The following is a 230,686-nucleotide window of genomic DNA, read 5'->3' as shown; positions in this document are numbered from 1 at the left end:
GACGAGAACGGAAACAAGTACTTCAGCTACGGAATGCAGTCGAGTAGTTACACGCCGGGCGGGTACCAGATGACGCTGATGTTCGGGCCGGATGACCGCCGCACCGGGCGCCCCGCCCCCTTTAAACTCGGCGCCCCCACGCGGCTCGTGCTCACGGAATGGCACACGGTTACCCACGAAGTGACGTTCGAGTTCAAGAACGTCCCGCTCCCGTAATACGACGTGGCGGGTCGGCAAACTTCACAGCCCGGAACCCGATCACAGACAGGCGACGATCGCTTGCCTGTGATCGGATTCCGGGCTGCGGCTTCTTGCAAACAACCCGCGCCCAATCACACTCTACGGCTCATCTCCTTCCCACCGGAACGAAAGACTCGGAGCTTCTATGCGTCAGGTGCTCACGGCGTTCGCGTTTACGCTCTCGTCCACGGCCACGGGTGCGGTGGAACCGGAGGCCAAAGAGTTCAAGGCCGACGGGACGACACTCCCCTACCGGCTGATAAAGCCGGCCGACGCGGAAGCCGGAAAGAAGTATCCGCTCGTCCTGATCTTACACGGAGCCGGCGAACGCGGCACTGACAACAAGAAGCAGCTCGTGTGGTTCTGGAAGGACAAGCAGCCGAGCGTCACGACACGTCCGGAAGTCGCCGCAGAGAAGGCGTTCGTAGTAGTGCCGCAATGTCCGGAAGGTAAACGCTGGGTCGAGGTGCCGTGGGAGAAGGGGAGCTACAAATCTCCGGAGATCGGCGAACCGCTGAAACTCGCACTCGCGTTAACGGATTCGCTCCTCAAGGATTTGCCCATCGATCCGGACCGTGTGTACGTCGTCGGGATGTCAATGGGCGGCTACGGGGCGCTCGACGCGGTGCAGCGCCGGCCCGAATTGTTCGCCGCGTGTGTACCGATTTGCGGCGCCGGCGACGTGAGCAAGGCGAAGGACATCGCTCACGTTCCGGTGTGGGCGTTCCACGGCGACGCCGACACCGCGGTGCCGGTACGCGGCTCGCGCGAGATCGTTGACGCGCTCAAGAAAGCCGGCGCGGAGCCGAAGTACACCGAGTACCCGAAAGTGGGGCACAACAGTTGGTCGCCCGCGTTCGAGGAGAAAGAATTCTGGAACTGGATCTTCTCACAGAAGCGCAAGCCGAAGAAGTGAGCGGAGAGCGCAATGACGGAAACGCAATGGCTGACGGACGATGACCCGGAGCGCTGGTTGTACCCGGAGCGCGTTCAAGAGCGGAGCGCGCGAAAGCTCCGCCTCTTTTGTGTTGCTTGTAGTCGCAGAATCTGGACTCTTTTGCCCGAGGAATGTCAGCTCGCTGTTGAAACTGCGGAAGACTACGCAGATGATCGTGCGACCAGCAGCGTTTTGCTCAGGATGGCAGAAATCGCTCGACGCATCGCCAATAACGCTGATGGTAATGCGCAGGACGCGGCCGATGCTGCCGCTTCAACGGCCGAACCCGATATCCAAAATTATGCATTTTCAGTGAGCGTTTGTGCGGCCAAAGCCGTCTGGATCTCGGGACCAGATCAAACCGCGGAACTGGCCGCACAAGCCAACATACTCCGCGAAATCTTCGGGAACCCGTTCCGCCCGGCCCCCTTCACTCCCGCGTGGCGCACGTCCGATGTGTTGCTGCTTGCGGACGGTATCTACGCGGAACGGGCGTTCGACCGACTGCCGATCCTCGCAGACGCACTCCAAGATGCGGGCTGCGATACCGCGGCTATCCTCGATCACCTTCGCGACCCAAACGCTTCGCATGTCCGCGGTTGCTGGGCACTCGATCTGGTGCTGGGGGAGGAGTGAATCCGGCTCCGTGGGCCGAAGCCGCCCAACAGCACGAGATCATATCGCGGGTTTGTTCCACACGCTCAGAATGGCCGGCTGACCGAGCAGTCGCACGCGGGTCTGGCGCGCTTGCGACCAGCGGTGCGCGTGCAGCGTGCGCTTCAGCCCTTCGTGCTCCATCGCAAGCAGCACCGCTCGGCCGCCCGGTTTTAGCACGCGGTCCCACTCTTCCGCAGCAGCCTCGTACAGTGGCCCGATCTGCTCGATGGACGAGAGCTGCTTACCGAACGGCGGGTTCGATATGATCCGGTCCACGCTGGCGGTCTCCAGCGGCAGGGCGGTGGCGTCCCAACGTGCGAGGGACGCGCGGCCGACGTTTTCCAGGTTCTGCGACGTAACGAACACCGCGTTCGGGTCGATGTCGCCGCCGATCACGCGGACCTGCCCCCCGCGGCTCCGCTTTTCGGCCACGTCGAGCGTTTCGGCCAGAATCGTTCCGGCCCCGCAGAACGGGTCGAGCACGGTCATTTCCGGCCCGATCCCTGCCAGTCGAACCATCGCCGCCGCCACGGTTGGGCGCAGTGACGCCGCGATGTGGTCCAGCTTGTACGTCCGGTGGCGCATCGTGCGGTCCGAGAGGCGCACGCCGCACACGGCCGTTTTGCTGTAGATCGTCAGCCAGATTTCGAGCCAGGCGTTCTCGTTGCTGTAGTGCCAACCGTGGGGGATCTTCCCGGCCAACCCCTCAATGAACGCCGCGCGCGCGTCGGCCCGGCGGAACCCGTGCTCGCCCTGCATCTGGCACACGAGGTGGTACGTCGGGCGCCCCTTCGTTTTGGGCCGGATCTTGTGGTGCAGTTTGAACAGGTGGTCCCAGTCCGGCTTGCGGGCCGTCCAGGTACGGAGCGTTTCGAGGTCTTCGGACTTGTAGGTGAGCGAGTCCGATCCCCACGCCATCAGGAACACGTCTTCCGTGGTGCGGAGCGACAGCACCTTGTCGTTCAGGGTGTCCGTGCGGAACACGACCAGCCCGCGCGCGGTTTTCTTCACCTCGCCGCCAATGTCGCGGGTGATCTCGTCGGCCGCGGTAGATTCGATCCCGCCGTGGGTCATGGCGTAGAGCGGCGGGAGCGGTTTGTCGTCGGTCGGTCGGCCGGAGCGGGACATCGTTAACTCTTGCGCGGGCGAAAGCAAACAGACATGATAGCAGATTTACGGCCGTTCGTGTTACCGCTGGAAGTGCTCGCGCCCCTCGGCCGAGCCGAGCATCAATAGGCCCCACAACCCCGCGATCGCTCCAGGGATACAGCACAAATGCGCGAAATTGAGTGCCGCGAGTACGCACGCCACCTGCGCGAGGCGGTAACTGCGCCGCAGCACAATCGACAATCCGCCCAAAAATACGACTACACTCACCACGAGCGACGCGGGCAGAATCCACCGGAACTGGCCGAGTAGCTGTTCCGTTTCCTGGGCGTCGTTTTCGGCCTGCTTTTCGGGCGGGCCGCCCGCACCGACGCCCATTTTGCGCAGCGTTTCGACCTGCTTGGCCGCCCACTCTTTTCCTTTGACCGGGTCGGCCACCAAAACGAGTAGCCAGGCGTTTACGAGCACGCCCATCACACCACACAGGAGCAGCCCGAACGCCGGGAGCATGAGCATGACGTCCGGCCGCGTCCTGGGCTTCGGTGCCCCAGTGGTCGCCGGGCGCGAGATCAGTTCGGCTTCGGTGAGCTGGCCGCCCGCGCGCACCGGAGCGCGGAACATCGCCTTACACTCCGGGCACTGGACTTGCGTGCCGAGCCAGTCGAGCGGTACGCGGACCACGTGTTTGCACGCCGGACACGCGATAATTTCCGTTTCGGGCGTCATCTTCAAACAGTCCCCCCGGTTCAGGTCCACACGCGGGTAGAATACGACCGGGCGGTGAACGGAGACACTTCTATGCCGGAATGGTTATCGAGCCGGTTGCCCGACGGCTGGACCGCGTGGCACCTGATCGCACTAAGTGTCGGAATGGCAGTGGGAATGGCGACGGTCAGCCTGTTCGCCGTCGGGTACATCCTCGCGCGCCTGCCCGCGGATTATTTCGTGAACCCGGACGCGCAGCGCCCGATCGACCGCCACCCGGTTCTGAAGTGCTTCCTCATTCTGATCCGGAACGCGATCGGGTACTTCCTGATCGCACTCGGCGTGGTGCTTTCGCTGCCGGGCGTCCCCGGTCAGGGGCTGCTCACAATTCTAATGGGAGTGATGCTGATCGACTTTCCCGGCAAACACCGGTTTCAGAAATGGCTCGTGACGCGGCGGGTGATTCTGAGCGGCGTGAACGGCCTGCGGGCGCGAGCCGGGAAGCCGCCCTTTGAGCTGGAAAGCCTCGACTTGGAAGGAAAAAGGCAAAAGTAGAAAGGAAAAAAGCAGAACGAGAAACAAGGAACCAAGTCCTGCCTTCGCTCTGCCTTATTTGTCTCGGTCTTACCGCTTTCGTTTTACCTTTTTCCTTTTCACTTTTGCCTTGGATTACCCTTCGCTCCCCATGATCGCTGTCGTTCTCACAGAGATTGTGGCCGGCATGAACATGAGCGTAGGCAGAAGTGGGCGGTAGTTCCCGTTGATCGTCACAGCAATCTTCTCAGTGAAAACGGCCGTGTTCCACGGTACCGCGTTGGGGTCGGACCCGTTGAACGGGTCCGGGTACGTACCCGCAGGCGCGGTCGATTTGGCCTTCGGGCGCACGACTGGCGGGCTAAGGGCCAATCCCGCCTGATCGACCGCGTAGGCTGCGACCTGGTACCCCTCAATGTTCTTCTGGATCCCGCCCATTCGACTCGTGGTGTAGTTCTGAATGGACAGGTAGATCGTGCCCGAAGCGTCGGTGTAGTTGGTGCCGTCGAAGGTCGAGGGCTTGTCCAGATTCACCACCGCGTACCGCGCGCCGTCGCGGGCCGCGTTGTTGGTGACGTGCAGCACCATCAGGAACCGGCAGTACTCGAACATGCCGAACAGGAGCATCATGAAGACCGACAGGACCAGCGCCGACTCGACGATGGTGATCCCGCGGCGGCGCGTGTGACGGGGTCGAGTTACGAGCATGGGTTCGTTCCGTTGGGCGCGGGTTCGGGGGTTCCGGGATTACCAGGTGGGCAGATCCGCGTTCACCTGGAACCGATCGTCGGTCAGCATCTGCCAGGTGACCGTGAACGTTATGTTTGTCGGGTTAATCATCCCCAAATTGACCCAGCGCACCCGGTTCCAGGGGACCGTGACCGTGACGTTGAACATCATCCCCTTTTCCCCGTAGCACGGGTCCGTCGGGTAGCTCCCGGACGGGAAGCTGGTGCCGACCGGGTCGGTCGAGAGCGGGACGTAATCGGTGGTGCGGGGCGTCGTGAACGCGAACGTCACGGTGATATCGGTCGGCTGTATGTTCGTCAGCCCGGCAGCGTACATGTAGTCGTACACCGCGTCTCGAACGTTCACCGTGCCGGTGGACACCCGGATCTGGGTCGGGCTGCCGGAACTGTTGATCGTGTACGCCTGGGCCGAGAGGCGCGCGCCCTCGCGGGCCGCGTTGCTCACGATCTGTTGTACCTGCACCATCCGCCCCACTTCCCAGATCCCGATCATCATCGGGATCACGAACAGCAGGAACACGAAGGCGAGTTCGATGGCGGCGACGCCGCGGCGGGCCGGCTTTTGAGAGCGGCGCATCAATCCCCCGTGTGAAGGCACTGGTACCGGTAGCGGCCCGCGAGCCGGCCGTTTGAGTTCGTGCGTGAAATTACGGGCCTTCGGCACCTGTTGGGTACGAAGACCGCGCAACTATAGAACACGCGCCCGGCCGGGCAACCGATACGGGCGGAAAAGTCGGGCGCGGGATCTTGTTCTATCTTGCAGCAATTACCGACGAGCCGAGCACCCATGACCCGGCCGCAGACTGTACAGGATGTGTTCGACGCCCTCGCCCGCGACCGACTCGTCGAGTCGGCCCGGCTGTCGGCGTTTGCGGAGCGCTGTTCGGCGCCGGACGTGCCGGGGGTACTCGCGCGCCTGGTCGCCGAGGGGTTGCTCACGGAGTTCCAGGCCGGCTCGGTCGCGACCGGGAACAGTGCCGCCCTGTGGTTGGGAAACTACCGCGCTCTGGACCGGCTCGGGCGCGGGGGAATGGGGTCCGTGTTCCTCGCCGAGCACGCGGTCCTCGGTAAGCGGGTCGCGGTGAAGGTGCTCTCGGCCGCACTGCGTGCGGACCCGGGCGCCCGGAAGCGGTTCTTCCGCGAGGCCCGTGCTGCCGCGACCCTCGACCACCCCAACATCGTCGCCGTGTTCGACGTGGACATGGCACACGACCCGCCGTTCCTCGTCATGGAGCACGTGGACGGAGTGAGCTTGCAAGAGGCCGTCGCCCGGGGCGGGACGTTCGCCGCGGGGGAAGTCGCTGCAGTTGCCGTGCAGGTAGCCGACGGGCTGGCACGGGCCGCGTCCGTCGGGCTCGTTCACCGGGACATCAAACCCGCGAACTTGCTCGTGGACCGGCGCGGGGCCGTGAAGATTCTGGACCTGGGGATCGCCCGGTTCGCTCAGGACGACGCGAACTCGCGGATCAACGGGACCGAAGTCATCCTCGGGACGCTCGACTACCTCGCCCCGGAACAGGCGATCGACAGCTCAGAGGTGGACACCCGCGCCGACATCTACGCGCTGGGCTGCACGCTTTATTTCCTACTAACCGGGCACCCGCCGTACCCTGGCAACGACCTATCGTGGAAACTGCGGGCCAAACAGACCAGTGACCCGCACCCGCTCCAACAGTTGCGCCCGGACCTGCCGGTCGAGTTCTCCGCGACCGTTCACCGACTCATGGCGCGCGATCGCGCCGACCGCTACCCGACTCCCGCCGCGGTGGTGGCCGCGCTCCACCCGTGGGCGGTGCCGGGACCAGATTTCCCCCACCGGTTGTTTCGGCTCACGCGGGACAGCACTGCCCACGACCGCGCGCCGACCGAACCAGAACCCGCGCTCCCGGATACGCTGCGGATCATCAAGACGAACGCTCGTGGGTCTTCGGGCGGAATCGTTTTAGTTCCCGTGAGTGCAGAGAGTGGCGCGGCTGGGGCCGAGACGAAAGCGGGGGACACGGCCAGTTTGTTCCCCGTTGAGTCGGCCGAACCGCCCCCGCCCCCGGCTCCGTCTGCACTCGAGCCCTCGCCCAATGAACAAAAAACGGCGCCCGGATTCGCTTCACCACTGGCTCTCAATCGTACCGCCCCGGTTAGTCCGCCACCAGTTGAGCCGCCACGGGTACCAGATATCTATGAGTCCGAGTCATTCCGCCCGACTCCCCAACGCCCGCTGTCTCGAGTGGTGGGAGCCATCGGACTGGTTGTGGCTCTCGCGGCCGTGCTCGCCGGGGTCGTGGCACTGATCGCAATTGCCGGGCAATAACTCTTCATCAACGGCATAGCCCTTGAAGGCCGTGGTGTGCTACACTAAATCCCTACAATTATTTCTATCGACCCACTCTCTCGGGTGCTTATGCCCGCGCCCACCAGTGTTGCCGAACTCATCGACCGGCTCCGCAAGAGCGGGCTCGTGCCGGCGGACCGTTTGGAAGGGTTCCTCGCCGGGTTGCAAACGTCCAGCAGTTCCCCTCTGACGACGACTGCGGTACTCGAACGGCTCGTGAACGCGGGCATGATTACCCGGTTCCACGCCGACAAACTGGCCGCTGGGAAATACAAGGGATTCCTCCTCGGTAGCTATCTCATCCTCGACCAACTCGGCGCGGGCGGAATGGGGCAGGTGTACCTCGCCGAACACGCCCACATGCGGCGCCTCGTTGCGCTGAAGGTGCTCGACCCCCGCGCGTTCGAGAACGACCCGGTCGCTCGCGAGCGGTTCTTCCGCGAGGCCCGCGCCGCGGGTACCCTTGACCACCCGAACATCGTCCGTGTCTTCGATTTGTGCCAGGAAGGGAAGATCCTTTACCTGGTAATGGAGTACGTGGAAGGGTTGAGCCTCCAGGCGCTCGTGACGCAGATCGCGCCGCTGGATGTGGCCACCGCGTGTCACTACGCCCGGCAGGTGGCGTTCGGGCTTCAGAACGCGCACGAAATGGGCTTCGTTCACCGCGACATCAAGCCAGCGAACCTGTTGCTCGATCGCACCGGCGTTGTGAAGATCCTCGACTTGGGGCTCGTGCGCTCGGAAGCTGACGCGGGCACGATGCTCACCCAGCAACTCGACAACAAGAACATCCTGGGAACCGCCGATTACGTCGCGCCCGAGCAGGCCGTGGACAGCTCGAAGGTCGACGTGCGGGCGGACATTTACTCGCTCGGCGCGACGCTGTATTTCTTGCTCGCGGGGCGCCCACTATTTCCGGAAGGGCGAACCGCCCAGAAGCTCGTGTGGCAGCAGATCAAGGAACCGGTCCCCATCGACCGCTTGTGCCCGGACGTACCGTCGGAGCTGGCCGCGGTAATTCACCGGATGCTGCAAAAGCGCCCGGCGGACCGATACTCGTCGGTGGCGGAGGTGTTCGAGGCGCTAGCGCCGTTCGATACCGAGGACATTCCCCCGCCGCCCGCGGGGTGGATGCCCGAACCCCCGCCGCGGGTCGCGATGGCTCGTGGAGCGCCCGGTTCCTCGCCGCGCATTGCTTCCGGTTCGCGGTCGCAGATCGTCGTAGCGGCGATGCGCACAGGGGCTGGCGGATCGTCGGCCACCATTCGCAAAGAGCGCAGCGACGATAAAGTCGCGGTCCCGTCGCCCGGCTCGGGGATTCGGAACTCGCCGTTCAACGAGCCGACCGCGTCCGCCGGCGACGACGATACCCACCCCCAATACCAGCCACCCTCAACACCGCACGCGCCTCTACCGGCGCGCACGACCACGCTCCTGATCGTGCTCTCGGTGGCGCTGGTTCTCGCGCTTCTGGGAATCGTGATTCTCTTGCTCGGAAAATAGCGCCAGCGCGAGCGTTCCAAAGTTGAATGTTCGGAAGTTCCAGTTGTGGAACTTCCGAGCTACTTCACCGCCAACTGAACCAGCACGATCGCAAGTAATCCCAAACTAATCACGCCGTTGACGTGAAAGAACGCACGGTTCACGCGGGTGAGGTCGTCCGCGCGCACGAGGCTGTGCTCGTACACGAGCAGCACACCGACTGCGACGAGGCCCGCGAGGAACACCCAGTCCAGGTGCGGTGACGCGAAGTACAGGCCCACGAGTAACCCGAACATTACCGCGTGGCACACGGCTGCAATGCGTAGGCTTTTGGGCACCCCGAACCGCGCGGGGACGCTGTGCAGCCCCGTCTCCGCATCGAATTTGGCGTCCTGACAGGCGTAGAGGATATCGAACCCCGCCACCCAGAACGCGACCGCGCTGCCGAGCAACAGCGGGACCGTCATGTCGGTTAATCCCTTCACCGCGACCCACGCCGCAACGGGCGCGAGCATGAGCGCCCCCCGAGCCAGAAGTGTGCGAGGCTCGTGAACCGCTTCGCGAGCGAGTAGCCGAGCACGAACAGGAGCACCGGCGTGCTGCAATAAAGCGGCCACGGGTTTTCGGGTTCGCGCACGCAAAAGAGCAGTGTGGAAGCCACGAACCCGAGGCAGCACACCAGCGTGAACGCCCACACTGTACCGACTCGGAGCGTTCCGGCCGGTAAGTGCCTTCCCGCGGTGCGCGGGTTGGCCGCGTCGATGTGGCGGTCCATGACCCGGTTGAAGGCCATCGCCGCGCTGCGCGCGAACACCATGCAGAGCAAGATGCCGAGCATGTCCTGCCAGCGGAACTTCTCGTCCCGCCACGCGAGGGCCGCCGCGAGGATGGCGAACGGCAGCGCGAATATCGTGTGACTGAAGCGGATCAGTTCCAGGAGCTTGCTGACTACCGTGGGCATGGGAAGTAACCGTGGTCGCGGCGAATCGGGTCCGGTGTAGTTTACGAACCGCTGCGGAGTTAACCGCGGTACCCGGTTTCGCACAACCCGCGCCCGCGGTACACTGGTCCCGCACTGCTGATGTAAACAGCGTAAACAACCGCGGGGCTGAAAGATCGCTCGGTCCCCGCGGTTTGGTTTGGTATGTGGTGTGCGAGTACAATGCGGCAGCCCGTTCTGCACCGCGACACGAAAGACTCGTTATGCGCGTTCTCACCGCAGTTCCTGTCTACAACGAGGCTAATCACGTTCACGGCGTACTGTCCGAGGTGCGACGATACAGCCCGAACATTCTCGTTGTGAACGATGGGTCTACCGACGGTACCAGTGCTCTGCTCGATCAGGAACCGGGACTTTTGCGGATCGATCACCCCGTTAATCGCGGGTACGGGGCCGCGCTCATTTCGGCGTTCGCGTTCACGCTCGAACACGATTTTGATGTGCTCGTAACGATGGACTGCGACGGTCAGCACCAACCGGAACGCATCCCGGTGCTGCTCGAAGCGATTCACGATTGCGACATCGTGTCCGGCTCGCGGTACTTCCGCGACTTCCGCCAGGACACCCCCGCGCCGTCCGATCGCCGATTCATCAACGCAACCATTACGCGGGAGATCAACCAGCGGTACGGGCTGGACCTCACGGACGCCTTCTGCGGGTTCAAAGCGTACCGGCGCGAGGCGCTCCAGAAGCTCCACATCACCGAGCGCGGCTGGGGCATGCCGCTGCAACTGTGGGTGCAAGCCGCCCGGCAGGAACTCCGGGTGAAGGAGATCGGTGTTCCGCGCCTGTACTTGGACCCCAACCGGGCGTTTGGGGGTGTGATGAACGACCCGGAACAGCGGCTCGCGTACTACCGCGGGGTTCTCGCCGCGGCCGAGTGTGACGTGCTACCAGCGGCTCGCGCCGCATCGTGTTGTCCGTGTCCGGGGTCGTGCTAATGCCAGCGCACCGCTACCGGGCACCGACAGCAAACGGCGCGGTGCTGGCCGAACCAAACTTCGACGCGGTCCCGGGATTGGTTGAAGCGAATCGCAAACGACTCGACTGCGCGGACGTGCTTGTTGGTGGACTTCCACTCCGCGAATTGCGCACGCTCGCTCGGCGTGAAGTTCTGGACCTGGTGCGTGACTCGGATGGGAGCGCGGGTTCGCAGTCTCTGCTGAATGACATCTCTTTGTCACCCGACGCGCCGTTACTTCTCGCAGGGCACCAGCCGGAATTGTCGCACCCCGGCGTGTGGGTGAAGAATTTCGCACTGAACGGGTTCGCCCGCAAGCTCGATGGTATTCCACTCAATCTCGTCGTCGATAACGACACACTCAAGAACCCCACGTTCCGCCTTCCGGTCTTCAAGGACCGCGACCCGAACTCGGTGCGGCTCGAAACGCTCGCGTTCGACACCAACCCCAACGGCGGAGAACTCGCTTACGAGGGTCATCAGGTCTTCGATCCCCAACTGTTCGATTCCCTTCCGGATCGTGCCGCCCCTCTCCACGCGAATTGGGGATACGAGCCCCTACTGGCCAAGCACTGGCCGAGTGCGCGAACCAGCGCGGGGAGCGAAACGGCTCCGCGCACCCGGAAAGTCGGCGACATCTTTACTGCGCTACGCGGTGAACGCGAACGCGCGTGGGGCTGCCACAATCTCGAACTGCCGGTGAGCCGGCTGGCCCAAACGAAAGCGTTCGCGCGGTTCGTTTGGCACATCTGGAATGATTTGCCGCGCTTTCGCGAGGTGTACAACACCGCGGTCGCGGGGTACCGAAAGGCGAACCGAATCCGGAGCGCGAACCACCCCGTTCCCGATCTGGCGGAGCGTGAAGGGTGGAGCGAGGTTCCCTTTTGGAGCTACATCGGTTCCAGCCAGAAACGGCGCGGGAAACCGTTGATTCGCGCCGGTCGCGAGTTCATTTGGCGCCTGGAGGGTGATTCCTTCGCGAAACCTCCCATCCCGAGTAATCTCGATAGCTTCATTCAGCACGTGTCTGCGTACCGTGAAATCCGACCGCGGGCACTCACGCTCACGCTGTTCGCCCGCGTGTGCCTCGGCGACTTTTTCATCCACGGGATCGGCGGCGGAAAGTACGACGAAGTGACCGACACCATCATCCGCGACTATTTCGGGATCGAACCACCCGCGTACCAAGTTCTGTCCGCGACGTTGCACCTTCCGCTCCCCGCGTTCGCCTCAACCGCGATCGATCTGCACCGCGCCCAGCGCCGAGTTCGTGAACTACAATGGAGTCCGCATCAGCACCTGAGCGCAGATCAGCACACGCCCCCCGAAGCACGAGCACTGGCCGCGGAACTGGAGTCGCTAACGGCGCATGAGCCGCAACGTGGGGCGCACGCGGCACGGCGAGAGTGGTTCCGGGCGATTCAGCGGGTGAAGGAACAGTTGCGCCCGCTCGTCGTTAACCAAGTTCCTGAGAGTGAATCTGCACTGGCGCGCGTGCAGAGCGAAGTAGATGCGAACGCGATCCTTCAGCGCCGCGATTACTCGTGGGTACTGTACCCCGAAGAAACGCTGCGTCCGTTTCTCGAAGAGATGCGAGACCGAGCGAGCCAATGAAAACGGCCGGCGCACTTGCGCCGGCCGTTCACTTTGAAAAGTGCCTTCTACTTCTGTTTACCGCGAACCATTTCTTCGATCGCAGCGGCGATCGCGTTAACCTTCTCGTCGGTCAGGTCGTCCAACTTGAGTTCCCACCGCTGCGCGATCCGCATGCGGTTGTAGATAATGACGGTTACGGGAGCGTCGCCGACTGCGAACGCGGTGAGCGCCGCAGACTTATCAGCGGCGAGGCCAAAGGGCACTTGATCGGCCTTCACGACCCCCGCGTACCGTTGCACTTCCTTGCGTTTATCTTCTCGCTTTTCGTCGTGCGGATACTCCAGGTCGACCGCGACCTTCTGGTCGCTGCCGTCCGGAGCCTTTACGGTCACGGCTTTCGTGCCGCCTTCGAGCGTCAGGAACATCCCGAATGCGCCCAACTTGTCGGACTGGTACTTCGAGATCAGCCCGTCGCGCGACCTGTTGGGATCTTTGCTCGCCGAATCGAGCTTCTGGAACAGCTTGCTCAGCCCGTCGGTGTCCTTGAGCTTCGACGTATCGGCGCGCACGAAAATGGCGACGACCGGAGCAAGCCCGTATTCGCACACCAAACAGTGCATTTTGCCGGTGCGGTCGCGCGGGTCGCGCTCCTCGTCCTTAACGGCTCCGTCTTTGGGAGCGGCCACCTTTGGTGGGAACCGGTTGTCTGTGACGAGTTGTGCTCGGAACGGAGACGGGACCACGTTGGAGTTCATCGCGGATCCGACCACCGCCCCTGCCATTGAGGTGACGGCCGATTGTGGCTCCTGCGCCCGTGCCGTAAGGCCAGTCAACGCGAGCACCCCCGCCACCGCCACCGCGCGCCGAACGACCATCGCCGCTCCCCCGAAAATCTGTGTTTCGCGCCCAACTACTATTTCAGCGTGACAGCCCCCGGCAGTGACGTCAAGGCCCCTGGGCACACGGAGTCAGAGGAAGTTTCTTTTGGAGGTGCGAGTTTGTGGCGCGTACCACGTGTCCATTGGTCGGGCCGTTCTCCGGGGGCGGGTCGCGCAACTTGGAGCGAGCGTGCCTGCTGCTGACCTTCATTAACGGCCCGTGCGCGGGTAAACTCCACCCCGTAACGACTGGTACACACCAACACAACACACGCTGGGAACAAATCATGGCTGAGAAGAACGACAAACTGGAGAAGGCGAAGGACAACAAAGAGCTGAAAACCGCGCTCGCGGCGATCGAGAAGGAGTTCGGGAAGGGCTCCATCATGTCACTCGGCGACATGAGCTCTCTGGACATTGAAGGGATCTCGACCGGGGCGCTGAGCCTCGACCTGGCGCTCGGTGGTAAGGGGTTGCCGCGCGGCCGCGTGGTCGAGATTTACGGTGCGGAAGCGAGCGGGAAGACGACCATCGCGCTCCACACCATCGCCCAGGCTCAAAAGGCCGGCGGAGTCGCCGCGTTCATCGACGCCGAACACGCCCTCGACCCGAGTTGGGCCAAGCGGCTCGGCGTGGATTTGGACAACCTGCTCGTCTCCCAACCCGGCTACGGCGAAGAAGGGCTGCGAATCGCCGAGATGCTCATCAAGTCGAACGCGGTGGACATCATCGTCGTGGACTCGGTCGCGGCCCTCGTTCCCAAGAACGAAATCCAAGACAGCGAGATCGGCGACACGAAGGTCGGGCTCCAGGCCCGGCTCATGAGCCAGGCGATGCGGATTCTCACACCGCAGATCAACAAGAGCCGCACCTGCCTCGTGTTCATCAACCAGATCCGGCAGAAGATCGGCGTAATGTACGGCGACCCGAACACCACGACCGGCGGTCTGGCGCTCAAGTTCTACGCGAGCGTGCGGATGGAAGTGAAGCGCGTCACGCACGTGAAGGACGGTGAAGACACGATCGGTGCGGAAACCCGCGTCCGCGTGGTGAAGAACAAGATCGCCCCGCCGTTCCGCAACGCGGAGTTCGAGTTGCTCCACGACCGCGGCATCGATTTCGAGGGCGACGTCATCAAGCTCGCGCTCGAGGACGAGGTCATCGAGAAGAGCGGCGCCCACTTCTCGTACAAGGAACAGCGGCTCGGCCAGGGACTGAAGAACGCGGTCGAGTTCCTGCGTGAGAACCAGGCAGTGCGCGACGAGATCGTGGCCGCGGTGAAATTGAAGCGGGCGCCGAAGGTCGTGGACGCCGCAGCCCTCGAAGCGACCGCCGCCCAGGAAGAAGCCGAAGCCGCCGCAGCGCTGGCCGCGCTGGGCGAAGAGGTCGAAATGCCGGTCAAGAAGAAGCGCGGAAAGTCCTCGGAGTGACCCCGAATCACGGGCACAAGTGAACCCCGCCCGCAAGGGCGGTGGGTAGCGCGCAAACGTGGCACTTGCGGCCACCGATGCACTACCCACCGCCCTTGTGGGCGGGGTTCACGGTTTGGGTTGCCCTCGACTCACTTCCATTCGCTGTGGTAGCCTCCGGGTTCTGTTCAACCGGCACGGAGGCCGCTGCGTTGTCTGAACCACGATCCGCTAACCGTTCTCTTCTCATCGGCGCCGCGACCAACTGGGCGGCGTTCGTCGCGGCACTGGGAATCAGCTTCTTCCTCGCACCGTACCTCGTGCGCTCGCTCGGTGACGCGCGATACGGCGTGTGGTGCATCGCGGAATCCGTTCTCGCGTACTTCACGCTCTTCGATCTCGGCATCGCCGCGTGCCTCGTGCGGTTCGTGGCAAAATTGCACGCGACCAGCAACCGTCACGAACTCAGCAAGCTCGTGTCCGCGTGCTTCGGGTTGTTCGTGCTCGCCGGGGTCGGAGTGATGGTGCTGGGCGGCGCGATCGTGCCGTTCGTTGCGCCGGGGATGGAGCGGAAGCTCGACGAATCGGGCGACGTTCTACCGTTCATGCTACTCATGCTCACGAACCTCGCGATCACGCTTCCGCTGAGCGTGTTCCCCACCATCCTCGACGGGCTCCAGCGCTTCGGCACGAAGAGCGCGGGCCGGCTCGTGTGCCTCACCCTTCGCGTGGCGGCAATCGTTTGGGTTATGGAAACACGCCCGGGGCTGCTCTCCTTGGCGCTCGTGTTCACGGCGGCGAACCTGCTCGAACACGCGCTCATGGCAGTGGCGTGCTTTCGCTTCCTGCCGGGGTTGCAGATCTCGCCCAAGCTCATCGACCGAATCACTTTGAAGGAAGTGCGAGGTTACAGCATTGATGCGTTCCTGGCGATGATCGCGGGGCGCATCACGGGGCAGACCGGGACGATCGTCGTGGGCGGGTTCATGACGGTCGCGACGGCCGGGCACTACGCGATCGCGATGCGGCTCGTGGACATGGCGAAGAACCTGCTCCGCGCCGCGACCACCACGCTCACGCCCGCGGTGAGCGAGCGCGAGGCCGTCGGCGACTTCGACGGCGTGCGCAGGGTGTTGCTCGACGGCACGCGCTGGGTGCTGTACCTCGTGCTCCCAATTCACATCGGGCTGCTGTTCTTTGGCGGACCGTTCCTCGCGCGCTGGATGGGCAATTCGCAGTACGCGGAATGGTGCTACCCTGCGATGGTGGTCCTCTCCGCGACGCTGACGATCGGGGTCGCGCAGTCGGTCGCGGCGCGCATCCTGTATGGCATGGGGAAGTTGAAGCTCTTCGCCCGGCTCGCGCTCGTTGAGGCCGTGGTGAACCTCGCGCTGAGTTTCGCACTTGTGGGGCCGTTTGGCTTGGTGGGTGTCGCAGTTGCCGTGTCCGCGCCGAACGTGTTGTTCTGCCTGTTCGTGATAGTTTACTCGTGCCGCACGCTGGAAGTGGGCGCGTGGCGGTACCTGCGTGTGGGCTGGCTGAAGCCCGCGTGCGCGGCCGTGGTCCCCACTGCGGTTTGGAGCTTCGTGGCGCCAGTCGAAGCGGAGTGGTTCGCGATCACGTTCGGTGTGGCGGTCGGGCTAGTGCCTTTCGTTGCGTGTGTCGCAGCGCTTGAGTTCGCATCGCGAATCAAATTCGTCCGTTCCGGAATCACTCGGACGACTCCTGTGGCTCAATCAGGGCCGATAACTGCTGAGGCGTGACGCCACGAATGAGAATCACCTTGTTTCGGTTCGTCTGCCCACTCAGTAGCGCGAGTTGCGACCGCTGAAGCTTCAGGTGCTCGCGCAAAAGAGCGAGGACGGCTTCGTTCGCGCGCCCGTCCTCGGGCGGTGCGGTCACTGATACCCGCAGCGCCCCGCGTGCTCGCCGAGGACCGCGTTCCGCTTGGCCTTCGGCTGAACGCGAACCGCGAGCGCCGCACCTTCTGCGTGTAGAGAAACCGCTACAGACATTTCGCACACCTCGCGTGTCGTGGTATCAAAATAGCGCGATCAACCCTGTTCCCACAACACGATACGGGCATTGCAATTCGCGGCGCACTTGATGACGCGACGAACAAATCGTAATGTGCGATCGCATGAAATAGGTCGCGCCTTGCTCCACATTTTTGAGGAGATCATTCATGCCGCGCCCGGATAAGACGGAGTTCACTGGGTTCCAAGCAAATTACATCGACCTCGTGCCCGAAACCGACGTACTCGCCGCGATGTCGGCGCAACTGGACGAGGTGCTCGCACTTTGGCGGCGCATTCCCGAAGCGCAGGGCGACGTGTGCCACGAGCCTTACACCTGGACCGTGAAACAGGTGATCGGGCACCTCATCGACGGCGAGCGCATTTTCGGGTACCGGGCACTGAGGTTCGCACGCGGCGACGCGACCCCGCTCCCCGGCTTCGAGGAAAACGACTACGCGAAGTCGGGCGGGTACGAGCGGCTCGCACTCTCGGACCTCGTGAACGAGTTCGAGGCCGTGCGCCGGTCGAGCTTGTGGTTGTTTCGCAACTTGCCCGAAGCGGCATGGGGGCGCGGCGGCGACGCGAACGGCAACCACATCAGCGTGCGGGCGCTCGCGTACATCATCGTGGGCCACGTTCGGCACCACGGCGGCATCTTGCGTAAGCGAGTGGGCGCAGTCTGAAGTGTTTGTGGCGAAGCCGTACTGTACTGGAATCGAAAGAAGGTAGTATTTGGCGATCCGCGTGCTCGCGCTCGATCTGGAGCGAACACTGATTTCCGACGCGAACCGGGCTGACCCGCGCCCCGGTTTGTCCGCGTTCCTCGCGTTCTGCCACGCCCGATTCGAGCGCGTCGTGCTGTTTACGACCGTGGAGGAACCGGACGCGAGAGATGCGCTCGATCAACTCATCACGCGCAATCACATTCCTGGAGAATTGCTGACACCCTTGGACTACGTTCCGTGGGTCGGGGAGCACAAGGATCTCGCCTTCGTTGCCGGTGCCGTGCCTGAAGAGATTTTGCTCGTTGACGATGACGCGGGGTGGATTCGGCCCGACCAACGCGATCGGTGGATCGCTATCGAGCCGTGGGACGGCGGGGCGGATCGTGAGTTGGCCCGCGTTCAGCACGTCTTGGCCGAACGGCTCGAAGCAGAAGGTCGCCCGTGACGTCTACACGAACAAATCTGCGACCGCGCACGTGAAACCGGGCAGTACGCCTTCGCCGGACAACGTGCCGGCTTCGCCCAGTTCCTCACACGTTCCGTTTGCGCGGCGAATGAGAACCGTCTTCGATTTGGGGCTGATGACCCAGACTAATTTCACGCCGGCCGAACGGTATTCCGCGACTTTCGCCTCGATCTCTTCGTAAGTCTCGTTTGGGGACACTACTTCCACCGCGATGTCCGGAGCTACCGTGATGTAGCCCTCGGGTGTGCGATCGTTGGGCAGGCGCCCGGCCGCGACAAACGAGGTGTCCGGCATCCGCACCAACTTCGGTTTGTTGGGGAAGCACTGGAATCCCGTTTGAGACGGGTACGCTCGTCCCAATTTCTTGGGCCGGATGAACACATTGAACTGCGTGAGCAACAAGCCGCCAATTTCGTCCGACTCCGCTCCCATTGACTTCTCCCGCGGGATTCCGTCAATCAGTTCGTAGTGATCCCCACCGGGCATCGTGAGTAAATCTTCGGGTTCCAATACGGCCGGGATCGCGTTGTTGGTCATCGCACGTCCTCCGGTGGAGTCGCCCACATCTTATCAGGCCCGCTCTTGTGCCACGAGTGCTTCCGGTACTCGTCGGTTGCCCGTATTCGCGATCCGTTCGGCACTCGGTGTGAATAAAGTTGGCCTCTCGAACCAAGTTTCTGCTCGTGCGACGACCATTTGCGGCCACGCTCTCGCCGAGTTCGTATTGTGTTCCGAAACGCGCTTCGTATTTCGGAGTTACGCAAGTGAACAAGGTCGCGAAACACGCCGCATTCATTCTGTTCACCATCTTCGGCATCCCGATCATCATCGCGACGCCGTTCCTGCTGTACGGGTTCCTGGGCAAGCCGTAACCGGTCCCCGGCCGGTTCGTCCGGCCGCGGTTGTCATCCAAGTGCTGCGCTTTCACCGGCCGGCTCACCCCGGCTGCCTCTCCGGGGATCGGGTATGAAGTTCCGCAAGTTCGGCGACGCAAACGTATCGGAAGTCGGGCTGGGCTGCTGGCAGATCGGCGGCGACCAGTGGGGCGACGTCGCCGAATCGGACGCGCAGGAAGTGCTGCGCGCGTCCGTCGAATCCGGCGTCACATTTCTCGACACCGCCGACGTGTACGGCGCCGGGCGCAGCGAAGAGCTGATCGGGCAATTCCTCAAGAACTACCCGCGCGAGCGGTTCTTTATCGCGTCGAAGTTCGGGCGCTTCCCGCGCCCCGGCTGGCCCAGCAACTTCGAGCCAAAAACCATCCGCGAACACACCGAGAACTCGCTGAAGCGCCTCAGAATCGAGCGGCTCGACCTCACGCAACTCCACTGCCTGCCGATGGAACAACTCCGGCGCGCGGAAGTGTGGGACACCCTTCGCGAGCTGAAGCGGGAAGGCAAGATCGCCCGGTTCGGTGCGAGCGTCGAGTCCGTGGCCGAAGCGGAAGAGTGCATCAAGCACGCGGACTGCGCGTCGTTGCAAATCATCTTCAACATCTTTCGCCAAACGCCCGAAACGAGTGGGCTCCTTGATCGCTGCCGGAAACAGGGCGTCGCGATCATCGTCCGGCTGCCGCTCGCGTCCGGGTTGCTCGCGGGGAAGTATACCCTCGCCACCACGTTCGGCCCCAACGACCACCGCACCATCAACCGCAACGGCGAGAAGTTCAACGTCGGCGAAACGTTCGCGGGTCTGGGCTTCGAGAAGGGTCTAGAAACGGTCGAGAAGCTGAAACCGCTCGTGCCGGCCGGGTACACGCTGCCGCAACTCGCGCTGCGCTGGTGCCTCGATCACGACGCGGTCGCGACGATCATCCCCGGCGCCCGAAACCGCTCGCAAGCCGAGGCGAACGCCGCTGCAAGTAATCTCGCGCCGTTGCCAGCAGACGCACGTGCGCGGTTGCGCGAGTTCTTCGTTTCTACAGTAAAACCGTTGGTTCGCGGCCCGGATTGATTTCACCCTTGCCAGCAGGCCGGCGCAATTCATACGATTACTGCGGGCTTGTGAAAAGTTTCACAAAGTCGCAGTTCGCTTGAATTCCGGCCGATTATTGGGAGCGAGAGCGTGCCGGCGATTTTTTCGCGGTCACTTGATGGTCGCCTCCGCCAAGCCATTGTTGGCCTGGGGGTGCTGGTCGCGCTCGTCGGTACCGGGTGGTACTACTACGCGCTGCCCAGCTACACCCGCGTCGGGTACACGCCGGAGCAACCGGTGCCGTTCTCGCACGAGTTGCACGCCGGCAAGCTCGGAATGGATTGCGCGTACTGTCACCAGTCCGTGTTCGAGTCGCCGAACGCGAGCGTGCCGAACTCGCAGACGTGCATGAACTGCCACAACCCGAAGAAGGCCAACGTGAAGGGCGCCAGCCCGCTCCTGGCCCCCGTGCGGTCGAGCTTCGACACCGGGCGCCCGGTGGAATGGAAGAAAGTTCACAAGCTCCCTGAGTACGCCTACTTCAACCACTCAGTCCACGTCAACAAGGGCGTGTCCTGTGTGTCGTGCCACGGCCAGGTCAACGAGATGAAGGTCGTGTCGCACGAGAAGCAGCTCACGATGGGCTGGTGCTTGCAGTGCCACAACGACCCGCACGAGCACCTGCGTGACGTGAAGGACGTGACCAACCTGAAGTGGAAGCCGGAAGGCGGGAAGAGTGCCAGCGAGATCGGCGCCCTGCTTCAGAAAGACTTGCGTGTGGCCCCGCCGATGAACTGCCAGGCGTGCCACCGATAACCAGAACCCCGGGGTTGAAACCCCGGGCTATTTCCGGTGACCCCTTTGGGGTCCAAAAGACAACGAGCGGTGTTTGTCGCCCCAAATGGGGCGACCGGTAGCAGTTCGGGGCTTCAGCCCGGGCTCCCGATTCGATTGGTTTGGCTCCGATGCGGGTGAAGGGTTCACATGGACCGACAGAGCTACTACCGCAGCCTCGAACAACTGGCCGATACGCCAGAATTTCGGGCGTTCGCGTCGGAAGAGTTCCCCGGCTTTGCCAACGTGTTCGAGTCCGTCGGTGCGGCCGAACTGAAGGCCGATGAGCCCGAGTCCGTGGGGCTGAACCGCCGCAAGTTCATGGCGCTCTCGGTCGCGACCCTGGGGGCCGCGGCCCTCGCCGGGTGCCGCCGACCGGACATTCAGATCCTCCCGTTCTCCGCGGTACCGGACGAGCAGATCGGTCACGTCGTCCCTGGCAAGCCGGCGTTCTACGCGACGAGCATTCCCCGCGCTGGCGGGGCGCTTCCCGTTCTCGTGGAGAGTCACGACGGGCGCCCCACTAAGATCGAAGGCAACCCGCAGCACCCGTGCAGCCTCGGCAGCACCGACGCGCTGGCGCAAGCCACCATTTTCGATCTCTACAGCCCCGACCGACTGATGTCGGACAAGTACCCCGGCGTCATGGAGGGGAAGGCCGCGCGGAAGTGGGAAGACTTCGACCGCTTCGCGCGCGGCGAAACCGAGAAGCTCGTCAAGGATAAGGGCAAGGGCTTCTACATTCTCACCGATCAAGCGTCGGCGCCGTCGCTGCGGGTGCTGCGCGAGTCGATTAAGGACAAGCTCTCGCTCGCGTCGTGGCACAGCTACGAGGCCGTTGATACGAGCGAAGAGCTGAAGGGCGCGGAAGCGGCGTTCGGCGCGAAGGTCGTGATCCGGCCCCGGTTCGATAAGGCCGAACGCATCCTCGCTCTGGACAGCGACTTCCTCGGTCACGAAGCCGACGGCGTGTTCCACTCGCGCTCATTCAGCGCGAACCGCAAAGCCGAGCACATGAACCGCCTCTACGTCGTGGAATCGACGTGGACGGCGACCGGCACGATGGCCGACCACCGGCTGCGCGTGCCCGCGTCCCAGGTCGGCGCGTATCTGGTCGCACTGGCCAAAGAACTGAAGGCCGCGCACGCGGCGAGTTTCAAGAACCCGGCCGCGCTGCCGGATTCGTTCCCCGCAGCGTCGAACTACTCCTTCCCCGAGAAGTGGCTGAAGGGCGTCGCGAAGGACGTTGCCGGGCACGCGGGCAAGAGCCTCATCGTCGTGGGCGCGCGGCAACCCGCCTGGGTTCACGCTCTCGCGCACTCGCTTAACGACGCGCTGGGCAACTACACGGCGGGGATGGCCGAGTTCCGCGACGCGCCGACAGAAGTTGTTGACAAGACGCTGAAAGACCTCGCCACCGACATCGCGGCGGGCCGCGTGAGCACGCTGCTCATCATCGGCGGCAACCCGGTGTTCAGCGCGCCGGCTGACTTCCGGTTCGGCGAAGAACTCGCGAAGGTCGCGAAGAAGATCCGGCTCGGTCTGTACTTCGACCAGACGTCCGAAAAGTGCGACTGGCACCTGCCGCTCGCTCACTTCCTCGAAGGCTGGGCCGACACCGAAGCCGGGGACGGCTCGCTCTGCTGCGTGCAACCGCTCATCGCGCCTCTGAACAGTGGTAAGGGCAGCGACGACGCGGCTCCGCCCGCTCGTGGTGGACGCACGGTTCTGGAAGTGCTCGCGCTGCTCACGCAAGCGCCCGGCGTGGACGGCAAGCCGGTCGCGTCGTTCACCGCGGCACAGAAGGCCGGTTACGGCTATGTCCGCAAGGCGTTCAGCGACCGCAGCGGTATCGCGCTGGCCGCGCCGAACTTCGACGACGAATTCAACCGCTACAAGCAAGTCGGCTTCTTCCCGGTGGACGCGGAGAAGGCCAAGGCCCTCAAGTTCGCGAAGCCGGACGAGAAGAACCGGAAGCCGAAGGCGGTGAGTGCGAACAAGGCGGGCATCACCGCTGCTCTCGCCGCGTACCGACCGACCGAAACGCCCACCAAGGACGCGGTCGAAGTCACGTTCCACCCGTCGAACACACTGTACGACGGCAGCGGGGCGATGAACCCGTGGCTCCAGGAAATGCCGGACCCGATCACGAAGCTCGTGTGGGACAACGCCGCGCTCCTGAGTCCCGCGACCGCGACCGCATTTGGGGTCGCGCAGAGTGACATCGTTGAGATCCGGCTCGGCGACTCGACCATCGCGGTGCCGGTGTTCGTGCTGCCGGGGCAAGCCGACTACTCGGTCGCGCTCGCGTTCGGGCAGTTCGGCCAGATGCGGATCTCGCACGTTCCCAACGGTGGCGGAACGGACGTGTTCCCGCTGCGGCGAGCCGCGGCACTCCACACCGCGACCGGCGCCACGCTGAAGAAGACCGGTCGCAAAGCCGACCTCGTCACCACGCAGGAACACGGTGTCATCCCCGAGGGGCGCGACATCATCCGCGAGGTGCGTGTCGCCAAGAAAGACGATCACGGCCACGATCACAAGCATGGCGACGACCACAAACACCACGATAAGTCGCACGGGGACGATCACGGTCACGGCCCGAAGCTCGGGATCGCCCCGACCGGACACATCACCGAAGAGTCGCTGAAGAAAGAGTTCCAGGGCGGCTACGGCAACAAGCAGCAACTCCCGGCCCGTCGGGCGTGAAGCAGGAGCGGTTCCCGCTCGACCTCGCGCGCCCCGAACTGCTGGACAGCCAGTTCCAGTGGGGCATGGTGATCGACCTCAGTTCCTGTTCGGGTTGCACCGCGTGCTTGATCGCGTGCCAAGCCGAGAACAACATTCCGGTCGTCGGTAAGGACGACGTGAAGCGCAACCGCGAGATGCACTGGATCCGCATCGACCGGTACTTCTCGTCCGCGACGACCCACGGTGAAGCGGCCGACGCCGAGCCGACGATCGTGTCGCAGCCGATCGCGTGCGTTCACTGCGAAGCCGCTCCGTGCGAGCAGGTGTGCCCGGTCAACGCGACGGTTCACAGCCCCGAAGGGCTGAACCTGCAAGTCTACAACCGCTGCATCGGGACGCGGTACTGCTCGAACGCCTGCCCGTACAAGGTCCGCCGGTTCAACTGGTTCGACTTCAACAAGCGCCGGCTGGACGAGCTGCGGGTCGCGACTCCGTTCGCGAGCGGTGGTATGGGCTTCACCGAGAGCGGCGTGCCCGAAACGCTCAAGATGCAGAAGAACCCCGACGTGACCGTGCGGATGCGCGGGGTGATGGAGAAGTGTACGTACTGCGTCCAGCGCCTGGAGCGCGGGAAGTACGGGGCGAAGATCGCGGCGGCGGAAGTGGCCCAGGACCGGCGCACGATCGAGGTGGATGCCGGCTTCAAGACCGCGGACGGCTCGGTGTCGGCGTATAAGAAGCCGAAGAACCCGCTCGCGGCCGGCTACGACCTCGACTCGGTCGGGCGCGTGATCGTCCCGGACGGCGTGATCGTGACCGCGTGCCAGGCCGCGTGCCCGTCGCAGTCCATCACCTTCGGCAACATGCTCGACCCGAAGAGCAAGGTCGCGAAGCTGAAGGCCAAGGAGAGCGAGTACCTGCTGCTCGGCGAACTGAACACGAAGCCGCGGACGAGTTACCTGCCGCGCCTGCGGAACCTGAACGAGGATCTGGTTGAAAAACCGGCCGCCTCGCACTGATCGGTTTCGCACCCCTGAACACGGCGCCGCTCGCGGACCGAGCGGCCCGCACTGAAGAATTCGACCAAAGGCCGCCAGAATGACCACCACCACCCACCACGATACGCACGCCGGGCACGGGCCGAAGTTCCCGGACCCGCTGCCGCGCATCCCGCTCGTGTGGGGGCCGGCCGACTACGACACCATCTCCGAGCAGATCAGCGAGATCACCGAGAAGCCGCAGCCGTACTGGTGGTGGCCCTCGCTGCTCATCACCACCGCGCTGCTGAGCGGCGGCGTGCTGGCGGTGAGCTACCTCATCTCCACCGGCGTCGGGGTGTGGGGGAGCAACGTCCCGGTCGCGTGGGCGTTCGACATCACGAACTTCGTGTTCTGGATCGGCATCGGGCACGCGGGCACGCTCATCAGCGCGATCCTGTTCCTGTTCCGGCAGAAGTGGCGCACGTCGATCAACCGGTTCAGCGAGGCGATGACGATCTTCGCCGTGATCTGTGCGTTCATTTACCCGGCGATGCACGTCGGGCGCATCTGGTACGCCTGGTTCACGATCCCGCTGCCGAACGCGAACCACATTTTCCAGAACTTCCGGTCCCCGCTGCTGTGGGACGCCTTCGCGATCTCGACGTACTTCACGATCTCCTTGATCTTCTGGTACATCGGCCTCATCCCGGACCTCGCGACGCTCCGCGACCGGGCCAAGAGCCGCGCGCGGCAGATGATCTTCGGGTTCCTCGCGCTCGGGTGGCGCGGGAGCACGCGGCACTGGCGCCACTACGAGGTGGCGTACCTGATGCTCGCGGGCCTGAGCACGCCGCTCGTGTTGAGCGTTCACTCGGTCGTGAGCTTCGACTTCGCCACGTCGCTGATCCCCGGCTGGCACACGACGATCTTCCCGCCGTACTTCGTCGCGGGGGCGATCTTCGGCGGGTTCGCGATGGTGCTCCAGTGCATGATCCCGGCCCGCGTGGTGTACAAGCTCGAGAACGTCGTGACGATCAAGCACATCGACGTGATGTGCAAGTTCATCATGGCGACGGGCACGATCGTCGGGTACGCCTACTGCATGGAGCTGTTCATCGCGTGGTTCTCGGGCAGCCCGTATGAGTGGCAGACGTTCAAGAACCGCGCGTTCGACGGCGACTACACCTGGGCCTACTGGGTGATGATGGGGTGCAACCTGTTCATCCCGCAGGTGTTCTGGATCCGGTGGTGCCGGCAGACCCCGTGGTTCGTGCTCATCATCGTGACGTTCGTGAACGTCGGGATGTGGTACGAGCGGTTCGTCATCATCGTGCAGTCGCTGCACCACGACTTCCTGCCCGGCTCGTGGGGGCAGTTCCACCCGACGTGGGTGGACTGGCTCCAGATGATCGGCGACTTCGGGCTGTTCTTCACGTTCACCCTGCTGTTCGTCCGGTTCCTGCCGATGGTGGCGATGGCCGAAGTGAAGGGCGTTCTGCCGATGGCGAACCCGCACTACCACCCGACGCCGGAATCGCAGTACCTGAAGAACGAGAGCGGTCAGTACCCGACCGACGACCACGTGATGGCCGCGGCCTACGGCCCGCCGTCGCACCCGCCGACCGAAGTGAAGCCGCACACCGAGCCGGTCCCTGCGTTCATCCCGACCCCGGGCGGAACGGGCAAGCCGTGGGGCGCGGTCGCAGAGTTCGCCAACGGTACAGACCTGCTTGATGCCGCGAAGAAGGCGCTCGCGGCCGGCTACAAGCACCTGGATGCGTGGACCCCGTTCTACGTCCACGGGATGAAGGAAGCCATCGGCCGCACGCGGAGCCGGTTGCCGGTCTTCACGCTCGCCGGGGGCTTGACCGGGTTGACCGCCGCCGCGACGCTCCAGTTCTACCTCATGACGTACTACTACCCGACCATCGTGGGCGGGAAGGAGTACCGGGCGTGGGAAGCGTTCGTGCCGGTGTTCTTCGAGATGACGATTCTGTTCTCGGGGTTCTTCACGCTGTTCAGTCTTATTGGGCTGTGCGGGCTGCCGAAGTTCTTCCACCCGCTCGACAGCCACCCGACGTTCAACCGCAGCACTCAGGCCGGGTTCTTCCTGACGATCGAGGCACAGGACGCGAGCTTCAACCCGGACGTGACCCGCGCGTTCCTGGAGTCGCTCGGCGGCAAGCACGTGGCGGTGGTCGAAGCGTAGTTAAGTGATTGCGGGCGCCCGCCCCAAAGTGTCGCGGGCGCCTTCAGGTGAACCTCGCCCGCAAGGGCGACGGGTAGAAACAGAGTGAGAAGAACCCACCGCCCTTGCGGGCGGGGTTCACCAAGAATGTGGGATTCATTCGCATGTACATGATCGACGCGAACGTGTTCATGAACGCGGTAGTGGCCGTGATCCTCGGCACGACCGCGCTGCTGCTCGTCACGACGGTGACCGCGTCGTGGTTGGGCAAGCGCGGGCGCGTGATGTCGTACCTGTACATGTTCACCGCGCTGTTCGTCTCGTTCACGGTCGTGGTCGCGGCGATGGGGTTCCGCGGGAAGAAGAGCGACTCGCGCCCGTGGCACCTGTTCCTTGACATGAAGTACCAGGCGAAGTACCTGAGCCAGGGCCAGAGCAAGTACTTCGCGGACGGCCGCAGCAACCGGCTCCCGCCGGAAAACACGGTTCCCTTCGACGGCACCGACTACAGCGCCGACGCGGGCACGCACAGCACCCCGAACCCGGACTTCCTGAAGACCGACAAGCGGTACTACTTCGGCATCGCCGACGCCGACGCGAAGGGGGCCGACGGCGCCCCCGCGAAGCCCAAGTGGGCCGGCGGGAAATTGCTCGGCGAGGGGTACTACGTGAACAACCTGCCGCAGCAAGCGGTCGAGCGGGCCGGCGGGTGGGAAGCCCTCCTGAAGCGCGGGCAGGCGCAGTTCAACCGGAACTGCTCCGTGTGCCACGGCACGAGTGGGCGCGGGGGCGGCGGGGATCTGGCCTACGGCATCGTGGGCGCCTACGGTCTGAGTGTCGCGCCCGCGAACGTCCTCACGCCAGACGTGCAAGCACAACCGGACGGGCAGTTGTTCAACACCATCACCAATGGCAAGAGCGCGATGCCCGGCTACGGTCACCAAGTGCGAGACGCGCTGGACCGCTGGGCGATCGTGGCCTACGTCCGCGAGTTGCAGTTCGCCAACGGGAACGCGGTGACGGACAAGAAGTAGTGTCGGTTGAGGTACGGGACTGAGCGCCCGTGCCACGAGAAGTAAGCCCACGGTAGCAGGTTGATTGGTTCGTTTTCTGGAGCCGACCGCTCAGGGAACGATACGCCATCGGGTGTCAGACGGGTCGCCGGACCACGACAAGAAGCCACAGAAGAAGGCCGATGAGTACCGCGAACATTACCACCGACGGCACCCCGCCGCTCACTTACCCCGCCGGGCTGCCGGACAACGTTGCCCCCGTTGGTAACGCCCTCGGCAGCGTCGTTCGCGCCCTCGTCGCGATCCTGGTGGTTACCGGCGCGCTGCTCGTGATCGGGCTGTTCACGGACGCGAAGCAGTTCTACCACTCGTACCTGTTCGGGTACGTGTTCGCCCTCGACATCGCGCTCGGCGCGCTGTTCTGGACGATGATCCACCACGTCGCGGACGCGGGCTGGTCGGTCGGGCTGCGGCGCGTGTTCGAGAACATCAACCGCGCGATCATCCCGCTCGCGGTGCTGTTCGTTCCGGTGCTGGTCGGCACGTTCACGGGCAACCTGCACGCCTGGTACGAGTTCGTTAACAGCACCGCTCCCAAAGAGCACGCGCACCTGTGGCACGTCAAACACCTGTACTTCAACACGCCGTTCTTCGCGGCCCGGATCGCGATCTACTTCGCGGTGTGGATCGGGTACTCCGTGGCGATGCGGAACTGGTCCACGACGCAGGACGCGGTTGGCGGCGCGGCGCTCACGCGGAAGATGCAGTGGTGGGCGCCGTCGGGCGTCGCGCTCCTGGGCCTGACGGCCACGTTCTTCGCGTTCGACATCCTGATGAGCCTGCAGTACTCGTGGTTCAGCACGATCTTCGGCGTGTACTTCTGGGCCGGCGGCATCCGCGGGTCGCTCGCCACGGTGGTGCTGGTGGTCCTCGGGCTCCGCGCCGCGGGGTTCCTGCGGAACACGATCACGATGGAGCACCTGCACGACGTCGCGAAGATCATGTTCGGGTTCACCGTGTTTTGGACGTACATCGCGTTCTCCCAGTACTTCCTGATCTGGTACGGGAACATGCCGGAAGAGACGCAGTTCTTCCTGCTCCGGCGCAACGGGGCGTGGAACATCATGAGCATCCTGCTCCCGTTCCTCTACTTCGTGGCCCCGTTCTTCATGCTGCTCCCGCGGGCGCACAAGCGGAACCCGCTGTGGCTCGCGTTCATCAGCGCGTGGATCCTGGTGATGCACGCCTACGACCTGTACTGGCAGGTGATGCCGGTACTGCACCAGGACACGATCCACTTCCACTGGCTGGACGTCGCGGCGCCGGTGTTCATGTTCAGTGTGGTGCTGCTATCGGCCGTTTGGGGGTTCATGCGGTTGCCGCTGATCCCGATCCGCGACGCGCGGTTGAACGAGACGATCGGGTACGAGAACGAGACGCCGTGAGGTGCCCCGAGCGGTTCGCTCGGTGTCGGGACCGCGGGGTTCGGACCCTGGTCCCAAGGCCCGGACTAGAGCCCCGGGCCACAAACTACTACAAAGCGCCAAACGAAACACCAAACACGAGAGTTGGGGATGGCCGCAAGCACGGAACACACGAACCCGGAACCCCAGGGCTTCCCGTTCATCACGGTGGGCGCGTCGGTGGGCGTGTTGTTCGCCTTCCTGTTCCTCATGTGGCTGGTGACGAGCCGCGAGAACGTGCTCGACGCATCGAAGACCGACCTGAAGGGCGAACCCAAGCCGGACGCCGCCGCGAAGCTCGACGAGGTGAAGGGCCGTAACGAAGCGGCCCTCAACGGCGTCGGCGCGAAGATGTCGCGGGACGAGGCCCACGGGAAACTGCTCTCCACGCTCAAGGGGCCGAACGACAAGATGCCGTTCCCCACGCCGGAACCGCCGGCCCCGGTCGCTCCGAAAAAGGACGAACTCAAGAAGGACGAGCCGAAGAAAGACGGGAAGGGGTAAGAACCATGAGTGCGATTGCCGCCCTGTTCGCGGCCCACGACGTTGCCACCCCGGGGGCGACCGTGAGTGCGGCCGATATCGCGCTCTTCGCGACCGTGATCGGGTCGATCGTGATGTTCGGCGGGGCCGCCGCGATCGCTCTCAGTTGGGCCTTCCGCGACGGCCAGTTTGATAACTTCCAACAAGGCTCGCAGTCGATCTTCGGGCCGGACGAACCCATTGGCGAAGCGACCGATTCGTTCCCCGGAACGCCGATCGAGCGCTAGAACGGGCCGGAGCCGCCCGTAACGAACTTTCCCCCTTCGGCGCGCCCGCGCCCGGAGACCGATTCGACATGGCCGTGATCGCAGCACCCGATTCCCGTCAATTCGATCGCGCGAAATCGGCGGCGGAGCGCGCCGCCATCGATGCGTCGTGCCGCGGACCGGTGCTCTTCTTCGCTTCGAGTGCGGTGCTCTGGCTGGTCGTCGGCTCGATGCTCGCGCTCATCGCCTCGATCAAGCTCCACAGCCCGTACTTCCTCACGGGGACCGCGGAACTCACGTTCGGCCGCGCGCGAATGGCCCACCTTCAAGCCGTGGGCATCGGCTGGTCGTCGCTCGCGTCGGTGACCGCGTGCCTGTGGCTCATGTGCCGGCTGTCGCGTGCGGAACTGATCTACCCGAAGATGCTGTACCTGGCCGGCGCGCTCTGGAACGTGGGCGTGTTCTTCGCGGTGTTCGGCATCCTGTTCGGCGACGGCCAGTCGGTGGAGTGGCTCGACGCCCCGCCCTACGCCCCGCCGTTCTTCGTGGCCGCGCTCGGCCTCGTCTCGGCGTGGACCGTGGCCGTGTTCCGCCGGCGCCGCGAGCTGCACGTGTACGTCACGCAGTGGTACATTCTCGGCGCGGTCTTCTGGTTCCCGTGGCTCTACCTCGTCGCGCAGTTCGTCATCTTCTGGGTACCCGTCGCCGGCGTGGTCCAGCCGATCGTGAACTGGTGGTTCGGGCACAACGTGCTCGGACTGTGGTTCACCCCGGTCGCGGTAGGGACCGCGTACTACCTGATCCCGAAGATCATCGGGCGCCCGGTCCACAGCTACTACCTGAGCATCATCGGGTTCTGGGCGCTGGCCCTGTTCTACTCGTGGGCCGGCATGCACCACCTGATCGGCGGGCCGATCCCGGCGTGGCTCGCGACCGCCAGCACCGTCGGCAGCATGATGATGTTCATCCCGGTGATCGCGGTGGCGATCAACCACCACATGACGATGCTCGGGCACTTCCACCGGCTGCGGTACAGCCCGGCCCTGCGGTTCACCGTGTTCGGGTCGATCGCGTACACGATGGCGAGCTTCCAGGGGTCGCTCATGGCGCTGAAGGGCGTCAGCGAGACGGCCCACTTCACGCACTACATCGTCGCCCACGCGCACCTCGGCGCGTATGCGTTCGTCACGATGATCTTCTTCGGGCTGTTCTACTACATGGTCCCGCGCCTCACCGGGCGCGAGTGGGCGAGTAGCACGCTGATCCGCATCCACTTCTGGGGCACCGCGGTCGGCATCACGACGTACTTCGTAGCCCTCTCTATCGGCGGCTGGTGGCAGGGGCGCATGCTGAACAACCCGGACGTGCCGTTCGCCAAGATCGTGCTGTACCTCCAGCCGCACCTGTTCGCGCGCTCGATAGCGGGTGTCTTACTCACGACCGGGCACATCGCGTTCGCGATCTCGTTCGTGATGAACCTGTCCGGGTGGGGCAAGCAGCGCTCCGGCGGCCCGACGTTCTTCGTGGAACCGGTCACCCGCAAAGCGTAAACGCACGGATCGGCTACGGAAGCCGGTTCGGAGAAGACGTGCGATTTTGCGGTTGGTGCTTGTGGCCCGCGCGCGGTATCGGATATAATGATCCTGTGTTCACGTGTTGTGTCCGGGATACGCACGGATATCGGGCACCATTAAGGGCGAATTGAGGCAGAACGAAGGGTCGCAAAGGCTACAAGGCGCGATTTCCGTAACAGATTAATAGGCTTGAATTTACGTCCAACGGGTGGCGATAAGACACCCGGTAATTGTTAGCAAATGTTAGCCGCGCGACGGACGGGCAGGTTGCGATCGATTGGCGAAGCGAGACGAGCACGGTTCTTTGTGAATCGTCCGGTTCCGTGTTCGCAGTGTCTATCCGTGGCGGATCTTTTTGGCACTCGGTGTCCGCGGCGCGTTTTCTTGAGGGACCGATATGGACCGCGGGATGGTGATCTTTCTGGGGGCGGTGCTCACGTTCTCGTCGAGCTGGCTGGGACTGGTCGTGTTCCCGTTCTGGCAACTGGGTAAGCAGCAGCCGTACCAGAAGGACGAGGGCGACGAGCCGTACCCGCAGCCGCTCCAGGGCAAGGCGCTCGCCGGGCGCAAGGTCTATCAGAACAACGGCTGCATGTACTGTCACACCCAGCAAGTGCGCAGCGAGAAGTTCGGCGACTGGTGGGACGCGAACGGCGAGCACAAGACCGGGGCCGACATCAAGCGCAGCTACGGCCTCCGGCGCACCGTGTCGCGCGACTACATCTACGACAACCCGACCATGCTCGGGACCATGCGCACCGGGCCGGACCTCGCGAACATCGGCGCCCGGAACCCGTCGGACGCCTGGCACCACACCCACTTGCTGAACCCGCGGTCCGCGAACGGCTGGAGCATCATGCCGTCGTTCGCGTACCTGTACTCCCGCGAGAAGATCGTCGGGAGCCGCAGCGACAAGGCGCTGACGCTGGGGCGCGAGTGGACCGTTGATCCCGGGTACCGGTGGCGCCCGAGTACGAAAGAGTGGGACGCGATCGTCGCCGAACGCGGCAGCGCGTTGGTTGCCCAGTACACCGCGGGTCAGCCCGAGCCGATCAACATCGGCACCCCCGAGGGGAAGAAGCGCCTCTTGGAGTTCTGGCTGACGACGCCAGAAGAAGAGTATCAGGTGATCCCGAACGCCGAGGGCGACGCGCTGGTCGCGTACCTGTTGGCGCTGCGGAAGGCCGAAGTCCCGCTGCCGGAGGCAAAGGAATGAGCACGCCGAACCCGAACGCCGCGCCCAAGACGGACGCGCCCGTCGTTCCGACCGGCGGCGATTCCGTGTCCGACCTGCACCGGGCGCACATGATTCAGATGAACGACCCGGTGATGCTCACCGCGGACGGGGTGGACGACAGCCCCGAGAGCGACGAGCCGGGCGAGGGCGGGTCGGACTCCGTGCAGGGGCTGCACGAGGTCGTGATGCGCGAGCAGGCCGAGCCGCGCGACGGGTTCGAGCCGGTCCCGTTCTGGGTCGCAGTCGTGTGCGGCGGGCTGCTCATGTGGGGCGGCTTCTACATCGGCACGAACTCCGCCGATTTCCGGCGCGACGTGTTCGACGATCCGGACCCGCAGCCGACACTCGTTCAAGGGCCGGCCGCCGATCCCGACCCGCAAACGGTCGACGACCTGAAGGCGATCGGCAAGCAGAAGTACGACGCGATCTGCGCCGCGTGCCACCTGCCGGACGGCAAGGGTAAGCCGAGCGAACAGCCGCCGATCCCGCCGCTGGACCGGTCCGAGTGGGTCGCGGGGGACAAGGCAACGCCCGCGCGCCTCTCGCGGATCTTGCTGTACGGTCTGAAGGGGCCGATCGAGGTGGACGGGAAGCAGTTCTCCGGCACCGGCACGGCGATGCCCGCACACGGCTCGCTGCTGAAGGACTACGAGATCGCGGGCGTGCTCACCCACATCCGCAACAGTTGGTCCAACAAGGCCGACGCGGACAACGCGAAGCCCGCGATCACGGGGGCGATCGTGAAAGCGGCCCGGGCTAAAGAGAAGGACGGCAAGCGCGCGACTAACGGTACCGAGCAAGTGACCGTGGAAGAGCTGCTGAACCTCGCACGCGACTACGCGGACCCGCCCGCAGCGAAGAAATGAATTGAGTGATGTGGGGCGCGGGTGACGCGCCTTACATTTTGCCACAAGGCCGCAGTCCACTCATCTTGCCCACGCAGCTATGCCCGCACACATTGCACAATCGGCAACTCCGCCACGCGGTGCAATCGGAATTATCGCAGTTTGACTCAAGATCCGTGGGTCGTGCCCGTTCTCAGCCTAGAATCGGATGTCGAGTGCATTCGTTTCAATGCGCGGAGGACCGTCTCATGGCTCGGAAGTTGATGCTCGTCGCGGTCGCCGCGCTGATGGCTGGGGCAGTCGGGTGCCGGCACAAGTGCTGTCACCTGAACGAGCCGGGCAACCGCCCGCAGCCTTTCCTGCCGAACCCGCCGCGGAACTCGATCCTGCTCCCGCCGGCCGGTGTACCGACATCGCCGGCCCCCTCGGGCCAGCCCCCGGGCGGGTCGAGTAACTTCCCGCCGCCGGAGATCGGCACCCCCGACCCGAAGAGCAGTGGCCCTGAGAAACTGTTCCCGGACCCGCTACCGGGGAACCCGTCGGCGCGGCCCGGTTCATCGAACCCGTCGGGCATTCTCGGCGCACCCGTGAAACCGCAAACGACCGAACCGTCCAAGACGGCGGCGACCGGACAAACGAAGGTAAAGGACGGACTATTCGCGGGGCGCAAGCCGACCCTCGACGGGTTCGACGCACTCAGAAGCTCGGGATTCCGTAGTGTCGTGTACCTGCACACGAGCGGCGCGGACCTGAGCGCGATCAAGGACATGGCTTCGAGCCGTGGGCTGGCGTTCCACGCGATCGAAACGACCCCCGAAACGCTCGCCGTGGCGAGCGCGACGTTCAACCGCGTGACCGGCGACCGCCTGAACCGCCCGACCTACGTGTTCGGCGAAGACGACCTCCGGGCCGGTGCGATGTGGTACTTGTACTTCCGCACGGTCGATGTGCTCGGTGACGACGTGGCCCGGCTCCGCGCGCGGCCGCTCGGTCTCAGTGATCAGGGCGAAGAGGGACGAGCGTTCGCGATTGCGATCCAAAACGTTTTGGCAACGAAGTAACGGCTCACAAGCTTCGTTCGACGCCGACCGCGCTCATCAATTCTCGCACCTCGGTCGCCACGAAATCGGGCGCGCCGGTGCGTAGCAGTTCCGCTTTGTGGAACCCCCACGCGACCGCTGCGACCTTCACACCAGCCTTCTTTGCGGCTTCCACGTCGCGCAGTTCGTCCCCGACGTAGAGCACGTCCGCACGGTCGGTCCGCTCGGCGCGGAGGATGCGTTTGAGCGCTTTGGCCTTACCGAAGAGGCGCGGGTACCCGATCACGAACGCGAAGTGCTGCTCCACTCCGTTGGCCCGCAAACAGCGCCGAATGTTGTCCTCGCGGTTCGACGACAGCACGCCCAACCGCACGCCCGCGCTCGCGAGCGCGGCGAGCGCCGCGGGGATTCCTTCGATCAGCTTCAATTGGTCCGCGCTCTCAGCGGCGATCGCTTGATACTTGCGCACGAGACGCGGCAAGCGCCAGAGGGAGATACCGTGCTGTTTGAGGAACTGGCGCGTCGAGAATTCTCGCGCGGCACTCAGATCGCCGATCGGCTTGATGCCCATTTCCGGCGCGAGCCGGTTGAAGATGCTCACGGCCGATGGTAACGAGTCCGCGAGAGTGCCGTCGAAGTCCCAAATGACGAGTTTGAAAGGCACGCCAGTCTCCGGAGAGGCTACCCCGACTCACACTTCCTGTGGAGCCGCGCTATCACCAGTGTGACTCACGCGCCGGGTCGGGAGCCGGGAGTGCGCGGGAGTGCGGCGAAGCGGCTCAGTGACGGGGCCGGCAAACGCGCGGCGACCCAGGCGGCAGCCCGTTCCGCGTCCCACCCGGCGGCCGGGTCGAAGCTCACAGCCACGGTGAAAGCGAACGGACCGGCGCCGACCACCTTCTCGCGCACGCCCGCTTCGAGGTCGATCCACACACCGTCCGAACCACTATCGGTGGACCAGGTCGCGGTAATCGTTTCGGCACCGTGGGTCCAACAGAGATCGCCGCACGGCCGCAGCAGCACTTCGCCGAGTTCGTGGAACAGGAGACTTTTCGCCGCAGCGACCGTCACGTGATTGGGGAACGCGATCTCCGCGAGTTGCGGATCGCCCTCGGTCGTGGTGAACCGGAGTTCGATTTCGGGCCGGTCGGCGAGCGGTTCGCGGGTCACCGTTCGCCGCTGGTCCGGGGTGAGGTGCGCGAGCCGGCACACGAACCGATCGCCCTCGATCGCCCACGCTTCACGGTCGAGCGTTTTCGCCAAACGGACCGTGAACGGCCCTTCGGCCTGTCCCGGGCGCGGGCCACGCGAACGATTGTGATTCGACGGCGGCCGCGGGGCGTCTGCGAGGAGCGCGTGGCCGACCAGAACCCAGCGCTCGGCCAGTCGCGCGAGCCGAGGGAACTCCGCTTCGGGCAACTCTTCCGCACGGTCGAGCACGAGCACGCCAAAGGGCGGATCGGCGGTCAGAGCCGCGAACACCGGATCAGTGCCGAGGCTTCCAGGGGTACCGACCACAACTCGCGCTGTGATTTGCGACTCGGATCGCGTGAGTTGAGTGGCTTTCTCGCGAGCAGTGGTCAGTCGTTGCTGAGCGATCGTGTAGTCATCGTCCGGTACGGCCGCAGTGATGACTTTGTTGAGAGCGGCAACTTCGGCCAGCGCCCGAGTGTGTTCGTCTTCGATCGCGGCAATCGCAGTTTCACTCACCGCACGGCGGGAAGTCAGTTCGTTAGCGACCAGCGCGCTTCGCTCGGCGGCAATCGTGGCCCGAGAAGCGTCCAACTTCGCTTGTAACTCACGAACTTGCTCGGCCAGCGCCCCGACTTCTGTTTCGAGGGTGTGAACCTGTTTTTCCAGGTCCACCGGGTCGGCGGTACCAGGTTTCGCTTTGCTGCTGAACAAGCGCGACAAGAACCCGGGCTTGCGGGCGGCTTCGGCGAGAACATTTCGCGCCTGCGTCAGAGCCGCGTCCTTTTCGCCGTGGCTCGCGCTCGCGGCTTGCAGTTCTGAGGCGAGTTTCGCGGTCGCGCTGTCGCGATCGGCTTGGAGTTTGGCGAGTTCCAGCGCGAATGGCGTGTCGGTTTCGGCCCGCAGGTCGGCCTCTATGCGATCCCGCGCGGCCTTGCGTTCGGCGAGGTCCGCGTCGAGGCGAGTCAGTGAGTCATTGACCTCGGTTAAGCGTGCGAGAGCCTTAGAAACGCTTGCGAACGCGGCAATTTTGGCCTCGGCCGCGGCGACCTCGGCAACCGCATCACGGCGCGATTGCTCCGCGCGCCCGGTACCGAGCGCAACGGACGTGACCTTACTGACGGCCGGGGACGGGCGGGTCGGGTTCTCGTCGTCCGCGAGCGCGCGGAGCACGGTCACGCCGCACTTGAGCAGCCGCTCAGCCACGCGGTCAGCGGCGCCCGGGTTCGGCGACAGCACCAGCACGCGATCCGTTACGGCACGAGCGACGTCCACGATGACGCGCTCACCGGCGGCGGGGTCGGCGTGAATCACGAACAGGTCGCGACACGCAGCGGCGCGAGCGACGGCCGCGTGTTCGGCAACCGTGCGATCCGCGGGCGCGAGTGCGACGGGAATGATCGCGGGAATGGACGTGTCGCCCGCGAACAAGCGGTCGAGCCACTGACGGCCGCGGTCGCCGAGATCGGAGGCGGTCACGGAGTGCTCTCCCCGCGCGTGCGCGCCGGAAGCAGGCGGTCGAGGGACAAGGGTCGCGGTCATTAACGAACCGATACCTTCGTGGTCTGGGTGCGGAGCAGTGTGAGCGACCGACCGGGCCGGCGCGAGCGATTCCCGTTCTGTCATGCGGGCACTCTGACTGACTCAACGGTCATCTGCGCTCGCTCACGAGGGTGGTCGCGGGAGAAACGGGCACCCGTTGGCGTTTTGCGCCTCACGACGCTTAAGGAACGTGTTCAGCGGCAGTGCCAAGAGTATAGACGGTCGATCGCGGGGATGCTATCGCACACTCAAATTTCATGCGCAATCGGTGCCCCCGACTTTCTAACTATGGTTCCACTTTTCCCACGGTTACCGCCGGCTTCGCCGAGAGCACCCGTAGTACGGGTAGCAGCGGGGCGAACGTCTTTTCGTCGTGCCAACTGTGGTCCGCGATCTTCAGGTGCCCGGGACCAACACCCCCGCCCCCGAGCGTCGCGTCGAGCGGGAGCCACTGACCGTCCGCGAACACCTCGAACCACATGTGGTACGCGAGGTACGGCTTCCCGTCTTTCGCCGGGGCGTACACCAGACCCAACACTGTCCGCGATGGAACCCCGACCGCCCGGGACATCGCAGCCCCGAGCATCGCGTACTCGGTGCAGTCCCCGCTGAGCGTTTTCGCCACATTATCGGCGGTCGCCATCGCCTGAGAGAACTCGAACGCCTTCATGTTTCGGTGGACCCAGCGCTCGATCGCAACGGCCTTCTCCCAATCGGTCGCGGTCGCAGGTAATCCCCGCATGGCAGCCGCTGCGTGTCCCTTCACCCCATCGTTGTCCCAGTTGATGAAGTAGTTGCTCGCGGTGAACTCTTTGCCCGGTGCAGGAAGCACGGCCGCTCCCTTAATCGGCCCGTGGGCCGCGGACACGTGCAATTCAAAGCTCTTCGCCTTGGCGTCCGGGTTCTTGACCGTTTGTCGCGCGTCCTCCGCGAAAAGGGTACCCGGCTCGTCGTCCTTCGGGGCCGTTACCTTGTAGACGACGCTCCTACCCGCATGTATTCCAGGAATCTCGCGATCCAAGCGAATCGATTGCGCGTTGAACAGTTCGACCGGCCGGGCCACGGCCACGGTCGCGGACTCCTTCGTGGTGCGCAGGAACGTGATTTTGCCACCGAAACCGGGGAAATCGAATTCCATTTTCAGCGGTTCAAACGTCTCCGCGTCCACCCAAGTCGTGGCGGGCGGCAGTTTGAAGTTCCCGACCGGTTCCATTCGAGAAACGAACCGCAGCAGCTTTCGGGCCGGTTCTTTCGGCCACAACGCCAGCGTTTCTTCCGCTTCCAGCGTGACCGTCATCTTCACCACGCGGTTCACGACACCGATGTACGCGGGGTAGTCGAAAGATGCGCCGGTCTTGAGCCGCTTCTCCTTAAAGAGAGCGGGTTCGCGAACGCACCCGACCACGCCTTCGGGCCAGGGGGTGTTGCTGGCGCCCTTTGCGGCTCCCTCACCCGTCACTTTGAGCGTTTTGCCGTCGACCACGCCGTTTAACACGAGCGCTTGGTCTTGGCCGATGCCTTGCCGCATCCCGGTAATCAGAACGTCGCCGTCCGTGTTTTCAACCGACGATTCCTCGCCCCACTGACTCACGACTTGCCCGAACCGCGACACGGTAAATTTCTGATGCTTCACGCCGACGAGAAGTTCGCGGTCGTTCTGCTTGACCTTCTTCGCGCCCCACTGAACGTAGCCGATTCGCTGACCGTCCACTGCGGCCGCGAACCAGTAGTCGAACACGATGCCGGCGTCAACTTTGGGCGTTCCCGGCGGGGGAACCGCGATCATTCCGGGTACGAGGCGCCCCGCAACGGGTTGAGTAGACGGAGTGGTTGGTTGAGCGGGTGTCGTCGGTTGCGTTACAAGGGAAGGCACGTTCCCGTTGGGCCTGATGACAATGAACTTGGACGTGTCGTAGTTGGTGCCCCCCGATCCGCCGGCCGCCTTCGGGCGGATGACGAAGTTCTTCTGCTCGTCTACCTTGGTCGGTTGCGCGAAAGAATAGGCCGCGAACAGCGCACAGGCGGCTAAAGAGAGAAACGTGCCGAATCGCTGCATGGATGAGTTCTCCCGTTGCGCCGTTGCGGTTCGCGAGAGCCGGGATCAGAGTGTCCGATCCCGCCTGTATCTTCATTCACACCGTGTCGCCCGCCGGCTTGATCCGTTCAACGAAATTCGCGCCGGGCGCGTTGGTAACGGGCGGTACCGCCGCGCCAGTGCCCCGATCATACACCGGTTCCGTAATCGGAACACCCGGACTTCGCGCCAGTTTCGTGCGCTTCGGACAAACGGCGCGCTATAATTCGGGCGGCAGGGACGCCAGCGACGCAAAATTGGGGCTAAGTTACAGTGCCCGGGGCTTTTCACCCAGACGCCGCCCGCCACGACGCGACACCACTGATTTCTGTCTCACCCCGGGCTAAATTCCGTTGTCGCGCGAGGTGTCCCCGTGACTCCTGACCGGCTGGCCACGCACCTGTCCGTTAACTCTTACGGCTCTTTCACGCTCACGGACGCGATCCGTCCGGGGGCCGAACTGCCGGTGCGCCCGCGCCAGGGCTACCGTGTTGAAGTGTACCGCGATCAGCGTGCGAAACTGCGGCTCCCGATGCTCTCGGCCGCGGTCTCCGCGGAGCGGCTGTTCGAGACGTTCCTGGCGCTACTCGAACCGCTCGGTGAAGTCGTTCACGTCGTTCTGGAAAGCAGTCACGGGACGACCTCAGACGGGCACGCGGACTTGCGCCGCGAGCACATCGACTTGGCCGTTCTCACGAGCCACTTCTGTGAGTTCGAGGAACTGCTGACGCACGACGGTTGCACCGGGGTCGCGGTTCTCGCGAACCGCCGGCCGATCGAGGTGCAGTTCGACGAACACAAGCTGTTCCACATTTACGCGCCGAACCTGAAGCCGTTCCGCCGCGTGCTGCGTGACCACGGCGTCCGCCGGCGCGAAACGCTCTCACTTATCTCCGAAGCCGAGCACCTGCACCATACGACGGAACAGTTCGCGGATGACTTCCGCCAGCTCGCGATGCGGGCCGGTGTCGGCGATTTCGATCGCGTGTTCAGCGACTGACCCCGCATCACACGACCGCAAGGCGAGCCGCACATGAGCTGTGCGGCTCGCCTTTTATTTTGCCCCGGCTCTTACGATCAGCACCGCATCCCGTCCGCCGCACGGCTAACATTTGCTAACATTTCCAGCCCATCAAATCGCTTACTTGACGATGCAAATCATTGCTGCACAATCACTTGCAGCAATTTGATTCGGAGTGGATGTTAGCATTTCGGAGTACGATCCAAACGTAGATGGTCGCATGCTACTTTTTGCGACGGCAAGCGCTCACCGCGGTTCCTACCCCAAGTGTAAATCAGTTCACAAATTTTACAAGGGCAATTTAGGCGAGAGATGAATGCAGAATATTTTTGACAGGATTAACGGGATCGACAGGATTCAAAACGCACTGAGTTTGTAGCGTCGGAAAGGCGAACGGCCGGTGTAAGCCGGCCGGTGTTTTCAGCCTCACTGTGTTGGCCGCTACCGACATACCATGCAGCGGATATTCCGTGAAAGACTGGCACCGGCCGCCCGTGCGCAACACGTGTCGGCGCGCACTGACTACGCGCCGAGTTCTTTTCTTGATCCTGTAAATGCTGTCAAACTCTTCGCTTCTCTCACCGGCCGGCTTACACCGGCCGTTCGCCTCAATACCGCTACACAGAAGCACATCGCCTTCACTTCTTCTCGATGCGGTACAGCGCTTTCTCGGTGCGAAGCAAGAGCGCGTCGCCGTGGACCGCGCAACTGGCCTGCGTCTTCTCGCCGAGCTTGTTTTTCGCGATCTCCTCGTAGCTCTCGCCCGGCTTGAACACGGTCGTCGTGCCCGCTTCGTCCAGCAGGTACACCAGACCGTCCGCGAGCAGTGGTGACGAGGAGAAGTTCCCGCTGACGCGCTCGTTCCACCGCTCGGTGCCCTTTTTCGCGTCCAAACAACTCAGCACGCCGTTATCCGAGATCATGTACAGCGCGTCGTCGACCGCCAGAATCGACGGGTTGAGCGGGACGTTCTTTTTGACCGTGAACGCGATGTGCGTGGCCGTCACGTCGCCCTTCCCGTCCGGCTTAACGGCCACCAGATTCGCCGTGTTGTACCCGGTGCAAACGTAAACGAGGCCGTTCGCGTACACCGGTTTCGGCACCACGGAATAGCCGCCGCCGTAGGTCGCGCGCCAGATCTCCTTGCCGGTCTTCGGGTCGAGGGCCATCACGACGCCGCTTCCGGCGGAGACGAGTTGCTTCTGATCCTTCACTTTGATGAGTACCGGTGTGCTGAACGAGAACGGGTTTGCCCCGGTCTTGTTGTTCCGCGGCGTCTGCCACGCGATCGCCCCCGTGGTCTTGTCGAGTGCGATCACGGCCTGCTTGTCGGTGCCATCGATGCTGAAAATGAGGTGATTCCCTGCGAGGGCCGGCGACCCGCCGTTCCCGTGAACCGGGGTGTATTTGAGTTCCTGCTTGGCCCACACCTTGCTCCCGTCGTTCGCGTTCAAGCACGCGGTACCCATGTGCCCGAAGTGAACGTACACTTTGCCGCCCTCAACGATCGGCGTCGGACTGGCGTGACTGTTCTTCTTATGGGGCTTCGTCGCGTCCGCGCCCTGTTTGAACACCTCTTGGTCCCACACCGTGTCGCCGGTCTTCACATTGAGGCAAAGAGCGCGGAGCGAATATTCCTCGCCCTGCGCCACCGCGGTCGTCAGGTAAACATTCTCGCCGGCGATTGCCGGCGACGACCAACCCAGACCCGGTAGCTCTTTGCGCCACGACACGTTCTTGCTGGTGCCCCACTCGGTCGGCAGCTTCGCGTCTGTGTGCCCGTTCCCGGCCGGTCCGCGGAACTGGTTCCAGTCGGCGGCCAGTAGAGCGGGAGCGAAAGCGAGCGAGAGCGCGAAGTAAGAGACGATCCGGTGCATGTGCGAACTCCGCGCGGGGAAGGGCTTTGGGGTGGGAGATTGTTAAACACTTTACGTCGAAACCGGCACCGAGTCCTTCCAAAAGTGAGCGAGCAGAAGGGGCAAAGCACGCGATTTTGAGACAAGACACGCGAACCGCGGCTAACAATTCTCCATATTCGGCCGGATCGTGCTGACATTCGGGTAACACGCGCAGCCAAAAATGCGCCTCAATTTCCAGGACGCGCCCTCGGACCCGAGCCGATAAGCGCTCACCAGCGCCCGACCACACTCGCGTCACGGGTAGAATAACCGCCATGAAGCTCGTTGTGAAAACCATCCTGGTGCTGTTGGCACTCACGAGCGTGAGCATCATGGCCGCGCTCCAGTTCCACCCCGGCGCGGCAACCGAACCACCCCCACCCCCGGTCTTCGGGGACGCGACCATTCGCGCGAAAGCGGGCACGTCCGACATCGTCATCCGCACCACCGCGCGCACGGCCGGGGCGATTCACTCGCTGACGTGGGGCGGGAAAGAGTTCGTGGACAGTTTCGACCACGGGCGGCAGATCCAGTCCGCGTCGAACTTCGATAGCGGAAAGGAGTTCGTTCCCGAAGTGTTCAACCCGACCGAAGCCGGGAGCCTGGCCGACGGGCGCGGGCCGACCTCCACGAGCAAACTGCTCGAACTGAGCGCCAAAGAAAACGAACTCACCACGCTCAACCGCATGGCGTTCTGGCTGAAGCCGGGAGAGAAATCACTGGGCAACCCGGCGCGGAACACGGTCGCGCTGTCGGACCACTACCTCACGAAGCGCGTCACCATCGGCTTCAAGGGACTACCGCACGCGATCGAGTATCGCACCACGTTCCTGGTCCCGAACAGCGAGAAGCACACTTACGCACAGTTCGAGGCCGTTACCGGGTACATGCCGGCGGAGTTCAACACGTTCCTGCGGTTCGACTCGAAGAAGGGCCAGTTGCTCCCGCTGACCGACGGACCGGGTGAACAAGCCGACCCGGTCGTGCTGTCCAGCGCCGACCGCAAACACGCAATGGGCGTGTATGCTCCGGGGCTGCCCAGTAAGGGGTTTGAGGGAGCCGGGTACGGGCGGTTCCGCTTCGCGCCCGAAAAGGTGGTGAAGTGGAACTGCGTTTTCCGTTTGAAGAATCAAGACGGCGTGCTCGGCGGCGATCACCAGTTCCGGTGCTTCGTTGTCGTGGGCACGGCGGCCGATTGTGAAGCGACGCTCGCCGCCTTACACAAAGAATTCACGAAGTAATGGACCCGCACGAGCCCCACCTGTTGCTTGCAGCGGCGGCGCGAAGCCCGTATCAAAACGGTTCCGATTGTAGCGACCGAGGGAAACGTACCGTGTGCGCAGAGGCACCGGTGTGGGCTGCTTTTCCTTTTGGGGTTCGCTATTATCGCGCTCATCGGATGTGTCGCCACCTGAGGTCCGCGTGATCCGATTCAACTGTCCGAACTGCGGCCGTCACTACGAACTGCTCCCGGCACTCGCGTTCCTTCCGCTGGTGTGCAAACAGTGCGGCGAGCGCATCACGCCCCCCGCGCCGGAACCGGAACCTCCTCCGCCACCCGCACCGGTTTTACAGCAACCCGCCGCTCCGCCTCCCACGCCAAAGGCAACGTTGCCGGTCGCGAAGGTCGTTGCGCCTCCACCGCCCGTCGCAAAACCGCAGCCCCCCGCACCACCGGCCGACGACGCGGACGAAGCGCTCGCGACGAACTCGGATTCGGCACCGGATATCGACTTCAACCTGAGCGGACCAACGGCCGCGGACCTCAGCAACGCGGCCCGCGCGCTACCTCCGGACGGCGTGAACCCCGCGACGGCATCGGAACTCGAAGGTACCGCCGGCTCGACTTCCAACACGCAAAAGTACACGCCCCCGGAAGTCGATCTCAAGCTTCTCGGTACGGAACCGCCGCCCCCGCCTCCGAAACGCGCGCCCAAACCACCGGCTCCCGCTCCCGAGCCAGAAGTCGAAGAGCGGCCCGAAGCGACGCTGATGCCGTTTATCGTGGACTTCGTTGTGTTCGTGCTACTGGTCGTGGTTGGGATGTTTGTCGGCGAAATGCTGGCCCAAAAAACGACCGGTGCCGTTCTCTCCGAAGCGGGCTCTGCCCCAAAGTTCCCGCCGCCCGATCTGCTCATGTGGGGCGGGCCACCGGCCGTGTTCGCGCTGATCTATCTGCTACTCAGCAGCCGCAAACTCAGCGTGGGCGAGTGGCTCCGGCGCCGGCGCGCTCAGTAACCCACGGCGAACGAAAACGGCGCCGGTTCGGTTCGATCGCCTTCTGCAACCGGCCGTCGCGCCGGTACGCCACGGGGAATTGCACGCATTTCTACTCGGACCGACACGCACCCTTGCGCCGTGTAAGCGCCCCTCCGAGATTCGCGCTCCGTAACACACTTTGCAATCCGACCTCCAACGGCGGGGTACCACGGGGCGCGAACCCCACTTCGCGCGAGTCGTGGCCCGGATTCGATATTCGTTGGTCGGGGCCGGCCACAGAAAACCGGCACCGGCAACCAACCCGCGAATGCCGCGGCCCGCCGGAACCACAGCTAGTTCCGGCGGGCCGCTGTCACGATTTAAGGGTTAGTGCTGCGGAGCGTTCTTGGGTGGAGGGGGGATCGGCGCGACGGACGGATCTCCGCGCCCGCCGCCCTTGTGTACCCCGTTCTTAGGGGCGTCCGTCGCCACCGGTTGTGTCGGAGCCGACGTGCCGCAGCCGACGATTACGGCCGCGAGCCCCGCGGTCAGGAGAGCGTTGCGAAAGCGAATCATTATGGCTCCGTGAGCGGCGACCGGGTGCGGCCGCCGGTTATTAAGGGTGAACGTAACCGATTTCGGATGACTTGGAACGAGCCGCGACCGCGAGGGTGCGGGAGGCGCCTCCCGTTGCTGGTGCTCGCACCCAATATGGGGGGCTCCGTACCGCTCCCTCGCGGTCGCGGCTCGTCGAGCCGGTACGACGATCTCGATACTTAGTTGCTGATGCTGGAGTAATCCGTGCTCTGGCCGTCCTGCATGCCGGCCATGCGCTGGAACGTGTACCAACTGTCGCTGTACCAGTCGGTGCTGGCACCGGAGAACTTGCGGATCGTGCGGACGGACCCGTCGCACATCCCGAAGCACACGATCCCGGAGTGGTTGCTCGAGTAGTTGGTGAGCGAGCTGGTGGTCGGGATCGCCCACGCCGTCGGGAGGTTGGACCCGCCCATCCAGCTCGAGACGAAGTCGCGGGTGCCGGGCGCGGTGCCGCCGAGGGTCTCGCCGAACGCGATCGTGTTGCTCGTCCCGTCCGTGATCCCGACGATGGTGGTCTTGGAGTTCTGCGTGTACGGCCCCTTCCACTGGTCCCAGAAGCTGTCGCCGGTCGCGCCGAGGGCGCCCGAGCTGGCCGCGTAGTTCGTGCGGCCCAGGGGCGTGGACGGGTCGAACCACGCATACGCGAGCGAGCCGGGGGTGGTGTAGTAGTACGCCATCACCCCGGTCGAGGGCGTGACGTCGGCCGTGTCCGACGGGCAGAGGAACGTCTTGATCCGGACCTGGGCCGGGCCGTAGGCCGAGCCCCACCACTCCCCGCCGGCCGCACCGGGCGGGAGGATGAACTCGTTGGTCGGGATCTGGGTGTACACGTTGTCCTGCTCGATGTACGGCAGCAGGTACGCGAGCGTGCCTACGTAAGTGCTCATGTTGATGCCCGGGGGCAGGTGCCCGTTGGCGCTGTCGTAACTGTGGGCCGCGAGGCTGATCTGCTTGAGGTTGTTCTGGCAGCTCATGCGCGCGGCGGCCTCGCGCACCTTCTGGACCGCGGGCAGCAGGAGCCCGATCAGGATGGCGATAATGGCGATCACCACCAGCAATTCAATGAGCGTGAATGCCGAGCGAAAACGGCGCAGCCGAACCGACATGCGAATCTCCGAGTAAACGAACGAAAAGAATAGACTGAACCAGGCAAATCGGACTGGGAGCGAAAAGACACTATGGGCGGATGAAGGAGCGGGCAGGCTCTTTCGGGAGAGAGTGGGCGGACCTATTGCAGTTTACCTGCCAACGGCGCGGGGCTTACGCGCCGGGGAACTGAAAATGCTGCAAGTGGCATGTTTTACGTGCGTTCTGCGGGTTCAGTTTTTGGACTCTCATCCCGGGCACATAAGTTCCCCGCCGCGTCCCGCGACAGCGTGCTCGAAAATAGTGCACAAATGAACCAAATATGAAATGGGCGCAGCCACTCTCACAACCATAGGCGTGGGAAATCGTATTTGCGTCCGCCAAAGAAAATGGGCAAGGCGGTGAGAGATGAGTACCGGCATTAAGCGAGTTTGCGCCGGAGAGTGCAACCGGTTTTATGAGGGCTAATGCTCTCCACCCGCGCGTTAACACTCGCGGTTCGCCCGGAGCCTTTGGCGAACCGCGAGTGTTAACGCGCGGGTGGGACGGAGTACCAGCAAAGGGTGCTAAAATCACGCCAAGCGGTCGCTCATCACGCCAGCACGTCGCGCAGGACTTGCCCCGTGGGGACGATCGACACCGGTCGGTTGGTCTTGTCGGCGATCGTCGTTTCGAGGTCGTAGCCCAGGAGGTGGTACGCGGTCGCGAGCAGATCCTTCGGCGACACCGGCCGGTCCGCCACGGTTCCGCCGATCTTGTCGGTCTTGCCGACGACCTTTCCGCGTGCGATCCCGCCGCCCGCGAGCAGCACCGAATACGCCTGCGACCAGTGGTCGCGGCCCGCGCCCTTCGCGCTGCTCAACTTCGGCGTGCGCCCGTGCTCGCTCAGCACCATCACGAGCGTGTCGTCGAGCATCCCGCGCTGGTCGAGGTCGCTGATTAACCCGGAGAACCCGCGGTCGAACCCGGGCATCAGTTCGTTCCGCATGCGCGGGTAGTGTTCCCAGTGCGTGTCCCAGCCCGAACCCGCGAGCCCGAACTCGTCCCAGAACACCGTCACGAACTTGCTGCCGGCCTCCACCAGCCGGCGCGCGGCGAGGCAACTCTGGCCGAACAGCATGTGCCCGTAGCTCTCGCGCGTCTTCGCGGACTCGCGGCGCACGTCGAGCGCGTGGCGCACCGCGTTCGAGCTGATGAGCGAGTAGGCCATCTCACGGAAGGGGTCGCGGGAACCGGATTTGTCGCGCGCCCGGCGCGCGTCTTCCATCTGGTCGAGCAGCGACTTCCGGGTGTTCATGCGATCGAGCGTGAGGTCGGCGGTGTGTTCACCGCCGAGCGTGAAGTACGAGTCCGGCGCGATCCCCGCGTAGGGCTCGTCGAATTCGATGGTGCGGTCGGTCAGTGTCTTGGTGATCTTCGCCGTCGCCTTACCGTGGAAACTGGTGTAGTGCGGGTGGAACTGATTCCCGAGGAACGCGGGGTACGGCCCGGCGCGCTGCACCTCGCCCGTGCGCTGGCTGCTGAACGGGAACGGCAGCGCGATGTTGTCCGGCACGGCCCTCTTCGCGCTCGCGGGGTTCCGACGCTGTTCGAGGTGTGCGACCGTCGACCCGATGAACGGCCAGTGCTTGCTGTCGTGGGGCGCCAGTTCCATTGACACATCGATCTCGGGAATCGACGTGGTCGCGTAGGCGACGCCGTGGATCGGGTACGGGTGCGTCACCGAGCGCACCACGGTGACGTTGTGCATCACGCGGCTGGTGTGCGGGAGCAGTTCGCACACGTCACACCCCGGCAGGGTGGAGCGGATCGACTTGAGTTCCCCGCGCACCTCCACGGGCGCATCTGGTTTCTGGTCCGCGAGTTCGATCTGGCTCGGCGATCCGTAGAGGAACAACAGGATGCACGCTTTCGCGCGGCCGAAGTGTTTGTCGTGCCCCGTCGCCGCGCCCGCTCCGGCGGGCGGAGTTTTTCGAGCTTCAGCGCGCAGGAACGCGGGTAAATTCAGCCCCAGAGCGGCGCCGGCCGTGATGAGGTCGCGCCGGGTGACACCGGTGCAAAGCCGCTTCGGGTTTCCGAGAACGCGCAACATGGCATGGTCCTGACGGGCCGCGGGAGGCGGGACGCTGGCGGGATGACACAATAATGCCCCGGCCCCGCGATCGGGGCAAGTGAAATGCGCGGGCGAAAACTGCCGCCCCCTTGCCCCGAACACGGTAACTGGTGACACTATTCCGGCACCCATCAAATCCGTGAGGACCAAGTCCCCATGAAGCGCTACCTCTCTCTGGCCGCGCTGCTGATCGCTGCGCCGGTGTCGGCCGCGGAGTTACCCAAGCCCCTCGCTACGGGGATGGTGAACCCCGAGTCGGTCGTCGTCGGGCCGGACGGCAAGATTTACGTCACCGTGATCGGTGAGTTCGACAAGGACGGCGACGGGGCCGTTGTCACGATCGAGAACGGGAAGGCGGTCCCGTTCGTCAAGGATCTTGACGATCCCAAGGGCATCGCGCTGTTCCAGAACTGGCTGTTCGTGACCGACAAAACGAAGGTTCTGCGCATCAACCGCCAGACCGGTAAGTCGGACGTGTTCGCCGCTGCGAAAGCGTTCCCGGTCGAGCCGAAGTTCCTCAACGACGTCGTCGTGGACCCGGAAAACGGCCTGGTTTACGTCAGCGACTCGGGCGCAAAGGGGAGCGGCGGGGCCGTGTACCGCATCAACCAGAAGGGCGGGGTCTCGCTCGTCGTGGACGAGAAGAAGTTGCCGGGGCTGAACACCCCCAACGGCCTCACGCTGGACGGCTCCTCGCACCTGATCCTCGCGGACTTCGGCGCGGGTACGTTGCACCGCATCAAACTGGTCGACGGCAGCAACGAGAAGATCGCCGAGGGCATGGACGGGGCCGACGGCCTCACCTGGGACTACTACGGCCGGCTGTTCGTTTCGAGTTGGAAGACCGGCAAACTGTTCGTCATCCCGCGCCCGGGGGACAAACCGGTGCTCGTGGCCGAGGGCTTCAAGTCGGCCGCGGACACGTGCCTCGACGCGACCGGCAAGTTCATCCTCGTGCCCGACATGAAGGGCGGCACACTGAACGCGGTCCTCGCACAGGTGCCCGGCGCCCCCGTGGACGACACCGCTCTCCCGCTGAAGACGGAAGTCGCGTTCCCGGACCTCAAGTGGACCGGGTGGAACCCGGAAACGGCCTCGGGCCGGCCGAACCCGCTCCGGCCGCTCGTGCTCACGCACGCGGGCGACGGGAGCAACCGGGTGTTCGTCGGCACGCAGCACGGCGTGATCCACGTGTTCCCCAACGACCAGAAGGCCACCGAGACGAAGGTGTTTCTCGATATCCAGGACCGCGTGAAGTACAACGACAACACCAACGAGGAAGGGTTCCTCGGCATGGCGTTCCACCCGAAGTTCAAGACCAACGGCGAGGTGTTCGTCTTCTACACGCCGAAGAAGGAGAACAAGGTCAACGTTGTGTCGCGGTTCAAGCTGAGCAAGGACGACCCGACGAAGCTCGACCCGGCCTCCGAAGAGCAGATCATCCGGTTCGAGAACAAGCTGTTCTGGAACCACGACGGCGGGACCGTCCTCTTCGGGCCGGACGGGTACCTGTACGTGATCCACGGCGACGGCGGCGCGGCCAACGACCCGCAGGAGAACGGTCAGAACCTCGGCGTGCTCTACGGGAAGATTCTGCGCCTCGACGTCGACAACAAAGCCGACGGCAAGAACTACGCGATCCCGAAGGACAACCCTTTCGTGGACAAGAAGGGCGCGCGGCCCGAGATTTGGGCCTACGGCATCCGCAACATCTGGCGCATGAGCTTCGACAGGAAGACGGGCAAGCTCTGGGCCGGTGAAGTGGGCCAGAACCTGTACGAAGAGATCAACATCATCGAGAAGGGCGGCAACTACGGCTGGAACATCCGCGAATCACTCCACCCGTTCGGCGCGAAGGGCGTCGGCCCGCGGAAGGATCTCATCGACCCGATCTGGGAGTACCACCACAACGTGGGCAAGTCGATCACGGGCGGCGGGGTGTACCGCGGGAAGGCGCTCCCGGAACTGGAGGGGCACTACCTGTACGCGGACTACGTCACGTCCAAGATCTGGGCGCTGAAATACGACGAAACCGCGAAGCGCGTGACCGCGAACCGGACGATCAAAGACCCGGAAAAGCCGGTGCTCTCGTTCGGTGAAGACGAGCAGGGCGAGATGTACTTCCTCATCGTTGCCGCCAACGGTAAGGGGATCTATCGCTTCGTGAAGCAGTAGGCGAACCGCGTTGGTGGTGCGCTTCGCGTGTCGGGCGCACCACCACTCATTTCCAATCGGAACTCACTTCTCCCCCGCGCGCTCCTTGAGCAACTTCGCGGCCGCACCGGTGTGGAACTCCCACGTGCGCATCCCGCTCTCCTCGACCGCTTTCGGGTCCGCGCCCGCGGCGAGCAGCAGGCGCACGGTCTCCACGTTTTTGGAGAGCATCAGCGCGTTGCGCCCGGAGTTGTACTTCTGAGTCGTCTTCGCATTCACGTCCGCTCCGCGGGCGAGTAGCAGCGAGACGAGCTTCACGGCCGCCCGGTTCGCGGCCCACAGGAGCGGGGTGAACCCGTCCGCGTCTCGCGAATCAACCGCAGCGCCCTTATCGAGTAGGGCTTCGGCCAGTTTCACGTTCTGGTGCGACATGACCCACCCCGACCGAATCGCGGCGTACTTCAATGGGTCGCTCTTTTCCTTGTCGCCCAGATTCACGTTCGCGCCCTGCGCAATCAGGTAAAGCGCGACGTCCAGTTTGTCGCTCACAATGGCCGCGATGAGTGGCGTGTAGCCGTACTGCCCGCGCCCGTCGAGTTTCGCCTTCGTCACGACGAGTTCCTTCACTTTGTCCAGGTCGCCGGCGATCGCGGCTTTCACCAGTTCGGCGACCGACGCCTTGGCTGCCGATTTCTTCGGAGCGGGTTTGCCGTCGTCGACCTGCGTGGCTTTGACCTTCCCACCGCTATCCGGCGACAGGTCGATGAAAACCTTGCGCTTGTCCATGACCGTGTCGAAACAGCCCTCACCGATGCCGTCGCTCCACTGACCCTGCGTGTCTTCGATCAGCCCCTGGAGTTCGTCCTTGGTGAGTTTTCGCGCGCTGATGAATTCGGACACGACGCGCAGCTTCTTCGCTGCGGCGTCAAACACGAGAGCCACCCGCCCGCCCTTCAGTTCCAGGTCCGCGATGTCGCCGTGGTGGTACTTGGCGCACGTTTCTTTACCAGAGTGAAGTCCGTCGAACGTGCCGAGTCGCTTGACGTCGGTGATCGGCTCCTCGGTCGCGTCGTCGGTGACTACGACCGGGCCGCTAATCGTAATGGTGAACATGGCGCTGACCTTGGGCTGGGAGAAAGCCGTTACGGTAAGCGACCAACAATACCGAATCTATCTCAGAGAAAAACATCTCTTGGTGAACGGCCGGTGTGAGCCGGCCGAAGTGTTGACCCCAAGCACGCGAACCGCGTTACGCCAGTGCTACGGCTCGCTGGCGGCGCACGTAGACGATGAGCATACCGGCACCAGTCACGAGCAGCACCCAGCTACTCGGTTCCGGGGTCGATACGGCGGTCGGGTTCGATGCGGGGGAGGGTGGGCGGGCGTCGAACCCGTCCGCGAAGCTCCACCCGTCCCACGACCCGTCCTTCAGAATGCGACCGGACATCCCCGTACCGCTGTAGCCCCAATCGGCGTCGCCGGGGTCTTTGGCCCAGTAGCTCCAGTACCCGGTCCACCACCCTTCGCGGTAGAGGTCGCCCGGGTCGGTCGGCGACCGACCATCGGCCAGTCCGCCGTCCCGGTCCGCGGACGCGATCCCGTTCGTGAACGTGAGCGTCGGCGACACGCCGAACACGCCGTTGTGGTTCGCGTCGAACCCGATCCCGAACAGCGCGAACCCCAGACCCGGCCCAAAATCCCCGAGGTTGGCGTAAAGCCCGGTGTTGGACCCGGTGATCGCCCGGAGCATGTCCTCCGCGGTCGCCGTGCCGTCCCACCGGTACCCCCAGATGAACGACGAGGTTCCGGACGCGGTCTTCCAGTCCACCACGAACGCGGCGCGGTTGCTCCCGGTCCCCACCCACATGTCGACGTCATCAAGGGATGTAACGAACCCGGCCTGTGCGCTGCCCGCCAGCCCCAACAACACGCCGAGACAAAGAACGAACTGCCTGAACACGCGAGCCTCCGTTCCCCGGCTCGGGGCCGCTCACCGCGTGCGGTGATGCGTCCGCCCGCTCCGGGACGTAAGCCGTTGGTGCCGGCGTTCTCGCGTTAATGGACCGGTGGAAGTCGCATTTCATGCGACTATCGCGAGGGGTTCGACCGGGGAGACACGGACCGCGGCGCTGGCGCGCCGGGAACGGGAAACGCACGGGCTGCTCCTTCTTCACTGGGCCGGGCGAGGAAACGCCTACGGACCGGGGCGGACGGGCAGCGCCGCGCACGCGCGCGGACAGAGACCTGCCGGTCCGGTCGCCTGGGGTCCGAGGCACCGAACGACGATCACGACAGGCAGGTCTTCTGGCTTACGGCCTTTTGTCGGGTTCGAGCGGCCTTCCCGCGGTGCTCCGCAGTGGCATTGTGCCCGTTCCCGGCCGAATACAGCAGCGGCCCTGCGCCGGATTCTCACCGGCTTCCCTTTTCACCCCCGCCGCGAGAACGGCGGAGACACCTATCGAGTGGGGTGAGTTATACGCGACCAACACCCGGCGTCCAGAACTGTGGGCACCTTCACCGCACAATCATATCTGACTCACGTTTGCGTGTTGCGGCGCGCAAACAAATAGCAACACCGGAGTGTCACGCCCTTCGGTGTGAGTTTTCGCCCGCCGGATTGCTTTCACCGCCCGGGACGGTTAGAGATGTTGAGTGCCCGTGTTGCGTTGTTGAATTGATGGATTTGGTTTTTGTTTGGTGGCACAGGCCTCTGGCCTGTGTGAGTGCCTCCACAGGCCAGAGGCCTGTGCCACGAACACAAAACACAACCAGAGTGGGGGCCACATGGGTTCCAAATCCGTGCGCCGAGCTGCCAAACCCGAACCGCTTCCCGTCCCTAAACCGCGACCGAGCCGCCGAACATTCATCCTCAGCGCGCTCGCAGTGGGCGGGTTCGGGGTGGCATACGGGATCACTAAAAAGATCCAGACCGCGAAGTTGCCCGCACCGACCGACGCGGCCCCTCCCCCTCCGCCCACCATACCGCCGGCCCCCGGCCCACGCGACTCGGTTGGGATGAAGTTGATTCCCGGTGGCGAGTTCACAATGGGTTCGGCCGATTCCGCGTTCCCACGAACCGAGCGCCCGGCCCACAAGGTGAAACTGACCGGCTACTGGATCGATGAAACCGAGGTCACCAATTCCGCGTTCCGGAAGTTTGTCGAAGCAACCAAGTACGTCACGACGGCCGAGAAGAAACCCGACTGGGAGGAGATGAAGAGGTTCGTCCCGCCCGGCACCCCGAAACCGCCGGACGATCTACTCGTGCCCGGATCGCTGGTGTTCAAACAACCCGCGCGGGCTGTGTCCCTCGACAACGTCGCGCAATGGTGGGCCTATGTGCCCGGGGCGTGCTGGAAGAATCCGGAAGGGCCGGAAAGTAACCTCACGGGGAAGGACGATCACCCCGTTGTTCACGTTTCGTGGGACGACGCGGTCGCGTACTGTGCCTGGGTCGGTAAGCGGTTGCCCACCGAGGCCGAATGGGAGTTCGCCGCACGCGGCGGACTTGCCGGGAAACGGTACCCGTGGGGTGATGAAAAGTCGACCGACGATAACCCGCGTGCGAACATCTGGCAGGGCGAGTTCCCGCACCGCAACACCGAACGCGACGGTTACGGGCGAACCGCACCGGTCAAGAGCTTTCCGCCGAACGGGTACGGCTTGTACGACATGGCCGGCAACGTGTGGGAATGGTGCGCGGACTGGTACCGGGCGGACGCTTACGACAGGCTCGCGGACCGTGGAACGAGCGCCGACCCGCAAGGCCCGGGCGACAGTTGGGATCCGGGCGAGCCGTGGGCGCCCAAGCGCGTAACGCGCGGCGGGTCGTTCCTCTGCCACGTCAGCTACTGCGAGAGCTACCGCCCCGGCGCCCGGCGCGGAACGACCCCCGATACCGGCATGTCGCACATCGGGTTCCGCTGTGCCCGATCTGCTTGAAAACGCGCAAGAGCGGTTCGAGGGCACGTGCCGCGAGTCGCACTGCGAGCCGATCCCGGGTTGCTTACCCTCTGTAACCGGCTACAGAAGGCGAACGATCCGAGGCCGTTCGGCGCGCCCGCTCCCACTTCTTGCGCGTTACGGTATGCTGATCGGCACCGCTCCTCGCCCAACCAGAGGCCCGCCATGCCCGACCCTGTCGATCGTCGCACGTTCGCGACCACGTTCGCCGCGAGCATCGTTCTTGGAAGTGAAACGTTCGGCGCCGACGCGCCGGTCGTTGCCCCAATGCCACACGGCAAGCCCACCGAGGCGCCGTTCGAGCGCGACTACCCCAAGCCGGGCTTCAACCCGAGCTGGCGCCGGCCGCAGATCAACCGGCTGCTCATTCAGGACTTCGTCGTCTACGCGCACACGGACGCGGCGATGGTGTCGAAGCTCCTCGATAAGGAGCCGGCCCTCGTCAACTCGTTCATGGATTGGGGCGGCGGGGACTGGGAAAGCGGTCTCGGTGCTGCGGCCCACATGGGGAACCGCGCGATGGCCGAACTGCTCCTGGAGCGCGGCGCCCGGATCGACATCTTCTGCGCCACAATGATGGGACAACTCGACGCGGTCAAAGCGTTTCTCACGCTCCAGCCGAAGCTCATCGACGCGAAGGGGCCGCACGGGTTCAGCCTGCACTTCCACGCGCAATTGGCCGGCAAGGATGCGGACAAGATGGTCGAGTACCTGCAATCGGTCAAGAAGATCGACCTCCCGCCGAACCCGTTCCTCCGAAAGCCCGGCGACAAGAAAGACCCGCCGAAGAAGTCGTAAATCGCCGCGCGAACATTCACCCGAACGAGGCCGACCGATGACTCCGTTACTGCGTGCCGCGGTGCTGCTCCGTTTGATCGCAATCCCCATCCCCGCAAGGGGAGCCGATGTCGAAATTCCCAAAGACATCGCCGTCGCCGCGGGGCACAAGGACGTTCTCACGGTCAAGGCGAAGGGCGTTCAGATTTACAAATCGGTCGCCGACAAGGACGGCAAACTGGTGTGGGTTCTGGACGGCCCGCTCGCGGAACTGACCGACGCGAAGGGCACGCGCGTCGGGTGTCACTTCGAGGGGCCGTCGTGGGAAACGGCGGACGGGAGCCGGCTCGTGCGCGACGAGGTCGAAAAGCCGAAGTCGGCCTCGAAGGGTAGCGCCGATATCCCCTGGCTCCTCATTCGCGTGAAGTCGGACGACGCCAAACCCGGGGCGCTCACCAAAGTGGTCTACGTTCAGCGGATCGAAACGAGCGGCGGAAAAGCCCCCGCGGACGCGCCGAAGCGAGCGGGCACGAAGATCGGTGTGCCTTACGAAGCGAAGTATGTATTCTTCGCGCCAACCGAGAAATAGGCGGAACTCTTGGGGAACCCGGTCCGGCGCAAGTGGGTTCGGCGCATGTTCGTTTTTGCTGCATGCCCCGGGCCGATCTGCGATTCCTAACCCCCCGGAAGGGTGCGGTCCACCATGACGTGATTGTGGCAACGCGAGCGTCGCAAAGCGCGTAAGTGAGTTCGTGTGGTGCGGCGCGGTTGCCCGCGCCGCGCGCCACTTATCAGTCCTTGAACTCGACCAGAATGTCGTTGCTGCCCGACTTCACGGTTACGACTACCCCGCTGGAACCCGGGTCGCGGAACTTGGCCGGCACATCGACCTTCGGCACCGCGGCGGCCTTCGTTCCCGGCGCGTGAGGTTCGGCACGCGGCGGAGCGAAGTACGCCTTGTATTCCCCGGCCTCCAGTTCGCCGGTGACCTTATACTGGCCGTTCGCATCGATCTTCGCGCTCCCCGCCGAGCCGGTTTTGGAGAGGAAGTTCACCTCCCCGGCAGTCAACGGATTGCCTTTGTACTTAACGATCCCCGCGACGGTCCCGGTCGGTTTCTCGCTCGAGCACCCGCCCGCGGCGAGTGCGGTGCAAAAGAGCGCCAGCCCGCTCACGGTGCGGGTAAAAATACGCGCTGTCATTGTGGAATATCTCCGGAGGGCGTGTTGAAAATCACGGGTCGTTAGTCACGAGACCGTCGTCGCGAACGCACTGCTTTTGGAACGTGAAGAAGTCGATGCTGTTCGTGACGAACCGGACCGACCCGTCGGTGCGCAGCGTGTTGATGCCGGCCGTGTGGTTGGAATTCAGGATCGAGTTGCCCTTGTACGACGTGTCCGACCCGGCCGCGGTGGTCTGAGAGTTGTTGGCGTAAGCAACACACGTCAGCCCCATACCCCAGCAATCCGCACCGGCCGCCTGTGAGCGGAGCGGGGCGGATAGCGTGGTGCTACCCCACGGAGTGAAGTATCCGTTACGAATGTCGTTAACTCCGACGAGGCCCGACTGCTCGGCAACGATAATCGTGTTCGAGGTGCCGTCCACGCAGTCGGCGATGCGGCTCTGCTCGCCCGTTACAAGCATACCGTTCGCGGCCCACCACCCGCCGTAGTTTGAGTTGTAGATCACACCAGTCGTGCGCCCGATGGGGTCCGGGTAGGCGCCCATAATACCAATGTAACCTGGCACTTGGTGGTTGTTATTCGCCCACCACGTTACCCACGCGGCCGGTTGAGTGTCGGGTACGCTGGCGGACGGGCATTTCCAGATTGGCAGAACCAAGTTCTTCAGTGCGGCCGCGTTGTAGATGTCGTTCACATTCACTTGCTTGTAGAGATTGTCCTGCTCCATGTACGAGAAAAGCTCAACCCGCCAGTTCCCGTAATTAATTGCCGCACCACCTTGAGCAACGCGCTGCCCCATCGGGAACTTCTGGTTGGCGCTCTCGTAGTTGTGCAACCCCAGGCCAATCTGTTTGAGGTTGTTACTGCACTTCATGCGGGCCGCGGCTTCGCGGACCTTCTGCACCGCGGGCAGCAGCAGCCCAATGAGGATCGCAATAATCGCGATCACCACGAGCAGCTCAATGAGCGTGAACCCGCGGGTACGGGTGCGCGACGGGGCACCCCCGCGGCGCGCGGGGAGACAACGGACCGTGTGAGACATGACGGCTCCCGAAAAAAGAATGATGACGGCGGGCGAACTCGGCGTGGGAGTCCGGGGGAGTGAACGGACTGCCTGGAGACGGTGTGGGGAGAGAATAGCGGGAGAGAATTCAGTTGGAGATGGAGAGGACCGGTACACGCTACCAACTGCGCCGCGCCTTTTGCAAGAGGCAAATAGCACATCGTGAAGAATTTCAGAATCGCCTCACCAGTAACACAACGAATGCCACTCCCAACTCCGGTTCGCGTCGAGTATCATCGGCCCGTCCCATTCTCGGAGTACCCACATGCTCTCCCGCTTCTTCCTGACCGCGGTCGCGGCTATCGCGCTCGCACCGGCCGCGTTCGCGCAGCCGAACTACACCCGCACCGAGGACGTGATCTACGGCCGCAAGCACGGCCTCGCGATGACGATGGACGTGTTCGTGCCCAAAGATAAGGCCAACGGCAAGGGCATCATCTGGTGCGTGTCCGGCGGGTGGTTCTCGTCCAAAGAATCGGTCAATCCCGGCTTCGTGGGGGCGTTCGTCGAGCGCGGGTACGTGGTGTTCGCGGTCCTTCACGGGAGCCAGCCGAAGTTCACCATTCCCGAAGTGCTCGACGACATGCACCGCGCCGTGCGGTTCATCAAAGCGAACGCGAAGAAGTACAACGTGGACCCGGACAAGCTCGGTATCGCCGGCGGGTCCGCCGGCGGGCACCTGTCGCTGATGCAGGGCTGCGCGCCCAAAGAGGGCGACCCGAAGTCGAAAGACCCGGTGGACCAGCAGTCGTCTAAGGTCGCGGCGGTCGCGTGCTTCTTCCCGCCCACGGACTTCCTCAACTACGGCAAAGAGGGGCAGGTCGCGCTGGGCGACGGCACGCTCAAGGGCTTCCGCCCACCGTTCGATTTCTGGGAGCGCGAGAAGGGCACGAACAAGCTCGTGGTGATCGAGGACCAGGAGCGGCGCAAGGCCATCGGCAAAGCGATCTCACCGCTGTACCACGTGACGAAGGATTCGGCCCCGGCGCTCGTCATCCACGGCGACGCGGACCTGCTCGTGCCGATCCAGCAGGCCGAGCTCATCATCGCGAAGCTGAAGGACAACAAGGTGCCGTGCGAACTGGTCGTGAAGAAGGGGCTTGCCCACGGCTGGGCCGGCATGGACAAGGATCTTGTCACGCTGGCCGACTGGTTCGACAAATACCTCCTGAACAAGTAAACTCGAAAGCGCGGACCCGACAGGCAAGGCGAACGGCCGGCGTGAGCCGGCTGGTTGTTGCCAACCGCGCCCCGCGTTGCGCTCCCGTCGTTCGGTGCCTCGCGGGAGATGGCTCACCAACCATTGACCGCTTCCCCGCGCTACTGTAAGAGTCATTGTCCCGTTGTCATACCCACCAGCCGGCGGGGGCCGGCCGTTCGCCCGGCCCCCGCCGGCTCACACCCGCCGACCCAATTTCAGAGGCTCTCTCCCAATGCTCACGCGCAGAACGTTCCTGGCCGCAAGTGCGACCGCCCCTCTTGTGTTCTCGCGCGCCTCGGGGCGCGCCGCGAACGAGAAGATCACCCTCGGGTTCATCGGCGTCGGCACGATGGGCCGCGGGCACCTCGCGGCGTTCCTCGGGCGCCCGGAGGTCGAAGTCGTCGCCGTGTGCGACGTGGTGAAGGAGCGCCTCGATAACGCGAAGACGACCGTCGAGAAGCGGTACGCGGACCGCATCAAGTCCGGCGTCTACAAGGGCGTGACCCCGTATGCCGACTTCCGCGACCTGTTGGCCCACAAGGGCCTCGATGCGGTCGTGATCGCCACCCCGGACCACTGGCACCACATCCCCTGCGTGCTCGCGGCCCGGGCCGGGAAGCACATCTACTGCGAGAAGCCGCTCACGAACAACGTCGCGGAGGGGCGCGAGATCGTGAACGAGGTGAAAAAGGCGAAGATCGCGTTCCAGACCGGCAGCCAGCAGCGGAGCGAGTTCGCGAACCGGTTCCGCGCAGGGGTCGAGATGATCTGGAACGGGTGGATCGGCACCGTGAAGACGGTCCGCATCGGCGTCGGCGGCCCGTCCCGGCCGTGCGACCTCAAGGGCGAGGAAAAGCCCGCGGGCACCGACTGGGACATGTGGCTCGGGCCGGCGCCCGACCGCGAGTACAGTTCCGTACTGTGCCCCAAAGGGGTCCACACTCACTTCCCCGCGTGGCGCGACTACCGGGAGTACGGGGGCGGGCTGCTGGCCGACATGGGCGCGCACCACTTCGACATCGCCCAGTGGGCGCTCAAGATGGACACCTCCGGCCCGACCGAGATCATCCCGCCCGAGAACCCCAAGAAGGGGAGCGGGCTGCGGTTCGTGTACAAGAACGGCGTGACGATGATCCACAACGAGTTCGAGAAGGACAAGGACGGCAAGGAGATCGCGAAGGCCGACTGCGTGTTCGAGGGCACCGAGGGCACGCTCCTTGTTGGGCGCAACCAGCTCGAACTGCGAATGAAGAACGGAAACCCCACGAAGTTCCCCGATCAACCGCAGCGCGTCTACCCGAGCACCAGCCACCCCAAGAACTGGCTGGAGTGCATTGTGAGCGGGAAGGAAACGATCTGCCCGCCCGAAACGGGGCACCGCTCCGCGAGCGTCTGCCACTTGGGGAACATCGGCTACCGCCTGGGACGAAAACTGAAGTGGGACGCGGTCAAAGAACTATTCGTGGACGACGAGAAAGCGAACAAGGAACTGTCGCGCGAGCCGCGTGCGAAGTGGAAGGTGTAATCGCGAAACGCGAATCGGAGCCGGCTCGATAGTCTCATGATTCGCTCATTTCCCAGATTGTGCCGGTCGCTCTCATAACTACCGGGTTTCAAACCGCTTTAAAAATCGGCGGTTTGAAGCCCGGCTCGCTTTTTGCGACATTCGTCTCTCATTTCTTGCGGTCGAGCGCGCAAAAATTTCTCCTTTGTGCCTCACCACCAACTCACGGCCGCTGTGTTAGATGTTGTGTGCGATGGGCGTATGACCTTGGTCCGCCCGCGCGTATTGAGGCGACAATGGACTCCACCGACTACTTCGACCAATTCATTGTCCTCGCCGCCGTCGGGTTCGGCCTGCTGCTCGTCGGGGCACGAACCTCGCGCTCGGGGCCCGTTCGGGGCGCCGGTTCGCGCTGCGTGCGGGGATCAACATCGCGATCTGCGCACTGGTCGCGGTCGGGGTGAGTGAGATCGCCCGGGGCGAACTGGCCGCTCGCGCCGCAATGCTGCTCGGTGGCCTGGTGCTCACGATTACGCTCTCCAACTCCGAGTGGCTCCAGCAGCGGCTCGTGCTCCTCGTGTCGCTGCTCCTCCGGCCGTCGGCGCGCTGGGGGCTCCTGACGGTCGGCGGTCTGGCCCTGGTACTCGGGTCCGTGGTCGCGTTCGAGCACGCCGATAGCGAGACCCTCGAACAGCAAACACGGGAACTCGAAGCCGTACTCGGCCCCCGCCCAACGCCCCTACGGAGCGCGCCCGCGCGACGACCGACCGCGGCACGCGGGTCGTACTGAAGGAGCCGCTGAACCCGCGCGACGGCAGCGATTTAGCCGAACCCGAAGAGAAGCTGCTCCGCGAGCGCAAGCTCACAACACAAATCATCCGCAACAGTGCCCCGACGGATACCTCGAACTGCCACGGTTGGGTCTTCACGGGCGGCCAGTTCCTGCTCTCTCCGGACGACGTGGAACTCATCCTGAAGGAGAACGGGTACGCGGAAACGAACGACCCGCGCCCGGGCGACGTGGCGATCTACCGGCAGAACGGCGGGATCTCGCACAGCGCCCTCGTCCGGTACGCCAGCGAGGGGCAACCGGTGATGGTCGAGGGGAAGTGGGGCACGCTGGGCGTCTACCTGCACGGCGTCGACAAGTCGCTCTACGGCACCGACTACACGTTTTACCGCAGCCCGCGTCCGGGTCACTTGTTGGCCGGTCTCAGCGGCGCGAACACCAATTCAGCCAACGCGAACTCGACCAACGCGATCCCCGCGGCTAGCAGCGACTGACGTAACCGCTCATTGCGGCACTCACACGACGCCCGCGACTCGTGCCGCGGGCGTCGTTCGTTTCGTATCGCGGAACCACTCTCCCCTCGCATCGGGATGGGCACATCTACACCTCCTGTGCCATCGCGAGCGACGCGAAGCACGCATTCACGCGGCGCCGACCAGCGTGCACGAATGTGGGCGGGTTCCGTCAGCGCAAAAGCGTTGGGGCGGTCCGGTTGGTGAGGCCGAAACGCACTCAGCGCTTCGATCTCACCCACCGGACCGCCCGAACACGGACGACCGGATCGCGCTTACTTCAATCGTTCCACATACGGAACCACGGGTTTGTACTTCGGCAGGGTGAAATCGAACGCGGGTTGTGGCCCGGCGTAACCCGGGCGCACGTTCGACACACACGTGCCACCCCATGCAGTACGAACCAGCCCAGTTACTTGGACTGAACCGATTCCGGTAGTTGTGTCGAACACAACCGGATTATTGGTGACGGTAACCACTTGCGTCTCGGCTCCGTAACCGAGGACCAATGTCGTGTTGGCCCCGATCGGCCGGCGTTGACCATCGGCCGCAACGTACAGCGTCCCGGTACCCGTTGCATCATACCCTTGGCACACGAACGAAATCTGCGCGGGGCTGGACGGTCGGGCGGTTTCAGTCAGCACTGTAAAGAACGGCTGTTCGAGCGCCTGCGCACTCGACGTATCAGGATCGCCTGTGTACGGGAACGCCGGTTTCAGCGCCATGTTCGACATGTCAACAACAGCGACGTACTTCTGCCGCATGTCACCGGGGATCTTGTCGTATACTTCGGCCCCGAACTGCGCCGGGATCGCCACATTGTTCGGCCAACCACCTGGTGCGGGCGGGAACGTCACGTCGAAATACCCGATGGTGAGGTACACGACAAATGCGTGACTCACGGTGGTGACGTTGCTAACCACCTTCCGGAACGGTTCGGTCTGCGTGTAGGGGTTAGTTTCCGCCGTCTGATACAAGAACGGTAGCGCCGGGTTCGGCCCTGCCGGTGAACGCAAAATCGTATCGCCGATGTTACTCCCCGCTCCGTAGGCAAAGGTCCCCACCGTTGCGCTCGGGGCACCGAACGGGAGGAACGGCCGGTCGGAGCCGTTCCCCGATACCGTGTCGGTGTATGAGGGCGCCGGAGTTCCGTTAGGTTGTTGATTCGGCACCGGCACCGACACCTGATCCGCAGCCGCACCGCTGGCCGTGTTGCGCAACTGGAGCGGCGTGCGAGTATTCATCCACGACGACACCGGCGTCCCCAACGTCAGGTCACCCCAGATGGTATTATTCACGAACGCCTGATTAAACCGGTTACCTGTAGTGACCGTCACCGGCGCGTCCCACAAACCCAGGGCGATGCGCCGGTCTTGCATGACGTTCACGTTGATCTTCCCACTCATGCGCCCGCCGTGCGCGACGTAGGAGCTCGGTGATTTCACCGTGAGTAGCTCTAGCGCCCGCGCCAAACCGTCTTCGTGGAACGCCCAGCGACCGTAGCCATCGGTGTACACCAAACCGGTAGCAGTATTCCTGACGAACTCGTTCGTGAGTAGGTATGGTTTGGAGTCCCGCGCGAAGAGAATATCACCGAGTGTTTCGAGTGGCCGGTCCATGTGCTGTAGCCAGTCGAACGGGGTCATGATCGTATCGCTGATCGTCGCGGCAACACCCGCGGTAGCCGTAAGGGTTTGCCCCGGTTGGCCGGCATTGCCGTTCTGTCGGCCGAACGTGTTCTTTGGCTCGTTCGGGTCCGGCGTCGGCGGAGGCATCGTCGGCATGGTAGTCTGCGCCAACACCATCGAATTTGCGAACTGGTAGGCGTTGTACGTGCCCGCCATATTGGGGACCGTAGCAACTGCTCGGCCAGCAAGCGGTTGCACCTTACCGATCGAGAACCGATCAGCGAGCGGATCGTAGCCCCCGCTATTCATTACCGTCCGCGCACCACGGTTTGTTGCTTGCCCTTGGGCTCGGTGGACCGCATCGAATGCGGGCACCTCGTTCATCATGTCCACCGTCACATAAGGATTGATTGGGATCGCGTTGTTGCCCGGTGTGATCAACGGATCGTTTGGCTGCAGGTACGGGTTCGCCAAACGGCGGAGCAGAACAGTGTGCCGCCGGAATTCGTCCGTCCCGAGTGTCGCAACCGGGGGCATGTCGAGTGTATACCCCATCCCGGTGCTCAGTGCTGACTTACCCATCGCAGTGGCCGGCGAGGTCACTTTGTTTGCAGTCGCCCACACACCGGCATTCGGCGGATTGAACTCAGTCGCCGGGGGCGTCTTCGCGGTGACCTCCGGCCCGACCAGCACCACCCCATTTAGAGGCAGATTCGTTGGGGCCGGGGACAGGTATTGCGCGTTGTTCGGCTCGACGCTTCCGGGCTGGTTGGGCAGCGGCGACGAGGGGAACGTAAACGTCGTATCAGCCGCTTCAACGAACCGACCCGTGACGTTCGACTGGAAGTCGGGATCGGTTGGGGTAAGAAGCGCTGAGAGCTGATCTCTTGGCATCGCCGCTCCACCCGTCCTGCGTTGTTGCCTTGCGATCTGGATCTGGTAGGCACTGAGGTTAACACCACCCGTTCCGAAAATCCCCTGTGGGACGCCTGCAGCGGGCGTGCCCGGGAGCGCCGGTGGATTGGCGTGCGGAGTCATTGTCGGGTTAAGCAACTCTGTCCAGAATTTGACGTGCGCTTGTGCTGTGTTTGGCAGAGCCTGATTCATTCCGCCCATGAGCGGACCGTCTACACCGTCGGTCATCTCGGTGCCGTTGGTGATCTCGCTGTAGACCTCATTAATAACGAGGCGCGGCTTCTCGGTGCCAAAAACCACCCGGTTTCCAACGTCCGCTGGGTTAGTGAAATCGGCGGTCCCACTCGCAGGCGGGTTCCACACGAACACTGTGCTCACATCGTCATTATCGATGTAATCCACAATATTCACGGCAAGCTGCGCCAAATAACGGAGCGCCCAGTATTGCTGCTGTGTGTAGGTGATTGGGGCGCCACTCGACGGGGTAAGAACGAACGTCAGGGGATCGGGCAGTGTGATGACCACGCCGTTATTGAAGCTGACCTGCCCCGCTGCACCCAAAGCGACGATGAGGCGGGCAAAGATATCCTTCGCAAGTGATTGGCGGTCCTGATCGGCCAGCGCCGCAGTGTTCACGTTGACGTTAGCGTTCGACAATGGCAGGTTCGGATCAGCACGGTAATCGGCCAGTGGGCGGTTCAAGTTCACCGAACCGAGCGCCGCTTGAGCGTGAACCCACTGATTGTTTGCAGCGAAGTCGGTGACACTCCCCACCCCCCCGGGCGTCGGGTACGCTGTTGCAGCCGGAAGCAGAGAGCCGGGTTTAGTCAGACCACCGGAACCGTTACCGAGCGCGAGCGCGGCCGTCGCAGCCGCACCATCACGAGCCACGAAGTTCGGCGCAATGGCGGGTCGATCGAGGCTGCTGCTCCTCGTATTGAACAGCAAGCGACTGCGGTGGGCGGGGTCGAGTCGGTAGGAGTGCGCGGTGGTCGCACCAGGGTTCGTTATGTACGGGTACGTTCCCGGGGTGCCGTAAAACGTCGGCCGCGAATTGCTCGGCTTTGACACGAACGCCAGAGAGTACCAGTCCGGCGTGAACGCATAGCGGAGGCTCAGGCGCTTGATGTCGGTGTACGGGAAGATCGGGCTGTCAGAAAAGGTGTCGCTCCTCATGGCGAACTCGTTGGGGTTGTACCCCGCCGGGTGCAAGACGGCCGCGTTATCGTTTCGGAAGCTACCGAACGCTGCTGGTGTCGCCGCAGGATCGGCGGACGACGGCAACCCGGTGAGGCTCCCGCCGGTAGGCAGCGTGAAGTTGATGGGCGTCGCCAACGACGCCGGACTGGGCCAAATGACCGAGGAGTATCGGGGCAACGGCCGACCGCTCGTATACCGGTCGAATGCGGTCGCGTAGCTCGGGTTCCGCCACTGGAGGAGTTCCTGGCGCTCGGTGTCGTTCGTCAGCCCGTAGATGGGGTTAATCTCCCAGGGAGCGTACCCGCCGTAGGACACGTGGGCGTTGCCCGTTCCGAACTGGTTCCCGTGCGTGCTGAGATCAAACAAGCCGTCGAGCGGAAGGATCAGCGGAGCGACGAGCGGCTGCACGACCCGCCCGTCGGCGAGGGTGCGCGGCCTTAACCCGATGTGCATCCAGAGGCTGTCGTTCTTCTGCACTCCCACCGCGCCGGACAGGTTCTGCACGTCGCCGGTGTAAGTGCCGTCGGGGTTCGGTGGCACGCTGGGAAAGTTCGGGTGCTCTTGCGGGTTGCGGCGCGGGCGCAGAGTCTTCAACCGGCCGACGTCGCTGCTCCAGTTCGGGTTGGTCGGTGCGAGGGAGCCGAACAGCCACTCGCGGTGGAACGACGGCACCAACACTTCGCCCGTTGCCGGGTCGCGAGCGCCGAGGAAAAAGTTCTTCAGGTCGGGGTAGGTGTAGCCCGCGTGTTTGCCGACATAGCTTCGACCGGTTTGGTCCGCAAGAAAAGCGGCAAACGCATTGCTGGCGACGCTGCGCCGGCCGGTCCATTCCGGGTCAATGAGGAACGGGGTACTATTGAGCACCATAGCGGTGTGGTTGACGAACTGCCCGCGGTCCGTTCCGGCAGTCAGTGCCGGATAACCGTACCCGCCCGCGTTTTCGTGGAAAGTGCCCACACCGGCCCACGGAACGGTGGAACCGACCCACGGGCTGGAGGCGTCTCGGCGCCCGCCGTACATGGCACGGGCGATGCTGTGCCCGCGCAGTGAGTTGTGCAGGGAGTCGCCGTCGTCGTTCTCGTCGTAGACGAGCGTACTGAGGAACCGGTTGATTGTGTCGGTCGGGTCCGGGGCGCCGGTGCCGGCCACGTTCGCGCCGTCCTTGTGGGCCTGCGCGACGGCCTTTTCCTTGACGGCGTACATCATGAACGCCAGCCCTAGCACCATCAGGATGGTGATGAGGGCGAAGATCGTGATTACGACCACGGTCCCGCGGCGCGGGGTGCGTCGGTGCGATCGTGCGAGCGGCCGGAACATAGCGGCGGTCTCCGGGCGAGTGCGAGTGTGTGCGGCCAGCGCCCGCGCCACCGGGCACGAGCGAACAGTGTGTTTCGGGTGTCGCGGGGGAGCGGTTAGAGGTCCACTTGCATCGTCGTCTGCCGCGAGCTCTTGGTCGCCGGGCTCCAGCACCGCAGGCGGATCATCGCGCCGGTGATCCGGATCCGCTTTAACGGGGCACTGGCGCTGGCGACGTTAGCAGTCGTTGCCAAGTTCGCTTCTAGATCCCAATTGGCATTTTGATGGAACGTGTCGTAATTGCCGTCATACGGCAGATTATCATAGGGGTAGTCGGTGTTCGTGGTGAAGAGCCGCGGCCAACGATCATTGGGTGAAGACGTATCGATGGACACGAGCGCCCCATTATTATCCCTAACGCCCCACCCAACACCTGTGACCTGCGGACCCGTAAACTTGACCTCGAACGAAGTCACGTTGTGGAGCAAAATGTCTTCCCCGATGCGGTACGTCGGGATCGTAGTGCGGGCAACACGATTGGTCGCGAGCGTGAGTTCGTTCATGTTCAGCATTTTGAAGTTGGGTGCGGCGCCGGTCACCGCCATCACTTCGGGTGGATCATTCGCATTCGCGCCGGACGTGTTCAGTAAATTGGAATAGGCCGGGGCGTCGTCGACGTTTCGGGCCGCGAGCCGCTGCCGCCGGATCAGCTTGTATTTATTCACCCCACCCGGGGTCGTTCCGTTGCCCACGAGGAAGTACGCGACCTCCGCGCAAGTTCCGATGATCGGATAGCTGGGGCTGTTCAGCGGGTTCTGGAACGGCACGTCCGCGGTGAGCCGGTTCTCGGGGGCACCGCCGGGCACGATGATCGTGAACTGAAGGACGTGATTGCCGGAACGGGACGATTGGAAGCCCTCACCGTCCACGCCCTCGTAAAAGTTGCTCACGTTATCGACCGGGATGCTCGACGCGAAGAAGTAGCCGGACAATGGCGGTTTGTAATTGGTCAACTTCCCACCATTCGCGACCAAATCATTGGTGCGCTGGTCGCTCAGCCTTCGTCCCAGGTTAGGCTTCCCGTCCTCTTCAAAGAAGTGGTCGTACTGCAGGTCACGGCGCAGAATCGCGAGCGCGGCCCGCTCCTGTGCCATGTGGTCGCCCTGAGCCTTGGCCGCGCGGACCGTGTCCGTGGCGATCGAGGATGCGGCCACGAGGATACTCATCAGGATCAGCACTACCACCGTGACCACCATCAGCTCAATGATGGTGAACGCTCGGCGGCGGGCGGATCGGCGTGTGTGCGTGCGGCGGATCATCGGTCCCCCTCGCGTCGGCACCGGACGGGGCGAACCGTCTGGACCGGAAGGAATCGTTGTTCGGAGTTGGTGGCTCGAGAGCTGGAAATTCAGCCTCTCGTGCGATCGATCAGTTCGTGTTCCCGTTAAGCGCCGGGCGATCGAACACATCGGCGATGCCGGGCATGACCACAACGGTCGCGTTGTAGGCGTTCGTCCCACCATCCACGCGCTTGATCGGCGTGTGTAACTCCACGTCGTAAAACCCCGTACCGTCGTCCGTCGCACTCACGACGCGGTAGAAGTTCGCGTGCCGAACCGTGCCGTCAATTGTTGCGTCCACGATCCAACTCCCCTTCCGGATGTCCGCCGCGGTCGAGATCCTGATTGCGGTGCTGGTGGGGAGGAACGAAATGGTCGCGGGACTCGTGGAGTTGGGGAAGACGGCTTCGGACCCTTGGGGATAAAACTGGTGGCGGCGATTAATGAATACCACGATCTTGAGCGTGGCGTTGTTACGGGCGCTGTTCACCGGGCGCTGTAGCACGGCTAGCGCGTTGTATCGTAACTCGCGCATCTCCGAGCTGCTCGTCGGCTGCCCTTTAGCGTCGTAGTTCATCTTCGGGCGTGACTCTTCGTCCCACGCGAACCCGTCCGGCTGACTGAAGAGCCGAAGAGCCTGTGACGGCGACCCGACCACGTTCATGCTCCGACGCGGCACGAAAGTGGGGGGCGTAGGAGTGGCAATATCACCAACCCACTGGTTGTTCGCCGTTGTGCGCCCGAGAACGCCCATTGGATCAAGAAACACGGGGTAACTCGGCTCGGTGGAACTCGAAGAGATCGTCGGCAGCGTCGCTCCCGTCCCGATCGGAGTTGCCGGGTGCGTGCCCGGGCTGTCCATCGCTGTGTAGAACGGTTCACTGCTACCCAACCCGCTCGTATCGTCGGCGACCTTTTCCCTCCAATAGCTCCGAACGAGCCCGTCGATGGAGTTGGCAAGCGAGGTCGAGCGGTCGGCGATGAGGGCATCGCTCATCTGTTTCGCGCCGAACGGGAACATGCTCATCACGCCCACGAGCCCGATCGCCGTGATGAAGATGGCGACCAAGGCTTCCGTCATCGTCAGACCGGGTCGGCGGGTCATCGGTCGCCCTCGCGTTGGCGACCAGCGGGGGACGGCCGCCGGTCAGGGAGTCGGGGATCGGGGAGCGGAACCGCTCCCGGAAGAATCATTCGCAGTGCAATCACGGGCGCCAAAAAAATCGCGCGGAACTTTGCGTCACTGATTCTGCTCTTGCCGGGCCAGCAAGAAGGGATCTTGCCCGGCGGGATAAACACCGGTCCCCATATTGGGCCAGAGCACCTGATTGTGCCCGAGCGCGCCGGACGCGCGAACCGAAACGATGTACATGTCGCCCACCCGCCGGAATGCGTCGACAAGGGCCGGCCCCTCACCGATCCGCATGTTGGGCACTTTGGTGTAGTCGCGGACCCAGAAGAACAATTGACCGGACGGGGCTCCGACCAGTTTCCCGTCCGGGCTGAAGATCACGTCAAAGTCGCCCGTGTTCGGCGGCGGCCCGATGCTGCCCAACATGATCCGCGGGCTCGCATTGAGATCCGGCACGTTCAGGTCGACGCAAATGTTCTTGGAGAGCAGCACCGTCGGCTCGCCGACCAGCGGCGTGGCCGGGAGGTACACCGAAAAGTGGTAGGTCACCGCTTGCGTGCCCCCTCCCATGATTGCGTCGGGAAACACTTCTAGCGCGACTTGGACGGTGTAGCGACCGGAAGCATTCGGCCCGGTCGTGGCCAGCACACCAATTACCTTGTGCCAGGATCCGAATACCGGCATCACGATCGTGCTGTTAGGAAGAATCTGAGTCGCCTGATCGAGCGTCAGATTTTCGATAAAGCATTTGCGCGAATTGACAGTCCCCGCGGGCGGTGTCGTTCCGGTCGCCAGTGGCGTGTAATCGAACCGCACGCGCGGTTCATTGTCCGGGGAACCCGACGTGAGGGGCTTCAGGTTGGGGATCAGTGGCGGCGGGAGCTCGACGTACTGGAGCTCGGTCACGAACCGGGCATCGGGCTTCCCGGTACCATCGACGATGAACCGGACCCCGCGCGGCGATTTGTCGCGCGCGGCCATCCCCTGCGCCATTTTGAACGTGGCTTCCAGATCGCTGACCGCGTTGCGCGCCCGATCCTGGTCCCGGGCACCGGGGTACACGAGCAGGATGAAGCCCGCGAGCGTGGTGATGATGGCCATCGCGACAAGGAGCTCGATCAGGGTGAACCCACCCCGCGTGTTCGTGCGCGTCATGGTACTTCCCCTTGGTTAGTTTCCTTGGCGATTCAGCCGGTAACCGACGATATCGTCCCCTGCAGATTTCGTGTCCGGTGGCGCAGTCGGGGCCGGCGGGCTCGGGATTACTGCGTCCCTGGGGTAGTAATAGTCAAACTTCTTGTCTTTTCCGTAACTGATCACAGAAGGCACGCGGTTGTGGTTACCGAACTGAAGGTTGAGCGGGGCCACGTTCAGAGCGGCCGCGTAACTCGTGCCCACTACCTTCTTCGGGTCGAGCGGGTCGATGCTCCCCGCCGGACTTGCGTGAGCATAGGGCGCTTGGTCGAGCTCCATATCGTTACTCGCCCACCGGAAGTAGCGAATCAGGTCACCACGGGAGTCAATGAACACGCTCAGATCTCTGCTCATGGGCGCAACAGAAGCTTGAAAGTTGACGGTGCGAATTTCGCCCGTGCTCCCACCGTCTTCGCCCTCTCCACTGCCAACGGAGCGCTCCTTGAGAATCAGGTGAAGCAGCACTGCGGCCTGCTGATCCGCCGACGCGCTCGTTATGTTCTTCACCTGCTGAAAGGTGGCTTTCGGTCTGTACGCAAAGCCGCTCGGATCGTTCGGGGGAATAGTGAACCCGGTCGTGGCTTCGTCAAAAGTCTCCGGGAACATAATTCGTAAGGTGGCTGCGGTGTGAACGGCCCTGGCACGGTCCCGATCATTCCCACAGTACGCCAGAACCGCGTCCGGCACCGGTTCCTTTTGGCACTTCCCGACAACCGCCTCGTATTCCCGATTCAGCGTCAGTTGAAGTCGCTGCACTTGTTTCTTGATGGTTTGCTCGGTCGCCCCTTCGCGGAACTTCATGGTGGCGGCTACACCCAGCCCCACCAGGATCGCCATGATGCTGACGACGACGAGCAGTTCAACAAGGGAGAAGCCGCCCCGACGCCCGCTTCGGACGGGCGAAAGACCGTTCGTTTTCATGTGATTCTCCGTTATTGGGGGCCGGCGCCGATGACAGCGGTCGAGAAGTTGCTCTTATCATCCTCTCCGGCACCGGCGACAGGGCCGCTCCACAGCTCCCCCCCCCCGAACAACTTGTTCGGACCGGCTGAAACGATCTGGAGCGTCTTCGGGTTCTCGTACTTCACCGGAGCAGACCCGCGGTAGTAGGGTTTGACGGTAGACGTCCCGGTCGCAGTGGTTACCGTGAAAGATGGCGTTGCACTGGCCGAGGTGAGATAAGCCCCCTTCGGACCTGCCAGGAAGATCGCGTATGGCACGCCATACGGGTCCAGAAGCCACGCATGATTATTTGGCGTTAGCCCCTGCCCCGGGGTCGTTGAATACATGTTCGCTTTGAGTTGCAGGAACGGCCCGATCCGTTGTTCGTCGGGGACGGTCTTTGCCGCGAACGGTTGTTGCCCGTTCGTAGAAAACCCGGCGTAATCTGGTGCCCCACCGGTGAGGAAGAAGACCGCGACTTGATTGCCGTCTGCGAGCGTGGTTGTGTTCGACAAACCAGTCGTAAGCATTCCACTAACGATGGGTAGGTTTGGGAATATGCGCTTGAGGTAAATCGCTTCTGGCTCATTGATGTTGTAAGTGGGCTTCAGCACGAACGGGGCTGGGGGCAGGTTGCCGGGCTGACCGAGTGCCGCACTCGTACAGAACACATTCGTTGCAACGGTGACCTGCTCCATCCGCCAGCCGTTGTCGGCCCGGACGACGGCTTCGCGCCCCTTCATGACCCCGGCGGTCGTTAGCGCCACTAGGACGGCGATGATGGAGATCACCACCAGCAGCTCGATCAGCGTGAAGCCGTCGCGTCGGTAACCGCTCTGCCGCGTCATCGGTCGGTCCCCCTTCTCCGAGTGCGGATCGTGGAACGTGGAACGCGGAATGAAGACCAGACACGTTCTGTTCTTCTAATTCCGCGCTCCGCGTTTCGCGCTCCGGGTTACTTACTCAGGCCTTCCAGCAGCTTGATGAGCGGCAGGAACAGCGAGATCACAATGGCCCCGATCGTGAAGCCCAGGAACACGATCATGATGGGCTCCAGCAGCGAGATCAGCGACTTGACGAGGTTATCGACCCACTCGTCGTAGAAGTCGGCGATCTTGTAGAGCATGGTGTCCAGGTCGCCCGTCTCCTCGCCCACTTCCACCATATTCACGACCATGTTGTCTACCAAACGGGACTCGCGAAGTGGTTCCGCGATCGTATCGCCCTCGCGGATCGACTCGAAGATCCGCTGGAACATGCGCTCGAAGACCGCGTTATTGGCGGTTTCCTTCACGATGCTGATCGCTTCCAGGATGGGCACGCCGGAGCTAATCAGGGTACCGAGGGTCCGCATGGTCCGGGCAACGATCGTTTTTTCCACGAGCTGCCCGACGACGGGTATCCAGAGCGTGGCCCTGTCGAGCGCGTAGTTCCCGGCCCGCGAGAGCCGGATGAGCTTTATCAGGAAGTAAACCGAGATCGGGAACAGCGGGATCGTCCACCAGTACTCGCTCATCCAGTTCGAGACCTTGATGAGCGTCAGCGTGGCCCACGGGAGGGTCATGCCGAACTCGTCGAAAATCTTCTTAAACTTCGGGATGATGGCCACCATGATGAACGTCAGGATGGCGACCGCGACGAAGATCACGACGGCCGGGTAGACCATCGCGCCGATGATCTTGGCCTTGAGGCTCTGGGACTTTTCGAGGAAGTCCGCGAGGCGCTGGAGGATGACTTCCAGCGCACCGCCGGCCTCGCCCGCGCGGACCATGTTCACGTAGAGCTTGCTGAACGCCTTGGGGTGCCGCCCCAGGGCCTCCGAGAGCGCGGCCCCGGACTCGACGTCCTCGACCACGTCGATGAGGGCGTTCTTGAGGGCGCTGGGCTGCATCTGGCGCTCCAGGATGCGGAGCGACCGGAGCACCGGCAGGCCGGCGTCCTGGAGTGTGGAGAACTGGCGGGTGAACGTCACCAGTTGCTTCGATTTGACGCCGCCGATGACGAACGTCTTGCGGCTCTTGCCGGTCTTCTTCGCTTTCTTGCCCTTCGACCCCTTCCCGCCCGCGACCGCGGTCAGTTTGGTGACGAAGTAGCCCTTGGCTTTAACTTTCTGCTGCGCCTCTTCCTCGTTGGCGGCTTCGATCGAGTCTTTGACCTCGGCCCCGGACGTGTCCAGCGCCTCGTACTTGAATGTAGGCATTTACCGTCCTCACCCTGGTGGTGTGTGTCGAGCGCGGGCCGAGTCCCGGCGCCCCCTAATGGGGGCTAACGTCTGTCGCGAACTTCTATTCCAATTCCGAGCGTGCGAACCCCGATGCGAGCGGGGCGTTTCCAAGCGCGGAATTCGGAGCGGGGAACGCGGAGCAAAGGCAAAGACGGTCGGGCTTTACTCTTCGTTCCGAATTCCGCGTTCCGAATTCCGCGCTCCACACTCCCCGTTCCACGCTCCGCCAATCACCCTTCGTCTTCCTGAACGGTTTCGCGGACCACCTCGTCCAGCGTGCTCGTACCCCCGAAGAGCGCCCGCAACCCCGCGTCGCGGAGGCTCTGGGTGCCGGTCTTGCGGGTGTGGGCGCGAACGGCGTCCGTGCTCGCCCCGCGGCTCACCATGTCGCGCAGGTCGTCGGTCATGACGAGCACCTCGTACAGGCCGGTGCGCCCCTTGAAGCCCAGGTTGTTACACTTGTCGCACCCCTCGCCGTAGTAGAACGGGCGGCCTTTTAGTTGCTCCGGCGTGAGGTTCAGTTCCATCAACTGCTCGCGGGTCGGCTCGTAGGACGTCTTGCAGAACGTGCAGATGCGCCGCACGAGCCGCTGGGCCTGGATCGCCTCCACCGTCGCGGTGATGAGGAACGGCTCCACGCCCATGTCGCGGAGCCGCGTGATGGACGAGGGGGCGTCGTTGGTGTGCAGCGTACTGAACACCAAGTGCCCCGTCAGCGAGGCCTGGATCGCGATGCCCGCGGTCTCCAGGTCGCGGATCTCGCCGACCAGGATCACGTCTGGATCCTGGCGGAGGATGGCCCGGAGCGCGCTCGCGAACGTCACATCAATGTCGTGGTTGATCGGGCACTGCACGATGCCGTCGATTTCGTACTCAACAGGGTCTTCCGTGGTGATGATCTTGGTGTCGATGTCGTTGAGTTCGGAGAGCGCGGAGTACAGCGTGGTCGTCTTGCCGGCCCCGGTCGGCCCGGTCACGAGGACGATGCCGTTGGGCTTGTGGATGATCGCGCGGAACTGGCCGAGCAGGTCCGCCTGCATCCCGATGCGGTCGAGCGACAGGCCGACGTTCGTGCGGTCGAGAACCCGGATAACGACGCTCTCGCCGAACAGCGTGGGCAGCACGCTCACGCGCATGTCGACGGGGTTCCCGCCGACGTTCAGCTCGATGCGCCCGTCCTGCGGGAGCCGGCGCTCGGCGATGTCCAGGTTCGCCATGACCTTGATGCGCGAGGCGATCGCGGTCGCGAGGTGGCGGGGCGGCGGCACCATTTCGTAGAGCACGCCGTCGCACCGGTACCGCATCTTGTACTCGTCCTCGAACGGCTCGAAGTGGATGTCCGAGGCGTGGTCGCGGATCGCCATCAGGAGCACCATGTTGATGAGCTTCCGGACGGGCGCGGCGTTCGCCATTTCCACCATGTCGCCGATGTCGATGGACGTCTCGCGCCCGACCGTGTTGGCCCCGATGCTCTGGTCGGCCTCGATCTGGGCGTATACCGAGCTGATCGTCTCTTCTTTTTCGGTCGAGTACGCCTTCGTGAGCAGTTGCCCGACCTGCTTCGGCGGCCCGAGGATCGGGTTCACCTGCTTGATGCCGAGCAGGTTCCGCAGGTCGTCCATCGCCTGCATGTTATTGGGGTCGGACATCGCGACCGTCAGCACGTCGTTCTCGTAGCTGATCGGCACCAGCTTGTACATCTCCGCGATGTTCTTCATCACCAACTTGACCGCGCTGGGGTGCGGGGTCAGGTCTTCGAGGTTGGCGACGCGCATGCCGTGGATTTCGGCCATCGCCTGGAGCAACTGCTCCTCGTTGAGCACCCCGCGCTGCATGGCGATTTCGCCGAACTGCGCGTCACTGGTGCGCATATCCTCGTAAATGGACTCGATTTGCGCGCCGTCCATGAACGCGAGGTCTTCGAGCTTCTTGGCGAGCTGGAGCGTGTTGGAATCGATGTGCGAGAAGCGGTTTTTCGCGGGCTGCGGCTTCTTCTGCGGCGCGGGAGCCGCCGGTTTCTGTGCGGCGGGCTGACCGGGCTTCGCCACACCGGGCGCCGCGGGCTTCTGACCCGGAACACCGGGCTTCGCGGCCCCGGGCACCGTGGGTTGACCGGGCTTTGCGCCCGCGACGGGCTGACCGGGCTTCGCCACACCGGGCGCGGCGGGCTTCTGACCCGGAACCGCGGGCTTCGGTTGGCCGTTGCCGGGCGCGCCGACGGTCGGCTTACCCGCGGCGTCAACGGGCTTCTTCGGGGGCACGTTCGGGTTGTTCGGCGTCGTGGACATGATGAGAGTTCCGTTGTTCGTTCGTGTTTGGTGTTCAGTTTTAAGTGCTTGGTGCTGCTGAAATTGGGAGCGCGACTGCGTTCAACGAACGGTCGCGGTTCCCCCAGCGCCAAACACGAGCGAGTCACTCCTCGTCGTCATCGTCGTCATCATCGTCTTCGTCCTCGTCCCCACCGCCCTCTTCGTCATCGTCGTCAAGTCCGCGTTCGGCGTGGGCGATCTTGGCCGCCAAGTCGTTCGGCTTGCTCGACTTGAGGAGAACCTCTTCCTTCTCGCAGAGGTCCTCGCGCCACAACCGGAACAGTGCGTCGTCGAGCAGGAACATACCGTGCTTGCGCCCGGTCTGGACCGACGAATCGATGCGGTACGTCTTGTTCTCGCGGATCAGGTTCCGGATGGCGGGCGTGACCACCATCATCTCGTAGGCCGCAATCAACCCTTCGGGCTTCCGCGGGAGGAGCGCCTGAGACAGCACCCCAATGAGCGAACCGGCCAACTGCGTGCGGATCTGGTCCTGCTCGTTTTCCGGGAACACCGTTACCACGCGGTCCACGGTACTCGCGGCACCGGACGTGTGGAGCGTGCCGAACACCAAGTGCCCGGTTTCGGCCGCTTCGAGCGCGGCGCGGATCGTTTCAAGGTCTCGCATTTCACCGACGAGGATCACGTCGGGGTCCATACGCAGCGCGCGGCGGATGCCCTCTTTGAAGTCCGGTACGTCGATGCCGATTTCGCGTTGATTGACCGTACTCTTTTTGTGCTTGTGGAAGTACTCGATCGGGTCTTCCAGCGTGATGATGTGCCGGTCGTAGTTGTCGTTGAGGAAGTTAATCATCGACGCGAGCGAGGTCGTTTTCCCGGAACCGGTCGGCCCGGTCACAAGAAACAGCCCGCGCGGGCGAATGATAAGTGAGCGAATAGCTTCCGGGGTTCGCAGTTGCTCGAACGTGAGGAACTGGCTCGGGATGCGCCGCAGCACCATCCCGACGGTACCCTTTTGCTTGAACACCGCGACCCGGAACCGGTAGCCGTCGACGTACTCGATGGCGAAGTCGGCTCCCCCCTTCGACTGGAGCTCCTGTTGGCACCGGTCGGGGGTGATGGACTTCATCAGCCCGGTCGTGTCGTCGTTGTCCAGGATCAGACCGTTGAGGTCGAGCTTCTTCATGCGCCCCTGGTGCCGGACCACGGGCGGCTGACCGACGCTGATGTGCAAGTCACTCGCCTTCAACTGGATCACAGTTGCGAGTAACTTCTCCATCGAGACTTTAGCCACGGGAACCTCTCACCTGGGCGACCGGCGGCGACGCGAACCGACCCGTGAGCGGACGGGGACCGCAAAAGGACATAAGGGCACGCCTCCGCTGCCCTGGTGTCGCATTATGGCGGAGTTCGGCGACGCGACCAAAAATCGGAGCGAAACTCCCCCGCCGCTCGGGGGATAGGGCGAATGTGTTCCGGGATCGGGGGCGTTTGGAACCTCTTCCCCCGATCATTGGCTTTGCGTGACCCGGTCGTTGCGGGCGAGAATTTTCGCAACTCACCAAGGAATAAAGACTAAGGACCAAGAGCTAGTTGTCACTCGTGGGATACGAGAACCTCGGCGTGGCACGTGCTGAGCACTTCTTCCAGCGTCGTGCTGCCCTTAAGTGCTTTCAGGATACCATCATCGAGCAACGTCCGCATCCCCGTACTGCGGGCTTTCCGGCGAATGTCCTGGGTCGGCGCCTGGGCGAAAGTCAGTTCGCGGATCGTCGAAGACATCTTCAACATCTCGAATAGGCCGTGCCGACCGCGGTACCCTGTTTGTCGGCAGTGGTTGCAACCACGTCCCTTCATAAACGTTGCTTTTGCCAACTGCTCCTGATTGATACCGGCCGCCCGGAGTTCTCCCGCCTGGGGCTGGTACGGCTCTTTGCACTTGATGCAATTCACCCGCACAAGCCGCTGAGCCATGATCGCGATGACCGAGCTGGCGATGAGGAACGGGGGCACTCCGATGTCCGCGAGCCGCGTTACGGCGCTGGGCGCGTCGTTCGTGTGAAGCGTGCTGAAAACCAAGTGTCCGGTCAGAGATGCCTGCACCGCGATTTCCGCCGTCTCTTTGTCGCGAATTTCGCCAACCAAAATAATGTTAGGCGCTTGACGGAGCATGGCCCGAATAATCCGGGCGAAATCGAGCCCGATGCCGTGTTTCACCTCGACCTGATTGATGCCGGGGAGGTAGTATTCGACCGGGTCTTCCGCGGTGATAATCTTGCGGTCCGGACGATTGAGTTCGTTGAGAGCGGAGTACAGTGTGGTGGTCTTCCCAGAGCCGGTCGGCCCCGTGACCAGGAAGATGCCGTTGGGCCGCTTGATGATCTGTTGGAACTTCATGTAGTCGTCGTCCGCGAACCCGAGGTCGCGAATGTTGACCTGGATGTTACCGCGGTCGAGGATGCGCATGACCGCCGACTGGCCGTGGACCGACGGCAAGAGACTTACACGAAGGTCGAAGTGTTTGCCCTGGACCGTCATCTTGATGCGCCCGTCCTGCGGTCGGCGCTTCTCACTGATGTCGATCTGACCCATGATCTTCAAACGCGAGAGCAACGGTGCCAAGAGCCGCCGGGGGGCGGAGTCGCGCTCGACCAGCACGCCGTCGATCCGGTACCGGATGCGCACGCGGTCCGCGAACGGTTCGACGTGGATGTCCGACGCCCGCTGGCTGATCGCTTCGGATATGATGAGGTTCACCAGGCGCACGACCGGGGCGTCGGAGTCGTCCGCGCTGGCCATTGCGGAGACGGACTCGGTCTGCGTGAACTCGATGGCGGTGTCGGTGAATTCGACGAGCATCGAGTCGACGGACTCGGTTTCGGACTGACCGTAGTTCTGGTTGATCGCTTCCTGGATCTGTTCCTGCACGGCGAGAACCGGCCGGATCTCCTTGTTCAGAATGAACTGGAGCTTCTGGATCGTGTCGTAGTTGGTCGGGTCCGCGGTGATGAGTTCGAGGGTGTTGTCCTCGAGTTGGAGCGGCAGCACGAGGTTCTCGCGGGCCACCGACTCGGGCACCAGTTCGATGATCGCCTTCGCGATCTGGACCTCTTTCAGGTCCACGAACTTCATCCCGAAGTGCTCGGCCATCGCCGACATAACTTCGTTGGCCGAGAGGTACTGGAGCTTGACGATCGCGTCCTGCAACTTCAAGCCGCCGGAACTCGCGGCGCTCTCGGCTTCCGAGAGCTGGTCCGGGCTGAGCAGTTTTTTCTTGAGGAGAATGTCCGCGAAGTCGCCTCTGCCTTTGGCCATGATGGACGCTCCTTGCGTGAAACGGGGTCGTGCGCGGGGTTGGTTACCGGGTTCGTGTGGGCGTCGTCGGGCAAGAAGATGAATCGACGGTGACAATTCGCATCTGGAACCGAAACGACCGGGAACACATGAATGACTGATGAATTCAGTGTGACATGACGCGCGCGGGGAGTGCAAGAGTAAAGAACGTGAAAGTGGACGGATTTCGGCCCGACACTCTCTCGGCGCTGCGCCCGTCCGGTAACAAATCGCTCAGATCAGAAAATCAACGCGGATTGTGATTGGCCCCGCCCGGTTCTCATTTCTTCGGCGCTGATTCCTTTGAAGTACCCGCGGTTCACAGTCACCGATTCGTCGCGCTGGTGTCGCGTGTGCGGCGCTGATACTGTGATGGCCGGAGGTACGTTCATGTCCGCGACACCGTTCCAATGGACCGTTGCGAGGTTCCATCGGGTGAACGCGACCGGCGCGTTCGCCGGGCTGCGCCCCGTTCTGATCCGCGGCGTCCTTTTGGAGCAAGGGCCGATGAACCCGCCCCACGCAACCGCGGTCGAACTCACGGTTGACGTGTTGCGCGGGGTTTTCGGCCCCGGCTGGCGCGTGCGCGGGCAATCGCCACTCGTGCTCGGCCAGGACACCGACCCGATGCCGGACGTGGCCGTTGTCGCGGGCGGTCCGCGCGACTTCGCGACCGTTCACCCGACGACCGCCGCGCTAGTGGTCGAAGTCAGCGACACGACACTCACCGCAGATTTAACCGAGAAAGCCGAGCTGTACGCGACCGCAAACGTCCCGGAATATTGGGTACTGGATCTGAACGCGCCTCGGCTACTCGTGTTCCGCGACCCGGGACCACTCCCGGCCAATCTCGACGCAACGGCGTATCGGACGCACCTCACTCTTGGGCCGAACGAGAGCATTTCGCCACTTGCCGCGCCGACCAGCGTGGTGCGCGTCGCCGACTTGCTACCGTAGTTCGCTCGCCACTTCATTGATCTTGGAATTCGAGCCGCCCATCACGGCCGGCTCCCCCACTCGACGCGGAGGACGCCCATGACGACCCTGGACCGCTACCGCGGGTGCATGCTCGGTCTCGCCGCGGGTGACGCGCTGGGAACTACACTGGAGTTCGAGCAACCCGGGGAATTCGCGCCACTTACTGATATGGTCGGCGGAGGGCCGTTCGATCTGAAGCCGGGAGAGTGGACCGATGACACATCAATGGCGCTGTGCCTCGCAGAAAGCCTCGTCGTTAAGAAAGACTTCGATCCGGTTCACCAACTCGAGACGTACTGCCGCTGGTGGCTCGACGGCCATCTGAGTGTCAAGGGACGGTGCTTCGACATCGGAAATGCCACGCGCATTGCCCTCGCGCAATTCAAACGGAAACCGGAGCCGTTCTGTGGCGACACCAGCCCGAACTCGGCCGGGAACGGCTCACTCATGCGCCTCGCACCGGCTCCGCTCGCGTTCGCTGGCGATCCGAAAAAGGCCATCTTCCTCGCGGGCGAAAGTTCGCGCACGACGCACGGCGCGGCCGAGTGCATCGAAGCGTGTCAGTATTTCGCGGGGTTGCTGCTCGCGGCAGCAAGCGGGATGTCGAAGTCCCAGATCCTCAACAACAACTACGAACCCGCGATGGCGTTCTTCCTGCGGAACCCGCTCCCGGGCAAGGTGGGAGCGATCGCGGGCGGGTCGTTCGCGGTGAAGGAGCCACCGCAAATTCGCGGCAGCGGGTACGTGATTCACACGCTCGAAGCGGCGCTGTGGGCGTTCCACGGGACGGACAACTTCCGCGACGGCGCCCTCAAGGTGGTGAACCTCGGTGAGGACGCGGACACGACTGGGGCCGTCTACGGGCAGATCGCGGGCGCGTATTACGGGGCCGACGGCATCCCCGCGGAGTGGCGCGAGAAGCTCGCCATGCGCGACCTGATCGAGCAGCGCGCGGCGGAACTGCACGCGATGGCGTTCGGGGCGTGAACCCGCCCGATCTTCACCGGCACTTCACGAAACCGAAGGGGACTGCCTTTTGTTCGGCGATACGATACAATGTGACTTTCTGTCGCCGTCCCCTGCCCCGGATTTTTGGCAGGCACGGGAACGGGTCGCGAAGATACGAACCCATTCCTTACCTACGGCGTCTAACTTTGGCCGCAACCCGTGTGGGTAGCGGGATCCTTTTCCACATGTGGAAGGAGCCGGTAAAACACCCCGGCCGCAACGACGATGCTCGACAAAGTACGCAACATCGGGATCATGGCTCACGTGGACGCTGGCAAAACCACCACCACGGAGCGGATCCTGTACTACAGCGGCACCAAGCACAAGGTCGGCGACGTCGATGACGGTGACACCACCACGGACTTCGACCCGCTGGAGCGGCAGAAGGGGATCACGATCAACTCGGCCGCCGTCTCCATCGACTGGAAGGACCGCGCGGACAACGACATCGCCATCAACATCATCGACACCCCGGGCCACGTGGACTTCACGGCCGAGGTGGAACGGTCGCTGCGCGTCCTCGACGGCGCGGTGGGCGTGTTCTGCGCCAAGGGCGGGGTCGAGGTGCAGTCGGAGACGGTTTGGCGCCAGGCCACCAAGTACAAGGTGCCCCGGCTCGCCTACGTGAACAAGCTCGACCGCATGGGCGCCAACTTCTGGAGCTGCGTCGAGCAAATGAAGACGAAGCTCCACGCGAACCCGGTGGTGGTCACCATCCCGGCCGGGCAGGACAACGCGCTCGAGGGCATCATCGACCTGATCGAGATGAAGCTCATCACGCGCGACCTGAACGACAAGACGCACCAGAAGTTCTTCGAGACGGACGTCCCGGAGAAGTACCTGGAAGAGGCGCAAAAGCGCCGCGAGCAGATGCTCGACGGGGTGTCCGCCGCGTCCGACGAGATCACGGAACTGATCCTCGAGGGCAAGGACGTTCCGGTGGACCTGATCCGCAAGGCGCTTCGCAAGGGGACGCTGGACGGGACGTTCACGCCGGTCCACTGCGGCAGCTCGAAGATGTTCCACGGCGTGCAGCACCTGCTGGACCTCGTGGTGGACTGTCTGCCGTCGCCGATCGACCGGCCGCCGGTGGACGGGTTGCACCCGAAGACCAAGGACGCGCTCGTCCGCAAGCCGGACTCGAAGGAGCCGATGAGCGCGCTGGCGTTCAAGACGGTGGCCGAGACCAACGGCGACCTCGTGTACATCCGCGTGTACTCGGGCGAGATGAAGCCGGGCGAGTCGTACACGAACACCACCAACGGGAAGAAGGAGCGCATCGCGCGGTTCTACCGCATGATGGGCGACAAGCGCATCGCGCTCGAGAAGGCCAGCCCGGGCGACATCGTCGCGGCGATGGGCCTGTCGGAAACGTACACGGGTAACACCCTGTCCGACCCCGACCAGCCGATCGCGCTCGAAGCGATCCAGTTCCCGAAGCCCGTGGTGTCGCAGGCGCTGTCGTTCAGCAAGACGCTGGACAGCGGCAAGGTGGGCGAGGCGCTCAACCGCCTCGTGCGCGACGACCCCACTTTGAAGACGCACACGGACGAGGAGACGAAGGACACGATCATCAGCGGGATGGGCGAGTTGCACCTGGAAATCAGCATCGAGAAGCTGAAGCGCGCCGTCGGCGTGCCGCAGGAAGACACGAAGCTGATCACCCTGGGCAAGCCGCGCGTCGCGTACCGCCAGTGCCTGGCGCGGTCGGTGGACTTCGAGTACAAGTTCCAGAAGCAAACCGGTGGGCGCGGTAAGTTCGCCGTGATCGTGGTGAAGTACACCCCGCTCACCCCGGAACAGATCGCGGAGAAGGTCGCGGAGATCGAAGAGCTGAACGACCCGAAGGTGAAGCCGGACCCGAACAGCGTCTACTTCAAGAACAGCATCACCCAGGGGTCGATCGACAAGCAGTACATTCCGAGCGTGGAAGAGGGGCTCCGGGAAGGCGCGAAGAAGGGGTACAAGTACCCGTTCCCGTTCGTGGACCTGGAGTTCGACCTCCACTTCGGGAAGATGCACGACGTGGACTCGTCGCAGGACGCCTTCTACCTGTGCGCCCTCGAAGCGTTCCGCGAGGCCCAGGAGCGCGGCGGCATCGAACTGCGCGAGCCGGTCATGAAGGTGGTCGTGGTCTCCCCGAAGGAGTACCAGGGCCAGATCTCCGGGAACATCAGCAGCAAGCGCGGGCTGATCGAGGAAACGAGCGAGGACCGCGGCGTGGCCCAGGTCGTCGCGAAGGTGCCGCTGGCGAACCTGTTCGGGTACACCAACGACCTCCGCAGCGCGACGAAGGGGCAGGCGAGCTTCTCGATGGAGTTCAGCCACTACGCCTCGGTTCCGGTCGAACTGGCCGACATCCCGAAGCCCGACGCGAAGAAGTAACGTGCTGAGCACCCCGTGCTCAACCGAAACCGGGAGCCACATGGCTCCCGGTTTTTTCGTTTCAGTTCCCCGTTGCGATCGAACGGGCCGCTCCCTTGCCAGTAGTTTCAAGGCATTGCCGCGCGCGTGCGTGGGTACCGTGAGCGGATGCGTTGTGTGAGCCAGTCGAGCACCTCGACCAACGGGAGTTCGCGCGCCCACGCATTCGGGTTCCGGTTCCAGGCGCGGGCGATCCGGAGTGCCAAGCACACCCACACCTGGCGCAACAGCAGCGCCACCCTTCCAACAGCAACCGGTACTCGGGCCTGGTCCTTCTGCCGGTAGCTCGTTTCGATCCCGAACCGCTCCCGGTACCGGCGCCGTCCCAGCCGCGCGCGCGTCGCCTCGGACACCGCCCCCGGGTCGCCCCGACCCGAGAACGCATACACCCGCGCGTGCGATTCACCCGTGCGGTGCCCACACCAGCACCCGTGTGGGCACTGCCTTGCGGCTCTTCTCGGTCACCCATTCCATCGTGGTGATCGTGCCCGACGGGTGCGTGTCGCGCGCGCGTTGCGCCGGTTCGTACATCGACCAACCGGGCCGTGCGTTGGTCCCCGGAGCCCCGGTTGGCACGAACGGCCTGTCGTGCGGTCTCGTGTGAGAACCCGAAGTACCGGGTGACCACCGCGAACAGGGGCGCGTGGTGCGCGCGACCCGCAGCACCAGGTCGAGTAACTGGGGGTCGGTGACGGACCCCTTGTAGTCGGTCCAACCGAGGGCCCGTTCCAAGGTCCGGCGCGTCACCGCGTGGACCGCTGCCGGGGTGATCGTAGAGTAACCGCGTCGCATGGGAGCGTCCCGTTCAAGTGCCCGAGAACCTTGAACTTAGGAGCTCCCGTGCGGCACGGCCAAATCCCTTGAAACTACTGGCAAGGGAGCGGGAGACGCAGGGAAACAGAACGAGGTGAGGATTGCTGAGGGCGATTCGAGTCGGCACGGAGCTGAGATCCAGCGGCAGCGACGCACAAATGCGACACGCCCGGCTCATGGCCGGGCGTGTCGCATTTACAGACCGTTCGCACCGGGTCAGTTCGGGTTGAACTCGCCCTTGCGCTTCGCGAGATGGGCTTGCAGCCGGGCGACGATGCTCGAGTGCATCTGGCTCACGCGCGACTCGCTCAGGTTGAGCGTCGCCCCGATCTCCTTCATCGTCATCTCCTCGTAGTAATAGAGGATGACGATGAGGCGCTCGTTGCGGTTGAGGCCGCGGGTCACGAGCTTCATCAGGTCGCGGTTCTGGAGGCGCCCGGTCGGGTCTTCGGCCTTCTTGTCCTCAAGGATGTCGATCTCGCGCACGTCCTTGTAGCTGTCCGTCTCGTACCACTTCTTGTTGAGGCTCACGAGGTTGACCGCGGTCGCCTCGCCCAGGTGCGAATCGAGCTGATCGAGCGGGATGCCGAGCTTCTCGGCGAGTTCTTCCGGCTTCGGCGGGCGCCCGAGGGCCGCTTCGAGTTGCTTGCGGCACGCCTCCATCTTGCTCGCCTTGCTGCGAACCAGGCGCGGCACCCAGTCCATCGTGCGCAATTCGTCGAGCATCGCCCCGCGGATCCGGGGCACGCAGTACGTCTCGAACTTCACGCCGCGTGTGAGGTCGAACGCATCGATCGCGTCCAACAGCCCGAACACGCCGGCACTAATAAGGTCGTCGAGTTCAACGCCGTCCGGCAGGCGGGACCAGATGCGTTCGGCGTTATATTTGACGAGAGACAGGTACCGCTCGACGAGCCGGTTACGCAGCTCGACGGTCGGGCGCTCGCGGTACTCCAGCCAAACGGCTTGGATGTCCGTCTCGGTTTGGGTCACGATCAATCCTCCCTGATGAGCGGCAAGTCGTTGGTCGCGCGGCCCGCACACCGGAGCGCCGTCCTTCAACAGGACGACACGTGCCCCGGAGTCCCCCGCACGGGCTAATCGGTCAGACGGCCGCGATCGGTCTTCCGGTTCGTCCGGCACTCGTACTCGGCGGCTTCCCCTGCGCGCCGAGTACGTGTTGTGCCGAAGATGCTCGGAACGCGGCCGTGCGATCGTCGCGATCGTCAACGGCTTGCCCATCCCCCGAAGCGCTGGAGCGGGTACACTCCGGCGCTTAAATGCACTATCGGCCACGGTCCGGTCGGCGGTGTAACGAAACCGCCGAATTCCGCGACCGACCCGAACCCCGCGCTCTACCCACTCGATGGAACCGCCGGCACCGGAACGCTCGGCGCGAACCGAGCCACCGGTGCCCCGGGAACACAACTCGCAACCCGTTCCCCAACGGGCCTGCGGTCGCGGTGCTGGGCTGATGAAGCGGGAGTGGCTATGCCCGGGGACGGACCGGATGTGAAGGGGAAGATTTACAATTCGCGGCACTACTTACACGGCGGCTCTTGGCGTCGGTAAGATGTGCAAGACGGGTAGGGCGAAGACCTAACCCCCCGGCCCCCTTCCCTAAGAAGGAAGGGGGGTGACGGGCGCGGCGGCCGCCGGATAAACCGTCCGCGAGAAGATGCTTGCTCCCCCTTCCTTCTTTAGGGAAGGGGGTTGGGGGGTTAGGTTTCTTCCACACGGAGGGTGTCATGAGCCAGGTGTTCGGATGGGCGCTCGGGGCGACTCTGGTCGCGGCGAGCGTGGGCGGCCCGATCTGGTGGCTGACGCGCTCCAGCGCGCCCGAACCGGACCGGGGCCAGATCCCGACGATGGACGACGCGCCCGATCCAAGCGACCCGCCGAAGAAGACCGAGTTCGGTACGGGCGCCGCGGAGAAGGGGATCGAGGTGCCGTTCGATTCCGATCGCGCTCTCAAGTACCTCAAACAGTTGTGCGACATCGGCCCCCGCATCAGTGACACCGAGGGGATGAAAAAACAACAAGAGCTGATCGAGGCGCACTTCAAGAAACTCGGGGCTACCGTCACGCGCCAGGAGTTCAAGGCGAAGCAGCGGAGCCAGAAGAACCAGAACGATTTCGTGAACCTCATCATCTCGTGGCACCCCGATAAGGCCAAGCGCGTCCTCCTCTCCACGCACTACGACACTCGTCCGATCGCCGATCAAGAAGCCAACCCCAAAAACTGGACCAAGCCGTTCGCGAGCGCCAACGACGGCACCAGCGGTGTCGCGTTCCTGATGGAACTGGGCCACCACATGAAGGATCTGAAGAGCGAGTACGGCGTGGACTTCGTCCTCTTCGACGGCGAGGAGTTCGTGTTCGAGACGGCCCAGTTCGGGGGCGGGGACCGGTACTTCATCGGGTCGGAACATTTTGCCGACGAGTACCTGAAGTCCAAGGACAAGCGGAAGTACAAGTACGATGCCGGCGTGCTGTTCGACCTGTTCGCTGGGAAGGACGCGGCCCTGAAGGTGGAACTGCACTCGTGGGACGCTGCTCGCGCGCTCGTGGACCAGATTTGGGGCGTGGCGAAGGCGGTCGGTGCGAAGTCGTTTAAATACGAAAAGGGGTACGAGGTGCAGGACGACCACCTCGCGCTCAACCGCGTCGGGATCCCCACCGTCGACGTGATCGATTTCGATTACCCCCACTGGCACAAACTGACCGACACTGCCGACAAGGTTTCCGGCGCACAACTGGCCGAGGTGTCGAAGGTCATCACGACATGGCTCCAGAAGATCAAGTAAGCGACCCCACCCCCAGCGCGCCCGGGGCCGACCGGCTCACAGCGCGCCGGGCCGACATCGACGCGAAGCAGGAACTCGTCTCCGGTGTGCTCGCCGAGATGGAGTGCGAGGCCGTGATCCTGCTGATGCCGGCGCACGTCTCCTGGTTCACGGCGGGGCTCAACGCGCGCGGACTGATCGCGGACTCCGAGCGCCCCGGCATCTTCACCAACGGCCGGCAGCGCTGGCTGCTGTGCTCGAACATCGACACGCAGCGCCTCTTCGACGAGGAACTGGACCAACTCGGGTTCCAACTCAAGGAATGGACCTGGGCCGGCGGGCGCTCCGAGCTGCTTTACAACATCACCGCGGGTCACACGGTCGCAGCGGACCGGCCGTTCCCGAACGTGCCGATGGCGAACGACCGATTGCGCCCGCTGTTGCGCGTCCTCTCGGCCTACGAGCAGGACCGGTACCGCGAATTGGGTCGCGCGGTCGCGCACGCGGTTGAGGCGACCGCGCGGACCGCTTCGCTCGGTGAAACGGAAGAGGAGATCGCGGGGCAACTCGGGCACCGGCTGCTCCACCGCGGGATCGAGCCGGCCGCGCTCAGCGTGATCGCCGACTCACGCGGGGAGAGATTCCGGCGCGCCGGGTTCACGTCCGCGCCCGCGACACGGACCTGCATCATCCAGGCGACCGGCCAGCGCGACGGGCTGTACGTCACCGTGGCACGCACGGTGAGTTTCGGTCCCCCTCCAGACGAATTCCGCAACGCACACGGCCTCGCAGTAAAACTGGCCGCGGTCTACCGCTCGTACACCGCTCCCGGGGCTACTGTTGCACCTGTCGCTGATGCGACCGGTATTGTCCTCGCGGACACGCCCTTCGAGTTCGATGTGCGCCTCAGCCAGCCGGGGTACGGTGCCGGGCGGTTCGCGGCCGAAGAGTTGCGGCGCGCCGGGCACGACGAACCGCTCTCGGCGGGGCAGGCGGTCGTGTGGCAGCCGCGTGTGGGGCCGGCTGCGAGCGTCGATACGGTGCTCGTCACCGAGAGCGGGCACGAACCGATCACCCCGCCGAGTGACTGGCCCTTCAAGCGCGTGACCGTTCGTGGTGCGGCCCACGACATCCCGGATTTGTTCGTGCGCACGGATGCGAATTGAGCCCGGGTGCAGCCGGCCCGGGGTTGAAACCCCGGGCTATTCCCGGTGACCCCTTCGGGGCAGGGCTGTAAGGGTGGAATGACTATCGTTTGCGTTTCTGGAGTAAACGGTGGGTCGAAACGTGTCCTCCGTTCTGGTACGGCTTCTTTGTGGGTGGAGGGTTTTTCGGCCCGCGCTTGGCTTTGCGATATCGTTTCGGATCGACGCGCGCGGCGATTGCCCGCAACAACTCCGCGAACGACTCCAGGGGCATCGCACCCAAGGGCTCCCACAACGGACCCGGCAAGGCGATGTTCATCCCCACCCAGGTGGTCCGAATTTCTTCCGTCAGGTAGTAACTCGACAACTCCGACACCGCTTCCGCACCATGCGCGCTCCGCACCGCGCCCTTGAGCAATGCCACCGCATTCGAGGCCAACAAACCCAAACAGAACGCGAACAGCGCGGCCGGCGGATAGGCCAACGTGTCGGGCTCGCAGTTGAGCGTCATCGCCAATTCGTAGAACCGATTCTCGATCAACCAGCGCTTCAAATACAACGCGGCCACACGGCACCCGTCGGCTGCGTCCGAGGGCACGTTCGTCAGCACGTGGATCTCGGTGTCACCGTCGCGCGTGGGTTGATCCAGAACCACGGTCACTCGGCGCACGCGCAACGTTCGATCCAGGTGGCGGAATTCGACCTCTTGCTCGTACCCCTGACCCGTCTCGCAACGCCCCAGGGCACGACGCTCACCCCGCAACGCCCCTTCGAGGGCTCCATGTTGACGGATCACGAATCCGGCGTCGGCCTCGTGCAACGCGCTCAGGAATCCCAGGGTGCAGAAGTTCCGATCCGCGATCCACAGATCGTTGGCCCCAATGTGAGGCACCACTTGGGGGATCAATTCGCGCTCGTTGGCGTGCCCATCGGGTGTCAGAAAGACGTCGGTGACCAAATCCAGTTGGGGGTCGTAAATGGCCAGCACTTTGCCCGGCAGAGGGGCCGCCCAACTGTCACGATGAACCCGAAGTCGGCGCTGGGTGGCGCTCAAATAGTTGCCATCGAGAACCCGAGTGCGATATCCCGGAACCAAGGGTGCCCGGGTCGCCTGAAGGGTCCGAATGAGGGGAGCAACCTGGTCCGCGGAGTCCCGAACGAGTGCCGCGCAGATCCCCAGTTCCGTGGATCGTAGTTTGTCGTACACGGCCTGGCGACTGACGGGCATGTGCTCGGCCCGTTTGTGATATGCGGCCCCGAGAGAGGATTCGGTTCGGAGTGTGGTGGCCAACATGAGTTCGACCACCTGCGAGAAGAGCAACTCGTGTTGGTACTGTCGTTGTGCGGTGTCGCGGAACAGTTGATCCAGTCGTTCGGGTAAGAACAGGCGCTCCAAAATGGTCCGAGCCAAGACGCACACCGGGGACGCTTTGAGGAACGGTTCAAATGCTGCGGGCACCACGACCGAACCTCCATCCGAGAGCATTACAACCGACCGCGAGTGGCTAACTTACGACGATCCGAATACCCTTACAGCCCTGCCCCTTCGGGGTCCAAAAACAGCACACGGTATTTGTGTCCCAGCGAGGCAAATGCCTTTGTGACCCCAAATGGGGTCATCGGGAATAGCCCGGGGTTTCAACCCGGGTGTGGATTGCTTATTTCTTCGATTCGAGCGCGGCGGTGAAGAACTTCACGACCGGAGTCACGTCTTTCAGCCCGTGTGGGTGGTGGTCCTGACCCGGCTTCACGATTTGTTCGACCGACCCGCCGAGGGCCTTGTAGCGGTTGTAAAGCAGCTCCGAGTTCTCCACGTGCGGGACCGCCAGATCCTTGTCGCCGTACACGAGGAGTAGCGGGAGCTTGGCCTTCGCGACGGGAGCGAGGTTGTCTACCGGGTTCAGCTTGTACGCGATCGCCTCTTCGTCGTTCTTGAACTCGTAGGCGGCGAGCATCTTCTTCCACTCGGCTTCCGAACCGGACTTGCTCGCGCCGAGTTTCTTGAGCGCCCCGCCGGGCCAGCTCTTGAAGTCACACACGGCGTTGTCCAAATACACGGCCAGCGTCCGGTCCGGGTGCGCGGCGGCCCAGTTCATGCAATACAGCCCGCCGCGCGACAGCCCGATCAGCCCTGGTTTCGGGTGCATGCCGTAGTCCTTCACCATCGCGTCGTAAAACGCCTCCCACTTCTTCACCGCTTTAGGCGCGCCGAACAGATCGGGGACTTTCAGGTACGCGAGGTGCCACCCGGCCTTCACGAGCGCGACATCGGCGTCCGCGAACGCCCCGAAGAACTCCCCGCGCCACACCCACGGCCGACCCGGGAGCGCCTTCTCCGGCACCACGACCGTGGCTTCGAGTTCACCCACTTTGAAATCATGCTTGGGGAAGCCCTGCCACTTGGTCGCCGGGCCGGGAAACGGCTTTGGCTCCGCGGCGCGAGCGCCGAGCGGAAGGGCGCTCGTGAGAATCACGGCCAGAACAACGGGAATGCGTGCGTTCATGGTGTTACCGGAAGAGGAGCGAGTACCGCGGAATAGTTTACGTGCCGCCGACCCGACACGGAACGGGCGCGACCTGCGTAAGATGGGAGTGCCTATCCCGCGAGGACTTTTTAAATGCCAACGAACGCCGAATCGCCGAACCAGCGCACGTCCGCGTCCGGGTACGACCTGACTCCACCGAGTGCGGTCGAGCGCGAAGAACTGGCCGCGTCCCTCACGGCCGACGAGCGCCGGGTGATTCTGTACCAGGGCACGGAGGCGCCGTTCTGTGGCGGGCTGCTCGCCAACAAGGACGCCGGCGTTTACCACTGCCGGCTGTGCGACCTTCCGCTGTTCCGCTCGGCGACGAAGTTCGAGTCCGGGACGGGGTGGCCGAGCTTCTATGCGCCCTTCGACCCGGATCACGTCGCAGTTCACCGCGACACCAGCCACGGCATGGTTCGCGACGAAATCGTGTGCGCCCGGTGCGGCGGGCACCTCGGGCACGTGTTCCCGGACGGTCCCCGACCCACGGGTCTGCGGTACTGCCTCAACTCGGTTTCGCTGAAATTCGTTGTCGACGGTGACGCCCATGCCTGAGCTTGCTCCCTTCGCTCCCCGACGGGCGCTCGGCGGTACCGGGTTCGTCGCCACGGTTCTCGGGATCGGCGACCTGGCCGACCGCAACGTGCCGATCGAAACGTGTGTCGCGACCGCGTGCCGCGCTCTCGACGCGGGGCTGAACGTGATCGACACGGCCCCGAACTACGAAGACGGGTACTCGGAACAGATCGTCGGCCGGGCCGTGCGCGCCGTGCGCCGCGACGCGGTGTTCGTGATCGACAAAATCGACCACCACGACCGACCGGTCGGCCCGCAAATCGATGAGTCGCTGGGCCGGCTCCGGCTCGATTTCACCGACGCTTTCGTGTTCCACAACCTGTCGTCGCTCGAAGTCTTCAACCGCTTGTGCCAGCCCGGTGGCGGGTTCGACCAGATCGCGGACGCGGTGAAAAGCGGCAAGAGTCGGTTCCGCGGGATCTCGTCGCACAACCCGGACGTACTCCGGGCGGCACTCGAAGCGGGCGTGTGCGACGTCGTGATGTTCCCGCTCGGCCCGTTCGTGGATTCGCGATATGTGACCGAAACGCTACCGCTCGCGCGGGCACGCGGGGTCGGGACCGTGTGCTTCAAGACGTTCGGCGCGGGGAAGCTCGTCGGCGACACGACCGGGTACAACCAGCCGCTCAAGTCGCGCCCGCGGGGGAAGGTGTCGAGCGGGGGAACGGACGACACCGAGGCCGTGTTACCCCGGCTGACCGTGGCCGAGTGCCTGCACTACACACTGACGCTCGACCCGGACGTGGCTCTGCTCGGCCTGAGTTACCCGAACGAACAGGACGCGGCCTTCGCCGCCGCCGGTTCCTTCCACCCGCTCACAGCCGACCAGATGAGCGACATTCAGCACCGCGCGAAGGACGCGCGCCGCGACAAGGGACCGTGCTGGTGGAACCCCAATCCCGAGATGTGAAACGGGATAAGCCGGAGAATTTCCCGTCGCTGGTTTTTGTGAGGCTGGGTTTGGGTACTCGGTCTCGCAGAGCTTAACTGCTGAAAGATAAAGCATTCGCACGATTCGACTTCAAGCGGCCAATTCGGTTACTGCACTCTTCTGCGATCCTCTGTCTGCGCCTTCATCGGGTACTGTTTCGCACGAAGCCGATGGCGTGAGCAGTGCGCCCGAAATCCGGTGGAACGTCGTGATCCGCTTCTAGTTAGCACCGATCATCCATTGTTTCAGTTCTGGGCTTGAACGCGCTCCCGGGCGGCAGGCAGGCACGCGCCAGGGAACCGCTGCCCAGGTCGCGCTTACTCCGGTTGGAAAATTCGCGCCGAATGAGATTGACCCGCCACACCCCGACCGTTACCCTACCCCTGGCTAAACACCGTCTGGCACACAAGCGCCAGACTCTCACCTCTGGAAAACGCCAGAATATGTCGCTCACGATCCGCTCGCTCGCGTCCCGTCTGCGCCAACGCCTCACCCAGATCACCCAGAAGAGCCCGACCCCCCGGACCGCCCCGCGCCACCGGGCGCGGCTCGGTCTCGAACAGTTCGAGGCCCGTGAAGTGCCCGCCGCGTTCACCTGGATGGGGTGGAACCAGGCGACCAACACGTTCAGCACCGACGCACAGGTGGCGAACAACTGGTGGGTGGCGGAGGCGCCGGACCCGGACCTGCCGGGGCCGGTCACGACCGGCCCGGCGAACCGCCTGCCGGGTAACGGCGACGACGTGACGATCCCGGGGGTCGGGGTCGTGATCCCGGGCGGGTCCACCTACTACCCGGACTGCAACGGGCTGATCGTGGCCGGGGGCGGGGCGTTCCAGTCGCTCACGATCCTCAACAACTACACGGGCACGGTCACCTTCGGCGGGGCGATCACGACGGGCGCGTACTCGCAGGGCGGCGGGGCCATTTCGCAGCCCTCCTCGGGCACCGACCTCACCGTCACCAGCACTTTCAACTGGTCCGGCGGGACGCTCAACAGTTCGACGAACCAAGCAATCGTCCACCTTCGTGGCGCAACCGGTACAATTTCCCCGGGCGCGGGTAACGTAATCACAACCGGTAGCACATTGAGTTTTGAAAATAACGGAACAGTAGGAAGCACTGTGACTTTCAACCCCGGCGAAGTCGACTTCGCTGGGGGTACCGGTATTGACGTAAATGACCTATGTTCGGTAAACATGGCACCAAAGAAAACGGCTGAGATTCGATTTAAAACTACCGACGGGAGGAACCCTAGCGACGGGAAGAATATAGTTTTGAAGAATGGCAGTACCTATCGGATTTTTGGCGAAAACGATTTCCCTGCCACTGGCGAACCGACGCTTGCGGAGGCGATTAGCGATATTCCGATGGTTATGAATACGGGTTCCAAATTCACTATTGAAGCTGCTGCTTCCGCACGCTTTGAGAAAAAATCGGCTGGCTACCAGCTAGACGCTACTAAATTTGGTTCAATCCTTCAATTCGGCGGATTGCTGTCTATTGAGAGCGGTTCAGAGTTGTCTGTAGAAAAGGGCGTGCAGATGCTCGGCGGAACACTTCAGACAACGGCCCACGCAACGCTCGCTGCGGCAAAGCAGGTCGGGGCAATTTGGGGCAGTCTACGTATTGACTCGATCACTAATGGCCCAGCAATCCAGATTCTAATCAATGCAGGAAGTACACCGCACAAGCGTGGATATCTTTCTGTCTCTGGTGATGTCAAATGGAATGCGGGTACATACAAGCCAAATGTCGATGCGTCCGATAGTTCAAATGTTGACGCATGGATTGTGTTGGGAAGTGTTACGATCGGGAGTGCCGCAAAAATTGCTCCCGTAACTCAAAATTTCAATAGTGCAGCAGGTCTTCCCGCTAACTACCGGGCCAAAGTTTTTGTTGCTAACGGTGGTATTACTGGAATCCCCGCAGTCGAAAGCACTCAGCCGAGTTATCAGTTGTTCGTTCTTCAACCTGGCGGGAACGAACGAGATCTGGCACTCGGGCCGAATTAGTAGTTGAGATGTTCTTTCAATTCCAGCGACGAACTAGCATTCTCACTAGTTCGTCGCTGGAATTATATAGGTATACACAGGTGCTGTGAGTTAACGTATTCGTTAGGTAATGACTATTTAAGTTGCTAACACCAGAGGGATCTATGACCTTACAAATAGCGGTAATGATCGCAATGGCCCTATCCCACGATGGTGTCGTAGCACACGCTGCCGGTCAAAGCTTTGCTCCAAAAGGAAAAGACGACCAAAAACCTCGCGTCGGTATCGCTGAGGTGGTTTTGGGAGGAATCGTAACTTCCGTGCGTCAAGACGCTATCACAGTCTCACCGGGCAATAGCGCAGAGACTAAAATCAAATTCAATGATCGTGGCCAGGTTATTGCGCAGGCAGTGAATCTCTCGCCACCGCGTCCCCCCATAACCTTAAAATTGAGTAAGACTCTCTCCTCAGGCGAATACTCAATGCAAGCTGGAATAGCTGGTTCTTACCGCATCAAAGATGTTAAGGTTGGAGATCAGGTGGTCTTAAGTATTTCCCACGTAGATAAGGAGGTCACTTGCACTACAATTTGCATTCAACGACGCCCCGGGGGGAAGGTTCCACCGGCTCCTGGAGACTCTTCTCGTAACCCCCACCCTTGGCATGAACGGTGCAATGCCTTACAGGATCTTGAGCTAAAGGGATCGCCTTTCCCTGAGAAGAAACACGCAAAAATAGATCCCGACATCCTCGTCTTGCCGTGCCAATAACCCTAAATCGCCCCCCCCCCCCCCCATTGGCTCTCTTGTGTCTCCGTAATTATCTCCCTTCGCTTTTTTCTACCATTTCCCCTTCGGGCACTTTTCGGTCCCGAGGGGGAGCTTCGCTTCGAGCAGACACCCGCACACCTCCGGCATCCTTTTCGGCGCCTTGCACTTGCAGTGTTGCCCGTTACGTTTGCCCCGCGTCGGCAGTCTATAGTCACGGAGTTGCTATGCTTCTGGTGCTTCTGGCGTGCTGCTGCCAACTGACGACGTGTGCCGCGGAGCCGGAGCCGCTTTCCGGGCGCCCGCTGAGTGACGAGCGGTTCGGGCTGCTCGACAGCATTATTCTCTTCCACGAGGAATACTACCTCAGCGTGGGCGAGGGCTTTAACGGGAAAGTCATAGCCAAGACCGAGGACACGATCACGATCCAGAAGTGGCGGTCCGTGGCGCGCGTGTTCCGGGTCTCCCCGACCCTCACGTCCGACCGCATCCCGTTGGAGTCCCGTCGTCTGGGGACTGGCCACCGTTTGAGCCACATCCGTATCGGGGATATGGTTGGATTCGACGTAGCCCGCGCGAGGGACGGGTACGTGATCGTGAGTTTTGGGATCTACAGGCGTCCAGGGGGTAAAATCCCAGAAGCCGAGGACGATCATCTCCCAGCTAAGTCCCGGCTCCACAACCGCTGTATGGTGGAGCAGATCGTTGAGGAAGTGCTTGTGCCGAAACTGTTGCCCTTCATGATTACCCGGTTCCTCCATTACGGCGCGTCTCGTCAGTGATCCCCTTCTCCCCTCGGAACGGAATCGTGTCTGAGGGGGAACTTCGCTTCCCGCAGACACTCGCACGCTGAGCGCACCTCACGCAAACTGAAGCGCCTGGCGGGGTCACCGTTGATAAAATTGGTGACACGGCTTAATAACATTAAGTTTATCAATTTAATATAGAAATATCATGGCAATCACCATATACGCGCCAGTGATCTTGGCAATAGGCTTACTGACAACTGACAGCCACATTGCTCAACAGCGACGAGACGCGCCAACAAAACAAGAAGATCCGTGGGACTCGGGACCGCCACCAAATCCAAAAGAGCCGGCCTCTTGGACTTTTACAGATCGACAGACCTCGGGATTCGTGGAAGCCGTCAATGCTCAAAGTATTACGCTTCACTGGCCGGAACGTCGCGTGCTCAAGCTCCGATACGATCCAAAAACCGGACAGCAACTCTCTTGCACGGAGGAGCGGTTTGCAGCAGTGCCTGGAAAACAATTTGCTCTTGACGCAACTTTAGCAAAGGGCAAGTACCTGAACACCGGCTCGCCAGATGACACTTATCGCATTAGAGATGTGAAACTCGGCGATCGAGTTCTCATCACTTTCGATCGTCGAAATGGAATAGACACCTGCAAAACCATTCGCATTATGAGGCGGCCGGGTGGTGATGTGCCGCCGGCCCCGGGTGAAAAGCCGACCGCATTTCACAAGCATCATGAACAAGCGAATGCCGACCAACAATGGGAAGAGGATCGGCTTCCGTACCCGCGTAAATACTGGCCGAGCTACCTCGGGCAAGACGGCAACTTCTACGTAACCCCCTACCCGAGCGACTCGAAAGTGATTGTCGCCATTCCCCCGACTGCGCCGCCCCCTAGAGAGATCAAATCCGCTGTTATGCCAGCCGTGCGGCAGCGATAAAGGCGATCATAGACGTTAGTGCCTCAGTTTGCCGTCGCGTGATCTCGCCTTAACCGTTACCACCTCCCTCGGGAGATGATTGAATGTCACGTACTAGACTTGTCAGCGTATTGCTCTGGTTTCTCGCTGCCCTGGCAGGGGCGACCGCTAACGCGCCGCCCCCCGAGATGGCTCCGGTTAAAGCCAAGCCTGATGAAGTGCCTTCCACGTACAAAGGTGTCGTGGTTGCCGTGACGGATAAAACGGTCACAATCAAACCATCGGGAGATGTCACGATCACCAAAAGTCGTATCGGCGAAAGTGGCAAAAAAGAGGTTGTCTGGGTGTACACTCAGGACAATACAAAGCCGCCGCAGGCGTTCGTTTTCAGCGACGCGGCACTCTGGGCCAACGGGACGCTCCCCCTCGCTAACCGAGCCGGGAAACCCGCCCTGGCGGTTACCTCGAACAGTCGCCTTCACAAGATCTCCGACCTCTGTCTTGGCGACCTTGTTGAGATCACATGCGGCGATGTCGGGGGAACGGTCTACTGCAACGAGATTGCGATCATCCGCCGCCCGGGTGGACAGGTGCCCCCGGCCATTGGCGACGACACGTTGCCGGTGTCGGACCGCGTGTGCACCAGCGCAACGCCGCACAAGCGAGAGAGGAACAGATCGTGCGACACCTGTCGCGTCTGATGTCCCCGTTCCTCCCGTGACAATCACACGGCCCCGGTGCTAATTTGAGCGCCGGGGCCGTGTGATTGTCTTCCTTTTGCCACTTCTCTCGCGGAGCGATTCGCCTTACAGTGTCGGGCCGGTATCACCGGGGAGCATGATCTTGCGGATCAGCTTGATCGGCAGCCCGCCCTGGCGCACGAACTCGTCGTGGAACGTCTGCAAGCGGAAGTCCGCGCCCTTCGCCTTCTTGTAGTCGTCGCGCAACTTGTAGATCTGGAGCTTGCCCAGCGTGTAGTAGAGGTACGTCGGGTTGTACGATCCGCGGCGCGCCTCCTGGAACGCGGTTTCCGGCTCGATGTACCCCTGCTCCACGAAGAACTTCTTCCCCCGCTCCACGGTCCAGCCCTCCGTGTGCAGCTTGATCCCGACGATGTACCGGCAGTCGCGCAGTAGCGCCTCGTTCAGTTGGGCGAGCCGCACCTTGGGGTCGTCGTCGCCGTATCCCTCTTCCACGATCATCTGCTCCGCGTAGTGCGCCCACCCCTCAACGTTCGTGCCGCAGGTGTACAGTTTCCGCACCTTCGTCGGGTACTGCTTCGCGTAGAGGAACTGGAGATAGTGCCCGGGGAACGCTTCGTGGATCGTGATGATGTCCATCCCCGTCTTGTTGAACTGCCGCATGTGCTCGACCTTCCGGCGCGCCTCCCATTCCGTTTCCGGCGGGGTCACGTAGTAGAACGCCTCGGTCGCCTTCGTCTCATACGCGCCGGGCGTGTCCATCGACGCGAACCCGCCGGTGCGCATGAACGCGGGCGTCTCCGCGATCGTCGGCCGCACTTCTGACGGTACGGTCACGATCTTCTTGTCGACGAGGAACTTCCGGGTGCGCTCGATGGTCCCGCGCGTCGCGCCCACGAGGTCTTCCGGCTTCGGGTGATCCTCGTTCAGCGTCGCGAGCACTTCGGCGGGCGTCCGCTTCGGGTCGATCTTCTTCGCGGTGGCAACGAACGCTTCCTGATCGCGCTTGAGGTTGGCTTCGCCGATGGCGAGCAGCTTGTCGAGCGGAACGTCGAGCATCTCCTCGGTTTCGAGCTTCTTCACGAACGCCTCAGCCCCGATCGCGTACTTCCCCTTCGATTTCGGCAGCAGTTCCGTTTCGATCCACTTCGCCGCGGCCTCGAACGCTTCGATCACCGGTTTGTTGGCGGCCTCGAACTCGGCGAACAGTTTCTTGTCTTTGCCCGCGGCATCTTTGGCCCACGCGGGCAGATCATTGCGGAAGAAACTCACCGAACCCTTCGCCACGATGAGACCCAGGTCGGTGAACTCCTTCGGCGGGTTCTCCACGTTCGTTTTCATCGCACCGAGCAGTTGCGGAGCGGCTTTCAGGCGCCCGATCACTGCTTTGAGCCGGTCCGCGGGCGGGGCGAACGACCGCTTCATCAGCATGTCGATCCCCTCGGCCGGTTTGCCCAGGTACACAACCGGGTTCCGCTTCCAGTCGCGCACGGTTTCGAGTTCCAGCAATTCGGCGCGAATCGCGTGGTCGAGCATTTCCGCGTCGATCGCTTCGTCGGCGGTCAGTTTCCCGGCACGAAGGGTTTTCAGGCGCTCGTGGAGCTTCTTGAGCACATCCGCGCGGTGGGTAATGTTCGGGGCACTCAGGTCGGCCAGTTTCTCATCGAAGTCGTGGATGCCCGCGTAGGTCGCTTGGTTCGGCTCCCACGCGAAGAGCGCGGCATAGTAGTCGTCCACGAACGCTGCGAACCCGGCCGGCGCGGGCGTATCGGCGGCGACGGGTTGCGGGCGCGAAATCCCGACAAGCGCGACGAGAAGTAAACCGGCTAGAGCCGGGAAGCGGAGTGCAGTCACGAGTTGCTCCGGGCTGGGAACGTCTGCGGAGAGGCTGAAGTGAGAATACGCCCGGTGGGAGTGGCGCCGCAACTGATATTCGCGCCGACTTTGTTTCGCGTGAAATCGAGCGAACTGGGGATCAGTGATTTCTGTAGCCGGGCTCCGTGAAGTGGAGGTATTCGCTGCGTGGTTTGTGTGCTTGTTTGGTGGCACAGGCCTCTGGCCTGTGTGAGCGCCTCCACAGGCCAGAGGCCTGTGCCACCAAACCAAAGACCAAGCACATCAATTCAACGCTCTCATTCGGCTGGTTTACAGGCGCCGGAGCAGACGCGCCGTGATCCACATGCCCGTCAGCGTGAACAGAACGGTCACGCACGATGCCGCGGCAAGGAGCGGCGTGTCCTTGTCGCGTGCTTCTGGCCAGAGGGCCGCGGGGAGCGTGCGCGCACGCGGCGTTCCCAGGAAGACGGCGAACGTGAACTCGTTTACCGACAAAATGAACGCGATGATGGCCCCCGCCAGGACCGCGGGAGCGATGAGCGGCAGCGTCACGCGGCGGAACGCGGTCCACGGTCCCGCTCCCAGTCCGCGTGCGGCGCGTTCCAGGTCGGGATCAGCGCCGGTCAGTGCGTTTCGTAGCAGCAAAAACACAACGGGCAGGCTGACGAAACTGTGCGCAGCGGCGAGCGAGTAAGCCCGACCCTGCAAGCCGGCGAGCATCACGAGCGGTAACAGCCCCATCGCCAGCACCACCGCGGGCACAAACATTGGCAGCATGACCGCACCGCTGAGGAGGTTTCGACCGCGGAAGTGGAACCGCGTGACCGCGACCGCCAACCCCAACCCGCCGACGAGCGACCCCGCGACCGAGATCACTGCGACTTCGGCCGAAGTCTGAAGCGCCCGAGTCCATTTCGTGGAGCTGAAGAACTCGCGGTACCACCGGACCGACCATTCTTCAGTCGGCGGTTCCAGTAATTCGCTCGGCGCGAACGACATCCACACCGCACACACAAACGGTGCGGCGAGTGCGAGAAGTGTGAACCCTCCGAGCACGCGACCGAGGAGCCAGATTGAGGAGGAGACGCGGTTAAGCACGTGCCTCTCCTATCCGGCATAACGCACGTGCGGGTCGCGAGTAGAGCGCGACGCACACGGCCACCGTCACAAGGCTCAGCACTGCTGTTGCCGCGGCCCGCGGCCAGTCACCGTAACCCAGGCTGTCTTTCTGCACTTTCACCGCGAGCGTCGCCTGTTCCGGCCCCCCGAGCAAAAGCGGACCGACGAACGCGCCCAGCGCCCAAATCAGGCACAACTGCCCCGCAATGGCGACACCGGGCAGAGACAGCGGCAGCGTCACGCGGCGGAACGCGGTCCACGGCCCCGCTCCCAGTCCGCGTGCGGCCGCGGTCAGTGTTGGGTCGATGCGGTCGAGGGCGGGTACCAACACGAGCACCGCATAGGGCATGATGAGGTACGTTTCCGCCACCAGCACGCCGAACAGGTTGTGTGTGAGCAGAATTGGCTCGGACGTCAGCCCCAACGCGAGAAGCACGCGATTCACGGGACCGGTGTTCCCGAGCAGCAGGTTCACCCCGTAAAGCACGACGAACACGTTCGTCAGTTTCGGGAGGATCACCGCGCCGAGTGCGAGGGCTTTCGCGCGCTGAGGGAGCGAGTGAATAAACAGCGCGAGCGGGTAGCCGATGGCCACACTCAGCGCCGCAACTGCGACTCCCAGAATGATTGTGAACGCAACGATTCCCCGGCCGTATCGCTCGCCGAGGAGTTCGGAGTAGGCGCTGAGCGTCCACGAATCGGGACGGTAGAAACCCGTCCCTCCCGTGCTCTCGTAGAGGCTCGTGCGGAGGAGAATGAGAACTGGTCCCGCAAAGAGCGCGAGGAGCAGAATCAGTGCGGGGGCCGCGAGCAACCACGGCACGACCGAGCGAGTGGAGTGCGGCGTCACGACTTCCGCAGGATCTCCTGCTCCCACGTCTTCTTGATCTGGTCCCAGTCCTTGAAGTACGCCTCGTAGGGGAAGTACTTCATCGTGCGGAACTGCTCGTCGGTCGAGGGGTACGTTTGTGCCCACACCGCGTTTTCTTTCGCGACCTCGCGCGCGGCCTCGACGTGCGACGTACCCGCGCCGCGCTCGGCCATCGCCGCTTGCACGTCCTTGGTGAGCAAGAAATCGATGGCGGCTTCGGCCAGGTCTGCGTTCGGGGTATCGGCCGGGATCACCCACATGAGCTGCACGAACGCGCGGTCGGCTTCGGGCGTCGTGAACCCGACTGTGTCGATTTTGTCTTTCGGCATTTGCAGCATCGTCACGCTGTGGGCGTTCCCCGCGGCGAAGTTGCCTTGCAACAGATCCTGCAACATTTTCGGGCCGGTCGGCCACCAGAACCGCACGCGGTCGCGCTCGCGCTTGGCGAAGTCGAGCACGCTGCCGATGTCGTCGGTGAGCATCTGGTGAGCGGTGCCGGGCTTTTTGTCCGCGGCGGCCTTCATACACGCGAACGTGTAGAGCGACATGTAGAACCACTCGTACAGCGCGATTTTGCCCCGCAGGTCGTCGCGCATCAGGTCACCCCAGCCGGTCAGGGGTCTGCCCATTTGCTTGCGGTTCCAGGCGAGCGTCATCGCGGATTCGTGGAACGTGACGCCGTACCGCTCCTTCGCCACCCAGTTATCGAGTGCCCCGGGCGCGAGTGCCTTGTGGTTCGGCACCTTGTTGAAGTCGATTTGGCGGAACATCCCGCTCTTGATCGCCGGGTACCCTTGCGTCGCGTCGGTCAGTACGAGGTCGAACGCGGGCTGGCCCTTGGGGGACGTTTTCAGCTTGGCGATCGAGTCTTCCCATCCGGGATCGAGCACCACCGTCGCGCCGGTTTTGGCTTCAAGCGGCTTGGCGAACAGATCCTCGAAGATTTTGTCCAATCCCGAGTACACGAAGACCGTGAGCGTGCGCCCGCTGAAGTCGCTTCCGCGGGGTGTGGGGCTTGAGCACCCGCCGAGCAGCCCGCCCGCGCCGAGCGCTGCGCCCACGGTTTTCAAGAACCCGCGCCGGTTCACATCGTGACTGTTCATAGGGCGTCAGTTTATCAACCTCACCCCCGGCAACAAGCAACTGCGCACGCACCGAGTGCAGCGGGGTGTGTTGATAGTGAAATTTTGTCTAATTTGGGTGTTGTGTTCTTTTGTCTACTGCGTTAGGATTGCGGGTGTAGGTAGCCGTGGGCTTACACCCGCTCGTTAGCGATTGCGGTTCGCCCAAGCTCTTGGCGAACGGCCGGTGGAATTCGGGAAAGATAACAATGTGCACATGGGTCATTTGTGACAACATCTTGCTGCCAATGAGTTTGAGATGATTCGTGTCGGGCCGTGTCGGGCCGGAAATGTTAGCAAATGTTAGCCGCAGGCGGGATGGGAGCGACCAGGAAACATTGAAAGAGAGGAGTTTTGACAGGATTCACAGGATCAACCGGATCAAGAACAGATTGCGAACGACACCCCATCTCGGGATGAGGTGAACTGTCAGTGCAATCCTGTTAACCCTGTCAAAACGTTTGGGCATTCGCAATTTGTGACCGCGGTCACTCTTGACGCGGTTCGACCCGAAAACCGAGACTACAAGCACACACTGTCGATCCGTTGAGGGACGTCCGGATGCGCATCTGCCTCTTCGAGGATCGCCGCGCCGCGGACTTGCGCCCACTCACATTCACGCGCCCCGCGTCTCACTTACTCTGTGGGTTAACGACACTCGGCGCGAAGCAGGCACGATACTTCGGGGCCAATGTCGTCGGGCACCTGTGCCGGCCCGTGCTCGCCGAATGGCTCCGCGCGAGAGAGGACGCCCCGGTCAATGATCCGATCTGGCTCCGCGCCGGCCCCACGGTTCTCGTGAACGGGCGCTGGCTCGCGCCGCACACGGCGCCCATTGCCCTTCAGGATTGGCTCGCCGACGGGCCGTTCATCGGCACTGCGAACGGGGAGATCGCGTTCGCCGCGCTCGACCAGCGCCGGCTCCAGGCGGTTTCGCCGGCCACGGTAGAAGACTGCCTGCGTGACTGGGCGCAGTCGCTCCCGTGCCACGAGGTCGGCGGAGCGCTGATCCGCTATTCGTGGGAGCTGATCGAGCACAACAGCGCCGAAATCGCGCGCGACTTCGAGGTCGCGTGCGACCCGACCGAGATCGGGGATCACTCTACCGACATCACGCTCGTTGGTCCCGGCGACCGGCTGTTCATTCACCCGACGGCGCGAATCGATCCGCATGTCATCGCCGATACGACCAACGGGCCGGTCGTGATCGGTGAGGGCGCGGTGGTGACCGCGTTCACGCGCCTCGAAGGGCCGTGTGGGATCGGCCCGCACACACACGTCCGCAACGCACAGATCCGCGGCGGAACGAGCATCGGGCCGCACTGTCGCGTGGGGGGCGAGATCGAGGCGAGTATCGTACTCGGTTACACGAACAAATCGCACGACGGCTACTTGGGTCACAGCGTCATTGGCGAATGGGTGGACATCGCGGTCGGTGTAGTCGCGGCCGATCAGCGGTGTGATTTCGGGCCGATTAGCGTGCCGGTGAACGGCGCCGAAGTGCTCACGAACCGCACGAAAGTGGGGAGCGCGATCGGCGACCACGCGAAGATCGGTGCGGGGGTGTTACTCAATTGTGGATCGTCGATCGGTGCGTTCGCTCAGGTGCTACCGACCGGAGGGCTCGCGCCGCGTGAAATACCCGCGCTCCACGAAGTGGGACCGGGCGGGTTGAAGTCGCTCGACGCGACGCAATCGCTCGCGGTGACCGAAACGGTGGTGCGCGAACGCGGGGACGAGCCGGTTCCGCAACTCAGTGCCCTGTACCGCGCACTGGCGGGGATGCCAGAGCCTATCTCCGAGGTCGCGCCGCTCATGCCACCCGCGCTCTCGCTCCGGAAGATCGCGTAAGCTACGTGCGGGTGTGCGTGAGCTAGTTGTGAAGGCTACTTTTTGTCCGGACCTTTGTTCATACCCGCGACTGTAGCGCGGGTCGCGCGGATGCGGTCGAGCAGGTTCTGCTTGGCGATGCTGGCCGGGTCGAGTGAGACGCTCGAAGACGGTGGCGTTTTGGCGTCGAGCGCGAGCTTCGCCGCGTCCGCCTTGTCCTCTTGCGTTTCGCCCTTCGAGAGCCGGTCCTCGGCGTCCACGTAGCCGGTTTCGCCGTACATCTGCTTCAGCTCACCGAGCCGCACGACGCGCTCGAGCCGGACGTACCCGATTTCCTCGTAGGGCACGAAGAACGCGCGCCCCTCGTCCGTGGTGCCGCCCTCGCGCCCGCGGAACACGAGGTACGTTGGCTCGAACCGGACGACCGAGTCCACTGAGAGCACGAACTGGTTGCGGAGGACCAGATTCACCTGCGGGTGCGAGGTTTCTGGAATCCGTTTGAATAATTCCACACAATCTTCGCGACGCATGCACTCTCCGGTTCGGGCGACCGACCGGTGGCACCGGCCGGAACTGGTTAGGTCCGCGTGACTTCGAGGCTCACCGGCGGGCGCGTGAGCTTGCGGTAGAGCCACACCTGGGACGCGCCCGCAGCGATACCGCCAACGGCACACACACCGCGCCAGCTCATCCACCCGAGCAGGTGTTCGAGTGGCGATTTCGGGAGCGTCATGCCGTCCGGTGCGGACAGCCGGGCGGCGGCGCGGGCCGAGGCCATGTCTTCAAACACGCTGAGCGTGAGCGCGAGCGCGGCCGTTGCAGCGAGCACCCCGGCCAGCATCACCAGCGGGCCGCGTGCCAGGCTCCATGCGTCGCGCTGGTACGGCTGGAGCTTGTGCCCGTCGCCGAGCCGGCGCCAGAGTTTCGTGAAGCACAGGTCCGCGGCCTCGGGGCTCGCAAACACCACAGTCAGCCGACTCGTGCCCAGGCCGTTCACGTATTCGACAACGAGCGAGTTCGAGAGCAGGTCGAGTTTCAGGTTCTGGACCGCGACCAGCTCCACGACCACCGCGAGCGGGCCGAGCAGTTCTTCGAGGTTCCCTCCGGCCCCGATCGCGGCGAGCAGTTCCGCCTTCGGCGCCCCGGTGGGCGGCGCCACATAGAGCCGATCGAACGTGAGAACGACCAGCGAGTGCGACTTCACTTCCGGGTGGACCCACACGCGCCGGCGCGAGGCGCCGGGGAGGGTCGTGTCGAGTGTGATCGCGTTCGCTGCGCGCATGGAGCCGGGGGTCGAGTGAACGAACGGGACCGCGAGCGATCCCCACCTGTAATCGGTAGCACGCGACGGGGGGTGGGTCAAATGTCCGGAGAAGGGGTGCGGTGAGGGAAGAGAAGGGGCGAGAGTGTGAGCGGGTGAAAGGGTGACAAAACCAAAATGGAAACGTGTTCCCGTCCTTTCACCCTTCACCCGCTCACACTCTCGCCCCTTACTCTTCCGTGATCTTTCCTCACTCTGCTTGCAATTCCGGGAAGACTGCAGGGGAGAGCTTCGCGGTGACGAGGTGATCGTGGAGGCGCTTTTTTGCCTGGAATTTGAGGTTCGCGATGTCCTGTTCGGTGCGCTTCAGGCGCGCGGCGACCTCGGCGTTCCCCCACCCCTTTACGTACAGGAGTTCGAGGGCCATCACCTTCGCCCATTCGCCCTTCAGTTGGAAGTCGCGCACGAGATCACGGAGCGCCTGACCGAGTGCGTCTTCTTCGCGCTCGCGCTGTTCCGCGCTGCGGGCTAGAGTGGACGCCCCCGCTGCCGGTCGTCGGGCGCCTGACCCATCGCCTCGTCTTCGGTGTCGGTGCCGCTCTGATAACGGAGCCGACCCATCTTCCGCAACTGGTCCGTGACCTTGTGCGCCGCGATGGTGAACAGCCACGTCTGGAGGTCGCGCTTGTCGTCGTAGTTCACGAGGCTGTTGCTGAACCCGATGAACGTCTCCTGCACCACGTCCTCGACCGAGGCGTGGTCCTTGAGTCGGCGGCGCACGTAGGCCGTGAGCCGGCCGCGGTACCGCTTGTCCAGTTCCGCCCATGCGGTCTGGTCGTTCTTCCGCACGCGGTTGATGAGCAGCCGATCGGATTCGGTGGTCATGGTGCCCGGAAAGTTACGGTGCGCGAATGAATCAGACGAAGAGAACGGCCGCTGCCGCCCCGCCCGCGAGGATCGCTGCCCCCAGAGCCAGCCAGCTCGTGAGGTAGCCGCGGGTCCACTCGTCGGCGCGGAGGAACAGGAAGCCCGTGAGCGCGATCGCCATGAACACGCCGACGAGCCGTACCCCCGCCCCAACGCGCTCCTGGGCGCGTAACTCGCGCACCTGCTCCGCGGTCACTTCCACATCGTACTCGACGTAGACCAAGTTATCAGACTCGGACGCGCCCGCCTTGATGAGTAACTCGATTTCCTCCGAGTCGGGCTTGCGTACCGTGCGGCTGTCTTTACGAAGGAACTCGGTTCGCACTTCGTTAACAGAAATCTTGTGGCGCACGGGCGGGTCGAGTTCGCCGAGCTTCTTCTCGATCAGCTCGCGGGCCGCGGTCAGGGCGTCTTCTTCTGCTTCGGCTTCGGTCGCGTATGCCAAAACACTCACGACGCGCTCGCGAACCGCGAGCGCTCCACCACCAGGGTGCGCTCGCGATATCGGAGCGGGTGGCCCTTTCACGACCGGTTCCGGCGGTGTCGGTGGGGGCACAGGAGTGCCGCTCTTGGGCGGTGCCGGTTTGGGGCCGCCCCGGTGGATCTGCCCGTCTTCGAAGGTGACAACCCCGAATAACGAAACACCGCGTTTGACCGCGAGATCGGGCATCGCCTTCGCTTGCGAACTAGCCCCGCCGTTCACGCCGTTGAGCGCGAGGGCTTCGGCCTCTTTGCGGGCTTTTTCGGCTTTACTCCCGGTCGCCCCCCCGGGGACCGGACCGGACCTGGCACACGCGCCCAGCGCGAAGCACAGCCCGACCACCGACAGTCGAAGGATGTTCCGCGCCGTGCTTTTCATGCCGCTCTCCTCGGTTCTGATACCCGCTACCGACAGTGCGTGTTTCGTCGCCCGGCGAAACACGAGCCGAAACTACGCGCGCGCCGACTTCAACGGCGGACCGGCCCACGGACTCGCGACCTGGGCCGCGATGGTTGCGATCACCAGCACGGATATGCCGAGCATCGCCGGGGTGGATTCGCTCGTCGGCCACAAGAACAGGAAGATACTGCCCCAGAACGCGATGGCTATGATCGGGATGAACCGCACGCGCTCGCGCCGGTTACGGTTCGTGGTCGTCCACCAGCGCGACACTGCAACAGTGACACCGAAGTAGACCAGATATTTCATTCCGGTCCCGAACGTGTCCTGGCTCAATCGGTGATTGAATGCCACGATGTCGCGGCTGGAGGCGTTCGCGGTGCCGGTCGGGAGCGCCCAGCCGTCGAGCCAGAACGCCATCGCGCCGATGCACAGGCCCACGACCAGTTGAATCGCGCGCCGGCCCCACGGGTTGTTTTCGCTCCGCTTCGGCAACCGGCCGATGGCCATGACAGCCCACGCGAGCACGGTCGAGAGCACGAACACGCGCCCGAGTAGCGACCAGGGCACCGCCCCCTGGAACACCGCCCACGGTGCGGTACACGCGGCCGTAATCAGTGGAGTCAGTGCGAACCCGCCAGCCAGTTCGGTAAGCCGGTCGCGGGCGGTCTGTGTGAGCGGACCCGAGGGTAACTGCTTTTCTTTCGTGCGCGTGTCGCGCGGCACCGGGAACGCGACCGGGCGCACCGCGTCCGACGGCACATCGAGTGGCGGTGCCGGTATCGGCAGCGGAGGGGGAACCGGGCGCGCTCGCGGGAGCGTGGGCGTCAGTGACGCGGCCGTGGACATTTCCGGGTCGCGCCGGCCGCCGGCGAACATCTCTTCGACCGCCCGCGCGAGTTCGGCCGCGGTCGAGAACCGCTTCGCCGGGTCTTTTTCGAGCGCCCGGCCGAGTACTTCGCGGTACGGGACCGGTAGCTTCGTGAGGTCTGGTGTTTCGGTGATGTGCTTGATGAGCACTTCGTAAGGTGTCTCGCCGTTGAACGGACGGAGGCCGGTAATCATCTCATAAAGGATGATGCCGCACGCATAAATGTCGATGGACGCGGTGTAGTTCCCGTTCTTGATCTCGGGCGCCATGTAGTACGGCGTACCGACCCCGCGGCTCAGGTCGCTGCCCTCGCTGCCGCTGATGCGCCGGGACAGCCCGTAGTCGCCGATCTTCAGGTGCCCGTGCTCGATGAAGATGTTGCCGGGCTTCAGGTCGCGGTGAACGACGCCCTGGTTGTGCAGGTAGCCGACCCCGCGGCACAGGGCCGCGAACCACTCGCGGATGACCTGCGTGGGCAGCCCGGTAGGGTGCTTGTTGATGACGTGAGCGAGCGACTCGCCGAACACGTACTCCATCACGACCCACTGGTCGCTGCGGGAGTCGACTCGGAGGTCGAACAGGTGAACGAGGTTGGGGTGCTTCAGGTTGATGCAGTGGGCCACGCCACGCAGCTCGGCGTCGGTGTGCCCGCGCGTGAGGAGCTTGAGTGCGACCTCTTTGCCCCCGTCGCTCACGGCGAAATACACTTCGCCGAACGCGCCCTGGCCGACGCCCCGCTTGAGGGTGAACCCGTCGAGCGGGCGCTGCCCGGACCGGTATGTGAACTTCATCGCCATCGCGGACCCCTGCGGATCGGGTGCACGGCCCCTCTCATTTAGGTTAATTCGCCCCGTGTGGGCGGATCTTGAGGGAAAAACCGACTCCGACCGAAGTAGGGGCATTATAACGGGTTCGCGAAAGATGTGGGGACCGTTATTGATCCGATGTTCACGGGCGCGGTGGAAGGTCCGCCGCGCCCGTGTGATCTCACAACCGCGGGTCGATGGGTTCGCTTTCCAGTGCCAGAACCGCGAACACACATTCGTGGACTTCGCGCAGCGGGGCGCTACGGGCGAAGCGTTCCAATCCTTCGAGACCCAGACCGAACTCGCGCGCGGCGAGCCCGCGTTTCGCCCCGACCGCCCGATGCTTCAGTCGCGAGAGGTGCTCCGCGGCGAGGTAATCTGGCCCGTAGATGATTCGCAGGTACTCGCGCCCGCGGACCTTCAGAGCCGGTTGCACAAAGAACCGCCGGCCCTTCGTCAGCACTTCGAGCGGTTTGACCACCATGCCCTCATCGCCCGCGTTCGTGAGATCGAGCCACCACTGCGTCGCGGACTCGACTTCGCCCGCGTCCGCGAGATCGACCACGCGATACGGCGTCGCGTGGAGAATACCTACCCCGTCCCCCCTCGCTCCTTGTGAGGGGGAACCCCCTATGGGTTCCCCCTGCAACCCCCTCCTGCCAGGGAAGGGGGAGAAAGAATTGTCGGTCGACGCAGCCCCACTCACAGCGGGATCATGTGCCGGCTCCCCCTTCCCTTCAGGGAGGGGGGATGGGGGGGTAGGTCTTGCACACAACTCCGCGAGGGTGCGCATGTGCCAGTCGTGGGTGCGATCGAAATAGAGTTTGCCCTCGGTCGCGAGCAGGAAGAACGGTGCGAACTTCAAGTCCGTGACCGAGTTCACCGACCAACAATAACGCCGGTACGACGCGACGAATCGCTCCACGGCTTCCGCTTTGGCGCCAAAGCGGGCCGTAAGTGCGGCTCGACCTAACCCCCCAACCCCCTTCCCTGGGAAGGAAGGGGGAGCAGAACCATCGAAGGTTTTAAGCCCCTCTCCGCTTAGGGGAGGGGTTGGGGAGGGGTCTGCCGTGTTCGCCAGGAGTTTGTTCACTTCGGCCAGTGCAGCCGTCGCCGCGCTGCCGGTGGCGGCGTACTGGCGGCGCAACAGTTCCTGTGCCTTGGCCGACCACGGCATCAGTTCGCCGTCGAGAGCCACCCAATCCGTATTGAACTTCGTCCACCAGTCGGCGGCCGTGAGCGCGTCGCGTACCAGCGCGAGGAACGCACTTTCGGTCGCGGTGTCGTCGAAGAACCGCCGACCGGTTCGCGTGTAGACAATACCGCTCTCGTTATTCACACCGAAGCGCCGGGCGGCTGCGGCTTCGTCCTTGCACACGATTATGACGGCGCGCGAACCCATGTGCTTCTGTTCGCACACCACGCGCTCCGCGCCCTCTTGCTTGTAGTACCGGAAGGCTTCCGCCGGATGTTCCAGGAAGTCGGGTAGCGCCGACGCCTCGCACGGCGACATCGTCGGCGGGAGGTAAATCAGCCAACGCGGATCAGCCGCGAACCGGGACATCACCTCTAGTGCCGCTGCTGCGTTCTCTTCGCGGATCGTGATCTTCCCCGCGAACCGCGTTTCGATGTTGCGCCGACCAATCACGTCGGCGATGTCGAGATCGGAGGAATGAAGACGACCTACCCCCCCGTCCCCCCTCTCTGAAGTTGGCTCTGTCTGCAACCCCTCCCCAACCCCTCCCCCAAGGGGAGAGGGGCTTAAAACCGCCTCTGATTCTGTTCCCCCTTCCTTTCTAGGGAAGGGGGTTAGGGGGTTAGGTTCTCCCCCCAACGGGCGCTTCGACTCCGCGTACTGCTTCTCCGCGGGCACGCTCACCAACTCTTGTTCCGGGTAGCGCAGCGCGGTCAGCGCGCCGCCGAACACGCACCCCGTATCGATGCAGATGCACCGGTTCTCCCATGCGGGCGTGAGCACCGGCGTGTGGCCGTAAACGACGTTCGCGCGGGCGCGGTAGTTCGCGGCCCAGTTCAATCGCACCGGTAAGCCGAATTCGTCGCTTTCGCCGGTCGTGTCCCCGTAGATCGCAAACGCGCGCACCTTCCCCGAAACGCGCCCGTGCATGTCCGCGGTCAGCCCCGCGTGCGCGACGACGAGGCGCCCGCCGTCCAGAACCAAGTGCGACGGGAGCTTCGCGATGAACTCCTGCACTCGGGTACGCAGTTCCGGCGGTTCCTTCTCGAATTGCTCCACCGATTGCGCGAGCCCGTGGTTCTGCTTCACCTTGTCGGGCGTCTTCATCCACCGGAGCAGCTTGTCTTCGTGGTTGCCCAGCACGCAGAACGCGATCCCGCGCTGTACCGCGTCCATCACGAGGCGGTACACGCCCGGCGTGTCCGGTCCGCGGTCGCACAAGTCGCCCACGAAGACGAGTCGGCGCCCCTCTGGGGGCGTCACGCGCCAGCCGTCTTCGCTCTGGGTGAGCGCGTAACCGAGTTTCGTGAGCAGCGCGAGCAGCTCGTTCAGGCACCCGTGAACGTCGCCGATAATGTCGAACGGCCCGCGCTCGTCCCGCTTGTTGACGGGGAGCCGGTAGCGCTCGAACGTGACCGCGGCGACCTCCTCTTCGCTGTTCAGCACGTACACACGCCGGATACCTTCGTCTTCGAGTCGGGCCAGCGAGCGCCGGAGGTCTTCCGCGTGGCGCTGGGTGACGTGCGGCCCGAACGGGCGCTCCACCGCGCGCTGCTGGTTCCGCGCGTGGCACACGTCGGCGCTGAAGTTGAACGCCACCGCGGTCATCTGGACGTGGTACTTCCGCGCCATCTCCAGGAGCGGCTTGCGCGATTCGGGGCGCACGTTGGTCGCGTCGATCACGGTGAGCTTCCCGCGCGCGAGTCGCTTCGCGCAGATCAGGTGCAGCACCTCGAACGCATCGTCCGACGCGGCCTGGTTCATCTCGTCGTCGCTGAGCAGCCCGCGGAAGAAGTCGGAGGAGAGGATTTCCGTCGGCTTGAAGTGCTTGCGCGCGAACGTGGACTTGCCGGAACCCGACGGGCCGACCATCAACACGAGCGCGAATTCCGGGATGCGAATCGTCATGAGCGAAGGGATCTCCTCAATCCGGCCCGCGCCGGCGGCCCTCCCCATCGAAGTTCGGGGGAAGACGGATGGACCCGCTACCCGCTGCTCGGGTTCGCGGGCAATTCAGACGCCGTCAAAGCACGCGGACGGTTCGCTCCAGCCGCGTGATGACATGTTCTACACAACCGTTAACGGGTCTAAACGGCACGTAAACCGCCAGAACGGACTGTTCACAAAGTCGTACTCGCAACGCTCCCGTCACAGTATCCGCTAAAGCCTTGGTGCCGCGAGCGTTGTGTCGCTCGGCGGCGCGCGAAACGTGCCCGCAAAACCGCTGGCACCGGGTGTGCTAATCAGCAGGACGCACCGAACCATTTCAGGTTCAACTGTCGGTATCAACCGGCCCCTCAACCGGTTACCGAGACACCAGGAGTTCCAGTCTAATGTCGTCCCGTTCTGTTCGCCCCATTCGGTCGCTCGCGATCGCGGGGCTGATGCTACTCGCATCGGCCGGCAGCGCCCGCGCAGACCTCATCAGTTTCACCGGCGGCGGGTCCGCCACGCACCCCAGCTCGTACTCGGGATCGATCGAGGTCAAGAACCAAACGACCACCTCGGCCGTGATCGAAGTGAAGCTGACGAACACCAGCACCAACGCCTTCAACTCAAGCGCCGCCAACGGTTTCATCACCGGGTTCGCGTTCAACAATCCGGGCACCGCGGCGAAGGGCAATATCACCGGCGTGACCTCGTTCTCGGCCTCGTACAACCCGGCCACGGGCCAGGCGTTCCAGTTGGTCAACGCGACCCCGTCCTCGAACCTGAACCTCGGCAGCCTCTTCGGGAAGTTCGACTTCGCGGCCTCGGTCGGCTCGACGCTGCACACGAGCGGGACCGCGTCGAACGGGCTGTCGGTCGGCGAAACCGGGACGTTCACGTTCGTGGTGAGCGGCACCAACCTGACGAACCTGACCGCCGCGAACCTGCTGTCGGAACTCAGCACGGGCGGCAGCCAGGACACGCCGTTCGTGGTCCGGTTCCGCGGGTACAACACCCCGAAGCTGCCCTACGGCGGCGACGGTGACAAGGTGCCGCTGGGCTCGATCACGACCCCCCCCTGCCCGCCGAACGGCGTGCCGGCCCCGCCGGGGTTGGTACTCGCCGGTATGGGGGCCGGGTGTCTGATGCTGGGGCGCCTCCGCCGGAAGCCGGCGCTGGCGTAAATCGCGAAATCTTTTGACCCCGGCGCCCGTCGCTCCGCGCCCGAAACCCCGCGATACACGGACCGTGTCGCGGGGTTTTCTGTTTTTGAAGCCCGCCGAACGGCGTGGCCGTCCGCGTGCGCGGCGCTAATAATAGCCCCCACAAGAACCGTAGAAGTGGGGCATTTATGAGCGACACGATCAACATTGCACTCATCGGCTGTGGCACCGTCGGTGGGGGCGTGGCGCGCGTGCTGCTCGCGAACGCGGACCGCGTGACCCAGCGGGCGGGACGGCCGATCGCGCTGCGCCGGGTGGTCGTGCGCGACCCGTCGAAGGCGCGCGACCCGCTCATCCCGCGCGAGATCATTTCCACCGACATCGACGCGGCCGTTCGCGATCCGAACATTCACGTCATCGTCGAGCTGATCGGCGGAACCGGACTCGCGAAGAAAATCGTTCTCGATTCGCTCGCGGCCGGGAAGCACGTCGTTACGGCGAACAAGGCGCTTTTGGCCGACGCGGGCGCGGAGGTGTTCGAGGCCGCGCGTAAAGCCGAGCGCACGGTGTGCTTCGAGGCAGCCGTGGCCGGCGGGGTGCCAGTGATTCGGGCGCTGGGGGAAAGTCTCGCCGCCAATCAGGTCACGGCAATCCAGGCGATTCTGAACGGCACGTCGAATTTCATTCTGACGTCCATGACCGAGCACAACATGAGCTACGCCGCCGCCCTCGCGGAAGCGCAGCGGCTCGGCTACGCGGAAGCCGACCCGACGCTGGACGTGGACGGCAGCGACGCGGCCCACAAGCTCGCGATCCTGGCACAGATTTCGTTCGGGGTGGCCGCGAAGCCGCACGAGATCGCCCGCCAGGGCATCGACACCATCGACGCGATGGACATTCGGTTCGCGAACGAACTCGGCTACACGATCAAGCTGCTCGCGGAGGCGTGGACCAGCGAAGAAACGCGCACCGGAACCCGTCCGGCGGGCGGCATCGACACGACTCTATCCGGGTCCGGCATCCACCCGGCTCCTGGCCCCCGGCAGACGACGGTCGAGAAGGCGGTCGCGCTTCACGTCGCTCCCGTGCTGCTGCGTCACACGGATCTGCTGGCGCAGGTCCGCGGGGCGTACAACGCGGTGCTGGTGTACGGCGACGTGGTGGGCGAGACGCTGTACCAGGGACCGGGCGCGGGTCAGATGCCGACCGCGAGTTCGGTGGTCGCGGACCTCATCGATTTGGGCGTAGGGCGGGCACAGCGGACGTTCGCCGCAGCGAAATTGTGGAGCCGCGAGGGGCGCGGGTTCACGGTGGAACCGCCGGAACGGGTGCGGAGCCGGTTCTATCTGCGGTTGCAGGTCGCGGACAAGCCCGGCGTCCTGGCCGACATCACGCGCATCCTGGCGGACGAAGAAATCAGCATTTCGAGCCTCGTGCAGCACGAAGCCCAGGAAGACGGCGCGAGCAGCCCGGTCCCGCTCGTGATCGTGACCCACTACGCCGCGACCGGTCGGTTCCGGCGCGCCCTGGAACGCATCAACAAGCTCGGCACGATCGCCGCCCCCGCCGTGTTCTTCAGCATGGGGGATTGAGAACTTGCAAAGTGTATTGATGCCGCAGTCGAGCGCTAGTTCTCTGCGATTGCAAATTTTAAGGGCGCTTCGTATTGTTTAGCCCAACTGCGGGATCAGTTTCGCATGATTATTCCTAATCCACGACTTCAACATACGATGCTAATGGTCCCTGACGATTGGCTCCAGCAACGAATGAAACGCGAGCGCCCAAGCACACATCTTTCCAGCGAACGTGGGGCATAAGTCGCTCAAAATGAAAGAAATAATCAACTTTGTCATGGTCTGATAATATTAATCCTGATCGACCGTCGGCGTGAATGCGAGTGACAGTTCCTATAATGTGGCCTTTTGAAAGATTAATTCCATGATCTTCGGCGAGCTTTGCAAGCGAATCTCGCGATTCCGGATCGATGTTTAGAGCATTTGCAGTATTGGCTATCGAGACTAGTGATGGGTGAAAAGATTTATCGTGTGTCAGTATATTGTTTAATTCTATAAATCTTATTGCAACCTGCGTTATTAGATCCTTGTTTTTTGACCGGGCGGCTGCAAATGCAATGTCTTGTAACGTATCGCAAAAGCTGTGTGCGAATGAGGTTTCGGATGGAAATGCGGAGCTGGCGGCATCAATGATTCGGAATATAGTCGCGGCAAGGCTAGTTGCTCTTTGAATGTCACGGGATTCTCTGGCCCGTTCCATCATTCTGTGTAGGCAGTTTAGGGATTTGTCGTATGTCTTGATTTGAAATCTTACGTTGTGCTTGGATACGTCATTTAATAATTTTTCAAATATCGCCCACGCTTCGTCGATACGTCCAGTGAATGCAAGGTATCTCGCGCGATCTGCGAGGACATTTAAATTATTGGGATCGAGTTGATTGGCTCGGTCGATTAGTGCCAACGCCTGCGTGCTATCGTTAAGCTTGTAAGCGCAAAATCCCGCATATAAAAAATACAATTGTGGAGCATCGGGCGAGAGCTCGATCGCCTGTTCATAGTCCTCTTGAGCACCGTGATAGTCGTTCGTATTTGCTTTTATGAAGGCAGATATCTTGTATACTTCAGGGTAAGTTGGTGCAACATTTTTTGCTTGAGTAATAAGACCCATTGCGCGCTCAGGTGATTTGCGCTGGGATTCGACCAGTGCGATTTGCAGAAGGCGTGCGGCAACACGATCGTTATTGCTGCGTATCCGAATTGCGCGTGGGTTGTAAGGGTCTGAGTCAGTGAATCTTCCAGCAGATTCTACCGCCGAGGCTAGCTCTGAGAGGCGGCTTGATACCATTTGCACCGTTTGACTGGATGGGCGGCGATGCGTTTCAAAGTATTGACGCGAGAATTCCGTAAGCGCATATTGTGTTTCAATAGTGCTGTCGAGTAATTTTTTATGTATCTGCTTCAAGATCATAGTTCCCGATATCTCAAATATTTGCTGGCGAACACTTATAGCGGATCGATTTGCGAGGTATGCGAGTTCTGCTTCGCCTAATGGTCGCCTAGCTGCAATCATTATTTCAAGAATGTAGTGGGATTCGTCGGATAGCTTTTCATAAACATTTTGTACGCAGAAACTTAATAGATCCGATTGGTGCGAGAGTAGCGATTGGATTGCGGTGCCGCGCTGGACTGACGTTACAAACCAGCGAATCGCAAGTGGGTTGAAGTGAAGGCGCTTGCAAAAATGGATGATGTCTGTTTGTGGCAGTTTTGCCAGCGAGTCGACTGCATGTACTTGAGAGTATCGCCGCAGTAATTGGGCAGCCTCTGCTTCATTTAGGGGTTGGAGTGGGCGGCGAATCTCTAGCTCACCTAGGCCAATGCGCGAGGTGATGACGAGTTTTGTATGCGGAGGTAGATCTCTTATGAATTCTTGCAGTTCATTTGTTTGAATTGTCTCTAAGTTGTCGATTGCAAGCAGGATCTTGAATTCGCTCAGGTATTCATGTAGATCCGATAGTATATTGGTGCTTAATTCTCTATCAGGCACTCCTAGTGGCTTTGCAATTGCTTTGTATAATCCTGTAACTGACGTGATCGAGTTGGCTATATCCTGCGCGCCACTAGCTGTTAAGACTTGGTTTTTTAGCGACACCCATATGATCATATCGAATTGTTTGTTTATGCTGTCAATTAAATCGTATAGGCATTTAACTAGTGTCGCTGTTTTGCCGACTCCTCCTTCGCCAAGTATAGTTACAATTCGGTGGTGCCCGAGAATTAGCTTTGTTATATCATCGCGATCCTTTAGTCGGCCGATGTAGCCTGTGTCGTCGAATTCCGGGAGGGGTAAGTTGTGTGGAATTCCATTTGGTTGTAGCCACGGATATTCAGGTATTCTGAGCGATAGAACAAATGATGGCTCCTCGGTTAATCGGGATCGAGTTGCTTTAAGTGATGACCATTTTAGATTCTTATGATTAAGTAGCGTGACACTTGCATCGTATACCGTGGCAAAATCGTCTGGTTCAAGCGGACGAGAGTGCATAACTCTATTGCGGATTCCTACAAGATGCTCCATCGGCTGCCTAGCTACTTGCAATTCTTCGCCTGCTCCTTGCGGAAGAAGGCTTCTATATTTTATCATTAATTCATAAGATTCAAAAAAATCGGTGTAGTCTAGTAGAATAGAATTCGGCGGCGTGCTTGATGATTCTGGCTGGGATTGAGTGTATCGTTCTTCAAGTTTTCTTCGCTGTTCCGGATTGAATGGATCGTTTGGCATCGCATCAAAAATGGCGAAATCGCGCAGTAGCGATCTCATATCGCTTTCCATCGAAGATAGCAGCGCATAAATTGTTAATCGTGCTGCATATCCAGCTTCGGTGGGATTCACAATTGGCCTTTGTATTTGGAGAATTATAGGTGGATGTAGTATATTAGTTGGCTTTGCTCCGCTTAATTGCGTTTCATTTTTGTGCCCACGGCTGTACTTGTCAAGTAAATTGCTTCGAGTTGGCTACTGGCGATTTATTTATATTAATTTTATTTGATGTATTTTATTTTTGATTAAAATAATTGATTTTTGAAACAATGTCTGGTGGGCATCAAAGTTGGTGGCTTTTTGTCGTTTCTCGTTCGCGGTTGCGTCGTTTGACACGTCTCGCTATCTTCCCGCGTCGCCGGGATTGAGGTAGCGAATGAACAGGTGGGCGGATCACTGGCTGGTGGCGTGGGTGCTGGCGTGCGCCGCGTTCGCGTTTGCGGTGGTCAGCGCGCGCCCGTTCGCGTCGTCCTGGAACGACGGCAGCCGACTCGCGTCGGTGGAATCGCTCGTCGAACGCAACACGTTCTGCATTGATGAGAGCGTGTTTCTGAACCCGCCCGCGGAACTCTTCGAGCGCGGTACCCCGGCCTACGATCCCGACAACGCGCTCGCCCAACGCGGGACACTCGACAAGCTTCGTATCGACGGGCGCTACTACTCCGACAAGCCACCGCTCGTGAGCGTTCCGCTCGCGGTCGCATACCGCGGGCTGATGCAACTCGGGCTGCCCGCGCCGAGCCAACGACCCGATTTGTTCGCGCACGTCGTGTGCGTGCTGCTGAGCGGTGTGGGGTTCGCGGTCGCGGTGGGGTGCATGTGGAGCCTCGGCACCCGCATCGGGCTTTCACCGGGCTGGCGCTTCGCGTGGCTGGCCGCGTTCGCACTAGCAACCGTACTGCCGACGTACACGCGGAGCGCGAACAATCACATCGCCCAACTCGGGGCAGTGGCGGCAATCTGTGTACTGCTGTGTCGGATTGCGGATCTGGCCGCGGTGGGGCGAACGGCATGGGCGTCGCTCGTGGCCGCGGGGTTCATTACGGGGTTCGCGTACAACTTGGATTTCGGCGTCGGTCCGCCGCTCGTGCCGGTCGTGCTGGTGATCGTCGCCATACGAACTCGGCGCGTGCTTCCCGTATTGGTGTGCGGCGCTGCGATGCTGCCCTGTGTGGTGACGGGCCACGCGATCAATTACGCGATCGGCGGCGACTGGCTCCGCCCGTTGAACATGCACCCCGAATACCTGAACTGGCCCGGTAGCCCGTTCGAGACGACTATGACCGGCGTGGTGCGCCCGCGCCCACTTGCGCAGCTCGCGTACACGTTCGACTTGCTCTTCGGCAAGAAAGGCTTCCTCACCCACAACCCGCCGCTACTGCTCGCGCTGACCGCAGGAGCTTTAGTGCTGTGGCGTCGAGGGACGACGCACCGCACGGAACTGCTCGGGCTGATCGCGTGGTGTGCGATGGGTTGGGCGATGTACGGCGTGCTCTCGAAGAACCACGGGGGCGGGTGCGTGACCGTTCGGTGGTTCGTGCCGTTCCTCGCTCCGGGGTTCTGGCTCCTCGCGAAGATCATCCGGGAACGAACCGAGTTCCGACGCGACTTCGTTGTTCTGGCCGCCTGGGGGCTTCCGCTCGCGGTGAGTGCGTGGATCGTCGGTCCTTGGTGGGCGCGCGTGGTGCCACTCTACTGGTGGGTGTTCGGTGGCTCGCTCGTGTCGTGGGCTGCGATTCGTTGGCACGCAGCACGAACCCAACCCGCACCGGCGCTGGTGCTTCCCTCACCGAGCGAAGTGCCCGGGGCGCGGGCAGCCTAAACCGGTCGGAGCGAGCGTATACTGGGGTATGTACGCGGTGTCGGCTCGTTCCCACCCGAAAGGTGTCATGGCCAAAGCTCCACCGCCCCCGGCCGAACCGACGGTCACGTTCTGGGGGGCCGCGCGAACCGTAACCGGTTCGATGCACCAACTCACGACCGGCAACAAAACGATCCTGCTCGATTGCGGGCTGTTCCAGGGCAAGCGGTCCGAGAGCTACCTTCGTAATCGCGACTTCCCGTTTCGCACGCGCGACATCGACGCGGTGGTTCTCAGCCACGCGCACGTGGACCATTGCGGCAACCTGCCGAACCTCGTGCGTCGGGGGTTCGCCGGGCCGATTTACTGCACGCCGGCCACTCGCGCGCTCGCCGCGGTGATGCTCGGTGATGCTGCCAAGATTCAGGAAGAGGACGCGAACTACCTGAACCACAAGCGCGCGAGGCACGAGCCGAAAATCACCCCACTATTCGACGCACGCGACGTGTTCCGCACGTTGACCAAGATGCAGGCGGTGCGGTACGGCGAGCGGTTCACGCTGAGCAAGGGAATCGAAGTCACGTTCGCGGACGCCGGGCACCTGCTCGGTTCGGCCACGGTTCACCTGCGTCTCGAAGGACCGAACGGCGAACGGCGTGTCACGTTTACAGGCGACGTGGGGCGGCCGGGGCTGCCCATTCTGCGCGACCCGGAACCGATCCCCGCGTGCGACCTGCTCATCAGCGAGAGTACCTACGGCGGACACACGCACGAACACGTGGACGAAACCGCCGACAAGCTGGGCGAAGTGGTGCGCCGGACGATCGAACGCGGCGGGCGCGTCATTATTCCTGCGTTCGCGGTCGGTCGTACCCAGACGGTGGTGTACTTCCTGCACCAACTCATTTCGAGCGGCAAACTGCCGCCCATCCCGATATTCGTGGACAGCCCGATGGCGAACCGGGCCACCGAAGTGTTCCGCGCGCACACCGAGTGCTTCGACGAAGAAACGCTCGCGCTACTCAACGTACACCCGGACCTGTTCGGCGAGAAGCATGTGAGGTACGTCGAAACTGTAAACGAGAGCGTGAAGCTGAACCGGCGCGAGGGGCCGTGCGTGGTGATCTCGGCCAGCGGGATGTGCGAGGCCGGGCGCATTTTGCACCACCTGAAGCACGGACTCGGCGACCCGCGCAACACGATCCTCATCGCCGGCTACCAAGCCACGGATACGCTCGGTCGGCGCCTGGTCGAGAAGCGTCCGGAGGTCCGCGTGCTGGGGCGACCGTGCCCGGTGAAGGCCGAGGTCGTGGTGCTGAACGGGCTATCCAGCCACGCCGACCACGGCGACATGCTGCGGATGCTCGGCCCGCTGGCCGCTTCCACATCGCGCGTGCGCCTCGTTCACGGGGAACCCGAACGGGCAACGAAACTGGTGGACGGACTCAAGGAAATTGGGTTCGCTGACGTCAGCATTCCCGAACGAGGCGAGACGGTGGTGGTGTGAGGTACGTAAGCGAGAGTGGCCACAAAAGGGCACAACAAGCACAAAAAGAAGGCAATTCAGCCACGGATGAACACAGACAACGCGGATCAGGAATTCGTTAAATTCAATGCTTCGTGTTGAATTTGATTAGGTGCTATCCATTCGCGCTTTTGTAGCGTGTTGCTCTATCCGTGTTATCTGTGTTCATCCGTGGCGGATTTCGGTTTTCCGTGTCTGCATCATTTGCGGTTCTTTTACTCTTCCAGCTCTTTCAACTCTTTCGCTTCGTCCCGGCAGTTCGGCATCTCGATGCGGCAGCAGCCGAGGTTCAGGGCGTCCTTCGGGATGCCGGCGTTCACTGCATCTTCCAGCACACCGGGGCGCAGCGAGTACAACACGAACCGACCCTGCTTCTTCCCGCGAATCAGGCCCGCGTTCCGCAGCACTCCCAGGTGGTGCGAGACGTTCACGACGTTCTTCAGCCGGAGCATGTCCGCGATCGCGGTCACGTTCTGCGGGCCGTCGGCCAGGAAGCGGACGATTTTCAACCGCTCCGGCGCGGCCAGTGCAGAGAGTAACCGCGCGCAGCGCTGCGGTTCGAGCGGATCTTTGGCCACGAGCGGCACACCTCCGGCGGGACGCGAGAAGCACACACCGGATTTTACATCATTTATGCGATTCGGCGAAGGTCAGCCCGTTATCGCTTTTCGGCCACGCGGAACAGCTCCACCGTACCATCGGCCGCGCCCTTCGCCATGTACCGGCCGTCCGGGGTGAAGGCCAGGCGCGTCGCGGGGCTGCCGGGTATTTCCCACTCGCGGAACTGCGCACCCGTGCGGAAGCTCCAGTTGCGCACGCGGAGGTCGTCGCCGACGCTCACGAGCGTATCCGCTTCCCGCGAAATCACTAGCGCGCGAACCGCCCCCGCGTGACCCTTCAGTTCGGCGCGCACGTTCGGTTTGATCGCGGTCAGATCCCAGAGCCGAATCAGCCCGTCCTGGCTCGCGGTCGCCAGTGTTTTGCCGTCGGGCGAGTAGGTCAGTGCGTTGACTTCGCCCCCGTGCGACAGCACGGCCCGTTCCGTCGAGCGGATTCGGCTAAGGGTCCACAACCGGATGGTCGCGTCGCGTGACGCGGTTGCTGCGCCCATCCCATCGGGTGAAAACGCGACCGCTCGGACCGGTTGTGTGTGGCCCAACAACAGAGCGCGAGCTTCGCTCGTTGATCCGCGTGTTGGTTCCCAGATACGCAGCGTGCGGTCTTCGCCCGCGCCCGCGACTTGCTTCCCATCAGGCGAGAAATTCAGAGCGTCAACGGCCCCGCGTGCGCCGCGGAGCGTACCGGCTTCCTGTGGAGCCTTATCGGACACGTCGTAGAGCCAAACGAAGCCGTTCAACGACCCGGAACCGACCGCCAGCGTGCGGCTGTTCGGCGCGAACGTGAGTGCGTGGAGCTTGTCGCCGGATTTCTGTAAGACGGAACGCTCGCTGGGCTTACTACTAGCGATGTCCCAGATACGGGCGGTCCCGTCGCTACTCGCCGACGCCAGCAAACACCGGTCGGGCGAGAACGCGAGAGAAATGATTTCCGCGGTGTGCCCCTTCAGGCGCGCGATCTGCTTGGCGGGGGTGGAGATCAGCGCTGCTTTGTTGGTTAAAGTTTGTGCGTCCACGCGATCGGTCCCCGGCGGGTCTGGTTCCAAGTACAGGAACTCTAATACACAACCCGCCGGGACGCGCGCGTTCGCTCGAAACATCGCCCAGTGGCAGCATTTAGCCGAGACGCGACGCGGCCCGAAAGTGATACTCTGATAGTGGACCCTCTGGCGCGAAGTTCCCGCAATTTGGTGCCCGGGCATGAAGTTTTGCGCTGTCAACGTGATCGCCTACGAACGGAGTTCCCATGACGCACGATGTGTTCGGCAAGCTGCGGTTCCGGGACGCCGACGAGTCGTGGGCCGGGTCCGCAGCGCTCGCGCGGTTCGCGACCATTGGCGTGATGCCGGAACCGGCGCCGCTGACCGAAGAAGAAGCCGTGCGGATGGCGGCCGACATGAACGCGGCCCTGGAGAACATCAAGGCCCAGATGCGCGAGCGGTTCGGCGATCAAGCTGATAAGGCGTTCGCGGAGATTGATCGCGAGGCTGAAGAAGAGGCCGAAGCGGAAGCGACCGAGGAGCCGGACCCGCGGGACGCGGAGCGCGAAAAGCGGCGCGCCGTCCGGCGCGAAAAGCGCGCGGCGCTACTGGCGAAGGGCCGGTTCCCGTTCCGAATCGCCGGACCGAGCGGGACCGAGCCGTCGCCGAAACAAGAAGCTGCGTTCCGGTTCCTTGTGGAGAACGAATCGGCCGTCTTCGATGCCGTGTGCGAACAGGTGTGGCAATCGTTCCGCAGCGCGTTCGAGCAGGAAGAATGGCGGTTGGTTGCTGGGGTGAAGCCCGCTGCCAGTCTTGCAGAGTTACAGGGGCGGTTCGCGGTTCCGCGTGTCGACATCACGTATGAGGCCCGCGGCGGCTTCGCGCACCTCGCGTTCCTGATCGAGTCCGACTGGCAGGACGAGCACGGCCTTGTGGTCGTGTACTCGCCGGACGAACGAGCCGCACATTGGACCTCTTGGGAGGGGCTGTACGACCTGCTCGAATCGGACGAACCCGAGGGCGACGCGGACGAGTACGTCCCCACGCCGCACGACCTGCTGCTCGAAGCGATCCTTACGGGCGATGAGGAGCGAGCACGTGAACTAGAAGCGGCCGGCGCGAAAATCAATGAGTTAGGGCCGGACGAGTACCCGCCGCTGTGGATCTCGGTCGACCAGATCGAAGTCGAGGAAGTGCGCCGGTTGCTGGCTCACGGCGCCGACCCGACCCTCTCGAACCCGGACGAGCGGAGCACCCCGTTGCGGCACGCGAAGCGCATGTACCGCGACATGGGATTCTCCCCGTCGAAGAACCAGGACCAATTGTTGAACGACATGTTCGCGATGATCCGCGAAACCGCCGGCGACAAATTCAACGACCTCAAGGTCCGACTGGAAGAGATCATCCACTTGCTCGAAGCCGCTCAGGTTTGAGCGGCCGTCGTCGGAAATCGTGTCGCAGGTCGGAGGTCGAATGTCGAAGCATCCGGTTAGAGGTGTTTTGGCCTTCGACTTTAAGACCTGCGACCTTCCGACCTGCGACAAGACCCTCACAACTGCTTACCGGCGAGCCAACCGGTGCTCCACGCGGACTGGAAGTTGTAGCCGCCGATCCATCCGTCGAGGTCGAGCACTTCGCCAGCGAAGTACAGCCCCGGTGCCCGCTTGCTTTGCATCGTGCGCGAGTCTACTTCGTCGAGACTCACGCCCCCGGCCGTCACTTCGGCCTTCTCGAAGCCCAACGTCCCGCGGAGTGGGAGCCGCAATCGTTTAGCCGCGGCGACGAGCGCGAGTCGGTCGGGTTTCGCCAGCGCCGCGGCCTTTCGATCGACCGCCATCCCGCACAGCACGAGTAACTGATCCGCCAATCGCCGCGGTAGCTTTTCTGCCAGTATCACCGCGAGTTGCTTCTTGCCCGAAGCCAAAGATTCTGCACGCAGGAACTCGTCGAATGCCTGTTCTGTTTCCAGGGGCAGAAAATCCGCTTCGAGGATGAGGGACGACGGTTTCGCGTGCCCGCTCACGGCGCGGCTCACATCGAGTGGGGCGGGGCCGGTCAGTCCGAAGTGGGCGAACAGCACCGATCCGCGGCGCTGGCTGAGTGCTTTCCCCTGTTCGGGTATCACTTTCAGGTTCACGTCGGGAATCGTGATCCCGCGAAGTTCGCCGACCCACGCCGGTTGCACGGTGAGCGGCACGAGCGCGGGGCGCGTTGGCACGATCGTGTGGCCGAACTTCATGGCGATCGCGTAGCCGTCGCCGGTGGTGCCGCACCCCGGATACGATTTCCCGCCCGTTGTGACGAGCACACGCTCCGCCGTGAGCACGCGCGTCACCGTGGACACGCGGAACCCGCCCTCGGGGTGCGGGTCGATGTCTTTTACGGGTTCCGTGAGCGCGAGCGTTGCACCGCTGCGGGCGAGGCGCTTCATCAGCGCTTCGAGCACGTCAACCGCGCGATCGCTGACCGGGAACACTTTGCCGGTGTCTTCGACCTTCGTCGCGACCCCTTCGTTGTTAAAGAGTGTGACGATTTCTCGCGGACCGATCGCCGCGAGCGCGGAGTGGAGGAACTTCCCGTTAGTGCCGAACGCTTCCACGATGCCGCGTGCGTCGCAGTCGTGCGTAATGTTGCACCGCGTGCCGCCGGACATGAGGATCTTCACACCGGGCTTTTTGCCCTTCTCCAGAAGGAGCACCTTGCGCCCGCGCTCGGCCGCGTGGATCGCAGCCATCAGCCCAGCAGCTCCGGCACCCACGATAATCGCGTCGTAATCAAACACCGTCATTATCGCTCCGATCGACGTGAGATTGCTGCATCACCCGCGCTGGAGCATACGCCCGATGAACTCATGGAAGTCGTCCGCGACGTCGATTGCAGACGACCACTCCATAGGGGTGAACGGCACGGCTCGAATGGGGTAGGGGGAGTCGTGTCGGGTGTCGAACCCGATGAGAACCTCGCCGCCGTCATCGCCGAATCCCACGAATCCCGGCACGCACTGCTGAATTTCATAGACCCGGTTGTATTCAATCACAGCTCGAGCCGGCCAAATGCGGGCATAACTGGGATATCCAGCAAGCGAGGCATGCCCACCGTTGCTGAGCCGGAGCAGATCCAAATACTCCGTCGGCAGTAGGGCAGGCGACCAAACTACCAAATCTGCAAGGTCAACGGGGGATATGGGTGTGTTTCCGTCCCATTGGTGTTTGTCTCCCCGCAATACCTCACGCAATTCCATACTGATTCCTTGTGCCAACTCTGTGTTCGTTGCTCGAAGCGAAGCTGGCCGTTTCGTACCACACCACGGGCAGAATGCGCCCGGCTTGACTACTCCAGCATTGACGGCCATTGCATCGAAGGCGATTGTATCAGCCCGACCGGGCAAACCTGGGACCGCGGGCATCTTGCCCGCTCTTCGTTGTGAAAGTCAAAAGAGCGGGCAAGATGCCCGCGGTCCCAGGTGAAACACCAGGCGCCTTGTCTCTCGTGCGCGCTTCGCGCATGCTGGAGTTATGCTCTCGTTCACGACCCCCGAATTCCTGTGGCTGTCGCCGCTGGCACTGGTTGTTGCGTGGTGGTGGCGCCGGCGCCGTCGGCCCGCGCTACGCTTTAGTGATGTTAGCGGCTTCGGGAACCACACCGGTCGGCGGGCGTCGTTTGCGGCTTGGGGCGGTCCCGTGCTTCGCGGGCTGGCGTGTCTGTGCCTCGTCGTTGCGTGCGCCGGCCCCGCCGGCCGGACGCGCGCACGCCGCTCCCGTCCGAAGGGATCGCGCTCGTGATGGCGCTCGACGTGAGCGGCAGCATGGGCACCGAAGACGTCGCGTGGAGCCTCAACAGCCCGCCGGCGTCGCGCCTCGATGCCGCCCGGCGCGCACTGAAGTTGTTCTTGGCCGGTGGGGACGCCCCCGACGGCACGAAATTCGAGTCTCGCCCGGGCGATTCTGTGGGGTTGGTCGTGTTCGCCGCGGTGCCGCAGACCGCATGCCCGCTCACGCTCAATCACTCGGTGTTCTTCAAGGTCGTCGATGGGCTTCAGCCCAAAGGCGGCGTCGACGCGGGCACGAACATCGGTGACGCGCTCGCCGAGGCGATTGTCCGCCTCGACGCGGTCGATAACCCGAAGAAGGCCCGCGTGCTGATTCTTCTCAGCGACGGCGAACACAACGTCTTCAAGGAAGACGTGCCGGACGCGAAGAAACCCGGTATCGACCGCACGCTGAAGCCGCGCGAAGCCGCGCAACTTGCTGCGAACCTGAACGTAAAGATTTACACCATCGACGCTGGTGGCGAACCGCCTCCGGGTTCCACGCCGGACATGATCGCGCAGCGCCTGGCCGGGCGCCAGGCACTCAAGGACGTGGCCGAGATGACCAGCGGCAAGGCGTTTCACGCCACCAGCGGAACGGACCTGCTCGCCGCGTACCGCGAAATCAGTGCTCTGGAGAAGGTCAAAGATCAAGCTCCGATTTACCGCAAACACTTCGAGTATTATGCGTGGTTCGCGGGGGCCGCACTCGTCTTAATTCTGTCCACACACGCGCTCGATCGCACCCTCTGGCGCGCGGTGACGTGAGACCTTTTCGTGTGGATAGGCAATGGTGAATTTAATGGAATTTCGTTCACTGATTGCGTATAATTCCGTTGTTGAGAGTAGTTGATCCAAGTGCGATCTGAAACTGAAGGTCGGGAACCGTGAGGAAAATGAATGCGTGCCCACCAAATGTTAGCCGTTTACGCGGCCAGTTGGGTGTTGGTGTAGCGTAATTGCCTGGATTTTGGCGTTCTGGTGAGTGCGACGGCCTCGCGGGGCGAGAATGTTAGCAAATGTTAGCGATTAACAATGGCGCTCTTGTGAATTTCTTCAACTCGTCCTCCGGACTGGGCGGGTTGCTGACTGACGCGCGCGAATTTCTCGCGGTGGTGCGGTTGGCCCGGCCGGACGCGCTGTGGTTGTTGCTCCTGCTCCCGTTACTCGGGTTGTTGAACCGCTGGGCCTCGCGGCGCCGAAAGCACGCGGTCGCAACGATCGGGCGCCCGGCGGCCGTGGCCGGTCAGCTCACTCACCCGCGCCCGCCGCGCCGGTGGCTCGGGTTCACATACCCGCTCGCGTGGGCGCTGCTCATTTTGGGCGTCGCTGGTCCCCGGTGGGGTAAGAGCGACGAACCGGGCGTCGCGGTCGGGCGCGACGTGGTCATCGTGATCGACTTGAGCCGCTCGATGCTCGCCGAAGACATGTCCGATCCGAAGGCGAAGACGCGCTGGGAAGGCGCCCGCGCCGGCGCTCTCGATTTGCTCAACACAATGGTCCGACGCGGCGGGCACCGGGTCGGGGTGATCGTGTTTGCGTCGAAACCGAAAGTCCTCTGCCCGGTCACGACCGACTACAAGCACGTAAAGGATGTACTGGAAGACATTAATGGCAAATTCCCGCCGCCGGAGTGCAAAGCTGGAGCGGACCCGAACATCACGTCCGGCACCCGTTTCGGGTCCGCGTTGATTGCGGCTGTCGAGATGCACGATTCGCAGTTCAAAGGTTCACAGGACGTGTTCTTCATCTCCGACGGCGACGACCCGGACGAGAGCGACCGAGAGTGGGTGCGTGGCGCGAACGCTGCCCGCGCCGCGAACGTTCCTGTTTACACTGTGGGCGTCGGCCACCCGACCAAAGTGGCCGTTCCCGAAATCGAGTCTGTAGCGGACCCGTTCGGCACGAAGTTGCAGGAAGAACTGCTGGAGCAAATCGCGCGGGAGACGTCCGGGGAGTACATCGCCGCGCGTACCAGTAACCCGCAGCTCGGTGAGTTCTTTCACAATCGCATCGACGTTCAAAAGGTGCGAACCATCGTGGGCGAGGATCAGGTTCCTCAACCGAAGGAACGCTACCCGTGGGTGCTCGCCCCGGCGCTGTTATTGTTCCTCGGCGGGTGGCTACGCGGTCGGTAAGTAACGAGTGCGGGAAAGTGGGAGCGGCTCGGGGTACAATCGAAGGCGGAAACCGCGAAACGGAGGGTTCAATGGCAACGTCGCGCGTCACGCGGTTCGCTTGTTACCTTTTGCCCCTCTCATTTTGCCTCTTCTTAGCCGCAGCGCCGCCACAAACCGAGTCGCCGGACGATCTCATTCGCCGGGCGAACGACGTGTTCCGCTCCGGGGACAAGGACGCGGCCGACAAGCTCTACGCGACCGCAGAGGAGCGGGCGCCCGATCCGGGGCTGGTCGCGTTCAATCGCGGTGCGGTGCTCTTCGACCGCAAGCAGTACCGCGACGCCGAACAGCACTACGAGCGCGTACTGAAGGACGCCGAGTGCCCGCCGGAACGTGCGGCGCGGGCGTGGTACAACCGCGGTACCTGCCTGTTGTGGCGCGGCGGGTCCATCGACGTGTACCGTGCGGCGATCGCGTGCTTCGAGCACACGCTCGATAGCCCCGTAGCCGATAAGCCGCTCAAGGACCGCGCCGCGGACAACTTGGAACTCGCGAAACTGCTCTGGAACGAAGAGCGGAAGAAGGAAGAAAACAAGAAGAAGTCGCCGAACACGGACGTGCCGCCGGAAGAGAACCCTCAAGCGCGGCCGGACCCGGATAAACAAGCCGGCGGGAACGATGATGCCGGTAACGAAACCGAGCCCTCCCGCAACGGCAACAACCCGAAGAGTGTCGGCACCCAACCGCAGCAACTGCCCAACGGTGCCAACAACCCAATGCCGACCGAGCAGACGGCGCCCGGGAACAACGCGACCATCCAACCGCTCGAAGACAAGAGCGAGGTTCAGCAACTCAGCGAAAAAGACGCGCGCGCGAACATGTCCGAGATCGTAAAACGCATCAAGCGCGAACAGCAGTCGCTTCTGCGAACGCTCTACGGTCCCGAGCGCCCGAGCGTGCGGGATTGGTAGCAGTTCGACGTGAGTGGTAACTGAGTGCAACAGCGAGTGAACGGAGGTTGGCAGAACGATGGCTCAGCGATGCACATTTCGCCCGCGCTGGGTTGGTATTTGCTGTTTTGCCTTTTGCCTTTTCCCTTTTGTCTTTCTCACCGCTAACGGGCAACCGGCCTTCTTCGAGCCGAAAGAAGATTACTACAAGGCGAAGGGGCGCAGCGTCCGCGTGAAGTGGGAAATCGAACCGACGACGGTTCAGGTGAGCAGCAATTTCTCGGTGACGCTGGTAGTTACCGGCGCTCAGAATCCGACCGAGATCGTGAAGCCCGATTTGCGGAAACTGAAAGCGTTCGACGTATTCAAGGTCACCGACGTCGCGGACCCGCCACGCGACGCGCAGGCAAAAGAGGTGCGGTTCGCGTACAAGCTCGCTCCGCGGAACACGTCCGTGAAGGAAGTGTCCGAGTTCAAGTTCCATTACTTCAACCCGTCCGCAGCGCCGGGGGCCAAACAGTTCCCGTCGACGCGAGCTGAGGCTGTTGAAATTACCGTACTGGAGCCGCCGAAGGTCGAGCGCCCCGTGGTGCCGCTCGACGCACCGGAATTCCTGTTTCACGCTGCGACCGGACCGGACGTGCTCGGGAGCGGGCCGCAGGTGCCGTGCCGGTGGGCGTGGCTCGCGGCGGGGTGCTTCGGCCCACTCGCGGCATTCGGCTGGTTGCTCGTGTGGCGCCGAGTGTATCCGGACGCGGCCCGACTCGCGCGCATGCGCCGGTCGCGAGCGGCTCGGCGCGCGAACGACATGATTCGCAAGGCGAGCCGTACCCCAGACCCGCCCGCGACCATTGCGAACGCGGTGCTGGGCTACCTGCGTGCGCGGTTCCCGCTTCCCGAATCGGCCGCGACCCCCGCGGAAATCGCCGCTGCGTTGAAAGAGCATCGCGTGCCCGAAGAGATCGCCGAACGGACGAGTGACGTGTTCCGCGCCTGTGACCGCGCCCGGTTCGCGCCTTCTGGTGACAACGAGCTGGCGCTTGCCGCGAGTGCCGAAGCCGCCGTCACCCGGCTGGAGGCGCTCGCGTGAATGGTCTGGTTGCTCGGAATCAAACGGACCAAATGGGTCAAATGCTCCCGGGGTTGAAACCCCGGGCTATTCCCGGTGGCCCAGTTGGGGCCGCAAATACAAGAAGTTGGCGCACCCGCTTTCGGACCCCGAAGGGGTCACCGGGAATAGCCCGGGGTTTCAACCCCGGGGCCGTAATCCCCGGGTTTATGTGGTGTGTAGCCCTCGCGCTCCTTTGGGCCTCACCCGCACGAGCGACTTCGTCCACGGACACACTCGTTGCGGCGGAACGTGCGTTTGCGGAGGGAGTGGAACTCCGCGGCGATGCCGACCGCGCTAAGGTCGCGTTCGCGCGTGCGGCGGCCGGGTACGACGAACTCTGGGCACAAGGGCACCACACGGCCGAACTTGCGCTGAACCGCAGTCGCGCCCACCGGCTCGCCGGGAACCTGCCGCGGTGTATTGCGGCCCTTCACGACGGTTTGGCCGTCGCTCGGTTCGCTCGCCCGCTTCAGGTGGAACTCGAAGACGCGCGCTCGCGAGTGCTGTACCCGATCGAGGGCGAACTCGCGGGGCAGGGGCGTCCGCGCCAGGCACGCACCGTGAGCACACGCATGTCGCCCGCAGACGCATGGGCGCTTGTGGGTTTCGCGTGGCTTCTCGCGTGCGGTGGAATCGTGCGGTGCGTCATGACACGGAACGCACTCTGGCTCGCCTTCACCACGTTCTGGGTGGCCGCGCTCGGGTTACTCACTGTGCTGTGGGTGCAGGACGCCGACCAGCGCGTCCAGGAATCGCAGCCGCTTCTGGTAGTGACGGACGAGGTGTATTTGCGAAAGGGGAACGCGACCGAGTACCCCGCGCGAATCGAACCCGCACTGCCGAAAGGGGCTGAGGTGCGAGAACTGGTCCGGCGCGGCGGGTGGGTTCAGGTGCAGTTGCCCGGCGGAATGGCCGGCTGGCTCCCGGAGGCGTCCGTCATTCCGTGCGGCGGGTAGCGGACATTGAACGCCGGAACGGGAGCGTGATCTGCCCCGTTGCCTTCATTCACCGAGGTGTTCACCGAGTGCGGCACGCAGGCGCGCCTCGAACGCGGGCGAGAGCGAGCAGCATTTCGGGAGCGCGCGGGCAACCCGCACCGTGTGCGAGTACGTTGCGACGAACCCCTCGCACTTCTTGCACCCGCTGATATGGATCGAAACAGTCTCATGGTGTTCGATCACCAGTTCGCCGTTCAGGTAGTCCACCAGGAGGGCCGCCAGTTCCGTGCAGGTCATGATGCGTCCTTGTCCTCAAAGTGCGGGGCCAGCAGGTCGCGCATCCGCATTCGCGCCCGGTGCAGGCGGCTCTTCACGGCGGGTACGCTCAGCCCCAGCATGGTGCCGATGTCGGAGTTGGGCAGACCTTCCACATCGGCGAGCAGGTAAACGTCGCGGAACGGCTCGGGCAGTTCGGTGATCGCTTTCTCGATGATTGCCTGCTGCTCGGCTGCTAACACCGGTTCGTCCGGTGGCAGGTTCCAGCGCTTGACTTCGGTCTCGGGCGCGACCGCATCGAGGGCCTCGTCCGCCAGGTCGGCAGACTCGTGCTTCTGCCGGTTCGCGCGTTTCGCGCGGTGGGCCAGTGCCGCGTTTACAGTGACGCGGTGCAGCCATGTCGAAATCTGTGAGTCGCCGCGGAACGAGTCGAGTTTGCGCACCACCTGGAGCAATACGTCTTGCGTCACGTCTTCGGCGTCGGCGTCGTTACCGAGCATCCGACGGGCGAGATTGAATATGCGCGGCGCGTATTCACGGAACACCAGTTCCGGCGTGAGTTTCTCGGGCAGCGGTGCGACCATGCGGCGGCTCGCGGGCGAGGGGCGGGCTTCTCCCTACCATAGCAAGGAACGCCGAAGGGGTGAAAGGTGAAGGGGCGAAAGGCGCAAAGAACCTGCCCCAATCACCGTCCGCGCACAGCGGATTCGTTTTCACCCTTTCACCCCTTCACCTTTCGCTCCGGACCGCATGAAAGCCGCTCTTTTCGACTTCGACGGCACCCTCGCCGACAGCTTCGCCGCCATCACGTCGAGCACCAACCACGTGCGTCAGAGCTACGGCCTCCCGCCGTTGCCCGAGGCCGAGGTGTGCCGCTACGTGGGCTACGGTCTTGCGAACCTCATGGCCGATCTCGTACCAGGGGCGCCGGTGGACGAAGCCGTCGCCCGGTACCGCGAGCACCACGCGGGGGTGATGGTCGCGGAAACACGCCTCATGCCCGGCGTCGGTGACACGATTCGGGCGCTCGCGGAACGTGGACTGAAACTCGGCGTGTGCAGCAACAAGCGCGTTGAATTCACACGCGAACTCGTCCGCGCACTCGGGCTGGCCGACTGTTTTGCTTGCGTTCTGGGGCCGGACGACGTCTCGGACCGGGCAAAACCCGATCCCGCTATGCTCTTAGAGGGGCTGAAGCGCTTAGGGGTTTCAGCGAGCGAGACAATTTATGTCGGCGACATGGTCGTTGACGTGCGGACCGCGCGTGCAGCTGGGGTCGCGGTGTGGCTTGTGCCCACGGGAACAACGGAGCCGGATGCTCCTGCGGACCGAATTCTGGCGTCGTTCACGGAGCTGTTAGAACTGCTGCCCGCACACGGCTAAATCTCCTCGCTCATCTCAAAAAGCATGGGGTCGGTCAGCGGACAGCTCATTGCTGTCCGCTGACCGACCCCACGCGAAACGTTCCTTTGTTTCCGACTTACCTCGGCTTCTTCGCGGGTTTGCCGACCGGAGCCGGCTGTGTTTTCGGTTGCTCAGCCGGCGGTTGTTGGGCTTTGGGTGGTTGAACGACCTTCGTCGGTGGTGCAGTCGGAACTATGGCTGCTGGTCGCGGTTGAACCACCGGCGCCGGTTGCGCTTTGGGCTGTACCGTAGGGGCAACCGCGACCGGCTTGGGTTGTGGTTGCACAGCCGGAACAACCGCAAGCGACGGTTTCTGGTCTCCCTTTGGCGGGGACGTAGGGCGCGGGTCGGCCTTCGGGGGCGTTGGTGGGTTTCTCTTTGGCTCGACCTTCGGTGTGACCGGCCGGGTTGTTGGCCCCTTCGGTTCGATTTTTGGTAGCGGCGTTGTGGGCGGGATGACCGGGGGCTTCGGGTCAACCCTTGGCGGCGGAGTCACCGGTGGTTGAGTCGGAGGAACGACCGGAGGCGTCGTTGGCTTCGGATCAACCTTGGGAACTACTGGCGTGCCTTTTGGCGGATCAACCTTCGGCGTTGTAGGCGGAATGACCGGTTTCGGATCGACTTTGGGCGGGTCGGTCTTCGGCATCGGGCTGACCGGTGGATTAACCGGGGGCTTCGGGTCCACTTTGGGAAGCGGAGTTCCCGGCGTCTTTGGCGGGTCGATCTTCGGTGTCGTCGGATTCACCGGGGGCGTTGTGGGCGGCACACCTGGCTTCACCGGCATCTTGGGATCGATCTTGGGCGGATCAACCTTAGGCATCGGGTTCACTGGGGTTCCCGGCGTCTTCGGGTCGATCTTAGGTGTTGGGTTGACCGAAGGATTCACCGGAGTTTTCGGGTCCACCTTCGCGCCGGGGGTGTTGACCGACCGGTGCGGGTTCGGCGGCGGAGCTTTCTTCTCGTCGGTGCTCACCGCGGCGCGCTGGATTGCCGTTTTCGGTACATCCAGTTTGATTGTTTGCGGTTTGGCAGGCGGTTGTGTAACGCCCGGGGTTACCACCGGCTTGGGTTGATTCACCGCGGCCGTTTCGAGCTTGGTCCGTTGAACCGCGACCTCGCGAATTTGCTTCGCTGCGGTCGCTTCGTTGCGCCGGCGCTCGGCATTCACCGCCTCGAACTTGGTTCGCTGGAGATCGGGCGCGACCTTCAGAGGCGCGACCATTGCCACGTTTGACACATCGCGGTTGTTCACCGTCGGGGCGCCGTTTACCACCGTGATGTTGTTCGTCACGTTGGTGACGTTCGTTTTGGTGATGTTGTTGATGGTCGTGTTCTGCTGCACGAGCGTGACCGGCGGCCGGGCCACGTCCCCGCGGTACCGGCCGGTGTACAGATCATTCACGCCCCCGCGCCAGCGCGGGCTGCTGCGGTAGTGGACCGAGTAGTAGCTCCACAGTGGGTCGTACCCCCAGGTGCGGCCGACGCCGAATCCGATGCTAAATCCGTTGCGACTCACAGTCCCGCACCACGCGGTGTATCCGCCGGTCGCGTACCGCCGATCGAAGTAGTCGCCGAAGTAGTAGTTCCCGTACCCGCGGCGCACGAACAGCGCGCCCGTCATGCACGGCTCACTGACCACGTACACCGGTGTGTAAACGAACGCGGGCCGGGTGTAGATCGGGCGGGAGATCACGACCGGGGCGAACAGCACGCCGCGGTGAGCGAGCGGGTAATCCCAGTAACCGTCACAAAACACGAATCCGGCCGGGGTCCAGTAGTAGCGCGCGGGCACCCACACCCAGTTGGGTCGGTAATCGATCCAAACGCCCGGGCGCCAGACGTACTTTCCGCGCCACACCCACGAGCCGGGCACGTACACGCTCGTGGTGTTCGGGGCTTCGACCGTCGGCCCAACTTCCAGGGAAACCGGGGGTTGGGACAAGTACTCGATTTCTGGCTGAACTTGTGGTTGCTGGAGTTGTTGTGGTTGTGGCGGTGTCAGTTCCTGCCAAAAGCCTGGAACGTATTGCCACCCGCCCCTCACCTCGCGCCATGAACCCGGCACCCACACGCGCCCCGGGGGCGGCTGGCGCCAGAAGCCGCTCACCCAGATGAACTGGGTGCTCTCTTCGTCCCAGCTCCAGTAACCAGGAATCCACTGCACGTTGTCGCCTTCCGGCTTCTGGTCCGGCGGCAGTTCCTCGACCGGATCGGGCGGTTGCTTCGCGACGACGGGGGATTCGGCCGGCGCTTCCGCGGTGGCTGCGAACGCCTCGTGAACCGGCCCCTTGGCAAGCACCTCAATTCCGTCGCCTTGCCCCGGCTGAGTTGGCGGCGCGGGCTCGACCGGCTGTCCCTGTTGTCCGGGGCGCGGGAGCGGCAGAGGAACGGGCTCGGGATCGGGAGAAACGAGCGGGATCGGGTCTTGTGCCGCCGCGGGGTTAATGGCGACGAGCGCGAGCACAAGTGAGCCGAACACGCCGAGGGGCAGCACCTTCAGCACTCGTTCGGTCATGATTGTGTACCTCAATAAGCAAGGTGCGATCACTTGAATCGTTAAAAAACGCCGAACTGTGCGAAACTTGCGCGGCCCGACGGTCATTCGGTGCAGATGCAAAGCGGATACCGCTTCATGAAAGTGGTGTAACTTGAACGGCCGGCTGGAAAAAGGGGAGATTGGGCGAACATTGCGGCGCAATTAAACCATCTCGATTAACGCAGGTGCAATGACAAAGGCCCAATTTGTGTTATGCTTTACGCGCCCAGGAGTGACACATTGTTCCAGGTCTGGAAGTTGTGGGCCAACAGAGTCGCCAGTTTCTCTCGATGTTTGGTCGGCAGATCCGCGAGGCACCCGTCGATGGCACTCTGGAACCTCTTGAAGTCCTGATGGTGCCGACTGTTGAGCACGTCCTTCTTCACGAACTTCCACAGGCGCTCGATCAAGTTCAGGTTCGGCGAGTACGACGGCAGGAACAGCAGCTCGATCCCCAACTGCTTGGCCGCGTCCTGCACCAACACGCACCGCTGATACCGGGCGTTGTCCAGCACCAACGTGACGGGCACCGAGCCCGCCCGGCGCGCGATCGTGTGAAGCAACGCGCACACCGACGTGGCGGTGATGTACGTCGTGTTGATCTCCGTCACCAGTTCGTGCGTGACCGCGTTCAGCGCGCCCAGCACGTTGTACCGCTGCCGACCACTTGCCGCGCGCACGTGCAACCGCACGAAGCACCACACCCAACCCAGGAACGACGCCAATACGAAGTGCGACGCATCCACGAAGTACACCGACCGCTTACCGCTCCGCGCCTCCGCCAACTTCGGTTCCAGGTCCGCCTTTTAAAAAGTCCGCCTGCGCTCGGGCGTGTTCCTCGATCGTCTTCTTGGGCGGGACCGGGATCGGTGCCACCTTCAAGCACTTCATCCCCAGGTCGTCCTTGAGGAATTTGCGCACCCGCGACACTTTTCGTCGGACGCCCGTCAGCTCCTCGATCCGCCGCGCCGCCTCGTGAGCCGTGTGAGGCGGGTGCTTGCGGAACTCCTGTTCGATCGTTGCCGCGTGTGGCGTCAGGGCACTGGGTTGTCCCTTCCACCCGAACGACCGAATCCCATCGAGGCCCTTCGCCGCGAAGATGTGCAAGGTCCGCTGAACCGTGGACCGGGACACGTTGGCGAGTTCGGCGATGCGCCCGTGCGACTCGTTCTTGCTCTTGAGCCACAGGATCTCCATGCGCTCCTGAACGCGCGGGTCCGGGTGCCCGTACCGATCGCGCACAATCGCTTCGACAACCGACTCGGGGAACGAGTACGTGGGACGCATGGAGCCTCTCCCGGTAACGGATTACGGTGAGCACCGATCTTCCGCTACAGCACCAGGCTCCTCAAGGATAAATTGTGTCACTCCAGGGTACGCTGAGAATAAAAGCAGATCGAAAATAAGCGGGAGATGATTGTGACGATCCGTGAAACGACCGAGAGCGACTGGCCGCACGTGTGGGCGCTATTTCAAAGCGTCGCGGCGAGTGGGGATGTATTCGCTTATGACGAATCCACGACCGAAGCTACCGCGCGGAAGCTGTGGTTCGATGCTCCCGCGACGTGTTTTGTGTGCGAAGAAGACGGCCGATTCGCCGGAACGTACTACGTTCGACCAAACCACCCCGGGCGCGGCGCTCACGTCGCGAACGCGGGTTACATGGTCTCCTCGGACTTTCGCGGGCGCGGGCTTGCGGTCGCGATGTGTCAGCACTCGCTCGAAACCGCAAAGACACTCGGTTTTACCGCCATGCAGTTCAATTTCGTGGTGAGTGCGAACGTATCCGCGGTTCGGGCGTGGGAGCGGTGTGGTTTCGCGGCGGTGGGGCGTCTGCCCGGGGCGTTCCGGCACAAGGAACACGGCTTCGTAGATGCGCTCGTGATGTTCCGCGAATTGTGAGCGATCAGCCGATCACATCGATCACGTTTCCGTCGGCGTCGGTGATGTTCGATGGCTGTACTGCGAGCACGAAGTTGGGGAGTTCTGGCCAGGTATACCGGCCCCGAACCGGCTGAAGATTCGCGCGGACGGCCGCGAGCGCGGTTGGGGTAAGGTCGATCGTCAGCACCGTGTCATCGGTCTTCCACCCGGGTGTGTCACGAGCACAGAAGTTGACGGCCTGTTCACGACCGATCAGCCGAAAGTCGCGCCCGTGCGCGAGGCGCGAGCGCAACTTCGGCACCAGCGCCTGAACGCCCCGCGCGCCGAGAACGAGCACCGCAGTTCGTGACGCGCCTTTGCCCGCCGTCTCCCATTCGACGAACGTAACAAAGATGAGCGGGGTCTGGGAGCCTTCGCGGTCGATTCCGGTTTGAACTTGTTCTGCGACCGACGGGGTTTCGAGAGCCGAACGGCGATCCAGATCGGTCAGCAACAACGGATTGGCGCCTCGGAGGAGGTTCAGAACGGGCGTCGTGTGCCAGTCGCCGCAGGCCGCGTGTTCGTCACTCGTGAGGCCGACGATTTGCAGGAATTTGACACTCCCGTTCGGCGTGTCTATCGTACCGAGTTGCGGGTCGGGGACGAACGCGATTGCGCGAATCGCGGTATCCGTTCCCAAAGCAATGGGGCCGTTCAGGTCCATTAAGTGCCCGGAGTCGAATGCGTTCCCGAACCGGCGAACGTACTTGCCCAAATTCATCAGGAAGTTGATCGCCCAATTGGGCGGCAGTTCTTCGGTCCCGCGCGCGAGCCGGAACGTCAACTCGAAGCCCCACCCGCTCATGTCCGGGGCGTCGGATTCCTTCGCGTACAGCTCGCTGAACCCGTAGGTAACGAAGTGCCAGTGCGGAGCACCTTCGGTCGCGCGGTACGCGCTGATGCCGTAAATGAGGCCGTCGCCGAACGGCGGATGCGGGGCGGACGCGGCGTGGACCGGGTCCGGTTGATCGGGGTAGATCCGCTCGCACGCGACATCGATTGCGTGCCAGCCCGGGGCATCGTCCGGTTCCCCGGCGGGTGGGACCGGAGCCTGATTACCCTTCTTCTTCTTGGCCACAACGTGTCTCCACGAACGGTCCACGGAGGATCGCATTTCGCGGGCAGCAGGTCAACAAGCCGCGGGCTATTGGCTATTTCAGAACGAGGTAGCCGATGACCGCGCTGAGGGCCATCACCACGACGAGTAGAACGGGAGTCCAGTTGAACGATTCCTCGCGGTTCTCGGGGTGCGGGCGGGCAGGCTTTGATTTGTTGGTTTCTCGTGGCTCTCGTGGGTTGTGCGCAGTGTGTGCGCCCGAGGCCCCGGAGTAACTGTACGCGGTGGTCGCGTTGTACGTTCCGCTCGACGGCTGGGTCGGTAGAGGGGACGACGGTTTGGACGGTGAAGTCGAGGGTACGGGGGTGTTGGGGCGAGGGGCGGAGCCGCCCGCCCGGAGGCGCGAAGCCGAGGAACTTGATCCGGTCGGTAGGGGGCCGCCATAGTCGGTCGTTTCGTCCGAACCGGGAGTCCGGGTTGCGGGCATCGCAAGGGCTGCGGGCGTTACGACGAGGTCACGGAACTCGGGTACGCTGGACAGTGGGCTGAACTGCCCGTTTTTCGTGCGACTGACAAGCACGCCGGAGGGATCACCGAGTAGGCTGTCGCGCAGCGCATTACGGATGCCGTCGGTGCTGCCTTTGACGGTGTGGGCCTTATCGTTTTCGTCGCGGTAGACCAAGTACCATACATCAGCGGCTGGAGCCTGAGTTTGGGCGTTTGGACTCCCAGCCGTGGTCGCTGAGCGGCTCTGGCCGGTCAGGTCTTCGAGGAACTCGCGGCAACTGGACGGGCGCTGACTCGGTTCCGCACTCATTGCCCGGCGAATAGCCCAGTCCACGCGGTCCGAGACGGCCGGTTTCAGATCTTTTGGTGCCCGGAATTCGTTGCGGATCTTGCGCATCCAGCAATCGAGTGGGCTGGCATTCTCGAAGGGGACGACGCCGGTGACCATCGCGTATAGGGTGGCGCCGAGGGAGTAAATGTCGCCCCGCACGTCCACCGTTTTGGCGTTGCGGAACTGTTCCGGGGCCATGAAGTGCGGGGTGCCCAGCCCGCGCCCGGTGCGCGTCAGGTTCAGGTCGCCTTCGACCTCCTTGACCAGGCCCATGTCGGTGAGCTTCGCGACGCCGTCCTTGTTGACCAGGATGTTGTCCGGCTTGACGTCGCGGTGTACGAGGCCCTGCTTGTGGGCGCGCTGGAGCCCGTCGCACACTTGGGCAATGAGCCGCACGGCCTCCGCTTCGGGGTACGCTCCCTGCTTCTCGATTCGTTGGCCGATCGACAGGCCGTCCACGAATTCCATAACGAGGAACGGGTGCGGCAGCGCGCCGCTGTAATCGAGTGCCTTGACCACGTTCGGGTGGTCCAGCACCTTCGCCGCGAGGAACTCGCGCTCGAACCGCTGGAGCAGGATCGGGTTCTTGGCAGTGGCCGGCGCGATCACCTTCACGGCCACGATTTCGCCCGTGGTCCGGTTCTTGGCCTTGTACACGGTTCCCATCCCGCCCTCGGCGATCTTCGACACGATGTCGTAGTTGCCGAGTTGAGGCGGGACGGGCGGTTCGACTGCCATAAGGGTGCGCTCCGACAACCGCCGCCGGTACGTGGGCCAGCGCGCGGGTATTATACTTATAGTCCAAACGCGGCCGTTGTGCGCGGACAGTTCCAGTTGGGGCGGCCGTTTGTGGCGGGTAGAATCCCTGAAAGGTTCGCTCGCGGTCCCACATAATCGATAGGACCGACACCGCCTTTCCAAGTTTCCGATCTCCCGCGTTTTGTGTACGTTCGGCGCTTGTCAAGGTCCGTGTTGTCCGCCAGAATCGCATCTGGAAGCGCTTCAGCGCATGTGACGTAACTCCAAATGGTGGTTGGGTTCTCGCAGCCCAACCCCGCAGGGACTCGAACTGCCATGAGACTGTTCGGCATCCTGCTGATTGTCCCGATCCTCCTCGCGGGGGGTGGCTACGTCTACCTCGCGACCCAGGACTGGAAGGGCCGCCAGCAAATCAACGCGGCCGGGCTGCGGCACCTGTTGCTCCTTCAGGGGCTCCCCGTCGAAGGGGCGGATTTCAGTGCCGACGATGAGACGCCCTTTGAAGTTCCAATGGCCGGTGGCGAAGTCACTAGTACGGTCAGCAAGAAGTTGCTCGAAACCTACTTCCGCAACGGTACCGCCGGGGGCGGGGCTTCGACGGGCGGGGAGCAAGCGCCCGCGCGGCTCTCGCTCACGGCAAACACACCCGTTACCGACCAGGTCGGGGAAGCCAAGCGCGTGCTCGGGCTGTTAAAGGGTGAGCTCGATAAGGCCCAAGACGCGGCGCAGAAGATCGCCCTCGTTGAAGGCTGGTTGCTGATCCAGGCCGAGACGATGAACGAGCGGGTTCAGTACCAGGAATGGGCCTCGCGCAACGACAAGACCGGTGCTCCCAAGTCCGCCGAGAAGCTCGCCGCGGACGCGGATTCGCTCGTTCACGCTTTGGACCGCAAGTTCTACCGCGTTGCCCCGAATCTCTACGCGGGTGGCAGCGCGGCGCTCGCACCGGCCAAGTGGCAGGAGATGCAGAGCAAGGCTGAAGGGGCGGGCGCAGATGCGGCGCAGTTGAAGCCCCCGGTGGCGACTGATGACGCCGATCGCCGTGCGCGCCTGGCCCACTTGTTCGTTCATCTCGATCGGGACGCGGCGTGGCAGCGCCGAGTGGCGGTGGTGGTGGGGTTGCGGCGCTACGTGGCCGCGATCACGGCCCAAACCATCCGGTTCCGCGAGATGCGGAGTCAGGTGGAGCTGCCGTTGGGGGTGGATCAGGCGAACTTCCAGAAGGTCCAGGACTACTTGCTCAACGAGGCGCGACAGAAAGTGAACCAGGTGCGCGTGGTTGCGGACGAGAAGGCAAAACTCGTGGAGCAGAAAACCGCCGCGGACGATGCCGTGAGTCGCCGACAAACGCAACTCGCCAGTTTACGGGCGCAGCTCCAGAAGGTGCAGACCGAAGTTGACGAGCACCTCGTGCAGCAAACCGGAATCGAAAAGCAACTGTACGAGATCCAGCGCGAAGTCAGCCTGACGTTGGAAGAGGTGTACCGGCTCGAAGCTCTTCTCACTGACGTGGAGCGTGAACGGTACGGGCTCCTGCCGCGTCAGCCCTAGTGTGCTTTGTGACCCGGGCTTTGGGGTGGTTTGGTCCGGGCGTGTACGGATTCGGGAAACCTGTCTTCGTTTAGACTCGAAACGCGATTCGCTCATTCCGGCCAGGTGCGACGATGACCGCAATCGGCAAGCTGATGGCTTTCCTGCTCCTCGCCGTTGGGCTCGCGATGATGACGTGGGCGCTGAGCGCCTACGCCCAGCGCCCGGCGTGGTTCGACCCGATTCCCGAGGGTGGGGTCGATAAGAACGCCCGCACGGCCACGTTCGCGCAACTCAAGGCCGAAATCGACGCATTGAACCGTAGTGCAGAGGTCGCGACCAGCGTTTGGGGCACCAGTTTGAAAGAACTGGAGGCGAGCGAATCGCTCCGCGCCGGGCGCCTCAAAGGCTACGCCGATCGCTACCAGTGGGCTCGAAAAGGCAACCCCCGGGATCTGATCGATCCGGCGAACCCCCGGAGCGGGAAAGGATTTTACGCGCCCACAATTGATCCCGCTCTGAAGCTCTATGATTTGAGCGCGGACGCGACCGGTAAGCCGAAGGGCGCGCCCCTTCTTGGGAGCGACGAGTTGCCACTTCCCGGGATCGACATGTTGACCGACTCGGTATCGAACGACCTCAAGGAGATGTTGGAGCTGACGGCACAGATCACGGAGCAGCGGCGGAAATTCGATGAACTCAGTGCGGACGTGGTCGCGACCGAGGATCGCCTGGTTGCGGTGAACACGATCCGCGATAGCGTGCAGGCCGAACTGTTTTTCCTCTCCACGTTCACCTCGAACGAGTACGAGACGCGAGAGACGGTCGCCCGGCGCAAACAGCAACTACAGAAGCGGCTGAGGGCGCTCGGGGGCGCCCGTTTCTGACACGTGGTACCGGATGTCCGAAAGATCGGCGCGGCTGTTCGCATCTGAATCATCAGTGGGGCGCGAAACAAGGTGAGTGGGGAGGGCGTGTGATGAGTTGGCTCGGCAAAATTTTGACGTTCCTGGTTCTCATCGCCTCACTCGTGTGGGCGTATTTCACCGTCAACGTCTACGCGACGCGGACCAACTGGAAGGCTCGGGCCGACGCCTACGAAAAGGCGCTGAAATTGAGCGAGGCGAACCGGGACGCCGAATTGGTCAGCACCCGCGCGGAGAAAGAGCAGCTCGTCCGTCAGCTGGAAACTGAGAAGGGCCGCAACGCGGAACTGAACAATAAGTACGACGAACTCGAGGCCCGGAGCAAGAAGGGCGACGACGACTTTAAGAAGGCTACTGACACGATCAGGGCCACGGCCGCAAATGCGGCCCTCATGATCGCGAGTGAGAAAGTCACTCTGGGCGAGTTAACTAATACACGTAAGCGAAATACCGAACTCGAAGGTAAGGTGGTCGCACTCGTACTGGCGCTGCAAACCGCCGAGCGCGAGCGCCTCCGGGCCGAAAACGATTCCAAGCTCCAGCGCTCCTTTGCCGAGGACAATGCCAGGAAGATCCTCGAACTGACCGATCTCGTGGCCCAGTTGCGACAGACCGGCGGGAGCGGAACCGCGGCCGTACTTCGGAGCATCGATAAGGCCCCGGCAGCCCTGCCGGACAACACGCGCGGGACCGTTCTCCGCGACGCCGCCAATGAGTTCGTCCAGATCAGCATCGGCATTGACGCCGGGCTGGAACCCGGTTCACGACTGGACGTTTACCGCGAGTCGGGCGGTGGTCAGTACCTCGGTACGCTCGTCGTGACGAAATCGCTGCACCCGAAGCAAGCGGTCGCGGAGTTCCGGCCGGCCCGTCGGGTGCCCGTCTCACAGCTCCGCCCCGACGAGTTACCACGCAAGGGCGACACCGTGGGCATTATCTCGACCGGCGCGCCTAAACTCCCTTGAACCACTTGGGCGCTGACACCCCGCACGGAGAACGACCAATGGCCAGAAGCCGGACACGCGACGATCGCGGCGACGATATGCCCAAGCGCCCGGAACAGGTGAAACGCGACGGCCCTTACGTGGTAATGCTGTTCATCACGTTAGTGGCGGTGGCGGTCGGGTGCGTGTTGCTCTACTTGGACAATAGCGAGTACGCTGGGAAGAGCCCGCCCAAGGAGACGCCGAACGTGCGCGCGCTCGGGACGGAGTTAAAATCTGACGGCGGGACGGCTCCCAAATTGTGATCTCACCCTGCGCGCCTCCCTATCCGATTGATGAACAACCCCGGCTCGCGGCCGGGGTTGTTCATTTTCTGGCCACTTCAGGTTGACAAACTTCGTCTTTATTTCGTTTCCTGGGGTCGCTAATGTTCGCGCCGTCGGGGTGAGATAGGTAGGTTTCTCAGGAAGGGGCGTGGCTTTATGCGTCGAGCAACGGCGTGGGTCGTCGTGGTCGGCGTCGCTGTACTCGGGATCACCGGGCCGGCGTCGGCTGCGGACGGGTTCTGGGTGTCCATTGCGACCGGTCTGGCCGGTTCGTCTACACCGACGGGCTACCAGGATTGGTGGTTCGAGACGCCTCACGGTCCCCCTCCGGTTGCGGTTACGGGCCTCAGTGGGGGGACCATCGAAGCCACCACTGGTGGCGGGAGCAGCTTTTTCACGGGCGGCGCGGTTCCCGTGGTGGTGCCCACGACGGACGGGTACGGGTACCTCGCGGGCGGTTCAAAGCCGAGTGACCTGAGTAGCGCACTCAAGCGCCAAATGGAGGGCGGTCAAGGGTTGGCGAGTGCCGCCCCCGACGCGAGTGCGACGGCCCCGCCCGCGAACGCACTACTGCTCTCCGCGGTACTGGGCGATGCTGATTCGACCGGCGCTCGCTCGCTGACGGTTTCGGTCACCGACCCGCAATCGAACCCGGTCGCCGGTGGGGTCGTGAGCGTGCCGGACGGCGGGTGGTGGGTGATCGGTCTCGGGCCTGGGGACAAGGAGACGACCACAAACCCGGGCAACGGGAGCGGTAACGGTAACGGCAACGGCAATGGAAGCGGCAGTGACCCGGGTAACGGGAGCGGTGGAGACGGTGGAACGGGTGGCACCCCCGGGGGACCGATCGCGACGCCGGAGCCGGCAACCGGGTTACTCCTGGGTGTGGGCGGGTTGGCCGCGGGCGGGTTCCGGCTCTTTAACCGCCGCCGCACGAAGTAAGACACGACGCCCCGACACGCGCGAAACACGGCTCTTCGGGGCCGTGTTTTTGTTTTCTCAGCCCCGTGCGTTACAGCGCGAATCGGTGCGCCCGATGTGTTCCCTTCGCGGCCCCCGCTGGAAATGGGTGTACTCATCCCTAATCATGTCTGCGGGGACCGGCGGATGTGCCGGTCCGCGAACTCAACGCCCCAACGGGAGTAAGTCACCGATGCCGGTTCAAGTACAAAAGGAAGCCCCGGATTTTACCGCGAAGGCCGTCATTAACGGCCAGATCACCCCCGACGACGCGCCCTACAAACTTTCGAGCAACCGCGGGAAGTACGTCGTCCTGTTTTTCTACCCGCTCGACTTCACCTTCGTTTGCCCCACGGAGATCATCGCGTTCAGCGACCGCATCGCCGAGTTCGAGAAGCGCAACTGCCAGGTCGTCGGCGTGTCAGTGGACAGCCAGTACTCGCACCTCGCCTGGATCGAAACGCCGCGCGCCAAGGGCGGGCTGGGCGAACTGAAGTACCCGCTCGTCGCCGACCTGACCAAGAAGATCAGCGCCGACTACGGCGTCCTCCTGGACGCGGGGATCTCGCTCCGCGGCCTGTTCGTGATCGACCAGAAGGGGATTGTGCGCGCGATCACCGTTCACGACCTGCCGCTGGGCCGCAGCGTGGACGAGGCGCTCCGCGTACTGGACGCGCTCCAACACTTCGAGAAGCACGGTGAGGTGTGCCCGGCCGACTGGAAGCCCGGTGCCGCGACCATCGACACGAAGAACGCGGGCGCGTACTTCGAGAAGGCTGCGAAGAAGTAAACCGCGTTAGTTACAGCGGCACTCGCGTGCCCGGTCTGTCCGGGCACGCAGATTCATCTCGCGTTACACGCACACTTCCAGCATCAAGAAGTTGTCGGGTTCCTTCTTGTACAGTGCAGACGCGGCCCGAAGCGTTTTAATGCGGTCCTCGTGCCACGGGTTTTCGAGAACCGGCATCGTGTCCGCGTAGGGAAAATTTTCCAACAGATCGCGGCGCACGAGCATCGCGCGCACCTTGCGAATTCGCTCGTCACCGACCAGCTCACATGTCAGGAACAGGGCGTACTTCACGGTGGTGACCGGCAGGCCGGCGTCGCGCTTGATGTGCCCCTCGACGAAGTGCTCCGCGACCGCGTTCAACACGAAATTGAGTAGGAACCAGCGGTCCTCTTTCGCGATCGGCATCACCGGGTTCTCGACCGTGGTCGCGCGGGCCGCGGCCCACACCTTCGCGACCGCCAGCTTGTTCAGGAACACCTCGTCGAGCGAGCGCTCCAGCACGGTGCGGATCTTCAACGCGCCGTCGGTGAAGATGTTCAGGCTGACGATGATGCGGTCCAGGAATTCCTTCGCGTACCACTGGCGCGTGGCCTGGCGGCGCGCCCACCACCAGGTAAACGCGAAGGTCGCGCCGGAAGTGGTCGCCGCGACGAGAATCGTCACGATAACGCGCTTGGTGTATTCAGCGGAAACTTGGTCCGTATCCAACCCGAATAGGAACATGGGCACTCCCAGGTGTTCGTTTTCGGAATTGTACACGGTGGTGAAGGCACCGGGACCGGGCTTCATACAGGAACCGGTGGCGTCCCAAGAATGTGAAGAAGCGAGCGAGGGGTTGGTGCCCCGCTCGCTCAAAACCTTCGCGTTACTTGCTGCCGAACAGACCCATCGAGAAGTTGAACACCTGGCGGTGATCGTTCGGCCCCTGGCGCAGCGGGAACGCGATGTCGAACGCCAGTGGGAGCGGCCCGAGCGCCGGGACCGACAGCCGGATGCCCGCACCCACCGACACGCGGTAGTCCCGGATCTCGAAGTTCCGTTCCACGGTCCCGTGGTCCACGAACGCGACCACGAACATCTTGTCGCTTGGCAATACCGGGATCTGGTACTCGATCGTGTTGAGCAACGAGAACGTACCGCCGACGGCCAAGTTGTTCTCGAACGGCCCGACTCCGCGGAAGCTGAACCCGCGGAAGCTCCGGATACCACCGGCGTAGAACCGCTCGAACACCGGGGCGTTCGTGCCGGCCACCGCGACCTGGGTACGGAACCCGAGCACGTGCCGGCCGCTGCCGTCCTCGCGAGCCAGGTACCGCGACGAAAAGAACTGCGTGAACTCGGCCGTACCGATCGGGAACGTGTAATCGCCGAGCACCTGCTCGAACCCGGCGTCGAACACGTTACCCTTCGTCGGGTAGATGTACGAGTCGCGCGTGTCGCGGTTGATCCCGGCCCGCAGCCCGAGGAGGAAGTGACTGCCGGCGTCCTTGCTGATCGCGTATGGAGCATAGTACGGGATGTCCTTCACGTTCACGCCTTCGATGCGCGTGCTCGCGGACGCGCTCCAGATCTGGTCGAGGCGCCGGTCCAGTGTGATGCGCCCGCCGAAGCGGTCCTCGTTGTACTCCGCGTAGGCCCGGTTGTAGTAGTACGCCGAGGTGGTCAGGCCGAACGGCGTGTTCATCAGGTACGGCTCGCGGAACGTGACCGAGTAACGCTGAAACGAGGTGCCCGGGGCGGCCTCGATGCGCAACTCCTGGCCGCCGCCGCGGAACGCGCGCCCGTAGCGGATGTCGTCCCAGCTCGTCGGGAACCGGAACAGGTCGAAGTTCCGCTCGTTGATCGCGATGTTACCCGTGAGCCCGGCGTCCGAGTTCACGCTCCCACCGAACACGATGTTACCCGTGCGGGTCTCGCGCACCTTGACGAGAATGTCTTTGTACTCGGAATCGAACTCGTTCGGGACCACCTGAACATCGGGCGGATCGTCCGCGTCGAAGATGCCCAGCCGCGCGAGCCGCATCTTCGCGTCCTCGATCTTCGGGTACTGGAGGATCTGACCCGGGCGCAGGTCGAGTTGATTCAGGATGACGTCGTCGCGGGTGACCGCGTTGCCGTCGATCTTGATTCGACCCACGCGATCCTGTGCGCCCCGGTCGTTGAGGACGTTGTAATTCACCTGTACCAGTCCCGGTTGCACCTCGGTCCACTGTTCTTCGATTCCGGCCATGACGCCGCGGTACCCGTAGTAGTCACGGAGCCGGGTCAGGTCGCGCTGGGCCACGCGGCGATCGTACCGCTCACCGATCTGCAGTTCGGTCACGGCTGTGAGTTTCTCGGTCGGGTACGAGGTGTTCCCGGTAATGAACTTGTCGGACACGTGGTACTGGGCGCCCTCAATGATGTGGTACACGATGGTGACGTGGCTCATGTCGGCCGAGCGCTGGACCTCCGGTTTGATCTGGACCGCGAGGTAGCCGAGGGCCTGGTAGTACTCGGTCAGCGCCTTGCGGTCGAGTTCCAGCGACATCGGGTTGAACTTGCCGCCGATCAGCCCGCCGAACGCCTTTTTTGTCACCAGTTGCGTTTGGAGCCGGCCGGACATGGCGCCCGAGTTCCCCACGAACTCGATGCGCGAGACCTTCACGACCGGTCCCTCGACGACGTTGTAGACCACACGGGAATCGGTCGGTTTGTTCCCTTCCACTAAGTCCACGGTCGCGAAGTACCGTCCGTCGTCCTGGTACCGCCGCAGGATGGCCGCGCGCCCGAGTTCGTTGGCCAGCGGATTCATCGGATCGCCCTTGCGCAACCCGGTCAGCGTGCGCAAGTCACTGGGGCTGATGTGCTCCGCGCCGCGGTACACGATCTCCTGCACCGTGCTCGACAGTTCGTTAACGAAAATCGTCACCGTGATGCGCCCGTCTTGCTCGTTCGTGGTGAGCACACGGATGCCGTCCGGCGTGAACCAGCGGGTGTTCTGGAGCCGGCGCACGTCTTCCTGGATCAGAGCCTGGTCGTAGGCTTTGCCGGACCGCGAGTGCATGACGTTGAGAATCTGTGCGGTCGTGTGGATGCGGTTACCGGCCGTTTGGATTTCCGCAATTTGTTTCCCTTGTGGGTTGTCGGCCGCGCGCAGCCACCCCCGTGCGCCCGCGAACATCGCGAGCGTGACCACGGCGGTGACGAGCCACGAACGGTATCGACGGCAGGCGGGCATCGGATTCCCCTTGGGGTACCGGGCATTCGAGCGGCGGCATCGGCGGTAGCGAGTTGGGGCACATAAACCCCGTGCGATTTTGTGTCAAGATCGTGACACCGGATGACGATGCGGCCGCAGGGCCGTTCCTTGTTTCATGTTGTGGATTTGAGTGCGGTTGGGTAATCGGGGCGCGTTGCCTCTTGGTCCCGGAGTTGCGCATGCCCCCTCGCACCCTGTACGACGCGCTCGCCACGCTCCCCGACCCACGCAGTCGCCACGGTCGTGTCCACCCCTTGCCTGCCGTTCTGGGACTCGTCGCGTTGGCCCTGCTCATGGGACGCAAGAGCCTCTCCGGGATCGCGCGATTCGGGCGACAACACGGAACCCCACTGGCCCACGCACTCGGGTTCCGACGGGGCCAAACGCCTACCACGTCCACGCTCTCGCGCACGCTCCGACGATTCGACGCACAACAACTCGAAGACGCCCTGTCGCGCTGGATCGAGGGGCGCATCGACCCCGCCGCGTTTGAACACCTCGCGCTCGACGGCAAGACCCTGCGTGGGAGTCGCGACGGGGACGTGCCCGGACTGCACCTGGTCGCCGCGTTCGCGCCGGCGGTCGCGGCGGTTCTAGCTCAGGTGCGTGTCGATTCCCGGACCAACGAACACAAGGCCGCGTTGGAACTGCTGGGGATCCTGCCCCTGACGGGCAAAGTGGTGACGGGCGACGCGATGTTCTGCCAACGGGATCTGGCGAAACAGGTGATCGAAGCCGGGGGCGATTACGTCCTCGTGGCCAAGAACAACCAACCGGCCCTGGTCATCGACATCGAGGGCGGGTTCGCGTTCGAGGCCGCCGCGCGCTCGATCGCGGCGGCTACTTCCCCCTGAACCGGTCCCGACGCCCGCGCCGTCGGGCCGGTCGGCCACCTCAACGGACAAGGGCCACGGGCGTCGGGAGACGCGCACCCTTGAGGTCACGCGGATCCTGACGGTGAGCCCGATGTGGAAGGGACTCAAACAGGGCTTCAAGGTAACGCGCGAGCGCATGGTGAAGGGCGCGCGGACGGTGGAGGTGGTGCACGGGATCACCAGCCTCTCGGCGGAGCGAGCGGACGCGGCGACACTTCTGGGCCTGGTTCGGGATCACTGGCGCATCGAGAATCCGTTGCATTACGTCCGGGATGTAACTCTGGGCGAGGATGCGTGCCGGGTGCGCAAGGGCACCGCCCCGCAGGTTCTCGCGGCCTTGCGCAATGCCGTGGTTCATTTGTTGTCCCGGGTTCGGGCCAAGAATCACCCCGAGGCCATCGAACAACTTCAAATACACCCAGACCAAGCACAGGCGCTTATCGGCATCCCGCAGTGTGAATAAAGGAACGGCCCTGCTGACGGCCGTGCGATGAGAAGCGGGGGGAACTGGGATGTGTGATGACGAACTTTAGAGTTGTTATTTTGGGTATTCTGGCTCATCTAGGGTATTTGTGTGGAGATTGAGCGTAATCCCCAGTGACTCTGGTGAGATGGGTTCGTGTATTTTGCCGGTGTTCCGTAGTGCCCGGTTTCGCGCGAATGACACGTCACGGAGCGGCGCGAGGGATGGGCGCTGGGGCCTGACCGGGGACGTCCGTATCGCGCGGGTGGGGCGCTGGAGTGATCGGGGACGCACTCGGAGTTGGTACCACGCGGTCAACATAAACGGGGACTGAAGGGCGCGCGAAAAGCGCGAGCGCGAGGCCCCCAGCAATCACCGCCAACACGCCCGAAACCGCGCGCCAGAACATGATCGCACGGGCTTTCGATTCGCGGCCCGCGGCGAACATGAACGAGTTCCACTCGAACCCGTGCGGGGACGGGTCCAGTTTGGCGAGCGCCACCGCGAGCGGATCGGGGGCGTTCGGTGGGTGGTTGGGTGCGGACGTATTCATTTTGCGTGAGCGGGGCGCTCGGCCCCGAGTTTTTGGCGGAGGACTTCGAGGCCCGCAGCGTACCGCCGGTAACAGGTGGCGGCGGAGCTGCCCACGGCCTCGGCGATCTGCTCGAACGTCAGCCCGCCCCACAGGTGCGCGACGATAATTTCGCGCGTTTCGGCCGGCAAGTGGGCCAGGGACGCGGACGCGGCTTGGGCGTCCAGACCGGTCGGGTCGTAAGAGGGCGAAAACCACTTGGGCGCGTTGTCGGCCGCGGCAGATTCGTAACGAGTGCGCCGGCGGGCGGCCCGACTCGCATCGATGGCCCCGTTCCGGACCACCCGATACAGCCACGGTAGAAGGTTATCCGGCGGGGTGCCGATGCGGACCAGTTTTAGGAACGCGGTCTGCACCACGTCTTCGGGGCAGGCGCACCATTGTCGGGCGTACAGCACAAGCGCCGCCGCATAGCGATCAACCAGTGCCGCTAGTTGGTCCGGTCCCATCGCTTAGTTGACGTCTCTGGTTGGTGGGTATTTCATGCCGGGCACCCGTTTCAGGAAAGTACGCTGGTGCCTGAATACGTGCGGTTCAGCGGTGGCGATCCACTTACTTTGTGCCCGCGGTGTTGAGCTTTCGTGTGTATTTCGTGTCGCCGATCCAGAGCGTGAGTTGGTCGCCCTCGAACACGAGGTGCTTGGGTTTGCCCGGTGCGGCCGGGGTTAGCACCCCGCACAATCGGCCGGTCGGGTCGAACACCTGCACACCAATCTCCGTTGCGGCATAGATGCGGCCGTCCCGGTCCGTTGTGAGCCCCGTTACCTCGATCGTTGTTTCCCCGTATTTCGGGCGCAGCGGGCCGTAGTCGATGTACGGTTGAGAGCCGGGAGCCTGGGTTTGCCGCGCCTCAATGAATCGCCCCGCCGGAACCCACCGGAAGGTTGTGCTGCCGTCCGGTGAACGAGTTGCAACCGGGCCGTTGGCTGCTCGCGGTTTGGGCTGCTCTGCCTTCTTCCACCCCTCGCCGTCAATCAGGATCTGTGCCAGGGGCATGTCCTGAGCGACGCTGGTGGAAGAGGCGGCGAGAACCAGCACGACCGGCGTGAGATATCGCGTCATTCGATCGACTCGCAGCGGACATTATTGCGGAAGCGTGATTTTAGGCCGGCGGTTCCACCCCACAGAATCACTTTGCTGGTGGGGTGTCGCGCCACAACCACCGCAGCGCGTCCGGAAGGAGTACGCCGCCGTGCTTCCCGTTGTGTCCGCCGTCGCCGTACACGAGCTTGTAGTCGTAGTCCATGTATTTCAGGGACGCGGCCATCGACAGGTTCGCGAGCGGCCAGTGCCCGTGCAGGTTGTCGAGGTCGCCCGCGCCGTCCTGGAGGAACACGCGGATCGGCTTCCGCTCCGTCTTCCGGATCAGTCCGGGGTACACGTCGCCGCCGCGAATGTTGGTGAAACTGCCGACGTGCGAGAGCACCTTCGAGAACAGGTCCGGGCGCTCCCATGCGGCCGTGAATGCGCAGATGCCGCCGGAACTAATGCCACAGATCGCCCGACCGTCAGCGTCCGTCCTCAATTTAATAGTTTTCCCAATTTCTGGGAGTATCTCCTTTTCCAGGAACTGGGCATACTGATTAGAAACAGTGTCGTACTCAAAACTGCGGTTCTGGCGCCAGTCTTTCTCCTCCTTGCCCGGAGTGGGAAACTTGCCCGGGTTGATGAAGATGCCCACGGTGATGGGCATCTCTTTTTTATGAATCAGGTTGTCGAACACGACCGGCGCGCGGAACTGGCCCTTCTCCCCCACATAGCTCCCGCCGTCCTGGAAAACCATGACGCCGGCCGGTGTACGGCCGTCGTACTGGCTCGGCACGTACACCCAGTAGTCGCGTTCGGTGCCCTCGAAGATTTTGCTCGTCTTCCAACGGTGTTGTGTGACGTTTCCCTTCGGAACATCGCTTTGAGGCGCCGAGTCGGGGCCGTAGGTGTAATCGTCGGCCGCCGCCGCCGAGTGTCGGGGCGGTATCGTGACGGCGATCAGTCCGGCGAGAGCAACGAGCGGAAGCGAGTAGCGCATCAGAGAGGCCTTTCGGGTTGGCGGGCGCAGGCGGTGATCGAGAGCGTACTGCATTCGGTCAGTGCCCGCAACACGTGGGAGCCGCGCAGCCCATGATTACGGCTTCCCCGATCGAAGCACTGCTCCGTGAAGCGCTCGACCGGCTCGCCCAACAGGAGCAGCGGACGGCCGCTCTCGAAGCGGCTGTGTTCGGAACCGTTTCTCCCGGTCCCTCGCCCGCGCCCCTCTCCAGTGCGCTCGCACAAACGGTCCGAAACACGGACACTCCAACTGCTTCGCACTGGCCCGCCCCGCGCAAGGTGGAACCGCTCCCCGCGAGTACCCCCGCACCGGGCGCCACCGTTTCGCCCGCCGCGGTGATGGCCGCGCTCGATGATGCGTTCTGGTCCGTGGCGCCGGACGGCCAATCAGTGCTTTTTGCGGGCGGAGCCGTCGAGCGACTGTACGGCCTGACCGCACACGAACTGCAAACTCAGCGCGGGCGGTGGATCGACGCGATTCCGGCCGACGACCGCGAACGACTCCGCCTTGCGTTCTCGCTGCTGCCGGGAGCCGGCGCTTTCTCGCTCGAACACCGCATCGCCCACGCGAGCGGCCGAATACGGTGGGCCGTCACGTCCGGGAAACTGATACGTGACTCCGAAGGGCGCCCGCTCCGCGTAGACGGCTCCACCACCGACATCACCCGCAAGGCCCGCGCACGCGACGCCGTTCTCACGGTCCTTGACGGCGTCGGGGCCGCGACCGCGGGCGACTTCCTCGTGAAACTCGCCCGGTACCTGTGCATCGCGTGCGCGGTGCGTGCGGCGGTCGTTGTCGAACCGCACGCGCCGGGTGAAGCCCGGACCGTGGTCGCGTGGATCGGCGGGCGGGCGGGAGCCCCATTCACCTTCGACACGAGCGCGGAACTTGTACGCGACCTCGTGGCGGGTGGGTCCGCGTTCGTGCCCTCGGGCGCCCGCACGCGCTACCCGAATGACCCGTTCTTGCTCAAACTCCGAGCCGAAGCGTTTGCCTCCGAACCGCTCATCGATGCGGCCGGGCGGTTGCTCGGTTTCGTGGCCGTGGCCGACGACCGCCCTTTTGATGCCGACACCGACGCCCCCACTGTGCTCCGCTCTCTCGCGCCGCGGGCCGCGGTCGAGTTGGCGCGTGCGATTGAAGCACCTGCGGTGAGTGAGCTTCAATCGCGCCTCACAGCGGCCGAAGAACGCGCTGCGGCCACCGAAAACGCTCTGCGTGCGACCGCGAACCTCGCCGACGCGGGGCGCCTGGCGGCCGGTATCGCGCACGACTTCCACAACATGCTCGGTGTCATCATTGGCAACGCGGACCTGATCCGCGAGGGGCTTCCCAGTGGGGATTCGCGCGCCGAGTTCGCCGAGACGATCGCTCAAACCGCACAGACCATTGCCATTGTGAGCCGGCAGTTGGTCGCGCTCAGCAAGCCCCGCGGACCGAACTTCGCCCCGCTCGATGTCGCCGCGGCCCTGCACTCGCTCGCGCCGATGCTCCGGCGCCTGACCGAGCGAAAAATTGCGCTCGAACTCGACGTCGCGCCGAACCTCCCGCTCGCTCGCGCCGACGCGACCGACTTCGACCGCGTGGTGCTCAACCTTGTGTTGAACGCCCGCGACGCGAGCCGGCCCGGGAGCACTATCACCGTGCGCGCCGCGACCGCGCGGGCCGAACCGGGGCACCGGGGCTGGCCCGCCGATACCCCGCCGAACGAGTACATCGCGATCACGGTTGTGGACCAGGGGAGCGGGATGACGCCCGAGGTCCGCGCCCGGATGTTCGACCTGTTCTTCACCACGAAGGGCGACCACGGAAACGGCCTGGGCCTCGCCACAGTGAGCGCCGCTGTTCGCGCTGCGAGCGGCCACATTGAAGTGGAATCGGAACCCGGTTGGGGAACGACCATCCGCATCTACTGGCCCCAGGTGCCCGAACCGAACCCGTCCCGCTTCTCGCCGCCCGCCGAATGTTAGCCGATTCGCGCAAAAGTTAGCCGCGTTCGTTTCTCGGCAAGTCTTTATCAAGTTGAAACTTGCATCGAATCGCATCGGTAGGATGCTAACAAATGCTGACATTCCGGGTTCCGCCGCCGGTGTGGTTCGAGTCACAAACGCCATACGTATCTGATGTCAAATGCCCGGCAAGGCTCGCCAGCTTGAACCGGTTCGTAGTAGCGCAACGACACTGATGTGAGTTACTGGTTGTTCTCCGGTGGGCCGAGTCACGATCTGCGTAAACGGTTACCGCTTCGCAATCGACGTGTGCTCTCACTTCGTAAGTGGACCGAGTGTATAGGCTTTCGTGTTTCCCGCTGCTACAACACCGGATATTCCTCTACCTCCGCCCCGGGACCGTTCCACCCATGTCCGCTTCCGCACCGACCGCTTCCGATCCGTGGTTCCAGTCGCTGTTCGCCGACCGCATCGGCGGGGCCAACTACGGCAAGGGAACCGACATCTACAAGTTCGAGAAGATCAAGCGCGCCAAGCGGAAAGCTCTCGCCGATCACCCCGAGCGCAAATTGCTCGACTTCGGTATCGGTGAGAACGACGACATGGCCGACGCAACCGTGCGCGACGCCCTCACGCGAGAAGCGAACAAGGTCGAGAACCGCGGGTACGCGGACAACGGCATCCAGAATTACAAGGACGCCGCCGCGGAGTTCATGCAGCGGCAGTTCGGGGTCACCCTCGATCCGGTGACCGAGGTGTGCCACTGCATCGGCAGCAAGCCGGCCTACGCGATGCTCCCCGCGGTGTTCATCAACCCCGGCGACGTGACCCTCATGACCGTGCCCGGCTACCCGGTCGCGGGCACCTGGACGCGCTACCTCGGTGGCGAGGTGGTGCGGCTGCCGCTGCTGGAGAAGAACGGGTTCTTCCCGGACCTCGACGGCATCCCGGACGACGTGAAGAAGCGCGCGAAGTTACTCGTTATCAACTACCCGAACTCGCCGACTGGTGCGGTTGCGACGCGCGACTTCTACAAGCGCGTCATCGAGTTCGCCCACAAGAACCAGACCGTGATCGTGCAGGACGCGGCGCACATTCTGTTGAGCTATAAGTCCGAGCCGCTGAGCTTCCTGCAAGTGGAAGGGGCGAAGGAGGTCGGCGTCGAGGTCCACTCGATGTCGAAGGGCTTCAACATGATCGGCTGGCGCCTCGGCTTCGTGTGCGGGCACCCGAAGATCGTGCAGGCCTACGCCGACGTGAAGGACAACAGCGACAGCGGGCAGTTCATGGCGGTCCAGCACGCCGCGGCGCAGGCACTGCGCACGCCCGAGATCCCGGTCCAGATCCGGGCGAAGTACAAGCGCCGGCTCGAAAAGCTGGTCGCGGCGCTGAAGCAGGTGGGGTTCAAGTGCGAGATGCCGGGGGGCACGTACTTCCTCTACGCGAGCGCACCGAAGGCGGCCGGCGACCTCGCGTTCGCCAACGCCGAGGCCGCGTCGCAGTACCTGATCCACGACCAGAGCGTGTGCTGCGTGCCGTGGGACGACGCGGGCGCGTACCTGCGGTTCTCGGTGACGTACATCGCGAACAGTGAGGCCGAAGAGGACGCGCTGATGGCAGAAACTGTCGCGCGTCTCAAGGGCATGAACCTGAAGTTCTGAGCCGGGGCATTCACGCGAATTTCACTCGCACTTTGCCCGAAGCTCCTATCTCAAACCGGGAACCACCCTGCATCCCGGAGCCGCCCGTGTTCGACGAAATTGCCCGGCTCCGCCGCTGGCAGGCCGTTACGGTCGTCACGCTGTTCACCGGCTACGCGGGCTACTATGTGTGCCGGTCGAACCTGTCGGTTGCGTCGCCCCTGTTGCTCAAAGAGTACGGCCCGGACGGGCTCACGAAAGCGCACATCGGCGACATCGCGTCCGTGGGCGTGCTGTTCTACGCGATCGGCAAAGCGCTCAACGGGGTTCTCGCCGAGTACCTCGGGGGCCGGCGCATCTTCTTGCTCGGCATGTTCGCGTCGGTCGCGTGTACGGTCCTGTTCGCACTCGCGCCTAACAGCACGGGCGCCCTTGGGGGGCTGGCGAGCAGTTTCGGACTCCCGGTCGCGGTGATGCTGCCGTTCTTCGTCGTGTGGGGCGCGAACCGGTTCGTGCAGTCGATGGGGTGGGGCGGGCTGGTACAGATCACGTCGCGCTGGTTCACCGCGAACCGCATGGCGACCGTGATGGGCGTGCTGACGATGAGTTACCTACTCGGTGACGCACTCGCGCGCCTCTATCTCGGTGGGGTCGTAAGTACCGGAGTCGGCTGGCAGGGGGTGTTCTTCGCGGCCGCAGCGATGCTCGGCGCGATCGGCTGCGTGAGCTTTTTCACCCTGAAGAACCGCCCCTCGGTCGTCGGACTACCGGAGCCGCCCCCGCCACCGGGCAACGTGTACGGTGCTGACACCGGATACGGGAAGATTTCGCTGTGGGGGCTGCTCGGGCCGCTGTTTTCGAGTTTCACGTTCTGGCTCGTGTGCCTGATGAACGTGGGGCTGACGCTCATCCGCGAAACGTTTAACTTGTGGAACCCGACGTACCTCAATGAAGTGGTGAAGTTGGACGCTTGGGCGGCGGGGGTGGCGAGCCTCGTGTTTCCGCTCGTCGGTGCGGTGGCCGCGCTGTTCGCGGGGTGGCTCGTGGACCGTCTCAACGGGCGCTACGGTCTGGTCGTCGTATCGTCACTCGTTGGTCTGGTCGTCACTCTTGGCCTGTTTGCGTGGGTACCGCTGGAGGGCCGGACCTGGGCCGCGCTCGCCCTCATCGGCGCGGTGGCACTGTTCCTCCTCGCGCCGTACACGTTCTGTTCCGGCGTGCTCGCGGTGAAACTCGGCGGGCAGCGCGGCGGATCGACCGCGGCCGGGATCATCGACACGGCCGGCTACCTCGGGGCGACGCTCGCCGGGTCCGGCATCGGCCGCATTTCCCAACACTACGGTTGGGGCACGGCGTTCGGCGCGCTCGCGGGCGTGGCCGCACTGACGATGCTCGTCGCCACGGTATTCGCCCTCCGCCGTTCGCCCGACGCCCCTCCTGCAGAACCCGAAGGCGATGGCAACAATTCCTGAGATCCGGGCTGCGGTCTTTGACGGTCCCGGCGCACCGTTCCGCGTGGAATCTCCGTCGCGCCCGACGTTGCGATCGGGCGAGGCACTGGTCCGCGTGTCGCTGTGTACCGTTTGCGGGAGCGATCTGCACACGTTCCTCGGGCGCCGCAAAGAGAAGACACCGTGCGTGCTCGGCCACGAGCCGGTCGGCGTCGTGGAGGAAGTGGCCGGCGACGTCCGCGATGTGGGCGGCGAGCCGGTCCGCGTGGGCGATCGCGTGGTGTGGGCCGTCGCGGTGTCGTGCGGCGCGTGTTTCTTTTGCACGCGGGGGCTACCCCAAAAGTGCGAATCGCTCCGCAAGTACGGGCACGAGGCGATTACCCCGCAGTGCGGTCCCGTCGGCGGACTGTCCACGCACTGTCACTTGCTCCAAGGAACTGCGATCGTAAAAGTGCCCGCGGACCTGCCCGATGTGGTCGCCGCGCCCGCCGGGTGTGCGACGGCTACGATCGCCGCGGCTCTGCGAGTGGGGGGAGTGATAAAACCTAACCCCCTAACCCCCTTCCCTAAGAAGGAAGGGGGGACCGAACCATCGGTAGTTTTAAGCCCCTCTCCGTTTAGGGGAGGGGTTGGGGAGGGGTTGCTTCCGAAGCCCTCCTCCGTCGTCATCTTCGGTCTGGGAATGCTCGGGCTAACAGCGTGCGCGTGGGCCGATGCCCTGGGTATGACCGCGATCGCGTGCGACGTGAGCGACAGCCGGTTGGCGCAAGCGGCGCGGTTCGGGGCGCGACACTTGGCGAAGCCGGACGCGGTCGCGGACCTCGTGAAGTCGCTCGCACAGGCGCGCGGGGCCGACCTCGCGCTCGAACTGAGCGGGGCGCCCGACGCCTCGCGTGCGGCGCTCGATGTGCTTCGTGTTGGTGGGACGGCGGTCTGGGTCGGCGCGGTGTTCCCCACTGCACCGGTTTCTATCGAGCCAGAAATGATTGTTCGCCGGTGCCTCACCGTGACCGGCATTCACAACTACGCCCCGCGCGATCTCGCGGCCGCGGTCGAGTTTCTCGCTGCGAACCACACGCGGTTCCCGTTCGCGGAATTGGTATCGAAGTCGTTTCCCCTGGCCGAAGTGAACGAGGCGTTCCGGTTCGCGGAGGCCGAGCGCCCGGTGCGCGTCGCTGTCGCGTGTGACTGAAATCGGCGCTACAATTGATCGATGTTGAACGGAGTTCAGAGCGGGAAGCGGCCGCGTGGCGTCTGACCTCCAATCACTGTTGGCCGCAATCGTCGCCGATCCCTCGGACGACGTCGCGCGATGCCCTACCCGAATTGGAAGAGCTTCAGCTGATGGGAGTACATTTGACACCTGACCGGATCAGCGCTTTGGTCCGGTCTTCGCTGCTCAAACGTGTCAATCACTACGCCTATCGAGGCACCTATCCAAATGACCTTGATGGCATCGTTCGATTAAGTGAAGCGGTTGATCCCATCAAAATTGAGACATTCTCCGTTACAGGGAACGGATTGTCTCCGCTCCTTACAGATGTCTTACGCGAGAAATTCGGCGATCGGCTGCACCTTACTTCCTAACGACGATTCAGGCCGCGATGCGCAGCGGGCCGATGATGGTGGCGCTGGAGCTTTTGGCGAGGCTCGCGAGTTCGCGCCGGGCTTGCATCAGCACGAGACTGACGGACGATTCGGCCCCGAGTTGTTCGATCATGAGGGAGAGGTACTCGGCCGCCCAGCGGGCTTCCGAGATGTCGATGGTCGCGGCCTCGGGGATCAGAACGGACGGGTCGGAAATGATCATGGCCGGGAACCTCCTTGTTCGTTTGGCACATTCTGAATTATGCGACCTGCTCCAATCACGATTCAAGGCCAATTTCTCGGCCGGCAATTTCGGATAGACTTTCTGGCGGCTCATTCTTTACTCATTTTCTCCTTGACTCGCGCTCTGCACATCTGTTAACAATGTGTTCGCTTCTCTCTCACTCGCTGCAGACCGCCCAATCACCGATTGCACCCATCCGGTTCACGCCGCGCCACGCGACCGGAGTCGCAGGCCCGTTGGCGACTCGGGAACCGTTTCGATGTCCTCGCCCCACAAACGCGGGTTCACACTGATCGAGTTCCTCGTCGTCGTGATGATTATTGCGGTCCTGATTGCGCTGCTGCTGCCCGCGATTCAGAAGATCCGCGAGGCTGCTGCTCGCATGAAGTGTCAGAACAACCTCAAACAGATCGCCCTGGGGTTCCACAGCCACCATTGTTCGGCCACCCGGTTCCCCTACGGTGGCTGGCACGTTCACCCCGCTTCTGCGCCGGACTGCGCCGATCCGTATGCCCCCACGCACCGAGCGCGCGAGGAGAGTTGGAGCTGGGCGTACCACATCCTGCCCTTCATCGAACAGGACGCGCTGCACAAGAACACCGACCCGGCTTTCGTCCGCAGCGTGCCGGTGAAGACGTACTTTTGCCCGTCGCGCAGGGCGCCGATGACCATCAACGGAAACGCGAAGATCGATTTCGCCGCGAACGCCGGCAGCATGGACACGGGTGGAAACGGCGTGGTGATGCAGACCCCGCTCGGCGCAATCCGCCTCAACGAAATCACCGACGGCACCAGTTGCACGGTACTGGTCGGCGAGAAGCAGATGAACACGGCGGCGTTCGGGGTGAGTCGAGACGATAACGAATCGTACTGCACGCCCGGCTGGAACGGAGACTGGGAAGTGTACCGATGGGGAGCGGCTGCGCCGGCGCCGGATTTCAAGAACCCGAATGACACAAGCACAGCGGTGCAGGTGTTTGGGTCGGCTCACCCAAACGGCTTCAACGTCGCGTTCTGCGACGGCTCCGTGCGGTGTATTCGCTACACCGTTAACCTCACGATTTGGACCCGCGCGTGCGTTCGGAACGACAATCAGTCTGTGAGCCCGAACGATCTGTGATCGAGTTTGAAGTGGGTCACATCACCGGTCGGTGGCGTGCGGCTCGGGCCGCATTGCACGCACTACAAACGCCCCGAACCACCAGCGTGTGGCTCTCGGCCCGGAACTGGTTCTGGGCCGAAACCTTTTCTAACAGGGCTTCCAGTTCCTCGCTCTGGAACTCGGTCATCGAACCGCACTGCTCGCAGACGAGGTGGTCGTGTGCCGGGTAGCCGTAGTCGTGGTCGAAGACGGTGCGCGAGCCGAGTTCGATCCGGCGCAAGAGGCCCGCGTCTACGAGCGAAGAAAGCGTGCGGTACACGGTCGCCCGGCTCACGCGCTTCTTCGCGGCCTTCAGGTTCTCGATGAGCTGCTCGGCGTCGAAGTGTTCGTGCTGTGCGAAGATGTGCTCGACCAGCACCCGCTTCTGGTCGGTGAATCGCTGCGGGGTTTTCCGGCTCGCCAGGTACTCCCGAAACTTGCTCTCGGGGGTCTGCGACACCTCAACAGCGGGCAGTGACACGGTGCGATTCTCCGGATGTAAGGGCGCACGCAATCGCCCGTAATTATAGTCGGGCGCCCGAGATCGGGGTGAAGACGATGAGAAAGCCGACCCAATTCTTTGGATCGGCTTTGCCACTTTTACAGTGCCGTTTCAGCCGTCTGTTGTATTCACGAGAGGTGCGACCGAACCCCGCTGTCCGTTGGTGCTTTACGCCCGGTCCGCGATCCGGCGGATCAGTGCCTCTTCCGCGAGGAGCCACTTTTCCTCGGTGTCGTAAGTGCCGTCCGCAATTTGCTGGCGCACGCGGGCCACGAGTTCGTGACGGATACCGTCCGGTGATTTCGGTTCCGGGTTCCGTACCGGTTCGGGCGCCGCGACCGGTGCGCTGGATCGGCGCATCATTCGATCGAAGGGCGAACCCAGCGGTGCGGACTTGACGACGGCGACGCGCCAGCGGTGCCAGCCACGTGGTGAGGTCTCGCGCATTGGAATATCGTCTCCCTGCCGCCGCGAGCGTGGCTCGTTCGGCAGTCGGTCGGTGTGCGGCCCTTCCGGTCGAGCCGGAGCGCCTGCACGCGGTTCACCCTCTCCCGGACCGGCAGCAAGTGGAACGCCGGAGCGCCCAAATTCTCACCGGTCCAAACCCCCGAGCCGCGCCGTCGAATCCTGACCGCACTCTCGTTGGTCTTTGTCCTGGGTAGGGGCAGACTCCTCAGCCCCGGGACACGGTTCACACGTTCAGTGAGCCGCGTTCCATTCTACGCAGGTGTATCGTCGTTCGCGCGCAACCTCTCGCAAGAAAATGCGCACCCGGTTGCACGGCTTTGGGCGGTTCTCGTCCCGGCGCGCCCGTTACTCGGATGATGCCCAGCGAACGGTTCACGCGGTCGACCCAACCCCGGCTCTTGTCGTACTTTGCTGGAATCCACTCAAGCCCCCGCGCTTGAGTTTGTGTTGAGTTTTTCTGTCCGGTTTTCTGACTGAGCGAGTCGGCCGCGGTCACCGGACACTAAACACTAAGTCCCAAATTCCATTCGCAATCGGTTCGCGGCCATGTGTGCCGCTCGGGTCGGTGCGGGGTGCCGGTAGCCGCTCAGCGTCGCCCGGACCAACTGGGTTGCGGAGTCTACGTCGACCTTGTGCCCCGGCGACACGTACACCGGCTTCACCCCGGTCGCCGAGCGCACCACCGCACCAACTGTCTCACCGTCGAGCGACAGGGGCGTCGCGTCGCCCGCGTTCGGGCCGGGCTCGGTGTGATCGCCCACGAGCCAGCTCTTCGCGCACCCCACACACGGCAGGTCGAGCCACAATCCGAGGTGGCAGGCCAGACCGAACCGGCGCGGGTGCGCGATCCCCTGTCCGTCGAGCATAACCGCGTCGGGTGCGCGGATCAATTCGCCGAACGCGGTGAGCAACGCAGGAATTTCGCGAAACGACAACAACCCCGGAACATACGGGAAAGTCACCTCGCGCGTCACCGTGCGCTCTTCGACCACGGACAGGTCGGACGCTCTCAGCACCACGACCGCGGCGAACAATCTTGGCTCTGTTAGATGGTAGGCGATGTCGCACCCGGCGACCAATTCAATAGCACCGACCGGCACGGACGTGTCCACGCGGGCAGCGAGTTCGTTTTGGAGCGCAACAGCGGCTTCTTCTGTTGTCGGCCACTCGTGCAAAGAGGGAAATTGCATAATATTTGTGGAGAGCACAATTTTGCTGAAAGGGACGGATTGTCCCGGTTGTACGGACGGTCTGTTGGGCCGCGCGGTTCGTTGCGCCGCGAAACCCTTCAGAACCTGTGGGGTTAGTTGGGAATCGCCCCGTCCGTGCTGCAACGTGACGCGATCGTGTGAGTAAGAAGATCTCCCGCTATGCCCATCTGTTTCCCAAGCCCGCCGCCATGCTTCCCAGGCCACCCGCCCGAGCTGCTGTGCCCGTGATTTTCGCTCTATGAATCTTTTGCCCCGGACCGCACGCAGACCACCGGCGCGGGTTCATCGGCCTATTGGACAGGACGCCCCGGATCGATTCCTTGCATGGTGAAGTTTTGATGCCCAACAGTGTGACCGCACCGCGGCAATCGGGTGCCTTTCCGCAGTACAATGGTACCGGCGCCGAACCGCGATTGCTCCACGAGTTCTTCGCGCACGCGGCTCGAAAGTGGCCGGACAACGTCGCCATCGACGCCCCGCCCTGTGCCGCGCGCCCGAGCCGCCGCACCATTACATACGCCGAACTCGACCGCCGAACGGACGCGCTGGCGGCGTATTTGCGCGAGTTCGTGACCGGTGAGTGCGTGGTCGCGATCCTGCTCCCGCGCAACGCGGAGCACGTCTACCTCGCGCAGCTCGCGGCGATGAAGGCCGGCGCCGCTTACGTGTGCATCGACCCCACGTTCCCGGACGCACAAGTTGGCATTATTCTCGGGGACGCGAAGCCCGTTGCCGTATTAACGGATACGACCGGGCTCGGCCGGGTTCGTCGGTGTGCCCCCGCGATTGGGTGCGCGCTTGATGTGGTGGCGTGGGCCGACCAGCCCGTGACCTCTGTTCCGCCGCTCCCACCGGCCCCGTGGCTCACACCGCACAGCCTCGCGTACCTCATCTACACGTCGGGCACTACCGGCAAGCCGAAGGGGGTGATGATCGAGCACGCGGCCATCGCGAACCTCGTTCGCGGCGACCTCGAAACGTTCCCCGCAGCGCCCGAGGACCGCGTCGCGCAGAACTCGTCGTGCGCCTACGATTCGTCGGTCGAAGAGATCTGGATGGCGCTTGCGGCCGGTGCCACGCTCGTTGTGATGGACGACGACGCGACGCACCTCGGCCCGGACCTCGCGCCGTGGCTGCGCACCGAGGCCGTCACGGTCTTCTGTCCGCCGCCGACGCTCCTGCGCACGATCGGGTGTGACGATCCCGAAAGTGCCTTACCGGACCTGAAACGCATCCACGTTGGCGGGGAGCCGCTCCCGCGTGACGTGGCCGATAAGTGGGCGCCGGGGCGCTGCCTCGTGAACGACTACGGCCCGACCGAGTGCGCGGTTGTCGCGCTCCGGGGTATCATCCACCCCGGGGACACGATCAACATCGGGCGCCCCGTACCCGGCATTCAGGCGTGGGTACTGAACGAGCACCTCGAAGAAGTGGCGCCGGGCGAATCGGGCGAACTTTGCCTCGGCGGTGCTGGCGTGGCCCGCGGGTACCTGAACGACGCCGAACTCACGAATCGCAAGTTCCCCACGCACCCGCGGCTCGGGCGCATCTACCGCACCGGCGACCTCGTTCATCGTGTGGCCGACGGCACGTACATCTGCCACGGCCGGATCGATACGCAGGTGAAGATCCGCGGGTACCGCATCGAACTGGAAGCGATCGAATCGCGACTTTCTGCGCGCCCCGATGTGCGTGAAGCGGCGTGTCGCGTTCAGGGCGAGGGACCGCAGCAGCAAATCGTTGCGTTCGTGGTGCCTGTGAACCCCGCGTCGCCACCGTCGTTCGACGTGCTGAAAGCAGCGCTTCGCGAACAACTCCCCGAGTACATGGTGCCGGCCCACTTTGGGCTACTGGCCGCGCTGCCGACCGCGGTGAGTGGGAAGCTAGATCGTCGGGCACTGCCGACGCTGGAAATTCACGCGCCAGAACCGCACGGCCGCATTACCGACCCGCGCGACGAGATCGAAGAGCGCATCGCGACCGCGGTTCGTCGCGTGTTCAATTTGAAGGATCGCGTTTCGGTCGATCACGACTTTTTCAACGACCTCGGTGGCGATTCGCTCCGCGCCGCGATGCTGATCTCTGCTCTGCGCGACGATCCCGCAATGGCCACCCTCGCTGTTCGTGACTTGTACCAGACGCGGACGATTGAAGGACTGGCACAGCGCGTTCGGAACGAGAGCGGCCACGCGAACCTCCACAAACCGACCGAACCCACCAAGCGGCTGAACCCGCTGTTCGCAACGATCGTGCAATCTGCCTGGTTGTTGCTCGGGCTGATGGTTACCGGTCCCGCGCTCTACCTACTGGCGTTCCACATTGTCCCGGATGCTACGGCGAGTTTGGGCCTGGCGCCGTTCCTACTCACGACGCCGCTGCTCTACGCGGCCGGTATCTGCCTGTACGCGATCGGCTCGGTGGTCTTCGCCGTGCTGGTGAAGAAAGTGCTGATCGGCCGGTACGAGCCGATTCGGGCACCGATTTGGGGGAGCTTCTACGTCCGCAACTGGATCGTGCAACAAACCGCGCGGCTCATCCCCTGGCGGTTCTTCGACGGCACCGTTTTCGTGAGCGTGATCCTGCGGGCGCTCGGCGCGAAGGTCGGGCGGGGTGTTCACATTAGCCGTGGGGTCGCGCTCGTTCACGGTGGGTGGGATCTGCTCGAAATCGGCGACAACGTGACCATCAGTCGCGACGCGACACTGCGCCTCGTTGACCTCGAAGACGGGCAAATCATCGTCGGCCCGATTTCGATCGGCGCCGGTTGCACGCTCGACATCCGTTCCGGACTCGCGCCGAACACGCGCATGGAGCCGGACAGTTACCTCGCGTCTCAGGGCTACGCGCTCTCCGGGGCCGTGCTTTCTCGCGGAACGCGCTGGGCTGGAATCCCCGCCGTGCCTGCGGGTGAAGCTCCGCCTGCCGCGCAGTTGCCGGAGGGGAGCCACGAGCTTTCGCCGGTAATGCACGGCGTCGTGCTACTCGGCGCGAAATTACTATTCACCGCCCTCGCGGTCCTTCCGGTCGCGCTTGCGGTGTTGCTGTACGCACAGGTACAGGGAATCGATACCGCTGCGGCGACCGCATGGTTACTGCACCCCACGATCAGTGCCGATCAGTTCGTGCTTTCCGCGCTCGTGGTCGTGCTCATTGTCCCAGCGCTGCTCGTATCACGATGCGTCTCGATGCGCACGCTCGGGAAGATCCCCGAGGGCGTGGTCAGCCGGTGGAGTTACACCTATATCCGCGTGCTGCTGAAGCGGGACATTCTGGATTGGGCGAACGACTGGCTCAACGGCACACTGTTGTGGCGCGTGTGGCTGCGCGGCGCGGGTATGAAGATCGCACGCGACACCGAACTGAGCACGATTTTCGACACTGTGCCGGAGTTGGTCGAACTCGGTCCGGGTACCTTCTTCGCGGACGGCATTTATCTCGGCGCCCCACACGTTCACCGCGGAACGGTCACTCTAGCGCGCACGAAACTCGGCGCCGGCGTTTTCCTCGGCAACTACGCCGTCATCCCGATCGGTCAAACGATCCCGGACGGTGTGCTCCTCGGAGTCTGCACCGTTGCGGATGATCGCATCATCACGCGCGGGACGTCGTGGTTCGGGGAACCGCCGTTCGAGCTGCCGAAGCGGGAGATCGTGGAGGCCGACGCGCGCCTGACGCACAAGCCCTCGTGGATTCGTTACGCGAACCGTGTGTTCTGGGAACTGCTGCGGTTCGCACTTCCTCTGGTGCCGCTGGTGTTGGTCGCGACGTGGTTCGCGGTGCTGGAGGCGGTTCAGCCCGAAGTTTCGCTCGCGGTCCTCGCGTTCGCCGTGGTGCCGGCTCTCGACTTGGGGTTCTTGGTTGGGTTGTGCCTGTTCGGGCTGGCGCTGAAGTGGTTCCTGCTCGGCCGCGTGCGCCCGGGCACGCGCATGCTCTGGTCGTGCTGGTGCAGCCGGTGGGACTTCAACTACATCGCGTGGCACTATCTCGCGCTCGCTCCGATGCAGGCACTCGAAGGCACCGTTCTGCTAAACGGCTACCTGCGTGCTCTGGGTGTGAAGATCGGGAAGAACGTCGTCGTGGGTGACGTGTTCGCACTCGTTGTGGATCCCGACATGCTGGAACTTCAGGACGGCGCGACTGTGAGTTGCTTGTTCCAGGCCCACACGTTCGAGGACCGCGTGCTCAAGATCGACCGGGTCGTGATCGGGAAGAACTCGTCGGTGGGGATCGGTGCGGTGCTGCTCTACGGGTGCCACATCGGTGACGGCACCCGTGTGGCGGGGCACAGCGTGGTGATGAAGCGCGAGCGCTTGCAGCCCAACCATACCTATGCCGGTTGCCCGACGCACCTGTTGAACTGATACCCCTACAGCGAACCCCGCCCTTGTGGGCGGGGTTCGCCACATCGCGCTACTTGCGCGAAGCGTACCACTCGCGCCACTCATTCGCGGTGGCGAAATCCTTCTCGGTGAGGCTCTTCAATCCAGCGCGGGCCGCTTTCGCAACGGCCTCGTTCTTGTCGCTCAGTGCGTCGATCAGGTCGGGGATGTGGTTCTTGTCGTCCTTCATGGCGCACGCGAGCGCGGCACCTCGGCGCAGCTCTACGTCCTCGGCTTTCAGCATCCCGCGGAGCGAAATCGGCGTCATGCGGCACAGGCGCTCGGCGAGGGCTTCGCGCGCGGTCGCCTTCCGCTCGCCTTCGAGTAGCGGGATCACGGCGAGCAGCGCGCCGGTGTTCTCCTGCCCCTTCGCTTCGCGGACGCGCTTGAGTGTGGCCTCCCAGTCCGCGTTCGACGTGCGCGTGAGTTCGATGGCGATTTCGCTCGCGGTCGTGCCCAGCGTCGGTTTCGGGGTGCTCGGCGGCGCGAGGGCAACGGGCTTACCCGGCGGTTCGACCGTTCCGGGAGTCGGTTTCGCGGGAGGTTCCGGTTTCGTGCCCGGTTCGGGTTTCGCGCCGACCGAATCGTCTGGGGCGGGGGGAGCGGCGTTCGCCCGGAGTTCCGCATTGGCCGGGTTCCGCTGAACTTTTGCGGCGAGGTCGCGCACGAGGTTGGAGCGCGAGAGGAACAGGATCGCGAACGCGGTGTCCACGTCCGTACCGTGCCCGCTGCGCCCGACCCATGACCCGTCGCCGCGTTGGGTAGCGATCAGCGCATTGGCGCCGAAATCGTACCAGTCGACGTCACCGATCTTGTCCACCCCATAGATGACGCCGACGCGCTCCAGCGACCAGAAGAAATATAAGTCAGCGTCGTTCCCGCGCCGGCCGCGCCCGCCGTTCGCGAGTGCGACCGCGAGGTTCGCCATGCCAAGCTTTACGGCCGCGTCGCGGGGATCGATCGGCCCCTTATTCGGCTTCGGTGCGGCCGGCTCCGCGGGCTTCTTCGGGGGGCCGGTTCGGGCATTTTGGGCGGGTTGTAGAACGGGTCGTTTGGGTCCACGTCGGCCGAGACAACGGGTTTGGTGGGGGCCGGCTTCGGCTCTTTTGCTTCCGGCTTCCCGACGAGCGCGGCCTTCTGTTTCTTCTCCTCGCGCCGGGCGATCGCGGTCGCGAGGCCGAGGAGCCCGGCGCACGTCATCGACGGGCTCCCGTCGGCGCCCCCCAAAAGCCCACTGTAGGGCCACCCGCCGGATGCGGTCTGTTGCAAGAGGAATCGCTTCTCGATGAGGTCGAGGGCGGGTTCGACCGGAACGCCGTGCTTGCGCGCGGCCCATACCCCGAGCACACCGAACTGCGTGTTCGAGTTGTCGTCGGGCAGTCGGCCTCGGCCGGTCTCGGCCGCGAGCAGCGCTTGACGGTACTTCTCCACGTCCGCGTGGAGCTTCCCGACCGCACTGGGCTTGTCCGCGGGCTTCGGTGCGCCCAATTTGGTGGGTTCCGGTTCCTTGCCACTTCCCGTCACGAGTGTGGTGTCGGAGAGCCTAGTACGAAGGAGGCGCTCGGTCGCGGGCGGAACGGCCGAGATGCACTCGTAGGTCCAACCGCCGTTCATGTTTTGGCCCGCGAGGAGCCGCACGCCGAGCATCTGGATCAGCGGCCGGTCGCCCGGTTCGCCGAGGCGGTCGAGGTACAAGAGGCAAAGGGTGATGTGGTACGTTTGGGTTTGCGTGTACGACGCATCGCGGACGACGGTGGTGATCTTCTTCACGGCAGCGTCGTCGGCCGGTGCACCGGCTTCGAGTAACGCGAGGCCCACAAGTGCCGTCGCCCCAACGCGGTCGGGATCACGGATCGCCTTCCCGTTTTCGCCCCCGGATTTTTTGAGGTACGCGATTCCCTTCTGAACCGCCGCATCAATGTCTTTGGGCGCAGCCGCGCGCGCAGAATGCGGGACCGAAATCGCGAGTACAAGCGCCAATAGAAAACGCAAGAGCGCCATGCGTGGCCCTCGCTGGGCGTGAACGACAGGAACGGGCGATCTGCGACTTGCTTCTCGATGCTACAACGCAGCCCGACCGGAAATGTTGGAGCAATAATGCTGGTGGGGCGGGTTGTGCTGACCCACAACCCGCCCCACACCCATCACCAATCCGTGGTTCAATTAGGTAAACGGCTTTTCGGCGCCGCCGAGACACTATTTCTTTTGCTTCGCGTACCAGTCGCGCCACGCGGCTGCGGCCGTGGCCTTTTGCGCCGCGGCCGCTCCCGAGACGGGGCCGAAGTCTTTTCCGGACAAACTCTTAAGGGCGGCTTTCGCGGCCCGAACCACGGAATCGTCCGCGTCGGCAATCAGGTCGATCAGGTCGGGGATGTGCTCCTTATCGTCCTTCATCGCACACGCGACCGCAGCCCCGCGGCGCAGTTCGGCCTCGCTCGCTTTCAGCATGGTGCGGAGCGAAGCCGGCGTCATGCGGCACAGGCGCTCGGCGAGGGCCTCTCGCGCGGCGGCCTTGCGGTCGCCGTCCGCGTGGGTCGCTGTCACCACCAGCGCGCGCGTGTGGGTCGGTCCCTTGGCGTCGCGGGATTCGGTGAGCAACTTGGTCCAGTCACTGCTCGACGATTTCAGCAACAGAGAGGCGCGCGTGATGGCCTCGTCGCCGGTCGGGTTCGGCAGATTGACGACCGGTACCGCGGCGCTCACCGGCGTGGTCGGCCGGTTGGGGAGCAGGTCGGTCGCGGCCGGCCCGGTCCCGGCTTTCATTTCGGTGCTGGTGGGGTCTTTTTGCACCTTGTTGGACAGGTCGCGTGCGAGGTTCGAGCGGCAGAGGAAGAGGACCGCGAACGACGTGTTCACTTCGGCCCCGTAACTCCCGCCGATGCCCCACGAGCCGTCCGCCCCTTGCGAGCGCACAAGGGCCGTGGAACCGATGTCGTACCAGTCGATGTCGCCGATCTTTTCCAAACCGTAGGTGACGCCGACGCGCTCCAGGGACCAGAGGAAGTACAGGTCGCCGTGCCCGTGCCCCCCGCCGTTGGCGACGAGTAACCCCCTGCCGGCACGGATCTGGTCGATGATGGTCAGCCCCAACCCGGCAAAGGCGCGCTGGATGACGATGTCGCGTGCGTCGGCGGGGCGGGCCTGCGGCTTCTTGGGCGGGTCCTTCCCGGCGGGCGGGTTGTAGAACGGGTCGTTGGGCTTATTGGGTTTCGCGGGGTCCGGTTTCGGAGCCGGGTTATCGGCCTTCAGGCGCCGTTCCTCGCGCCGGGCCACACCGGTCGCCATCCCGAGCAACCCCGCGCAGTACATCGCGGGGCTCCCGGCGGGGGCGATGCCCGCGGGGCCTGTTCCCCCAGAGTACGGCCAGTTCCCGGTGCGCTGGTCCTGGGCGCCCATGAACCGCTTCTCGATGAGATCGAGGGCTTCTTCTACAGGGGCGCCGTGTTTGCGGGACATCCACACCGCCATCACCGCGAACTGCGTGTTCGAGTTGTCGTCTCCCCCTCCGATTCCCCCACCCTGGGCGCGAGCGGCAACCAGTGCCTGGCCGTATTTCTCAACGTCTGCGTTGAGTTTGGGTGGCTTTCCGTTTTCACCAGCGGTCAGGCGGACCTGTTGAAGACTGTTTTTGAGGTACGTCGCGGTTTCCGCGGAAACCGGCTGGATGCTCTGGTACGTCCAGCCGCCGTTGACCGACTGCCCGACGATCAGGCGCGCCGCGAGCATCTGAATGATCGCGGCGTCGCTCGGGTCACCGAGGCGGTCGAGGTACATGATGGACAACGAGATCTGGTACGTTTGGTTCTGTGTGAACGAGGCGTCGCGGACGAGGGCGGTGATCGCTTTCACCGCGGGGTCGTCGACCGGTACGCCCGCTTCCAGAAGTGCCAGCCCGGAGAGGCACGTCGGGCCGATGCCGTAGCTGGCCTCGTTGCCCCCGTTGAAACCTTGCCCCGGCTTCTGGTTGTAGCGCGCTTTGAGGTGCTCGGCCCCGGCTTTAATCGCGCGATCGATTTCTTTTGGTGTGGCTCCCGGCGCGGTCTGTCCCGCAGCCAGGACGATACTGCACAGCCCGGCGAGACGAACGAATTTTGAGATCATGACTCAACCCTCGGCGACCGCGAGGACACGACGGTACAGCCTACCTTAACATTTAGTCGCACGCGAGGCGACCGCGAAATGTGCGTGTACCGGCGCGGCACGGGTGGTTGCGAACGCCCGCGGGACTAAAGTACCTGGGTCGTCCTCGTTTTTGGATCGGCCCATCAATGTCGAAGTTCTTCAAGTACAAATCGGCCGCGGAACTGGGAGCGGAGAACGCCCGGCTCGGGATCGATTTGCGGTTCTCCGAAGACCTCGCACCTCTGTTCCAGCCCCTTGTTGTGGGGCCGCGAACCATCGGTAATCGGTGGGGCATTCACCCAATGGAGGGGTGCGACGGCGAACCGGACGGCTCGCCGGGCGAACTCACGTTTCGTCGGTACCAGCGCTTCGGCGCGGGCGGGGCGAAACTCATTTGGGGCGAAGCGTGTGCCGTCACGCCCCAAGCGCGAGCCAACCCCCGGCAAATAGTACTCAACGAATCGACCAAGTCCGCGTTCATGCGAATGGTCGCCGACTGTCGGAAGGCTCACTGCGACGCGAACGGAACAGATACCGACTTGCTCCTCGGACTGCAACTGACGCACTCCGGGCGCTACAGCCACCCGCATCCGATCATTGCTATCCACGACCCGATCCTCGATCCGCGCACGACCGCGAACCGGGCCACGGGTGCGCGCGTCACGGCCGACTACCCGCTCATTACCGACGACGAACTGAAGCGCCTCGTCGATGACTACGTTCGCGCCGCGAAACTCGCGGTGGAAGTGGGCTTCGATTTCATCGACGTGAAGCAGTGCCACCGTTATTTGCTGAATGAGTTGCTCGGCGCACGGAACCGCCCCGGTCCCTATGGTGGCAGTTATGAGAACCGCACCCGGTTCGCACGCGAAGTCTTCCAGGCCGTGCGCGCGGCGGTTCCCGCTTACGTCGTCCTCGCGACGCGGATGAACGTTTACGACGGCATCCCGTTTCACAAGTCGGCGAACGACGACGGTACCCCCGATACTCACGCGCTCCCACTCGTGAACGGCTGGGGGATGTCCGAGGGTGACCCCTTTACTGTGGATCTCACCGAACCGCTGCGCTGGATCGCGGAGATGCGCGCGCTGGGGGTAACGCTCGTCAACGTGACGATGGGCAACCCATATGCGCAGCCGCACTACGGGCGCCCGTTCGAGTACGCGCCGCCGGACGGCTACGAATCGCCCGAGCACCCGCTCACCGGCGTGGACCGGCACTTCCGCACGGTCGAAGCCATTCAGAAGACGTTCCCGGATCTCGCCCTCGTAGGGACGGGATACAGCTACTTGCAAGAGTTCCTGCCACAAGTGGCTGCGGCGAACGTCCGCGACGGGCGCGTGAGCATCGTGGGCGTCGGGCGCGGCACACTGTCCCAGCCGGACTGGGTGCGGCAGTTGCTCGATAGCGGCAAGCTTGATCGCAAACGCGTCTGCCGCACGTTCAGTTATTGCACGGCGATTATGCGCGCGAAGCAGCACCCGCTGGGTCAGTACGCGACCGGGTGCCCGCCCTTCGATAAAGAGGCCTACGGCGAAATTTGGAAGGAAGTGCAGCAGTTGAACGTGAAGAAATCGTAGTCTGCGAGCGAATGATAGGTTGAGAGCAAACTCGAACGCTGGCTCGGCGCCCACTCGTGCTCATCACGAACGGAGTTCGTTAGGCGGGCCGGTTGCGCCAAAGAGAACAGGCCCGCCATGTCCGCTCGTAGGTGGTTCATACTGCTCGGTTTCGTGCTCGTTTCGCTCGCGCTGTCGCTGGGGTGGTTCGTTTGGGCCGTGTTCAACGCGCCGCCCGGTCAGCGGATGGGCGCGGTGGGCATCACCGGTATCCTTCAGTTACTCGAGCTACCCCTCGCTTACGGCCTGCTGCGTTTCAGTGACTACGCCCACACGTGGGCCGTGCGCCTGAACCTCGTGAAGATCGCGGGCGCGGTCGGCCTCACGGTCGCCGGTGCCATTAGTAACCAAACCGAGCTGGTCGCGGCCGGGATCGCGGCGTGCGGGCTCTTCGTCGCGTACACCCTGTTTCTTCGGCGCAACGCCGAGTTCTTCGATTGATGGGCGATACAACAGGTGCGTACCCTCCTCCCCCGGAACGCTCCATGCGCACTAACCCCATCAAGCAGCTCCTGAAGTCCGGTAAGCCCACGGTCGGCACGTGGCTCTCGCTCGGGAGCGTCACCGCGGCGCGGTTCCTCGCCCGCTCGGGCTTCGACTGGCTCACGGTCGACGTCGAGCACTCGCTGGTGAACGTCGAAACCACCACGCACATGATCGCGTCCATCGCGGACGCCGGGAGCGTGCCACTCGCGCGCGTGCCCTCCAACCGACACGATCACATCAAGCGCGTCCTCGATAACGGCGGGTTCGGCGTCGTGGTGCCGATGGTGAACACGCGCCAGGAGGCCCAGGACGCGGTGAGCGCGTGCCTGTACCCGCCGTTCGGTACGCGGAGCGTCGGCGGCAGCGTTCACGCGCTGAACTTCGCCGCGAACCCGGTGGACTACTACGCCCGGGCGAACGACGAGATCCTCATTGTGCTCCAGTGCGAGCACATTCAGGCCGTGCGGAACTTCGAGGAGGTGTACTCCGTGCCCGGCGTCGACGCGGTGTTCGTCGGTCCCAACGACCTCGCCGCGAGCATGCGCAGCGCCGACGGCAAGCCGCCGCACCCGGACGTCTTCAAACAGGCGCTCGCGGACATCCTCGCCGCCGCGAAGCGGATCGGCGTCCCCGCCGGCATCCACACGTTCAGCATCGAGGAAGCGAAGTCGCGTATTGCGGACGGCTGGCAGTTCATCGCGGTGAACAGCGAACTGAAGTTCCTGACCGACGGGGCGAAGCAGGTCGTCGATGGCTTGGGGCTGGGCAAAGGGGGTGACCTCGCGAAGTATTGAACACCTGGGACCGCGGGCATCTTGCCCGCTGTGCGCGTGATGGAGAGGCGCCACGTGAATCACAAACCGCGCGCGTTTACCTGCTCTTCTCAAGTTCACAGCGAAGAGCGGGCAAGATGCCCGCGGTCCCAGGAAACCGACTAAAAATCTCCGTTGACCCCCGTTCTCACCGAGGTTATGCACGCGAGTGAAACCTTTAGAAACTCAAGGCGTGCGAACCGATGCGGTGGGCGTGGGTACGTTCGGTAATTGTGATAGCATGCGCGACCGCTCCGAGCGGGTGCCTGACGCGCGCCGAACAGCCGTCGCTCGCGTCTGTGGCCCGGTCGCTCGCGCCGGTGCAACAGGTTGAAGGCATCCAACTCGAATCGATCATCCTCGAGCGCCCCATCGGTGACCGGTTCCTCGATCGCGAACTCTGGGACTCGACGCTGCCGGTCGGTTCGCCCGAAATGCAAGTACTCCTGAGCGAGAACGGGTTACGGGCGGGCATCTTGGCCGGATCACTCCCACCGCGATTCCAGGCACTTCTCGAATCCGATGCCGAAGCGATCGCGGGGCGCGGGCTGACGTTCGCGAACCGCAAAGAAGAAGTGCTCCCGACCAGCGGGCCGAGCGATCTCTGTGAGTTCACCGTGCTCACGGATCTCGCCGGTAAGCGTGCCCCGGTCAGTCTCAAACAAGCCCGGGGCGGCATCCTCGTGCGGCCGGAAGCGACGAGTGACCGTCGCGTGCGGATCACGTGCGAACCGCAAATCCAGCACGGCGAGCGGCAACAGTACTTGCGCCCGTCGGAGGACGTGACCGGGTGGGTGAAGCACGAAGAGGTACCGCTCGTCCGTTACCAGCCCCTCGCGTTCGATGTTCCGCTTGGCCGGAGCGAGTACCTGGTGATCGGGTGGCGCGCGGACCAGGACGACACGCTCGGGGCCGCGCTCTTCGGTGTGGAAGCGAACGCTCAGCCACGGCAGCGGGTTCTCGTTATCCGCGCTCGCCAGGTGAACCCCAGTGCCACGCCCGATCTGCCGTCGCTCGGGTCGGGCGGGCGCCGGGCGTCCATCGCGGCCGAAGCCGGGCGCCCGCGCTAATCTCGTTGTCAACTCTCCGTGAAGACGTTCGGGAGCCGCACGTTTCGCGCCCCCCGAAACGTCCGTTTCGCACCGAGATCAGAACGACACCTTGTACTTCTCGGCGAGTTTGCGCTTCGCGTCGTAGACAGTCTTGTCGATCATCTCCCAGGTTTCGGCCCGGTGCTGCTTGTCGTCGGAGACCACCTTGGCCATCTGCTCCCGGATTTTGGGGATGTTGGTGTCCACGAACACGGGGTTGCTGAATAGCGCCGCGCCGCCCCACCACCCGAACGACCGGCCGCCCCCGTACCCGTAGAAGTACTGCTGCTCGGCCAGGGCCTTCGTATCGATCGGCACCCCGCGCAGGCTTTGGCCGATGGCCCGCAGGCGCCGGGCCGACTGGTGCGCGGCATCGATCGCGACCGGGTCCACGTTCCGGGGGCTGATGTGCAGGAGTTGGTCGGCCGCCTTATCGTGCCAGGTCGCGGTCTTATCGTAGTTCGGGCTGTCTTTCTTCTGAGCGATCTCGCCCAAGATCGTGTTCACGGCCTGGAGGTAGCGCTTGGTCGCGCTCGCGGTCGGCGTGGCGCCGGTCGTTCCCGGTTCGGGTTCCGCGGCCGGGTTCGGGAACGCGAACAGGGACACGATGTGCTTCAGGTCCGCGGTCGTTAGGCTCCCGGACAGAGTGAACGTCGTGTCTTTGAACTCGGCCTTCCAGCGCTCGAATCCCTCGATCGCGATCCCCTGGTCCTCGATCAGCTCGCGGACCAGATCCGGCAGCGTGTTCCTGAACCGGCTCGGTTCAACGGCGAACTCGATGGCGATGCTGGCGGTGATTTTGTCGGTCACCTTCGCCGAGAACGTCATCCCCTTCACCTGGGACAAGAAGCTCGCGAGCAGGTTCACGTCCGCGTTCTTGATCTTGGCCACCGCCGGACTGGTCGGCAGAGCCATTTTCAGGATGGTCTTGTCCACCGCGTCTTCGAGATCGACTGCGATGGTGACGGTGTTATCCTTGGCACCCTCGGTCGCTTTCTTCAGGTACGGCGACAGCGTGCCAGTCTTATTCGCGAGCGCGCTCTTCAGGTAGCGCGCGGTGAACTGGCGGTCGGCCGGGTATACGGCCACAAGGGTCGTGCTCGGGAGCCACGTGAAGTAGACGTCGCGCGGGGACAGCGCGGCCACCTGCCCAACGATGTCGTCGCTGGAACCGCCCTCGCGCGTGGCCACGTCGCGCATGTTCGGGAGGCTGCCCACGGTGACCAGCCCGACCTGGCATCCCCGAACCAGCGTGTTCAGGTTCACGTCCGCGGCCACAACTACCGCTTCCGCGTCGGACGGGACGAACCCCAACCCGCCGCGATTTCCGGGTTGGCCCTTCTCGCCCCATTTCTCACTCTTGGCGAGCGGACTGGCGTAAGCCCCTTTCGCGTCGACGAGCAACAGGGTGTTGGTGTTGGTCGGCGTGTATTTCAGAAGCCCGTCATACGGCCCCGCCGCACTCGCTGGGGCGGCGAGCGCGAGGAGCAAACACCAGACGACCGGAGCGGAGCGCGGCATGGGAGTCACCTCGGAGTGTGGCCGGAACGCACTCAATCTCGCGACCCGAGGGGGTGAAGTCAAGCGCCCGCCGCGCCGGAACGGTATCCCGATCGACAAAATTACGGGCACCCTAACACCTTTTCACGTCACCGCTTACTTCGTCTTCGATTTGACAACCTCGGCCAGAACGTCCGGCTTGCCCTCGGTCTTCTCCAAGCGCGGGTAGCGGGCACCGTCCTTGTAATCGAGCGCGTGCGTTTTGAAGAAGTCGCCGCTCTCGGCCAAGAGTTCGAGCTTCCCGCCGGATTTCGTTGCAGCGACGGCAGCCTTCAGGTTGTCCGTAGCGAACCGGCGCCCGTTGACCGCGATCACCTTCATGCCCGGGGCCAGTCCCGCTTTCGCCGCGGGCGAGTTCGGCACGATGTCACCCACGAGTCCCTCCCCGGTCACCGCGAAGCCGACCGAATCGGTCAGGTTGACGCCCTTCGCGAGCCCCTCCATCGTGGTGAACAGATCGGTGGGTTTCTCGGTGTAAGAGAGCTTCCAGCCGCCCTCGGTGATGCCTTCGAGCGGAGGCGTTTCCGCGGGCACTTCGACCCGGCGCGCGAAGTACGCTTTCCAGTCGCGTTCGGCGACCGCGTTGAGTGCATCGATCACGTTTTCGAGGTTGTACCCGCGCACCACGGGCGCTCCGGTGCCGTTCCCGAAGAAGGCCGTGCAGAAGTCGTCTATCGACTTCGCGCCTTTCGTTTGCGTGCGGATGAGCACGTCGACTTCGAGCCACAGCAGCGTGCCCTCGTCGTAGAAGTCCACCGCCCGCCGCGCGGAGCGCCACGATCCGGTCGCGTCGAAGAGCGTGCTCGCGGCCGCGGCGGTGTCGTCCAGCGGGCGCCACCCGCGGGCCTTCACGTTCGTCATGCGCGCGGCCGTCATCGCGAGGTAGTCGCGTGCGTCCTCCGCGGTGAGCAGCCCGGAACGCGCCGCGAGCAGCCACCCGAGGTAGTTGGTCAGCCCCTCGTAGACCCACAGCAACCGCGTTTGTTGGGGCTTCTGGTAATCGGGCATAATCATGTCGGCCGGGCGCCGGAACTTGCCGTTCCACGAGTGAACGAACTCGTGCGGGAACAGCGTGGCCGCGGCCTTGCGCTCGCCGGCTTTGACCAGCGCGAGTTCGGCCAGTCGGTTGTCGCTCGACTGGTGGTGCTCGATCCCGGCACGCGGGATGTGGTTGCTCAGCCCGAGCAGGAACGTGTAGTCGCGGTACGGTTTCGCCGGGCCGAATAGAGCTGCGGCCTCGCCGGGCAATTTGTTCCACGCTTTGAGCGTCGCTTCGGGCACTTCAAGACCGTCCGGGCTATCGCACGCGAGCACCACGCGGTGAAGTTGCCCCTCCTGGCCCGCACCGATGGGAACGATGCGCACGTTTTCGCCCGCCAAAAGTGGCGAATCGATGAGCGTTTCCAGCGTGGCCTCTTTGAACGCGACCCGCCCGTCTTTCTCCTCGCGCGGAACCAGCGCGGTCCCGTATTTCCACTTCTCCGGTAGCTTCACAGCGGCGTCGAACGTCAGGTCCAGCGGCTTCGCCAGTTTGGGGTACACGAGCACGTCGTTCCAGTTCATCGTCATGACCTTCGGCGACGCGACCGTCATGAACATCGCCCCGCCTTCGGCGCCGGCCGCGAGTAGCAGGTCAAAGGTCACCTCGATGGATGTGGCGCCGTCTGGCACCACGCAGTTGATGGTGAACGGGTCCGCGTCGTCGCGCTTCCAGTCGATCGCCTTCCCGCCGGCCCGCACGCGGAACTCGGTCACGTTCGCGATCTGGCCGACCGGTCGGTGCCGGCCCGGAATCCACTTCGGGTAGTGCAGCGCGATCGGTCCCGGTGCGGTCGGGATCACCTCGCGGACGTGGATGACTTTGCGCGACACCTCGGCCGCATCGACGGACAATTCGATGTTCTGCGCGAAGGTCAGCGGCGGGAACGCAGCGAGGGCGAACACAACGAGCGCGAAACGCAGCATAGCGAGCCTCTCCGGTTGCAAACGGGAGCCGCCATGATACCCGGCGCCCGCGCGAAAGTGTACTCGCCGCGTCTGTCGGCGGTTCACGAGGGTGTAACTAACTTCTCTGGTGGGGTTGGCGGAATTTGGGTAAGTGGGGTGTTCTCGGATGCGAACAGGGATGTTCTATGAGCAAGACCGTCACGATTGAAATCCCCGCCGAAAGCGAAGCGCTAGTCCGGCAGCTATTGGCCGTCCACGAAGAGCTCCAAGCTCTGGCGCTCTCCGCGGCCAACGGCACGGTCTTGGACGCCTGCGAAACGGCGGTCATACCCAAGGGACGCGAACTGACCAAAAACCTCTTGGCCGATGCGGTCACCCGACGCATCCAAGCCGCCGAAAAAAAGGGTCGCCGATCCGAATCTGCGACTGCGGGCGAGCCAAAGAAGACCGCGGGAAAAAGCCCCGGCAGTTCGTGACCACTGTCGGCCCTCTGAACCTCACGCGACACTATTGGCAATGCCGCTGTGGAGCCGAAGGAGCTTACGCAGCCGATGCCGTCATCGGTCTGACGCAGCGATTCAGCACGGTTCTTCAGAAGCATTGCTGTCGTTTGGCTGCCGATGTGTCGTTCGCCAAGACCCGCGAACATCTCCGGGAGTTGCTGGGAGTGAAGTTGGCCCCCGAGACCGCGCGCCAGCTCGTGGGAACGCATGGCCGGGCGATGACGACGTTCCAACCCCAGGATCACGCCACGGCCCAGACGTTTCGCCAAACCCCAGGCGAGATCGAGTTGGCGATTGACGCGGGCAAGGTCAATACCCGCGAAGAAGGCTGGAAAGACCTGAAGATCGCAGTGATTTCCAAGCGTGAGGCCGGCACGGCGGTATCACCCGAGCAGTGGCAGGACGACGAGCGCTTGCCCCCGGCCGGTGCGGTCGTGTCGTTCGCGATGATCGCCAAATCGAAAGTGTTTCGACGCCGTTGGGGTCCGTCGTTGCGTCAGTTGGGTGTGGCGCAGTGGTCGAGCGTCCATGCGTTGGGTGACGGGGCCAGTTGGATTTGGAAGTCGGTCAATCGTGTGCTGCCGGGTTGTCGAGAGACGCTGGACATTTACCACGCCAGTGAGCGGTTGAGCCTTTGTGCGCAGAGGATATTCGGCCAGGGGACCGACGAGGCCCGTGCTGCTTTTGAGCGCGGTCGCGACGTGTTGTTGCGTGAGGGTTGGGGTGGTGTGTGCGTGTGGGTGTCAGAACTGTTGTCCGTCGAGACTCTCGAAGAACGGACACGAAGGCAGAAGGCGACGGAGAAGTTGTTGGGCTACTTCGCCAAGCACACGAATCGTTTGGCGTATCGTGATCGGTTGGCCCGTGGCCAGGCCATCGGCAGCGGTGCGGTGGAAGGACAAGCCAAGACCCTGGGATTGCGTTTGAAAGCCCGAGGTGCTCGCTGGCTCAAGAAGAACGTCCGACCGATGGCGAGCCTGGTCTGCGTGCGGAACTCCATCCAGTGGCAGGCCTATTGGAGCTTGGCGGCATGACCCCAGAGAATTTGGATACACCCGTTCACGAGCCCCGAAGCTAGCAAACGCTAACGTTTTGGGATTGTGGGGCCGCCTTCTGGCTTGAAGAACGTGCCAACTCCGTACTGCTCTGAGAGTTCCGCATAGTTCCTTCACGCGAACACGATGCGACCAGATAACAATTGCTACAAACCATCCGGAATCCGCGATTTCGTGCTAACATCGAACTGAAAATTCCCTCAAAATGAGCCGCTTTTAGGTGGCCAAGCTGAGTGAACGGCTGATGTCAGCCGTTCGGAGAGTAGTCCACGAATGGGCTACTCTCCGAACATTGCGGATGCGATTTGCTGAATTATGTAGAATTGAACTAATGTTCACAAGTGATTAGCCCGAAATTTTCGGGCCGAACTTCATCCAACGGAAACCGGATCACCTTGGGGCGGATGACCCCGTCACGGTACAATCGCGGTGAGGGCGAACACCGATGTGGCGCCGGGTTTCGTAAAGGGGACTCATGCTCCGCGAAGTGCAGATCGACATCCGGCGGCAGCGTGCGAAAGCGGTCAAGTTTCAGATCGAGAACCTGGGCAAGAACCGCGTGTTCTCCGACTACCGAATCACAAACCCGGAGTCCGGCGGGCAGTACACGGTGTCCGTGAAAGGGTTCGAGGTCGGGGACAATTCCTGTACGTGTCCGGACTTCAAAGCGAACACGCTCGGCACCTGTAAACACATCGAGGCGGTGCTCGATCACCTCAAGGACGAACTCCCGCCGCACCTGCAAAAGAAGAAGGCCGCGGTCACTCGGCCGGAAATCTTCCTCCACTACGGCGAGCAACTTCAACTGGGCGCGCACATCCCGCCGCGCCACTCTGACAAGCTCGCGAAACTCGCGCACACGTACTTCGACGAAAAGGGCTTGTGGTCGGGGCGCGGGAGGTACACCGATCTGATTCGTGATGTGGAGGCGGTGCCCGAAGAGGTCACCGTGATGTCCGACGCGCTGGAGTTCGTGGATCGCGAGATCGAGCGCGCGGAACTACTCGCTCGCGAACAGATGTGGGTGAAGCAGCTCGAAGCCGGAACCCTCGACCTGAATCTGCTCTCCGTCCCGCTCTACGACTACCAGATGCGCGGGGCGCTGTTCCTCGCGTGCCGCGGGCGCAGCATCCTCGGCGACGACATGGGGTTGGGCAAGACCGCTCAGACGCTCGCCGCGGTCGAACTGCTCGCACGCGAGCGCGGTATCCAGCGGGCGCTCGTGGTGGCGCCCGCGTCGGTGAAGTACCAGTGGGAATCGGAGATCCGGAAGTTCACCTCGCGGCCGGTCCAGGTCATCGACGGCAGCCCGGAAGCGCGCCTCGATCAGTACGCGGAGCCGACGTTCTTCCGCCTCGTGAACTACGAGCAAGTCGTGCGCGACCGCGAGGCGATCAACGCCTGGAAGCCCGACGTGATCGTTCTCGACGAGGCCCAGCGCATCAAGAACTGGGAGGCGAAGACCAGCAAAGAGGTGAAGAAGCTCAAGAGCCGGTACGCGATCGTGCTGACGGGTACGCCGCTCGAAAACAAGCTCGAAGAACTGTACAGCATCGTGCAGTTCGTGGACGAACGGCGGTTCGGCCCCGCCTTCGAGTTCCTCTACGAGCACCGCGTGCTCGACGAGGCCGGCAACCTGAAGGGGTACCGCAATCTCGACAAGATCCGCGAGAAACTCGCGCCGATCTTCCTGCGGCGCACACGCGGCGAGGTGCTCACGCAACTGCCGGCCCGCACCGACAACACGGTGTTCGTGGAGCTGGCAGCCGAACAGCGCACGCACTACGAGGAACAGCGCACCACGCTCGCGCGATTGCTGCAAAAGAACTACCTCACTGACCTCGATCGAAAGCGCATACTTGCGTGTCTGGTCAACTTGCGCACTATCTGCGACAGCCTGTTCCTCTTCGACCGGCAGACGCGGATCTCACCAAAACTCGACGAGTTCGCAGAACTGGTGCCGGAACTGCTCAGTGACCCGACGTCCGCCGCGTCTGGTATTACTCCCCCTTCCTTTTTAGGGAAGGGGGTTGGGGGGTTAGGTTCTGCCGATAACCCCTCCCCAACCCCTCCCCTAAACGGAGAGGGGCTTAAGACGGGGAGCAACGGTGCAATGGCTTCTGTTCCTATTTCTGCTACCGATCACAAGCTGGTCGTTTTCTCGCAGTGGGAAACGATGGCGATGGAAGCGGCGAAGGTATTGGACAAACTCGGCGTCGGGTACGTGCTGTTACACGGCGGGCTGCCGGGCAAGGAACGCAAGGCCGTATTGGAACGGTTCCAAACAGACCCCGCGTGCAAGATCTTCCTTAGCACCGATGCGGGCGGCACGGGTCTGAATCTTCAAACCGCCGACACGGTGGTGAATCTCGAACTGCCGTGGAACCCGGCCGTGCTCGAACAGCGCATCGCCCGCGTTCACCGGATGGGTCAGAACCGCCCGGTGCGGGTGATCAATTTTGTCACACGCGGCACAATCGAAGAGAAGGTGCTGCGCACCGTTGAGGCCAAACAGGGGCTGTTCACGGGACTGTTTGCGGGCGATGCCGACGAAATCCCGTTCGAGGCAATCAATACCGGCGGGTTCCTCGATACGATGCGCGAACTGGTCGGCGACGAGTCCGGGGACAAGCCACTGAGTGCGGGGGCCAAAAAACGCGAGCCGGGCACCCGGAAGCCGGGAGAGGGCGCGGCACTCGCGCCCCGCGAATCGTCCGACCGATCAGGACTTGCGGCTCCGGATTCGATGTGGAACGGGATCGCGCAGATTATCGAAGGGGCGTGCGCGGTCGTCGCGAACCCGGACGCAGCGAAACAAATGCCGCCCGACGTCCGCGAACGCCTCGAAACGGCAATTCGGGCACTCGCAAGCAATCTTCGGCCGGAATCCGCGAATTAGGGACGGAGAGCGATTCGGTTGGTACGAACCGTGCAAATTCACCCGGGCGTTACAGCGGCCCGGTGCGGATTACCGGGTCCAGATTGGTTCCCCACGTTGGTGGGCAACCCACCCGGAGGATCTGCCATGAAGACGAAGGCATTTGCACTAGCGGCGATGGTGGTCGCGGGCGTGCTGAGCACCGCGGGTTCTGCTGATGCCCAGTACCGATACCGCGGCTCTCGCTCGTACACCTACACCAACCCGACCTACTACGCGCCGGTTTACACGGCTCCGGTCTATACGGCGCCGACTTACAACGGCGTCGTTGGAGTTGGCGCTTACACACCACTCGGCGGCACGAGCATGGTGGTGCCGAGCGGCTATTCGTCGTCCTATTACAGCCCGACGTACACCCCGACCTACACCTACCCGACGTACAGCTACAGTTATCCGACCTACGGGAGCTTCTACAGTGGGGGCGTTTACACCTCGCCGGGTGGAGCGTGGTACGGTCGGGGCTGGCGTCGATAGTACGTTAATAGGCCGCAAAGCAGACTTTACGGCTTGTTACATTTCGCGGTGAAAGAGAAATCTCATTAGTCGGTAATATCTAACGTCACACGGCAACGTGGACTTCAACATAGGAGACACATCATGAAACGCTTTGCTATCGCGGCCGTTCTTGCTGCCGCCCTCGGTTTCGGGACCGCAGCCACCGCCAACGCTCAGTACGTTCAGCGGTACACGACCATCACCCCGAACGGTGGTGTGGTCATCAACAACGGGTACTCCAACTGGGGTGCGTACCAAACCAACAACACGTACATCTCGCCGTTCGGAACCGTGAAGCAGCGCTCGTACTATGGCGACGTGTTCGGTAACAGCTACGGCGCCTCCACCGGCTACAACTTCTACAGCGGCTACGGCTACAACCGCGGGTTCTACCAACCCAGCCCGTTCGTGTACCCCTCTTACGGTTACCGCTACGGTTACTACGGCCGCCGCTGGTAAGCGGAGCGACGAAACTCAACATTCAACGGGCCGCGGACGAATCCGCGGCCCGTTGGCGTTTACGGCCCGGCTCCATCCACAAGCACGTCGGGAGCTTGAGTTCGATGTGGATCGAACCCCTATCACCGCGTTCACTCCGACGGGACAACGCTTCTAATTACCTCACCTCAATCAGCCGGCACTCGGACAACATTTGTTCGTCGCCGTCCCCCACGAGCAGCAGCTTGCCCCCCACGCACCGCGTCGGGCCGTTGTCTGGGCACACGTGGTCGGTGTCGGTGCCGAGCGCGAACTCTCCCTCCGTGCGGTACGAGACCGGGTACACGAGCGGCAGGTGAACGGGCATCGTCGTGCCGTCGCGTAGCGTGAGTGTCGCAGAGCGGTAGAGTTGGTCGAGCAGCGCCGCGGCCGGCGCGAGTTGTACCTTCCGGAGCGCCTCCCACGGCACCCATACGTACTCGCCCCCGCGGAACACTTCCAGCACGGACGCGAACCGATCGTCGGCGTCGCGCAGCCCGTCGAACTCGGACCCGTTAATGAACCCGCGAACGTGTGGACTCGCGGCGTCGGCCGCGTCGATGGCCCGCATCGCGTTGTCCGGTTCCGCGCGCCGGAGGAACCTCACGGCCTTCCAGCGCCGGGTCGCGTGGCTTGGTGGCGGCTCGGGGAGAATGTTCGGTTCGCGCCCGCCCCCGGTGCGGAGCCGTTCACTCCGGAACAGCCGGTGGAACTCCCGTTCCACTTCCGGCCACTCGGGTTCGTCGATTTGGATTCGTGCGAGGTGCTCGAGAGCGTCGTCGAACCGCCCGGCGAACGCGAGCAGGTCGACGAGCAACCGCCGGGCGGCGGGATCGGTCGGTGTGGCGGCGACCACGGTCTCTTGGTGTGCGACCGCGTCCGCCAGCCGCCCTTCGGCGAGCATATCGTGAACTGTCATTCAAACATTTTATGCGATTACGCGGCTCGCGCAACCGCCGTCGCGTTCGCGGGTACTGCGACCGGCACTGGATGACCGCTCAGGCGCGACAAAACGTCCGTGACCTGGAACGGATTGAGCGTCTGAATGACTTCTGATTCGACGGACATTTCGGGGAACCGGAGGGCCACATCCAACGCGGGTCGCACGGTCGCCGGCCCGACCAACACGACGCGCTCGCCCGCGACACGCGGAACAGCGGCGAGTGCCTGTGTCGGCCAGAGCCAGTGTTCGCACCCGGCCAGTCCGACCGGTAACGTACCGTCGGGTAACAGGGCCGCGGGCTTGAACATCTGGAAACCTAAAGACAACCCCTCCCCAACCCCTCTTTGCTTGCTCTCCGGCCCTGTCAGCAGAGCTTCTCGCGGGCCGGAGTACGGAGAGGGGCTTAATATCGAAGGCGTCACCCCTGTTGCTTTTGTCTTTTCTCCCCTTCCCTTCAGGGAGGGGGTTGGGGGGTAGGTCAGCCCCGTTTCCGCGAGTAAGCGGTGCAGTTGTGCAATTCCGGCCGCCCCGCGAACGTGCAGGCGCACTCCCGCGCGCTCGTTCGGTGCAACGACGAGGAACACTTCGTCGTCCGGCACCGCGAGCAAGTCCGCGAGGTCGTTCGCGGCAGCGTTGTGGGGTGCCATCGCGAGCGCGGCGGCTTTAAGGCCGTCGAGTGCCCGCGCGAGCCGCCGAACTTCCACGTGTGCCAACAGCGTCGGCAGTTCGGTCGCGATGAGGGTCGTGAGTTCGGCGAACCGGTCCTGTACGGCGGGGCGCACGGCTTCGAGTTCGGCCTGGCGCTTCGCGTCGAAGAAGAACACGGCCGGCTCGTTCCATCGGGCCGGCCGGAGTTGCTTCGCGGCGCGTATCAGTGCCTCACGCAGAACGAGAAGGCGCGGGCGCGCGGCAAACGCCAGATCACCCGTGTCAGGCAACGCGACGGGGGGCACCCCCGCACGGTAGTCGGAGAGATTAGCGGACATACGGCGCGTCCTCCTTGACGGGCGCGCCGCATTAAACGCGAGAGTCGGAAATGATTTCAAGTGGAACCCGGGAAACGTCTAGCGCCCATCAAACGGAAGCGCCCGATGTGAACTTCCCATTTTGCGCGGTCCACCGCAAACACCACCCCGATTGGTCCGATAATAGCAACTCGCAACTCGCCCATGACCTTCAACGCACCTCGTGACTCGCCGAATTCGTCCGCGATCCAGGTGAGGCCGTCCAGAATCTTGCGGGCCGCGGCGAGTGCCTCGGTCCGCTGCCCGCGAGCGGCAGCACGAGCGACCACGTCACGCAATTGGTCCTTGACAGCTTCGGAGAGGAGCACGCGAAACTGAGGGGCGGACATCAGGGCGTCCCCTCGAACTCGCGTTCGATCTCCGTCAGCGCGTCGCGCATCGACAGCACGGATTCTTGCGACCGAAGGGCGAGGAAGTAATCGTCCGTGAGGTCGTCGTTGGGGTGAAGGTGGTCGTAGAGTGCGAAGAACGCGCGCCGCAGGCGCGCGTGTTCGGCGGTGAGAGCGCGAATGGTCGCTCCCAGTGAACTCGCCTCTTCTTTAGTGCGAAGCGGGTGCGTGGGGGGTACGTTCCCGCCTCGCGCAAGAAGCGCGAGTACGGTTTGCCCCTCAGCTTCCATAATTTCGGGCGTTTGGCTGCGGATGTGTGCGGCAGTTGCTTCGTCCAGCACCCCGGCTGTGGCCGGGTCTTCAAGTATCGCGCGGCACCAGTGGCGCAGGTTCGAGCACCGCGCACGAAGTGCGACTGCTTCCCGCTCCAAACCGTCGGCAGAGTCGCTCGACTGCGGGGTGTAGCCGTTCGAGTCCGCGGGGGGCGTATTGGGAGCCGTGTCGTCCATTGCGATTCTCCGTGACGACTTCAGTTTAACGCCCCCGCGACGGTTATGTCAGCCGTTCAGTTCCACGGCCTCTTCCCAGTGCTGGTACAGGAGCGCGAGGGCGTTCTTCGATTTCTCCAGGTCGGCCATCGTGTCGCGGAGTCGCGTCGCGTCCTTGTACACGTCGGGCGTTTGCATCGCGGCTTCGAGGTCCGTGATCTTCTGTTCGGTCTTCGCGATGTCCGCTTCGAGGTCCGGTACTTTCCGGTACGGGAACTTCCGTTTGGGCTTTGCGGGTTTCGCGTCGCCTATTGGCGCTCGTGGGGCGCTCGCGGGTTCATTTCCGCTGGCCTTCCGACCGGAGCCAGCCTTTTCGTTCGCTTTGTCAGCCTGTTCGCGGGCCTGACGCAGCAACTCGTAGGTGTCGTAGTTGCCGTAAACGACTTCCGTAGTGCCGTCGGCGAAGACGATCATCAGGTCCGCGACGCGGTTCAGGAAGTAGCGGTCGTGGCTCACGACAATACACGTGCCCTCGTATTCTTTCAGCGCCTGTTCAAGCGAGTCGCAGGCCCAGATGTCGAGGTGGTTTGTCGGTTCGTCGAGGATGAGCAGGTTCGCGCCGTTCACCGTGAGCTTCGCGAGCGCGGCCCGCGACCGCTCGCCCCCGGAGAGTGATTTGATGGGGTGCTCGACGATCTCGCCGTGCAGCCCGAAGCTGCCGAGCAGGTCGCGCATCTTCTGCTCAGTCTGCTGCGGGTCGTCGTCGGGCCACACGGCCCGGATCACGCTCTTTTCGGGGTCGAGGATCGCGAGGTGCTGGTCGAGGTAGCCCGGGAACACGAGGTGCCCGCGCTGCACGAGGCCACTCGTCGGTTCCTCTTCGCCGAGGAGGATCTTGAGCAGCGTCGTTTTGCCACAGCCGTTGGCGCCCATGATGCCGAGGCGCTTACCGCGCGGGAGGTCGAAGTTCAGGTTCTCGAACAACTTCTTCTCGCCGAATCGCTTCGTCAGATCCTCGGTGTGGAACACGACGTCGCCGGAGCGCGCGACTTCGCTGAACGCGATGTTCGGCCCGCTCACCTTTGTGGGTTTTTCGATCCGGTCGATCCGGTCGAGCGCCTTCACGCGCGACTGGGCCTGTTTCGCAAGCTGTCCGTAGTGCGCTCGGCGGATGTACTCTTCCTGCTTCTCGATGTATTCCCGCTGCGCCTCGAATTCCTTCAGCTCGCGCTCGAACTTCTCGTCGCGGAGCCGCACGTACTGTTTGAAGCTCCCGGGGTAACTCGTGATTTTCCGCTGGTGTAGCTCGAACGTCTTGTTCGTCACCTTGTCGAGGAAGTACCGGTCGTGGCTGACGACGAGCATGCCCTCGGGCTGTTGCGCGAGGTAGTTTTCGAGCCACCGTGTGGTGCTGATGTCGAGGTGGTTGCTCGGCTCGTCGAGGAGCATCACGTCGGGCGCGGAGAGGAGCAGTTTCGCGAGCAGCAGCCGGCGCTGCTGGCCGCCGGAGAACGTGTTCACGTCGCGGTCGAGGTCCGTAGCCTTGAACCCCAGACCCGCGAGCACGCCCTCGACCTTGTGGTCGAGTTCAAATGCGTCGTGGTGGCGGAGCAGTTCGGTGAGGCGGTCGAACCGCGCGCTCAATTGCTTGTGTTGGATCTCGTCGGTCGCCGCGGCGAGTTCTTCCGCCACGCGCTCGAACTCGCGCTGCGTTGCGAGCAATTCGTTGAACGCGCTCTTCGCTTCCTCGAACAACGTGCGCCCGACGGGGAACTCGGCGACCTGTTGGAGCAACCCGAGGCGCGCGCCCGCGTGCAGTTGGACCTTCCCGGAATCGGGTTCGTCCAACCCCGCGAGGATGCGCAGCAGAGTCGTTTTGCCGGCCCCGTTCGGGCCGACGAACCCGACCCGCTCGCCCGCGTGGATCTCGAACTCCACGTCTTCAAAGAGCGGGGTCGCGTCGTACCCGCGGGACACGTTCGTACAGGAAAGGAGCAGCATGCGTGAACCGTAAAGGGTACCGAAGAACCTAACCCCCCGACCCCCTTCCCTGAAAAGGAAGGGGGAGAAAAGCAGAAGACAAAGCCAACTGCGTTCCAGTCACCGGTATTAAGCCCCTCTCCGTTTAGGGGAGGGGTTACAGCCCCCCCCCGACCCCCTTCCCTGAAAAGGAAGGGGGAGAAAAGCAGAAGGCCGGACCTAGCCCCTCCCTTTCTAGGGGAAGGGTTGGGGAGAGGTCGTTTTCTGAACCTTCCCCACTTCAGCTTAACAGGATGCCGAGCAGTTCGGGGTGAACTCCGGGGTTCCCCGCGATGAGGTCGGGCCGATAGGGGTCGAACGGCTTGCCGTCGGTGGTGCTGAGCACGCCGCCGGCTTCGGCGATGAGGGCGGCGCCGGCCATCACGTCCCACGGGTAGTTGTCGTAGGCCCAGTATCCGTCGAACCGGCCCGACGCGACGTAAGCCATGCTGAGCGCCGTCGATCCGTTGCGGCGCAGTGATTGGGCGTGTTCGGTGAGCTTCTTCCAGGCCTCGAGGTTGCGCAGTTGCTTCTGGTAGTTCGCCGGGAACCCGGTGCTAATCATACCGTCGGTCACGCCCGGCACGGTGCTCACGCGGATCGGTTTGTCGTTCAGGAACGCGCCCAGTCCGTCCGCAGCGCTGAAGAGTTCGTTCTGGCGCGGGTCAAGGATCACGCCGACGATGGCCTTCCCCGCGTGCCACAACCCGATGGACACGCAGTACGCCGGCACGTCGTGAACGTAGTTCGCGGTGCCGTCGAGCGGGTCCACGACCCACGCTGGCGGCGCATCGCTCGGCGGGCGCACGTCTTCGGGCGACTTCCCGACGGACTCTTCTTCGCCGATGAAGACGTGATCGGGGAAGGCGCCGAGCAGAATGTCCTTCACGATCTTCTGCGACGCGGTGTCCGCGTCGGTGACGAGGTCCGCTCGGCTCTTTTCGCGGACGGAGAACTTGGTGCGCCAGCGCTCCAGTTCGGCGGCCCCGCGGCGCGCGGCCTCGATCGCAACGGACAGGTACTCGCGCAGGCGTGTGGGTTCTGTGCTCATGCGGGAATGATACACCCGGACCCCGCGCCCGTCCCGAGGGTGGAACTGGCGGGGCGAGCGCCACTTGGTTCCGGGTGAACGGTTGCGGCTCGTTACACCGAACCCGCGGGAACCAGTGTAATGCGAACGGCCTGTGGGTTGCAGCGGATTCGCAGCGGCTCCTTCCCGCTCACGCCGCGGTTCACGACCATCGCGGTTCCACCCTCCTCGAACACACCGTAGTCGAAGCGCCGACCGTATACACTCGGAACGAAGATCGACCCGATTAGCGGGACGCGAATCCCGCCGCCGTGAACGTGCCCGCATAACATCAGGTTGATGTGGTGCGCGATGCCCCAATAGAAGTTGTCCGGCGTGTGACTGAGACAGAGGCGGAACGTCCCCGTCGGTGCGCCGGTCAGGTCGGGTTCTGGCTTGAACCACGGCCCTTCGTGACCGATCGCCACACACGTTACCCCACGAACCGTGACCTCGCGCCAGCCGTTGCCGAGCACCGTGTACCCGGCCGCGGCCAGTTCCTCGCGGACGCGCTCGGGTTCGTGGTAATCGTCGTGGTTACCGAGGATGGCGAGCTTCGCCTCGGTTGCGTTCAGCCGCCCGAGCAGCGGGCGAATCCATTCGCGGTGGGCGTCCGAGTCTACGAAGTCCCCCGCGAGACACACCAGATCGGGAACAGGCCCCGCGGTCAGTTCGTCGAAGATGCGGTCGAAGTACACGCGGCTCGGCGTGCCGTGGAAGTGCAGATCGCTGACGAGCAGGATCGTGAGGCCGTCCCACGCGGGCGGCAGGTTCGGCAGTGCGAGCGTGAGGTTCGTGAGGTCGAACTTGAAGGCGCAGTTTCCGGGCACTCGTACCGCGCCCCGGTGCTTACCGTTGCCGACCAACTGCTTGCCGTATTCCGGCCACAGGTCGAGTGTGCGCGTGCCCTCTTTCACCAAGCACCGCGGCGGTTCTTGACGCGCACGCCGAACGGTGACGTACACGAACACGAGTGCGAAATAGCCGCACGCCATTACGTAGAGGTACGCGCCCGCGTGCAGCACTGCGCCTTCGTCCCAGGGGCGCGCAGAAGCATCATCGGGAGGTCCGAAGGTCGCGATGGGTCGGCTCGTCGCGAACCAGACCACGAGCGGGAACGCGAGGATGGCGACGCCAGTGAGCAGGCGCCACACCTTGAGTGGCTTTTTCGGGAGCGCCCGGCCGTACAGGTTGTTGAGCACCGCGGTCCAGATGCTCGCGTGCCCGATCCACGCCATCGCCACGGCAAATACGAACAAAATCGACATCCCAACATGCTACGGCCGACCGCGAACGACGTCCGCGCGGGGCGGAGACTCGTGTGTCGTGTGAATTTCGCGTGTAGCCCGGTCGCGGGCCAGAAGTGCTCTGCGTTTAACCCGTAACCGTTCACCGCCCACACCCACACAATAACTTGAGGCCAGTACCGCCATGAGCGGCCCGCTCTTTCACCCCCACCGCCGCGCGTTCCTCGGCGCTCTCGGTGCGTCCCTGTTCGCGTCGCCGGCCCTGTTCGCGGAACAGTTGCTCCGCACGCCGCCCCTGACGGAAGGGCCGTTCTACCCGGACAAGATCCCGCTCGACACCGACAACGACCTCATCATCATCGGCAAGAACACCACCCCGGCCGTGGGCGAGATCACGCACCTCACGGGCAAGGTGTTCGACATCAACGGGGCGCCCGTGAAGAACGCGACCGTCGAAATCTGGCAGTGCGACGCGAACGAAGTGTACCTCCACTCGTCCGACAGCACCCCGAAGGCCAAGCAGCAGGACAAGAACTTCCAGGGTTTCGGCCGCTGCACCACCACGGAGAAGGGCGAGTACCGGTTCCGCACCATCAAGCCGGTTCCGTACCCCGGGCGCCCCGCGCCGCACATTCACTTCAAGGTGAAGAAGGGGAACCGCGAGCTACTCACCAGCCAGTTCATGATCCGCGGGCACGCGGGTAACGCACGCGACGGAGTGTTTGGTGGCGTCCGCGACGTCATCGACCGCGAACTGATTCTGGTGGACTTCAAGCCGGTCAAGGAATCGAAAATCGGCGAGTTGCAGGCGTACTTCGAGATCGTGCTCGGTCTCACGCCCGACGAGAAGGATATGAACCCGCGCCGATAATCGCGCGGGACGAATCGAAATACACCACATTCATTTTCGGAGACGCACAGATGCGAATGGCAGCGCTGGCATTATTCGTGGGCGGATTGCTCGCGGTCGGTTCGTTCATCAACGCCCAACCCCCGGGCGGCGGGAAGGGCGGAAAAGGCGGTGACAAAGGGGCCAAAGGTGGTTTCGGCGGACCGGGTGGAGGACGGGCCTCCAGCGCCGAAGAGATGGTGACGCGGCTCATGGCCTTCGACAAGAACAACGACGGCAAGCTCTCCAAGGACGAGGTCACGGACGAACGGCTGAAACCGCTGTTCGACCGGGCCGACGCGAACAAACAGGGTGTCCTCACGAAAGACGAGCTGACTGCGTTCTTCACGAAGGAAATGGCCGCTCTCGGTGCGGGCGGTCCCGGTGGTCCTGGTGGAGGCGGACCGGGCGGTGGGCGCCCGGGTGGTCCCGGGGGCGGATTCGGGATGGGCGGCGGGTTCGGTCCGCCTCCGCTCGGTCAGGTCATGCCGGTGTTCCTCCAGGACCAACTGAAACTGACCGATGCTCAGAAGAAGCAACTCGAAGCGATCCAGAAGGACGTGGACGCGAAGCTCGAAAAGCTCATGACCGAAGAACAGCGGAAGACGTTCAAGGCCATGAAGGAACGCGGCCCTGGTGGTCCGGGCGGTCCCGGTGGGTTCCCGGGTGGACCGGGCGGCTTCCCCGGCGGTCCGGGTGGGCCAGGTGGCCCCGGCGGGTTCCCGGGTGGTCCCGGTGGATCGGGCGGCAACCCGCCCCCGCCGCCGGAACGGTAAAAGCGCCGAACCCCGCTCTTCATTAGGGGCGGGGTTCGATACTTTGAGGCTTCACTTCGCAGCGATTTATATCGTTCTGTTGCCCATGTGAGTGATCCGCATACCCTCTCTTCCCCTGATGTTGTGAGCGGGCTATAATCGTAGGGTCTTCACGCCCACCTCCGGAGAAAGGCCGGCTCATGGCTACGGCATCACCACTCCCGGAAGTCGTCCCCGAACAAGAGACTGAGACCAAGACGCGCCGGCAGCCGCCCTACGCGGTCATCCTGCACAACGACGACCTGAACACGATGGAGTTCGTCGTGAGTGTGCTCCGCAAGGTGTTCGGCTACACCGTCGAAAAGTGCGTGAAACTCATGCTCGACGCGCACCAGAACGGCAAAACGGCGGTGTGGATTGGGGCGATGGAAGTGGCCGAACTGAAGGCCGACCAGATCCGTTCCTGCGGCTCCGACCCGTTCGTCAAGCAGGGCGGGCACCCACTCGGTGTGAGTATCGAACCTGCGGCCTGATTTGAAGTTACATCTCCGCCGCTGAAAAAGACTCGGACACATTCGCGCTCCGTTCCCCTGATTCTTCAAAGCCCTTCTCCTGGTTCACGACTGCCGGCGAAGAAAAAGGGAAAGAAAACAGAAAAGCGCGCGAACCACCCCTCAATAGCTCGTGTCCGAGATGAGCAACCGCACCGGGGGTTCGCCCCGGTGTCCGGTCGTTGAATCTGAAAAATGGGAAAAATCGGCGAGAGTCGATTGCCAAGCGGCTCGCGGCTAGTTACTGTTACTAGTCCGTGGCCGGGCGATCCCGGCTCGCGTCGTTTTAACGTGTCCTCTAACCTAATTTCCTCTAACCGTTCGCGATGACTTCTTAATTCATCATCTGGCACGGCTCTCAACCGTGTCACAACGTCCGCGGAGGTGTGCGATGGCCCTGAACAACCTGAAGACCCTGACGATGAAGACCGCGATTGTGGCCAGCGTGAAGCTGACCGCGACGCCGGCCGATCGCCTTGGTCTGGGGTTCGCGGCTGGAGCCTATTCAGCGGACGACCTGTCCCAGGGGCAATTCCCGTTGCCCCACAATCCGGAACCTGAACAGGTCCGGGCACGACAGGAACAGTCCGCACCGCCAATGCGAAAGCAGACGCGGGTGGGCGTTCCGGACGCCGTGCCCCCGGCCGGTCGGGTCGGATGTCTTTCCCCTGGTTCCCGTGCCGTCGTCTCGTGGCCGTCCCTATCCGGTACAAGCCGGACAGAGATAGTCACAGATTCCCGGTGGGATCGCTTGACCCCAGTAAGCGTCGCCAGAAGCCGAATTAGCCGCGACTGCCAATCGCCGGCTCGGAATAGCGACAAACAAGGCTTACTGAGGAAAGTGACCCCGGCGATGACGGCCGGAAAGTGAGGTGACCACTGGCATAAACGCATCCCCGATTCGGATTGACCACGAGGGCCGGTACACCGGCTCAGATGAACAACCGTAGTCGTTGCGCGTTTACGCGATGGTCACAACCAGGACTTTTAACCTTTATCACGCTGGTCCCGGATTGGTGCGAGTGAGACCTCGTCGGGTCGCACGGTGCGCCGGTGCCACGAAGCAGACGAAGGCCCCGGGCTTTCAGTCGCTTTGTGACAAGTGCCGCCGCATGTGACGTCCCACGAACGGGTCACCTCACCCCAACCCCTGGGCAAAAGCCGCCGCGGCTTTCCCGGTTCCGGTTCCCGACGATTGTTCGCGCCGATGTCCCTTTCTCAGCAGAGGGGCGCCCGGAGCGGTCGCGGTGCAGCCTATTCGCTGCACGCACCGCAAGGGAAAGGTGCGAGTCGGTGAGCCGCTACCCAGAAGCCGCCCGGACGCGGGAACGAGCCGCCCCCTTCTCTGATCCGAGGAGGGCCGCGTTCCCGAACCGGTCGCGCGTCGCCAGCGCCGCAAAACACGGGACAAGGATCGGGACAGGAACCCAATCATGAGCTGGACCGAAATCACTGTGTTGGTTGAGCAGGCGAAGACGGGCGACCGCGAGGCTTACGGAGAACTGGTCGCCCGGTTCCAGAGCAGCGTTTACGCGATGGCGCTGAGCCGGGTGCGCGACCCGCTCGAGGCCCAGGAACTGGCCCAGGACGTGTTCGTCCACGCGATGCGGAAGTTGCCGCAGTTGCGCGACCCCCGGTGCTTCGCCGGGTGGTTGCGGCGGATCACCGCGCGGATGGCGATCAACCGGTTGACCCGGCGCGGCCCGCTCTTCGGGGCCGACACCGAGGTGCTCGACGCGGTCGAGGCCCGGACCCGGACCGCGGAGGAGCAGTTCGCGGTCGGCGAGGCCGTCGATCAGCTCAAGGAGGGGCTGGCCGAGTTGAAGCCGCTCGATCGGCAGACCCTGGAAGCGTTCTACATCCGGGGCCGGAGCCTCAAGCAGATCGCGCGGGAGTTCGCGGTCCCGACGGGCACCGTGAAGCGGCGGTTGCACGTCGCCCGGTTGCGGTTGAAGGAGGTGCTCGAGGGCATCGACCCGTCGCTGGCCGAGCGGTTCGCGACCGACGGGGCGGAGCTGGCCGCCGTGTAACGTGAGTTGAGTCGGTAACTTTCTGGCGCCCCGGGGTTGGTACCCCGGGGCGTTACATTTTAGTGCGCCGGTGTTGAAATCGAGAAAGGCGCTTTACGGCGCGAAACATTTCGCGGATGATCTTCATCATGAACGAACGCGCGGGTCGGCGAATTGGGGTAGTAGTCACATTGTGATGTCGGTTAGCCTATCCCGGTCAACTTCCCGGCCCGCGCGCGGGGAAGCGGACACTTCCCGATTGAACTGAGAGCGGCTCCCAACTTTTCGGAGGGCGACCCCATGCCCGCGGTTCGCAAGGTGCTCTGGATAGTTCCCGTTGCGCTGTCGTTCGGCCTCACCGCGCCCCCGATCGTGGGCGGGCCGCAACCCACACAAACGTCCGAGGCGAGCAAGCCGCGCCCGAGCGCCGACGTCGAGGTCAAGTACATCGACGACAGCACTATGAAGCTCAAGCTGCTCGACGAGAAGCTCGAACTGGTGACCAAGCACGGCACCCTGCGGATCGCCGTGGCCGACGTCCGGCGCATCGAGTTCGCGACCCGGCTCCCGGCGGTCACCACGGAGAAGGCCGCCACCGCGATCTCCAAACTCAATCACTCGGATTTCAAGGTGCGCGAGGCCGCGACCGAGGAACTCAAGGCACTCAAGGATCGCGCGTACCCGAGCCTTTTGAAGTCCCTCAAGCACGAAGACCCCGAGATCGCGCGCCGGGCCGAAGAGGTCGTGACGTTCATTCGCAGAAACGTGCCCGCGGCGAACCTGGAGCAGCGCGACCAGGACATCATCCACACCGAGGACTCCAAGATCGCCGGGAAGCTGACGGCCGAGTCGCTCCGCGTGGGCACGTTCCAGTTCGGTGAGCAGACCCTGAAGCTGACCGACGTGCGCCTGATCCGCACCGGCCCGGAGCCGACCGAACAGTTGGTCAACGCGCAGCCAGCGCCTCCCAGCCTGTTCAACTACGCGAACCAGTTCGGCAAGGAGTTCGTGTTCCGCATTACCGGCGCCCAGGCGCAGGTGCAGAACGGGGCGATCTGGGGGAGCGGCGTCTACACGCTCGACTCGAGTCTACAGATGGCGGTGGTCCACGCGGGGTTCGCGAAGCCGGGTGAAACTGTCGTCGTGAAGGTGCGCATCATCGTGCCGCCCCCACAGTTCGCCGGTACGACTCAGAACGGTATCACATCGGCCCCGTTCGGCCCGTTCCCGGCGGGCGCGTTCGAGTTCCTCCCGAGGTGAGTCGGGGAAGTGAGATAGTTTCGAGGGGTAACCGCTCGCCGTCATTCGGCGAGCGGGTGAGGCTGTGGACTGGCACACTACGGCAGTTCTGCGATCTCGCCCTGGGACCGTGTAGCGAGAGCGGGCAACATCCGATCGGCAGAGTACGGTGTGAATCGGACCGACCCGTCGCAAAAGGCGAAGTTGGCCCCGCCGGAGTGAAAGCTCCAGAAGTGGTGCGCGTCGCAGATGTCATCAACCTTCCCGCTCTGGAACGGGTAGGGACCATCCGGGCACCCCATTGTCGATAGCTCGTGAAAGTCCTTGTTGCTCCCCACTCCGAGTACCGCCTGCCCCGCTACGGGCGACGCCGACGGCGAATACCACCAACCGAAGAAGTAATCCGGGCTGGGGGGCCGTTCGCCAACAAGCAGCGTGTTCGATGCCCCGTCCCGGATCTCGTTAATCCGCACCTTTGAGCCTACGTAAAGCACCCCATTGGTGGGGTCGGTGCCGGCCCCGGCCACACCAAGGTAGTCGGTGAGGGCTACGAGCAGCCCGAAGCGGGTCCGGTGCGCTTCTGTCGTTCGGCTGTCGGCCGGACACATATACGTGCGAACCGGTGTGCGCAACCCCGCGTGCGGCGGAGCGAGCTGGGTAATTGGCATACTCGCGCAGTCGGAAAGCGTTTGCTGCCAGACCGAATCCTGCTCAATGTGGGGCAGCAAGTGAGTGAGCCAGCTCAGCGTGGTGAGCGGCGAACTCTTGGGGGCGTGGCCGGGCGGCAACGCCCGAGTTATCGCCTCATAGTTAAGCGCCGCCAGCGAGATTTGTTTCAGGTTGTTCGTGCAACGCACCCGCGCCGCCGCGTCCCGGACCTTCTGCACGGCGGTAAGGAGCAGGCCGATCAGCACGGCGATAATGGCGATAACAACCACGAGTTCAATTAGTGTGAACCCCGAGCGCCGGTACGTCGTCTGAAGCACGGTATCCTCCTGCTCCACGGGAAGGTGAATCAGCGCCGGGCCAGTCGTCGGAAAACGAGCATCAGGACGAAGCAGACCGCGCCGATCGCTGCCCAAAATTTCCAAGTGTAATACACAGGAACCGGCAGTGCATCGACATCACCCGGGTCCGGAATGCCGTAAGCCGGGAGGAAGAATTGATCGTCCGATACGGCTTCCTCTGGCACATCTGTGAAGTCGAGCTGCTCCCGTTGGCGCACTTCTCCGGTCTTTATGTCCGTGAAGGTGAACTTGAGAGACTTGCAGCGGAGCGGCTCGGACGGGTCGCTCAGCACACGGGTGCATTGCTCTCGATACTGGCCGCCGGTAAAAGTGAGCACCCGGTCGTAGCCCGCGATCACGTACCCGTGATTCGGGGAAAGTGTCAACGTTCCGCTGTGAGTGACCGGGTGCTTGTCATTGCCCGTTTTCACGTAGCAAACCACATCGACCAGACCGTCCGGACGAGCTTTGACAGAGTTAACCTGGAACGTTGGGTTGTTGAGGATATCGGTTAAGAGTTCCGAGATGTTATCCGCCGTGAGTGGGTGAAGGACCGTTCGTCGGCCACCCACCACCTGCCAAAAATCGGTCTCCCGGTTGGAGCGGCTGAACTTCGTCAACGTCCAGGGCGATTCTGGTCGGTTCTTTCGGATCGCAAACATGTAGTCGTCGTTCAGAACGGCTTTGTCCTCGGACGTGGTCGGCGCGCCACCTTTGCCAGAATCATACTTCTCGATGTGGATCGCGATCTTGTCCCCGGCTCGGGTCACCAGACACACTGAGTTCGTTTTTTCAATTGCCGTTTTACCTTTGGCTGTTCCGGATACGAATAGTTCCATCCGACAGCGGTAACTCACCGCGGCTCGCTCGGCAGCGGCCCATATTTTCAGCCCGTCGCGAAGGACTTTGACCGCCTCGTCTGGGGTTTTCGGGATATCGTTGGCCGCGCTTCCCGTTGCGAGTATCGCAGCGACTACGAGCGCGGAGGTTTCTCGCATCATCGTTCCCCGGTTGAGCGGCGAACACTACGAGAGACTTCCGTCGCACGGACAAATCGCACGACGTACTTTCGCCCCGCGAGACGATCGCTACTGCCCATTCTTTAGCACAATAACAGCAGAACGTTGCAAGGTATTTGCCAGATTGGGGCCGGGATGTGGAGGCGCGAAGGCGCCACTGAGTGACGTGATGAGGAAATCGTCCTCAAAGACGCAGTGAAACTGAAAAATCGAACGGGTCACTGACGGAGCGCGTCGGCGACTTCGCGCGCGAACCGGGCCGTGAACTTGTCCGCGCCGCGCTTCAGGACGTGGTGGGAATCGTAAAAGTCTTCTTCGTCGAGCCACAGCCGCGCGTCAATGACAGGCGCGCCGCACTCGCGTGCGACGTCGGCGATGTATGCGTCGAACCGGGCCAGGCCGTCGGGATTGTACCAACTCCGGAACGTCGGGCCTTCTGGCGCACGCAACAGCACGACGCGGGCACCGTGCTCGGTGATTTCGCGGATCGTGTCGCGAAACGCCCGATCCGCTCCTGGGCGCACGACCATGCTCTGCACGAAGGGGCCGTTACGTTCGAGCGCGAGTGCGGTGCGCTTCGCGCGCTCGGCCGGGGTGACGTCGGTTTCGATGATCTGGTGCCCGCCCCGCGGGTCGTGGATCTCATACCCGGTGAACGGGTCCAGAACCCGCGCGAGGTCGGATGCGCGGGTGAGTCGGTGGCGCAGGAAGTAGTAGTCGTAGTCGAGCGGCTTATCCGCGTATTGGCGCGCCAAGGAGAGGTCCGCGACCGCGAAGTGCCCGGACACGAATCGGCTGTTTTCTTTGACGAAGTACGACGGCATGATTTCGAGCGCAACGACATCGGGCCGCACGCCGTCGCGCAGAAGTCGGTGCAGGATCACGCGGTTCAGCGTCGGCCCCGCGCCCACGTGTGCGCCGTTCACCCAGTAGGTGCCGGTCGGTTCCGTCAACTGCTCGGGGCGAAACGCCCACACCGTGCGCGAACTCCCCAGAAGCACACCGAGCGGCCGGTCCGGGTGCTCGACCGCGGCGCTACGCATGAGCCGCAGCCGGGCGTGGTAGTCGGTATCGGTGATCTCGGGAACGACGGTTTCGGCAAGCGCCCAAACACCCAACAACGTCAGCACGAACGCGGGCGGGAACAGGATCACCGCGTGCCGCGACAGGGTCCGGGCGCGCGGCGGGTTCGGCACGACAGCGCGAGCTTCTTGGGTCTGGCGCTGGAGTGGAATCTGAGACTCGTGCGACAAGAAGAAATACATGTTTCGGTACACCGGACCGCTGTTTCGTTGGGTATCGCCGTCGCGATCTTACCGCGAGGCGAGCGCCGGTCCGAACAGCGCCCGGCGGAGTGTATCACCGAGTGGCTCCGGGCATCAACAGCGGTTACGAGCCGGTCGGGGTCGCGTCCGGTTCCTTGTCGCGGAAGACCGGCAACTCGCGCACCGTTTCCTTCGCGGTGGCGTCCATTTCCGCCTCCGGTTCCGGGAGCAGTACCGGGGCTGCCCGGCGCCGGCCCAGCCACGCCGCGATGCGTTTCCCGCGAGCGAGCATGTCGTCCCAGATCGAGTACGCGACCGGCGTGACTAGCAGCGAGAGCAACAGCGAGAGCAACTGGCCGCCGAGGATGACCTTCGCCATGCTCGCCCGCGCGCCCGCACCGGGACCGCTCCCGGTCGCGATCGGGATCATCGCGGCCACGAGCATCACCGTCGTCATCAGGATCGGCCGGAACCGGGCCTCGTTTGCTTTGAGAATGGCCTCGTTGCGGGGCAGCCCCTTCGCGATCAGCACGTTCGTGTAGTCCACCTGCAAGATCCCGTTCTTCTTCACGATGCCGAACAGCATGAACAGCCCGATCATCGCGTACACGTCGAGCGGCGTGCGGAGCAGCATGAGCGAGATCAGCGCGAACGGCAGCGTGAGCGGTACCGCCATAAGGATCGTGATGGGGTGGATGACGCTCTCGAACTGCGCCGCGAGGATCATGTACATGAAGACGAACGCGAGCATGAACGCGAGCAGGAAGTTCGAGTTCGAGTCGGCCATGAGCTTCGCTTCGCCGAGGAACTCGTACCGGTACTCGGGCGGCATGTCGAGTTCCTGCACGTAGGCCTGCACCTCCGGGAGCGCGTCGCCGAGGGCCACGCCCGGCGCGAAGTTGCACTGCACCCCGATCTGGCGCTGCCGGTTGTAGCGCTCGATGGTCGCCGGGCCTTTCTCGTCGGCCAGCTTCGCGAACGTGCGCAGTTCGATCAGTTCGCCCTTCGTGTCGGGTACCATGAGGGCGTCGATCGCCGTGGACCGGTCGCGGCTCGGCAGTGCGGCGCGGAGCCACACGTCGTACTGGTCCGCACCCTCCTTGTACTTCGTCACCGGCTCACCACCGACCAGCAGCCCCAGCGCGGTTGCGACGCCCTGCACGTTCACGCGCTGGTCGGCGGCGCGCTGGCGGTCGATTCGCACCTGGAGCTCGGGGTTACGACCCGCGGCGTTCGTGTCCACGTCCGTGAACTTCGGGTTCGTTTTCATCTTCTTCATGATCTGCGCCGCGAATTCGTCGAGTTTCGCGCCGTCCGGACCGCGGATGCTCAGGTCGAGTTGCGCATTCTTGAACGCACTGGAACTGATGAGCTTCACGTCCTGAACCGACGTGCGCAGGTCCGGGTAGTCTGCCATCAGCACGCGGGCGTCGGCCATCGCGTCGCGCTGGCCGAACTCGCGCTCGCGCAGGTCGGTCATGCGGCAGTAGATGTTCACCTGAGTCACGTCGCCCTGACCCTTCGGGGCGCGGCCGTCGGTCGGGCCGATCACGGTGAATACGTTCGTCACCCCGCGCACGGTCTTCAGCCGGGACTCGACCTCGGCGAGCTGCGTTTCGGCCGATTTGAGGGTCGTTCCTTCCTTCAGAATGATGGAGACCTCGAACTCGCTCTGGTCGTCCTTCGGGACGAAGTCCGTGCCCACGATCATGAACAATACCGGGGTGCTGAGGAACGTGACGATCGTGGCGAGCACGACCACCCACCGGTGTCGCAGCGACCATGCGAGGATGCCCACATAAGCCCGCGTGAGCAACCCGGACGAGTGGGGGTGCTCAGAACCTAACCCCCCGGCCCCCTTCCCTGAAAAGGAAGGGGGAGAATGAGAAGCCTTGTCGTTTTCTAGCCCCTCTCCCCTTGGGGGAGGGGTTGGGGAGGGGTTCTTTAAAGGCTTCAGTACCCACGCGCAGAGCATCGGCGTGAGAGTGAAGCTGACGGCCATGCTCATCAGGATCGCGAACGCGACCACGAACCCGAAACTGTTGAAGAACCGCCCAACCTGCCCGGACATGAACGCGATCGGGGCGAAGATCACTACCAGCGAGAGCGTCGTCGCGATCACAGCGAGCGAGATTTCTTTGGTAGCCAGGCTCGCGGCCTCCCAGCCGCTCGATCCCTCTTCTTCCATGTGCCGGAACACGTTCTCCAGCACCACCACCGCGTCGTCGATCACGATCCCGACCGCGAGGATGAGGCCCAGGAGGGTCATGTTGTTGAGGCTGAAGCCCATCACGTCCATGAACGCGAACGTGCCGACGATGCTGGTCGGCACCGCGGTCGCGGCGATGAGCGTCGCGCGCCAGTCGCGCAGGAAGATGAAGATGGTGCCGACCACGAGGAACGCCGCGAGCACGAGGTGGAATTTCACCTCCTCGATCGACCCCTTAATGAACTTCGACTGGTCGCGGATGATCTCGGTTTTGATGTCGGCCGGGAGCGTCGGTTGGATCTTCGCGAGTCGCGCCTTGACCGCGTCGGCCACGGCCACCGTGTTCCCGCCGGACTGTTTCTGAATGATGAGGCTGACCGCGACGTTGCCGTCCAACCGCGACTTCCCGCGCGGCTCCTCCACGCTGTCGGTGACCGTGGCCACGTCCTTCACGCGGATCGAGTATTTCAGCCCGTCGACTCCGGTGCGCGTTTCGATGATGACGTCTTCAAAGTCCGCGGGCTTCTGGATGCGCCCGACGGTGCGCAGCCCGAACTCGGTCAGGCCACTGTCGACCTTACCTCCGGGCAGTTCCAGGTTCTGCGCCGCGAGCGCCTTCCGCACGTCTTCGGCCGAGAGCTTGTGGGCGCGGAGCCGGTCCGGTTTGAGCACGACGTTCACCGCGCGCTGCTCGCCGCCCACGAGCACCACCGCGCCGACGCCGGTCACCGCTTCCAGGTCTTCTTTGATCTGCTTCTTGGCGATCTCAGTGACCTCGCGCAGTTTGCGCCCGGACCCACCGGAGACCACCACTGTGACCACCGGGGCCGCGTCGAGGTTGAACTTCTCGACCACGGGCGGGTCGGTGCCGAAGGGCAACCGGGGCAAGAGCGTCGACACCTTGTCGCGCACATCCTGTGCGGCGATGTCGCCGTTCCGCTCCAGTTTGAACCCGATCACGACGCTGGACACGCCCTCGCGCGTGGTGCTGCGCAGTTCGTCGATACCGGAAACGGTGTTCACCGCTTCCTCGACCTGGCGCGTCACACTCGATTCCATTTCCTCGACGCCCGCGCCGCGCAGCGTGGTCGTCACCACGACCACGGGCACGTCCACGTTCGGGAACAGTTCGACGCCGAGCCGGGTGTACGACGCCAGACCGAGCACCACCGGCCCGAGAACGAGCATGGTGGTGAACACCGGCCGGCGGATGCAGATGTCCCAGATGGTCATTGCAGATGTCTCATAAGAAGACCCGGAATGGCCAGAAAAAGCACAAAGGGCACAAAAGGAAACAAAAGAGAACAAGTACGTTCCGAAATTGTTTCGTTGATTCTGTCTCTTTTGTGCCCTTTGTGCTTTTTGTGGCTAATCAGTCTCCCGAACTTAGCGAACGCGAATGGGGGTCCCGTCTACCAACTGCGACTGTCCCGTAACGACGACCTTGGCCCCCGCGGGCAGGCCGGTGACTTCGAGCCAGTCCTTGTCCCGCACACCGATACCGACCTCAACGGCCTTCACCTTGTTGCCGTCCACGACGAACACTTTGTTGACCCCGGCGAATTGCACGAGTGCTTCCGGCGGGATGGTCACAACGGTGTCGGACCGGACCACGATCTCGCCCGTTGCGAACCCGCCGGCCTTTAACCGGCCGTCGCCGTTGCGCACGCCGATCACTACTCCGAACGTGCGGTTGCTCGTGTCCGTCGTCGGGCTGATGCGCGCCACGAACCCGGCGAAAGTCTGGTTCGGGTATGCCTCGACCTTCAGTTCCACGTTCTGGCCGACAATGACTTCGGGCGCGTGCTTTTCGGGGATCGTGACGCCGAACTTTAGCGCGTGGTCGATCACGAGCCGGTAGCAACTCGTCGCGGGCATCGACTCGACCGGCGAGCCGATCGACACCATCTTCTGCGCGATCGCGTACTTGAGCGGCGTGGTGGTCGGTCCGAGTTCCTTGAGCCACGCGGACCACTCGGGCGGGTTCGGGGCATTCAACTTGGTGTCGTTGAGCTTGCGCTCCGCGTCGTCCAGCGCGGCCTTCAGGCGCCGGGCGTTCGCGAGCGTGACGCGGGCATCCGTCTCGGCGACCTGCACGCGGGTCTTCGCGACCGTGAGCCGGTTGCTCGCGGAATCCAGGATCTGCCGCGACCCGACGCCACTCGCCATCTCCCGCTCGGCGCGCTTCAGCTCGGACTCGGCGAGTTCCGCGTTGGCCTTGGCTTCGGCTACCGCGTCCACGCGCGGGAGCCACTGCTCAAACGCGGCGTCGGTCGCGGGGAGCGTCGTCAGTTTTAGTTTGCGGAGTTCGGCCTCGAACGCGGGCCGGGCCTGATCGACCGCGAGCCGGTATTCCGTGTCGTCGAGTTCGAGCAGCGGTTCGCCCGGCCCCACGCGGTCGCCCACGTCCTTGAACGCTCGGATCACGCGCCCGCCCACCTTTGGCGAGAGCGTCACGTCCTCGTAGGGGTACAGCGTGCCGACGACTGACACCGTTCGGCGCAGCGACATCGGCTTCGCGTCCGCTACAGTGACCGGCACGGTCTTCACTTCCGCGTCGGCCGTGGACGTGCCGGGCTTGGGAGCGCACGCCGGGAGCGCGAGAAGGAGCAGGAAGAGAAGGGGAGAACCTAACCCCCTAACCCCCTTCCCTAAGAAGGAAGGGGGAACAGAACCGACGACGGTTTTAAGCCCCTCTCCGTTTAGGGGAGGGGTTGGGGAGGGGTTGTTTTCTCCCCCCTTCCCTTCAGGGAGGGGGGACGGGGGGGTAGGTTCTTCGCGCCTCATTGCCTGTCCTCTTTCGCGCCCTTGTCCGACAAAAGGAGTCCGTTCAGAACGACGTCGAGCACGTCCTCGGCCTGCGCGACCGGGTCGCTGGGCCGGTTCGCCAACAGGTTCGTCAGAATGGTGCCGTACAGCAGGTCACCGATGACCGCGAAGAACCGCTCCTGCGGCACGGGGCGGATCACCCCGGATTCGACCAAACGGTTGAAGAATCGCTCGTGCTTGCACTCGATCTCGTCGTCTTTGGTGACGAAGTAGAGCGGGCGGTGGTGGTGCGGGAACGCGGCTCGCTCTTGGATAAAAAGCTCCGCCATTTCCGGCCGCCGGTGGAAGAACCCCAAATAGGTCCGCACCGCGGCGCGAATCAGTTCGACCCCGTCGTGCGGTTGCATCAGCACCGCGTCCATTTCCGCTTCGAGTTCCTTCAGCCCGCGCTCGACGGCGTTCAGGAACAGTTGTTCCTTCGTGGGGAAGTAGCGGTAAACGGTGCCGTTGCCGACGCCGACGTGGTTCGCGATCGTCTGCACTTGAGTGTTCGCGAATCCGTAAGTCGCGAACACGCGCGCAGCGGTATCGAGAATTTGAGCTTTTCGGCGCGTTTCGAGATCGGGGTCTTTTGGGCGCCCCGGTCTCCGGTTCTCAGTGGCACTCATGTGTGCCCCGTGAGAGGAGGTGAATAGTTAACGGATTGGTCCGTCCGGAAAATAAGTATAACCTTTGTGACAAAGGCGACAATCCCAATTTCCCCGAATAACCCGGTTCGCCGCGTCTCGTTGAAATCATGAGAGTTGCGCTAATGAGTGCGGTGTCGGGCACCCGAAATCCGTGTTTGAAGGTGCCCGAAGAAGGCGTTCGCGAGCGGGCTGCTGGTATTTTTGGACGCCTCTGGCTTTCCGCTCGCACTGGCGCTCGTATGTGTGCAATCTGCGAAATTCCGTTTCCTTGAGGGGCAATCGGGTTACAATTCTCTATCCCGCCGATTGGAACCTGATCTCATGCCGCTTGACTGGTCCCCGCTTGTAGAGTTTCTTCGCCGTTACGAACGCCCGTTGCTGATGACCCACATTCGCCCGGACGCGGACGGAATGGGATCGCAGCTCGCACTCTACGACGCCCTCGTCGCGATCGGGCGTCAACCGCGGGTAGCGATCGCGAGCAAGTTGCTGCCGCGTTACGAGTTCCTGGACCCGCAACGGCGCGTGATCGAGGACTTCAAGCCTTCTGCGTTCACGGACCGCGATTGTGTGGTGGTGCTCGATACCGGAACGTGGAACCAGTTGGGCGACTTCGGCGACTGGTTGAAGAAATCGCCGCTCCCGCGTGCTGTGGTCGATCACCACCGAACGCAGGACGATTTGGGCGGGTTGCAGTTGGTAGACATCACGGCCGAAGCGACCGGCCGGCTGGCGCACGAAATCATTCGCGCGCTGGATGCGCCGCTCTCGCAGCAGGCCGCCCACTGCCTGTTCATGGCGATCGCAACGGACACGGGGTGGTTCCGGCACCAGAACGCGACCCCGGCGACCTTCACCCTGTGCGGCGAACTGGTCGCGGCCGGGGCGAACCCGACGGTCCTGTACGAGCAACTGTACGAGGCCGCGACGCTCGCCCGGTTCAAGCTCACGGCGGTCGCGCTGGACCGGCTCGCGGTGCGGGCGAACGGCAAAATCGGCTTCACCGAGATCTCGCTGGCCGACTACGAGAAGACGGGCGCGGTACCGGGCGACACGGAAGATCTGATTAACTACCCGCGCGGTGTGGAAGGTGTGGACCTCGCCCTCGTGTTCATCGAGCAACCCGGCGGCGGAACGAAGGTGAGCTTCCGGTCGCGCGCCGCGGACGTGTCGAAGTTGGCCGAACAGTTCGGCGGCGGCGGGCATAAACTCGCGAGCGGTGCCCGCGTGAACAAGCCACTGGCGGAAGCCCGCGAAACCGTACTGGCCGCCGCAGTAGCCTTGTTGGGACAGTAGCCTCGACCCACCCAAGTACACGGACCCGAACGGAGCCACGACCCCGACGAAGTGACCGACTGTCGCGAAACGGGACGGCTCCGCTTGGGTTCGCTTGTTGTTATTTGAACTTCGCTCCGCAGAGGAGTTCCCATGTCGTATACCCTTCGCGATTTGCCGCTGCCGGTAAAAGTGGTGGCGTCCGTGTTCCTGCTGGCGGTCGGCGCCGGGTACACCTCGGCGATGCTGCAACTTCACATTCAGGACTCGAAGTCCGGTAAGCCGATGCCCACGGTCGAGGACGTGGTGCTGAAGTTTACGGGGAAGAAGAAGGTCGATCCGAACGCGCCCCCGCCGCGCCCGGTGTCGCGCCTGGAGGCACTCATCACCTCGGAAACGGTTGTGATTAACGGCGCCTCGATGTCGGCCGCGTTCACTACTGAGGATCGCGCGAAAGGGGATCTGAAGTTCGCCAATGCAGTCAAAATCAGGGGAGCAGAAACCGTCAAGGCGGAGCGAAAGGGCGAGCAGGCCGTTTTTGCTCTGTGGATCAGCACCCCGGAAGAGCAGCGCAAGGCGACTTACGTGGCGGACAAGTTCGTGCCGCCAGTGGGCAAAATGCCGGCCGCAGTCACGCCCGGACTCAAGGACGGTGACGCGATCAAAATCAAAACGCTCATCGAGGCGCGCTGCGTGACGTGCCACTCGAAGGGCGGCGAAAAAGAGGACGTCCTGCTCGACACTCACGAAGGGCTGAAGACGTTCATGACTGTGACCGCGGCCGCGCCCGCGGTCAACGGGTGGGTCAAGGTCGAGGAGCCGATCAGCATCAGCAAACTCACACAATCGACGCACGCGCACCTGCTCAGCTTCGCCATGCTGTTCTCGCTCACCGGGGTGATTTTCGCGTTCAGTAGTTGGCCCGCGTGGATGCGCGTGATTATCGGGCCGTCGGTGGTCATCGCGGTGTTCGCGGACGTGTCGCTGTGGTGGCTCGCGCGCCTGTGCGACGAGTGGGGCCGTACTTCGCGATGGGGGTCATCGGCACCGGGTTCATCGCCGGCTGCGGGCTGTGCGCCCAAATCAGCCTGAGCCTGTTCAACATGTACGGGTGGAAGGGCAAGGCGGTCATCGCGCTGCTATTCGTGGTCGGGGCGCTCGCGGGTGGCGCGTTCGTGATGAAGTTGCTTGCGCCCGCGCTGCCGAAACCGAAGGTCGAAGAGAAGAAGCAGGAAGACAAGAAATCCGAAGATCCGCCCCCGCCACTCGCGAACGGTAGCAAGGGAGTGAGCGACGGTGTCGTAGTGGCGAGTAGCGCGATCACCGAAGCCGTAGCGAAGAAGCAAGCCTCTACCGCGCCGCGGAAACCGATGCACGCGCTGGACAAGTTGCTGACCAGGCCCGCGGTCGACGCCGAAGGGCAACCGGTCCCGGAGCCGGTGCCGTTCAACGGCGAGGGTACGATGGTCCCCGCGTTCTTCGAGAAAGACAAGGCGTTCAAGAAGATCGTAGATGGTTCGGCATCGCAAATCGAGAAGGACCAACTCCGGACACAGCGCCAGGGCGATCTTGACGCGCTGCTCGCGTGGGTGCGCTCGCCCGAGAGTGCTCGTAAGGCCGCTTACCAGGCCGACAAGTTCGACTTCCCGGGGCTGAGCGACAAGCTCGTTTCGCCGGAGTTGCTCAAAGACAAGAAGGTGCGGATCAAATCGCTCATCGACGCCCGGTGCGTGACGTGCCACGGCCCGGAGGGGAAGCAGTCGGACTACTTGCTCGACAGCTACGAAGAGCTGTCGAAATACCTGAAGCCGTTCGATGCGCCGAAGGGGGAGGGCACAGGGGCGACACCGCAACCCGCGCCGGTCCCCACGAAGGTTACGGAACCGATCCCCGACGCGAAAGATGACTAACGTCAGTTCGATTCGATTTCGGTCTGTTACCGGCCGCTGTGTAACGGGGAGCCAAACCATGTGCTTCCCTTTACAGCGGCCGGTTCATTTTTCATTTATTTGTGAGGTCGGGCGCCCTCGGTACCGCAACGTACCCGACACGCGGCACGCGGTTTTATGAGAATTAGAACTCCTTTCGAGTTTCTTGTTGTGTGCACCGATATTTCTGGTTACAGTCAAATACGGCTCATAAATTCTCCATGAATTTTAAATGCTCTCCCATTCTCCAATTCACCGCCTCGGGTGGATGGTTGCGGTCATCGCACTCATCTATCTGTCCCCCAGCCAAGCTTCAGCGGGGTGCGGTGGGTACTTATGGGGGAATTTCGCACTACTTGAACCGGACTCGTCCGCCCCTCTCGCCGAACGGCCCTCTACGCTGCCCCCGTGTCGGGGATTGAATTGTTCCAGCGCGCCGGTCAAAGAGCCGCTATCGGAACCCGTCTCGTCTGTACCAGCTTCGGTGAAAGACCGAGTGCGGACCGGTGCCGCCCTCGGTGACAATACACGATCCCCGTTCTTCGCCCGCGGTTCCGCGCCCGTGCGCCCGACGCATTGGGTGCCTTTTGTCTTCCATCCCCCGCGCCTCGGTTGAGAAATTGATCGCTTTTGCGTTTTGCTCACGGACTTATTTGGTGCTAGTGTATTGTTGGCTTATTTTGATTCATTTGCATCGATCGATGGTTTCCTGTTAGTCCGAGTCGCAAGTTCCAGGTCGTTCCCGTTTGTGTCGTTGGGATCGTGTTTTTGCTGCAAGTTTTTATTCATTTTCTCCAGTGTTGGGTCTCAAGTTATGATGCGCTCATCTGTCCGAAAATCGGCGTTCACGCTCATCGAGCTGCTCGTCGTGATCGCGATCATCGCGATCCTCATCGGGCTCCTGCTCCCGGCGGTCCAGAAGGTCCGCGAGGCCGCGGCCCGCATGACCAGCAGCAACAACCTCAAACAAATGTCGCTCGCGTGCCACAGCCTCAGCGACACCCGGAACGGGATGCTGCCCCCGGTGTACACCGAGTCGTGGGTCAACACCGGCCCGCCGGACAACCACCTCGGGCCGACCGCGTACTCGCGCGAGCACGGGACCGGGTTCTTCTTCCTCCTCCCGTTCATCGAGCAAGACAACCTGTACAAGCTGGGCACCACGAACAACGGCGGCAGTGTCTACAACACGAACGTCCACACCAACATGGTGAAGCCGTTCCAGTCCCCGACCGACCCGACGAGCAACGAGAAGACCCACGGCTGGGGCGTGAGCAGCTACGCGATGAACTACCAAGTGTTCGGTCGCCCCGGGCACCCGTGGGGGTGGGCGTGGGGGTGCATGGGGAACACGCGATTGGCGAGCATGCAGGACGGGACCTCGAACACGGTCCTGTTCGCGGAGAAGCGCGCCGCGTGCCGCGGGGGCCCCAGCGGGAGCAACGGGAACCTCTGGTGCCACGGGTGGTGGAACGCCGACTGGATGCCGATGTTCGGCAACACCGACATCTACGGCTCCAACGCTTGGCTCGTTCCCCAGGTGCAACCGACCAACGCCACCTGTAACCCGTTCCAGGCGACCGCGTTCTCGGCGGGCGGGTGCCAAGTCGGTATGGGCGACGGCAGCGTCCGCACCGTGAATTCCGCGATCGCCCAGAACCAGTGGAGCGCGGCTATGACCCCGAACGGGGGCGAGACCCTGGGGCTCAACTAGCGCTGCTCGTTTCGCGCGGGGCGCCGCGGTCCGGAGGCGCCCCGATCACGTGGGCTCCCGGACAACTGCACCATTTCTTACCCCGACCGCGCCCATCGCGGTCGGGTTTCATCTTTGTCCCAACCATCGCCACTTTCATGAAACTTTCGATTCGTGTAGCTCTTTTGGCCCCGCTGCTCGCGCTCCTCGCGGGGTGCGGGGCGAGCGACAAGCGCGCCACAGTGTCCGGCAAGGTGACCGTCGCGGGTAAGGCCGGGCTGCCGGGCGGAATCATTCGCTTCGTTTCGGCAGAAAACCCAAGCCGAATCGGGGGCGGGACAATCAAGCCCGACGGCACCTATGAGGTCACCGACGCCCCCGTTGGCGAGTGCAAAGTCATCATCGACAATTCGCACCTCGATCCGAGTGCCAACAAGTCCAACGCCCCGGGGATGCCGGGTACGGGCAGTGGTATGCCGGGCATGAAGGGCATGCCCGGTGGTAAACAATTCGGGCCGGGTGCCGGGGGGCCAAAGGACGCCGACAAAGAGAAAATGACCGGCGCGCCGAAGGGGGCCGAGGTTCCGAGTGAGATGGGCATGGGGAAAACGGATCACGCCGGCGAGAAGTACGTCCGGATCGACGGAGCGTACTTCAAGTTGGACACGACGACGCTCAAGGCTACCGTTAGTGACAGCGGCTCCAACGCGCTCAACTTTGAAGTCAAGTAGCCCCGGAACTCGCGGTGGGCTACGGGGGCAGTACCGTAGCCCGTTTCGCCCCCCGGAACTCGTCCGGCGTCATCGCCCGCGCTGTACCGTCGGCCATCAGCACCGGGACCGCTCCGGCCGCTTCCGGGGCGGACGCGATGACGACTAGACGTGCGTCCGCGTCCCGGCACAATGCCCCCATCCCCGCGCCCCACGTTATTTCAAACCGCATCAACCCGGGGGGGAGGGGGCGGCTCAGGTCCAGTGAGTGCGACGCCAACTCCCCGTAGGACTTCGGCGGGCGCCCGCGTGCGTCCTGGAAACTGCGATAGAGTTCCCCCAACGTCTTCAATCCCTCGATTCCCCCTCCCGGAACCTCTGCCGGTTTGCCCCGGTCGGTGGTCTGCTGGGGTGCTTGCGTTGCCGTGTTCGGTCCGCAACCGGTGAACCCCACGAACCCGCATAGAAAGAGCACTCGCACCTCACACCTCCCGGTACGTCGGGCGCAACAGTTCTGATTCGCGTTCGCTCCGCCGGGTGAACCTCTTACCCGCGGTACTGTCCTTCATGCGGAGGGACTAGCCGACCGGCGACGGCACCCGTCTCGAAAACGGGCGAGCGACGAGTCTTGGGGGTTCAACTCCCCCTCCTTCCGCTTACGGCCCCGTGGTCCAACGGCTTACGACACCCGGATCACAACCAGGAAATGGGGGTTCGATTCCCTCCGGGGCCACTGTTTTATTGCGAATGGCCTTTTGCATTAGCGCGTGCCATCGGAACCGCACTATTACCGTTGGGCTAAGTAAGAGCCGGGTGAACACTTCTGACCGCCGAATCTGATGTAACAAAAGAGCAAATAAGCACCATCGGCCGCCAAAATTTGGCGGCCGATGGTGCTCTTGAAACTAATCCGGGAGCCACAATCAAGGCCCATTGAAACCGGCCGCGGAGTTCAAACCGGCGAAGAAGATGCGGGGCTGTTGCGTGAACGCACCGTCGCCGGTCACCATCACCAGGTCTTGTAACTGGAACAAGGGATTGCCGTTGATAAATGTGTCGTCATCAGACGGATTGTAGGCGCCGCTGAACCGCGCGACGGTCATGTTCACGACGCGCGTGTAGCCCGAGGGGAAGGCCGTAAACTCGCCCAACACCGAGCCCGTTTGCCCGTTGAAGACGCGCACCAGAGAGCCGTTGTTCGCCGAGACGTAGAGTTCCGCGCCGCGGTTCCCGTCCGTGGGGCCGGCCGCAACCGTGACCCCGACCCGGTTGGCCGGGATCGAGGGGTCGAACGCGAAGAACGACTGGATCTCGGTCTGCCCGCCCTGCCACACGCTGAACACCTTCACGTGCGGGACGTTCGTTGCGGCCCCGACGATGATCTCGTCGTAGGCGTTCGTATCGACCCCGGTGCCGGCGTATGCGTTGCTTCGCGTCGTGTCGACACTACCGGCCGCCACCGTCACCCCGCCCCGGTACCCCAAATCGAACGCGAGGAAGCTCCGCAGCACGGTGCCCGAGCCGTCGGTCGCGAGCACGTGCGGGGAGCCGCCCGCCGCGGCGCCGATGATAATCTCTTGCTTGAAGTTGCCGCTGGTCGTACCGCCGCTGAACCCGCCACCCGCGATCCCGCCGAGCACGTTCCCGACCGCGATGTTGAGCCCGCCCAGGAAGCCCGTGTCGAACGCGAAGAACGTGCTGAGCAACTGGCCGCTGGCGTTGAACACTTTTACCTGTGGCGGCCCGTTGGCGGCGACCGCCACAATGATCTCGTTGGCACTGTCCCCGGTAACGTCACCGACCGCGACGTTGATGCCACCCTTGAACCCGGGGAACGGGTTGAAGCTCTCCCGCAAGACCCCGGTATCGGACCACACGCGGACGAGCGCGTCCGTACCGGGGCCAGTACCAGTAACGTACTCGTTCCGGACCGAACTAGCGGTGTCCCCCAGATCCGAAAGCAGGTTCCCGGCTGCGAGGCTCAGGCCACCGGTCGGTCGGTTCGCGTCGTTGATGTTGATGGAGCCATTGGCGGGGGTGAGGAACGTGGGGGTCGTGCGGTCCTCCAGGCACTCGAACGCAAGCCGCGCCGGACGCCCCGTCGTTGGAGTGGGCGATTGCGACATAGATCCCTCCAAAATATAAAGCGGGCGGAGCGGACTTGATGGTGAATCGTAACGGTATTCAACGTTAAGATAGCCGCTGATCCCGGGATGTTAATGGAGAAACGGCGCAATCCCGGGCGCGCGTCGGGCTTCGCGCCCGCCCAAACAGCAGCGTTGGAGGTGCGAGCAGGATCGCAGCGCGCCATTTTGTGCGCGCAACCGCGCAAGCAAGCAAAGTCGAACCTTTCGGCGCACGTCCGGTGGCGCGGAACAACGAACATATATATACCCGCGCGAATCTGCCGAAAACGCTCGTTGATCCGCGCGACGGCCGACAGTTTTTCGCAAATCGCCCTAGCACTCGCCCTTGTGCGACTGTACACTTCTAATCAATTCGGGTACGACTTACCCAAATTCGTCTGCTTAACACAACACCGTCGTTTCGACAAAGGTTCAGCATGGGTGCTCCGCGTGGCCCGCGCTTCGGCCGTTCGTTCCTCCAGGTCGAGCACCTCGAGGACCGCACAACCCCCTCGTACAACCCCGCGCTCCCGTTGAACCAGCAGATCGCTGCCGGCGATGTCGCGGGCGACCGCATCATTGTCGTCGCGAACTCGGGCGCGGCGCTGTCATCGGCCCCGTTCGTCAGCAGCGTTCACGCGCTGGGGAACAACACGTACAGCGTGCGACTAAACGCCGGCACGGACGTGGGCGGGGCGCTCGCGTACTACGGGGGCGTGTCCGGGGTCGCGTGGGCCGAGCCGGACGTGATCCTCCGCGCCGCTGTGGTCCCCAACGACCCGTCCTACGGCTCGATGTACGGGCCGGCCAAGATCGGCGCCGAGGCCGCGTGGAACATAACTACGGGGAACTCGAACTTCGTGGTCGGGGTGATCGACAGTGGCGTGGACTACACGCACCCCGACCTCGCGGCGAACATGTGGCGGAACCCCGGCGAGATCCCGGGCAACAACACCGACGACGACGGCAACGGGTACGTCGACGATGTTTACGGGTGGGACTTCATCAACGGCGACAACGATCCAATGGACGACAACGGGCACGGAACCCACGTGTCCGGCACCATCGGCGCGGTGGGCAACAACAACGTTGGCGTCACGGGCATCAACTGGAACGTCAAGATCATGGGCCTCAAGTTCCTCGGGGCCAACAACAGCGGCCCCATTAGCGCCGCCATCGAAGCGGTGAATTACTCGGCCAAGATGGGGGTGAAGGTCACGAACAACAGTTGGGGCGGCGGGGGCTACAGCCAGGCTCTGGCCCGGTCCATCGCGCTCGCGCAGAGCGCGGGGCAGATTTTCGTAGTGGCCGCCGGCAACAGCGGCCAGGACAATGACGTCACGGCCGCGCAGCCGGCCAACTACTCCACGTCGTTCGATAACGTCATCACCGTCGCGGCGACCGACGACAGCGATGAACTGGCCGATTTTTCGCAATACGGTGCCCGGACGGTCACGCTCGCCGCTCCCGGTGTGGGGATTTTGAGCACCACACCGGGCGACAGCTACGGGCTCCTCGACGGCACCTCAATGGCGTCGCCGCACGTGGCCGGGGCCATCGCTCTGTACTGGGGCGCGAACCCGACCCTCAGTTACACGCAGGTCGTCAACAAGCTCAAGAACTCGGTGGACAAGCTCAGCAACCTGACCGGCAAGGTTTCCACCGGCGGGCGCCTGAACGTCGCCAAGATGTTCAACCTGACCGACATCCCCCCCATCGTGGTGGACGCACCGGCCGGGTCGGAAATCGTCCGCGTGCTGGGCACGGGCGGCGAAACGAAGCTCGCGCTGGACCCGTACCGCGGGTTCCTGGGCGGGGTCGTGGCCGCTGCGGGCGACCTGAACGGGGACGGCGTGGCCGACGTGGTGACCGCCGCCACACTGGGCGGGCACGTGAAAGTGTTCGACGGTGCCACCGGGCAGGAGCTCCGGAGCTTCTTCGGGTTCGCGGGGTACAAGGGGCCGATCAACCTGGCCATTGGTGACGTTAACGGGGACGGGGTCGGCGACATTATTATCGCGGCCAATCTGAACGGGCACGTGAAGGTGTTCGACGGGGCCACCGGGGCGCTAACGTTCAGCTCGTTCGTGTACCAGGGGTACCAGGGATCGATCGCGGTGTCCGTGGCCGACACCGACGGCGACGGGAACAACGACCTCGTCACCGCGGCCGACGGCGGGGCCGGGGTCCACGTAAAGGCGTTCGCTCAGGGAACCTTGTCGGCCCACGATTCGTTCTTCGCGACCGGTCCCGGGGACTGGTCCAACTTCAGCATCTCGACCGCCGACTTGGACCTCGACGGCACCCCGGAGTTGATGGTTTCGCAAGGGCCGCGCGTGCGCGTCCTCAACTTGCAAACCAAGGCCGCACGAGCTGACTTCCTCGCGTTCGACCCGCTCTCCAAGGACCGCATCACGGTGCAAGCGGCCCGCTACACCGGTGACCCGAGCGCGGAGCTGGTGGTGATCCGCGAAACGCAGGGGCGCTCGCAGGTGCGCGTCTTCGACGGACCGAACTACACGCTCGAAGACTCGTTCTTCGCCGACGTTCGCTAATAGCAGCGTGAAGTAACGACGCGGCGGGCGCCCAATTGATGAGCGCCCGCCGCGTCGTTGTTGTTGCAGTGATTTGGTCGGTGCTGTCGCGCGTTCTTGGGAATCGCAAACGCTTTGGTGAGAACCACCGGCCGTTCGCCCGGTACAGCAGATCGCACGCGCCCTGGACTTTTCTTGATCTTGGCGATCCTGTTAATCCCGTCAAGAAATTCTTCGAGTTGCCCGTGTCACTTCGCTACGTCGCACACGAGGGTCGCGTAGTTGCGGACCTCGTCGTACTTCTTGCCCGCGTGCTCGCCGGCCTTCGCCTCGACCTGCTTCGCGTACACGCCGTAGCGCCCGGCCGCGTCGAACACCGGGGTGTAGCCGTCCTTGTCGGTCGTCACGGCCTTTTTCCCACCGGCCGGGAGCATGACGGTTACTTCCGAGTTCGCGAGCGGCTTGCCCGCGGCCAGCACCTGGAACCGCAGCGCCCCGGCCTTCCCCTCGGCGACCACCTCCAGCGCGATCTTCTCCCCGAGCGGCTTCGCGGCCGCGGTACCGAGGACCGCTTTCGGGAAGTACGTGAGCTTGAACGGTTTCGCGTCGCCCTTCTGGAGCACGCCGTAGTCGGTCACCCCGAACAGCACGCGGTCGCCACTTCCGGGCACGTTCACCGCATAGAAGCCGTCCTCCTTCTTCCACTCTACGGGCGCGTCCTTTCCGGCCGCGTCGCGCAGCGTGAGCTTGGTGTCCGCGAGTTTTTCGATGTTCACGGCCGTGTCCGGCTCCAGGTTGTCGCTGAACACGACCTTCGCCGTTTCACCCTTTGCGTCCGGCACGATGAACGGAAAGTGTGCGTGCGCTCCTGCCGCGGCGACCAGTCCGACGATCGCCGCTCCGATCATGCGATGCATGTGTTTCTCCTTGAAAATGCGCGCCGGTAGGGAACGTGCCGGCTGGGGTATTTATATGGGAGTGGAGCGGCGGAATACTGCCCCGGCCTTATTCGTAGGCGTAGAAGGATGAGCCGCGGATAGTGCGGATAACGCAGATCAAACCAGAGGTGACTTTTTAGCCCCGGATGGGGCGGCAGCGAGTAGCCAGGGGTGAAGCGCAGCACAACCCCTGGCGGACTTGACGAGCCGCAACCGCTACGCCACTTCGGGCGGGTCCGCGTCGGCGATCGGCCATAGGTGAGGCTCGAGCGCACCCACGGCCACCGGATCACCGGCCCACACACTTGCAGTAGCGCGCGAACGAATGCGGAGGGGGAGGCCGTTGTCGCACGTCACATCGACGAGCCGGTCCGCGCCGAGGAACGTCACGCCGGTGACGCGACCGGACCACGTCCACCGCCCGCCTTCGGGATTCAGTACGCAGTGTTCCGGGCGAATCATGACGAACTCGGCCGAACTCCCGACCACTTTGCCGGGAAGCAGATTCGCAGCTCCGAGGAACTTTGCAACAAATGGTGTGCGCGGGCGGTCGTAGACATCCGCCGGCGCGCCCACCTGAAGCAAGCGCCCCGCGGCCATCACGCCGATCAGGTCCGACACCGCGAGCGCTTCTTCCTGGTCGTGCGTCACGAGGACCGCGGTCACGCCAGTTTGTCGTTGCAGCGTGCGCAACTCGGTGCGGAGTTGGTCGCGGAGGTGGCGATCGAGGTTCGCGAGCGGCTCGTCGAGAAGCAGTACGTCCGGTTCGATAACCAGTGCTCGGGCGAGCGCGACGCGCTGCTGTTGCCCGCCGGAGAGCCGGACCGGTTTGCGGTCGCGCTCCTCCGCGGACAGTCCGACGCGGGCGAGCATGTCATCGACTCGCTGGTCGCGCACGGCCCGGGCCACGCGGCGCACTTCGAGGCCGAACGCGACATTCTGCCGGGCCGTGAGGTGCGGGAAGAGGGCGTAGTTCTGAAAGACCGTGCCCGCGTTCCGGGCTTCGGGGGGCAACGCGGTCACGTCGCGCCCGCGCAGAAACACGCGCCCCGCACTCGGTGCGAGGTCGCCGCCGAGTAGTTTCAGCAGTGTGGTCTTTCCACACCCGGAGGGGCCAAGGAGTGCGAGGAGTTTGCCCGCCGGAAGTGCTAGCGAGACGTCCCGAACGACGGTTGTCGGGCCGTATCCGAAGGTGACAGCGTCGAGACGCACGCCGTCGTTTGTGGGCGGGTTCATGCCGAGCGCTCGGTGCTCGCTGCGTGAGAAACAAACGTGCGATTCAAGGCTTCGCAACCTTTTCCGCTTCTTCGGCACTCAGGAGGCCGTCGCCGTCACGGTCCAGTTTACGGAACTGCTCCGGCGTGCCGAGGAACTCGCGGACCGAAACGAACCCGTCGCCGTTCCGGTCCATCGCGCGGAACCATTGCGGCCCTGCCTCGCGCGTGAATGTGCGGATGAGCGGAACGGCGGGCGGTTTCGCGATGCCCGGGACGATCACGAGCGATACGCCGGTGTCGGTGGGCACAGCGTCTGCGAGTGCGGTTTTCGCGCGCCGCAGTTCCGCCACGCTGAGTTGGCCGTCGCGATCGGCGTCGAGCAGATCAAACAGCCCGACCGGTCCCGGCACCGCGGTGAGCGACACAACTCTGGGAGCGATCTTCTCGAACGCGGTTTTGGCCTCTTCGCGCCCGGCGACGAGTAGTGCTTTGGGCATAGCCGGCTTCTCAGCGGGCAGGCCGGGGCGGGCGTGGATCTCTACCCACGTTCCGCCGATCTTCCCGCGCCAGTGCGAATCCCCGTGTCCGAGCTTTATCGTCTGCTCGATATCGGCTTTGCCCTCCACCGGAACAACAGTTACTCGCACCGCTCCCGGCGTTGGGTGCTTTTCTGGGACGACGGTTTGCAGATCCGGGACCAGTTCGAGTGGTGAAATGCACTCGTCGTCGTCTAGGTCGAACTTACCGAGCAGCACCTTCTCCGCGTGCGCGAGTTCAGCGGCGGAGAGTTTCCCGTCCTTGTCTTTGTCGAGCGCTCGGAAAATCGCGTTGGAAAGTGCGGCGGGGTGCGGAGCGGCTGCGGTCAGCGCCTCAGCGCGAAGCAGCGAACCCTCCGGCATGAGGTTGTCCAGTGCGCTCGCGCCGGGCTTGCCCTTCAGAGCGTCGCGAACACGTTTCGCGTCGGCGTCGAACTTCGCGAGTGGTGAACCGCCGAATTCGATTTTCAACCGCATGCGGACGGCTGGCGCGCTGCCGACTTCGAGCAGCACATCGTGGGCGGGTGCGGGATCAGCCCCTGGAAGAAGGGCCATTAGCACGAGCGCAGCCGGGGTCACGAGAGCACCTCCGTCAGCGGTTTCGCGGATTTGTCGACGATGCGAATGGGGCGCCCGATGTTCGAGAGGTGCTGCTTCTCGTAATCGACGCCGACCGCCTTGCAGATCGTCGCGAGCAGGTCGGGCACGTCGGCCGGGCGCTCCTCGACTGTCGAGCCGTCCTTGCTCGTCCGGCCGATCACCTGCCCACACTTGATCCCACCGCCGCCCAGCACCACGTTCCACGCATTCGGGTAGTGGTCGCGGCCCAGGTTCCCGTTAATGCGCGGGGTACGGCCGAATTCGCCCATCCACACGATCGTGGTCGTGTCCAGCAACCCTCGATCCTTGAGATCGGCCACGAGTGCGGCCCAGGCCGGGTCGAGGATGTCGCAAAGCGTCTTCACGCGGTCGAAGTTTCGGGCGTGCGTGTCCCAACTGCCCATGAACCCGCCGCTGAGCGTCACTTCGACGAATGGCACGCCGCGCTCGACCAGGCGCCGCGCGATGAGGCAGCCCTGGCCGAACGGGTTCTTGCCATAAGTGGATCGCAGCTTCTCCGGTTCGTCGTCGAGGTGGAACGCGGCGCTCGCGGAGCCATTCACGAGCCGCAGTCCGCGCTCGTAGGCGGACTGGATGCTCGCGATGGCGGTCCCCTCGCGCCCGGGCGCGAAGTCCGCGTTCAACCCTTCGAGCAACTTCACGCGATCGTTCGCGCGGCTACTCTCGACGGCGGGCTTGATGTCAGCCACTGCCAAGTCGCGCAACCCCGGGCGCCGCGTGTACGGAGCGTCCGGGCTGTCACCAACCAAGAGCGGGGCGTAGTCCGGCCCCAGGTAGCCCGAACTGTACCCGCCGTCACTCAGTCCGCGGCGCCCGCCGACGCTGATGTAGTTCGGCAACTCGGCCTTCGCGTCGCCGAGTTCCTTCGAGACGAGCGAACCGAGCGTCGGGTACTGGAGCGGCTCTTGCGGCAAGTGCCCGGTGCGGAGCAGATACGCGGCGCGGTCGTGGTCACCCTCGCGCGTGGACATCGAGCGCACGACCGCGAGGTGCTTCATCTGCTTAGCGACGAGCGGCAGGTGCTCCGCGATCCGGATACCCGGCACCGCCGTTTCGATGGCTTTGAACGGCCCACCCGTTTCTTCGCCCGGCTTGGGGTCGAAGGTGTCGATCTGCGACGGACCACCGGGCATCCACAACAGAATGCACGAGCGCTTCCGCTTCGGGTCCGCGGCCGCGGCTTCGGCGAACCGGTTGAACCACCCGCCCTGTGCCCCGACCGCGACACCCGCGGCCGCGAGTTGCATCAGCCGGCGCCGATCAAGGGAGTCGCGGAATGCGGAGTGCGGAGCGCGGAGTGAAGACACGACACACCCGGTGTTAGAGAAGGGGCGAGCGAAGGGGCATTCGGCGCGTGTTCTGCGTTCCGAATTCCGCGCTCCCCGTTCCTACGTTAGTGATTCAGCAGGAATTCTTGGCTGTTCACGAGCGCCCAGAGGACGTCCGCGAGTTGGGCTTTGCGCCCCGCGTCGCCGTCGCGCGTGAGGTGTGCGAGGAACTTCTCGCTCTCCGCGGCGCTCGGTCGGCGCGCGTATATTGCGAGGAACAGCACTTCAATCCGGTCCGCGTCAGTGAGGAACGGAGCGCTTGCGACCGCAACGAGCGTCTCGCCCTTTTCGGGATCGGTTTGGCGCGCGAGCCATGTGCCGTTCATGAGTGCCAGCGCCTGAAGGATCGACGTCTGGGCGTCGGTGCGCTGGCCGCCTCCGGCAAACTTCGCGAGGAACTGCCCGCGTGGGGATTCCGCGGTCACGCCGAACGCGACACGTGACGCGGCCGGGATTTCTTCGCGGTAACCGGTCGCCTGCACGAGGCTGTCGAAGAGTTGCTCCGGCGAAAGTCCCTTCACGTTCATCCGGGCGAACAACCGTGGGTCGTTCTGCGTCTTCCCGGTCCCTTTGCTACTCCGCTGGTACGCAGTGGATCGGCCGATCGCTTTCACGAGGACGCTCGTGTCGAAATCGGCGGCTACCAGTGCCGCGGCCAAGTCGTCGAGCAACTCGGGGTGGCTCGGCGGGTTCTGCGGGTTGAAGTCGTCCACGGGATCGACGATCCCAATTCCGAAGAACTGTGCCCAGATGCGGTTCGCGGTCGCCCGCGCGAAGAACGGGTTCTTTTTCGCCGTGGCCCACTCCGCGAATTGCTGTCGCGTATCGGTCACACCCTTCCAGTTCGGGTCGGCGCCGTCAATGAACTTCGGCGTCGCCTCGATCTTGGTGTCGTTGACCGGGACCGTCTTGCGCAGGAGCAGTTGCGCGGCCGGGATCACCTTCTCTTCCGGTCCCTGCGGCGGCACCGGGGCGAAGAACGCGGCCGTTTCCCAGAACTGCTGCTGCGTCCATTTGTCGAACGGGTGGTTGTGGCACTGGGCACACTCGATCTTCACCCCGAGCAGTACCCGCGCGGTGCTGGACGCAACCGTTTCGGCCTTGAGGTCGTTCGCCTGGTAGAAGGCGAGCGCCGACGGACCGGGGACCGGGCGCGGTCGCCCGTCTGTTTCGCGGTCGAGATAGTCGAGCGGGGCCGTGAGCAGGTCGCGCACCAGTTCGTCGGCCTTCCGCCCGGCCCGGAGCCGGTCACGAATCCACGCTTCGAGGCTGATGTTGAGGAATTGAACCCGCGGGTTGACCGCGGATTGCGGCACGAACGCGAGCCGCCAGACCGCCGCGGCGTGGTTGATCGCGCTGGGGCTGGCGAGCAATTTGTCGATGAGCTTCGCGCGCTTGTCGGCTGATTTGTCGTCGAGGAACGCACGCGCTTCGGCCACAGTGGGGACGCGCCCCACGATGTCGAGCGACGCGCGGCGCAGGAACTCCGCGTCGGTCGCGGGCGCTGCGGGTTTCACGCCGTGCGCGCTTAATTTCACATCGATCCGGGCGTCGATTTGCGCCGCGAGTTGGGTCGGGTCCGGTGCGGCACCGATCGCGCCGCTGATCCCGAGAGCGGTGGCGAACAGCGCGAGCGCGAAGCGAATCATGCGCGATGGTCCTGACGGGAACGGTGCGGGCCGCACGCGGTCATTCGAGATCGAACACGTCGCCGGCCGTGGGCGAAATGGCGGCCGCGACGGTCCGATTCGGTGTGGAGTAGGGCAACTTCCGGACGTGCCCGTCGCAGAAGAGGAACCACACACCGTTGGGGTCGGGCGCCCCCCAATTGTCCGAAACGGTTTCGATGAGCTTCGGGGCGTCGCGGAGCAGTTTGTCGCCCTTGCGCCCGGTCCCGCCGCTCCCTCCGAAGATGATCGGCTCGTCCCAGTACCAGACACCGGCCTTGATCGCGTCGGTGTCCATCGCTTTCTCGGCGATTAGAGCGGTTTCGGCGAGACCGTCTTTCACTTGCTCCGGTTTCATCATGTTACCGTTACCACCGCGGACCACCTGATCGTTGGCGGCGTAGTCCGTGCGGCCCCACGGCCCCAACCCCGCGTCCTGGTACGTCCACTTCGCGTAGATCGGATCGACCTTCGGCACCTGTTGGGCTTCGGCCGGACGCCGGGTGCCGATGTAGTAGGTCGGAACCGCTCGCGTGTGGTCTTGCTTGCGGAACGCTTCTTCTTCACCGATGTACGGCAGGATGCTGTACGCCCAGCACCCGGTTTGGAGCCGCCCCGCGCGCTTGGGGTCGCCGTAGCCCCAGCAGAACGTCTCACTGTCCGGGAATCCTGTTCGACAGTCGGGCGTGGTGACCGCTTCGGCCGGCGGCCCGCCGTTTCCCGGGAAGAAGCCGTAGGTCGTGGTGAACGACTGCATCCCCTGGCCGATCGTGCGCAGGTTCTCCTTCGACCGCGACGCGGCGTTCGCGGCCCGCGCCTTGGCGATCGCCGGGAGCAGTAGCCCCGCGACGATTGCGACGAGCGCGGTCCCGAACGCGATGTTAGCGACTCGCCGAATCACGTGCGGCCTCTCTTGTGGGCGAGGGCGGTCACTTGACCTCGAACGTGTGATCCTTGACGCCCTCGTCGGGCACTTTGAGGGACCACGGCGTTTTGTTGCGATCGGCGTAGTCCGGGCGCTTGATGCGACCGGCGAGGGCGGGCGACAGGGTCACCTTCCAGTCCCCCGGTGGCACACCCTCTCCGTGCGGGTAGGTGCTTATTGTGAACCCGCCGTCCAACTGGAGCTGCGAGGTGGGCGGCTCGCCGGCCCAGGTGTTGCCAGCGGCCGGGTAAAAATACACGACCCCGGCCGATAGCCCCGTTCCTTGCTGAGTCACCTTACCAGTGACCGGCGCGAGTTTCGGAGCACCCTTACCCCCGCACCCGACAAGGGCCGTGGCGACGAACGCCACGGCCAGGAACAAACAACGCATTATGAAATGCCTCGGTGAGATTGCGCAATCAGTATTGGGGGATGACTTGACCGTCGGCCTGACGAATCAACAACCGCAGGACGGCGTTCGTGATACTGTAATTAACCGTGCGAACGCTCCCGTCGCCGAACACGAATTGTGCCCCCGCCGGACTGGGCGAGCCCCACGTCCCTCCGCCGCAATACTCGGAGCCCTCCGTCCAGCCCCGCTCTTCCGGCCGGGTCGGGAAGTTAATCAGCGTCTGGTCCTGATAGATACCGTCCCCGCAGCGCCCGGTGCCACCGGTACCGCCCATGACGTAAGGCTCGTCCCAATACCAAGTGCCGGCGTTGTAGGATTGCGGATTCATCGCCTTCTCGCCGATGAACAACGTGTTCGACAGCCCGTCGGTGACGCTCGCCACGGTCGAGACCTTGCCCCAATTCGTTCCGTAGGTCGTACAGAACACCTGGTCGTTGGCCGCGTAGTCCGACCGCGCGCTGGCTCCCAGACCGGCGTCGTAGTACGTGTACCCGATGTTGACCGAGTCCGTTGCAGGCACCGTTTGGGCCGTCGGAGCGCGACGCGAGGGCATGTAGTAGGTCTTCACGGGCGTTCGGTAGCACGCCAGCGGATCTTTGAACAGCGCATCTTGCTCGACATACGGCAGGAGCGAGTAGAACGCGGAGCCGAGTTGGTACTTACCGGCCCGGTTCGGCTTGCCCCAACGCGGGACGTAGCTGGACCCACCGGGGAAGCCGGTGGAGCAGAGCGGGTCGGTGTTATTGGTGTTCGGGTTATCGTACCCGCCCCCGTTGGGGTAGTGGTTGTACGAGCTCTCGTAGTTCGCGAACGCCAGTCCGAGTTGTTTCAGGTTGTTCTGGCTGCTCATGCGTGCGGCAGCCTCTCGCACTTTTTGGACCGCGGGGAGGAGCAGTCCGATGAGAATCGCGATGATCGCGATCACGACGAGCAATTCAATGAGCGTAAACCCGCGATGACGGGTCATGGGATCTCCCGGGTGAAGAGCAAGCTGGCGGAAAAGCATTTATGTCTGCCGTAGAATCACTATGTTGCGGAGACTACCACTCCGAGTCAACGACCTTTCAGGAAATTCACGACACCTGCCCTAGTGTTACTTTGTTGCGCGAAAGGCTTCGACCGCTGACGCAATGCGCGTCGCGGTGGTGAGCCAGCACATTCCGCCGAAGATCCACGCGAACCACGCGAACCGGTCCGGGAACAGGCACACCAGTACGAACACCGCGATCGTCTCGGCGCCCTCAGTTAATCCGCCGAGGTAATAAATCGCCTTCTTCCCGCGCGCCTCCGTGGTGATGCCGCGTTTGGCCGCGAACGCGGAGAACGCCAGGAACGAACTGCCCGTGCCCACGAAACTGAACACGAGAAAGCACGCCGGTAGCGCGAACTCCGGCCGACCGACGGCGAAGAAGAACGGCACGCCCGAATAGAACAGGAAATCGAGCGCGATATCGAGGTACCCGCCGAGATCGGTCGGACCGAGGCGCCGAGCCAGTGCGCCGTCGAGTCCGTCTGCCACGCGGTTCAACGCGATCAGCGCGAGCGCCGCTTCGTATTGGCAAAACGCCAGCGCCGCACACGCCGCCGCGCCGAACGCGAACCCCGTCACGGTCACAACGTTCGCACTCAGCCCGCACCGGGCCATCACCGCGGCCAGTCGGTCCAGGGGATCATCAATCAGCCGGCGCAGTCGGGCGTCGAACATTCGCGCTCTCGTGTGTGGCCCGCGCTCGGGCGCTCGTCGGTGTCGGGTAGTGGAGGTATGCTGTCTCTTCGCCGCGAGTGAGGTGCTGTGTGCCGTTCCCGCTATTCGCCCCGACCGTGTTCATCGGAGAACCGTGCCCCCGCGAGAACCGCGTTCCGCTCGCGGAGGTGGACCACGGCCCGTTCGATGCGCTCCTCGCCAAGTTCGTGGACAGCAACGGGCGCGTGGCCTACGCGGACTGGAAGGCGAGCGACGCGGACTTGCGCGCACTCCACGATTACCTTACCGCGGTCGGTCGGGCCGACATCGACGGCCCCGCTCCGCACGAGTCCGCCCTCGCGTTCTGGATCAACGTCTACAACGCACTCACGCTCGCGGGCGTTCTCCGCGTGTACCCGACCACGAGCATCCGGAACCACACCGGCCGCGTGTTCGGGTTCAACATCTGGAAGAACCTCCGGCTGCACATCGGCGACCGCACGTTTTCGCTCTCCGAAATCGAGCACGGCGTTCTGCGACTGCTGAGCGACCCGCGGGTTCACTTCGCGCTCGTGTGTGCGTCCAACAGTTGCCCGGCCCTGCGCCCGCGGGCCTTCACCGGCGACACCGTTCAGCACGAGCTGGAAGCGAGTGCCCGCGAGTTCTTCGCGCGCCCGGACGCCGTTCGTATCGATTCCGAAAAGCAGGTGGTTTCGCTCTCCAAGTTGTTCAAGTGGTACGGACCCGACTTCACCTCCGCGTCCGCTGATCTCCTGACCGCGATACGGAAGTTCCTCCCCGACGCGGCCCGCGATCAGATTGACCCAGCGCAAACCCGAGTGGAGTTTTTGCCCTACGACTGGAAGCTGAACGACCAGCAGAGCGAATAGCCCGCGCTCACATCCGCGCGATGGGCTCTTCGGCCACGCCGACCTTCTTCAGCCGTTCGAGGTGGTCCGCATATGCTTTCTGGCGGTTCACGAAGAACAGCCCGCCCTTTCCGCCGCGCATCCGGATGCGCCAGTACGTTACCCAGGCGAGGGCCTTCTCCGGCCAGCGCACGAACCGCCGTCCGCCGCCGTACTCGCCCTGGAAGTACTGCCCCTTCTCGATGGCCGGGCGCACCACGGCCTCGGCCCCGCCGTCTTTTTTGACCGCGTACACGTCGTCGGCCCAGTGGCCGGTAATCAGGTTTGCGGCGGGGTACGGTGCGGAGTTGCCCCACAGCACCTTCCCCTTCGGGCCGTTCGCGTTGCAGAACCACGGGAAGATCGTTCGCAGGCAGCACACGAAGTAGGCGTAGTCGCGCGGGCGGTACTCGCGGTTGCGGAACAGGATCAGCACTTCCCGGCGCTCTTCGCGCACGAAGCGGTAGATCTCGCGCTTGAACTTTTTGTCGCTGAAAAAGGAAATCGCGTCCGGGAAGTCCGTGAAAATGAGCTGGCCGCTGTTGTAATGACTGGTGCCGTGGATGTAACTAATGCCGTGCGGCATCCGGCGCCGCGGACCGATCGGGAGTTCTTCCGAACCTGTCGACAGCCCCACGCGGTACGCGAGGAACTGCCCCGTTTTCGTGACGACGAAGTCGTCGATTGGAAGCCCGTCTTCGTTCGGGCCGCGCGGCGAGCGGAAGATGACGTTATCGTGCCAGATGTACTGCCCGGTGGCCGGGTTGATGCCGGTTACCCACGGGTGATCGGGACCGACGAGCCCGTGCTTCATCGGGCGGAGTTGGGTGATATCGAGGACGCGCACGATACCCAGACCGTTGTGCCCCATCTGGTAGAGCCAACGGAACGGGATGCCGAACCAGTACCCGATGCCGTCGCGGTGCCGGCGGGCGGGAACCGTAGTGGGTTCGGCACGGCCGAGTTGCGGCCGGTTCGCGGTCATTTGGCGGCGACGCTCGTGCAGGCGTCCGCGCTTACAGGGGTAGGGGCCGTGACCGGTTCGGCGTGTTCGGCGATCGAAGCCGCGCCGTCAGCGGCGGATGCCTTCCGGCCGAACTTGTTGTTCCACCCGCGGCGGATCGAGCCCCACAGCCCGAGCGCCTTGAACGGCGGGACGAGGAGCTTGAGCTTCTTGTCCTTTTCGCCCCAATTCGGCACGTCGTCGTGCAGCACGTACACTTCCCACATCGTCTGATCCGGGTCCGTCACCCAGATCTTCGTCTGGTGCGCGTAGCAGCACTTCACGTCGTCCTGCTGGCCCATCTGTGCCCCGACCGCCTTCAACCGCTCCTGGATCGCCCGCAGTTGTTCGACGGTGACCACACGAAGCCCGAGGTGATTGAGCGGCCCGCCGACACACGCCCGCTTGGGCTTCAGCGACAGCACGAGCGGCGGAACGTCGACCTCGAATTTGACGTAATCCGCGTACACCTTCACCGGCTTCGTACCGAACAGCGCGGTGTAGAACTCGACCGACCGCGCGAGATCGGAAACGTTCAGCGACGCATGGAACTTGACCACCGCGGTGGCCGCTTCCGGGGTGCGATTCGCGGCTGGTGCTGTAGCGCTCATGGAAACTCCGCGTGCGGTTCGGACGTGCGTCGGGATCGGTGAGCGGTTCGGCTCTATTAAGGCGTGCCTTGGTGTTAAGATATTACCCACCCCCGACCCGACAACAAGCAGTATTCCCCGCTCCCCTCGGCGCGCTTACAAGCACATGAGGGACACAGGATGTCGTGTACACACAAGGCGGGAACCCTGTGGGTGGCCACATGCGCGCGGGATCGTGCTGATTCGCCATTTCCACTCGCCCCCCGATGTGCGATGCTGGATGCGTTCTAGCGCTGCCCTTCCAAACGATGAGGCTTCCGTTCATGCGTCGCCTTGCTCTATTCCTTCCACTCATCCTCTCCTCTCTTTTTGTCACCTCTCCCACTATCTCGGCCCCGCCCGCTGCGGTCGAGATCCCCGCCGCACACAAGCCCGAAGCCAAGGACGTCGTCCGCTACGGCGACGGCTACCGCTACCCGCAAGCCGGGTGGGTGGTGCTACACGTCGAGGGCGAGCCGTACACCCGCGGGTACCAGCAGGGCCGCTTGCTCTCGAAAGAGATCGCCGCGTTCATTCGGATGATCGCGACCGATCGTAGCGCGAAGGCCCCCGCCGACGGGTGGAAGGCCGCCCGCCAACTCGCGAACGCGCTGTTTCTCCGCAAGATCGATCGCGAGGTTCTCGAAGAGATGAAGGGGATCGCGGAGGGCGCAACCGACGCCGGCGCGAGTTACGATGAGCGCGACATCGATCTGCTCGATATTGTCGTGCTGAATTCCTGGATGGAACTCGAATCGCTCGATTCCGCGCTCAACACGATGCCCACCGGTCTGGAAGACAAAGTGTTCCCGCGCCCGGGACTGCCGAAAGCCCCCGCGCCGCGGCCGACGAAAAAAGACCACTGCTCGGCGTTCATCGCGACCGGTCCGGCAACGGCTGATGGGAAGATCGTGTTCGGGCACATTACGATGTCGGGTCTTAACAGTGCCCCGTTCGTCAACGTGTGGATCGACGTGGTGCCGAAGAAGGGGCACCGGTTCGTGATGCAGGCGTTCCCGGGCGGCGTGTGGTCGAGCCAGGATTATTACATCAACGACGCCGGCATCGTGCTGTGCGAAACGACGATCAGCCAGTCCCCGTTCGATGCGACGGGCATGGCGCTGACGAGCCGCGCGCGCAAGGCGATCCAGTACGGCGACAGCATCGACGCGGTCGTGAAGGCGCTCTCCGAGAAGAACAACGGGCTGTACGCGAACGAGTGGCTCATCGGCGATCTGAAGACGAACGAGATCGCGATGTTTGAACTCGGCACGAAGGCCACGAAGTTGTGGCGCAGTTCCAAAGAGGAGTGGTTCGGAGAGACAAAGGGCTTCTATTGGGGCAACAACAATGCGAAGGATCTGGCCGTGCGCCTCGAAGCATTGCCCGCGGAGCCCGACGAGCGCCCCGAGCGAACCGAGTGGGAACCTGACGAGCGCGACAAGGCGTGGTTGAAGTTCTACAAGGAGTTCGCGGGGAAGATCGATGCGGCGGCGGCGAAGGTCGCGTTCACGAACGAAACGCTGGCCCAGGACTCGTCACTGGACGCGAAGTACGCCACCGCGGACATGGCAAAGAAGCTGGCCACGCACGCGATGTACGGCCCGCCGCACGGCAAGCCGTGGAAGCCGACCGACGAGCAGAAGCGCGACCACCCGGAAATCATGACGCTCGAACCGCACCCGTGGACGGTGCTTACCGTCGGCAAACCTTAACGGTTTGCGCCAGAAGATCATAAAGTCGCAGGTCGTAAGGTCGAAGACATCCTTATTTGGTGTCCTCGACCTTACGACCTGCGACTTTATGATCTTCTGACTACACGAAGCGGGTTACTTCTTCTCTTCTTTCACTTCGACTACCTTTCCTCTCGCGAATGTCGCTTTGAGGAATTCGACCTCCTTCATCGCCTCTTCTTTCTTCTCGTAGCCGACGGTGCCGATCGCGACCGACTTACCCTCGGTGTTCTTGATGCGGAACCGCCAGCCGTCCTTCGCCTTGTAAACCTCGATCGTGCCGACTTCCTCGGTCTTCTTCTGAAGGGCCGCCGGTGCGGGAGAGAACCCGGTCGACGCGATCAGTGCCGCGACGACGGCAAACAGGGCGAACGAACGCAACGCGGTGCGCATGGGAGAACTCGCAGTGGTGAGTGGCGCTGGGGCCGGTCCCCGGCGCAGAAGGATTATCGCACGCGAGAAAGTGAGAGACAACACACCCAAGCGTCATACGGGCAGGAGATCGCCCACAAGCACAGCAAAACCTGGGATAACGGGAAGTGCGGTCAGAGTGTCGGTTGCTGTGAAGACAACGGGCGCTTGGCCCGGTTGATGGGCTGTAACGGTGCGGGCGCCCGGATCAGCGACCCACACGAGGAGTACCCCGGCGGCCAGATAATCGTTGACCTTCTCGTCGATTTCCGGCTGCGTGTCGTTTTTGCTGCGTACCTCAACGACCAGTTCTGGAACCGTCACCAAGTACCCTTCCGGAGAAGTTCGGACGGGAAACTGAGCCGTTGTCACAAATGCCGCGTCAGGCCCAACGAGGTGATCGGGGTACCGGCGAAGAATGACTGCGACTTCTGCAAATGCTTCCCCGTGTCCGCGCTCTTCGCCTTCGGACACGAGGTAGCGAGCGAACCGGGCCTGCCGACGACCGTGACTCGCTCCGGGGGGCGACATAATAATCAGCCTTCCACCATGGAGCTCGTAACGCACGTCGCCCGACGGCAGGTGCCGCGGCAGCGCAGCAACGTCGGCAATGGTCAGCAACCGAGTACCGCTGTGAATCGGACCGGGGACCGGCAGGGTTGCGGTATTCATGTCTCGATTCTACACCTTCGGGCGCTTCGTGTGCCAGTCGGTTGCGGCCTCGTACATGCGCG

General features: G+C 63.4%; 197 protein-coding genes, 2 tRNA genes, 3 pseudogenes and 1 riboswitch (2 of these 203 cut by a window edge). Of the genes and pseudogenes, 100 read left to right on the top strand and 102 right to left on the bottom strand.

Going from position 1 to position 230,686, the window contains the following annotated elements:
* From VT84_RS35210 to VT84_RS41530, 3 genes are all read left to right on the top strand, one after another.
* Positions 1-216, top strand: the 3' end of a protein-coding gene (locus VT84_RS35210) for a hypothetical protein (RefSeq protein ID WP_052550267.1). The gene continues 1,176 nt to the left of window position 1, outside the view; the window shows 216 of its 1,392 coding nt (coding positions 1,177-1,392); the start codon falls outside the window, past its left edge; it ends in the stop codon at positions 214-216.
* 169 nt (positions 217-385) lie between these two features.
* Positions 386-1,156: a prolyl oligopeptidase family serine peptidase gene (locus VT84_RS35205; RefSeq protein WP_052550269.1), complete on the top strand. Its 771-nt coding sequence runs from the start codon at positions 386-388 to the stop codon at positions 1,154-1,156.
* A 12-nt stretch (positions 1,157-1,168) separates the two neighbouring features.
* Positions 1,169-1,813: a hypothetical protein gene (locus tag VT84_RS41530; RefSeq protein WP_052550270.1), complete on the top strand. Its 645-nt coding sequence runs from the start codon at positions 1,169-1,171 to the stop codon at positions 1,811-1,813.
* A 39-nt stretch (positions 1,814-1,852) separates the two neighbouring features.
* Here the strand turns inward: VT84_RS41530 and VT84_RS35195 are convergent, their stop codons facing one another.
* Positions 1,853-2,962, bottom strand: a complete 1,110-nt coding sequence (locus VT84_RS35195) for a methyltransferase domain-containing protein (protein WP_052550272.1) — start codon at positions 2,960-2,962, stop codon at positions 1,853-1,855.
* Positions 2,963-3,022: 60 nt separating this feature from the next.
* Positions 3,023-3,667: a hypothetical protein gene (locus VT84_RS35190; RefSeq protein ID WP_052550274.1), complete on the bottom strand. Its 645-nt coding sequence runs from the start codon at positions 3,665-3,667 to the stop codon at positions 3,023-3,025.
* Positions 3,668-3,739: 72 nt separating this feature from the next.
* On the opposite strand from VT84_RS35190, the gene VT84_RS35185 reads away from it, so the two are divergent.
* Positions 3,740-4,201 carry a hypothetical protein gene (locus tag VT84_RS35185; RefSeq protein ID WP_052550276.1) on the top strand — a complete coding sequence of 154 codons (462 nt, stop codon included), beginning with the start codon at positions 3,740-3,742 and terminating at the stop codon, positions 4,199-4,201.
* Between the two features lie 114 nt (positions 4,202-4,315).
* On the opposite strand, the gene VT84_RS35180 is transcribed toward VT84_RS35185, so the two are convergent.
* Together VT84_RS35180 and VT84_RS35175 are read right to left on the bottom strand one after the other, a co-directional pair.
* Positions 4,316-4,888: a TadE family protein gene (locus tag VT84_RS35180; RefSeq protein ID WP_052550278.1), complete on the bottom strand. Its 573-nt coding sequence runs from the start codon at positions 4,886-4,888 to the stop codon at positions 4,316-4,318.
* Between the two features lie 39 nt (positions 4,889-4,927).
* Positions 4,928-5,506, bottom strand: coding sequence for a TadE/TadG family type IV pilus assembly protein (locus tag VT84_RS35175; RefSeq protein ID WP_052550280.1), 579 nt, complete (start codon positions 5,504-5,506; stop codon positions 4,928-4,930).
* A 210-nt stretch (positions 5,507-5,716) separates the two neighbouring features.
* Here VT84_RS35175 and VT84_RS35170 point away from each other — a divergent pair, with 210 nt between their 5' ends.
* Complete coding sequence (locus VT84_RS35170; protein WP_052550282.1) at positions 5,717-7,237, top strand: serine/threonine-protein kinase; 1,521 nt, start codon at positions 5,717-5,719, stop codon at positions 7,235-7,237.
* 90 nt (positions 7,238-7,327) lie between these two features.
* Positions 7,328-8,761 (top strand): serine/threonine-protein kinase, encoded by a 1,434-nt coding sequence (locus VT84_RS35165; RefSeq protein WP_052550284.1) that lies wholly within the window; start codon positions 7,328-7,330, stop codon positions 8,759-8,761.
* Between the two features lie 59 nt (positions 8,762-8,820).
* Here VT84_RS35165 and VT84_RS42610 read toward each other — a convergent pair.
* Positions 8,821-9,701: pseudogene (locus VT84_RS42610) on the bottom strand (UbiA-like polyprenyltransferase).
* Between the two features lie 242 nt (positions 9,702-9,943).
* Here VT84_RS42610 and VT84_RS35155 point away from each other — a divergent pair.
* Together VT84_RS35155 and VT84_RS35150 are read left to right on the top strand one after the other, a co-directional pair.
* Positions 9,944-10,681, top strand: a complete 738-nt coding sequence (locus tag VT84_RS35155) for a glycosyltransferase family 2 protein (RefSeq protein WP_052550288.1) — start codon at positions 9,944-9,946, stop codon at positions 10,679-10,681.
* The gene (locus VT84_RS35150; RefSeq protein ID WP_082842810.1) at positions 10,681-12,315 is read left to right on the top strand and encodes a hypothetical protein; all 1,635 of its coding nucleotides are present in this window, start codon (positions 10,681-10,683) and stop codon (positions 12,313-12,315) included. Before VT84_RS35155 ends, VT84_RS35150 begins: the two co-directional genes overlap by 1 nt.
* Positions 12,316-12,362: 47 nt before the next feature.
* On the opposite strand, the gene VT84_RS35145 is transcribed toward VT84_RS35150, so the two are convergent.
* Positions 12,363-13,172, bottom strand: a complete 810-nt coding sequence (locus VT84_RS35145) for a hypothetical protein (RefSeq protein ID WP_052550292.1) — start codon at positions 13,170-13,172, stop codon at positions 12,363-12,365.
* A gap of 290 nt (positions 13,173-13,462) precedes the next feature.
* On the opposite strand from VT84_RS35145, the gene recA reads away from it, so the two are divergent.
* On the top strand, positions 13,463-14,605 hold the full coding sequence (gene recA / locus VT84_RS35140; protein WP_052551783.1) for a recombinase RecA: 1,143 nt from the start codon (positions 13,463-13,465) through the stop codon (positions 14,603-14,605).
* 191 nt (positions 14,606-14,796) lie between these two features.
* The gene (locus VT84_RS35135) at positions 14,797-16,347 is read left to right on the top strand and encodes a lipid II flippase MurJ (protein WP_052550294.1); all 1,551 of its coding nucleotides are present in this window, start codon (positions 14,797-14,799) and stop codon (positions 16,345-16,347) included.
* Here the strand turns inward: VT84_RS35135 and VT84_RS41525 are convergent.
* Both VT84_RS41525 and VT84_RS42605 read right to left on the bottom strand, forming a co-directional pair.
* On the bottom strand, positions 16,295-16,498 hold the full coding sequence (locus VT84_RS41525; protein WP_410000412.1) for a DUF167 domain-containing protein: 204 nt from the start codon (positions 16,496-16,498) through the stop codon (positions 16,295-16,297). The two genes, VT84_RS35135 and VT84_RS41525, sit on opposite strands and share 53 nt — an antisense overlap.
* Positions 16,483-16,599 carry a DUF167 domain-containing protein gene (locus VT84_RS42605; protein ID WP_410000415.1) on the bottom strand — a complete coding sequence of 39 codons (117 nt, stop codon included), beginning with the start codon at positions 16,597-16,599 and terminating at the stop codon, positions 16,483-16,485. Before VT84_RS42605 ends, VT84_RS41525 begins: the two co-directional genes overlap by 16 nt.
* 170 nt (positions 16,600-16,769) lie before the next feature.
* Between VT84_RS42605 and VT84_RS35125 the strand changes: the two genes are divergently transcribed.
* Both VT84_RS35125 and VT84_RS35120 read left to right on the top strand, forming a co-directional pair.
* On the top strand, positions 16,770-17,285 hold the full coding sequence (locus tag VT84_RS35125; protein WP_052550298.1) for a DinB family protein: 516 nt from the start codon (positions 16,770-16,772) through the stop codon (positions 17,283-17,285).
* A 49-nt stretch (positions 17,286-17,334) separates the two neighbouring features.
* Entirely contained in the window at positions 17,335-17,772 is a 438-nt protein-coding gene (locus VT84_RS35120) for an NIF family HAD-type phosphatase (RefSeq protein ID WP_052550300.1), read from the top strand.
* 3 nt (positions 17,773-17,775) lie between these two features.
* On the opposite strand, the gene VT84_RS35115 is transcribed toward VT84_RS35120, so the two are convergent.
* Entirely contained in the window at positions 17,776-18,330 is a 555-nt protein-coding gene (locus tag VT84_RS35115) for a Uma2 family endonuclease (protein ID WP_052550302.1), read from the bottom strand.
* Between the two features lie 429 nt (positions 18,331-18,759).
* Between VT84_RS35115 and VT84_RS35110 the strand changes: the two genes are divergently transcribed.
* From VT84_RS35110 to VT84_RS35050, 14 genes and pseudogenes are all read left to right on the top strand, one after another.
* Positions 18,760-19,746 (top strand): aldo/keto reductase, encoded by a 987-nt coding sequence (locus tag VT84_RS35110; protein WP_082842808.1) that lies wholly within the window; start codon positions 18,760-18,762, stop codon positions 19,744-19,746.
* Positions 19,747-19,857: 111 nt separating this feature from the next.
* Positions 19,858-20,523 (top strand): cytochrome c3 family protein, encoded by a 666-nt coding sequence (locus tag VT84_RS35105; protein ID WP_082842807.1) that lies wholly within the window; start codon positions 19,858-19,860, stop codon positions 20,521-20,523.
* A gap of 168 nt (positions 20,524-20,691) precedes the next feature.
* Positions 20,692-23,250 carry a TAT-variant-translocated molybdopterin oxidoreductase gene (locus VT84_RS35100; RefSeq protein WP_082842806.1) on the top strand — a complete coding sequence of 853 codons (2,559 nt, stop codon included), beginning with the start codon at positions 20,692-20,694 and terminating at the stop codon, positions 23,248-23,250.
* A 53-nt stretch (positions 23,251-23,303) separates the two neighbouring features.
* A pseudogene (locus tag VT84_RS35095) lies at positions 23,304-24,251 on the top strand (4Fe-4S dicluster domain-containing protein); the annotation flags it as partial.
* 79 nt (positions 24,252-24,330) lie between these two features.
* Positions 24,331-25,734 (top strand): annotated as a pseudogene (gene nrfD, locus VT84_RS35090) (NrfD/PsrC family molybdoenzyme membrane anchor subunit); the annotation flags it as partial.
* Positions 25,714-26,421 (top strand): DUF3341 domain-containing protein, encoded by a 708-nt coding sequence (locus VT84_RS42600; protein ID WP_410000411.1) that lies wholly within the window; start codon positions 25,714-25,716, stop codon positions 26,419-26,421. The pseudogene nrfD and the gene VT84_RS42600, both read left to right, overlap by 21 nt.
* A gap of 143 nt (positions 26,422-26,564) precedes the next feature.
* A complete protein-coding gene (locus tag VT84_RS35085; RefSeq protein ID WP_082842803.1) occupies positions 26,565-27,434 on the top strand; it encodes a c-type cytochrome in 870 nt (289 codons plus the stop codon).
* Positions 27,435-27,595: 161 nt separating this feature from the next.
* Positions 27,596-28,858, top strand: a complete 1,263-nt coding sequence (locus VT84_RS35080) for a hypothetical protein (protein WP_082842802.1) — start codon at positions 27,596-27,598, stop codon at positions 28,856-28,858.
* Between the two features lie 129 nt (positions 28,859-28,987).
* The gene (locus tag VT84_RS35075) at positions 28,988-29,380 is read left to right on the top strand and encodes a hypothetical protein (RefSeq protein ID WP_082842801.1); all 393 of its coding nucleotides are present in this window, start codon (positions 28,988-28,990) and stop codon (positions 29,378-29,380) included.
* Positions 29,381-29,385: 5 nt separating this feature from the next.
* Positions 29,386-29,646, top strand: coding sequence for a hypothetical protein (locus VT84_RS35070; RefSeq protein WP_052550316.1), 261 nt, complete (start codon positions 29,386-29,388; stop codon positions 29,644-29,646).
* Positions 29,647-29,714: 68 nt separating this feature from the next.
* Positions 29,715-31,175 (top strand): cbb3-type cytochrome c oxidase subunit I, encoded by a 1,461-nt coding sequence (locus tag VT84_RS35065; protein WP_082842800.1) that lies wholly within the window; start codon positions 29,715-29,717, stop codon positions 31,173-31,175.
* A gap of 421 nt (positions 31,176-31,596) precedes the next feature.
* On the top strand, positions 31,597-32,415 hold the full coding sequence (locus VT84_RS35060) for a cbb3-type cytochrome c oxidase subunit II (protein ID WP_052550320.1): 819 nt from the start codon (positions 31,597-31,599) through the stop codon (positions 32,413-32,415).
* Complete coding sequence (locus tag VT84_RS35055) at positions 32,412-33,302, top strand: c-type cytochrome (protein ID WP_082842799.1); 891 nt, start codon at positions 32,412-32,414, stop codon at positions 33,300-33,302. The genes VT84_RS35060 and VT84_RS35055 overlap by 4 nt, the downstream gene beginning before the upstream one ends.
* Positions 33,303-33,529: 227 nt before the next feature.
* On the top strand, positions 33,530-34,342 hold the full coding sequence (locus VT84_RS35050; protein ID WP_052550324.1) for a hypothetical protein: 813 nt from the start codon (positions 33,530-33,532) through the stop codon (positions 34,340-34,342).
* A gap of 4 nt (positions 34,343-34,346) precedes the next feature.
* Here VT84_RS35050 and VT84_RS35045 read toward each other — a convergent pair whose 3' ends face one another.
* From VT84_RS35045 to VT84_RS35035, 3 genes are all read right to left on the bottom strand, one after another.
* Entirely contained in the window at positions 34,347-34,985 is a 639-nt protein-coding gene (locus tag VT84_RS35045) for an HAD-IA family hydrolase (protein WP_082842798.1), read from the bottom strand.
* 65 nt (positions 34,986-35,050) lie between these two features.
* Positions 35,051-36,991 carry a hypothetical protein gene (locus tag VT84_RS35040; protein ID WP_082842797.1) on the bottom strand — a complete coding sequence of 647 codons (1,941 nt, stop codon included), beginning with the start codon at positions 36,989-36,991 and terminating at the stop codon, positions 35,051-35,053.
* A 349-nt stretch (positions 36,992-37,340) separates the two neighbouring features.
* Complete coding sequence (locus tag VT84_RS35035) at positions 37,341-39,110, bottom strand: transglutaminase-like domain-containing protein (RefSeq protein ID WP_052550330.1); 1,770 nt, start codon at positions 39,108-39,110, stop codon at positions 37,341-37,343.
* Positions 39,111-39,501: 391 nt separating this feature from the next.
* On the opposite strand from VT84_RS35035, the gene VT84_RS35030 reads away from it, so the two are divergent.
* Entirely contained in the window at positions 39,502-40,128 is a 627-nt protein-coding gene (locus tag VT84_RS35030) for a hypothetical protein (protein WP_239465571.1), read from the top strand.
* 659 nt (positions 40,129-40,787) lie between these two features.
* Here the strand turns inward: VT84_RS35030 and VT84_RS35025 are convergent.
* Entirely contained in the window at positions 40,788-42,026 is a 1,239-nt protein-coding gene (locus VT84_RS35025; protein WP_082842796.1) for a PQQ-like beta-propeller repeat protein, read from the bottom strand.
* Between the two features lie 296 nt (positions 42,027-42,322).
* Here VT84_RS35025 and VT84_RS35020 point away from each other — a divergent pair, with 296 nt between their 5' ends.
* Both VT84_RS35020 and VT84_RS35015 read left to right on the top strand, forming a co-directional pair.
* Positions 42,323-43,288 carry a hypothetical protein gene (locus VT84_RS35020; RefSeq protein WP_157470186.1) on the top strand — a complete coding sequence of 322 codons (966 nt, stop codon included), beginning with the start codon at positions 42,323-42,325 and terminating at the stop codon, positions 43,286-43,288.
* A gap of 181 nt (positions 43,289-43,469) precedes the next feature.
* Positions 43,470-44,285, top strand: coding sequence for a hypothetical protein (locus VT84_RS35015; RefSeq protein ID WP_052550333.1), 816 nt, complete (start codon positions 43,470-43,472; stop codon positions 44,283-44,285).
* A 348-nt stretch (positions 44,286-44,633) separates the two neighbouring features.
* Here VT84_RS35015 and VT84_RS35010 read toward each other — a convergent pair whose 3' ends face one another.
* The 3 genes from VT84_RS35010 to VT84_RS35000 all read right to left on the bottom strand — a co-directional run bounded on the left by VT84_RS35010 (position 44,634) and on the right by VT84_RS35000 (position 48,024).
* Complete coding sequence (locus VT84_RS35010) at positions 44,634-44,822, bottom strand: hypothetical protein (RefSeq protein WP_082842795.1); 189 nt, start codon at positions 44,820-44,822, stop codon at positions 44,634-44,636.
* Positions 44,823-45,022: 200 nt separating this feature from the next.
* Complete coding sequence (locus VT84_RS35005) at positions 45,023-45,952, bottom strand: DUF1559 domain-containing protein (protein WP_052550337.1); 930 nt, start codon at positions 45,950-45,952, stop codon at positions 45,023-45,025.
* A 572-nt stretch (positions 45,953-46,524) separates the two neighbouring features.
* Positions 46,525-48,024 (bottom strand): DUF1501 domain-containing protein, encoded by a 1,500-nt coding sequence (locus VT84_RS35000; RefSeq protein ID WP_052550340.1) that lies wholly within the window; start codon positions 48,022-48,024, stop codon positions 46,525-46,527.
* 177 nt (positions 48,025-48,201) lie between these two features.
* Here VT84_RS35000 and VT84_RS34995 point away from each other — a divergent pair, with 177 nt between their 5' ends.
* Positions 48,202-50,220, top strand: a complete 2,019-nt coding sequence (locus tag VT84_RS34995; protein WP_082842794.1) for a PQQ-dependent sugar dehydrogenase — start codon at positions 48,202-48,204, stop codon at positions 50,218-50,220.
* Between the two features lie 63 nt (positions 50,221-50,283).
* On the opposite strand, the gene VT84_RS34990 is transcribed toward VT84_RS34995, so the two are convergent.
* Positions 50,284-51,312: an ankyrin repeat domain-containing protein gene (locus tag VT84_RS34990; protein WP_082842793.1), complete on the bottom strand. Its 1,029-nt coding sequence runs from the start codon at positions 51,310-51,312 to the stop codon at positions 50,284-50,286.
* Positions 51,313-51,448: 136 nt separating this feature from the next.
* On the bottom strand, positions 51,449-52,159 hold the full coding sequence (locus VT84_RS34985; RefSeq protein WP_082842792.1) for a PEP-CTERM sorting domain-containing protein: 711 nt from the start codon (positions 52,157-52,159) through the stop codon (positions 51,449-51,451).
* A 316-nt stretch (positions 52,160-52,475) separates the two neighbouring features.
* A riboswitch (cobalamin riboswitch) is annotated at positions 52,476-52,673 on the bottom strand.
* A 310-nt stretch (positions 52,674-52,983) separates the two neighbouring features.
* Here VT84_RS34985 and VT84_RS34980 point away from each other — a divergent pair.
* From VT84_RS34980 to VT84_RS34970, 3 genes are all read left to right on the top strand, one after another.
* On the top strand, positions 52,984-54,141 hold the full coding sequence (locus tag VT84_RS34980) for a formylglycine-generating enzyme family protein (RefSeq protein ID WP_052550348.1): 1,158 nt from the start codon (positions 52,984-52,986) through the stop codon (positions 54,139-54,141).
* A gap of 186 nt (positions 54,142-54,327) precedes the next feature.
* Positions 54,328-54,960: an ankyrin repeat domain-containing protein gene (locus VT84_RS34975; RefSeq protein WP_052550350.1), complete on the top strand. Its 633-nt coding sequence runs from the start codon at positions 54,328-54,330 to the stop codon at positions 54,958-54,960.
* Between the two features lie 37 nt (positions 54,961-54,997).
* Positions 54,998-55,528, top strand: a complete 531-nt coding sequence (locus VT84_RS34970) for a DUF3455 domain-containing protein (protein ID WP_162271952.1) — start codon at positions 54,998-55,000, stop codon at positions 55,526-55,528.
* Positions 55,529-55,730: 202 nt separating this feature from the next.
* On the opposite strand, the gene VT84_RS34965 is transcribed toward VT84_RS34970, so the two are convergent.
* Entirely contained in the window at positions 55,731-56,141 is a 411-nt protein-coding gene (locus VT84_RS34965) for a hypothetical protein (RefSeq protein ID WP_082842790.1), read from the bottom strand.
* Between the two features lie 31 nt (positions 56,142-56,172).
* Positions 56,173-57,165, bottom strand: a complete 993-nt coding sequence (locus VT84_RS34960) for a DUF1559 domain-containing protein (RefSeq protein WP_082842789.1) — start codon at positions 57,163-57,165, stop codon at positions 56,173-56,175.
* A gap of 286 nt (positions 57,166-57,451) precedes the next feature.
* On the opposite strand from VT84_RS34960, the gene VT84_RS34955 reads away from it, so the two are divergent.
* The 4 genes from VT84_RS34955 to VT84_RS34940 all read left to right on the top strand — a co-directional run bounded on the left by VT84_RS34955 (position 57,452) and on the right by VT84_RS34940 (position 61,175).
* Positions 57,452-58,366 (top strand): alpha/beta hydrolase, encoded by a 915-nt coding sequence (locus VT84_RS34955; protein ID WP_082842788.1) that lies wholly within the window; start codon positions 57,452-57,454, stop codon positions 58,364-58,366.
* A 253-nt stretch (positions 58,367-58,619) separates the two neighbouring features.
* Complete coding sequence (locus VT84_RS34950) at positions 58,620-59,912, top strand: Gfo/Idh/MocA family protein (protein WP_052550361.1); 1,293 nt, start codon at positions 58,620-58,622, stop codon at positions 59,910-59,912.
* 439 nt (positions 59,913-60,351) lie between these two features.
* A complete protein-coding gene (locus VT84_RS34945; RefSeq protein ID WP_082842787.1) occupies positions 60,352-60,681 on the top strand; it encodes a hypothetical protein in 330 nt (109 codons plus the stop codon).
* Positions 60,682-60,851: 170 nt separating this feature from the next.
* On the top strand, positions 60,852-61,175 hold the full coding sequence (locus VT84_RS34940; protein WP_082842786.1) for a hypothetical protein: 324 nt from the start codon (positions 60,852-60,854) through the stop codon (positions 61,173-61,175).
* A 293-nt stretch (positions 61,176-61,468) separates the two neighbouring features.
* Here the strand turns inward: VT84_RS34940 and VT84_RS34935 are convergent, their stop codons facing one another.
* The 10 genes from VT84_RS34935 to VT84_RS34890 all read right to left on the bottom strand — a co-directional run bounded on the left by VT84_RS34935 (position 61,469) and on the right by VT84_RS34890 (position 78,649).
* Entirely contained in the window at positions 61,469-66,253 is a 4,785-nt protein-coding gene (locus VT84_RS34935; protein WP_082842785.1) for a hypothetical protein, read from the bottom strand.
* A gap of 95 nt (positions 66,254-66,348) precedes the next feature.
* Positions 66,349-67,551 carry a type II secretion system protein gene (locus tag VT84_RS34930; RefSeq protein WP_052550366.1) on the bottom strand — a complete coding sequence of 401 codons (1,203 nt, stop codon included), beginning with the start codon at positions 67,549-67,551 and terminating at the stop codon, positions 66,349-66,351.
* 109 nt (positions 67,552-67,660) lie between these two features.
* Positions 67,661-68,677 carry a hypothetical protein gene (locus VT84_RS34925; protein WP_052550368.1) on the bottom strand — a complete coding sequence of 339 codons (1,017 nt, stop codon included), beginning with the start codon at positions 68,675-68,677 and terminating at the stop codon, positions 67,661-67,663.
* Between the two features lie 135 nt (positions 68,678-68,812).
* A complete protein-coding gene (locus VT84_RS34920) occupies positions 68,813-69,859 on the bottom strand; it encodes a Tfp pilus assembly protein FimT/FimU (protein ID WP_052550371.1) in 1,047 nt (348 codons plus the stop codon).
* 15 nt (positions 69,860-69,874) lie between these two features.
* The gene (locus VT84_RS34915) at positions 69,875-70,819 is read right to left on the bottom strand and encodes a type II secretion system protein (RefSeq protein ID WP_052550373.1); all 945 of its coding nucleotides are present in this window, start codon (positions 70,817-70,819) and stop codon (positions 69,875-69,877) included.
* Positions 70,820-70,830: 11 nt separating this feature from the next.
* On the bottom strand, positions 70,831-71,688 hold the full coding sequence (locus VT84_RS40365; RefSeq protein ID WP_052550375.1) for a type II secretion system protein: 858 nt from the start codon (positions 71,686-71,688) through the stop codon (positions 70,831-70,833).
* Between the two features lie 107 nt (positions 71,689-71,795).
* Positions 71,796-73,040, bottom strand: a complete 1,245-nt coding sequence (locus VT84_RS34905) for a type II secretion system F family protein (protein WP_052550377.1) — start codon at positions 73,038-73,040, stop codon at positions 71,796-71,798.
* A 254-nt stretch (positions 73,041-73,294) separates the two neighbouring features.
* Positions 73,295-74,971, bottom strand: a complete 1,677-nt coding sequence (locus tag VT84_RS34900; RefSeq protein WP_052551792.1) for an ATPase, T2SS/T4P/T4SS family — start codon at positions 74,969-74,971, stop codon at positions 73,295-73,297.
* A gap of 505 nt (positions 74,972-75,476) precedes the next feature.
* Positions 75,477-76,628, bottom strand: a complete 1,152-nt coding sequence (locus tag VT84_RS34895; RefSeq protein WP_157470182.1) for a type IV pilus twitching motility protein PilT — start codon at positions 76,626-76,628, stop codon at positions 75,477-75,479.
* Between the two features lie 302 nt (positions 76,629-76,930).
* Entirely contained in the window at positions 76,931-78,649 is a 1,719-nt protein-coding gene (locus VT84_RS34890; protein WP_052550380.1) for a GspE/PulE family protein, read from the bottom strand.
* Positions 78,650-79,057: 408 nt separating this feature from the next.
* On the opposite strand from VT84_RS34890, the gene VT84_RS34885 reads away from it, so the two are divergent.
* The 3 genes from VT84_RS34885 to fusA all read left to right on the top strand — a co-directional run bounded on the left by VT84_RS34885 (position 79,058) and on the right by fusA (position 83,038).
* Positions 79,058-79,624, top strand: coding sequence for a Uma2 family endonuclease (locus VT84_RS34885; RefSeq protein WP_052550382.1), 567 nt, complete (start codon positions 79,058-79,060; stop codon positions 79,622-79,624).
* A gap of 78 nt (positions 79,625-79,702) precedes the next feature.
* The gene (locus VT84_RS34880) at positions 79,703-80,632 is read left to right on the top strand and encodes an ADP-ribosylglycohydrolase family protein (protein ID WP_082842782.1); all 930 of its coding nucleotides are present in this window, start codon (positions 79,703-79,705) and stop codon (positions 80,630-80,632) included.
* Positions 80,633-80,878: 246 nt separating this feature from the next.
* Positions 80,879-83,038, top strand: coding sequence for an elongation factor G (gene fusA / locus VT84_RS34875; protein WP_082842781.1), 2,160 nt, complete (start codon positions 80,879-80,881; stop codon positions 83,036-83,038).
* A 107-nt stretch (positions 83,039-83,145) separates the two neighbouring features.
* On the opposite strand, the gene VT84_RS41520 is transcribed toward fusA, so the two are convergent.
* From VT84_RS41520 to VT84_RS34860, 3 genes are all read right to left on the bottom strand, one after another.
* Positions 83,146-83,430, bottom strand: coding sequence for a hypothetical protein (locus tag VT84_RS41520; protein WP_239465569.1), 285 nt, complete (start codon positions 83,428-83,430; stop codon positions 83,146-83,148).
* Positions 83,431-83,479: 49 nt separating this feature from the next.
* A complete protein-coding gene (locus VT84_RS34865) occupies positions 83,480-83,869 on the bottom strand; it encodes a hypothetical protein (RefSeq protein WP_239465567.1) in 390 nt (129 codons plus the stop codon).
* A 237-nt stretch (positions 83,870-84,106) separates the two neighbouring features.
* Positions 84,107-84,889: a FliA/WhiG family RNA polymerase sigma factor gene (locus VT84_RS34860; RefSeq protein ID WP_197909691.1), complete on the bottom strand. Its 783-nt coding sequence runs from the start codon at positions 84,887-84,889 to the stop codon at positions 84,107-84,109.
* A gap of 749 nt (positions 84,890-85,638) precedes the next feature.
* Here VT84_RS34860 and VT84_RS34850 point away from each other — a divergent pair.
* Together VT84_RS34850 and VT84_RS34845 are read left to right on the top strand one after the other, a co-directional pair.
* Positions 85,639-86,697, top strand: coding sequence for a M28 family peptidase (locus tag VT84_RS34850; RefSeq protein ID WP_052550396.1), 1,059 nt, complete (start codon positions 85,639-85,641; stop codon positions 86,695-86,697).
* Positions 86,676-87,842, top strand: a complete 1,167-nt coding sequence (locus VT84_RS34845; RefSeq protein WP_052550398.1) for a M24 family metallopeptidase — start codon at positions 86,676-86,678, stop codon at positions 87,840-87,842. The genes VT84_RS34850 and VT84_RS34845 overlap by 22 nt, the downstream gene beginning before the upstream one ends.
* 82 nt (positions 87,843-87,924) lie before the next feature.
* On the opposite strand, the gene VT84_RS34840 is transcribed toward VT84_RS34845, so the two are convergent.
* Both VT84_RS34840 and VT84_RS34835 read right to left on the bottom strand, forming a co-directional pair.
* The gene (locus VT84_RS34840; RefSeq protein ID WP_162271593.1) at positions 87,925-89,283 is read right to left on the bottom strand and encodes a transposase; all 1,359 of its coding nucleotides are present in this window, start codon (positions 89,281-89,283) and stop codon (positions 87,925-87,927) included.
* A 196-nt stretch (positions 89,284-89,479) separates the two neighbouring features.
* Positions 89,480-90,325, bottom strand: a complete 846-nt coding sequence (locus VT84_RS34835; protein ID WP_052550404.1) for an alpha/beta hydrolase family protein — start codon at positions 90,323-90,325, stop codon at positions 89,480-89,482.
* Between the two features lie 114 nt (positions 90,326-90,439).
* Here VT84_RS34835 and msrB point away from each other — a divergent pair, with 114 nt between their 5' ends.
* The 6 genes from msrB (at position 90,440) to VT84_RS34810 (ending at position 96,995) form a co-directional block, all read left to right on the top strand.
* Positions 90,440-90,904 carry a peptide-methionine (R)-S-oxide reductase MsrB gene (gene msrB, locus VT84_RS34830; RefSeq protein ID WP_052550406.1) on the top strand — a complete coding sequence of 155 codons (465 nt, stop codon included), beginning with the start codon at positions 90,440-90,442 and terminating at the stop codon, positions 90,902-90,904.
* Positions 90,897-91,835 carry an aldo/keto reductase gene (locus VT84_RS34825; protein WP_082842780.1) on the top strand — a complete coding sequence of 313 codons (939 nt, stop codon included), beginning with the start codon at positions 90,897-90,899 and terminating at the stop codon, positions 91,833-91,835. Before msrB ends, VT84_RS34825 begins: the two co-directional genes overlap by 8 nt.
* Positions 91,836-92,299: 464 nt before the next feature.
* Positions 92,300-93,871, top strand: a complete 1,572-nt coding sequence (locus tag VT84_RS34820; protein WP_082842779.1) for a hypothetical protein — start codon at positions 92,300-92,302, stop codon at positions 93,869-93,871.
* 973 nt (positions 93,872-94,844) lie between these two features.
* Positions 94,845-95,399: a hypothetical protein gene (locus VT84_RS34815; protein WP_082842778.1), complete on the top strand. Its 555-nt coding sequence runs from the start codon at positions 94,845-94,847 to the stop codon at positions 95,397-95,399.
* Positions 95,400-95,571: 172 nt separating this feature from the next.
* A complete protein-coding gene (locus tag VT84_RS39270) occupies positions 95,572-96,315 on the top strand; it encodes a hypothetical protein (protein ID WP_157470180.1) in 744 nt (247 codons plus the stop codon).
* An 83-nt stretch (positions 96,316-96,398) separates the two neighbouring features.
* Positions 96,399-96,995: a hypothetical protein gene (locus VT84_RS34810; protein WP_157470178.1), complete on the top strand. Its 597-nt coding sequence runs from the start codon at positions 96,399-96,401 to the stop codon at positions 96,993-96,995.
* A 105-nt stretch (positions 96,996-97,100) separates the two neighbouring features.
* On the opposite strand, the gene VT84_RS34805 is transcribed toward VT84_RS34810, so the two are convergent.
* The 4 genes from VT84_RS34805 to VT84_RS34790 form a co-directional block, all read right to left on the bottom strand.
* Positions 97,101-98,849 (bottom strand): DUF885 domain-containing protein, encoded by a 1,749-nt coding sequence (locus VT84_RS34805; protein WP_082842776.1) that lies wholly within the window; start codon positions 98,847-98,849, stop codon positions 97,101-97,103.
* Positions 98,850-99,140: 291 nt separating this feature from the next.
* Positions 99,141-99,929 carry an ABC transporter permease gene (locus VT84_RS34800; protein WP_239465565.1) on the bottom strand — a complete coding sequence of 263 codons (789 nt, stop codon included), beginning with the start codon at positions 99,927-99,929 and terminating at the stop codon, positions 99,141-99,143.
* Entirely contained in the window at positions 99,922-100,800 is an 879-nt protein-coding gene (locus tag VT84_RS34795; RefSeq protein ID WP_052550475.1) for an ABC transporter permease, read from the bottom strand. Before VT84_RS34795 ends, VT84_RS34800 begins: the two co-directional genes overlap by 8 nt.
* Positions 100,797-101,924: a PotD/PotF family extracellular solute-binding protein gene (locus VT84_RS34790; RefSeq protein WP_157470515.1), complete on the bottom strand. Its 1,128-nt coding sequence runs from the start codon at positions 101,922-101,924 to the stop codon at positions 100,797-100,799. The genes VT84_RS34795 and VT84_RS34790 overlap by 4 nt, the downstream gene beginning before the upstream one ends.
* A gap of 579 nt (positions 101,925-102,503) precedes the next feature.
* Here VT84_RS34790 and VT84_RS34785 point away from each other — a divergent pair.
* Positions 102,504-103,793 (top strand): putative sugar nucleotidyl transferase, encoded by a 1,290-nt coding sequence (locus VT84_RS34785; RefSeq protein ID WP_082842775.1) that lies wholly within the window; start codon positions 102,504-102,506, stop codon positions 103,791-103,793.
* Positions 103,794-103,828: 35 nt separating this feature from the next.
* On the opposite strand, the gene VT84_RS34780 is transcribed toward VT84_RS34785, so the two are convergent.
* The 7 genes from VT84_RS34780 to VT84_RS34750 all read right to left on the bottom strand — a co-directional run bounded on the left by VT84_RS34780 (position 103,829) and on the right by VT84_RS34750 (position 111,620).
* Positions 103,829-104,302 carry a hypothetical protein gene (locus VT84_RS34780; RefSeq protein WP_082842774.1) on the bottom strand — a complete coding sequence of 158 codons (474 nt, stop codon included), beginning with the start codon at positions 104,300-104,302 and terminating at the stop codon, positions 103,829-103,831.
* Positions 104,303-104,349: 47 nt separating this feature from the next.
* Positions 104,350-105,054 (bottom strand): hypothetical protein, encoded by a 705-nt coding sequence (locus tag VT84_RS34775; protein ID WP_082842773.1) that lies wholly within the window; start codon positions 105,052-105,054, stop codon positions 104,350-104,352.
* Positions 105,055-105,283: 229 nt separating this feature from the next.
* Positions 105,284-105,499 carry a hypothetical protein gene (locus VT84_RS34770; RefSeq protein ID WP_082842772.1) on the bottom strand — a complete coding sequence of 72 codons (216 nt, stop codon included), beginning with the start codon at positions 105,497-105,499 and terminating at the stop codon, positions 105,284-105,286.
* Between the two features lie 62 nt (positions 105,500-105,561).
* Positions 105,562-105,918 (bottom strand): RNA polymerase sigma factor, encoded by a 357-nt coding sequence (locus VT84_RS34765; RefSeq protein ID WP_082842771.1) that lies wholly within the window; start codon positions 105,916-105,918, stop codon positions 105,562-105,564.
* Positions 105,919-105,949: 31 nt separating this feature from the next.
* Positions 105,950-106,819: a hypothetical protein gene (locus VT84_RS34760; protein ID WP_082842770.1), complete on the bottom strand. Its 870-nt coding sequence runs from the start codon at positions 106,817-106,819 to the stop codon at positions 105,950-105,952.
* Between the two features lie 72 nt (positions 106,820-106,891).
* Positions 106,892-108,508, bottom strand: a complete 1,617-nt coding sequence (locus tag VT84_RS34755; RefSeq protein ID WP_162271951.1) for a serine/threonine-protein kinase — start codon at positions 108,506-108,508, stop codon at positions 106,892-106,894.
* A gap of 190 nt (positions 108,509-108,698) precedes the next feature.
* Positions 108,699-111,620, bottom strand: coding sequence for a polynucleotide kinase-phosphatase (locus VT84_RS34750; protein WP_239465564.1), 2,922 nt, complete (start codon positions 111,618-111,620; stop codon positions 108,699-108,701).
* A gap of 425 nt (positions 111,621-112,045) precedes the next feature.
* Here VT84_RS34750 and VT84_RS34745 point away from each other — a divergent pair, with 425 nt between their 5' ends.
* A complete protein-coding gene (locus VT84_RS34745) occupies positions 112,046-112,825 on the top strand; it encodes a hypothetical protein (RefSeq protein ID WP_082842767.1) in 780 nt (259 codons plus the stop codon).
* 167 nt (positions 112,826-112,992) lie between these two features.
* Complete coding sequence (locus tag VT84_RS34740) at positions 112,993-114,396, top strand: homoserine dehydrogenase (RefSeq protein WP_082842766.1); 1,404 nt, start codon at positions 112,993-112,995, stop codon at positions 114,394-114,396.
* Between the two features lie 115 nt (positions 114,397-114,511).
* Here the strand turns inward: VT84_RS34740 and VT84_RS39260 are convergent, their stop codons facing one another.
* Positions 114,512-117,211 (bottom strand): tetratricopeptide repeat protein, encoded by a 2,700-nt coding sequence (locus tag VT84_RS39260; RefSeq protein WP_157470176.1) that lies wholly within the window; start codon positions 117,209-117,211, stop codon positions 114,512-114,514.
* A gap of 304 nt (positions 117,212-117,515) precedes the next feature.
* On the opposite strand from VT84_RS39260, the gene VT84_RS34735 reads away from it, so the two are divergent.
* Complete coding sequence (locus VT84_RS34735; RefSeq protein ID WP_082842765.1) at positions 117,516-118,961, top strand: hypothetical protein; 1,446 nt, start codon at positions 117,516-117,518, stop codon at positions 118,959-118,961.
* A 67-nt stretch (positions 118,962-119,028) separates the two neighbouring features.
* Entirely contained in the window at positions 119,029-120,447 is a 1,419-nt protein-coding gene (locus tag VT84_RS34730) for an MBL fold metallo-hydrolase (RefSeq protein ID WP_157470174.1), read from the top strand.
* Positions 120,448-120,680: 233 nt separating this feature from the next.
* On the opposite strand, the gene VT84_RS34725 is transcribed toward VT84_RS34730, so the two are convergent.
* Positions 120,681-121,043: an ArsR/SmtB family transcription factor gene (locus tag VT84_RS34725; protein ID WP_082843495.1), complete on the bottom strand. Its 363-nt coding sequence runs from the start codon at positions 121,041-121,043 to the stop codon at positions 120,681-120,683.
* Positions 121,044-121,123: 80 nt separating this feature from the next.
* Positions 121,124-122,098 carry a WD40 repeat domain-containing protein gene (locus VT84_RS34720; RefSeq protein WP_162271950.1) on the bottom strand — a complete coding sequence of 325 codons (975 nt, stop codon included), beginning with the start codon at positions 122,096-122,098 and terminating at the stop codon, positions 121,124-121,126.
* A 230-nt stretch (positions 122,099-122,328) separates the two neighbouring features.
* Here VT84_RS34720 and VT84_RS34715 point away from each other — a divergent pair, with 230 nt between their 5' ends.
* Positions 122,329-123,495: a DUF6985 domain-containing protein gene (locus VT84_RS34715; protein WP_052550512.1), complete on the top strand. Its 1,167-nt coding sequence runs from the start codon at positions 122,329-122,331 to the stop codon at positions 123,493-123,495.
* A gap of 116 nt (positions 123,496-123,611) precedes the next feature.
* Here the strand turns inward: VT84_RS34715 and VT84_RS34710 are convergent, their stop codons facing one another.
* On the bottom strand, positions 123,612-124,850 hold the full coding sequence (locus tag VT84_RS34710) for an NAD(P)/FAD-dependent oxidoreductase (protein WP_082842762.1): 1,239 nt from the start codon (positions 124,848-124,850) through the stop codon (positions 123,612-123,614).
* Between the two features lie 30 nt (positions 124,851-124,880).
* Positions 124,881-125,303 (bottom strand): SMI1/KNR4 family protein, encoded by a 423-nt coding sequence (locus tag VT84_RS42595; protein ID WP_082842761.1) that lies wholly within the window; start codon positions 125,301-125,303, stop codon positions 124,881-124,883.
* A 274-nt stretch (positions 125,304-125,577) separates the two neighbouring features.
* Here VT84_RS42595 and VT84_RS42590 point away from each other — a divergent pair, with 274 nt between their 5' ends.
* The 6 genes from VT84_RS42590 to VT84_RS34675 all read left to right on the top strand — a co-directional run bounded on the left by VT84_RS42590 (position 125,578) and on the right by VT84_RS34675 (position 131,007).
* Entirely contained in the window at positions 125,578-125,844 is a 267-nt protein-coding gene (locus VT84_RS42590; protein WP_082842760.1) for a BatA domain-containing protein, read from the top strand.
* Positions 125,766-126,638, top strand: a complete 873-nt coding sequence (locus VT84_RS34695) for a vWA domain-containing protein (RefSeq protein WP_239465562.1) — start codon at positions 125,766-125,768, stop codon at positions 126,636-126,638. The genes VT84_RS42590 and VT84_RS34695 overlap by 79 nt, the downstream gene beginning before the upstream one ends.
* A 251-nt stretch (positions 126,639-126,889) precedes the next feature.
* On the top strand, positions 126,890-128,008 hold the full coding sequence (locus VT84_RS34690; RefSeq protein WP_082842758.1) for a vWA domain-containing protein: 1,119 nt from the start codon (positions 126,890-126,892) through the stop codon (positions 128,006-128,008).
* Between the two features lie 71 nt (positions 128,009-128,079).
* Positions 128,080-128,961, top strand: coding sequence for a tetratricopeptide repeat protein (locus VT84_RS34685; RefSeq protein ID WP_082842757.1), 882 nt, complete (start codon positions 128,080-128,082; stop codon positions 128,959-128,961).
* Positions 128,962-129,019: 58 nt separating this feature from the next.
* Positions 129,020-130,030: a hypothetical protein gene (locus VT84_RS34680; protein ID WP_082842756.1), complete on the top strand. Its 1,011-nt coding sequence runs from the start codon at positions 129,020-129,022 to the stop codon at positions 130,028-130,030.
* 287 nt (positions 130,031-130,317) lie between these two features.
* Positions 130,318-131,007 carry a hypothetical protein gene (locus VT84_RS34675; protein ID WP_082842755.1) on the top strand — a complete coding sequence of 230 codons (690 nt, stop codon included), beginning with the start codon at positions 130,318-130,320 and terminating at the stop codon, positions 131,005-131,007.
* Positions 131,008-131,052: 45 nt separating this feature from the next.
* Here the strand turns inward: VT84_RS34675 and VT84_RS34670 are convergent, their stop codons facing one another.
* Both VT84_RS34670 and VT84_RS34665 read right to left on the bottom strand, forming a co-directional pair.
* The gene (locus VT84_RS34670; RefSeq protein ID WP_052550528.1) at positions 131,053-131,286 is read right to left on the bottom strand and encodes an anti-sigma factor family protein; all 234 of its coding nucleotides are present in this window, start codon (positions 131,284-131,286) and stop codon (positions 131,053-131,055) included.
* Positions 131,283-131,849, bottom strand: coding sequence for an RNA polymerase sigma factor (locus VT84_RS34665; RefSeq protein ID WP_052550530.1), 567 nt, complete (start codon positions 131,847-131,849; stop codon positions 131,283-131,285). The genes VT84_RS34670 and VT84_RS34665 overlap by 4 nt, the downstream gene beginning before the upstream one ends.
* A gap of 166 nt (positions 131,850-132,015) precedes the next feature.
* Between VT84_RS34665 and VT84_RS34660 the strand changes: the two genes are divergently transcribed.
* A complete protein-coding gene (locus VT84_RS34660) occupies positions 132,016-132,648 on the top strand; it encodes an HAD family hydrolase (protein ID WP_082842754.1) in 633 nt (210 codons plus the stop codon).
* 97 nt (positions 132,649-132,745) lie between these two features.
* On the opposite strand, the gene VT84_RS41965 is transcribed toward VT84_RS34660, so the two are convergent.
* The 3 genes from VT84_RS41965 to VT84_RS42580 all read right to left on the bottom strand — a co-directional run bounded on the left by VT84_RS41965 (position 132,746) and on the right by VT84_RS42580 (position 136,492).
* Complete coding sequence (locus VT84_RS41965) at positions 132,746-135,184, bottom strand: YXWGXW repeat-containing protein (protein WP_157470168.1); 2,439 nt, start codon at positions 135,182-135,184, stop codon at positions 132,746-132,748.
* A gap of 239 nt (positions 135,185-135,423) precedes the next feature.
* Positions 135,424-135,990, bottom strand: coding sequence for an IS630 family transposase (locus VT84_RS42585; protein WP_410000365.1), 567 nt, complete (start codon positions 135,988-135,990; stop codon positions 135,424-135,426).
* Positions 135,968-136,492: a helix-turn-helix domain-containing protein gene (locus VT84_RS42580; protein WP_052552795.1), complete on the bottom strand. Its 525-nt coding sequence runs from the start codon at positions 136,490-136,492 to the stop codon at positions 135,968-135,970. Before VT84_RS42580 ends, VT84_RS42585 begins: the two co-directional genes overlap by 23 nt.
* 126 nt (positions 136,493-136,618) lie before the next feature.
* Here VT84_RS42580 and VT84_RS34645 point away from each other — a divergent pair, with 126 nt between their 5' ends.
* Positions 136,619-137,107 carry an N-acetyltransferase family protein gene (locus VT84_RS34645; protein ID WP_410000374.1) on the top strand — a complete coding sequence of 163 codons (489 nt, stop codon included), beginning with the start codon at positions 136,619-136,621 and terminating at the stop codon, positions 137,105-137,107.
* 4 nt (positions 137,108-137,111) lie between these two features.
* Here VT84_RS34645 and VT84_RS34640 read toward each other — a convergent pair whose 3' ends face one another.
* Together VT84_RS34640 and VT84_RS34635 are read right to left on the bottom strand one after the other, a co-directional pair.
* Positions 137,112-138,206 carry a suppressor of fused domain protein gene (locus VT84_RS34640; protein ID WP_052550535.1) on the bottom strand — a complete coding sequence of 365 codons (1,095 nt, stop codon included), beginning with the start codon at positions 138,204-138,206 and terminating at the stop codon, positions 137,112-137,114.
* A gap of 73 nt (positions 138,207-138,279) precedes the next feature.
* On the bottom strand, positions 138,280-139,761 hold the full coding sequence (locus tag VT84_RS34635) for a serine/threonine protein kinase (RefSeq protein ID WP_052550536.1): 1,482 nt from the start codon (positions 139,759-139,761) through the stop codon (positions 138,280-138,282).
* Positions 139,762-140,097: 336 nt separating this feature from the next.
* On the opposite strand from VT84_RS34635, the gene VT84_RS34630 reads away from it, so the two are divergent.
* The 6 genes from VT84_RS34630 (at position 140,098) to VT84_RS34605 (ending at position 145,258) form a co-directional block, all read left to right on the top strand.
* Entirely contained in the window at positions 140,098-141,333 is a 1,236-nt protein-coding gene (locus VT84_RS34630; RefSeq protein ID WP_082842752.1) for a hypothetical protein, read from the top strand.
* A 113-nt stretch (positions 141,334-141,446) separates the two neighbouring features.
* On the top strand, positions 141,447-142,199 hold the full coding sequence (locus VT84_RS34625; protein ID WP_052550539.1) for a hypothetical protein: 753 nt from the start codon (positions 141,447-141,449) through the stop codon (positions 142,197-142,199).
* Positions 142,200-142,291: 92 nt separating this feature from the next.
* Positions 142,292-143,203, top strand: coding sequence for a hypothetical protein (locus tag VT84_RS34620; protein WP_052550540.1), 912 nt, complete (start codon positions 142,292-142,294; stop codon positions 143,201-143,203).
* 38 nt (positions 143,204-143,241) lie between these two features.
* On the top strand, positions 143,242-143,487 hold the full coding sequence (locus VT84_RS34615) for a hypothetical protein (protein WP_052550541.1): 246 nt from the start codon (positions 143,242-143,244) through the stop codon (positions 143,485-143,487).
* Positions 143,488-143,664: 177 nt separating this feature from the next.
* Positions 143,665-144,450, top strand: a complete 786-nt coding sequence (locus VT84_RS34610; protein ID WP_052550542.1) for a PEP-CTERM sorting domain-containing protein — start codon at positions 143,665-143,667, stop codon at positions 144,448-144,450.
* 211 nt (positions 144,451-144,661) lie between these two features.
* On the top strand, positions 144,662-145,258 hold the full coding sequence (locus VT84_RS34605) for a peroxiredoxin (RefSeq protein WP_052550543.1): 597 nt from the start codon (positions 144,662-144,664) through the stop codon (positions 145,256-145,258).
* Between the two features lie 63 nt (positions 145,259-145,321).
* Here VT84_RS34605 and VT84_RS34600 read toward each other — a convergent pair whose 3' ends face one another.
* Both VT84_RS34600 and bamA read right to left on the bottom strand, forming a co-directional pair.
* A complete protein-coding gene (locus VT84_RS34600; protein ID WP_052550545.1) occupies positions 145,322-145,981 on the bottom strand; it encodes a hypothetical protein in 660 nt (219 codons plus the stop codon).
* A gap of 142 nt (positions 145,982-146,123) precedes the next feature.
* Positions 146,124-148,478: an outer membrane protein assembly factor BamA gene (gene bamA / locus VT84_RS34595; protein WP_082842750.1), complete on the bottom strand. Its 2,355-nt coding sequence runs from the start codon at positions 148,476-148,478 to the stop codon at positions 146,124-146,126.
* A gap of 200 nt (positions 148,479-148,678) precedes the next feature.
* On the opposite strand from bamA, the gene VT84_RS41885 reads away from it, so the two are divergent.
* Positions 148,679-149,353 carry an ISAs1 family transposase gene (locus VT84_RS41885; protein WP_082842749.1) on the top strand — a complete coding sequence of 225 codons (675 nt, stop codon included), beginning with the start codon at positions 148,679-148,681 and terminating at the stop codon, positions 149,351-149,353.
* Entirely contained in the window at positions 149,244-149,837 is a 594-nt protein-coding gene (locus tag VT84_RS41880) for an ISAs1 family transposase (RefSeq protein ID WP_255359584.1), read from the top strand. Before VT84_RS41885 ends, VT84_RS41880 begins: the two co-directional genes overlap by 110 nt.
* A 205-nt stretch (positions 149,838-150,042) precedes the next feature.
* Here the strand turns inward: VT84_RS41880 and VT84_RS34580 are convergent, their stop codons facing one another.
* The 4 genes from VT84_RS34580 to VT84_RS34565 form a co-directional block, all read right to left on the bottom strand.
* Positions 150,043-150,390: a hypothetical protein gene (locus VT84_RS34580; RefSeq protein WP_052550547.1), complete on the bottom strand. Its 348-nt coding sequence runs from the start codon at positions 150,388-150,390 to the stop codon at positions 150,043-150,045.
* Positions 150,387-150,878, bottom strand: coding sequence for an RNA polymerase sigma factor (locus VT84_RS34575; protein WP_052550549.1), 492 nt, complete (start codon positions 150,876-150,878; stop codon positions 150,387-150,389). Before VT84_RS34575 ends, VT84_RS34580 begins: the two co-directional genes overlap by 4 nt.
* Before the next feature lie 103 nt (positions 150,879-150,981).
* Positions 150,982-151,491 (bottom strand): hypothetical protein, encoded by a 510-nt coding sequence (locus tag VT84_RS34570; protein ID WP_052550550.1) that lies wholly within the window; start codon positions 151,489-151,491, stop codon positions 150,982-150,984.
* 67 nt (positions 151,492-151,558) lie between these two features.
* Positions 151,559-152,455 (bottom strand): alpha/beta hydrolase, encoded by an 897-nt coding sequence (locus VT84_RS34565; protein WP_082842747.1) that lies wholly within the window; start codon positions 152,453-152,455, stop codon positions 151,559-151,561.
* Positions 152,456-152,547: 92 nt separating this feature from the next.
* On the opposite strand from VT84_RS34565, the gene VT84_RS34560 reads away from it, so the two are divergent.
* The 4 genes from VT84_RS34560 to VT84_RS34545 all read left to right on the top strand — a co-directional run bounded on the left by VT84_RS34560 (position 152,548) and on the right by VT84_RS34545 (position 158,708).
* A complete protein-coding gene (locus tag VT84_RS34560) occupies positions 152,548-154,446 on the top strand; it encodes a PAS domain-containing hybrid sensor histidine kinase/response regulator (protein ID WP_082842746.1) in 1,899 nt (632 codons plus the stop codon).
* Positions 154,447-154,835: 389 nt separating this feature from the next.
* Positions 154,836-156,086 (top strand): LL-diaminopimelate aminotransferase, encoded by a 1,251-nt coding sequence (locus tag VT84_RS34555; RefSeq protein ID WP_082842745.1) that lies wholly within the window; start codon positions 154,836-154,838, stop codon positions 156,084-156,086.
* 86 nt (positions 156,087-156,172) lie between these two features.
* Entirely contained in the window at positions 156,173-157,537 is a 1,365-nt protein-coding gene (locus VT84_RS34550; protein WP_162271948.1) for an MFS transporter, read from the top strand.
* Positions 157,521-158,708 (top strand): zinc-binding dehydrogenase, encoded by a 1,188-nt coding sequence (locus VT84_RS34545; protein WP_082842743.1) that lies wholly within the window; start codon positions 157,521-157,523, stop codon positions 158,706-158,708. Before VT84_RS34550 ends, VT84_RS34545 begins: the two co-directional genes overlap by 17 nt.
* A 402-nt stretch (positions 158,709-159,110) precedes the next feature.
* On the opposite strand, the gene VT84_RS34540 is transcribed toward VT84_RS34545, so the two are convergent.
* Complete coding sequence (locus VT84_RS34540; RefSeq protein ID WP_082842742.1) at positions 159,111-159,326, bottom strand: hypothetical protein; 216 nt, start codon at positions 159,324-159,326, stop codon at positions 159,111-159,113.
* Positions 159,327-159,606: 280 nt separating this feature from the next.
* Between VT84_RS34540 and VT84_RS34535 the strand changes: the two genes are divergently transcribed.
* Positions 159,607-160,467 carry a DUF1559 domain-containing protein gene (locus tag VT84_RS34535; RefSeq protein WP_052550567.1) on the top strand — a complete coding sequence of 287 codons (861 nt, stop codon included), beginning with the start codon at positions 159,607-159,609 and terminating at the stop codon, positions 160,465-160,467.
* A 16-nt stretch (positions 160,468-160,483) separates the two neighbouring features.
* Here the strand turns inward: VT84_RS34535 and VT84_RS34530 are convergent, their stop codons facing one another.
* From VT84_RS34530 to nfi, 3 genes are all read right to left on the bottom strand, one after another.
* Positions 160,484-160,969, bottom strand: coding sequence for a Fur family transcriptional regulator (locus tag VT84_RS34530; RefSeq protein ID WP_052550569.1), 486 nt, complete (start codon positions 160,967-160,969; stop codon positions 160,484-160,486).
* A 189-nt stretch (positions 160,970-161,158) separates the two neighbouring features.
* On the bottom strand, positions 161,159-161,437 hold the full coding sequence (locus VT84_RS34525) for a flagellar biosynthesis anti-sigma factor FlgM (RefSeq protein WP_052550571.1): 279 nt from the start codon (positions 161,435-161,437) through the stop codon (positions 161,159-161,161).
* A gap of 530 nt (positions 161,438-161,967) precedes the next feature.
* Positions 161,968-162,648, bottom strand: coding sequence for a deoxyribonuclease V (gene nfi / locus VT84_RS34520; RefSeq protein WP_052550573.1), 681 nt, complete (start codon positions 162,646-162,648; stop codon positions 161,968-161,970).
* A 359-nt stretch (positions 162,649-163,007) separates the two neighbouring features.
* Here nfi and VT84_RS34515 point away from each other — a divergent pair, with 359 nt between their 5' ends.
* Positions 163,008-167,030: a non-ribosomal peptide synthetase gene (locus VT84_RS34515; protein ID WP_082842741.1), complete on the top strand. Its 4,023-nt coding sequence runs from the start codon at positions 163,008-163,010 to the stop codon at positions 167,028-167,030.
* A gap of 49 nt (positions 167,031-167,079) precedes the next feature.
* On the opposite strand, the gene VT84_RS34510 is transcribed toward VT84_RS34515, so the two are convergent.
* The 3 genes from VT84_RS34510 to VT84_RS34500 form a co-directional block, all read right to left on the bottom strand.
* Complete coding sequence (locus VT84_RS34510; RefSeq protein ID WP_082842740.1) at positions 167,080-167,976, bottom strand: hypothetical protein; 897 nt, start codon at positions 167,974-167,976, stop codon at positions 167,080-167,082.
* Between the two features lie 8 nt (positions 167,977-167,984).
* Positions 167,985-169,049 carry a hypothetical protein gene (locus tag VT84_RS34505; RefSeq protein ID WP_082842739.1) on the bottom strand — a complete coding sequence of 355 codons (1,065 nt, stop codon included), beginning with the start codon at positions 169,047-169,049 and terminating at the stop codon, positions 167,985-167,987.
* Positions 169,050-169,244: 195 nt separating this feature from the next.
* A complete protein-coding gene (locus tag VT84_RS34500) occupies positions 169,245-171,149 on the bottom strand; it encodes a hypothetical protein (RefSeq protein WP_082842738.1) in 1,905 nt (634 codons plus the stop codon).
* Between the two features lie 167 nt (positions 171,150-171,316).
* On the opposite strand from VT84_RS34500, the gene VT84_RS34495 reads away from it, so the two are divergent.
* The 4 genes from VT84_RS34495 (at position 171,317) to VT84_RS34480 (ending at position 175,157) form a co-directional block, all read left to right on the top strand.
* A complete protein-coding gene (locus VT84_RS34495; protein ID WP_052550583.1) occupies positions 171,317-172,750 on the top strand; it encodes an NADH:flavin oxidoreductase in 1,434 nt (477 codons plus the stop codon).
* 117 nt (positions 172,751-172,867) lie between these two features.
* Positions 172,868-173,230, top strand: coding sequence for a hypothetical protein (locus VT84_RS34490; protein WP_052550585.1), 363 nt, complete (start codon positions 172,868-172,870; stop codon positions 173,228-173,230).
* 44 nt (positions 173,231-173,274) lie between these two features.
* A complete protein-coding gene (locus VT84_RS34485) occupies positions 173,275-174,069 on the top strand; it encodes an HpcH/HpaI aldolase family protein (protein WP_082842737.1) in 795 nt (264 codons plus the stop codon).
* Between the two features lie 251 nt (positions 174,070-174,320).
* On the top strand, positions 174,321-175,157 hold the full coding sequence (locus VT84_RS34480; RefSeq protein ID WP_157470166.1) for a hypothetical protein: 837 nt from the start codon (positions 174,321-174,323) through the stop codon (positions 175,155-175,157).
* Positions 175,158-175,235: 78 nt separating this feature from the next.
* Here VT84_RS34480 and VT84_RS34475 read toward each other — a convergent pair whose 3' ends face one another.
* The gene (locus VT84_RS34475) at positions 175,236-176,699 is read right to left on the bottom strand and encodes a hypothetical protein (RefSeq protein WP_082842736.1); all 1,464 of its coding nucleotides are present in this window, start codon (positions 176,697-176,699) and stop codon (positions 175,236-175,238) included.
* 135 nt (positions 176,700-176,834) lie between these two features.
* Entirely contained in the window at positions 176,835-178,703 is a 1,869-nt protein-coding gene (locus tag VT84_RS34470; protein WP_082842735.1) for a M61 family metallopeptidase, read from the bottom strand.
* 167 nt (positions 178,704-178,870) lie between these two features.
* On the opposite strand from VT84_RS34470, the gene VT84_RS34465 reads away from it, so the two are divergent.
* The 5 genes from VT84_RS34465 (at position 178,871) to VT84_RS34445 (ending at position 184,135) form a co-directional block, all read left to right on the top strand.
* Positions 178,871-179,161, top strand: coding sequence for a hypothetical protein (locus tag VT84_RS34465; protein ID WP_052551189.1), 291 nt, complete (start codon positions 178,871-178,873; stop codon positions 179,159-179,161).
* 134 nt (positions 179,162-179,295) lie between these two features.
* The gene (locus VT84_RS34460; RefSeq protein ID WP_157469072.1) at positions 179,296-180,222 is read left to right on the top strand and encodes a hypothetical protein; all 927 of its coding nucleotides are present in this window, start codon (positions 179,296-179,298) and stop codon (positions 180,220-180,222) included.
* A 496-nt stretch (positions 180,223-180,718) separates the two neighbouring features.
* Positions 180,719-183,142: a DEAD/DEAH box helicase gene (locus tag VT84_RS41505; RefSeq protein WP_082842734.1), complete on the top strand. Its 2,424-nt coding sequence runs from the start codon at positions 180,719-180,721 to the stop codon at positions 183,140-183,142.
* Positions 183,143-183,268: 126 nt separating this feature from the next.
* Positions 183,269-183,655, top strand: a complete 387-nt coding sequence (locus VT84_RS34450) for a hypothetical protein (protein ID WP_082842733.1) — start codon at positions 183,269-183,271, stop codon at positions 183,653-183,655.
* Between the two features lie 123 nt (positions 183,656-183,778).
* A complete protein-coding gene (locus VT84_RS34445) occupies positions 183,779-184,135 on the top strand; it encodes a hypothetical protein (protein WP_082842732.1) in 357 nt (118 codons plus the stop codon).
* 157 nt (positions 184,136-184,292) lie between these two features.
* Here the strand turns inward: VT84_RS34445 and VT84_RS34440 are convergent, their stop codons facing one another.
* The 7 genes from VT84_RS34440 to VT84_RS34410 all read right to left on the bottom strand — a co-directional run bounded on the left by VT84_RS34440 (position 184,293) and on the right by VT84_RS34410 (position 191,294).
* Complete coding sequence (locus VT84_RS34440) at positions 184,293-185,072, bottom strand: type VI secretion system accessory protein TagJ (protein ID WP_082842731.1); 780 nt, start codon at positions 185,070-185,072, stop codon at positions 184,293-184,295.
* A gap of 17 nt (positions 185,073-185,089) precedes the next feature.
* A complete protein-coding gene (locus VT84_RS34435; protein WP_082842730.1) occupies positions 185,090-186,082 on the bottom strand; it encodes a hypothetical protein in 993 nt (330 codons plus the stop codon).
* A 56-nt stretch (positions 186,083-186,138) separates the two neighbouring features.
* Positions 186,139-186,450 carry a hypothetical protein gene (locus VT84_RS34430; RefSeq protein ID WP_052550604.1) on the bottom strand — a complete coding sequence of 104 codons (312 nt, stop codon included), beginning with the start codon at positions 186,448-186,450 and terminating at the stop codon, positions 186,139-186,141.
* A complete protein-coding gene (locus VT84_RS34425) occupies positions 186,450-186,959 on the bottom strand; it encodes a hypothetical protein (RefSeq protein WP_082842729.1) in 510 nt (169 codons plus the stop codon). The genes VT84_RS34430 and VT84_RS34425 overlap by 1 nt, the downstream gene beginning before the upstream one ends.
* A 48-nt stretch (positions 186,960-187,007) precedes the next feature.
* Positions 187,008-188,939 (bottom strand): ABC-F family ATP-binding cassette domain-containing protein, encoded by a 1,932-nt coding sequence (locus tag VT84_RS34420; protein ID WP_082842728.1) that lies wholly within the window; start codon positions 188,937-188,939, stop codon positions 187,008-187,010.
* Positions 188,940-189,198: 259 nt separating this feature from the next.
* Positions 189,199-190,008 carry an inositol monophosphatase family protein gene (locus VT84_RS34415; protein WP_082842727.1) on the bottom strand — a complete coding sequence of 270 codons (810 nt, stop codon included), beginning with the start codon at positions 190,006-190,008 and terminating at the stop codon, positions 189,199-189,201.
* A 92-nt stretch (positions 190,009-190,100) separates the two neighbouring features.
* A complete protein-coding gene (locus tag VT84_RS34410; protein ID WP_082842726.1) occupies positions 190,101-191,294 on the bottom strand; it encodes a metallophosphoesterase in 1,194 nt (397 codons plus the stop codon).
* 163 nt (positions 191,295-191,457) lie between these two features.
* Between VT84_RS34410 and VT84_RS34405 the strand changes: the two genes are divergently transcribed.
* The 5 genes from VT84_RS34405 to VT84_RS34385 all read left to right on the top strand — a co-directional run bounded on the left by VT84_RS34405 (position 191,458) and on the right by VT84_RS34385 (position 196,737).
* Complete coding sequence (locus VT84_RS34405) at positions 191,458-192,144, top strand: protocatechuate 3,4-dioxygenase (RefSeq protein ID WP_082842725.1); 687 nt, start codon at positions 191,458-191,460, stop codon at positions 192,142-192,144.
* Between the two features lie 50 nt (positions 192,145-192,194).
* Positions 192,195-192,938 carry a Spy/CpxP family protein refolding chaperone gene (locus VT84_RS41875; protein WP_204249681.1) on the top strand — a complete coding sequence of 248 codons (744 nt, stop codon included), beginning with the start codon at positions 192,195-192,197 and terminating at the stop codon, positions 192,936-192,938.
* A gap of 179 nt (positions 192,939-193,117) precedes the next feature.
* The gene (locus VT84_RS34395) at positions 193,118-193,450 is read left to right on the top strand and encodes an ATP-dependent Clp protease adaptor ClpS (RefSeq protein WP_082842724.1); all 333 of its coding nucleotides are present in this window, start codon (positions 193,118-193,120) and stop codon (positions 193,448-193,450) included.
* 1,451 nt (positions 193,451-194,901) lie between these two features.
* On the top strand, positions 194,902-195,498 hold the full coding sequence (locus tag VT84_RS34390; protein WP_052550617.1) for an RNA polymerase sigma factor: 597 nt from the start codon (positions 194,902-194,904) through the stop codon (positions 195,496-195,498).
* Positions 195,499-195,777: 279 nt separating this feature from the next.
* Positions 195,778-196,737: an LCCL domain-containing protein gene (locus VT84_RS34385; RefSeq protein WP_082842723.1), complete on the top strand. Its 960-nt coding sequence runs from the start codon at positions 195,778-195,780 to the stop codon at positions 196,735-196,737.
* Positions 196,738-196,814: 77 nt separating this feature from the next.
* On the opposite strand, the gene VT84_RS34380 is transcribed toward VT84_RS34385, so the two are convergent.
* The 6 genes from VT84_RS34380 to VT84_RS34355 form a co-directional block, all read right to left on the bottom strand.
* Positions 196,815-197,702, bottom strand: a complete 888-nt coding sequence (locus VT84_RS34380; protein ID WP_162271947.1) for a DUF1559 domain-containing protein — start codon at positions 197,700-197,702, stop codon at positions 196,815-196,817.
* A 29-nt stretch (positions 197,703-197,731) separates the two neighbouring features.
* A complete protein-coding gene (locus VT84_RS39240; protein ID WP_157470164.1) occupies positions 197,732-198,724 on the bottom strand; it encodes a hypothetical protein in 993 nt (330 codons plus the stop codon).
* 236 nt (positions 198,725-198,960) lie between these two features.
* Positions 198,961-200,007, bottom strand: coding sequence for a hypothetical protein (locus VT84_RS34370; protein WP_157470162.1), 1,047 nt, complete (start codon positions 200,005-200,007; stop codon positions 198,961-198,963).
* Positions 200,008-200,131: 124 nt separating this feature from the next.
* The gene (locus VT84_RS34365) at positions 200,132-203,449 is read right to left on the bottom strand and encodes an efflux RND transporter permease subunit (RefSeq protein WP_082842719.1); all 3,318 of its coding nucleotides are present in this window, start codon (positions 203,447-203,449) and stop codon (positions 200,132-200,134) included.
* A 153-nt stretch (positions 203,450-203,602) separates the two neighbouring features.
* Positions 203,603-205,003 carry an efflux RND transporter periplasmic adaptor subunit gene (locus VT84_RS34360; RefSeq protein WP_082842718.1) on the bottom strand — a complete coding sequence of 467 codons (1,401 nt, stop codon included), beginning with the start codon at positions 205,001-205,003 and terminating at the stop codon, positions 203,603-203,605.
* A complete protein-coding gene (locus VT84_RS34355) occupies positions 205,000-205,653 on the bottom strand; it encodes a TetR/AcrR family transcriptional regulator (RefSeq protein WP_052550631.1) in 654 nt (217 codons plus the stop codon). Before VT84_RS34355 ends, VT84_RS34360 begins: the two co-directional genes overlap by 4 nt.
* Before the next feature lie 402 nt (positions 205,654-206,055).
* Between VT84_RS34355 and VT84_RS34350 the strand changes: the two genes are divergently transcribed.
* From VT84_RS34350 to VT84_RS34330, 5 genes are all read left to right on the top strand, one after another.
* Complete coding sequence (locus tag VT84_RS34350; protein ID WP_239465560.1) at positions 206,056-206,970, top strand: DHH family phosphoesterase; 915 nt, start codon at positions 206,056-206,058, stop codon at positions 206,968-206,970.
* A 132-nt stretch (positions 206,971-207,102) separates the two neighbouring features.
* Entirely contained in the window at positions 207,103-208,041 is a 939-nt protein-coding gene (locus VT84_RS34345; RefSeq protein WP_082842717.1) for a hypothetical protein, read from the top strand.
* Positions 207,981-208,859, top strand: a complete 879-nt coding sequence (locus VT84_RS34340) for a hypothetical protein (RefSeq protein ID WP_082842716.1) — start codon at positions 207,981-207,983, stop codon at positions 208,857-208,859. The genes VT84_RS34345 and VT84_RS34340 overlap by 61 nt, the downstream gene beginning before the upstream one ends.
* An 832-nt stretch (positions 208,860-209,691) precedes the next feature.
* On the top strand, positions 209,692-210,591 hold the full coding sequence (locus VT84_RS34335; RefSeq protein ID WP_052550636.1) for a DUF1559 domain-containing protein: 900 nt from the start codon (positions 209,692-209,694) through the stop codon (positions 210,589-210,591).
* 137 nt (positions 210,592-210,728) lie between these two features.
* A complete protein-coding gene (locus VT84_RS34330) occupies positions 210,729-211,301 on the top strand; it encodes a hypothetical protein (RefSeq protein ID WP_157470158.1) in 573 nt (190 codons plus the stop codon).
* Positions 211,302-211,320: 19 nt separating this feature from the next.
* On the opposite strand, the gene VT84_RS34325 is transcribed toward VT84_RS34330, so the two are convergent.
* On the bottom strand, positions 211,321-211,761 hold the full coding sequence (locus tag VT84_RS34325; RefSeq protein WP_082842715.1) for a hypothetical protein: 441 nt from the start codon (positions 211,759-211,761) through the stop codon (positions 211,321-211,323).
* Between the two features lie 90 nt (positions 211,762-211,851).
* Between VT84_RS34325 and VT84_RS39235 the strand changes: the two genes are divergently transcribed.
* Positions 211,852-211,935 (top strand) — tRNA-Ser (locus VT84_RS39235).
* 5 nt (positions 211,936-211,940) lie between these two features.
* Positions 211,941-212,013, top strand: a tRNA-Val gene (locus tag VT84_RS34320).
* Positions 212,014-212,203: 190 nt separating this feature from the next.
* On the opposite strand, the gene VT84_RS34315 is transcribed toward VT84_RS34320, so the two are convergent.
* Entirely contained in the window at positions 212,204-213,406 is a 1,203-nt protein-coding gene (locus tag VT84_RS34315; RefSeq protein WP_052550644.1) for a hypothetical protein, read from the bottom strand.
* Between the two features lie 437 nt (positions 213,407-213,843).
* Between VT84_RS34315 and VT84_RS34310 the strand changes: the two genes are divergently transcribed.
* Positions 213,844-215,961 carry a S8 family serine peptidase gene (locus VT84_RS34310; RefSeq protein WP_052550646.1) on the top strand — a complete coding sequence of 706 codons (2,118 nt, stop codon included), beginning with the start codon at positions 213,844-213,846 and terminating at the stop codon, positions 215,959-215,961.
* 227 nt (positions 215,962-216,188) lie between these two features.
* Here the strand turns inward: VT84_RS34310 and VT84_RS34305 are convergent, their stop codons facing one another.
* From VT84_RS34305 to VT84_RS34265, 9 genes are all read right to left on the bottom strand, one after another.
* A complete protein-coding gene (locus VT84_RS34305; RefSeq protein ID WP_052550648.1) occupies positions 216,189-216,857 on the bottom strand; it encodes a DUF4198 domain-containing protein in 669 nt (222 codons plus the stop codon).
* Positions 216,858-217,094: 237 nt separating this feature from the next.
* Positions 217,095-218,114 carry an ABC transporter ATP-binding protein gene (locus VT84_RS34300; RefSeq protein ID WP_082842714.1) on the bottom strand — a complete coding sequence of 340 codons (1,020 nt, stop codon included), beginning with the start codon at positions 218,112-218,114 and terminating at the stop codon, positions 217,095-217,097.
* Between the two features lie 43 nt (positions 218,115-218,157).
* The gene (locus tag VT84_RS34295; RefSeq protein WP_082842713.1) at positions 218,158-219,210 is read right to left on the bottom strand and encodes an EF-hand domain-containing protein; all 1,053 of its coding nucleotides are present in this window, start codon (positions 219,208-219,210) and stop codon (positions 218,158-218,160) included.
* Positions 219,207-220,559 (bottom strand): DUF1501 domain-containing protein, encoded by a 1,353-nt coding sequence (locus tag VT84_RS34290; RefSeq protein ID WP_239465557.1) that lies wholly within the window; start codon positions 220,557-220,559, stop codon positions 219,207-219,209. Before VT84_RS34290 ends, VT84_RS34295 begins: the two co-directional genes overlap by 4 nt.
* Positions 220,560-220,645: 86 nt before the next feature.
* Positions 220,646-222,229 (bottom strand): DUF1553 domain-containing protein, encoded by a 1,584-nt coding sequence (locus tag VT84_RS34285; protein WP_082842711.1) that lies wholly within the window; start codon positions 222,227-222,229, stop codon positions 220,646-220,648.
* A 40-nt stretch (positions 222,230-222,269) separates the two neighbouring features.
* Positions 222,270-223,148 carry a DUF1559 domain-containing protein gene (locus VT84_RS34280; RefSeq protein WP_052550660.1) on the bottom strand — a complete coding sequence of 293 codons (879 nt, stop codon included), beginning with the start codon at positions 223,146-223,148 and terminating at the stop codon, positions 222,270-222,272.
* A 28-nt stretch (positions 223,149-223,176) separates the two neighbouring features.
* Entirely contained in the window at positions 223,177-223,563 is a 387-nt protein-coding gene (locus VT84_RS34275) for a hypothetical protein (protein ID WP_052550662.1), read from the bottom strand.
* A gap of 28 nt (positions 223,564-223,591) precedes the next feature.
* Positions 223,592-224,551, bottom strand: coding sequence for a DUF1559 domain-containing protein (locus tag VT84_RS34270; protein ID WP_052550664.1), 960 nt, complete (start codon positions 224,549-224,551; stop codon positions 223,592-223,594).
* Positions 224,552-224,677: 126 nt separating this feature from the next.
* Positions 224,678-225,289 (bottom strand): CDP-alcohol phosphatidyltransferase family protein, encoded by a 612-nt coding sequence (locus VT84_RS34265; protein WP_082842708.1) that lies wholly within the window; start codon positions 225,287-225,289, stop codon positions 224,678-224,680.
* 89 nt (positions 225,290-225,378) lie between these two features.
* Here VT84_RS34265 and VT84_RS34260 point away from each other — a divergent pair, with 89 nt between their 5' ends.
* The gene (locus tag VT84_RS34260) at positions 225,379-226,158 is read left to right on the top strand and encodes a DUF547 domain-containing protein (RefSeq protein WP_162271946.1); all 780 of its coding nucleotides are present in this window, start codon (positions 225,379-225,381) and stop codon (positions 226,156-226,158) included.
* 7 nt (positions 226,159-226,165) lie between these two features.
* Here the strand turns inward: VT84_RS34260 and VT84_RS34255 are convergent, their stop codons facing one another.
* Positions 226,166-227,161, bottom strand: coding sequence for a hypothetical protein (locus VT84_RS34255; protein ID WP_052550670.1), 996 nt, complete (start codon positions 227,159-227,161; stop codon positions 226,166-226,168).
* Positions 227,158-227,790 (bottom strand): ArsI/CadI family heavy metal resistance metalloenzyme, encoded by a 633-nt coding sequence (locus tag VT84_RS34250; RefSeq protein ID WP_082842706.1) that lies wholly within the window; start codon positions 227,788-227,790, stop codon positions 227,158-227,160. The genes VT84_RS34255 and VT84_RS34250 overlap by 4 nt, the downstream gene beginning before the upstream one ends.
* A 302-nt stretch (positions 227,791-228,092) precedes the next feature.
* Between VT84_RS34250 and VT84_RS34245 the strand changes: the two genes are divergently transcribed.
* The gene (locus VT84_RS34245) at positions 228,093-229,523 is read left to right on the top strand and encodes a C45 family autoproteolytic acyltransferase/hydolase (RefSeq protein WP_162271945.1); all 1,431 of its coding nucleotides are present in this window, start codon (positions 228,093-228,095) and stop codon (positions 229,521-229,523) included.
* 114 nt (positions 229,524-229,637) lie between these two features.
* On the opposite strand, the gene VT84_RS34240 is transcribed toward VT84_RS34245, so the two are convergent.
* The 3 genes from VT84_RS34240 to gatA all read right to left on the bottom strand — a co-directional run.
* The gene (locus VT84_RS34240; RefSeq protein ID WP_082842704.1) at positions 229,638-229,934 is read right to left on the bottom strand and encodes a hypothetical protein; all 297 of its coding nucleotides are present in this window, start codon (positions 229,932-229,934) and stop codon (positions 229,638-229,640) included.
* A 93-nt stretch (positions 229,935-230,027) separates the two neighbouring features.
* Positions 230,028-230,624: a Uma2 family endonuclease gene (locus tag VT84_RS34235; RefSeq protein WP_082842703.1), complete on the bottom strand. Its 597-nt coding sequence runs from the start codon at positions 230,622-230,624 to the stop codon at positions 230,028-230,030.
* Between the two features lie 9 nt (positions 230,625-230,633).
* Positions 230,634-230,686 carry the end of an Asp-tRNA(Asn)/Glu-tRNA(Gln) amidotransferase subunit GatA gene (gene gatA, locus VT84_RS34230; protein WP_052550681.1) on the bottom strand. It continues 1,411 nt past the right edge of the window, so the window shows 53 of its 1,464 coding nt (coding positions 1,412-1,464); its start codon lies off the right edge, out of view; the stop codon is at positions 230,634-230,636.

Source organism: Gemmata sp. SH-PL17 (assembly GCF_001610855.1).
GTDB lineage: Bacteria > Planctomycetota > Planctomycetia > Gemmatales > Gemmataceae > Gemmata > Gemmata massiliana.
The sequence above is the reverse complement of the archived record's forward strand: the minus strand, read 5'-3'. Positions and strand labels throughout refer to the sequence as shown.

Bases quoted from the DNA above. Each gene is read 5' to 3' on its own strand.
- VT84_RS34385 (WP_082842723.1), top strand. From the start codon at position 195,778: ATGCCCGCGGTTCGCAAGGTGCTCTGGATAGTTCCCGTTGCGCTGTCG.
- VT84_RS35050 (WP_052550324.1), top strand. From the start codon at position 33,530: ATGGCTCGGAAGTTGATGCTCGTCGCGGTCGCCGCGCTGATGGCTGGG.
- VT84_RS41505 (WP_082842734.1), top strand. From the start codon at position 180,719: ATGCTCCGCGAAGTGCAGATCGACATCCGGCGGCAGCGTGCGAAAGCG.
- VT84_RS34545 (WP_082842743.1), top strand. From the start codon at position 157,521: ATGGCAACAATTCCTGAGATCCGGGCTGCGGTCTTTGACGGTCCCGGC.
- VT84_RS34760 (WP_082842770.1), bottom strand. From the start codon at position 106,819: ATGAAAAGCACGGCGCGGAACATCCTTCGACTGTCGGTGGTCGGGCTG.
- VT84_RS35070 (WP_052550316.1), top strand. From the start codon at position 29,386: ATGAGTGCGATTGCCGCCCTGTTCGCGGCCCACGACGTTGCCACCCCG.
- VT84_RS42600 (WP_410000411.1), top strand. From the start codon at position 25,714: ATGGCGAACCCGCACTACCACCCGACGCCGGAATCGCAGTACCTGAAG.
- VT84_RS34535 (WP_052550567.1), top strand. From the start codon at position 159,607: ATGTCCTCGCCCCACAAACGCGGGTTCACACTGATCGAGTTCCTCGTC.
- VT84_RS34740 (WP_082842766.1), top strand. From the start codon at position 112,993: ATGAGCGACACGATCAACATTGCACTCATCGGCTGTGGCACCGTCGGT.
- VT84_RS42580 (WP_052552795.1), bottom strand. From the start codon at position 136,492: ATGCGTCCCACGTACTCGTTCCCCGAGTCGGTTGTCGAAGCGATTGTG.
- VT84_RS34255 (WP_052550670.1), bottom strand. From the start codon at position 227,161: ATGACCGCGAACCGGCCGCAACTCGGCCGTGCCGAACCCACTACGGTT.
- VT84_RS42595 (WP_082842761.1), bottom strand. From the start codon at position 125,303: ATGGAATTGCGTGAGGTATTGCGGGGAGACAAACACCAATGGGACGGA.
- VT84_RS34410 (WP_082842726.1), bottom strand. From the start codon at position 191,294: ATGTCGATTTTGTTCGTATTTGCCGTGGCGATGGCGTGGATCGGGCAC.
- VT84_RS34780 (WP_082842774.1), bottom strand. From the start codon at position 104,302: ATGCGTCGCGAAGATTGTGTGGAATTATTCAAACGGATTCCAGAAACC.
- VT84_RS35060 (WP_052550320.1), top strand. From the start codon at position 31,597: ATGGACCGCGGGATGGTGATCTTTCTGGGGGCGGTGCTCACGTTCTCG.
- VT84_RS34750 (WP_239465564.1), bottom strand. From the start codon at position 111,620: ATGACGATTCGCATCCCGGAATTCGCGCTCGTGTTGATGGTCGGCCCG.
- VT84_RS34925 (WP_052550368.1), bottom strand. From the start codon at position 68,677: ATGACCCGCCGACCCGGTCTGACGATGACGGAAGCCTTGGTCGCCATC.
- VT84_RS34470 (WP_082842735.1), bottom strand. From the start codon at position 178,703: ATGCTGCGTTTCGCGCTCGTTGTGTTCGCCCTCGCTGCGTTCCCGCCG.
- VT84_RS34560 (WP_082842746.1), top strand. From the start codon at position 152,548: ATGATTACGGCTTCCCCGATCGAAGCACTGCTCCGTGAAGCGCTCGAC.
- VT84_RS34245 (WP_162271945.1), top strand. From the start codon at position 228,093: ATGCGTCGCCTTGCTCTATTCCTTCCACTCATCCTCTCCTCTCTTTTT.
- VT84_RS41965 (WP_157470168.1), bottom strand. From the start codon at position 135,184: ATGACCGAACGAGTGCTGAAGGTGCTGCCCCTCGGCGTGTTCGGCTCA.
- VT84_RS35185 (WP_052550276.1), top strand. From the start codon at position 3,740: ATGCCGGAATGGTTATCGAGCCGGTTGCCCGACGGCTGGACCGCGTGG.
- VT84_RS34335 (WP_052550636.1), top strand. From the start codon at position 209,692: ATGATGCGCTCATCTGTCCGAAAATCGGCGTTCACGCTCATCGAGCTG.
- VT84_RS34960 (WP_082842789.1), bottom strand. From the start codon at position 57,165: ATGTCTCACACGGTCCGTTGTCTCCCCGCGCGCCGCGGGGGTGCCCCG.
- VT84_RS35180 (WP_052550278.1), bottom strand. From the start codon at position 4,888: ATGCTCGTAACTCGACCCCGTCACACGCGCCGCCGCGGGATCACCATC.
- VT84_RS34425 (WP_082842729.1), bottom strand. From the start codon at position 186,959: ATGGACGACACGGCTCCCAATACGCCCCCCGCGGACTCGAACGGCTAC.
- VT84_RS34775 (WP_082842773.1), bottom strand. From the start codon at position 105,054: ATGCGCGCAGCGAACGCGATCACACTCGACACGACCCTCCCCGGCGCC.
- recA (WP_052551783.1), top strand. From the start codon at position 13,463: ATGGCTGAGAAGAACGACAAACTGGAGAAGGCGAAGGACAACAAAGAG.
- VT84_RS35175 (WP_052550280.1), bottom strand. From the start codon at position 5,506: ATGCGCCGCTCTCAAAAGCCGGCCCGCCGCGGCGTCGCCGCCATCGAA.
- VT84_RS34285 (WP_082842711.1), bottom strand. From the start codon at position 222,229: ATGATTCGCTTCGCGCTCGCGCTGTTCGCCACCGCTCTCGGGATCAGC.
- VT84_RS34330 (WP_157470158.1), top strand. From the start codon at position 210,729: ATGAAACTTTCGATTCGTGTAGCTCTTTTGGCCCCGCTGCTCGCGCTC.
- VT84_RS34965 (WP_082842790.1), bottom strand. From the start codon at position 56,141: ATGACAGCGCGTATTTTTACCCGCACCGTGAGCGGGCTGGCGCTCTTT.
- VT84_RS34950 (WP_052550361.1), top strand. From the start codon at position 58,620: ATGCTCACGCGCAGAACGTTCCTGGCCGCAAGTGCGACCGCCCCTCTT.
- VT84_RS35125 (WP_052550298.1), top strand. From the start codon at position 16,770: ATGCCGCGCCCGGATAAGACGGAGTTCACTGGGTTCCAAGCAAATTAC.
- VT84_RS34250 (WP_082842706.1), bottom strand. From the start codon at position 227,790: ATGAGCGCTACAGCACCAGCCGCGAATCGCACCCCGGAAGCGGCCACC.
- VT84_RS34510 (WP_082842740.1), bottom strand. From the start codon at position 167,976: ATGGCGAACCTCGCGGTCGCACTCGCGAACGGCGGGCGCGGCCGGCGC.
- VT84_RS34635 (WP_052550536.1), bottom strand. From the start codon at position 139,761: ATGGCAGTCGAACCGCCCGTCCCGCCTCAACTCGGCAACTACGACATC.
- VT84_RS34955 (WP_082842788.1), top strand. From the start codon at position 57,452: ATGCTCTCCCGCTTCTTCCTGACCGCGGTCGCGGCTATCGCGCTCGCA.
- VT84_RS34350 (WP_239465560.1), top strand. From the start codon at position 206,056: ATGACCCACATTCGCCCGGACGCGGACGGAATGGGATCGCAGCTCGCA.
- VT84_RS34665 (WP_052550530.1), bottom strand. From the start codon at position 131,849: ATGGTCGCACCGCTGCCCGAGAAACTCACGCCGGAACTGGTGTTCCGT.
- VT84_RS35170 (WP_052550282.1), top strand. From the start codon at position 5,717: ATGACCCGGCCGCAGACTGTACAGGATGTGTTCGACGCCCTCGCCCGC.
- VT84_RS34880 (WP_082842782.1), top strand. From the start codon at position 79,703: ATGACGACCCTGGACCGCTACCGCGGGTGCATGCTCGGTCTCGCCGCG.
- VT84_RS34610 (WP_052550542.1), top strand. From the start codon at position 143,665: ATGCGTCGAGCAACGGCGTGGGTCGTCGTGGTCGGCGTCGCTGTACTC.
- VT84_RS34730 (WP_157470174.1), top strand. From the start codon at position 119,029: ATGGCCAAAGCTCCACCGCCCCCGGCCGAACCGACGGTCACGTTCTGG.
- VT84_RS34440 (WP_082842731.1), bottom strand. From the start codon at position 185,072: ATGACAGTTCACGATATGCTCGCCGAAGGGCGGCTGGCGGACGCGGTC.
- VT84_RS34990 (WP_082842793.1), bottom strand. From the start codon at position 51,312: ATGTTCACCATTACGATTAGCGGCCCGGTCGTAGTCACCGACGACGCG.
- VT84_RS35115 (WP_052550302.1), bottom strand. From the start codon at position 18,330: ATGACCAACAACGCGATCCCGGCCGTATTGGAACCCGAAGATTTACTC.
- VT84_RS40365 (WP_052550375.1), bottom strand. From the start codon at position 71,688: ATGACGCGGCAGAGCGGTTACCGACGCGACGGCTTCACGCTGATCGAG.
- VT84_RS34315 (WP_052550644.1), bottom strand. From the start codon at position 213,406: ATGTCGCAATCGCCCACTCCAACGACGGGGCGTCCGGCGCGGCTTGCG.
- VT84_RS34920 (WP_052550371.1), bottom strand. From the start codon at position 69,859: ATGACGCGCACGAACACGCGGGGTGGGTTCACCCTGATCGAGCTCCTT.
- VT84_RS39270 (WP_157470180.1), top strand. From the start codon at position 95,572: ATGGCAATCACCATATACGCGCCAGTGATCTTGGCAATAGGCTTACTG.
- VT84_RS34845 (WP_052550398.1), top strand. From the start codon at position 86,676: ATGGCTCCAGAAGATCAAGTAAGCGACCCCACCCCCAGCGCGCCCGGG.
- VT84_RS34995 (WP_082842794.1), top strand. From the start codon at position 48,202: ATGAAGCGCTACCTCTCTCTGGCCGCGCTGCTGATCGCTGCGCCGGTG.
- VT84_RS34565 (WP_082842747.1), bottom strand. From the start codon at position 152,455: ATGCGCTACTCGCTTCCGCTCGTTGCTCTCGCCGGACTGATCGCCGTC.
- VT84_RS34405 (WP_082842725.1), top strand. From the start codon at position 191,458: ATGAGCGGCCCGCTCTTTCACCCCCACCGCCGCGCGTTCCTCGGCGCT.
- VT84_RS34680 (WP_082842756.1), top strand. From the start codon at position 129,020: ATGGCTCAGCGATGCACATTTCGCCCGCGCTGGGTTGGTATTTGCTGT.
- VT84_RS34865 (WP_239465567.1), bottom strand. From the start codon at position 83,869: ATGCGACGCGGTTACTCTACGATCACCCCGGCAGCGGTCCACGCGGTG.
- VT84_RS34765 (WP_082842771.1), bottom strand. From the start codon at position 105,918: ATGACCACCGAATCCGATCGGCTGCTCATCAACCGCGTGCGGAAGAAC.
- VT84_RS34630 (WP_082842752.1), top strand. From the start codon at position 140,098: ATGAGACTGTTCGGCATCCTGCTGATTGTCCCGATCCTCCTCGCGGGG.
- VT84_RS34930 (WP_052550366.1), bottom strand. From the start codon at position 67,551: ATGATCCGCCGCACGCACACACGCCGATCCGCCCGCCGCCGAGCGTTC.
- VT84_RS34355 (WP_052550631.1), bottom strand. From the start codon at position 205,653: ATGAGTGCCACTGAGAACCGGAGACCGGGGCGCCCAAAAGACCCCGAT.
- VT84_RS34435 (WP_082842730.1), bottom strand. From the start codon at position 186,082: ATGTCCGCTAATCTCTCCGACTACCGTGCGGGGGTGCCCCCCGTCGCG.
- VT84_RS34420 (WP_082842728.1), bottom strand. From the start codon at position 188,939: ATGCTGCTCCTTTCCTGTACGAACGTGTCCCGCGGGTACGACGCGACC.
- VT84_RS34645 (WP_410000374.1), top strand. From the start codon at position 136,619: ATGATTGTGACGATCCGTGAAACGACCGAGAGCGACTGGCCGCACGTG.
- VT84_RS34820 (WP_082842779.1), top strand. From the start codon at position 92,300: ATGTCGCTCACGATCCGCTCGCTCGCGTCCCGTCTGCGCCAACGCCTC.
- VT84_RS34415 (WP_082842727.1), bottom strand. From the start codon at position 190,008: ATGAGCACAGAACCCACACGCCTGCGCGAGTACCTGTCCGTTGCGATC.
- VT84_RS34970 (WP_162271952.1), top strand. From the start codon at position 54,998: ATGACTCCGTTACTGCGTGCCGCGGTGCTGCTCCGTTTGATCGCAATC.
- VT84_RS35080 (WP_082842802.1), top strand. From the start codon at position 27,596: ATGAGTACCGCGAACATTACCACCGACGGCACCCCGCCGCTCACTTAC.
- VT84_RS41530 (WP_052550270.1), top strand. From the start codon at position 1,169: ATGACGGAAACGCAATGGCTGACGGACGATGACCCGGAGCGCTGGTTG.
- VT84_RS34430 (WP_052550604.1), bottom strand. From the start codon at position 186,450: ATGTCCGCCCCTCAGTTTCGCGTGCTCCTCTCCGAAGCTGTCAAGGAC.
- VT84_RS34310 (WP_052550646.1), top strand. From the start codon at position 213,844: ATGGGTGCTCCGCGTGGCCCGCGCTTCGGCCGTTCGTTCCTCCAGGTC.
- fusA (WP_082842781.1), top strand. From the start codon at position 80,879: ATGCTCGACAAAGTACGCAACATCGGGATCATGGCTCACGTGGACGCT.
- VT84_RS34715 (WP_052550512.1), top strand. From the start codon at position 122,329: ATGACGCACGATGTGTTCGGCAAGCTGCGGTTCCGGGACGCCGACGAG.
- VT84_RS34275 (WP_052550662.1), bottom strand. From the start codon at position 223,563: ATGCGTTGTTTGTTCCTGGCCGTGGCGTTCGTCGCCACGGCCCTTGTC.
- VT84_RS34495 (WP_052550583.1), top strand. From the start codon at position 171,317: ATGTCGAAGTTCTTCAAGTACAAATCGGCCGCGGAACTGGGAGCGGAG.
- VT84_RS42605 (WP_410000415.1), bottom strand. From the start codon at position 16,599: ATGTCTGTAGCGGTTTCTCTACACGCAGAAGGTGCGGCGCTCGCGGTT.
- VT84_RS35085 (WP_082842803.1), top strand. From the start codon at position 26,565: ATGTACATGATCGACGCGAACGTGTTCATGAACGCGGTAGTGGCCGTG.
- VT84_RS34825 (WP_082842780.1), top strand. From the start codon at position 90,897: ATGCCTGAGCTTGCTCCCTTCGCTCCCCGACGGGCGCTCGGCGGTACC.
- VT84_RS34735 (WP_082842765.1), top strand. From the start codon at position 117,516: ATGAACAGGTGGGCGGATCACTGGCTGGTGGCGTGGGTGCTGGCGTGC.
- VT84_RS35035 (WP_052550330.1), bottom strand. From the start codon at position 39,110: ATGCAGCGATTCGGCACGTTTCTCTCTTTAGCCGCCTGTGCGCTGTTC.
- VT84_RS34685 (WP_082842757.1), top strand. From the start codon at position 128,080: ATGGCAACGTCGCGCGTCACGCGGTTCGCTTGTTACCTTTTGCCCCTC.
- VT84_RS34360 (WP_082842718.1), bottom strand. From the start codon at position 205,003: ATGAGGCGCGAAGAACCTACCCCCCCGTCCCCCCTCCCTGAAGGGAAG.
- VT84_RS34390 (WP_052550617.1), top strand. From the start codon at position 194,902: ATGAGCTGGACCGAAATCACTGTGTTGGTTGAGCAGGCGAAGACGGGC.
- VT84_RS41875 (WP_204249681.1), top strand. From the start codon at position 192,195: ATGCGAATGGCAGCGCTGGCATTATTCGTGGGCGGATTGCTCGCGGTC.
- VT84_RS34240 (WP_082842704.1), bottom strand. From the start codon at position 229,934: ATGCGCACCGCGTTGCGTTCGTTCGCCCTGTTTGCCGTCGTCGCGGCA.
- VT84_RS34620 (WP_052550540.1), top strand. From the start codon at position 142,292: ATGAGTTGGCTCGGCAAAATTTTGACGTTCCTGGTTCTCATCGCCTCA.
- VT84_RS34710 (WP_082842762.1), bottom strand. From the start codon at position 124,850: ATGACGGTGTTTGATTACGACGCGATTATCGTGGGTGCCGGAGCTGCT.
- VT84_RS34395 (WP_082842724.1), top strand. From the start codon at position 193,118: ATGGCTACGGCATCACCACTCCCGGAAGTCGTCCCCGAACAAGAGACT.
- VT84_RS35205 (WP_052550269.1), top strand. From the start codon at position 386: ATGCGTCAGGTGCTCACGGCGTTCGCGTTTACGCTCTCGTCCACGGCC.
- VT84_RS39240 (WP_157470164.1), bottom strand. From the start codon at position 198,724: ATGATGCGAGAAACCTCCGCGCTCGTAGTCGCTGCGATACTCGCAACG.
- VT84_RS35155 (WP_052550288.1), top strand. From the start codon at position 9,944: ATGCGCGTTCTCACCGCAGTTCCTGTCTACAACGAGGCTAATCACGTT.
- VT84_RS34850 (WP_052550396.1), top strand. From the start codon at position 85,639: ATGAGCCAGGTGTTCGGATGGGCGCTCGGGGCGACTCTGGTCGCGGCG.
- VT84_RS34785 (WP_082842775.1), top strand. From the start codon at position 102,504: ATGCGCATCTGCCTCTTCGAGGATCGCCGCGCCGCGGACTTGCGCCCA.
- VT84_RS34600 (WP_052550545.1), bottom strand. From the start codon at position 145,981: ATGTTCCTATTCGGGTTGGATACGGACCAAGTTTCCGCTGAATACACC.
- VT84_RS34625 (WP_052550539.1), top strand. From the start codon at position 141,447: ATGACCGCAATCGGCAAGCTGATGGCTTTCCTGCTCCTCGCCGTTGGG.
- VT84_RS34905 (WP_052550377.1), bottom strand. From the start codon at position 73,040: ATGCCTACATTCAAGTACGAGGCGCTGGACACGTCCGGGGCCGAGGTC.
- VT84_RS35005 (WP_052550337.1), bottom strand. From the start codon at position 45,952: ATGTCGGTTCGGCTGCGCCGTTTTCGCTCGGCATTCACGCTCATTGAA.
- VT84_RS34580 (WP_052550547.1), bottom strand. From the start codon at position 150,390: ATGAATACGTCCGCACCCAACCACCCACCGAACGCCCCCGATCCGCTC.
- VT84_RS35000 (WP_052550340.1), bottom strand. From the start codon at position 48,024: ATGTTGCGCGTTCTCGGAAACCCGAAGCGGCTTTGCACCGGTGTCACC.
- VT84_RS41885 (WP_082842749.1), top strand. From the start codon at position 148,679: ATGCCCCCTCGCACCCTGTACGACGCGCTCGCCACGCTCCCCGACCCA.
- VT84_RS34890 (WP_052550380.1), bottom strand. From the start codon at position 78,649: ATGGCCAAAGGCAGAGGCGACTTCGCGGACATTCTCCTCAAGAAAAAA.
- VT84_RS34745 (WP_082842767.1), top strand. From the start codon at position 112,046: ATGTCGTCCCGTTCTGTTCGCCCCATTCGGTCGCTCGCGATCGCGGGG.
- VT84_RS34490 (WP_052550585.1), top strand. From the start codon at position 172,868: ATGTCCGCTCGTAGGTGGTTCATACTGCTCGGTTTCGTGCTCGTTTCG.
- VT84_RS35020 (WP_157470186.1), top strand. From the start codon at position 42,323: ATGAAGCTCGTTGTGAAAACCATCCTGGTGCTGTTGGCACTCACGAGC.
- VT84_RS34815 (WP_082842778.1), top strand. From the start codon at position 94,845: ATGCTTCTGGTGCTTCTGGCGTGCTGCTGCCAACTGACGACGTGTGCC.
- VT84_RS34485 (WP_082842737.1), top strand. From the start codon at position 173,275: ATGCGCACTAACCCCATCAAGCAGCTCCTGAAGTCCGGTAAGCCCACG.
- VT84_RS34365 (WP_082842719.1), bottom strand. From the start codon at position 203,449: ATGACCATCTGGGACATCTGCATCCGCCGGCCGGTGTTCACCACCATG.
- VT84_RS34670 (WP_052550528.1), bottom strand. From the start codon at position 131,286: ATGACCTGCACGGAACTGGCGGCCCTCCTGGTGGACTACCTGAACGGC.
- VT84_RS34270 (WP_052550664.1), bottom strand. From the start codon at position 224,551: ATGACCCGTCATCGCGGGTTTACGCTCATTGAATTGCTCGTCGTGATC.
- VT84_RS34475 (WP_082842736.1), bottom strand. From the start codon at position 176,699: ATGCCGCGCTCCGCTCCGGTCGTCTGGTGTTTGCTCCTCGCGCTCGCC.
- VT84_RS34835 (WP_052550404.1), bottom strand. From the start codon at position 90,325: ATGAACGCACGCATTCCCGTTGTTCTGGCCGTGATTCTCACGAGCGCC.
- VT84_RS34980 (WP_052550348.1), top strand. From the start codon at position 52,984: ATGGGTTCCAAATCCGTGCGCCGAGCTGCCAAACCCGAACCGCTTCCC.
- VT84_RS34570 (WP_052550550.1), bottom strand. From the start codon at position 151,491: ATGACGCGATATCTCACGCCGGTCGTGCTGGTTCTCGCCGCCTCTTCC.
- VT84_RS34525 (WP_052550571.1), bottom strand. From the start codon at position 161,437: ATGCGCGAGACCTCACCACGTGGCTGGCACCGCTGGCGCGTCGCCGTC.
- VT84_RS35190 (WP_052550274.1), bottom strand. From the start codon at position 3,667: ATGACGCCCGAAACGGAAATTATCGCGTGTCCGGCGTGCAAACACGTG.
- VT84_RS35075 (WP_082842801.1), top strand. From the start codon at position 28,988: ATGGCCGCAAGCACGGAACACACGAACCCGGAACCCCAGGGCTTCCCG.
- VT84_RS34300 (WP_082842714.1), bottom strand. From the start codon at position 218,114: ATGAACCCGCCCACAAACGACGGCGTGCGTCTCGACGCTGTCACCTTC.
- VT84_RS34450 (WP_082842733.1), top strand. From the start codon at position 183,269: ATGAAGACGAAGGCATTTGCACTAGCGGCGATGGTGGTCGCGGGCGTG.
- VT84_RS34505 (WP_082842739.1), bottom strand. From the start codon at position 169,049: ATGGCGCTCTTGCGTTTTCTATTGGCGCTTGTACTCGCGATTTCGGTC.
- VT84_RS35110 (WP_082842808.1), top strand. From the start codon at position 18,760: ATGAAGTTCCGCAAGTTCGGCGACGCAAACGTATCGGAAGTCGGGCTG.
- VT84_RS34465 (WP_052551189.1), top strand. From the start codon at position 178,871: ATGAGCAAGACCGTCACGATTGAAATCCCCGCCGAAAGCGAAGCGCTA.
- VT84_RS35100 (WP_082842806.1), top strand. From the start codon at position 20,692: ATGGACCGACAGAGCTACTACCGCAGCCTCGAACAACTGGCCGATACG.
- VT84_RS34575 (WP_052550549.1), bottom strand. From the start codon at position 150,878: ATGGGACCGGACCAACTAGCGGCACTGGTTGATCGCTATGCGGCGGCG.
- VT84_RS34690 (WP_082842758.1), top strand. From the start codon at position 126,890: ATGTTAGCGATTAACAATGGCGCTCTTGTGAATTTCTTCAACTCGTCC.
- VT84_RS34915 (WP_052550373.1), bottom strand. From the start codon at position 70,819: ATGAAAACGAACGGTCTTTCGCCCGTCCGAAGCGGGCGTCGGGGCGGC.
- VT84_RS35025 (WP_082842796.1), bottom strand. From the start codon at position 42,026: ATGCACCGGATCGTCTCTTACTTCGCGCTCTCGCTCGCTTTCGCTCCC.
- VT84_RS34935 (WP_082842785.1), bottom strand. From the start codon at position 66,253: ATGTTCCGGCCGCTCGCACGATCGCACCGACGCACCCCGCGCCGCGGG.
- VT84_RS34235 (WP_082842703.1), bottom strand. From the start codon at position 230,624: ATGAATACCGCAACCCTGCCGGTCCCCGGTCCGATTCACAGCGGTACT.
- VT84_RS34885 (WP_052550382.1), top strand. From the start codon at position 79,058: ATGTCCGCGACACCGTTCCAATGGACCGTTGCGAGGTTCCATCGGGTG.
- VT84_RS34605 (WP_052550543.1), top strand. From the start codon at position 144,662: ATGCCGGTTCAAGTACAAAAGGAAGCCCCGGATTTTACCGCGAAGGCC.
- VT84_RS34540 (WP_082842742.1), bottom strand. From the start codon at position 159,326: ATGATCATTTCCGACCCGTCCGTTCTGATCCCCGAGGCCGCGACCATC.
- VT84_RS34810 (WP_157470178.1), top strand. From the start codon at position 96,399: ATGTCACGTACTAGACTTGTCAGCGTATTGCTCTGGTTTCTCGCTGCC.
- VT84_RS34755 (WP_162271951.1), bottom strand. From the start codon at position 108,508: ATGGCGATGAAGTTCACATACCGGTCCGGGCAGCGCCCGCTCGACGGG.
- VT84_RS34445 (WP_082842732.1), top strand. From the start codon at position 183,779: ATGAAACGCTTTGCTATCGCGGCCGTTCTTGCTGCCGCCCTCGGTTTC.
- VT84_RS35065 (WP_082842800.1), top strand. From the start codon at position 29,715: ATGGCCGTGATCGCAGCACCCGATTCCCGTCAATTCGATCGCGCGAAA.
- VT84_RS35195 (WP_052550272.1), bottom strand. From the start codon at position 2,962: ATGTCCCGCTCCGGCCGACCGACCGACGACAAACCGCTCCCGCCGCTC.
- VT84_RS35145 (WP_052550292.1), bottom strand. From the start codon at position 13,172: ATGGTCGTTCGGCGCGCGGTGGCGGTGGCGGGGGTGCTCGCGTTGACT.
- VT84_RS34345 (WP_082842717.1), top strand. From the start codon at position 207,103: ATGTCGTATACCCTTCGCGATTTGCCGCTGCCGGTAAAAGTGGTGGCG.
- VT84_RS35165 (WP_052550284.1), top strand. From the start codon at position 7,328: ATGCCCGCGCCCACCAGTGTTGCCGAACTCATCGACCGGCTCCGCAAG.
- VT84_RS35150 (WP_082842810.1), top strand. From the start codon at position 10,681: ATGCCAGCGCACCGCTACCGGGCACCGACAGCAAACGGCGCGGTGCTG.
- VT84_RS34555 (WP_082842745.1), top strand. From the start codon at position 154,836: ATGTCCGCTTCCGCACCGACCGCTTCCGATCCGTGGTTCCAGTCGCTG.
- VT84_RS35055 (WP_082842799.1), top strand. From the start codon at position 32,412: ATGAGCACGCCGAACCCGAACGCCGCGCCCAAGACGGACGCGCCCGTC.
- bamA (WP_082842750.1), bottom strand. From the start codon at position 148,478: ATGCCCGCCTGCCGTCGATACCGTTCGTGGCTCGTCACCGCCGTGGTC.
- VT84_RS34500 (WP_082842738.1), bottom strand. From the start codon at position 171,149: ATGATCTCAAAATTCGTTCGTCTCGCCGGGCTGTGCAGTATCGTCCTG.
- VT84_RS34370 (WP_157470162.1), bottom strand. From the start codon at position 200,007: ATGTATTTCTTCTTGTCGCACGAGTCTCAGATTCCACTCCAGCGCCAG.
- VT84_RS34615 (WP_052550541.1), top strand. From the start codon at position 143,242: ATGGCCAGAAGCCGGACACGCGACGATCGCGGCGACGATATGCCCAAG.
- VT84_RS34900 (WP_052551792.1), bottom strand. From the start codon at position 74,971: ATGGACGGCGCGCAAATCGAGTCCATTTACGAGGATATGCGCACCAGT.
- msrB (WP_052550406.1), top strand. From the start codon at position 90,440: ATGCCAACGAACGCCGAATCGCCGAACCAGCGCACGTCCGCGTCCGGG.
- VT84_RS34975 (WP_052550350.1), top strand. From the start codon at position 54,328: ATGCCCGACCCTGTCGATCGTCGCACGTTCGCGACCACGTTCGCCGCG.
- VT84_RS34790 (WP_157470515.1), bottom strand. From the start codon at position 101,924: ATGAACAGTCACGATGTGAACCGGCGCGGGTTCTTGAAAACCGTGGGC.
- VT84_RS34305 (WP_052550648.1), bottom strand. From the start codon at position 216,857: ATGCATCGCATGATCGGAGCGGCGATCGTCGGACTGGTCGCCGCGGCA.
- VT84_RS34515 (WP_082842741.1), top strand. From the start codon at position 163,008: ATGCCCAACAGTGTGACCGCACCGCGGCAATCGGGTGCCTTTCCGCAG.
- VT84_RS34340 (WP_082842716.1), top strand. From the start codon at position 207,981: ATGGGGGTCATCGGCACCGGGTTCATCGCCGGCTGCGGGCTGTGCGCC.
- VT84_RS35010 (WP_082842795.1), bottom strand. From the start codon at position 44,822: ATGATTCGCTTTCGCAACGCTCTCCTGACCGCGGGGCTCGCGGCCGTA.
- VT84_RS42590 (WP_082842760.1), top strand. From the start codon at position 125,578: ATGCTCTCGTTCACGACCCCCGAATTCCTGTGGCTGTCGCCGCTGGCA.
- VT84_RS34660 (WP_082842754.1), top strand. From the start codon at position 132,016: ATGAAAGCCGCTCTTTTCGACTTCGACGGCACCCTCGCCGACAGCTTC.
- nfi (WP_052550573.1), bottom strand. From the start codon at position 162,648: ATGCAATTTCCCTCTTTGCACGAGTGGCCGACAACAGAAGAAGCCGCT.
- VT84_RS34265 (WP_082842708.1), bottom strand. From the start codon at position 225,289: ATGTTCGACGCCCGACTGCGCCGGCTGATTGATGATCCCCTGGACCGA.